Below are 230,686 nucleotides of genomic sequence, written 5' to 3'. Positions count from 1 at the left end.
ATTGAGGTCTTAGAGGAAGGCCAAGAGGATGAAATTAAACGAAAAGTAACAAGAGCTAGACCGGGGCACGCGGACTTAAATGGTGCGATTAAATATGGTCACCATGATATGAGAAACGTCCTAGAGCGTTCTTCGGCGCGTGAAACAACAGTCAGGGTCGCAGCAGGTGCAGTAGCCAAAAAACTACTATCCTTACTTGGTGTGCAGATTGTAGGTCATGTTGTCGAATTAGGAGGGGTGAAAGCAGCGGTTAATCCTGAGCTTTCAATAGAAACATTAAAAGAAGTAACAGAATTATCCCCTGTTCGAGTCGCCGATCCTAATGTAGAACAAGAGATGATGTCAGCCATTGATGAAGCAAAGAAAAATGGAGATTCTATTGGCGGTGTAGTTGAAGTAATTGTTACTGGGATGCCTGCGGGTATTGGAAGCTACGTTCACTTTGATCGGAAATTGGATGGTAAATTGGCAGCGGCCATTATGAGTATCAACGCTTTTAAAGGTGTCGAAATTGGGATAGGTTTTGAAGCAGCCAGATTACCTGGAAGCTTAGTACATGATGAAATTGCCTGGTCAGAGGAAAAAGGTTATTACCGTAAAACCAATCGTCTTGGCGGTTTTGAGGGCGGAATGACGACAGGTATGCCGCTAGTTGTTAAAGGGGTTATGAAACCAATTCCAACCCTTTATAAACCGCTTATGAGTGTAGATATTGAAACCAAAGAGCCATTTGCGGCCAGTGTGGAGCGCTCTGATAGTTGCGCAGTGCCTGCCGCAGCCGTTGTAGCTGAACATGTTGTAGCATGGGAACTTGCTAACGCAATCATTGAACAGTTTAATAGTGACCGTTTTGAAACTCTTGTCGAGGAAATCAATAAACATCGGGAATATGCGAGGGAGTTTTAATGGAAACGATCCAAATCCAAACAGAATCAAGGCAATATCCCGTGTTTGTTGGAGAAGGGGTTAGAAAAGAACTACCTGCCTTTCTATCTGATCATTTCCCCAATCTGACAAAAATTCTAATCATAACGGATGAATCGGTTGCGAAGCTTCATCTTGAAAAATTACTGCAGGTACTAAAACAATGGGAGCCAGTCACTTTTACTGCCCCTTCGGGTGAAAAAGCAAAAACATTTGATGTATATTATGAGGCCCTGACTACTGCTCTCTCTAATCATTTAGATCGAAAATCGGTTGTTCTTTCCTTTGGAGGAGGGGCGGTTGGAGATTTATCAGGCTTTGTAGCATCCTCTTTTATGCGCGGGATTCCTTTTATTCAAATTCCAACAACCATTCTTGCGCATGATAGTGCAGTTGGCGGGAAAGTAGCAATCAATCATCCTCTTGGAAAAAATATGATTGGAGCCTTTTATCAGCCAGAAGCTGTCTTTTATGACCTTGAATTATTAGAATCACTGCCAATTCATGAGATCCGTTCAGGGTTTGCTGAAGTGATCAAACATGCACTTATTGCCGATCCTGAATTTTATCAGTGGTTAAGATTAAATATCAACGACTTAAATGGAATAACAAAACAGCAATTATTAGATTCGCTTGTAAAAGGAATAAAGATTAAAAATCAATTTGTATCACAGGATGAGAAGGAAACAGGGATACGTGCTTTCTTGAATTTGGGGCATACACTTGGACATGCAATCGAAGCAGAAATGGGCTACGGGAAATTTACACATGGTGAAGCCGTGCTGATTGGAACCATCTTTGCATTAAAATTAAGTGAAAAATTAGTAGGTTTGTCGTTCAACATAAATGAATTTATTCAATGGGTGACAGAGTTGGGTTATCAAACCACTATACCTAAACAACTTTCCTTTGAAAGCCTGATTGGCAGAATGAGACAGGATAAGAAATCGGTTGGAAATGCAATCCGCTTCGTGCTGCTCAAACAGGTGGGAGACCCCTTACTTCAAGAAGTTGCTGAAGACGTATTATGGCAAGAATTGACAACATTTTAATTTAAGGAGGATTGTTTATGATTAGAGGGATGAGGGGAGCCACGACGGTGAGTTCAAATTCCGAAGAGGCTATTTTTTCAGCTTCAGAGGAACTTTTTGCTAAACTAATTGAAGAAAATCAAATACAACCTGATTCCGTCGCCTCCGTGTTTATTTCAACTACAGAAGATATTGATGCTGCTTTTCCTGCAAAGGCATTACGGGAACTTCCAGGCTGGAGCTACGTACCGGTCATGTGTATGAGGGAAATGCCTGTTCCTAACTCTTTAAAGCTGTGCGTTAGAGTGATGATGCATGTCAATACTAATGTGGCACAGGAAAATATTGTTCATATATATCTTAGAGGTGCAAAAGTGTTAAGACCGGACTTAAACAACAGTCCAGCATTATAGAATCAATTTACATTATACAATTGGGGTGGAGAAGATGAGATGGAAAGAGCAGTTATTAACACTGACTCCATATCAACCAGGAAAATCAATTGATGCAGTAAAGAAACAATTCAATCTTGAGAAGATTGTTAAGCTTGCATCCAATGAGAATCCTTTTGGATGCTCTGAAAAGGTGAAAGAGGCGCTAAATGCTAACCAGACCAGCTTTGCCATCTATCCTGATGGTTATGCAACAAATTTAAGAGAGACACTTGCCCAGTTTTTACAGGTTGAAGAGAATGAAATTATCCTAGGAAACGGATCAGATAATTTAATTCAAATTATTTCAAGGGCGCTCTTACATCCCAATGCTAGTACAGTAATGGCTGATCCAACTTTTTCACAGTACAAGCATAATGCTGTAATTGAAGGAGCAATCATCAAGGAGATCCCTCTAGTCAATGGAGAGCATGACTTAGACGCGATGTTGGACGCAATTGATGAGAAGACCAATGTAGTTTGGGTATGCAGCCCTAACAATCCGACAGGTACTTATATACCTGAGAATAAATTAGTCCCTTTCCTTGAGAAAGTACCGCCTCATATCCTAGTCGTTCTTGACGAGGCCTATTATGAGTATGTAATTGCTGAGGATTATTATCAGTCTATTAGTTTGACACGTAAGTTCGATAATCTAATTGTGTTAAGAACATTTTCAAAAGTATATGGTTTGGCAGCCTTAAGAGTCGGCTATGGGGTAGCTAACCCAGCAATTATAAAAGCGCTGGAACCGGCAAGAGAGCCATTTAATGTAAATTCTTTAGGGCAGATAGCAGCAAGTGCGGCAATACAGGATCAGCAATTTGTCGAAGACTGTAAAGAAAAAAACCGACAGGGACTTTCACAATTTTATAAATTTTGCGAGGAACATAAATTAGATTATTATCCTACGCAGACCAATTTTATCTTAATAGATTTTAAAGTAGATGGAGATAAGGTTTTTCAATATTTACAAGAAAGAGGATATATTGTCCGTTCAGGTAAAGCACTCGGTTTCCCGACTTCAGTAAGAATTACGGTTGGCTCCGAAGAACAAAACGATGGTCTATTAAAGGTATTAAGCGAATTTCTGGGGGCGAACTAACGTTTTCCCAAAATAGGGGGATTGAAATTGAAAGGCCGGGTTTTTGTCATTGGCTTAGGATTAATAGGCGGATCCTTGGCATTATGTATTAAAAAGGAACATAAAGGTTCAGAAATTGTCGGATTTGATATTAACTTTGAACAGGCAAGGCTAGCCAGAATGCTTGGGGTTATAGATGAAATAGCAGAAAGTATTCAAGATGGGGCTCTATCAGCCGACTTAATTATTATTGCGGCTCCAGTAAATGAAACACAGGAAATTATTCAGCTTCTTTCCGGGCTTCCGCTTAACCCGGAAGTAATTGTGACTGACACAGGCAGTACGAAACAGAAAGTTGTTGAAAGCAGTCTTAGTTTAAAAATGCAGGGGATTACCTTTATCGGCGGGCATCCGATGGCTGGCTCACATAAAAGCGGTGTTTCAGCTGCAAAGGAAATATTATTTGAAAATGCCTTTTATTTGTTAACTCCTGAAGATTACATTGATCAATCCAGAGTGACTGTATTAAAAGAGTGGTTAAAAGGTACGCATGCGAAATTTTTGACAATTAGTCCCGAAACACATGACTATCTAACAGGAATTGTCAGCCATTTTCCGCATATTATTGCCGCTTCGATTGTTCGGCAAACGGAAAGACTTTCTGAATCACAGAGTCTAATCCCCCGCCTTGCTGCGGGTGGCTTTCGTGACATCACAAGAATTGCCTCAAGCAGTCCTGAAATGTGGAAGGATATCTTGCTTCACAATCGTGACATATTAATAGAATTGCTTAACCAATGGCAATTAGAAATGGATGAAGTAAAAACCCTGTTAGAGCAAGAAAACAGTAAGGCTATTTTTAGCTACTTTAGTCAGGCAAAGCAGTTCCGTGATGGATTGCCGCAGAAGGAAAAAGGGGCCATACCATCATTTTATGATTTGTATGTTGATGTCCCAGATTACCCTGGGGTAATTTCTGAGATAACTGGATATTTAGCAAAAGAAAATATCAGCATTACAAATATTCGCATATTGGAAACACGTGAAGATATTAATGGAGTATTAGTGATAAGTTTTCAAACGGAAGAAGATCGCCAAAAGGCTGAACGTTGTATTGGCAGCTATTCCAGTTACGCAACTTCAGTGGGGACCTGACTTTTTTAAAAGACTTGCTGCTCTCGGGCAGATAGTAACAAATTATGAAATAAAAAAAGGTGATTGAATGGCGGCATTTAAACTAAAGAACAATATTAATCGCTTAGCTGGTGATGTAACCATCCCGGGTGATAAATCTATATCCCATCGGTCTGTGATGTTTGGTGCTATTGCTCATGGCGAAACAAAGGTAACCAATTTCCTGCCTGGTGATGATTGTTTAAGTACAATCTCTTGTTTTCGAAAGTTAGGAGTGACGATCGAGGAATCTGATAAGGGGCTTCGGATTGTTGGAAATGGTTTTGAAGGATTGAAAGAACCGGCAGAGGTTTTGGATGTGGGGAATTCAGGAACCACCATCCGCTTATTAATGGGGATTTTAGCAGGACGGCCCTTTTTCTCATCCTTAGTCGGCGATGCTTCTATTGGCAAGAGACCCATGACAAGAGTAACGGTACCATTAACTAAAATGGGGGCCAAATTAGATGGCCGAAAAAATGGAGACTTTACACCCATTTCCATCCGTGGCGGACAATTGCAGCCTATTCAATATGAACTTCCAGTTGCAAGTGCGCAAGTGAAATCTGCCTTAATTCTTGCGGGACTTCAGGCTGATGGAGAGAGCACGATTGCTGAGCCAGCCGAGACTCGTGATCATACTGAAAGAATGATTCGACAATTTGGCGGTGAAATTACAAAAGATAATCGCACCATTCGGGTGAAAGGCGGTCAAAAACTGACAGCGTCCGACATCCATGTTCCTGGAGACATCTCGTCTGCAGCGTTTTTCCTTGTTGCAGGAGCCATTATCCCTGGGAGTGAAATAGTCTTAAAAAATGTAGGGCTAAATCCGACCAGAACTGGGATTATTGAGGTAATGCATAAGATGGGAGCAGAACTAGAGATTGTCCAAAATGAGAGCAATGATTTAGAACCGGTCGGAGATCTGATTATCAAAACTTCCAATCTTAAAGGAACGGTAGTTGAGGGTGAGTTAATTCCTAGGCTAATTGATGAGATTCCGATCATTGCCCTTCTTGCTACACAGGCTGAAGGGACAACGATTATTAAAGATGCGGAAGAATTAAAAGTGAAGGAAACCAATCGGATCGATACCGTTGTACTCGAATTACGAAAATTGGGTGCGGATATTGAGGCTACAGAGGATGGAATGATTATCCGTGGAAAGACCAAGTTAAGCGGTGGAAATGTTTCTAGTCATGGAGATCATCGAATTGGCATGATGCTGGCAATTGCAGCCCTTTTATGTGAGGACTCCGTAGAGCTCGAACAATCCGAGGCTATATCTGTTTCATACCCAAACTTTTTTGAACATTTAAATAACCTTATCCACTAAAAAGCAAAAGCTGCCTTTCCGGCAGCTTTTATTTTTTTGTCAGCTGACAAAGTCATAGATTGATTATTTTTTGCATAGCTTGTCTTAAGAAACAATAAAGGTGGTGGACAATGTATATTATTGAAAATGCCAATGTTCTTAAAGATAAGCAGCTAACTACATGTTCGCTACTTATAAGAAATGACCAGATTACCGTGCTTCATAATGGTACTGCTCATTACAAATACATGAAGATGAATCTAGCACCCTATATAATGACCCCTGCTTATGTCCTTTTAAGCTCAGCTATTCCATTTGAGAGTTCTTTTCAAGTTTTAAAAACTTTTATTACTGAGAACTTTATATTAAAAGGATGTACCACCATCTTTACCTATGTCAGCCTTTCCTATGAGAATGAACTTTTGGATAAGTTAAATGAAGTGAAGAAGGCTTTAATGAGCAGTCCAATTGATTTTCTTATCGGAATTAAAATTCCTGCCAGATTAATGACTCCCACATTGATTAGAAAGTGTAAGAAGCTTAAAATCCCGGCTATCTTTTTGGAAATCCAAGATTCACTTGAATTAGAGAAAATTCCTTGGGGGTGGATTAGAGAGGCGATGTTTCCCTTTAATAGTCCATTAATTCCAATAATTTCTTCAGAGCAAAAGAAGGAAGCAGAGACCCTCTTGTCGAAATGGAAAGATAGAATGATAAAAGAAAAAATCCCAGCCCTATACCACTTAATTGAAGAAGGTCAGCCCTTGTCTATTCCCATTCTAAATAAGATTGGTCTATATCCAAATAAAGGATGCTTTATGTCGGGTACAGAATTAAGTTATAATTTATATCTTAAGGATAGAGAAATCGCGAAGGTTGATGAAGAAAGTTTATTTCATTATCATAGTAATAGACTTGTTGTTACAGTTGACAAAGGAAAGGTAATCCGTTCGGGTGAAAAAGTTTTATTCAGTCCAGGAAGTGGAGAATTTGTTCAGGTACGGACCCCATTCTTTTTTTCTTTGTAAATCTGGGGAAGAAGAGGTATAAGCCAATGGAAAGAATCAATAAAATTATTCAAATGTTAGAAAACGGCCAACATAAAGAGGCATTAAATGAATATAATGATGTATTACAAGACGGTAATCCGGAAGAAAAATTTCTTCTCGGTGAAGAATTGTACCATTTTGGATTTTTAAAAGAGGCACGGGAATTGGTTGAAAGTTTATTAACAACCTATCCAGAAGAAGGTGAACTCCTTGTCCTGCTTGGTGAAATATTGGTGGAAGCAGGCGAAGAAGAAGAAGCTATGCTTGTATTGGAGAGAATTTCAGAACAGGATGCACACTTTGGACAGTCACTATTATTACTAGCTGATCTTTATCAAATGCAAGGTCTTTTTGAAGTTAGCGAAAGAAAGTTGTTAAAAGCAAAAGAGCTTCTGCCTGACGAAGTAATAATTGACTTTGCATTAGGAGAGCTCTACAGTGAGCAAGGCGAGGTAATTAAGGCTAAGAACGCATACGAGCGGGTTCTAAGGGAAGAAGATGAAATTGCTGGAGTTAATATCCATGCAAGGATGGCCGATTTATTGAGCGCCTCAGGTGCTTTTGAAGAGGCTCTCAACTACTATGACAAGGCATTACAGGGAAAATTAGAGATTAACACTCTATTTGGTTATGCATTTACTGCCCTCCAAGCAGGATATAATCGGACTGCTATTGAAAAGTTCAATGATTTAAAAGAGCTTGATCCAGAATACCATTCTCTTTATCTGCACCTAGCTAAGGCGTATGAACGGGAAGAGGAACTGGAAAATAGTTTGAACTCTATTAAAGAAGGTATTAAGCAGGATGAATTTAATAAAGAGTTATATTTCTTTGGAGGCAAGATTTGTTTAAAGCTGGGTTATGAAGAGGAGGCGGAAAAATATTTTCGTGAATCTCTTGCCTTGGATCCCGGATTTATGGAGGCGGCCGTGACCTTAAATAAACTCTTTTTCCGGCAAGAAAGGTATGAAGATGTTATTGATTTAATTTCCGAGCTGGATGTTCATGGAGATGAAGAACCTCAGCTTCTTTGGGATTCAGCTTTAGCCTATGATCATCTCGAAGAATTTTCTTCTGCATTAGACAAATATGAAAGTGCATATACTTTTTTCAAGAATAATGAAACATTCTTACAGGATTATGGATATTTTCTTGTTGAAGAAGGAAAAAATGACCGCGCTGCCGAAATTTTTAAACAGCTGTTAATAGGGGACCCAACAAACGAAGAATATCTGGATTTGTTTGAACGACTTACCGATGTGAATATTTAAAAATGCTGATTATGCAGAGGAGGGAAACTATCATGACAACCCCTGTTTCTGTCAACGAGAAGAAGGATTTTATTCGCTGGTTTCTTAATCATTATCAATTAAAGAGAAGAGAATGTGTTTGGATACTTAATTATCTAATGAGCCATGATCAATTAATGGAAAAGGTTCATTTTGTTGAGCAAGCACAGTATTGCCCTAGGGGTCTAATTATGTCTACACATTGTGTGGATAAAGTGCCGTTTCGTTTTTATAAAGAGAATGTCATGACAACCGATGCAGAAAAATCATTCCATGATATTCGGCTGAATCGGGATGAAGATATTTTTATCCAATTAAATTTTCATGCTTCTAATCAGGCACATCAGTATGTAGCGGTTTTGGAGGAAAATCCATTTGTACCAAAGCATTTACAAGTTAATGAAAAAGATGGGATCGTAGCAGAACAATTATTGCAATACAGCATTGAACGTTTCCAACGCGATAAGTTAATGGAACTAATCGATGAAGCGCTTGATAAGCAAGATCAACACACATTTCAAATGCTAACAGAGAAATTAAATAAACTGTCTGTAATTCAAGAAAAAGGAAGCCTGCGTTAGCCGGCTTCCTTTTTTCTATTAAGAGAATATTTTGAAATATTCTATTTTATCTTTTATTATTTTAGGAGAAAATGATATGATAGAAGTAGTGAATCAAAAAGGTTGGTGTAAGAATGAAATGGGTGCCACAAGAGGTTGAAACCTACTTGAATGCAAAGGAATACGTTGATACCGCCGTTATTCCAATATACTCTATATCATTTGGAGAGGAGATGAAACAGTCCGCTGCAGCATTTGAATTTATATCACTCTTGACAGGTCATTTGGAGAGACAGTTTACAGGGAGAATTTTATTATACCCTCCATTTACCTATCTAAAAAAAGATAATATGGAACATACCTTAAATAGTTTAGTAAATTGGGAAGAAAACATATTGAAGAGTGAATTTAAGCACGTATTTTACATAACTTCCGAGCTCGATTGGCGTATGCATGAGCAAAAATTAGGCGGGTCATTGATATGGCTGCCAACCCTGCCGCTTGGAAACATGAGTGAGTCTCAAAAAATGGAGGTTGTTGACAGCCAAGTTAAACAGCTGCTATCAATTTTTACACAAAAGTGGAGTAACAACGAGTAAAGCCTGTTATAATAAATGTTTTTTAAAATAGTATGATATTGACCTTGCTGTAAGATTGATATATCATTGTTATGTCCTAGTTTTATATGTGTTTATTTTGTGTCCGATGGACTTCAAACTTTGAACAAGGGGGGGATAAGCTTGAGTAAAGAACGTGTTTCAAGACGTCAATTTTTAAACTACACTTTAACTGGTGTAGGTGGGTTCATGGCAGCCGGTATGTTAATGCCAATGGTTAGATTTGCTGTGGATCCGGTATTAAAGGCTGAAGAAGGCGGAGATTTTGTTGCGACAAAACAAAAGGTTTCTGAAATAACGGAGGAACCAGTTCGTGTTGACTTTACCTTTAAGCAAAAGGATGCTTGGTATGAGTCAGAGGTTACGAACACTGCTTGGGTTTATAAGGATGGAGACAAAATTGTTGCACTTTCGCCAATTTGTAAACATCTGGGCTGTACCGTAAACTGGAATACGGACAAGGAACATCCAAATCAATTCTTCTGTCCATGTCACTATGGGCGCTATGAGAAGGACGGAACTAATATTCCTGGTACACCGCCGTTACACCCGCTTGATGTATACCCATACAAAGAAAAAGAAGGCTTCCTATACTTAGGAAAAGCTGAACCACGGAAGGAGGCGTAAATATGTTAAACAAAATTTACGATTGGGTAGATGAACGTTTAGATATTACGCCGCTGTGGCGCGATATCGCAGATCATGAAGTACCAGAGCATGTAAACCCTGCGCATCATTTTTCAGCGTTTGTATACTGCTTTGGCGGTCTGACATTCTTTGTAACTGTTATTCAAATACTTTCTGGTATGTTTTTAACCATGTACTATGTACCAGATATTAAAAATGCTTGGGAATCTGTTTATTATTTACAAAATGAAGTTGCATTTGGACAAATCGTACGTGGAATGCATCACTGGGGAGCCAGTTTAGTACTTGTAATGATGTTTTTACATACGTTGCGCGTCTTTTTCCAAGGTGCCTATAAAAAGCCTCGTGAATTAAACTGGGTTGTCGGAGTGCTAATTTTCTTCGTGATGTTAGGTTTGGGTTTCACAGGTTACTTACTGCCTTGGGATATGAAAGCGCTGTTCGCTACAAAAGTAGGTCTGCAAATTGCTGAGGCAACACCGTTCATAGGTACTTACGTGAAAGTTTTACTTGCAGGACACGAACACATTGTTGGTGCTCAGACATTAACCCGTTTCTTTGCCATCCATGTATTCTTCTTGCCTGCGGTATTGTTTGGTTTAATGGCGGCACACTTTATCATGATTCGCAGACAAGGTATCTCTGGACCGCTTTAAAAATCAGTTTTTTTCTGACATAGGAGTGTATATTACAGAAAAAAGGAGGGGATTGCTCAATGCATCGCGGTAAAGGTATGAAGTTTGTTGGTGACTCACGTGTTCCAGCGCCTGAAACACGCACACCAAAACTTCCAAAAGATTATTCAGAATATCCTGGCAAAACAGAGGCATTCTGGCCAAACTTCCTTTTAAAAGAATGGATGGTTGGTGCAGTATTTCTTGTTGGTTTTTTAAGTTTGACAGTAGCACATCCGGCTCCGCTTGAAAGGATAGCGGACCCAACTGATACGGGATACATTCCATTACCAGACTGGTATTTCCTGTTCTTGTATCAATTACTAAAATACTCATTTGCTTCTGGTCCATATACCGTTATTGGAGCAATGATTATGCCAGGTTTAGCATTTGGAGGGTTATTATTAGCACCGTTCCTTGATCGTGGTACGGAACGCCGTCCTAAAAAACGTCCGCTTGCAACAGGCTTTATGCTATTAGCACTTGCAGCTACAGTTTTCCTTACATGGGAGTCTGTAGCAACCCATGACTGGGCGGCTGCAGAACGACAAGGAAAAATTGTCGAAAAGGTTGAAATTGACAAAACTAGTGAAGGATATAAAATTGCTAGTGATAATACTTGTATTACTTGTCATGGTGACAGTTTTCAGGGCGGTGCAGGTGCTCCAACATTAGTCGGAACTGGTTTATCCGCTGATGAAGTAGCTAAGATTGCTAAAAATGGTAGAGGTAAAATGCCAGCTGGGGTCTTTAAAGGGGATGACGAACAGCTTAAGAAGCTTTCTGAATTTATCTCAGGTCTTGGTAAAGAATAATTTTACTTATAAAAAGCTGACGGGAATCGTCAGCTTTTTTCTTGATGAAGACTATTAAAAGGAGGAGATTTTGTGGGGTGGATTTACCCTCTCCTGTCCAATCGTTCAGTATTAAAGTTATTACTTTTAGTAAATATTGCAGGTACCATTTATGGGTATTATTGGTATGGGTGGCAGTTAAAAGAGACTCCATCTGTATTTTTGGCGTTTGTTCCTGATAGTCCAACCGCAAGCTTGTTTTTTGTTTTTGTACTTATCGCATTCATACTAAAAAAGAATTGGCCTTTAATGGAAGCACTTGCGTTGGTGACCCTATTCAAATATGGCATTTGGGCAGTTGTAATGAATATTCTTGTATTTATTGTCCAAGGGGATCTTGACTGGGTAGGGTACATGTTAATATTTTCACACTTTGCGATGGCCGTCCAAGGTATTCTCTATGCTCCTTTCTATCGTATAAAGGCTTGGCATTTAATAGTGACTGCTATTTGGACACTGCATAACGATGTTATTGATTATGTCTTCTTTATGCTGCCGAGTTATTCCATGCTTGATAAGTACATACCACAAATAGGTTATTTTACATTTTGGCTTTCTTGTCTTTCAATTGGACTTGCCTATTATTTTGGAATCAGACCTAATCGTTTTAAATTAAAAATTAATCATTGATTATGGTCTATCCTTGTCCAACCCTACATACATTTTATTAGTAATGAAAGGGGGGACAAGGATTGAAATTTAGATGGTTATACTTTTTAGCGATCATCATGATGCTCACTCCCATAACAGTTTCTGCTGAACAGCAAACTCCATTGGAGAAGCTTGATGATATATCTGATGAAGCTCTTCAAATGGTGAAGTTTCAAAGATATGAAGATGCAAAAAAATTGCTCGATTATTTTTCTGACCAGTTTACAAACATAACAGGGGCGGAAGAACCACTCTCAATGGACGAGGTTAGAATTGTAAATACCTCCCATGATGAAGCCATGGAGGCGGCAGTAAGTCCCAATATGAAATATGAAGAAAGATTAAATAAACTAACAAAGTTCCGTCTTGTAATTGATGCTATAGCAACGAGTCATCAACCTTTATGGACCGAATTGGAAAGTCAAGTCATGACTGCATTACACCAGGCAAAAGAAGCGGCGGTAATGGGTGATAACGCCCATTTTCATACAAATTTCAACACTTTTTTATCTTTATATAATGTTATTTATCCAAGTATGAAAATAGATGTTCCTGTGGAAAATATTCAAAGATTAGATGCTCGGATTGATTTTATTAATGAATATCGGACACAAGTGCTAAGTGATTCGAAAAGCCAGCAAGAACTTAATGCACTAGACACTGACTTGAAAAATCTCTTTACAAACATGGAAGAGGATGAAGCTGATCCCTCATTATGGTGGGTGATTATTTCGACTGGCAGTATAATAATTATGACATTATCATATGTGGGCTGGAGAAAGTATCAGGGTGATAAGGAACCTAAGAAAAATCGTTCTAGAGACATAAAGGATTGAAGCATGTCTAATCGGGTAGACATAAACTAATAACATCATGAGTCTGATTAGGAGGTCATTATGTATCTTATTTACTTTGCTATTATAGTTTTTATTCCCTTATGGGCTCAAATGAGAGTGAAAAGTACGTTTGCCAAATATGCACGGATACCTGCTTCGAATTTTCGTACTGGAGCAAATGTTGCTAGAGAAATTCTCAATGCAAATGGACTATATCATGTTAGGGTTGAAGAAGGACGCGGATATTTAAGTGATCATTACGATCCAAGAAGCAAGGCCGTCCGCCTCTCACCGGAAAATTTCCATGGGAATTCGATTGCTGCGGCAGCTGTAGCGGCACATGAATGCGGACATGCCATTCAGGATGGACAAGGCTATGTATTCCTTCGCTTCCGCCACGCTTTGGTTCCAGTGGCCAATCTTGGTTCTAATGCTTCCTGGATTCTCATAATGATTGGTATCTTTGCTCATTTAAGCGGGTTACTATTATTAGGGATTATATTTATGGCTGCAGCTGTACTTTTTCAAATTGTCACCCTTCCGGTTGAGTTTAATGCCTCGAACCGTGCCCTGAATCAAGTGGTTTCCCTTGGTTTAATAGGCGATCGTGAACGATTAGGGGCAAGGAAAGTATTAAATGCAGCTGCACTAACTTATGTTGCGGCAGCAGCGGTAGCTGTTTTAGAATTATTAAGACTTGTTTTCATTTTTACAGGTATGAATAGAAATGACGATTAGAAAAAATGTCCTCAAAGTTGAGGACATTTTTTGTCGTTTAGGAATTTATAAAATTTTCGCTTATTCTCCAATCGGCATTTTGTTTTCATCAAGTGTAAATCCTTCACCATGAACATCATGAACAACTGATATCGATACAAAGGCATGGGGGTCTATTGAAGTAATTAGATTCTTCAAACGGATGATTTCATTCCTAGCCACAACACAGTATAAAACTTCACGCTCGTTTTTTGTGTAAGAGCCGTAAGCTTTAAGTGCAGTTACACCGCGGTCCATTTCGGCCATAATTTTCTCAGCAATTTTCTCATTTTGATCTGATATAATTATAGCTCCCCTAGCAGAGTAGGCACCTTCCTGAATAAAATCAATCACTCTGGCTCCAACAAAAACAGCAACAAGTGTGTACATGGCTTGCTTATAATTTAAGTATGTAAACCATGAGACAGCAATGACACATGCATCAAATAGGAACATCGTTTTTCCCATATTCCAGCCAGCATATTTTTGGACGAGTCTAGCAATGATATCAACTCCTCCGGTTGTACCGCCAAAACGAAAAATGATTCCCAGTCCAATTCCAGTCAATACCCCTGCAAAAAGTGCCGCTAATGTTAGGTCGTGTTCAAGAGGCATCTCAATTGTATTGCGCTGAAAAATCCATAGAAAAACCGAAACACCAACCGTTCCGATGATTGTATAATAAAAAGCATTCCTTCCTAGCAGCTTCCATCCTATGAAAAATAAGGGGATATTGAGTATTAAGTTGATATAAGAAGGATCCCATTTAAACAAAAAATAAAAGAGAAGTGTAATTCCTGTAAATCCACCCTCAGCCAGTTTATTTTGCATATTAAAATTGACAAGTCCAAATGACATAATGGAGGACCCTATTAGAATAAAAAGAATGTTTTTTAACTTGAGCCCAAGTAACATAAATATTTCCACCTCTTCCATCTCTCTCTATATGGCGGTTCTAATTATAGCGAATTAGGGTGATAAGAGCAATGAGAGGGAGGAAATCCACCTGATTAAAGCGAAAACATTTGTAAATCTTACGTAATTTAGCTAACATTAAAAGGTATATTATTATAGGTAAATAGCCCGTTTTAAAGATGAGGTGGAGAGAATGACTAACGGGAAGTCAATGAAAGAACTTCAAGCCGAAGTAGACCAATACATAAGTCAGTTTAAGGAAGGATATTTTAGCCCGCTGGCCATGCTTGCAAGACTAACTGAGGAGCTTGGTGAGCTGGCAAGGGAAGTAAATCATTATTATGGAGAAAAACCAAAAAAATCAACAGAAACAGAAAAGGCCATAGAAGAGGAACTTGGCGACCTGCTTTTTGTGATGATTTGTTTTGCCAATTCATTGAATATTGATTTAGAAGAGGCTCATGACTATGTCATGAATAAATTTAATACCAGGGATAAAGATCGTTGGACTAGAATAGACCCAGAAAGTGTGGAGTGAAGAAATTGAATACAATTAAAATTATTATTGCTGGCCCGCGTGGTCGTATGGGAAGAGAAGCAGTAACATTAGCTTCAAATACAGATCATTTTGATTTAGTTGCAGTAGTTGATCATAAAAATGATGGAATGATGTTGAGTGATGTAGAAGGTTTTCAATCCATTTCAAATGTACCTATCTATTCCGATATTGAAAAGTGTCTGCAAGCGGTAGAAGCAGATGTATTAATTGATTTAACAACTCCGGAATTTGGCATGTACCACACTAAAACAGCTCTTAACCATAATGTTCGGCCTGTTGTTGGAACAACCGGATTTAGTAAAGAGGATTTAGAAGAACTAGAACGGCTTTGTCAGGAAAAACAACTTGGTTGTATTATTGCTCCTAACTTTGCGATTGGGGCGGTTTTAATGATGAAATTTTCTCAAATGGCCGCTAAATATTTTTCTGATGTTGAGATTATTGAATTGCACCATGATCAAAAGCTTGATGCACCATCGGGAACAGCCGTTAAAACTGCAGAAATGATTTCAGCTGTGAGAGAATTAAAAAAACAGGGGCATCCAAATGAAAAAGAAACAATTACAGGAGCTAGAGGTGCTGAAATTGATGGGATGCATATTCACTCCGTTCGATTACCAGGACTAATTGCTCATCAACAGGTTTTATTTGGTTCTGATGGCCAGACTTTAACCATTCGTCATGATTCCTATAACCGTGCGTCATTTATGTCAGGTGTAAAAGTTGCTGTTGAAACAGTAATGGAGAACAATACTTTTGTTTACGGACTTGAAAATATACTAGATTAGGGGTTTGGATTATGAATATTGCTTTAATCGCACATGACCAAAAGAAGAATGATTTAGTCCAATTTGTAACAGCCTACAAAGATACTTTTGCCAAGCATATGCTTTTTGCTACTGGAACCACAGGATCCCGAATCAATGAGGCAACAGGCTTAGACATTACTCGGTTTAAATCCGGGCCTTTAGGCGGAGACCAAGAAATCGGAGCGATGATCGCTAAAAACCAGATGGATGCTATTTTCTTTTTCCGTGATCCATTAACTGCACAGCCGCACGAACCTGATGTCACAGCTTTAGTGAGATTATGTGATGTCTACTCTATCCCTCTTGCAACAAATATGGGTACAGCAGAATTACTTATCCGAGGATTAGAAATGGGTTTATTAGAGTGGAGAAATGTAGTTAAAGAGAATGGTGATGTTAATGGAGCAAAATAGGTTACATATTCTTGCATTTGGTGCCCATGCAGATGATGTAGAGATTGGCATGGCTGGTACCATTGCGAAACTATCGGGAGAAGGTAGGCATATCGGTATTTGTGACTTAACAGAGGCCGATCTCTCTTCCAATGGAAATGTAGAGCTAAGAAAAGAAGAAGCGGCAATTGCGGCTGAGACAATGGGTGTATCTGTTCGGATGTCGTTAGGTTTTCCTGACAGAGGATTATTTCTTAAAGAAGAATATATTAAAAAGGTTGCAGCTGTCATTCGAAGATTCAAACCCCAGATTGTGTTTGCACCCTATTTAGAAGATCGTCATCCTGACCATGGGAATTGTGCTCGAATTGTCGAAGAAGCCGTTTTTTCTGCAGGAATAAGAAAATTCTTGACCGATGGATATGATGAACCCCATCGTGTGGAAAGAATGTATTTTTACATGATCAATGGATTTCATAATCCTGATTTTACGTTTGACATATCAGATGTAATGGATAAAAAGTTAGCTGCATTACGTGCATATAAAAGTCAATTTGAATTAACAGCAGAAAGTGTTCAAACACCTCTTGTGAACGATTATATTGAAACCGTCGAGGCCAGGGAAAAAATGTTTGGAAAACTGGTCGGAGTAACATATGCCGAGGGTTTCAAGACAAAAGTTCCGCTTGTATTGAAACATGATTTGCTAGGAGAAGAATTATGCAAAAATTAAAAATTGGAATTACATGCTACCCGACTGTAGGCGGGTCTGGTGTGGTAGCAACCGAGTTAGGAAAGATGCTTGCTGAAAAGGGGCATGAAATTCACTTCATATCATCAAGTCTCCCTTTCCGTTTGAACAAGATGTATCATAATATACACTACCATCAAGTGGAAGTAAATCAATATTCCCTTTTTCAATACCCGCCTTATGATATCGCATTAGCGAGTAAAATGGCCGAAGTTGCTAATCGTGAGAAATTGGATATACTTCATGTCCACTACGCTATTCCACATGCAGTATGTGCGATTTTAGCTAAACAAATGTCCAGTAGAGATATTAAAGTCGTTACCACTTTACACGGCACAGATATTACCGTTTTAGGCTACGACCCAACATTAACAGATGCCATTAAATTTGGAATTGAAAAATCTGATATTGTTACTGCAGTATCACATGCATTGGTAAATCAGACCTATGAGCTGGTTAATCCTGATAAGCAAATCGAGACCGTGTACAATTTTATAGATGAAAGAGTATACCATAAAACCGAAGATACCTCTCTAAAAACTCAACTCCAAATTAATGAACATGAAAAAGTGATCATTCATGTTTCTAATTTTCGCGCTGTTAAGAGGGTTGGCGATGTCATTAAAACATTTGCAAAGATATCTGAAGCTATGCCGGCTAAATTACTGTTGGTTGGTGACGGGCCGGAGATGTCTATAGTTAGTAAACAGGTAAGACAGCTTGGTCTAGAGAAAAACGTAATCTTCTTAGGCAAACAAGAGAATTTAGAGGAATTATACTCTATTAGTGATTTATTGCTTTTGTTATCTGAAAAAGAGAGCTTTGGCCTTGTTGCCTTGGAGGCGATGGCATGCGGTGTACCATGTATAGGTACCGATGTTGGCGGTATTCCAGAAGTTATTCAGCAGGGTGTTTCAGGATATATCTGTAAGGTCGGTGACATAGACGATATCTCGGAAAAGGCTGTATCCCTCTTGAACGACCCTGACTTACATAAAAGTATGTCTTTTGAGTCATTGGAATTAGTTAAAAATAAATTTAAGGCTGACCAGATTGTTGAACAATATGAGCAGCTATACTGGCAGCTATTGAATTAAGGTGAATGAAATGAACGAGCCTTTTTTATCCGCTATTCCTGTTATTAATCAATTAGAGGCAGCAGGTTTCAAAGCCTATTTTGTTGGCGGCTCAGTAAGGGACTATCTTTTAAACAGGCCCATCACTGATGTAGATATTGCTACCTCTGCTACTCCAAATGAAGTTAAAGGGATATTTTCAAGAACAGTTGATGTTGGAATTGAACATGGAACCGTGCTAGTTCTTTTTCAAAATAACTCCTATGAAGTTACAACCTTTAGAACGGAAAGTGAATACCAAGATTATCGAAGACCAAAAGAAGTTGCCTTTATACGTAATCTTCATGATGACTTAAAACGGCGGGATTTTACTATGAATGCCATCGCGATGGACGGTAATGGCAAGTTGATTGATCCCTATCTTGGAAAGCTGGCTATTCAAGATAAAGTCATTCAGACTGTTGGATCAGCTGATGAACGGTTCGAAGAAGATGCATTAAGGATCATGAGAGCGGTTCGATTTGTCAGCCAACTCTCTTTTTCAATTGAGGAAAAAACACTAGAGGCGATCATAAAACTTGTTCCTTTATTAAAAAACATTGCTGTGGAACGGCTCCGAGTGGAGTTTGAAAAATTGCTTGCCGGTGAAAATGCTAACGCTGCTCTTTTGATCCTTTTAAAAACTCATTTATATTCGTACTTGCCTGGCTTAAGAGACGCTGAAGCCCAATTAAAAAGTTTAGCCACTATGTCTTTTAAAGGATTAAATAAAATTGAAATGTGGTCCTTGCTGCTCTTTTCGTTAAATCTAAAAAATAAATCAATTGAATTCTTTTTAAGAGAATGGAAACTTCCTGTCAAAGAAATCAAAGAAATTCAACAAATTTTGTTTTTTATAGAAAAACGGCTAGTGTGTGAATGGTCGGAATACGACCTTTATTTAGCAGGCAGAAAAGTCTTAATTTCCACAGAAAAGCTTTATGTCATTTTAAAAGAATCAAAAGTGGAAAATCCCCTCGCTTATTGGTTAAATATTTATGATCGATTACCGATCAAGGAACGTAGTGAAATGAGAGTTTCGGGCACAGATCTTATGGGATGGTTTCATACCGAAGGAGGACCTTGGGTAAGGGAAACCCTTCTAAAAATTGAATGTGCCATCATAGCAGGGGAAATCCAAAACGATAAAGAAGAGATTAAGGAGTGGCTGGTCAAGTGCAGTCAGAAATAAGAAAAAAACTGCTCGATGCCTTTACAAATGCTGGCGAAACCTTTCTTTCAGGGCAATATTTAGCTGAACTAATTGGCTGCTCAAGAACTGCGGTTTGGAAGCATATGGAAGAGTTGAGGAAAGAAGGATTCACATTAGAGGCTGTTAGAAATAAGGGATATCGAATTGTCAAAACACCTGAAAGCATAACGCCAGATGAGATCAGGCTTGGCCTCTCAACGAATTTTATTGGTATGAATATTCATTTTGAGGAAAGTGTGGAATCAACACAAAAAATTGCCCACCTCTTATCAAATGAAGGGGTGCCAGAGGGTACCGTTGTCATCGCTGAGGAGCAGCGGTCGGGGAAAGGAAGAATGAACCGCAGCTGGCATTCTCCAAAGTATACCGGTATTTGGATGAGTTTAATTATTAGACCCAATATTCCTCTTACAAAAGCCCCGCAGTTGACACTTTTAACTGCAGTAGCCATTGTACAGGCAATTGAAGAAATAACAAGTTTGATCCCTGAAATTAAGTGGCCGAATGATATATTAATTAATGGTAAAAAAATAACTGGTATTTTAACAGAACTTCAAGCAGAAGCCGATCAGATTCATTCTGTAATTATTGGAATGGGCATTAATGTCAACCAAAAAAAGGAAGATTTTCCTGCAGAGCTTCAAGGATCAGCTAGTTCTCTTTTGATTGAAAAAGGGGATCCTATCTCTCGATCTGAACTGATTAGGAGTATTTTTACACATTTTGAGAAGTTATATTTGTTATATTTGGAGCAAGGATTTTACCCAATTAAACTCTTATGGGAAGGGTATGCAATTAGCATAGGTAAAAACCTTAAGGCTAGGACACTGACAAATGTAATTGAAGGCAGAGCGCTGGGAATTACCGATGATGGTGTTTTACAGCTGGAGGATAAAACAGGGACGATACACCATATTTATTCAGCAGATATTGAGATTTGATAAGTTTATAATAGAGTCAGCGCAAGAACTATAGTGGTTCTTGCGCTTTTCGTTGTCTAGCGCAAGCGCCTAGGGGCTCTTAGGTCTAAGCCAATCCGTCAATAAGGCTAAAGAGCAGCCTTATTGCCGGCTCGTCTGTAGCCTTGCGCCCCTGTACAAGGCGCTTGCGCTTTCCTGATAAAATGCTATAATTTCTTTGGGCAGTATCTCTTTAGAACTGCACCTTAAGGATTGACCATACACAATTAAAAAGGTTTCTGCCTAGATCCGTGCAACGGACCGGGACAGAGGGATGAACATGTAAATGAGTAATGATAAGATCCTCTGCCTATAAGAAGGATCTTTTTTGTTTGCTCTCTACAAGCGTTTTATCACCTCTCCCATTATTAAAGGAGGGAATAATGATGAAGCAAACCACTGACTTTTTAAAAATGAAAGAAAACAATGAAAAAATTGTAATGCTCACCGCTTATGATTATCCATCAGGTAAACAAGCGGAACAGGGCGGGGTTGACATGATTCTAGTAGGGGATTCATTAGGAATGGTAGTCCTAGGGTATGACTCTACCATCCCTGTCACGATGGAAGATATGATTCATCATACCAAAGCAGTAAAACGCGGAGCTAAAAACACTTTCATAGTCACAGACCTGCCATTCTTAACCTATCATCTATCTGTTAGGGATACGTTGGTCAATGCAGGCAGAATTATGCAAGAGGCAGGGGCCCATGCTGTTAAACTAGAAGGCGCTGATGGCGTGTTAGAAAAAATCTTTGCATTAACCCAGGCGGGTATACCTGTTTGCGGACATTTAGGTCTTACTCCTCAATCTGTTGGGGTATTGGGCGGCTATAAAGTTCAAGGGAAAAATGCCGATGCCGCTCAGAAGCTGCTGGATGATGCTAAAAGAGTGGAAGAGGCGGGGGCATTTGCTCTTGTACTTGAATGTGTGCCGAAACAGCTTGCAGAGAAAGTCGCAGAATCAATCAAAATCCCAGTCATAGGTATTGGCGCAGGCCTTCATGTGGATGGACAGGTTTTAGTTTATCATGATGTTTTAGGATATGGTGTCGATCGGGTGCCAAAATTTGTGAAGCAGTACCATTCCGTCAATCCGTTTATGATTGAATCGATTCAAGCTTATACATCCGAAGTGAGGAATAGCCAATTCCCTGAAGATAAACACTCCTTTACCATGAAGGAAGAGGAATTGAAGGTTCTCTATGGAGGTATACAATGAAGGTAGTAACCAGCATAAAAGAAATGCAGATTGAAATATTGAATCATAAAAAAAGAGACGAGAGTATCGGCTTTGTTCCTACAATGGGTTTCCTTCATGAGGGTCATCTAACGCTTATTTCTGAGGCTAGGAAAGAAAATGATATTGTCGTTCTAAGTATATTCGTTAACCCTTTACAATTTGGGCCTAAGGAAGATTTTTCAACCTATCCTCGTGATTTTGAACGTGACTGTGCACTAGCAGAAGCCCAAAAGGTAGATTATCTCTTTTATCCTTCAGTAGAAGAGATGTACCCGCATGAATCCTCTGTGAAAGTAGTGGTTCAGCAGCGTACAGATGTACTATGCGGTAAATCACGACCAGGTCATTTTGATGGGGTTGCTACAGTTATAACCAAATTATTTCATATCATTATGCCTACAAGAGCTTACTTTGGTAAGAAAGATGCCCAGCAGGTGGCAGTGATTGATGGATTGATTTCCGATTTTAATTTTCCAGTTCAGTTAATACCTGTTGATATTGTTCGAGAAGAGGATGGGTTAGCGAAAAGCTCAAGGAATGTTAACTTGTTACCGGGAGAAAGACAGCAGGCTCCAGTCATTTATAAAAGCATAAAAAAAGCAAAGAAGGCAATCGACGGCGGTGAACGTAATCCGGAATATTTGACTTCTTTGATTAAAGAGATGATATCAAGTGAAACAGACGGGGAAATAGATTATGTCGAGATTCTTACTTACCCAGAATTAAAACCGTTGGAAAGAATTGATCATACCATTATCATAGCCATTGCTGTTAAATTCTCGAAGGTAAGGTTAATAGACAATATAATTATTTAAATAGATGAAAGTTTCATAACCTGAGGAGGAATCAACTTGTTTCGGACCATGATGAACGGCAAAATTCACCGAGCAACAGTTACTGAAGCCAATTTAAACTACGTTGGCAGCATTACGATTGATGAAGATATTATCGATGCAGTTGGAATGGCAGCAAATGAGAAAGTACAGATTGTTAACAACAACAATGGTGCTAGATTAGAAACTTATATTATTCCTGGCAAAAGAGGAAGCGGAGTAATTTGCTTAAATGGCGCTGCTGCTAGACTTGTTCAAGTAGGAGATACAGTTATTATTATTTCATATGCATTGGTGCTTGAAGAAAATATTAAAAACCATAAACCTAAAGTTGCGATCATGGATGAGAACAATCGGATTAAAGATCTCCTTCATGCAGAACCAGCACTTACGATTATGTAGTAGTGGTCCCCATTTTTTGGGGATTTTTTCTTTTGTTTTTATTATTTCAAAGACAATGGTAGAATTTAAATCATTATTAGGTTATTTTTATTGAAAGTAAGGTTACGGTTTAATGAACGAAGGTTTGGGGTGTATCAAAATGTTAAACAAATTTGTTGTGGTTGATTTAGAGACAACGGGTAACACACCAAAAAAAGGTGATAAAATTATCCAATTTGCAGCTGTAGTGATCGAAAATGGGATTATCACTGAACAGTTTTCCTCTCTTATTAATCCTCAAAAGCAAATTCCAGTCTTTATTGAAGAATTAACTGGAATTAATGATGATATGGTCAAGGATGCACCATTATTTTCTAAAATAAGTGAAAAGGTTCAATCTTTGTTAGAAGGGGCCTATTTTGTAGCTCATAATGTATTATTTGACTTATCCTTTCTTCAAGAAGAATTACTTCAAGCGGGAGAAGAAGGATTTTATGGGTCAGTTTTAGATACGGTAGAATTGGCAAGAATCCTTTATCCAACGGCTGACAGCTATAAGCTTACCGATTTGGCTGAGAAAGAAAATTTGACTCATGATCGTCCCCATCAAGCGGATAGCGATGCATTGGTGACAGCCGAGTTATTGTTAATTTTACTAAAACGTTTAGCTCGATTACCGAAGGTCACCATGACTCACCTAAAAATGTTATCTGGAGGATTAAAAAGTGACCTGCAGCTTTTCCTTGAGGAAATGACAGATCAATTTGAAAACGCGCCCGTTTCAGATTCCGTTGAAATTATTAACGATATAGCGTTAAAGAAATTTTTAACTAAAAAAGAAACCAATCTCCTGAATGAAGAAATAATTAATTACCCAGTAAGTGGAGACGAAAAGGCAGAGATAATTGGAAAGGGTTTTGGCAGTTTTGAAAAGCGGACGGGTCAATTTAAGATGATGGATACCGTCTATCAATCCCTTCAGCATTCACGTCATTCGCTGATAGAAGCAGGAACAGGGGTTGGTAAATCGCTTGGGTATCTTTTTCCCTTAGCCTATTTCGCAAAGCAATCTAAAAAGCAAATCATTGTCAGCACGCATACCATCCAGCTGCAAGAACAACTTTTAAATAAAGATATACCATTGTTGTCAAAAATTCTTCCTTTTAAAACCAAAGCTGTCCTCTTGAAAGGAAGGAGTCAATATTTAAATTTAGAAAAATTTCACCAGACATTATTAGATGAAAATGATAATTATGATACTACGTTAACCAAAATGCAGATTCTAGTCTGGTTAACTGAGACGGAGACCGGTGATAGGGATGAATTAAACCTATCAAGTGGTGGTCTACTATACTGGAATAAAATAAAAGACGTACCAACCGCATTTGCTCAGAATAAGAGGTGGCAGGAAAAGGATTTCTATGAAAGAGCAAAAAAGAATGCTCAGTTAGCGGATATTATTATAACCAACCATTCATTATTATTAAGTGATGTAAAAGGTGAAGCTTCCATTTTGCCTGAAACGGATTATGTAATAATAGACGAGGGTCACCACTTAGAAAAGACTGCGAGCCGGTTCTTCGGTAATACGTTAGATTATTTATCCACTCGAATGCTTATTGTGCAATTTGGCACTTTCGAGCAAAAACAGTTCTTTTATGAGATGGAGCAGATCCTTTCACACCTTCCTGCCTCGAAAAAAAAGCTGTTACATACATTTGAATTGAATCAATTAATGGTGGACCTTAACTATGAAACAGATGAATTTTTCAAATTAATGGCCCTGTATGCTAAAACAAAGGCGGGTAATAAGAAAGGTATAAACCGTATAAAGGTACGATTTGCTTCCACTGATCTTGGAAAAGAAAGAAAAGCATTCATCCATAGTGCTGAAAGGTTAGCTTTTCTACTTAAGGACGTACTAAGTGCTATTGATGATCGGCTGATTTATCTTAAAGCGCAAAGAGAGTTATTGTCGATTTCAGACTTGAATAAGGTGGAGGAAATCGTTGAATTTACAGTTGAATTGCAAGAGTTTCGAACCATGCTGATAAACTGTTTTATTAAAGATTCTAACGAAGTAAAGTGGATTGAAATGGATATCCGCTCACCACAAAATGTAACTACCTTTTTGGCACAGCCTGCTACGGTCAGTGAGCAGCTAAGAAAGAAGTTTTTCCAAACGAAGAAATCTGTAATCCTAACTTCTGCAACACTAACGGTAAATAATTCGTTTCAATTTATAATGGGAGAATTAGGACTTGAGGCAAATTCAACGGTTCAAGTAAGCATTCCTTCTCCATTTGAATACAAAGAGCAAGTCCAACTGCTTATACCTGAGGATTTGCCAGAGATTAACTCCGTATCTCTTGAAGAATATGTTATTTCAATCACTGAACATATCATCACGATTGCTGAAGCGTCAAAAGGGAGAATGCTTATTCTTTTTACGGCTTATGATATGTTAAAGAAAACATATGAATTAATTAAAGAGAGTGGATTTCTAAACGAATACGTATTGATTGCCCAAGGTATTTCAAGTGGAAGCCGTTCAAGGCTGACAAGGAATTTCCAGCGATATGATAAAGCGATTTTATTAGGAACAAGCAGTTTTTGGGAAGGAATCGATATTCCAGGCGAAGACTTATCTTGCCTAGTCATCGTAAGGCTGCCGTTCAGCCCTCCGGATGAACCTTTGACGGAAGCTAAATGTCAACTGATGATAGAGCAGGGGAGAAATGCTTTTACTGATTATTCACTTCCAGAAGCCATTCTTCGATTTAAGCAAGGGTTTGGCCGGTTAATTCGGACAGAAAAAGATCGCGGGATCATCATTGTATTCGATCGAAGAATTGTTACAACTAAGTATGGAAAATCTTTTTTACAATCGATCCCTCAGATTCCAGTTAAAAAAGGAGATATGTTAGAATTGGCTGAAATTATCCAAAAATGGTTATGATAAAATTTGGAAAACAACACATCCTATAACTACCTGGGAGGAATGTGTATGAGGATCATTCTGCTGATATTTGCCTTATTAATGACAAGCTGCATTGGAGTAAAAGCAGAAACAACTTTACCTGCAGAGGTTGAGAAAATAGATGTGAAATTAGCTGAACATCAAGCTGCAGTCACCTTTTTGGGCCTGTCTTCAGGGGAGGCTACGCTTATCCAAGGTGCAAATGGAGAAAATATTTTAATAAATATAGGCGGGCAGGGTGAACTGTCCGAGCTAGAAGGGTGGCTTTCCCTTTATAATGTAAAAGAGCTCTCCACATTAATCCTAACGACCAATGATCAAGATTTATCTATAAAGAAAATAGACGACATAATTCAAAAATATAATGTTAGAGAGATTGCCTCCACACCTGAGTTGTCAACCTTATTAACAACTGAAATACCGAATGACGTACTAGTTACTGTATGGAATGAGGGGACAAAGAAAGAAATCTTACCTGAAATGCTTGCTGATGTTCAGTTCCTTGGAACCGAAGAAAATGAAGGTATGGACCTTATGCTGCGCTTTTTTAAGCATAGCCTATTTTTGATGACGTCTTCTAGTCAACGTGCGGAGCAAGAACTTTTAACAAAGGATTTAGAAGATATTCATGTATTTAAAATTCCTGCTAATCTTTCCGATGAATCATTATCTGACCGTTTCATACAAACTCTAAACCCGCAAATATCCATTTTAGCAGGAGCAGAGGAAAAACAGCTGGACCAGGATTTAATGCATGATTTGCAAGGGATTTGGTCGGAAGTGTATTTTACGAAAAAACATGGGACGGTTACGATAAAATTTACAGAATCAAATTACGAAATCATTACGATTCCTCTAAAGGAGGAAGAATAGTTTTAGGATTAACGGGAAAATGAAAAAATTTTTCTATTTTAATTAAGATTGATAACACAACCTGATTTATCCTGTTATAATAATTAGAAAGATTCTTCACAAATAGAGTCTTGTTATTACTATATATCGTACATAGAGAAGTGAAAAAGAAAAAATGAAAAAATGGATTGTTATTCCGCTACTAGTTGTATTAGTCATATCTGCATTGTTGGTAAAGGTTTATTTTTCTTCCGTTCAACCGGTTCGAGCAGCTGAAAAAAAGGCTGTCTCCGTTGCTAAGGATCATATTCAATTTAGTGAAATTGATGACTTCCATATTTACAATGGTAATGAGACAGTTAGTGTGATTGAAGGGAAAAATAAACAAGGTGACAAAGTCATCGTTTGGATACCTGATAAAAGTAAAAAGGTTTTCACTAAAAAGGCAGCGGATGGCATCACTAAAGAAGATGCTATCCAAAAATTATTGCAGGAGAAACAACCTAAGAAAATTATTTCCGTCCGGTTAGGAATGGAAAAAAATATTCCTTTATGGGAAATCTACTACCGTTCGGAAAATAATTTAATAAATTATTACTATGTTCACTTTGAAACCGGTGAATGGCTAAAAAAAATTGAAAATTTATAGCTTGTGGAGACTGGAGGAAAGAGAAATGGCAATCAAACTTGCAAACCGGGTAATGGCACTTACGCCATCTACTACGTTAGCAATTACAGCAAAAGCAAAGGAATTGAAGGAAAAAGGGGAAGATGTGATTGGATTAGGGGCAGGGGAACCTGACTATAATACCCCTCAGCACATATTAGATGCCGCTGCAGAATCAATGAATGAAGGGCATACAAAGTACACTCCGTCGGCAGGGTTACCTGCCTTAAAAAAGGCCATCATAAATAAGTTTGCAGTTGATCAAGGATTGACCTACCAGCCTAATGAAATTATTGTTGGCAATGGAGCAAAACATGTTCTTTATACGTTATTCCAAGTCATCTTAAATGAGGGTGACGAAGTAATCATACCTACACCTTATTGGGTCAGCTATCCTGAACAGGTAAAGCTGGCAGGCGGTGTGCCTGTTTATGTTGAAGGGCTTGAAGAAAATAGTTTTAAAATTACACCAGAACAATTAAAAGCGGTAATTACAGATAAAACCAAAGCGGTGATCATTAATTCACCAAGCAATCCGACCGGTGTTTTATACACAGAAAAGGAACTCTTAGAATTAGGAAAAATCTGTTTAGCTGAGGATATTTTAATTGTTTCAGATGAAATATATGAGAAACTTGTTTACTCAGGTGCCAAACATGTTTCTATTGCAGAGCTGTCTGCTGAATTGAAAGAGCAAACCATTGTTATTAATGGGGTATCCAAGTCTCATTCGATGACCGGCTGGAGAATTGGTTATGCTGCAGGTAACAAACAAATCGTTGAGGCCATGACTAACCTGGCCAGCCATAGTACATCCAATCCTACTACTACAGCACAATACGCTGCCATCGCTGCTTATAATGGCTCACAAGAACCTGTTGAAGAAATGAGGCAGGCATTTGAGCAGAGATTAGAGATCATTTATGATAAATTAGTGGCGATCCCTGGATTTAGCTGTGTGAAGCCGCAGGGTGCCTTTTACCTGTATCCAAATGTTAAGGATGCTGCTGAAATGACAGGCTTTAGTAATGTTGATGACTTCGTTGAGGCGTTGCTCGTAGAAGCTAAGGTTGCTGTTATTCCGGGTTCCGGGTTTGGTACTCCAGATAATATTCGTCTATCTTATGCAACATCACTTGACCTATTAGAAAAAGCTGTAGAACGAATGGCGCAATTTGTTACGGCAAAAGTTAATAGTTAACCACTATATACCCGAGTATTACGAAAAGTCTGCATTTTGCAGGCTTTTTGTTTTTCCTTTCCAAAGATGGATTCCTAATACTCTTACTCGAATAGATTGTTCATGATATACTAATCTAGAGGTGTCGACAGATGAAATCAAATATATTAGCCTGGATGCAGGAAGGGAATATATCAATTCCCACCATGCTTTTTTCGGAATATCGAAATTTAAACTTAAATGAAACGGAACTTGTCCTTTTATTAAATATTATTACTTTCATTGAAAAAGGGAATGAATTTCCTACTCCTGAGGAGCTTTCAGCTAGAATGACCATTTCGATTGCTGAATGTAATGATATGCTTCGGAGGATGATACAGCGGGGCTTTATTGAAATAATTGACCAGTATTCCAATGAAGGCATTCGGTATGAAAAATATTCAGTTAATCCCCTATGGGAAAAACTAGTTGATCAGTTTTTAGTAAAGGATCAGCTAACGAGACAATTAGAAAAGAAAACAGAAGAAACAGATGTCTATACTTGTTTTGAAAAAGAATTTGGCCGGCCATTATCACCATTTGAGTGTGAATCCCTTGGAATGTGGATGGACGATGATCACCATGATCCAATAATCATAAAAGCTGCACTTCGTGAGGCAGTCATGTCGGGCAAATTAAATTTTCGCTATATTGATCGGATTCTTTTTGAATGGAAGAAAAACGGGATTAAAACCATTGAACAGGCAAAAAATCATGGACGTAAATTCCGGCAAAAGCAAGTTGAAAAAGTACATGGCAAGGATGACTCAGAGCAGCCCGCCGTCCCTTTTTATAACTGGTTGGAGCAGTAATAAATTCAATTAACGAGGGAACCTTCTCTCGTTTTCTTTTATTTTATATGGCAGGTGATTTCATTGCTTAATAATACACAAATTAGATATTGCTTAGATGAAATGGGTAAAATGTTTCCAGAAGCACATTGTGAACTAAACCATTCCAATCCTTTTGAACTTGTTATCGCCGTATCGTTATCTGCACAATGTACCGACGCACTTGTTAATAAGGTGACAAAGGATTTATTTAAAAAGTATAAAACTCCAGAAGATTATTTAAATGTTTCAATAGAAGAACTTCAAAATGATATCCGCTCAATCGGTTTATATCGTAATAAAGCAAAAAATATACAGAGCCTATGCCGAATGTTATTAGAAGAATATAATGGTGTGCTGCCTATGGATCGAGATGAGCTGACAAAGCTGGCGGGAGTAGGCAGGAAAACGGCCAATGTGGTTGTATCTGTAGCCTTTGATATTCCAGCTATAGCAGTGGATACACATGTGGAGAGGGTTAGTAAACGCTTAGGCATATGCCGTTGGAAGGATTCAGTTCTGGAAGTTGAGAAAACGTTAATGAAAAAGGTACCAAAAGATGAGTGGTCTGTTACACATCACCGGTTAATTTTCTTTGGACGTTATCACTGTAAAGCCCAAAATCCACAATGTCCGACCTGTCCATTATTAGAACTGTGCCGAGAAGGAAAAAAGCGAATGAAAGGCAAGGACACTGTGAATGGATAATCGTCTTAAAGCTGCTGCTGCACTACTTACAGAATGGGGACAAATTCAATCTCAAATTGAACCATTATTTCGTGCGCGAGATCAGAGAAACAGTAAAGAGTGGATGGAAAAGGGTATCAAGCTGTTCCTGCAATTTTTATTTCTTACCAATAATGTAAGCTTACCAGTTAATGAAGACGCATATGATCAATTTCATTTTAAGCCGGTTAATATGAAAGAGAGACTAGATTTTGTTAAGTCAAGACCTGATCTATATCATTCCTATCGCCAGTTAAGTGAACTAATGGGTGAGCAGGAAAAGCAGTTTGTAAAAAGTAATATCGCAAAAAAATCGTCCAGGAGCTAACCTGGACGATTTTTTCTGTATATAGTACTTACTCATCTTCTTCGCCAGTACCGGTGTTCTGACTGCTTGGCGGGGTTACAGGGGTAGTAACAGGCGGGGTGGCGCCCCCTCCTTGGTTATTACTATTATCCTCTTCATTTCCGCTGCCATTATCAGTTCCATTATCATTTCCGGTATCTGTTCCATCATTATTTCCATTATTAGTTTCGTTCCCATTCCCGTTTCCGTTATCATTCCCGTTCCCGTTCCCGTTCCCGTTCCCGTTCCCATTCCCATTCCCATTCCCTGGATCGGTTACAGTACCAGGATCAGTTTGCTCTTCAACCTTAGGAATTTCAATAGAAGTGTGGACTGAATCACTTTTATTAGTTCCATTAGTGGCAAAAATGGAGATTGTATATTTTTCCCCCGGATTAGCCTTAAAAGTAATACTTTCTCCTGACTGAACGGAGTGATTCGGATTGGTTGTACTGTCAATGGTAATGTCAAACTGGGCATTTCTACTTGAGTTATAGTTCCATGTGACCACAACATTTCCACTGGTTTCATCATATTTAGCCGCTAAATTTGAAGGTGCATTAAGTTTGTTATATTTCTCGGATACCTTTTTAGGTGAATGCCCCTTGACCGCATATTCAATAGAAACCTGACTGCTTGGAGTATATTGACTAGCCAATACCGCCGGCATAGTTCCTTTCTCAATTCTCACTTTTTGAACACTATCAGGCATTGTAAAATCAGGAGTTTCAATGTCCTCAGATACATAAGCCATTAAATTCTTAAATAACAACTGGGCTATTCTTTGATTGCTGCCTTGTGCAGTAATTGGAGTTTTACGGCTCTCGTACCCTGTCCAAATGGATGCTGTATAATTTGTTGTATACCCTGTGAACCAGGCATCTGGTACAGAACTGCTGCTTATACCCCATTGTTGCATTTCTTGGTCTGTATAATTTGTTGTCCCTGTTTTTCCGGCAATCGGCAGCCCGGATACTTTGGCCCGAGTCCCTGTACCAGGGTATTCCAGAACGCTCTCTAACATATCTGAAACCATAAAAGCTGTTGAGTCCTTCATCGCAACTTTAGGTTCAGGAGCGGTATCAATCATAGTCCCGTCACGCAGCTTTATTTTATTAACCGAATGCGGCTTGGTATAGTATCCATTATTTCCAAAAGCCGCATATGCACCAGACATTTGAAGAGGAGATACTCCTGTTTCAAAGCCGCCAATAGCATAAGATTCGTAGATTTCTTTTAACGGTATCCCAAGACCGACTGCAAAGTCTTTTGCTTTATCTAAGCCCACTTGCTGCAGTGCTTGAACAGCAGGACTATTACGTGATAACTGAAGGGCTGTTCTCATTGTCATTGGTCCCTTATATTTTTGGTCCCAGTTTCCAAATTTCTTGCCTGATGAATAAGTAATTGGTTTATCGTTAATCATTTCATAGGTACCCCAATTTAAATATTCAATAGCCGGACCATAATCAAGCACCGGCTTAATGGTAGAACCAGGCTGGCGTCTCGTATCGATTGCATAGTTAAAAGGGCGTTTAACCTGTTGGTTTCTCCCGCCGCCAATCGCCCGAATTTCTGAGGTCTTGGTATCAAGGAGGACGATACCTGCTTGAAATTTATCATCAGGATAAGGGATGATATTCGAATCCTGTGTATTTAATATTTCATTAACATGCAATTGTGCATCTTTGTCCAGAGTTGTATAGATAGTTAATCCATCTGTATAAATATCAAAATCAGTAGTGTCGCTGACCTCGTCAATAACCGCATCAACAAATGCTTCATATGGTTTATCATCAACTTGGCGCTGTTCTTCCTTTAATACTGTAGCTGTTACAGAAACCTTTTTGGCTTCATCCATTTCTTGTTTTGATATGTATCCGTGCTGTTGCATTAGCGATAAGACAATATTACGTCTTTTTTCAGCTAGATCTGGATGGTTAAATGGATTGTAGTTGTTAGGGCTTTGCGGCATCCCGGCAAGTTGGGCAGCTTCAGCTAATGTTAAGTCTTTTAACTCTTTTCCATAATATATCTTGGCTGCTGTTGCAAGACCGTAACTATTTTCTGATACATATACTTTATTTACATACATCTCAAAAATTTGATGTTTTGTATATTGCTGTTCCAGCTGAAATGAAAGCCATGCTTCTTGAACTTTACGCTTCAGAGTTTTTTCTTGGGTTAAGAAGGCATTTTTAACAACTTGTTGTGTGATTGTACTGCCGCCTTCCGCACCAAAGCCCTGTTGGAAGTTCGCCAAAATGGCACCGCCAAGACGAATCGGATCGATTCCATGGTGCTGATAGAAACGATAATCTTCAGTAGCCAACACCGCATCTTCAAGAACTTCGGGGATGTCTTCATAATTTACATATTCTCGATTAACAGCACCTACTTCGGTAATCTCCTTGCCATCTTTATCTAAAATTTTCGAAGGAATAGGATCTTTTAATAACTTAGGGTCCAATTTAGGAGCGTCTTTTACTAAATAGGCGAAAGTCCCAACTCCAGCAAGTATACCTATAATACCGAGGACTACTAGACTGAGCATGATTTTTTTGAAAAGTCCGCGGGGTTTTTTCTTTGCTTTATTCTTACCTTTGGCCTGGAGTTGTTTCCTGCGCTCCTCTCTTGATTGGTATTGATCAGACATAATGATTTCCTTCCTTTCTTAACTATGAAAAAATGAAGCTTTCTAAAGTTGGTCTATTATTTTAATATAGTCAATTCTTGGCTGAAATCCAAGCGGGATGTGGTATCCTTTCTGTTCTATTTCCACTTTCGTAATGGATTTTCTGCCTCCAGTCTTCATTCTCTCCCAAAACTTTAATAAATGTTTTGCCTCTAGGAAATAAACTTGTTCAAATTTTGTAAAGCGAAGAATCACAAAACATATGCCCCCTTGATCCACTACTTCCTCCATATGCTGAATTTGATGTTGATGGAAATTCTTTAATGGGAACGAGGTCGTATTTTGGGTTTCTTTTGCTTCAAAATCGATATATCTTCCTTTATATACCCCGTTATAATCGGTAGTGGAGGCAAGTTTAAAGTATGCCTCTTTAATTACAGCTGCACTTCTATTCGGATAATCCACCTGAACAATTTGAACAGGCGTTGGTTTTTTATGTATCACCGCGATTTTTTTCTCTCTGTAATACTGATTGGTTTCATTTAAATCTTCTTCCAATGTCATTCCCCGGTTACTATATGACCCATTTTTCGAGTTTTTGACAGAGTCTAATTGCTGTTCCTTCGGTTGGTACCTTTTTCCATTTGGGTAATTAAGATTCATCATTTACACCCCTTTAAGCTATTCCTTATCATACCAAATCTTCGCTCTAATTGGGTGTATAAAATAAATTTTGTCGAACACGCTAATAGTAATTGTATCATTGTATTGAAAAAATAGAGGATCATTCCTTTTGTATAGATTAATACCCAGATTAAACTCTATTAAATATAAGGGAAGATGAATATGAATCATCTTACAATACAGGAACAAACAATTATTCGTCAAATTACAGCTGAAACAAACAAGAAAAATGTCGATAATATTTCAAGAACGAATGCTTATTTTGCCTATTTTAAGCAAAATTCCGATATTATTTGGTCTTTTCTCGCAAGTATGGTTTCCCGAAATGGCGGCTGGAATATGTGTGATCTAGAAGGAGACATTTTCCCAGAAGTAATAGAACCACAAATTAGAAAGCAGCTTTTTTTAACTTATGAACGGGCTAATTGGCTGATTTTTCATGATGTATTTCCCCAGCTTATGCTCTATCAATATTCGACGAAATTTAATCGGCCGATGTTTCACTTACTTCATTATTTCCATGTTTCTGCTTTCATGCAAAAAGAATGGGTTCGGTATTGGAAGGAGGGCGATCAGAAAAGGTTAACAACGGCTTTAATCATTAATGAACAGAATGTAATCCAAGAACCTGTGATTGAGCATCCAATTTATAAGAAAAAAGTCTTTCACTCATTCCTTTTTTCTTTTCAGGATTGGCTGCATTTTAGCTGTGTACTTTTTCCTACCTGTGGAGGGGAGGTTTATGGTGCAAGCGTATATGGATTTAAGTCCCTTTCTAAACGAATTAACCTTGGGAAGAGACTGGCTAGTGTTCTTTTTCATCCGCGTTTGTTTCCTTACTTTTTTGAGTTTGCTGAAAAAACACCACATACTGGTTCAAGATACGATTATGAACAATATTTTAAAATGAAAACGGGCAGAAAAACTCCTCTGCTAAGAACCACTTTTCCCGTGATTGCCCATCATCAACATGAGAATAAAGATTGGAGTAAACAGCGAATCATCTACCCTGCCTGGCTGTATTCTACTGCTCGACATCATCATCCTATTCACCTTACTGACTGGTATTATGAAAAATCCAATCAGCTGCACTTACTACTTTCCCTGCAAAAGTCACTTAATCTAAAAAAGTGGAAATAAAAAAAGCAAGGAATAAAAACTCCTTGCTTTTGCTTAATATTACTCCGCCGGACGATTTGGTCCTTCAAGCTTTTTATCACCATAGCCAGTTTTTTGTTCTGTAACAGCTTTTGATTGCTTGCTTGTAGGATTATTTTTCTTCGCCATAAAAAACACCTCCATCACTAGCATGTGCGGTTCAGCTATTTTTCATGCGGTCTAATAAACATGTCGAATAAGAAATTCATGAACGCAGTATGAGCACTTTCTTTGACGAATTGCTTCTAGTTTTGTCAAGTCAGAAGGATGCTGAAAAAAGAAAGAGAATACTACGTAATAGATATTCGTGAGGAGGGATTAGTAATGAATATACCAATGTCCGAAAAACAGAAAATGCTTATGATGTTAACTGAAATATATGATCAATTAGAAGAATTGGAGTCTGTTCTAGAAGCCTCCTTCTCAGACCAGCGCTTTCATTTGAAAAAAGAGGAACAAGAGAAAATAACGATAACAAGTCATCTTCTGCTTGACCTAGAGGAAAAATCAAGACAAGTAAATCAAAAACCTTATGAGGATATCCTTGATCCTAATCTTAATCCAGTTCCGAAATCCTTAAAACTTGAAATGGGATTTTAACTACCTTTAAAATAAATAATAGTTAAAAGTAGCATCCTGGAATGTTGCTACTTTTTTATTTGCATTTAAGAAGGGAAAAGGAACATGCCGAAAGAAATTCTTTATTTAACAGAAAAACTCTTACAATATAATGAAACATTTTTAAATAACTATCAAGAATGCAGAAAGACAGGAATAAAACATGATTTCAACGATGTGATTAAACCATTTGCAAACGAAGTCAAGGAAATGAATGAACAGTGGAATAAAGCCGCAAAAAAATGGCTGCTTGCCGCAAAAACGGATCATTTGCATTCAAAACAAATTGATATCACGTCTGCCCATATTGATCAAATTTCTATACAATCCTTTTTTCCAGAGACTAGCAAGTCCAGGTTTCTAAACGCCCATCGTACGATAGAGTATATTTTACTGGAAATAATCAAGGAGCTAAATAAATAGAAAGAGATGCAGCACTCTGCATCTCTTTTTGTAGTATTAATTAATAAATGATGATCTGCCCGGCGTTATTTCGGCAGAGGCCCAGCACGGAGTACTGCTGGAATTTTTAAGAATGTTCAAGAAGGGGATGTTCAACATATGCTTCAGGTATAACCGCACCTTGGTTTTCAAGTTCGCGGACAAGCAGGCGATATTCTCTAATATCAATTTCATTGTGAATATACGCACTTTTTGCAAAATCCAATAAGGCATTAACGTCATCAGTACTGTAGTCCCGGCTTTGAATAAATTTGCTTTTTAACTCGCGAATGTCCATATATAGCTCCCCCTTCACCCTTTTTTTAATCGTAACATGAAATAATAGGATTCCTAGTTTTTAAAATATTTAAACTTTAGACAAAATTCCTGTGATTTTGACATTGACAAACATTAACTGATAATCACCTAATGTCTCCTTGCTTCATAATGTGTAATAGAGAATGATAAAGAGGAGATGTTTGCCCATGTTTGGTAAAACTAGACCAAATAATTACGGTCATCATGGATACTCGGGGCAAATGATGCACCAAGTTCCGATGACTCACTTACAATGGAACCCACAGAATGCCACCAACCGAAATCAGCCTATCCAATATCAAACCACACCACAGAATTACTATATGATGCCATATTACCAGAACAACCCTTATTCCCCGCAAGCATTGCAGACATTTGGCCAGACCTTTAACCAGGGATATGTACCACAAAATATGAATTATCCAACTCACATTTCTCAAAAGGATAACCAGTTTCTTTTTCAAAACCCATTGCAGCCTAAGGATGACATGATTCAACAGCCATATATGCCGATAAATGGATACCCAGTAATGAATCCTTATCCTAAGAACAGTTTCATGCCAAAGCAGCCAGGCGGCGTGAAATCACTAATGAATTCCTTCAAGTCACAAGATGGGTCTGTAGACATTAATAAAATGGTTAATACAGCAGGGCAGATGATGAACGCTGTAAATCAAGTGTCATCCCTTGTCAAAGGCTTTGGGGGGATATTTAAAAGTTAAATGAATGGAAAAATAGAAAAGACGGCCATATGTGCCGTCTTTTTCGAATATAAAAATTTTTGAATTTCAATTATTCTTCAATGTCAATTATTTTACCACTTTCACGAGGAATACGGATTTGAAGTAAGCCGTCACGATAGGATGCTTTAACTAATTTCTCATTGACAGCATGTGGGAATGATAATGTTCTCGAAGCTTGCTGCTTAATGTATTTTCGACGGTAAACGTGAGTAAGTTCGTTTTCCTCCGTTTCTAACTCTTTATTTTCAATAGATATGGTTAAATAGTTTCCGTTTATATTTAATTGGATTTGCTCTTTCTTTATTCCTGGAAGCTCAGCAGAAATAATATATTCTTTGGCGGTTTCCACTGTATCAACATGAAAACCTGTCCCTAAAGGAAAAGGTTGACTGAAAAAATCATCAATACTTTGTAAAAAACCCTTCACAGGTTTATCAGTAAAGAAATTATTCATTGATTTTATGAGGTCCCGGAATGGTTCTGGCAGCTGGGATTTATGGTTGTCTTTATCACTTGGAAACATGGATGACATGTTCATTCCCCTCTCTTTCCATTAATTCACTTCCTATCATATGCACAAAAAATGGGTGGGTGCGTCATACGTTTGTCACAAAGAATTGAACATTTTGTTACATATTTATTAGGTGTGATTTGAATCACGCTGATAAAGTGAAAAAATTTGTACGCTAAAGAGGAAATATTATGAAAGAGCGGTGAAAAATACATGTTCTGTTATCAATGTGAACAAACACCTTCTGGCGGCTGTAAGGTTATTGGTGTTTGTGGAAAAGATGAAACCATCGCCAGTTTGCAAGATACCATCATTTTTGGATTAAAAGGAATTGCGGCTTACAGAACACATGCCAATCAGCTGGGATATACCGACCCATTTGTTGATGCCACAACACATGAAGCACTTTATATGACGTTAACAAACTCTAATTTTAATGTACAAGAACATATTGATATGGCAATGAAGGTGGGGCGTTCAGCTGTTCGGGTCATGGAAATGCTCGATGAGGCACATACGAAACGTTTGGGTATTCCTGAACCAATTCGGGTCAGTCAAAATAAAATTGAAGGCAAGTGTATTGTGGTTACAGGACATAATTTATTTGCCTTAGAGGAATTATTGAAACAAACGGAAGGAAAAGGGATCAACATTTATACTCATTCTGAAATGCTCCCTGCCCATGGCTATCCTGCCCTTAAGAAATACACGCATTTAAAAGGAAATATCGGAAAGGCATGGTATGACCAACGCCGCCTATTTGAGAAATTCCCAGGAGCTATTCTTGCCACTACTAACTGTGTAATGCCAATTAAAGGAAGCTATGCTGACCGCATGTTCTCCTATGAAATCGCAGGTCTTGAAAATGTTGAAAAAATTGTAAACGATGATTTTACACCGTTAATTAACAGGGCATTAGAGCTTCCGGAAGCAGCAATTGAATCTGATGAAACATTGCTGACTGGATTCCACCATGAAACCGTCCTAGGGTTAGCACCAGAGGTAATCGATGCAGTAAAAGCAGGTAAGATTAAACGATTCTTTGTTATTGCAGGGTGTGATGCACCGGGTAAAGGCGGAGAATACTATCGTGAACTAGCTACCTCACTTCCACCGGAAACAGTGATACTGACTACATCCTGCGGTAAATTCCGATTTAATGATGTGGATTACGGTGTAGTTCCTGGAACAGACATTCCAAGATATATTGATCTAGGTCAATGTAATAATTCCGGTTCAACGGTAAAGATTGCCTTAGCACTAGCGGATGCGTTCGGATGTGAAGTCAATGAGCTGCCAGTAAGTATTGTCTTGTCTTGGTTTGAACAGAAAGCAGTGGCTATTTTATTAGGACTATTCAGTTTAGGTATTAAGGACATAAGAATTGGGCCAAAACCGCCTGAATTTATATCAGAAGGAGTCCTGCAGGTTTTACAAGATACATTTAATCTTAAGTTAATCGGTACAGCGAAAGAAGATATGGAAGAGATGCTTCAACTTTAAAATTAGTGTGTTAAAGATAGAGTGTTGATTTTAAGCATGTTGATTGGAGCGGAAGGCGGCGAAGACTCCTGCGGGAGTACGGGGCAGGTGAGACCCCGCAGGCGCTTCTGCGCCGAGGAGACTCCCCGGCACGCCCGCGGAAAGCGAAGCCGCCTGGAGCTGAAATCAACATTCATGATTAACAGCCTAAAAATAAAGAAACACCGCAGCAAATAGAAATATAGCTGCGGTGTTTTTTTATCATACTCATATTAAATTTATTTCCTGCATGAGAACCTCTATGTCTACAATCAAGTTTCCTTCATCATCGACTTCAATTAATTCGTCTTTTTTCATTTTTGTTAATGTCCGGCTTATGGTTTCCCTTGTGGTTCCAATCATATTAGCCAAATCCTTGTTGGTGAACTCTGATTTTAAAAGGATGGTACCATCTGCTTGTGGAAGTCCATGTTTCTGAGCGAGACGAATGAGGAGCTTTACTATTTGTTCATATGTATTATTTAAGATTTGCTCCTCTAAACGATTTTGTAAGTCAACAATTTTTTCTCCAAGCACCTTAAAAACTTTAATGCAAAGTTCAGGGTTTTCTATTAAAACTTTTTCAAATTTTATTATTGGTACCGTTATAAGAGTAGAAGGCTCGATCACCTCTGCGTAAGCTGGATATTCCCCTTTTCTAAAGAACCCTACATGGGGGAACATTTCTCCCTTTTTGGCAATTGCAACGATTTGCTCCTTGCCGCTAATGTCACTCTTGTATATCTTTATCTTTCCATCAAAGATAAAGTAGACATTTTCGAGTGGATCGCCTTGAAGGAAGACATGACTCTGTTTTTTCCATTCTCTTGTAATAGAAATATCAGCTATTTTTGTCAGTTCAGAATTGTTTAATGAGCGGAATAGGGTAAATTCACTTAGTACCTGCTTAATATCTTCAATTTTCATTTAATCACCTTTCAATTCTTGTTCCTGATTCTATTTTAACAAAAAATGCTACAATCGTTTATACTATCTGATGGAAAAAGGTTTTAATCTTGTTAATATAATATTTTTATTTTTTTCTTTAATTACGAACGTCTATTCGATAAAATAAAGATATTGAGGTGAGAACATGAAGGTGAAAAAAAGCCTGCAAGAAATACTATCAGATTTAAAAATAAATAATGAGTTTAAAGAAAATATTGTTACATGGCAAACGATTGAAAGTAAATCAGCCGAAACTGTTCCGCTGCCGGAGGACCTGCATTCCGTTCTAAAGGAATCCCTTCAGAAAAAAGGAATTAACTCACTCTATACTCATCAAAAATCAGCCTATGAAAAAATTATCAACGGCCATAGTATTGTAGCTGTTACCCCGACTGCCTCAGGAAAAACACTTTGCTACAATTTGCCTGTGTTACAGTCGATTTTGGCAAATTCAAGTACCAGAGCCCTTTATATTTTCCCCACAAAGGCTCTTGCACAAGACCAAAAAAGTGAAATTAATGAAATAATTGAGGCATCTGGTGCGGATATCAACAGCTATACCTATGATGGAGATACACCTGCAAATATACGTCAGAAGGTAAGAAAAGCAGGGCATGTAGTAATTACTAACCCAGATATGCTCCATTCAGCCATCCTGCCGCATCATACAAAATGGGTATCTTTATTTGAAAATCTTAAATTTGTAGTCATAGATGAACTCCATACCTATCGTGGAGTTTTTGGCAGTCATGTGGCTAATGTCGTCAGAAGATTGAAGAGAATCTGCCGCTATTATGGCAGCAATCCAGTGTTTATTTGTACCTCTGCCACCATTGCCAATCCTCTTGAGCTTGCGGAGAAGCTGACTGAAGAAAAAATGACGTTAATTAATAATAATGGGGCACCAAGCGGAACTAAACATTTTCTATTTTATAATCCACCGATTGTCAATAAGCCTTTAAATATTCGCAGAAGTGCGACACTTGAAGTTCGTAAGCTAGCAGGGGAACTATTAAAAAACAAAATCCAAACCATTGTTTTTGCTAGAAGCAGAGTCAGGGTGGAAATTATCCTGACATACCTTCAGGAATTAGTAAAGCACCAATTAGGGGCAAAATCAATTATGGGGTACCGCGGAGGATACCTGCCAACAGAACGGAGAAAAATTGAAAAAGGCTTGCGTTCAGGTGAAATTTACGGGGTTGTCAGTACAAATGCGCTTGAATTGGGGGTAGATATTGGGCAGCTTCAAGTTTGTATTATGACAGGCTACCCAGGAACAATTTCAAGTGCTTGGCAGCAAGCGGGCAGAGCAGGAAGAAGACATGGAGAGGCCCTTGTAATCATGGTGGCAAGCTCAAGCCCGCTCGATCAGTATATTATTCAAAACCCTGATTACTTCTTTAATAAAAGCCCTGAAACAGCGAGAATTAATCCGGACAATCTTATTATTCTAATTGATCATATGAAATGTGCCGCTTACGAGCTGCCGTTTAAGAATGGTGATAGGTTTGGAAATGTAGAAACAGAAGAGTTATTAGAATACTTGGCAGATGAACGGGTACTGTATCGAAACGGTGATAAATTTTATTGGATGAATGATTCTTTCCCGGCCCATAATATTAGCTTACGGTCTGCTTCACAGGAAAACGTGATTATCGTCGATCAATCAGATGTAGCAAATGTTAAGGTCATCGGAGAAATGGATCGTTTTTCCGCTATGACGCTTCTTCATGATGAAGCCATTTATTTGCATCAAGGAATACAATATCAGGTCGAAAAATTAGATTGGGATGAGAAAAAAGCATTTGTTCGTGAGGTTGATGTCGATTATTTTACCGATGCCAATTTAGCCGTTCAACTAAAGGTGTTAGAAATGGACAAACTTCAAACCCGCGCAGAAGCTGAAATCGGTTATGGTGATGTGAGTGTAAGGGCGATGGCGACCATTTTTAAAAAGATTAAATTCGAAACACATGAAAATATCGGTTCTGGTCCCATCCATCTTCCTGAAGAAGAGCTGCATACCAATGCCGCATGGATTTCAATTAATAAACCGCTGGCTGATATGGGGCAGGAGCGCCTTGAACAGGGCCTCGTGGGGGCGGCACATGCACTAGGGTCTATTGCCCCTTTATTTGTCATGGCCGATCCACAGGATATTCATGTTATTCCTCAAGTGAAGGCAGATCACAATGAAAAACCGACTATTTTCTTTTATGATCGTTATCCGGGCGGGGTTGGATTAAGTGAAAAAATTCATACGGGAATGTCTGATGTTTTCCATGAGACATTAAGAATGATCAATCATTGCCAATGCCAAGCAGGATGCCCATCTTGTATTGGAGCAGATACCGTGGGTGAAACGGCAAAGAAAGATACGGTAACAATCCTTGAGATGTTTCTTGAGACTCCTCTTATAGGCAGGGATGTTTAATCATGTCATTAAAAAATAAACTGAACCGTTTAAAGCCGCATCTTTCTGTTAGTCATTCTACCGAAAATAGTCCGAAGAAAATAGAATTACCAGAAATGGAGATTCCTTTTCGAGATAAATGGGAGCAAGAAAGTGTTAAACCGTATTTTTTAGACGATAACTACTGTTTAATCAGGGAAGTGAAGTTTCCTTTGTCCTATCAGCACGGACACTATCGTTTCGAAGAGCTGAAGACGGCTGTGGATAGTTGGAATCAAAATTCTATTAGTCATCCATTATCAGCTAGAGGCCACAGAGTAGAGGAATTATTCTTTTTTGACACAGAAACTACGGGCCTCGGCGGGGGAGTAGGAAATACCATTTTTATCCTAGGATATGCAAGTATACTAGGGGATGAGCTGATTTTAAGACAGCATATATTGCCGAACCCTGGTGCCGAGATTCCTTTATACCATAGCTTTTTGGAAAAAGTGAACTATCGGACTCTTGTCACCTATAATGGCAAGTCATTTGATTGGCCGCAAGTAAAAACACGGCATACTCTTGTCAGAGAACATGTCCCTAAACTTCCGGCGTTCGGACATTTTGACCTTTTTCATGCAGCCAGAAGGCTTTGGAAGCATAAATTAGACAGAATGAAGTTATCCATTGTTGAAAAAGAGGTATTAGGTGTTGAAAGGTTTGATGATATACCTGGATATCTGGCACCAATTATTTATTTTGACTTTATAGAAAGTAAACAGCCTGATGGAATGCTTGGGATTCTTAAACATAATGAAATCGATATATTATCACTAGTTACATTGTATACTCATCTGACATTTCAGATCACGGGAACAGATTACAAACAAACCCGCCAAGAATCATATGAAGTAGGACGTTGGTTTGCCAGTTTAGGTGATGCGGAACAAGCAAAAAAGGTATTAACTACACTAACTAAAGAAAAGGATATAACCTCAACTAAAGCAAAACTTATTTTAGCCTATCAGCAAAAAAAAGAACGTAATTGGGGCAATGCGAAAGAGTTGTTTTTGGAGGTAGTTGAATCCGAGGATTTACAAATGAGGGTAGAAGCCTGTGTAGAACTGGCAAAAATATTTGAACATAGGCTCATAGACCTTTCAAAGGCAATCTGGTATTGCCAAGAAGCTGTTAACTATGTTTCTAGTGATTCAATAAACTCGAACAAACCCATATTTGAACAGCTGCAGACTCGACTTAGGCGCTTGGAACAAAAATATGCAAAATACCATGGATAAACGTATCGTTCGCACGTTATGGCTAAACATTTCATTATTTTGACTTTTTTAAATTTTATGTCACAAAACATTAACATTTTTATTAAAAAAATCGGTAATTCCATATTGTTTATCGTAGTTGAAAAAGGTAAAATTGAAAATTGAGTTGAGAAAAAAACGACTATAAAACATATGGAGCTGGTAGTATGTACAAAGCAATTCTTTTCTTATTTTTTATTGTCGTCTGTTTGACTGCCGTTGTGTTTACAAGTTTAAAAGACAGCTTTTATACAATGTTATAAAGAGGTAACTAATAATTCATAACGAAAAATAGGTATTTTCATTAGTACAAGAGTAGCTCCTTTTACATAGGCTGTTAATGTAAACAGAATATTTGGAGGGAGATTTTCATATGTTTCTAGGAACTAATTTTTTACCGCCAGTCATTCATCCGACACAACAAATTGTGAACCATACGTTTTCAACAACGGTGGTGCCGCATATTCATCCGGTTCATACCACTACAGTGAACCACCACATGTTTCAACATAAACATTTCTGTCCGCAAACTGCTTCATGTGAAGAGGAAGTTTGCAATCAGCACATCAACTGCTGTAACCCTTGTGCGCCAGCTATGCCAGCCGTAAGCCCTGTTTCAAATGCAGTGCCAAATGCACCAGGCTTTGCTGGACCAGGCGGACCGGGATTTGGACCAGGCGGACCAGGATTTGGACCAGGCGGACCAGGATTTGGACCAGGCGGACCGGCATTTGGACCAGGTGGACCAGGATTTGGACCAGGCGCACCAGGATTTGGACCAGGTGGACCAGGACCATTTATGGGACGCAGACGATAATATTCTAGGATGTGTTTGCAAGGGCTATCTAGCCCTTGTTTTTTATATCTTACTAATATATGTTATGTTCTTTATAATAAAATGTTTGTCCTAATTTTAAAAAATTTAAAGAGGAGAACCGTTTTGATAAAAGTTTTAGCCATTTCAGGTTATAAACCTTTTGAATTAGGGATATTTAAAAAGGATCATCCATCGGTATTATTTATTAAAGCAGCCATTAGAAAAGCTCTACTCCCAATGGTTGAGGAAGGGTTAGAATGGATACTGATCAGCGGCCAGCTGGGTGTTGAGCTTTGGGCGGCTGAAGTAGTCTTTGACTTGCGACAGGATTATCCTGGGTTAAAGCTTGCAGTGATTACTCCCTTTTTAGAGCAGGAAGCGAATTGGAATGACAGCAATAAAGAATGGTATACAACAATTTTAATGCAGTCGGATTTTGTGGACTCGATCACGAAAAAAGGGTATGAAAAACCTTGGCAGTTTCGTCTGAAAAATCAATTCTTTTTAGAAAAAAGTGATGGCCTCCTGCTTCTATATGATCAAGAAAAGGAAGGTAGTCCTAAATTTTTTTACGAATATGCATTACAATATAAAAAAGAGCATGACTATCAAATGCATGTAATTACTTTTTATGACCTTCAAATGGTTGTAGAGGAAGAACAGCTCAAGCATCTCGACTTTTAAAGGAATGGGTGTATTTGTATCATGTAATAATTACTCATTTCCTATAAAGGAAAAGAAATTGACAAAAGGATTTATTTTTGGAAAAATAATAGGTAATGATTGGCTAAACTTGAGGTGATTTGGATGTTGGCTGATAAGGTCAAACTAACGGCTAAGGATATTTTAGAAAAAGAGTTCAAAACTGGTGTTCGTGGCTATAGACAAGAAGATGTGGATAAATTTTTAGATTTAATTATTAAGGATTATGAAACGTTCCATCAAGAAATTGAGGATCTGCAGCAAGAGAACCTTCGTCTTCGTAAACAGCTTGAAGAGACGTCAAAAAGGCAACCGGTGGCACAGCCAGCCGGAACGACCAACTTTGATATTCTTAAGCGATTGTCAAATTTAGAAAAACATGTATTTGGTAATAAATTATACGATTAACATTTTATTCTACAGTTTCCTAATAAAAACCATTGTATAATGGGTGGGAAATACATATAATAAAAAAGGATCGTTAATAACGTTCGGGTAATCGCTGCGAGGAGCTGTTAAAAGCAAATCGTTGAGGAAAGTCCATGCTCGCACGAGCTGCGATGCTCGTAGTGTTCGTGCCTAGTGAATTCATAAGCTAGGGCAGCTGAGTCTAGCATTCAGTTGACGGCCGGGAAAATACCTAAGTCCATTCGGATATGGTATGAATACCTATAAAAGTGCCACAGTGACGTAGCCTCTCTGGAAACAGGGAGGGTGGAACGGGTAAACCCCACGAGCGAGAAACCCAAATTATGGTAGGGGCGTTTTCTCTGAGGAACTGAACAAGGAGAAAGACAGATTCCTTTTGAAATCTGTAGATAGATGATTACCACCTGTGTACGAGACTTTATCGGTCGTTTGTAGTACTATGGTACAGAACATGGCTTACAGAACGTTATTAATGTGATAAAATGCTGGATATTAAGGGCTCTCCTAATATGGGGAGCTTTTTTATTGTAAATAACTGCATTCGTTTAGGTGATTTTGTCAATAATGTAAGCGAAAAGTCGAACGATGAACAAAATTATACATACATTTGAGAACTATTTGAAGGGTGAAACAGATGGGAAAATATCAATTAATTGCAACGGCAGCAATGGGTTTAGAAGCTTTAGTTGCTAAAGAGGTACGATCACTTGGCTATGATTGTGAAGTGGAAAACGGCAGAGTTACTTACACGGGTGATGAGACGGCCATTGCACGCAGTAATCTATGGCTTCGAACGGCAGACCGCATTAAAATTAAAGTGGGTGAATTTAAGGCCTATACCTTTGATGAATTATTTGAAAGGACAAAGGCGCTTCCCTGGGAACAATTTTTGCCTGAAGACGCAGAATTTCCGGTTATAGGGAAGTCAGTTAAATCAAAGCTATTCAGTGTATCCGATTGCCAGGCTATTGTAAAAAAAGCAGTGGTAGAGCGTTTGAAAAAACATTATAAGAGAAATTCCTGGTTCGAGGAAAATGGTGCACTTTATAGAATTGAAGTTGCTCTGTTAAAAGACGTTGCGACCATTACAATCGATGCCAGCGGAAGTGGACTTCATAAACGCGGTTATCGGATTGATCAAGGCGAGGCACCGCTAAAGGAAACATTGGCGGCTGCACTCGTAATGTTAACCAATTGGAAGCCTGAAAAGCCCTTTATTGATCCATTTTGCGGATCTGGTACGATTCCGATTGAAGCAGCAATGATTGGGCAAAATATTGCACCTGGGTTTAATCGAGAATTTGTTTCTGAAAATTGGAATTGGATTCCCGGGAAGGTGTGGGATGATGCCCGCATGGAGGCAGAGGACCTGGCAAAGTATGACCAGCCTATAGATATTACCGGTTCTGACATTGATCATCGTATGGTTAGAGTGGCAGAAGGAAATGCTGTGGAAGCTGGGTTTGGAGATTTAATTCATTTTAAGCAAATGCAGGTTCGTGATATATCCACAAATAAGGAGTACGGTGTAATTGTTGGTAACCCTCCGTATGGTGAGCGTCTGGGGGATAAAAAAGCTGTAGAGCAAATGTATAAAGAAATGGGACAGGCCTTTAGCAAGCTCGATACTTGGTCCATCTATATCATGACTTCAAATGAAGAGTTTGAGCAATTCTACGGAAAACCGGCAACTAAGAAACGGAAACTGTTTAATGGATTTATTCGGACGGACCTTTATCAATATTGGGGAAAAAGACCCCCGCGGCAATAAAGATGGAAGTTTGAGTATGGGGGAGGATTTATATGCAGAATAGGATGCCGTTTGAAGTTTCTAAAACCGAGTCTTTTTATGATAAGTTAGGGGAATGGATTGGCGATTTATTTTATGATGTATTACCTGAAGCAGGATTTGAATTAAGGGACGAACAGATTTATATGGCTTTTCAATTGGAGAAGGCCTTTAAAGAGAAAAAAGTAATGTTTGCTGAGGCAGGAGTAGGTACCGGAAAAACGATTGTGTATTTACTTTATGCCATCATGTATGCCCGTTATACGAACAGACCTTCCGTGATTGCATGTGCTGATGAGACGTTAATTGAACAGCTGGTAAAAAAAGAAGGGGATATTGCCAAGCTTGAGAAGATTTTAAACTTACAGATTGATGTTCGTCTAGCAAAATCGAGAGATCAATATCTTTGTTTAAAAAAGCTTGACCAGGTAAAGAATATGGATTTCTCTGATGAGATTACTGAAATTTATCAAAACCTTCCAGACTTTGTCCATTCAGTCGGATCGATGCAGTCTTTTGAAAGATATGGCGATAGAAGAGATTATCCGAGTCTGTCAGATGATGTTTGGGGAAATGTAAACTGGGATACACTTCAGGACTGCTTTTCCTGTGATAAACGCCACCGCTGTGGTTTAACGCTGCACCGTGAACATTACCGGCATTCAACAGATTTAATTATCTGTTCACATGATTTTTATATGGAGCATATCTGGACTAAAGAATCGCGGAAACGGGAAGGGCAGCTGCCTTTATTACCTGAGCACTCTTCGGTCGTATTTGATGAGGGGCATTTGCTCGAATACGCTGCTCAGAAGGCATTAAGCTATCGTTTTACTGATTTTACATTAGATACATTACTAACAAGATTAATGGAAAATGAAGTGCGTGAAAAGACATTGTACACGATTGAAGAGGCCTTATTAGCAAATGAGGCATTCTTTGATGCCGTTTCTCAATTTGCTTCTCAAGCGAAAGGTTCCGAGAAGCAAATCGTCACGAAGCATCCATTAGTGATGAAAACGTGCAAACAACTGCAAACAACGCTTCAATCAATCGAAGAGGAACTTGTCTTTGAAAGTGAATTATACGTGATTAATGAATATGATTTGAAAATAGTTGAAGAATATTTAGAACAAATCACCTATTCACTATCATTATTTTTGAAAGAAATAAACGGAATTACATGGTATGAAGAAAAGGGTGGAGAACGTACCCTGGTGATTATGCCTAAGATGGTAGAGGAAGTGATGCGTGAGGAAGTTTTTTCTCAAAAGAAGCCATTCATTTTTTCTTCCGCCACTCTTTCAAATCAAAAGTCATTTGATTATATGGCGAATAGTCTTGGGGTTAAGGATTATTTATCCTTTTCTGTTGCTTCACCATTTGATTATGATGAGAGTATGAAAGTTTATTTACCGTGTTTTCCAAAACAAAGTATGGAAGAGAAGTTTCAATACCTGCTTAAACATATTTACCAATCCGAGGGCCGTGCGCTGATCCTTCTAAATAATAGTGAAGAATTACTATTTTTAAAAGAACAGCTGTCTGGAGCCACTCCATATCCTGTTTATTTTGAGGGTGATGAGGAAATTAGCACACTCGTTTCAAAGTTTCAAAATGATGAGCATGCCGTGCTATGTTCTATCCATCTGTGGGAAGGCCTGGATGTTCCAGGTAAATCATTAGAAAATGTCATTATCTTTTCACTGCCTTTCCCTCCTAATGATCCGGTTTTTACCGCAAAAAGAAATGGTCTGGACAATCCTTTCTTAGAAGTGGATATGCCCTATATGCTGCTCCGGCTCCGCCAAGGAATTGGGCGGCTGATTAGGACTGAAAAGGATCATGGTACTGTTCATATTCTCTTGAATGAGGATGTTGATGTAAACGTGTTAGAGGAAATAAAATCGATTCTTCCTACCACTCCAATTGAAAAGTAAGAAAAAGTAAGCGGAAATTAATTTTTCCGCTTTTCTTTTTTTATATAAGAGGCTTTATTAAAGGACTACACTGAACTTTACTAATATAACTCTTGTTCCAGTGCGTCACGGTTAATTAAAAAATGGCCCTTTTCATCTAAAGAAACGATATTCTTTTTTTTAACCTGAGTGATGGTTCTGCTGACAGATTCTCTCGAGGTTCCGATCATATTGGCTAATTCACGATTAGTAAATGGTGTTGTCAGTTTGTATTGTCCTCCCATTTTTTCTCCATTAGATTTACATAACCTGATTAGAAGTAAAATAATTTGTTCGTAAGTATTATGAAGTACTTGTGCTTCCAGCCGTCCTTGTAAGTCGACAATCTTTTCACCTAATACCTTAAAGAGCTTTATACATAGTTCTGGATAGGCAATCAGGATTTTTTCGAATTTTTCAATAGGAATGATGATAAGATGGGCATCTTCTATTACCTCCGCATAGGCTGGATAGGTTCCTTTTCTAAAAAATCCTGCATGGGGGAACATTTCACCTGGTTCTAGCACGGAGATTAATTGTTCTTTACCCATTTGATCCGTTTTAAAGATTTTAATTTTACCAGAATGAATAAAGTACACACGATCAAGAGGATCATCCTGCATAAAAACATACATCTTTTGTTTATAAAAGCGAGTTTGCGCGATTTTTAAAATAGGATTGATTTCATTTACAGATAATTCCTTAAAAATAGGTACTTGTGATAACCTTCTATTAATAACCTCTAGTTCCATTAAAATCACCTTCATATTGTAATAGAGTTAGCTATATTGTATCAACTTCTCCGTATTGATTATGTGACCTCCATCATACTAAGAATCCATTGTTGAATTTCATTCTCAATTAAGTGGGAAAAATCACTTAGTTTTGATGAGGAACGTCACTTTATAAGTTCCCTTACAACGTTAAAATACAAATTGTGACGAAATAGGAAAGGATGAATTTGGATGGAAATTCAAAAGGGGACAACATTGAATAAGGTGGTAAATACAAATCGGAACGGGTTATTAAAATCAGTTTTAATGATAACCATTCTATTAAGCTTTACTGTATTACTTGCAGGAGGGTATTGGATTTTCAAGGAACAGGCACCAAGACCTTTGAAGGTCACCAACGAAAATGGTGAGGTTCTTTTCACAAAGGATTCAATTATGGGAGGTCAAGCTGTCTTTCAAAAATATGGACTTATGGATTACGGAACAGTTCTAGGGCATGGGTCGTATATGGGGCCAGACTATACGGCTGAAGCTTTAAAAATATATACAGAAGGAATGCAAGATTTTAAAGCCAATGAGAAATACGGTAAAAATTTTGCAGCTTTATCCTCAGAGGAAAGATCAGTTATTAAAAATAATGTTATTAAAGAGATGCGTAAAAATCGTTATAACAGCAAAAAGGACACAATGAGATTAACCAATGCTCAAGTATTTGGACTTGAGAAAGTTAGAGAATATTACAAAGATGTGTTTACAAAAGGAGACGGCTGGGGGTTAAAAGCTAATCTGATTAAAGAGACAGATATGCCGTCTAATGATCGTGCATATGTTGCTGCTGGAGACCAAATTGAACAAATATCTGATTTCTTCTTTTGGACTGCTTGGCTATCCAGTACGGTTCGTAAAGGTGATACCATCACTTATACAAATAACTGGCCTTACTATGAGGATGCAGGAAACCATCTATCATTTTCAGCAGTTTGGTGGAGTGGTGCAAGTATTACACTATTTGTCTTAATGGTAGGAGTGATTTTATTTGTATTCTACCGTTACAAGTTTGGCATGCAGGAAGCATATAAAGAGGGACAATTTCCTAAAATTGATTTACAGAGGATTCCTGTCACAAGTTCACAAGTAAAGAGCGGAAAATATTTTGTAATTGTTTCAGCGTTATTTTTTGTCCAGTGTATGTTTGGAGCGTTACTTGCCCACTACTACATTGAGCCGGATAGTTTCTTTGGAATAAAGTGGATTCATGACATACTTCCATTCAATATCACAAAAGGCTACCACTTACAGCTCGCTATTTTTTGGATTGCAACTGCTTGGCTCGGAATGGGAATTTATGTTGCACCGCTTGTAGGCGGTTATGAGCCAAAGAAGCAAGGACTATTGGTCGACATCTTATTCTGGGCTCTGGTCGTACTTGTAGCTGGGAGTATGGCAGGAGAATGGCTTGGAGCGAATGGCTATTTAGGGAACAACTGGTTCCTTCTTGGACATAATGGCTGGGAGTACATTGAATTAGGCCGTATTTGGCAGCTCATTCTTATTGTCGGCATGCTCATCTGGCTGTTTATCGTTTATCGTGGAATTCGAGCAGGCTTAAAACGAGAGTCAGATAAGGGTGGACTAATCCATCTCTTATTCTACTCGGCCATTGCAGTACCAGCATTCTATATTTTTGCCTTATTTATTAACCCTGGAACAAGTTTTACCTTTGCTGATTATTGGCGTTGGTGGATTATTCACTTATGGGTAGAAGGAATCTTTGAAGTATTTGCAGTCGTCGTAATCGGATTCCTAATGGTTCAATTAGGTCTTGTTACGAAAAAATCGACCGTCAGACAGCTTTATTTTCAATTGATCCTTTTATTAGGCAGTGGGGTGATTGGAATTGGCCACCACTACTATTACAATGGATCAGCAGAAGTTTGGCTGGGTCTAGGTGCAGTATTTTCAGCTTTAGAAGTAATACCGTTAACCCTGTTAATTCTTGAAGCTTACGAACAATACAAAATGATGCGTGAGGGTGGTATTGATTTCCCTTATAAAGGGACCTTCTGGTTCTTAATCTCTGTCGCAATTTGGAATTTAGTAGGCGCAGGTGTGTTAGGATTTCTAATCAACCTGCCTGCAGTGAGTTATTTTGAACATGGCCAATTCTTGACACCAGCACATGGCCATGGATCCATGATGGGGGTTTACGGGATGTTTGCAGTTGCCGTCCTCCTTTACTCATTGCGTAATATCGTTAAACCAGAATTCTGGAACGACAAGTGGATTAAATTCAGCTGTATCATGCTAAATGTCGGACTCGCAGGTATGGTATTCCTATCCTTACTTCCTGTCGGATTTATTCAAATAAAAGAAGCTTTCCATCATGGATATGCAGCATCACGCTCAGCAGCCTTCCTGCAAAAGGACCTTGTCCAAACACTGTTAACCTGGCGGGCGGTGCCTGACACCATTTTCCTTATTGGGGTTGTGGTATTGTTGGTATTCTGCTTAAAAGCATTATTTCACTTGCGTAAACCAACACATCAAGAGGGAGAAAAGCTACCTGTAAGAGACTTATCACTAGATGAGGAGTAAGTAGAAGATGATAGAACCGCAAAACTAGTTTTGCGGTTCATTTTTTTTTTCATCATATTCTTCATAGCAATGAAAACAATAGATCTCTTTTTGTACGTATACACCATTTAAAAAGCCATCTAAACAGTAGACTTCCTTCCTGCAGCAAGTACAATGACCAACCAGTTCTCTCATGGTACATCTCCCTTTTTTCACATTCTGTTGTTTTTTTTGCTTTACTTAATAATAACTTATTATAAGTAATATGTTAAAATTTAACTTAACTGGTAGGGAGGTATACATATGAAACAATTAGAAAATGAATTCTTGGATTTTGTGAAAAAAATCTCTGCTTATAACGAAGCACTTAGCCTTATTTATTGGGATATGAGGACCGGTGCCCCCAAAAAGGGCATCGAACAGCGTTCAGAAGTAATTGGAATGCTATCTTCCGAAGTATTTAAGATGACCACTTCTGAAGAGATGGCTGCGTACATAGCAAATTTATCCAAACAATCCTTGTCGGAAACAACAGCCAAAATCCTTCAAGAATGTAAACGGGAATATGAACGAAATAAAAAAGTACCAGCAGAAGAATATAAAGAATATGTCATTCTTCAATCAAAGGCTGAGAGTGTATGGGAAGAAGCGAAGGAAACTTCAAATTTTGCCCTATTTAGCCCTTATCTAGAAAAACTTGTAGAGATGACAAAAATATTCATTGGTTACTGGGGATATCAAGAAAATAAATATGATACTTTATTAGATATGTACGAACCCGGGATGACAGTTAGTATATTAGATCAAGTGTTCGGACAGCTTAGAGACAAAATTGTCCCTTTAGTAAAAGCTGTTTCGGATTCCTCATACAAGCCTAAAACAGATTTCCTTTTTGAGGAGTTTCCTAAAGAGAAACAACGAGAACTAAGCATAAAAATTCTTGAGAAAATGGGTTACAACTTTGATGCAGGGAGACTTGACCAAACCGTCCACCCTTTTGCAATTGGGATAAACCCAGGAGATGTTCGTATTACCACAAATTATAATGAACAAGACTTCAGAACAGCTATCTTTGGGACTATTCATGAAGGCGGCCACGCTTTGTACGAACAGAATATCTCTAAAGATTTAATCGGTACACCACTTTGCACGGGAACTTCAATGGGGATTCATGAGTCTCAATCTCTCTTCTATGAAAATATCCTTGGCCGCAGCTATTCGTTCTGGAAGAACAACTTCGAACTTTTGAAACGATATGCAAATGGACAGTTTGATCAGATAGGACTAGAGGATTTTTACCGGGCGATTAATGAGTCGAAACCGTCATTAATTAGAATTGAGGCAGATGAATTAACTTATTCCTTGCATATTATTATCCGTTATGAAATCGAAAAAGGGTTATTCAATGATGAAATTAACGTAAAAGAACTTCCTAAGATCTGGAATGAGAAATATGCGGAATACTTGGGCATCCAGCCAATAAATGATGCAGAAGGGGTTCTCCAGGATGTGCACTGGGCGGGAGGCAGCTTTGGTTACTTCCCATCGTATGCTCTAGGTTACATGTATGCAGCACAGTTTAAACATTCTATATTAAAGGACATTCCTGAATTTAACCGCCTAGTTGAGGAAGGAGACCTGTTACCAATAAAAGAATGGCTTTCTGCAAAAATACATCAATATGGAAAATTAAAGAGGCCGCTCGAAATATTGGAGAGTGTAACTGGGGAAGGGCTAAATCCGAATTATTTAATTGATTATCTATATAATAAATACCAAGATGTTTACAAGCTTAATTAATGGTATTAAACATAAAAAGGGCTTCAATCGTACAGATTGAAGCCCTTAAGATTGATATTTTCAATTTTACCATTTACCCCAAGTTTGGAATCCTTTTGAACCCGGAGGTGCATTTTGAATTATATCAATAAATGGGATGGTGTAGGCGAATAAAATAAGTGCTGCTGTAATTCCAAGCCATAATTTCCAGTTTTCAAATACCATCGGTGCCTGTTCGTCACTGTTTTCTGCTTCTGCAACGGGGAATTCCTGTTCTCCTTTAGGTGCAAAGAAGGCAAGATTTACAAAGATTATAATGACTAAAATAATCCCCAAGAATAAAATCGAACCTCCAACTGCTTGAGCAATTTGATAAGGAATCCACTCGGCAGCCTGCTGTGCTCCACCGTAGGTTGAGAAAGAAGATCGTCTTGGCCCGCCAAGCAAACCTTGAATATGCATGGCTCCAGACATGAAAACCATTCCAATAAACCAAATCCATGCCTGAATAATACCCAATTTATTCATTGCCTTTGTTAATTGCCGTCCTGTTAAATGTGGAACGAGCCAGTATGATATACCAAAGAATGTTAATACAACAGACGTTGCCGCAGTTAAATGGAAATGGCCAGTTACCCAGATTGTATTATGGACAACCTGGTCCATTTGGTTCGAAGCGTTGATAATGCCGCCTGCCCCTGCAGGAATAAATGAAGCCATACCAATAAATGGTACAGTGAAACGTGCATCATTCCAAGGCAATACTTTGAACCAGCCAAAGAGGCCTGTTGCCCCTTTAGATCGACCATATCTTTCAAAAGTAGCAAACAAAGAGAATGCTGTCATCAATGATGGAATAATAACCATAAATGTTAAAATTACTTGTAAAAACTTCCATGCCGGATCAATACCAGGCTCAGTTAATTGGTGATGGAACCCAACCGGAATGGAGAAAAGGAGAAATAAAATAAACGACAGTCGTGCCAAGGAATCTGAAAAAATCTTTCCTCCAATAATTTTTGGAATAATCGCATACCAGCACATATACGCAGGCAGCAGCCAGAAATAAACTAATGGATGACCGAAATACCAGAATAAAGTCCGGCTGACTAAGACATCAACTGTGTCAATTAATCCTAGTGACCAAGGAAGCAGCTGGAATAAAACCGTTGCAGCGACACCTAATGTAGCAACAATCCAGAGGACTGTATTAATAACAGCCATAAAGCTCAATAATGGACTTGGCTTACCAGGATTGTTTTTACGCCATTTAGCATAGGTCATGATTTGGGCGGCACCGTCAACCCAGCTGCCAACAACTACAAAAGTTAAGCCTAAATAAAAAATCCAATGTGCTTTAAGTGGTGCATAGAAAGTATAAAGAACAGAAGCTTCTTTTAGTAAAACCATTGTTGCTGCCATCAGGGTTCCAATCAGCATCACCCAAAATCCTATCCAGCCAGTACGTCTGGCAGCATTTGAATGCCCACTGGTTGTGCGGCTTACAGCCGCATATTGGAATCCCATAATAAAAAAGGTGGTTAATACAAGACCCATTAAGACTCCATGGACCGTTAAAATTTGATAATAATCTATTCCCCATGGAAGTTCCCATTTACCCGACCTAACTAGAGTTTGTAGAAGACCCATTAATCCGCCAAGAGCAAGAGCAGAAAAGGCCACGAAAAAGTGAGCCATTGAAAGCTTTGCGTCACGCGGATCTACTTTTATCTTTACTTTATCGTTAGCCATTATTTAACCACCTCAATCTTTGCACTCATTAAGTGGTGTCCAGAACCACAATACTCATTACAAACAATTAAAAATTCGCCGGTCTTGTCAAATGTAGTCGTATACTCACTGACATAACCCGGCTCAAGCATCATATTTATATTGGTGCCTGCCATTTCAAAGCCGTGGATCACGTCCTTTGTTGTCGCAATCACTTTCACCTTCGCACCCAGTGGAACTTTAACCTGTGCTGGGTTATATGAGAAAGCAGATGCGACAAAAACTAACTCATAGTCCCATTCTTTTCCTTCCACTTTATGTAATCCGGGTTTATCAAAAGGTTTAGTTTGATCAACTTTTTCAGGATTAATGGTTGTTAAACAACTTGCCGGCTTATTGCCCAGGTAGAAAGCGCTGACACCGACCACCGATAGAAAAACGATCAGGCAGCCAATGCCAAAGGTCAGCCAGATTTTTTCATACTTATGCATATGCATAATCTCTTCCCCCTTCAATCAGTTAAAACCGTTCTACGTATAGGTAATAAACACTTACCCAGGTAATAATAATAAATGCTCCCAAAAAGAAAACGGACGCTAAAGTCCCTTTTAGAGAAGAGCTGTCTTCTACTTCAACTGCTGTTTTTGATTTAGTTTTCAGTTCCGCTTTCGCCATCCCCTTAGCACTCCCTTCAGAAAATAAATAAATCAATTCTCTCTTTCATAATACAAAACAATTGCAAAAGAAAAATATGAATTTATGCAGTTCACAAATTGTTCATTCCTTAGTTATCTACTATGTTAATGATAAAAACTTGATGTAACAGTGATTTAAATCACTAACCCGTTCAAAAAGTGTGAATAAACTGTGAACGCAGAGAAAGGCCTCTGATTAATGTGATTGAACATTATTTCACAAACACTTTAATGCCTATGCATATGTAAAGATCAAGGGAACATTCTTACTTAAAAAAAATATGATAATCCTATAGGGCTGAAATGTTACGGAAGTGAGTGATGAATGTGGAGAAATATTATTGCGAGAATTGTCGTCTATTATATGATGAGATGGAGCATTGCAAGGTTTGTGGGGTTTTAGCGAAGAACAAAATTAAGATTGAAATCCAAAAACAATCAGAGAAGTAAGAATAGGGATTAGTTACAAGAAACAAAGAATTGGAAAAGTTTATCTAATGAAGGAATTTGAAAACCGCGATATAATTTAAGTGCACAACAACAACCTTCAAAACGTTTGCTTCCCGGAAGTGGGAGGCCTTTTTTTTGCCTTTTTAGCAAATGGAATAATTTCTCATAAAAAGGTAAAAATATCCTCATCCAATTAAAAGGAGAATTTAAATGCCTTCTATTATTTCTGTATCTGAAGTAATCCCTCCTTTTCAGATAAATCAAAACGATGCATCTGCTTTTGCCCGTGAGCTTTTTACTGATTCATTTAAGGATATTGAGAGACTGTTGAAAGCCTTTCAGAACGGACAAATTGAAAAAAGGCATTTCGTTAAAGGGTTAGACTGGTTTAAAGCAACTCATACATTTGAAGAAAAAAACAATGCATATATTGAATCGGCTGTTACCCTTGGACGAGAGGCTATAGTAAATTGCTTACATAACAACCGTTTTCTTAAAGAGGAAATAGCCTATGGGGAAATTGATGCCATTTTCTTTATCTCAACCACAGGATTGTCCACTCCAAGTATCGATGCAAGGATCATTAATCTTTTACCATTTCATCCACATATTAAACGAATTCCCATTTGGGGATTGGGTTGTGCAGGGGGAGCAGCTGGGTTATCCAGGGCTTTTGAATACTGTTTAGCTTTTCCAAAGTCAAAGGTACTTGTCCTATCAATTGAGCTATGTAGTTTAACCTTTCAAAAGAACGACCTTTCAAAAAGTAATTTAATCGGAACTTCCCTGTTTGCCGATGGAATTGCATGTGCGTTGGTTATAGGTGATGAAGTACATAAAGAGACATATTGCAAGAGAACAAGCTCACCATCGATTCTTGCCACCCAATCAACGTTGATGCCTGATTCTTTAGATGTAATGGGATGGGATATTCGGAATTCAGGATTATTTGTAATCTTCTCCCGAGACATCCCACAAATTATCGAAGGATGGCTGAAACCAAATGTAATGGACTTCCTGTCTAAACATCAAATGGAATTAGGCCAAATCAATCACTTTATTGCACATCCTGGCGGTAAAAAGGTCTTGGACGCCTACGTAAAATCATTAGGAATTGCTGCTTCGATGAATGAAGTTTCAAGTGATGTCCTAAAGAATTATGGCAATATGTCTTCAGCGACTATTTTATATGTGCTAAGGCGCTTTATGGAATTGGATGTTCCTGAAGGCGACCTTGGACTGGCAACAGCTCTCGGCCCAGGGTTTAGCTCAGAATTACTTCTTTTGAGGTGGCAATAATGATGGTCATGACTCCATTTCTTTTGTTAATTGCTTTTATAGTTATTCAACGCATCCTTGAACTTTTAGTTGCTAAGAGGAATGAGATTTGGATGAAACAACAAGGTGCAGTTGAGTTCGGGAATAGGCACTATATCGTGATGGTTATTTTACATGTAATGTTTTTTGTATCTCTCTTGTCTGAAACGTTAATAATGAAGCGGGGAACTTCATTTTTATGGCCGTTGTTTTTATGTTTTTTTGTTCTAGCGCAGGTAGTGAGACTATGGGCTATTACTTCACTCGGTAAATTCTGGAACACAAAAATACTTGTTGTGAAAAATGCAAAGATTGTCAGGGATGGGCCTTATCGTTTTTTAAAGCATCCTAATTATACGGTTGTTGCCATTGAGTTTTTCGCTGTACCCATGCTCTTTAATTCGTACCTCACAGCGGTTCTGTTTACAGTTTTAAATGTCATGATGCTTATGATTCGAATCCCTATGGAAGAAAAGGCTTTAAAAACACTGACTGAATATGAAGAGATCTTTCACGACTGTAACCGCTTTATCCCAAGGTTTGTTAAATAATTGTGACAATTAAAAAAACCTTATTGAAAATGATTATCATACATGATAAAATGACATCAATAATGAAAATCATTCTCAAGGGATACTTACAACAAGGGGAGTGTTACAATTGACTATTGCTTTTGTTGGAGGAACGGTAATTATATACGCATTTGTCATGAAGCACGTATTAAAACATGTAACTCAATAACAATAAATGCCAAGGGGATAACCCTTGGCTTTTGTTGTTTTAAGGAGTTTTTTTACCCAAATGGAATGTCATGATAGGAAATGTTTGAATTATCGTATAAAATAAAAAATATGACTATGATGTTAAGGGGAAAATGTAATGGTGCAGACAGCTAGACGGGTAGAAACTTATCTTACACTAAAAAATAAAATGGTTTCGGTATATGAATATTTAAGAAATCATCAAGATCAAGTACAGGCCGAAAAAGTGCGGCAGCTTGCTAAAAAATTAGAGAGCCGAGAGTATTCAATAGCCTTTTGCGGCCATTTTTCAGCTGGAAAATCAACGATGATTAATCAGGTGGTAGGGGAAAATCTGCTGCCATCCAGTCCTATTCCAACAAGTGCGAATCTTGTAAAGGTAAAAACCGGGGAAGATTATGCAAAGGTATTCTTTAAAAATGAAAAACCAAGGCTTTACTTGGCTCCTTATGATTACGAGTTAGTAAAAAAATATTGCAAAGACGGTGACAAAATTGAGGAAGTGGAAATCAGCCACAGTGACTCAAAGTTACCAGCCAATACCATCATAATGGATACCCCAGGGATTGATTCGGCTGATGATGCTCACCGGATTGCTACAGAATCCGCGATCCACCTTGCGGACTTAATTTTTTATGTTATGGACTACAATCATGTTCAAGCGGAATTGAATTTTTTGTTTACGAAGGAATTAACAGAGGCCGGAAAAGAAGTATATCTTGTCATTAATCAAATCGATAAACATAAAGATGAGGAATTAACCTTTTCAGACTTTCAAAAAAGCGTTGTAGATTCATTTGCCTCATGGGGTGTAAAACCAGCAAAGATTTTTTATACCTCATTAAAAGAGGGGAGTCATCCGTTTAACCAGTTTCAACAATTACAAGAATTTATTGCACATAAGCTTGATAATAAAGATCAGCTGATAGTTCCATCTATTTATCAATCATTAAAGAAAATTTCCTTTGACCACCTGAATTTTGTGAAAAAGCAGGAAGCTGAAGAGATGGCTCCTTCTCTCGATGTACTGAATGAACTATCAGAGGAGCAGAGAGAACATTTATTAACTAACTATCACACACTTGTATCCAAGCTTAGCGAAGTGAAAGATCTCCCTGTTGAAAAGGAAAAGGAATTTGATTTTGAGATAGCTCAAATCATGAAGAACGCCTATCTTATGCCGTTTCAAACAAGAGAACTAGCCGAAAAATACTTGGTAAGCTGTCAACAGGATTTTAAAGTTGGTTTTCTATTTTCAAAGCAAAAGACTGAGGAGGAGCGAGGCAAGCGGTTAACTAGTTTCCATCAAGATCTGTTAGAAAAAACAAGAACACAGCTGGAGTGGCATTTACGTGAATTTTTACTCTCAGCCATAAAGGAAACAGAACTTAACCAGCCTGAACTCCAAGGGCTTGCACAATCTTTTTCTATACCTGTTCCGACAGATTTATTGAGTAATACAGTTAAGCAAGGTGCGCGTGTTACTGGAGACTATGTCCTTCATTATACCGAAGATGTAGCAAATGAGATTAAGAGAGCAGCCCGGCGTCAATTAACAGAATTTAAAGATAAATTAGTGGATGCTTTAAAAGCTCAAAATGCTGCATTAATGGAAAAATATGACCGGGAATATCAAGAGATAGGTAGGTATGTTCATGCGCTGGAAGAGCTGAACAAACATGAACAAGCAAATCTTAATCGGGAAAAATTAATTAATGAAATGCTAGAAAAATCGCCAGGCTTACAGGGGGATCTTGACAAGCTTTTTACATTTGAGGAAGAGGAGTACGAAGTAGTTCATTCCACTGGGGAAGTTACTAAGGCACAAGTAAAGACCGAGAATACAAAGGAAAAACAAGTAAGTCAGACAGAACATAAACAAGATAAGACACATGCAGGTGATCACTTACATGTAATAACAGCAAAACTAAACAAAGCATCCAGCCTAATAAAGGACCTGCCTGGGTTTGCCAAAATATCGAAGGAATTAGCCGAAAAAGCGGATCGGCTTGCTAATAAGGGTTTTACGGTAGCACTTTTTGGTGCATTCAGTGCAGGTAAATCTTCATTTGCCAATGCATTAATGGGGGAGAAGGTCCTGCCTGTTTCACCAAATCCCACCACAGCTGCAATAAATAAAATCAAACCTGTTACAGTTGAACATCCTCATGGAACTGTTCTAGTAAAATTTAAAGACGCAAAGACAATGCTCGAGGATATCAATCGATCCTTAAAGGTTTTTGATCTTCAAGCAGATAGTTTTTCAGATGCATTAAGCATGATTGACCGAATGATCCTTGAACAAGCTGAAGGGGTACAAGAAAAGACACATTTAGCTTTTTTACATGCCTTTCAAAAGGGATATCACTCCTTTGTGCCATTGCTCGGCAAGATAAAGACAACAGATTTGGCTGACTTTCATGAATTCGTGGCTCAGGAAGAAAAATCATGCTACGTTGAATGGATCGAACTATATTATGATTGTGAGCTGACACGGAAGGGAATCACATTAGTCGATACCCCAGGGGCAGATTCCATTAATGCCAGACATACGGGTGTAGCCTTTGATTATATTAAAAATTCGGATGCGATTCTTTTTGTCACCTATTATAATCATGCCTTTTCTAAGGCCGACCGCGAATTTTTAATCCAGCTGGGCCGTGTAAAGGAATCGTTCCAAATGGATAAGATGTTCTTTATCATTAATGCCATTGACTTGGCAGAAAATGAGGAGGAAAAGGAGTCCGTTGCGGAGTATGTAACAGACCAATTAGTTAAGTATGGCATAAGGAACCCGCATCTATATTCCTTATCTAGTCTTTTGGCAATTAATGAAAAGACCAATCCCGATTTACATGTTACTTCAGGTATGAAACCTTTTGAACGGGCATTCTATCATTTTATTTCAAATGATCTGACGGAAATGGCGATTTCTTCAGCAGAAAAGGAATTATCCAGAATTCATGAATTGGTTGTAACACTCATACAGAATTCTCAACAAGACCAGACGGCCAAGGCACAGAAAAGAGCAGAAATTGAAAGACAAAAAACGAGACTTAAAACTATACTTACTAACGAAGAAGTAAACGCATTACAAGATCGACTGAAGCACGAAGCGGAAGAATTAATTTTTTATATTAAACAAAGAGTCTTCTTGCGGTTTGGTGATTTCTTTAAGGAAGCATTTAACCCCGCTGCTTTAAGGGATGACGGCCGCAATTTGAAAAGGGCGCTGCATGCAGGACTAAATGAGTTTCTTGAGAGCTTTGGTTATGACTTTGCTCAAGAACTCAGGGCAACAACCGTAAGAATAGATCGGTTTATAGACAATCTGCTTAATGATTACCAAGATCGGCTTACTCGGAATTTACTTGAAATCAACCAAGAACTATCTTTTTCTGTGTTTGAAAAACAGGAAAGTAATCCAATAGATTTCCCAATTGCCTTTAAGGAGGCAGATCCGCAGGTATTTAATAAAGCTTTATCTTATTTTAAAAACCCTAAGTCCTTTTTTGAGAAAAACGAGAAGAAGTTAATGAGTGATGAGTTGTATCAAGTACTAGTTATACTTGCAGATGATTATTTAAAGACGGAAGCGGCTCGTTTGAATCACCATTTTGATAGAGAACTGAAGGACAATTACAGCCGTCTTTTAAAACAAATGGAAGTACAGGCAGAGGATTTTTATTTAAGTCTGCTTTCGGCCTTAGATGGAGGAGTCTCCATTGAGCTGTTAATGGAAATAGAGCGTAAGCTTTCAGAATAATGGGGGAGACGAGAGGCATGGAATTTGTAAAAGATCATGAATGGTTATTGAAACATGTAAAAGATGAGGATGTAAGGATTGTTGATTGCCGATTTTATTTAGCTGACCCAAAAAAAGGAAAAAATCATTATTTACAAAGTCACTTGCCTGGTGCTGTCTATTTTGATTTAGAACAGGACTTATCAGGAACTGTCGGAAATCACGGCGGACGCCATCCCTTGCCAGATGCTGCTGTTCTGGTTGAAAAGCTTAAAGAAGCTGGTATCAGTAATGATACGACAGTTATTGCTTATGATGATGGGGAAGGTGCGTTTGCCGCGCGTTTTTGGTGGATATTGCAATATCTCGGTCATGACCATGTGTTTGTACTTGACGGTGGATTCAAAAATTGGATCGAATCACATTTGCCGGTAACCAAGGAAATTCCAAACTTTAAAAGAGCCGAATTTCGATTAAATTTAAGGTCTGACTTGCTTGCAACGTATGAAGAGGTTAAGGAAGCCGTTGCAAGCCAAAATAAGATCTTAATTGATTCGCGTGAAGCAAAACGTTATCTTGGTTTAGAAGAACCAATTGACAAAAAGGCAGGACGTATTCCGGGCGCAATTAATAAACCCTGGATGGAAGGGCTAAGAAGAGGAAATTACTTACAAATCCCCGAACAAATACAGCGCTTTTCTGATTTAAATACAAACCAGCCGATTATCGTGTATTGCGGGTCAGGAGTAACAGCAGTCCCCAATTATCTTGCCTTAAAAGAAGCTGGTTTTAAAAATGTTAAACTGTATGTTGGAAGCTTTAGTGACTGGATTTCATATGAAGAAAATAAAATTGAAACCTCATGTTAGTCTACTTATGTTATAATGGTAGACGTGCTGTTTTTTAGTATAACAAGAGGAGGACTACAATAATGAATAATCTAAAGCCTTCACTAATGCTTGTTGATGGAATGGCCCTGTTATTCCGTGCTTTTTATGCCACGGCGGTAACAGGTCAATTTATGATAAATTCTAAAGGTATTCCTACTAATGGAATCCATGGTTTTGTGAAACATTTATTTACGGCCGTATCTTCTTTTAAGCCTACACACGTTGCAGTTTGCTGGGATATGGGAAGTAAAACATTTCGAACGGAGATATTTGCTGATTATAAAGGGAATCGCGGTGAGGCCCCAATTGAGCTAATACCGCAATTTGATCTGGTTAAAGAAGTTGTTGAGTCTTTTGATATTCCCAATATTGGATTATCCGGCTATGAGGCTGATGATTGTATCGGGACCATTGCACATCAAATGAAGGATCTAGCACATGTGTCGATTTTAACGGGTGACCAGGATATTCTTCAGTTGTTAGATGATAGTATATCGGTGATCCTGCTGAAAAAGGGTTATGGCAATTATCTGGTTCATACACCACAAACCTTCTTTGAAGAAAAGGGAATCATGCCTAGACAAATGATTGATTTAAAGGCTCTAATGGGGGATCCCAGCGATAATTATCCTGGAGTAAAAGGGATAGGGGAAAAAACTGCCCTTAAACTTTTAAAAGAGTTTGAACATGTAGAAGGAATTCTCGCGAATCTCGACAGCTTATCTAAATCTCACAAATCAAAGATTGAGCAGGATTTAGAGATGCTTCACTTGTCGAGAATCTTGGCGGAAATAAAATGTGATGTGCCAGTTTCTTGTGAACTTGAACGCACAGGTTTGTTAATTTCAAAGGAGAAGGCGTTAAGTAAGCTGATGGAAATAGAACTTCGCGGACTGCAGCGTTTTCTTCCGTTTGATGAGGCCGTTATATCTTAAGGTAAAGGGTGTTCCTGCTATAAGGGACACCCTTCTTTTAGCGGCTATGTTAAATTTTAGTATTACTCTTCTTCGCTCTGTTTTCTAACTTGCTTTTTGGATCCTCTGTCATCTCCGCATCCTGTCCATACCCCTGCGGATTTACTCCTGGAGCTTTCACTCCTCGACTAGCGTTACCTTTTTTAGTCATATAGCTCACCTCCCACTTTTTTAGTATTTCCACAAGGAATAATAAAACACCACTTTTTGAACAATAAAGAGTAGAGGTGATAGCATGAACAAAGGTGTTTACTTAGCTCTTTTTAGTATTGGTCTGGCCCAGGGTGTAAAGATTCCGATCCATTATTTTAAAAAAAGAGAATGGCGGCCTGAATTGTTTTTTGGAACGGGTGGAATGCCAAGTTCTCACTCTGCAGGTGTTTCAACCTTAACTACCTACATTGCTTTGCAAAGAGGATTACCAACCTTTGACTTTGCCCTATCCCTTGTCTACGGCTTAATTGTTATGTATGATGCGCAAGGCGTACGCCGGCAGACGGGAGAACTTACACTTAAAGTAAACTCAATGAACGATTTAATAAACAAAATTCATAAAGAAGAAAGCGTAGAATTTGAGCAGGAAGCTCCAAAAAAACTGAAAGAAGTGTTAGGTCATCAACCAGAGGAAGTAATTGGAGGAGCAATCTTTGGAGTGGCAGTGGGGATAATCGGACATCTTTGCACAAAAAAAGATAGAAAATTGTCGAAATTTAAGTTAAGATTTTAACTGTTCATATGTGTGGGAGAGGGTTGGTCAAGAGCGTGTCAACAGTTGAAGAGTATTTAACCTTCTTAAAAGGGAAGGGCTTTCACTTTCAAGATGAGGCGATTGGGTTTATTTTCTTCGGAAAACACTATACAAATGCTTCCGACGAGATCATTAATACGGCTATAGAACTAACATTAAAAGCGCAAAAACGTTTTGATGGGAGCTACTACGTCGCCCTTCTTGAGACGTTAACCTCGAATAAAATCAAATCAAGAAAAGCGGCTATACAATACGTTAAAGAAAAAGAGTTGATCTCTTTTTAATTATTACAACAAGCTCCCTTATAAAGGGGGCTTGTTAACTTTCGAGACCTTTCGTTTTCTTTAGAAAATTTAACTTCCCTGATGGCAGTTCAGCAAAAATCATTCCCATAAAAATTAAGATGCATCCAAATAGAGCATTAATCGACAATCTTTCATTGGCCCAGAAGTAACCAGCAAATGCAGCAAAAACTGGCTCCATGGCAAAAATTAACGCAACCCTAGTTGCCGAAGTGTACTTTTGAAAATTAGTTTGAACAAAAAAAGCAAAGGCAGTAGCAAAAACACTGGTGATTATTAACGCAATCAAAACATCCTTTGATAATAAAATATTTATTCTTACTGACTGATTAAAATCTTCAAAAATGAACGAAGCCACAGTAGAAAATAGTGCAACGGTTGAAATTTGAATAACCGTTAATAATAGTGTAGGGTACTTATTGCTGTACTTCCCGGTTATAATAATATGCATACCAAAACTTATAGCACAGATAAAAACGAACCCATCACCCATATTTAGACCGGTTACGTCAGTAAATGTCAAAAAAAATAAACCAATGGTTGCCGCGATCGCACCAATAACAGCATTTTTACTTGGGGATTGCTTAAGTAAAATAAGAGAAAAAAGCGGGACTAATACAACACTTAGACCTGTGATAAACCCTGCCTTAGAGGTAGTGGTATATAAAAGACCAATGGTTTGGGTGATATACCCCAGGAAGAGCCAAAAACCAATCAATAGCCCTGACGCAAGCAATTTGATGTTTATCTGTTTAAGCTGCTTAAAATCAAAGATAAGCAGGCAGATAAACAATAGAATGGCTGCAATAATAAAACGTATGCCATTAAAAGCGAATGGCGGAAGAAAATCAATTGCATTTTGGACTAACACAAAAGTGGTACCCCAAATAAAGGTAACAAACAGTAAACTTAAATCGGCAATCAATGATTTTTTCATATGTTTCTTACTTCTCCTCGTGGTTGTTTTTTTGTATCGCTAATCTAGCCAGTTCATCAGCCACTTTGTTTTCTGAACTTGGGATCCACTTCATGAAGAATAAATCAAATTTATTCGTTAATTCTAATGCTTTCTCAAGTAAAGGAGCATATGATTTATTTTTAGTAAACTCTCTCTCCACAGACATATTTACCAATTCAGAATCTGTACGAAAAGAGACAATAGAACCTGTTAACCCTTTTGTTTTGCAAATGTTCAGAGCCTCGATAAATGCATGAAATTCGGCTTCATGGTTTGACATGTTTCCAAGCGGTATTGAATATCTTTCTGAAGTGCCATTTCCTTTTATAAAAATCCCGGCTCCGCTTGGTCCAGGATTACCAGCACTTGCTCCATCAATATAGACTTCAATCACTGCTGTTTCCTCCTCAATGATTAGAGTAACATTCAACTATAAAGAAGTTTAACATATTTTATCATTGCCATGCAGGAGAATAATTTTTCTATATTACAACCGGTTAAGATAAATATATCGATATTTTTGTCCTAACTGAATAAGCTAGTGGATAAGACGAAAGAAAACAAATATGAAAGGCTGGCAAATATGAATTATAAGCTTGAATGGATGTATAAAGTAAAAAGTAATGAAAGAATCCGTGTGTTTTCAGATTGGTTGTCTGGTGAATTAGCAGTTCAATTTGCAGAGGAGTTAGAGGCGACTGGGAAAGTAACGGAGATATATTTTTATGATGAAGCAGGGACATCTTGGATTCTAAAAGAGATGAAAAAACTCCTGACAGAAATTGAAGAAGATCCCCATGAAATTACTGTTTTTTTTGACGGTGGTTTTCAAAAGGACACGAATCAAGCCGGACTTGGAGCGGTTATCTTTTTTAAGCAAGGGAAAAAGAAGTACCGTATTCGTGCCAATCAACGTTTTGATGAGATGGAATCTAATAGCGAAGCCGAGTATGCGGCATTTTATTTTGCACTGAATATATTAGAGGATTTAGGTGTTCATCATTTATCGTGTGAGTTTAAGGGAGATTCTCAAGGTGTATTAAAGCAGTTGGAAGGGGAATGGCCATGTTATGAAGAAACCCTTAACAGTTGGCTTGACAGAATTGAACAAAAAATAAAGGCATTAGGTATGCATCCAAAGTTTACGGTAATACCTCGTAAAGAAAACAAGGAAGCCGATAAATTGGCTACTCAAGCTTTAGAGGGAAAAGAAATATTTGCTAAAACATTAATCCTATAGAAGGGGTGTAAAGTAATCGTGAAGCCTTCCGTAAGAAAGGAATTATTAAGCCAATTAGAAGGCTTGATGAATCAATATTGTAGTGGCTGTTTTTTGCATGAGCATCTAAAAAAGGAAGACGGACGGAGAGCTGCTCATCGTTTTTGTATTTCACAATGTACCATTGGTGAAAAACTTAGGGAGTACGGGAAAAGATTAATTTAGAAGAACTAAAAAAGGCTGACGAAGAATCGTCAGCCTTTGAATGGTTAATATTAGAAAGGATTAAAGTTTTACTACGTTAGCAGCTTGTGGTCCACGGTTTCCTTCAACGATTTCGAAAGAAACTTCTTGACCTTCTTCTAATGATTTGAAGCCTTCACCTGTGATCGCACTGAAATGTACGAATACATCGTCTCCGCCTTCAACTTCGATAAAACCAAAACCTTTTTCGTTGTTAAACCATTTTACTTTACCGTTTTGCATGTACTTCTTCCTCCTAAGCCTATCGTGGCACCCCTTGGTACCAAGTTAAATATTATCATGTACAAAGAAATTAATTCGGTTACATGATGTTTTAAATATACAATAAGAAAAATGGTCAGTCAAGGAATCGCAGGTGTTTTTTTCCTTAAAAATCATTGTTTCTGAATAATTTATAAATATTTCGTTTATCCTTCTGGGATGAATATAAAATAGGCTCTTCCTCATATGTATAAGTAATTACAATTACATTCGAGGCGGGGGGAGCCCATGTACCGTTTTTCAATTTCTGGAGAGAATTGGATATTAAGGTTTTCACCACAAGTCTTAATTGAAGCAGAAGAAAAACAAGCCATACTCATGTCATTGATGCATATCGGAAATGAACTGGCTGATTTCTCTCACGGGAGTGCCTTTATCATGTTTGCTAAGAAAATCGGGGCAATCGTCTTTGAAGTAGAACGGATACCATCATTAATTCTGACTGTCTCAAATATTGTTCCTGAAGAGCATTGGTATGTTCAGGAAAAGAACTCTTTTAAGCAAATCGAAAATAATAAAAGAATATTCTAAAATGTCTTTCATTAATTATGATATGTTAACCAAATGCAGTTAAGCCCCGGTCTTCACTTAATGGCTCGCCAATCGGCGGGCTTTTTTTCTTAGGCAGAATATTTCTGCCTAATTTTTTTACCTTTACGAAATGAGTTTGAAGTGGGAAAATGAATCAGGGATGCTTTAAGAAGGAGCAAATAAAATGAAACTAATTATTGCTGAAAAACCCGATCAAGGTTCAACCTTAGCTTCTATATTTAAACATAAAAGACAAAATGGTTTTATTGAAATCTTTCCAAACGATACTTTCCAGAAAGGTGCCTATGTAACTTGGGCAATCGGTCATCTTTGCCAGCTGGTCGCACCAGAAAAGTATGAATCGGGCTGGAAAAAATGGTCATTGGACAGTCTGCCTATTATACCAGAACAATTTCAATATGAAGTAACGAAAGATAAAGCCAAACAGTTTGCTATCATTAAAAAGTTAGTCTCAGATCCGAATGTAACTGAAATAATCCATGCAGGGGATGCGGGTCGTGAAGGTGAGTTAATTATCCGGAATATTTTACGCTTAACAAACTGTAAAAAACCAATGAAACGTCTTTGGATCTCATCGTTAACACCCAACGCCATACGCGATGGATTCACTAAATTATTGGATGAGCAGGACACCAAAAGTTTATATTTTGAGGCCTATACCCGTGCCTGTGCAGATTGGATAGTCGGTATGAACGGATCCCGGCTTTATAGTTTGTTACTTCAGCAAAAAGGCTTTTCAGACGTTTTTTCAGTTGGAAGAGTACAAACCCCAACCTTGGCCCTTATTGTAAAAAGAGAGTTAGAGATTGAAAATTTTAAGTCTGAGCCATTTTGGGAGGTTATTGCCCAATTTAAGATTAATGGAAAAAAATATAAAGGCAAATGGCAGAGTGACGGGGAAACCCGTGTGAAGACTAAGGAGATGGCTGAAAAAGTAGCTGCCTTCTGTCAAAACAAGCTGGCTGAAGTGGCAGAGGTAATTTCTGAAAGAAAAGAATTTTTACCACCACTGTTATATAATCTTTCAGCATTACAGGCGGAGGCCAATAAACGCTATAAACTTCCTCCTAAAAATACTTTAGATATTACGCAAAAACTCTATCAAAAAGGGTTTGTTTCCTATCCACGCTCCGATTCGAGGTACGTTACAAAAGAAGAGGCCAATACCTTCCCTGATATTCTAGATAAACTAAGTCGTATTAAAGATTACCAAAGTTATTTTCCACTTCCGATTGCCTCAATTGCTGATAATAAACGGTATGTAAATGAAAAAAAGGTTACGGATCACTATGCGATTATTCCAACTGAACAAATACCAAATGTAGATCGGCTGGATACGGATGAACGAAAGATTTATGATTTAATTGTTACTAGTCTCATAGCCGCTCACTATAATAAGTCTGTAGCAGAGTATACCACTGTTACGACTTTAGTAGATGGCAGGGCTTCGTTTATATCCAAAGGAAAGGTGCAACTTGAAGAGGGCTGGCGTAAAGTGTTAAATCACAAGGAACGTGAGGATGAGCCTGAATTGCCTGCACTGACAAAGGGTGAGCAGGGGAATACGGTAAAAGTAGATATAAAGGAAAGTCAAACACAGCCGCCTAAGCGTTATACCGAAGGACAACTGATTACATTAATGAAAACAGCAGGAAAGCATATAGATGATAAGGAACTTGAGAAAATCCTTACCAAAACGGAAGGATTAGGAACAGAAGCGACTAGAGCGGGTATTATCACTATGCTTAAGGACCGATTATATATTGAAGTCAAAAAGAATCTTGTGTATGCAACGGCCAAAGCGAAAATATTGGTTGAAGCGATTGGTAAGGAAATTCTTGCTTCACCTGAAATGACAGCAAAGTGGGAGCAAAAGCTAAAGGAAATCTCGGAAGGTTCTGCTGTCCCCAAGCATTTTATGGAACAAACAAAAAAAATGGTCCTGCATTTAATCAATTCTGGTTTGGAACAATCTGCAAACTGGGCTTTTTCTGATGAAATCACTCAGAATTTTACCCCTGGTAAACAAAAAGGGAAGAGAAGAGCACAACCCAAATTAGGAAGCTGTAAAAGATGCGATGGAGATGTGGTTGATAAAGGAACCTTTTATGGCTGTAACAACTACAGTAAAAATAAATGTACATTTACGATTTCAAAAAAAATCCTAGGGAAGAATATTACCCAGAAAAATGTTAAGCTGCTGCTGGCAGGTGAAAAAACAGAACTGATCGAAGGATTTACCAACAAGGACAAAACATTTAATGCCAGGCTAATTCTGGATGAACAGGAAAAGAAAATAAAATTTCTATTTGAAGAGATGAGTGTAAAATAACTTCATGTTCTTCATCCGTGAGAAAGAACCTTGTCACTCATTTTTTATTATAGTAAACTTTTAGAAGAGATATTTTTTGGAGGTTTAGGGATGCCAACACCTAGTATGGAAGATTATATTGAACAAATATATATATTGATTGAAGAAAAAGGATACGCCCGTGTATCAGATATTGCCGAGGCGTTGTCTGTCCATCCCTCCTCTGTAACAAAAATGGTCCAAAAACTTGATAAAGATGAATATTTAGTATATGAGAAATATAGAGGACTCAGTTTGACACCTAAGGGAAATAAAATTGGTAAACGCCTGGTCTTCCGACACGAGCTGCTAGAGCAATTCCTCAAAATTATTGGGGTAAAGGATGAAAACATCTATCATGATGTGGAAGGAATCGAACATCACTTAAGCTGGGACTCGATCGATCGGATTGGTGATCTTGTTCAATTTTTTGAGGATGATCAGAACCGGATTAAGGCGTTAAAGGAAATTCAAAAGCAAAACGAACAAGAATAGCATGTATAAACAAAAAGCACTCAGCTAAAGCTGGGTGCTTTTAAAATAGACTTGGATAATTGTCAAAGGATTGTTCAAGCTCGGGCATGAGAGTTAATGTTCCATTGGTGGCTTCTAGGGTTTGTATACCTTGGATTAAACCTTGCTCAACATCCATTAATGCTTTGCGGTAAGAAATGATCCGCCCTTCGGAGGTAACAAAATTAATAATGTCTCCAGAGTGATTACGATGGACTGCTGTTATTTTTTCCATATAGAAAACTCCCTTCCAAAGTATTATTGCTAATATAACCGAATAATAAACAAGATATAAACGCAAAAAAAAAGCATCGTCAGCCGATGCTTTTACCCCCAATTAAAAGGGGTTTCTTGGTATACATAATAATTTAACCAATTGGAGAAGAATAAATGTCCATGTGACCGCCAACGATTAATAGGTGGTTGTGTGGGATCATTATTTGGAAAGTAGTTTTCCGGCATATGAATTTCAAGACCTTTTTGCAAGTCCCTTTCATATTCTTGTGCCAGTGAATCGGAGTCATACTCCAAATGTCCGGTGACCATGACATGTTTTCGATCTCTTGAAGAAACTAACAATGCGCCTGCTTCTTCGGAGGCCGCTAATAATTTTAATTCAGGATTTTTCATGATGGAATCGATAGATACATCTGTATAACGTGAATGGGGAGCATAAAATTGGTCGTCAAAGCCCCTCAATAATATATCATTTTGTTCAAAAATCTGGTGAGCGTAAATCCCTGAGCATTTTCGTTCTAATTCAAATTTGTTAATTCCGTAAAGATAGTAAAGAGCAGCCTGTGCCCCCCAGCAGATATGCAAGGTTGAGGTTACATTTTGGTCCGCCCAGTCCATTATTTCTTTTAGTTCATTCCAATATTTTACTTGTTCAAACTCCAATAATTCAACTGGCGCCCCAGTAATGATCATCCCGTCAAATTTTAAATTTTTTATTTGTTGAAAAGTAGTATAAAACTGTTCTAAATGCTGTTTGCTCGTATGGGTTGACTCATAGGAATCTGTTTTCAAAAAATTCACATTTACCTGTAAAGGCGAGTTTCCTAATAAACGTAAAAATTGAGTTTCAGCTTTTTCTTTTTCCGGCATTAAATTTAATATTAAAATATTTAATGGCCTTATATCTTGGCTGATTGCCCTCTCATCATCCATAATGAAAATATTTTCTTGCTCGAGTATCTCCCTTGCAGGAAGCTGTCTAGGTATATTAATAGGCAAGTGATTGTCCCCTTTCTAATCCATTAAATATACAAGGTATTTGTGTGTATGAAATTACCTGCAGATGGAGTTTATGAATTCTTAAAAAAATCCAATACTTACATTATAAACATTATTGTAAATTCAGAAAAGATACTAATTTCAATATAATATCATATCGGAATAAAAAAGCTAATTTGGTACAATGGTAGTGCGGTAATAATTTATGCTTAATACGGGGGATTAACGTGACAATGAATACATCAATGAAATCAGATATTGAAATTGCACAAGCAGCTAAAATGAATCCTATAGTTGAGATTGCGGAAAAAATCGGTTTAGATGAAAATGACTTGGAGCTTTACGGCAGATTTAAGGCGAAGCTTTCCAATACGGCATTAAACAAAATAAAGACAAATAAAGAAGGGAAAATTATACTCGTTACCTCCATTAATCCTACGTCTGCGGGTGAAGGGAAATCTACAGTGACTGTTGGGCTTGGAGATGCGTTTAATCGACTTGGAAAAAAGGTGATCATTGCCATGCGTGAGCCTTCCCTAGGGCCGACCATGGGAATTAAAGGCGGAGCTACAGGCGGCGGCTATTCTCAGGTGCTGCCAATGGAGGACATAAACCTGCATTTTACTGGAGACCTTCATGCAATTTCGACTGCAAATAATGCGCTGGCAGCGTTAATAGATAATCATCTTCATCAGGGCAATGAGCTAAACATTGATCAAAGAAGAATTGTTTGGAAACGGGCATTAGATTTAAATGACCGTGCTTTAAGGAAAGTAGTGGTTGGGCTTGGAGGAGCCCTTCAAGGTGTACCGAGAGAAGACGGATTTGATATTACGGTAGCTTCTGAAATCATGGCTGTCCTTTGTTTAGCAAAGGACCTAAAGGATTTAAAGTTGCGGCTATCCCGAATGGTCGTTGCCTATAATGTAAATAAAGAACCAGTTACAGTAGCTGATTTGGGTGTCGAGGGTGCGTTAGCTTTGTTATTAAAAGATGCTATTAAACCTAATCTTGTTCAAACCATCGGGCATACGCCGGCGCTCATTCATGGTGGACCATTCGCAAATATTGCTCACGGCTGCAATAGTGTAATTGCCACTACAACTGCTCAAAGATTAGCTGATTATGTCATTACTGAAGGCGGATTTGGGGCCGATTTAGGAGCGGAGAAATTCTTACATATTAAAGCACGGAGCGCTGGAATTAAACCAGAGGCCGTTGTGGTCGTTGCAACCATTCGTGCTTTAAAAATGCACGGTGGTGTAGCAAAGCAAGAATTGGCAAAAGAGAATATTTCAGCACTTGCACTTGGAATGGCCAATTTACAGAAACATATTGAAACAGTAAAAAGCTTTGGGCTGCCTGTGGTGGTTGCCATCAACAAATTTATTACCGATACAGCGCAAGAGGTTCAGACATTATTAAAATGGTGTGAAACGGAAAATGTACCAGTTGCCTTAACAGAAGTATGGGAAAAGGGAGGAGAGGGCGGAATAGAACTTGCCCAAACACTTTTAGAGGTTATCGAAAAAGAGGAAAACCATTTCCATCCGCTCTATGAACTAGCTGATCCGATTGAAGAAAAGGTTAGAACAATTGTCCAAGTCGTTTACGGGGGCAAGGATGTTGAATTCTCTCAAAAAGCTAAAAAACAATTAGTAGACTTTGAAAAGTTTGGCTGGTCACATCTTCCTGTCTGTATGGCCAAATCACCATATTCCCTATCAGATGATCCTGCGAAGCTGGGCAGGCCGACAGGCTTCACGGTATCAATAAGAGAGTTTAAGCCATCGATTGGAGCTGGTTTTATCGTTGCATTAACAGGTGAGGTCATGACCATGCCAGGACTTCCAAAAAAGCCGGCTGCTTTAACTATGGATGTCGATGATCAAGGAAATGCGTTAGGACTTTTTTAAAGGGAGTCGAGTGAGGATGTTTGATCCAACAGCCTTTGATAATATGAAGGTAGTAATAGAAGGGGCTCTTTATGATCGGGACATAGAGGGGGAAATTGTCATAACTGATCGAAATGATTGGCTCAATATGGCCAAAATGACCCGATCCTTTGATATATCCTTTCGATTGCCAAATGATACAGTTATTGCCAAAGTAGAAATAACCTCAAATTTAATTAACATAGCTGCGGAGCTATTACCGGCTATTCAGATTGAACGGAATGCAGGATGTTATGTTCAGTTACAATTTATCCTTAGTCAGCTAGAAGAGTTCAATAATCAGAAGATAAATCATATCGTCTTGGATATTTGGGGAAAAGACAGAGATATTTTACTCTCTAATCAATACAATCCACTTGAAGGAGAAAATAATTTGTCAACTATTGTCTCGGTAAATTTTGTTCGTTTAATTACGGAGGACCAAATGGACGATATAATAGACATGACAGATTTTATCATAACAACTCTTGAGCGGTTGAGCAGTATTAAAAGAGAAGAGTAATTGACCAGTTAGGAAGTAACTGGTCATTTTTTGAATATTTACAATTTTTGAATTAAAAGGTACATTTATAATAAGAGTTGGATGCCTTAAATGAGGAGGGAGAAGTATGGTTAAAACCGCGTGGGTTACCGATAGTACTGCCTATTTAGATGAGGAACTAAAGAATCATCAACATTTATATACCATCCCCTTAACCGTTTTACTTGATGGAGATGAATATTCTGATGGAATTGACCTAACCTCAACAGAGTTATTTTCTAGATTGAAGAATTTAAAGAACCCGCCATTAACCTCACAGCCATCCGTAGGTTCGTTTCAATCTTTATATGAACAGCTTGCAAAACAATACGACCAAATTGTAACCGTACTTATCTCTGGGAAACTTAGCGGAACGGTTTCTTCGAGCAGACAGGCAGCATCACTCGTAGATATTCCTGTTATGACCTTTGATTCACACATCCTTACCTACCCCATGTCTGCATTAATCAAGAAGGGAATGGAATTGATAAAAGATGGTCATAGTCTTGAATCGATGATCGGGCAATTGGAACAAATTAGGGATACAGGTGAGACCTATGTTCTTGTTGGGAGCCTTGAACAGCTGCATAGAGGGGGACGAATGACCGGATTGCAGTTTTTTCTAGGAAGCATGCTCAATGTTAAACCAATTATTTCAATTGATGATGGAGCCCTTAATGTGAAAGAAAAAGTTAGAGGCGAGAAAAAAGCTAAAGAAAAAATGCTTGATTACTTCAAAACATCTTATAAACAAAACCAAATCAAAGAGGTCTACATTTTGTACGGATTACATGAAGAACAGACAAAACAATGGCAATCTGAACTTCGGGAGCAGTTTCCAAATGTTAAAATTATCAGCTGTCCATTAGGAGCAGTAATTGGCGTCCATGCTGGGGAAAACACCCTTGGAATTAGTTGGTTTAATGACCTAAAATAACTTCTCACCTGACTGTACATACTATAAAGGTCATTCAGCTTTAATGAGAGGGGTGTCACATGCGATGAGCAAGCAAGGAAGACAAAATGCCAATCAAACAAGAGAACAAATTGAAAAGCAAGATATCAGCAATGATGTTGAATTAGGCAGTGAGTTTCAAATTGGCAACACTAAGTCACAAAGCCAGAAAAAAAGCGGCCGCCAGGCAAACAAAAAATAACCTCGAGTAATCGGGGTTATTTTTTATTTACTATTCATGTTAAAATAACTAGGGTGAAGGCAGGTGCTTTTTATGAAGGATTTTTTAATTAAACAAGCGGAAATATTTGTTCGTAATGAATTGGGCGACGACACAACGGGGCATGATTGGTATCATGTGGACCGTGTTCGGCGTAACGCTTTATATATATGTAAACATGAAATGACTGGAGATCCATTTGTAATAGAAATGGCAGCACTCCTCCATGATATTCCTGACGAAAAACTAAATAAGACCACGGAACAGGGCAAGGCTAAACTTGACTCTTTTTTTGAAAAACATGCAATGGCTGATCATGACAAAGATCATATTATACAAATTATCGAGACGATTTCATTTAAAGGCGGCAACAAAACGGAACTTCGAACCGTTGAAGCAAAAATTGTTCAGGATGCGGACCGTTTAGATGCAATTGGAGCAATTGGGATTGCTAGAGCATTCGCTTATGGCGGTAAAAAGGGACAGCCAATCTATGACCCTGCTATTCAGGTTCGCGAAGAAATGAGCCTTAAAGAGTATCGAACCGGAAAATCAACAAGTATCCACCATTTTTATGAAAAACTATTAAAATTAAAAGATTTATTAAATACAGAAACAGCTAGAATAATGGCTGAAAAACGGCAGCAAATGATGATTACCTTTTTAGATCAATTTTATCAAGAATGGGATGGACAAGATTTATGAAAATGCTCACAGTAGAAAATGTTTCAAAAACATATGGTGAAAAGCAGCTCTTTGACCATATTAACTTTACGATCAATGAAAAGGAACGCGTAGGGTTAATCGGCATAAATGGGACAGGGAAGTCTTCTTTATTAAAAATAATCGCTGGATTGGATGCTCCCGACGATGGGAAAATCACTGCACCCAAAGACTATTCAATCTCGTATTTATCCCAGCAGCCCGAATTAGACTTAAATAAGACCGTCCTCGAACAAGTCTTCCATGGTGATGCTCCAATATTAAAACTAATGCGCGGCTATGAGGAAACTTTATTAAAACTAAATATTTCCCCAAGTGATCCAAAGATACAAGAAGAGCTTTTTCAATGGCAAAAACAAATGGATGCATTAAATGCATGGGACGCCAGTACAAATGCCAAGTCCATTTTAATGAAATTGGGAATTGAAGACTTCACAAAGAAAATTAGTGAACTTTCCGGTGGTCAAAAAAAGCGGGTTGCCCTTGCGCAAGTATTGATCGCTGAACCTGATTTACTGATCCTTGACGAACCGACGAACCATTTGGATTTTGATTCTGTCAAGTGGTTGGAAGATTACTTGAGCAGGTATAGAGGCTCCATTTTGCTTGTTACACATGACCGCTACTTTTTGGACCGTGTGGCAAATCGGATGTTCGAATTAGATGGCGGCAATCTCTACAGTTACACGGGAAATTATGCTGCTTTTCTGGAAGCGAAAGCAATTCGCGAGGAAAACGAGGCAGCAACTTTTGAAAAAAATAAAAATTTATTTCGAAGAGAGCTGGAATGGATCAGACGGGGTGCCAAAGCGAGGTCGACAAAACAAAAAGCAAGAATTCAACGTTTTGAGGAACTCGATGATAAGCTTTCAAGCGGTAAACAGGCCAAAGAAAAATTAGATATATCATTAAATGGCAGCCGTCTTGGTAAGCAGGTATTTGAGTTGAAAGAGGCCTCCAAACGCTATGAGCAGAAAATCATACTTGAGGATTTTAACCTTTTGGTTAAGCCGGGAGACAGGATTGGGATTATCGGTAAAAATGGTGCAGGTAAATCAACTTTACTAAATATATTAGCTAAAAAGCTCCCGTTGGATGAAGGTGAATTTATCATCGGGCAAACGGTGAAACTAAGCTATTACACGCAAGAAAGCCAAGATATGGATGAGAATCAGCGGATGATTGAATATATTAAAGAGACTGCTGAGGTGGTCGAGACATCAGACGGAAAGACGATTTCCGCTGCACAAATGCTTGAAAGGTTTCTATTTCCCCCGTTTACTCACGGTACGCCGATCCGAAAATTATCTGGCGGGGAAAAACGCCGTCTCTATCTATTAAAGCTTTTAATGACGGCACCTAATGTACTCTTACTCGATGAGCCTACTAATGATCTGGATACACAAACCTTAACTGTTCTTGAAGACTATCTCGAAGATTTTCCAGGAGTAGTCATTACCGTTTCCCATGATCGCTATTTCCTAGATAAAGTAGCCGAACAGCTTCTCGTTCTTCGCGGGGAAGGAAAGATAGACTCTTTCTATGGAAATTACAGTGAATATCTTGAAAAAGAAACTGCGCTCGAAGCACAAAAAGCACCAGCAAAATCAACTCCTCCTATGAAGGCTCCTGAAAAGGAAAAAAAGAAGCGGTTAACCTTTAAGGAGAAAAAGGAATGGGAAGAAATTGACGAGATGATTGCTGGTACAGAGGCGAGTCTTGAACAGGTAGCCAGTGAAATGGCTGAGACAGGCAGTGACTTTACTAGAGCACAGGAATTAATGAAGCAGGAAAAAGAATTAAATGAAAAGCTTGAGTACTTAATTGAACGCTGGTCATACCTAGCAGAGATAGCCGAACAGGAGTAAACCAGGACGTCTAAGCGGCGTCCTCTTTTTTTAAGCAAAACAAATGAATAGCTTTTTAACATTATGATAAACTTGAAAAAAGAACCCATAAGAATTAGGTGATTATGTTGAAAATTAAGGCGATTGAACCAACGCCAAGTCCGAATACAATGAAAATAAATTTAGATCAAGAACTTTCAATGGGCAAAAGCCATAATTATAAAAAGGAAACAGCTGCTGAGGCACCTCCAATCATTCAAGCCATCCTGCAAATTGATGGAATAAAGGGTGTATATCATGTTGCCGACTTTTTAGCTGTTGAGCGAAACGCCAAATATGATTGGAAGGAATTATTACCCCAAGTCCGTCAGGCCTTTGGTGAAGAACTGCCAGAAAGTATGGATATTAATAAACCCAATGAGCATTTCGGTGAAATAAAAGTGGAAATCCAAATGTTTAAGGATATTCCGCTGCAGGTTAAACTAACCGATAGTTCAACTGAACGAAGATTTGGCATGCCAGATTACTTTTTAAAAGCCAGGGAAGAAGCACAGCTGGCTGAAGATAATTATATCCTCTTGAGGAAGTGGCAAAATGCAGGAGTCCGTTATGGCGAGTTTGATCAAATCGGTCAAGAGGTTGTCGAAGAACTGATTGCTGCGTATCCTAAGGAACGCCTAGAGGTACTTGTTACAAAGGCACAAAATGAGGATACTCCGATGATTCAAAAAGTAAAGCCAGCCCGTAGAAAGGTCACTTCAGAAGATTTGACCAACCCTGACTGGCAAATTCGTTATCAGCTGCTCGAGCAAATGGATGACCCTGAACTAGAGGACCTGCCGATGCTAGAACAAGCGATAAATGATGAGAAACCCTCTATTCGCAGACTTGCAACAGTATATCTGGGGATGATTAAAGAAAAGGAAGTTTTACCGTTACTTTATAAAGCATTGAAGGATAAAACGGTAACCGTACGCAGAACAGCCGGAGATTGCTTATCTGACTTAGGTTTTGCTGAAGCAGCAGAGGAAATGGCAAAGGCACTAAAAGATACCAGCAAGCTTGTTCGTTGGCGGGCTGCGATGTTTCTCTATGAAGAGGGGGATGAAAAGTCCCTTAGAGCCCTTAAAGAAGCTGAAAACGATCCCGAGTTTGAAGTCAGTTTGCAAATAAAAATGGCGATTGAAAGAATTGAGGGCGGCGAAGAAGCGAAAGGTTCTGTTTGGAAACAGATGACTGAAGCGAGAAAATCAGACCAATAATTTTGAAAAGTAGTCGTGGCTTTGGTATTCTAAAAAGTAGAAATGGAGTGAATATTAAATGTCTAATGCATACGAAGAATATATGAAACAAATGGTTTTACCTATGCGGGAAGAATTAACAAGAGCTGGATTTGAAGAGCTTAATACCGCTGAAGAGGTTGGGGATTTCATGGAAAATACAACGGGTACTACGCTTGTTGTAGTTAATTCTGTTTGCGGCTGTGCCGCTGGCTTAGCCCGTCCTGCAGCAACCCAGGCGGTGTTAAATAGTGAGAAAAAACCAGGGCACTTAGTTACCGTTTTTGCCGGGCAAGATAAAGAAGCCACAGCAAAAATGCGTGAATACTTTGAGGGAATTGAACCATCTTCACCGTCGATGGCATTAATAAAAGACAAACAAGTGGTACACTTTATTCCAAGGCATGATATTGAAGGTATGCCGATGGAAGCGGTCATGCATAATCTATTAGGTGCATTCGAAGCACATTGTTAAGGGATGTCTAAAGACGTCCTTTTCTTTTATTTCTGAATAAATGAGATGATGAAATGTTTGTAACAACGGCCGGTAGAACAAATCGGGATATGATCGAAAATGCGATGTGTATTGCAGAGATTTTACATGTTCCGTATCTTCCGCGGATGAAAAAGTCAATTAGTGTTATCCAGCAGCAGGCGGACAGTGACTGTATCGTCGTGGGAAAAGAACGATTGGAGCTTTTTAAAAAAAATAATACACAGCCATTTTTCTTTCACCCTAATTCAGCCATGTTTCGAATAAAGCGCCTGATGAGAGGGGAATACGATCCATTAGCCGATGCAGCTAAACTAGGTTACGGAATGTCTGTTCTTGACTGTACACTCGGACTTGCCTCGGATGCAATTGTAGCAAGTTACTTAGTGGGCAGGGAAGGCAGGGTTATTGGTCTAGAGGGACAAAAATATTTAGCTTATATCGTTCAAAATGGTCTGAATTCTTGGGATTCAGGGCTGGAGGCAATGAATGAGGCAATGAGCCGAGTCAAGCTCATACATACTGAGGCATACGATTACTTAAAAACTCTCGAAGATTCATCTGTTGACTGCGTCTACCTTGATCCTATGTTTGAACAAACGATTCATGAATCGGATGGATTGAAAGCGTTAGGTCATTTTGCTCTTCATGATGATATAACCGATGATTTAATGAAAGAAGCCGTCAGGGTTGCTAAATTAAGAATAGTTTTAAAAGACCATTATAAAAGCCAGCGATTTAAAAAACATGGTTTTCAGGTTCTGCAGAGGAAAACCGCAAAATTTCATTTTGGAGTGATTGAAAAAAACTGAAAGCTTGATCTTTCAGTTTTTTTATGTTGTTAGAGGATAAACTATTTTTTCCATTTTTCTAAAAAAAGAAGTATAATACTTTATAAGAAGCTAGATTTTAATATCTTTAAATATAAAGGTGTGTACTCAAAATGAATAAGTGGCTGCGTAAAGGACTTTTTATAACAATTTCCATTTTAACATTTGGGCTGGTTACGCCATCACAATTAAATAATCAAGTAAACGCGGAGAAAATAAATGAACGGGATGGCTTTGAAGCTGCAGCGCCCGAAAGAAGCTTCATCCATTCCAATGATTTTTTAGAAGAGTCGGAGTTTAATAGAGAAGAGTTCATTCATGATTTGATAAAACAGGCTGAAATTCAGTCCTATCAAAAGTTTGGGACAAGAATTAAGCCGGTCATTGAAGATGAATTTCGGGAAATTATTCTGCCAAATATTGAAAAGGCTTTAGCACAAACGGCCTCTCAGTTTTCTGAAGAGGAAGTAATGAACCTGATCATAACTGAACAGCCTGGTTCAGGACTTTCGGAAAAAATTTTTAATATAAAAGACAGCGTTTCCGGGAAAGATATCTTACGTTTCCATATTCGACGAGACAACCCGCCGCAAGCAGGCTATTGGTTTAATTTTCATTACCATACGTATTTCGATAATTTTCAAAGTCACCATGAATTAGGATCTATCTTCTGGGCAAAAAATACACCGCCGAAATGGATGAGCTAGTATTTTTATGAAATTTTTTATTATAAATGAAACCTTTTTATGACAAACTCGTAAATAGACTATTACCTTAAATGGAGGAATGTAAAATGGCAGTTAGTTTATCAAAAGGACAAAAGGTTGATTTAACAAAAACAAATCCTGGTTTAACGAGTGTTGTGGTTGGATTGGGCTGGGACACAAATAAATATGATGGCGGCAATGATTTTGATTTAGACTCATCCGTATTCCTACTAGGTGAAAATGGGAAAGTAACGAATGAAGCAGACTTCATTTTCTATAATAATCGAGAAGGTGCAGGCGGTTCAGTCGTACATACTGGTGATAACCGGACAGGTGACGGTGAAGGTGATGATGAACAGGTAAAAATAAATTTAACGGCTGTACCGGCTAATATTCAGAGAATTGCCTTTACGATTACTATTCACGAAGCGGACAGCAGAAATCAAAACTTTGGTCAAGTTAGTAATTCCTATGCCCGTATCTTTAACGAGGCGACTGGTGAAGAATTAATTCGTTATGATCTAGGTGAAGATTTTTCCATTGAAACAGCTATTGTTGTAGGTGAATTATACCGCCACAACGGTGAATGGAAGTTTAGCGCAATTGGCAGTGGGTATCAAGGCGGTCTAGCGGCATTAGCAACCGACTTTGGTTTATCCGTTGGTTAATATTTAAAAAAAAGAGACCCGGTCCTATGGGTCTTTTTACAAAATTTTGTTTATCACTACTAGGGGGAATCTTTTTAAATGTCAGTTTTACAACATATATTAGATACATACGCACAGTTTTTTAACTGGGAAATGTGGGGAGAGGTGTTAACAAATCCCGTTAGCTGGGGGTTAATTGGAACTCTTGTAATATTGGAAGGATTACTATCTGCCGACAATGCCTTAGTTTTAGCAGTTATGGTCAAGCACTTACCGCCGGAAAAGAGGAAAAAAGCCCTTTTTTACGGTTTGTTAGGTGCCTATGTATTCCGTTTTATCGCAATCGGTATTGGTGTGTTCTTAATCAAACTATGGTGGGTAAAAATATTAGGTGCCGGATATTTGGCTTGGCTATCCATTAAATACTTCCTTGATAAGAGAAAAGGGGGCCAAGAGGAAGAGGAACATGAAGAGGGAATAAACCAAAAAGGTCTCTTGATCCGCTTGTTTGGAACATTCTGGGGAACCGTTGCTGCGGTAGAATTAATGGATATTGCCTTTTCTGTTGACAGTGTTTTGGCTGCCTTTGGCGTAAGTGAAGAGGTTTGGGTTTTATTAATTGGCGGTATGCTTGGTGTATTAATGATGCGGGGAGTTGCAGGTGTATTCTTGACTCTGATTGACCGAGTGCCAGAATTAGAAACAACTGCTTATATATTAATTTTAATTATTGCAGTAAAAATGCTCCTAGCAGTATTTCATATTGAAATGGGACATATTACATTCTTTATTATATTATTGCTTACCTTTGGTGCTACTTTTATCGTTCATTTTAACAACAAGAAAAAGGAAGGCAGCAAGGAAAGTAATTCATAATATTTATCTAGAGGTGGGGAGCTGACGAAAGTCTGTTTCCCTCTCTTTTTTACCATTTATAGAGGAGAAAATGGTTATGGAATTGTTTACATACTTTTATGAGGATGAACTTAAACGATTTTTTATTCAAAAACCTGTACCATTTACAAAATATTCAAACCGTGAACTTTTGTCCTATGGTTTAGGTGCAACGCTCTACATGCCTGCAACCCGGCCAAACATCCATCAGGAAATTCTATCAAAAAAACATGAAGGCTTAACCTCACTGGTTATTGATTTGGAGGATGCAGTAGGTGACGGTGAACTTAATTCAGCCGAAGATTCCCTTGTAAGGGAGCTGTTAAGGCTGCATGTTGAATATAAAAAAGGGTTTCTAAAGTATGAAGATTTACCGTTGATGTTTATTCGTATTCGGAATATCGACCAATTTAAACAGTTAGCGGAGCAGTTAGGAGAAGCCTTAAACCTGTTAACTGGAATAGTGATACCTAAGTTTAGTGCGGAGTATGGCAGAGAGATATTGCAAATGGTACGTGAAATTCATACTGAGGCCCATCCTTTTTATGCTATGCCTATCCTTGAATCTGCTAAGGTGATTCAAAGAGAAACTAGAATGGATGAATTATTGAAAATAAAAACCTTATTAGATCAATACAGGGAACTTATTCTGAATGTGCGGATCGGCGCGACAGATTTTTGCGGACTATATGGAATACGAAGAAATATGGATACAACCGTTTATGATATTGCTGTTTTAAGAGATTGCATTTCTGATATTATAAATGTTTTTCAAAGATTTGACAGTGCATATGTTATTTCAGGTCCAGTTTGGGAGTATTTTTCAGCAAAGCAAAGAATGTTAAAGCCGCAGTTACGACAAACTCCGTTCCGAGAACGCTATGGCGATGAGGGGCTAAAATGGAGAACAAAATTAATTAACGAAAATATGGATGGCCTGATTCGTGAAATCCTAATGGATATTAGCAATGGATTAACCGGAAAAACGATTATCCATCCATCGCATATTAAGGTGGTTCAGGCCCTAAATGTTGTTTCCTATGAGGAATATGTTGATGCCAGCAATATCGTAAAAGCTTATGATGGCAATAATGGAGTTATGAAAAGTGATTTTTCGAATAAAATGAATGAAGTTAAGCCTCATTATTTTTGGGCAAAGAAAATACTGTTAAAATCACAGATTTATGGGGTGTTACATGAAGAATTTACAAACATTGATCTCATCAGAAAAGAAGTATATGTTTAACATCCTGGATTCAATAAAGGTGGAGATAGACGGGGTTAAAAACCCATACGATATACCTATAAATGACCTTTTTACGATGGCAGCTAGAATTAATAAGAAGCGTTCCTTTTTATTTGTAAGTAAGGTACTTGGTAAGCATTTACCGATTGAACCTGAAAAGGCTCTTGCAATCGCTGCTTTGCTTGGTGTCAGATATCTTGAGAGCGTTGATGGTTTAGAATTCAAGAAAAGAAAGGATTTCCTATCTTTATTATTCGATGGGGGTTCTTACGACAGCTTGCCTTTCATTCCAGAAAAAATAAATCCGCTCATCATTGGATTTGCGGAAACGGCGACTGCGCTAGGGCATGGCTTTTTTGATTGTTTCCAAAGGGCCGAGTATTTCCATACAACAAGGGAAGACATCAACGGGCAAGCACCCGTTATTACATTTGAGGAGGAACATTCCCACGCAACATCTCATCGGTGTTATATTCCTATCGAGATGATTAGCCATAAAAGAGAAATCATCCTTATAGATGATGAATTAACGACAGGAAAAACAGCATTAAATATTATCAAATCTATTCATGCAGCATTTCCTAGACAAGTATATACTGTCGTCAGTATCTTGGATTGGCGTTCAGAGGAAGACCAGCAAAGGTTTTTAAGGTTAGAGCAAGACTTAGGGATTAAAATAAATGTAGTCAGCTTAATAGCTGGGAAGGTAAACATTCATTCAATCAATGAGATAGAAAGTCTGACTAAAATAACCGGGACATCCAATCAAAAGGCATCCATAGAGGTTGTGCAGCTTGATTCTTTTTTTACGGCTTCCACCTACGTTTCCAAGGATCAACTGCTTGGGGTTCCATTTATAAAAGAAACAGGACGTTTTGGTTTAAGCAGCTCAGAAAATGTGGCTGTACAGGGAAAAATCACCTCTGCGGGGCACTTTTTAAGGCAAAAAAGAGAAGGGAAACGAACGCTATGTATTGGTACCGGAGAGTTTATGTACCTGCCTATGAAACTTGCTGCAGAAATGGGAAGCGAAGTCTATTACCAATCAACCACTAGAAGTCCCATTCATATACAAAATGTAGATGGATATGGAGCAAGATTTGGAGTAACTTTCCCCAACCCTGAGGATGAGAAGATTACTCACTTTGTTTATAATATCCCTCCCAGCCATTATGATGAACTGTTTGTTTTCATGGAAAGGGAAGTCTCATACATACAGCTCCAGCCAATGCTAGAAGAATTAAAAAAATTGGGTTTCCAAACAATAAAAATTGTCTTTTGTTCAGGATACTGAGGTGAAGAGATTGCAAAAAATAATCAACAAACCTGCCAAAATAGGAACCTATCATGAAAATGATGTTTTATTTCTATTAAAGGATTTAAGCAGTGTTGAATTAGAGGATTCTGCTATCAATCGTGAGTCAAAGATACAGTCTGGGGGCCATTATAGCGAATCACTCCCGATAGAATATCAACCTCCCGAAGACTATGTGGATGTTTTTTGGGACACGTTGCAGCAATATAAACGAAAAGTGGCCTTATGTGCAGGAATTGTCGCAGAGCAAATTTACCGATTAAAGGGACCAAGTACTATTCTTGTTTCCTTAGCTCGTGCAGGCACACCTGTTGGGATTTTAATAAAAAGATATATAGATTTGCAGTATGGTGTCAATCTGCCTCATTACAGCATTTCCATCATTCGAGATAAAGGAATTGATGAAAATGCCCTTCTTTATATTCATCAGGCGCATCCAAATGCGAACATTCAATTTGTAGATGGATGGACTGGAAAAGGAGCCATTTCTTTAGAATTGATAAAAGCCTGCAGTCATTATGAAAAAAAATATGGAATTAAACTTGATGCAGCACTTGCCGTTCTTGCTGATCCAGGCTGCTGCACAACATTATATGGAACCAGAGAAGATTTTCTGATTCCAAGTGCCTGTTTAAATTCTACGGTATCTGGATTAGTAAGCAGGACGGTATTAAATGAAAGCTATATTGGTAAGGATGATTTTCACGGTGCAAAATTTTATAAAAATCTGCTGAAGGCAGATGTTTCAAACGAGTTTATTGACGTGATTGCGGCTGAATTTTCGCATATTGCCACGGAAGCAAAAGAGACAGCAGCAAAGCTTTTAAATACTAATATTGATAGCAGCTACCAAGGAATGGAAGATGTGAAGAAAATACAAGCGGAATTTTGTATCGATAACACGCACTTTATCAAGCCAGGTGTAGGAGAAACAACGAGGGTATTGTTACGAAGGGTGCCTTGGAAAATATTATTGCGGGACCCATCAAGTCCATTTATTAAACATATCCTGATGCTTGCTGAAGAAAAAAATGTAGAAGTCCTTGTCTATCCAAATATGAAGTATTTATGCTGCGGCCTAATCAAAAAAGTCAAGGAGAGGCAAATATGATTTTTGCTTCAGACCTTGACAGAACCCTAATCTACTCCGAAAGGGCAATTAAAGAATTTGGGAAGCCGGAAGGAATTACTTTAAGGCCGGTTGAAACAAAGGGAAACAACTGGGTGGCCTATATGACAGAGAAATCCTATTACCAATTAAAGGAGCTAGCGGGAAAAAGTCTGTTTGTGCCTGTAACAACACGGACAACCGCCCAGTTTAATAGGTTTGTTATCTTTTCAGAAGATATCCCCATTAAATATGCAATCACCTCAAATGGTGCCAATATTTTATTGCATGGGCACCCAATGATTGAGTGGTCAGATCATATTCAGAGACGTCTGGAAACGGAGTCTGTTACACAGGCAGAATTACTAGCTATTTTGAATAGGGAAGGTACCCGCTTAGATGGGGAAATGAAACAGGCAGAGGGGTGGTTTTTTTACTATCTATTAAATTACCTCCCATCTGAATCTGAGAGAAAATCGATTAATCAACTATCTTCTGAATATGGCTGGAGGATTTCGCTGCAAGGGAGAAAACTATATTTCGTTCCAAAGGCAATTAGCAAAGGAAATGCGCTGGATTTTATATGTCACCTTGAGGGGGTGGAAGCGGTTGCGGGAGCGGGTGATTCTTTGCTTGATTGGGACTTTTTAAAGAACTGTCAGGCTAGATTTGTTCCGAACCATGGGGAGCTGGCTAGACATATGGAGATTACTTCTGGTAACGGAACTCCTATTCTTACAAAAAGCAGCGGCGTCAGGGCTGGAGAAGAAATTATCCAGCAAGCCCTAAAACTATTATCAATGTAATTCTATTTTTTGATCATAATCTTACTAATAATAAAATAATAAACACTGCAAAACAGGCTATAGCACGCTAGGAAAAACAGAATGGCAAAGGTTAATGACGGGATTACTGGAGAAAGTAACAGAGTAAAAATAACGCTGAACAAAAATAAGTCTAAATAGATAAACACGTCAGAAACCATTACTTCCATTAAAATTTCTAATTCTTCGGAAACCTGGTCAAGTCTAGGTCGTTTATATAAAAATCTCATTGGGGTCACCTACTTAGTATAGTACTCCATTAATATGTAAGGACATCGGAAAACGTGAAAAAGGGGATAGGACCTAAATTGAAACAAATTTAGTTCTCTTTCGTATAAACAAATGAACCAATGAAATAACTGTGATATGATGGAATGGAAACCTTACATAATTTTCTAAACGACTACACAAGCTTCGTTTTTTAGAGGGAAGGGATTATGAATGTATCCACCATTAAATCAGTTAAACGTCCATCCTGTATCCCTTTCATTTGAAAATTGGCAGGACATGCTGAAAAAAAGGCTGTCGGAAAGACCTAATTATTCAGTGGAAAATGGAACGATTCAGATTGGACAAGTAATTGGTAAGTTTTTGGGTGCACCTATTGACGTAGATGAGTATTATAACCAGCTGTTTGATTTTGTCAATAGTCCGGAATGGAAGCTGGAACTATTAAGTGAGGACTCGCTGGATAAAACCATAGATAATACTCATTTTCAAGCCATTCAAAAGGTCATAAATATTCATAATGAACAAAAACTTTCCACCAAACGTTTTGCGGCCTTTCTTGATGGCGAACAGCTTTTGCTAAAATCAAAAGTACCGGTCATTCACCGGAAATTAAGAGAGGCAATGATTTCTACTTTAGAATTATTTGAAGAACAGGAAACAAATGGCCTGAAGAGTCCTGAACTGCGCAGGGTTCTAGTTGATCTTGTTAAATGGTCTATAAACCATTTACAACCACTATTAGATCAGGCTGACCCGCAAGTGGCAATGCCCAAATTCTTATGGTATGGAGACTTTAAAAAAAGTCATCAATACTTTTTATATTATCTAATTAAGCTAGGCTGTGATCTCGTGATCTTTCATCCGGAAGGAAGCGATATTTTAGCAAGGCTTAATCAGGAAACCGTCTTCACCTTCCATTATCCAAATCAGCAGCCGGCTGAGCCATTTCCAAAGGAAAAGCGGAGCAGGAAATCTACCGTTGCGTACCGGGCATCAAAGGAGATTGAGTCAATCCTGAATAATGAGGGGTCAGGTCTTTATAAACCTTGGCAGTTACGGGATTATACTCCTTCTTCTATTACTTTAAAAACAACTTATGATGAGTTGTTCATACTTGCAAAAGAAACAGCGATGATTCGTCCCGATTTTTTAGTGAGGGATGGAGAAGTAAGAATCCCGGCAATTTTTGCTAAAATCCAAGGGGTAAGCAAGAATCGAAAAGAATATTGGGATCGGCTGCAATCCATCAGTCAATTAAGCAATAGCTTGCTGATCAGAAGTCTGCCAATCACAAATTCAAGCAATAGTGATTTCCGCTATCATTATCGAAATGCCCTGGATAGAGAGGGATTAGTGAGTCTCGAAAAAGTAATCCAATCCCATTATTGGCCCTATTCCTTTTTAGCAACAGGATTGCAGAAAGGGATTGCCCACGCTATTAGGAAAATTTGTGAAACACCAGGATTAAAACCGCTAGTGACAGAATCAAGCGAAGACGTGAAAATATATCTGTTTACCCAGGCAATGTTCATGCCGAAAAATATCATTCAGTTAATGGAGAGATTTGATTATTCGCAAGCAGTCCCTAAATTAATTATTTATAATAATGAAACGACAGGAATGCTATCAAGGTCGGATGCAGCGCTCCTTCTGCTCTTAAATCAATTTGGGATTGATCTCATTTTGTACAATCCTCCTGGCCATAATGATATCGAAAACTATGTCGATGAACGATTATTTGATAAGCACTGGCTTGATGAAGTGGTGTTTGACTTGGAGTTTAAGGAACCATCGCTTTTTAAAAAGGGGCTTTTTCAAGGGATCTTAAAAAATTTAAGGGGGGATTAAATAGTGAATTTATCACCTAATCCATCAAATGGTATTACTCCTGCAACTACTGATGATGTTTTATCCGAAAGTAAAGTAACCGATATAAAATTAGCTTTACGCAAAGAACCAGAAATTCAGAATTTAGCCCGTTCAATCGATGAACGGGACCAAATTCAAATACTGGAGTTTGGAAAAGAGCCTGCTGTACAAATATCGCGTTTCTCCGATCAAATATTAAGTAATATGCGTACAACAAAAGTAGAAGACTCTGGTGAATTACTGAAACATTTAGGCCGGATTATGGATAAATTTGATGCCAAGGATTTTCAAAAGACTTCGGGGGGACTATTTAGCAAGCTTTTTAAAAAAGGTGGAAAAATGGTCGAAAAGCTGTTCGGGAAGTATCAAACGATGGGATCAGAAATCGACAATGTATATGTGGAAATTTCCAAATACCAGCATGAAATGGTCGATGCCACTAATATGCTTGAACAAATGTACGAACAAAACTACCAATATTATTTATCACTTGAAAAATATATTGTTGCTGGTGAATTAAAGGCAGAAGAATTGAAGAACAGTAAGCTCCCGCAGCTTGAGGCCCGTGTCGCCCAAGGGGACCAACTGGCATCAATGCAGTTAGATACGCTGAAAAATGCGATTGAGGTCTTGGAACAGCGGATTTATGACCTGGAAATGGCCAAGATGGTATCTCTTCAAACCGCACCGCAAATTCGCTTGTTACAAAGAGGGAATACAAAACTCATTGGAAAAATTAACTCCGCCTTTGTGACAACCATTCCTATTTTTAAAAATGGACTGATACAAGCCGTTGCAGCGAAAAGACAAAAGCTGGTTGCTGATTCGATGAGTGAGCTTGATCGCAGGACAAATGAAATGCTGTTAAGAAATGCTCAGAACATCTCGCAGCAAAGCACTGATATCGCAAGACTTGCTGGGGGGCCAAGCATTAAAATCGAGACGATTGAGGAATCCTGGAATATCATCATCAAAGGGATGCAAGAAACACGTGCAATCGAAGAAGAAAATAAGCGCATACGTGTAGAAGGTACAAAACGTTTGGAACAGCTGCAAGAGAACTTTAAAAAGTTGAAACAATCTTAATTCATTCAAACTATTTAATGAGGTGAAAGTTATGGCAATTAATTTGCAAAAAGGCCAAAGAGTTGATTTAACTAAAGGAAATCCGGGACTAACAAAAATTATGGTAGGATTAGGCTGGGACCCAGTTCAGAGCAGCGGCGGAGGTGGATTTCTTGGCGGTTTATTTGGCGGCGGAGGGAATAGTGCCAATGTAGACTGTGATGCTTCTGTTATTATGCTTGGGGCCAACGATAAATTACAGAACAATAAAGATGTAATCTATTTTGGGAATTTAAGAAGTAATGATGGCAGCGTCCAGCACTCTGGGGATAACCTAACAGGAGACGGAGACGGTGATGACGAACAAATCATGATTGATCTTAGCCGAGTTCCAGCAAACATTCAAAAATTGGTATTCGTTGTTAATATTTATGATTGTGTGAAGAGAAAGCAGCATTTTGGGATGATTAAAAATGCCTTTATCAGGGTGGTTAATCCTAATTCAAATCAAGAATTGCTCCACTATAATCTAACGGATAACTATAGCGGACTAACATGTCTTGTAACTGGCGAAATTTACCGTCACGGCAATGAGTGGAAGTTTGCTGCAATCGGCAGTGGAACCAATGCTGCATCTTTAAGTGAAGTAGTTCGTTCGTACAGTTAATAAAAAGGCTTGGCTAACGAGGTGATCACATGGGAATTAATTTATCAAAAGGGCAAAGAATAGACCTGACGAAGACCAATCCAGGTCTCACAAAGGTGATTGTTGGGCTTGGCTGGGATACGAACCATTATCATGGCGGTAATGATTTTGATCTGGATGCCTCCGCTTTTTTAACCGATGCCAATTCAAGAGTAAATCAGGATAGTGATTTTATTTTCTACAATCAATTGACACACCCTTCAGGTTCGGTTGAACATACAGGCGATAATCGGACTGGAGAAGGGGAAGGTGATGATGAGCAAATCAAAATTGATTTTAGTAAGGTCCCTTCCCATATCCATCGTATTGCGATTACTGTCACCATCCATGAAGCAGAAGCTAGAAACCAAAATTTTGGTCAGGTTTCTAATGCGTTTGTCCGCCTTGTGGATGAGGAAACAGGTCGTGAAGTATTGAGGTTTGACTTGGGTGAAGACTTTTCAGTTGAAACCGCTGTTGTTTTTTGTGAGCTGTATCGACATAATGGAGATTGGAAGTTTAACGCAGTCGGAAGCGGCTTTGCTGGAGGCTTGGCAGCTCTTTGTCGAAACTTTGGTTTAGAGGTTTAGTTCATTTATTTTTAAAAGCTGTCATGAAAAATGGACAGCTTTTTTAACGTATTTCTTTTTTTATGGTAGAATGGATTTTTAGAAGAGTTAATACAAGGAGTTGTCATTTCAAGTTGAAACAATATCTACAATTATGCGAACATATCCTAAAAAATGGCAATGTGAAAGGGGATCGAACCGGTACAGGGACGATAAGCACCTTTGGCTATCAGATGAGATTTAACTTAGAAGAGGGTTTCCCGCTTTTAACTACAAAAAAATTACATCTAAAATCAATTATTCATGAATTACTCTGGTTTTTAAATGGAGATACAAATGTCCGTTACCTGCAAGAAAATGGTGTACGGATTTGGAATGAGTGGGCGGATGAAAATGGAGAATTGGGACCGGTTTATGGTCATCAATGGCGTTCTTGGACGGGGGCAAATGGGAAAACCGTCGATCAAATCAGTGAATTGATTGAACAGATTAAGACAAATCCTAATTCCCGGAGATTGCTTGTAAATGCCTGGAATGTAGCTGAAATTGACGATATGGCGCTTCCGCCATGTCATTGCCTATTTCAATTTTATGTAGCGGACGGAAAGTTATCATGCCAATTATACCAACGGTCTGCAGATGTCTTTCTTGGTGTCCCGTTTAACATCGCATCATATGCACTTTTAACATTAATGATTGCTCAAGTGTGTGACTTAAAACCGGGAGAGTTTGTTCATACGTTTGGAGATGTTCATATCTACCAGAACCATCTCGAGCAAGTAAATCAACAATTAGCGAGAGAGCCAAGGGCACTGCCAACCTTATGTATCAATCCAAATGTGAAGGATATCTTCTCTTTTAAATATGAAGACTTTACTTTAGAAGGATACGATCCACATCCACATATTAAAGGAGCAGTCAGTGTATGATTTCCTTTATTGTGGCAATGGATCAAAACCGAGTAATTGGTAAAGACAATCAACTGCCGTGGCATTTACCGGAAGACTTAAAGTTTTTTAAAAGAGTAACAATGGGACATCCTATAGCTATGGGAAGAAAGACTCATGAATCGATTGGCCGTGTACTGCCTGGCCGAGAAAATATAGTGATTACTAGGCAGAAAGGCTATCAAAGTGAGGGATGTACTGTATTTTACTCCATTGATGAGTTTGTGAGGGATAATCAAAATAAGCAAGAAGAAATTTTTGTCATTGGCGGGGCAGAAATTTTTCATGAGACATTCCCATTTGCCGACCGATTGTACATTACTTATATTGATGAGGTCTTTGCTGGAGATACTTTCTTTCCATCATTTAATCATGAGGACTGGGTTTTGACTTCGGTTGAAAAAGGACTTAAGGATGAAAAGAACCCTTATGATTATGAGTTTAGAATATACGGCCGGAAGACTTTGTCAAACTAATTAAAGTATAAAACGTAACAGGATATTTACTTTTAGGGAAAAGGTATTAAATCACTTCAATTATCCAATTAGGACTAAGACATTGACTAGAGCGGACGTTATTGTTAAATTGTCTATAGGACAGTAAATATATGTTGAAAACGTCTAATGTCACTTTCATCGGAATTTCGTTAAATTTTGTGAAATTACTATGAATTATTATTGATAATTACCTCAAAAGTATTTTTCAATACTATAATCATAGTAGAAACAAACACCATCATTTGAAGGGGATGTAAATCCATGTTTTCTAATATCGGAGTACCCGGATTAATATTAATTTTGACTCTTGCACTGATTATTTTTGGACCAAAGAAACTCCCTGAAATCGGCAAAGCCTTTGGACAAACTTTAAAAGAATTTAAAAAATCAACCCGTGAGCTAACGGATGATGTGATGGAAGATATTAAAGATGAAAAGCAAAATTTGACTAAATAAGGTGTAAGATTTTATCTTGCACCTTTTCTTCTCGAAGTTTACACCTATATGGATGCGTAAAGACATGTTAATTTCCCAAGTGTTCAAGCCTTACAGTGCTTATCAGGGAGGAGTTAACATACGTGCCCTTTTTAACTTTGAAAATGGCAGGGGAAATACATGGAAGATAAAGAATTAAACTTAGTTGATCATTTAGAGGAATTACGCAAAAGGATTATTATTACAGCTTTAGCTTTTATCGTTTTTTTTATTGTTGGATTTATTTATGTGGATGAGATCTACAAATGGTTTGTTGGGAGTACAAAGCTACTGGTTCTCGGTCCTAGCGATATCATGTGGATTTATTTCATGCTGGCGGGAGTTGTCGCGGCAGCTGGAACGATACCGGTTTTAGCCTTGCAAATTTGGTTGTTTGTCAGGCCTGCATTAAGACCGCATGAACGAAAAATAACTGTTACCTATATACCTGCATTATTCATCTTATTCATTATGGGTCTTGCATTTGGCTATTTTATTATTTTTCCGATGGTGCTTAATTTCCTAGTTAACATTGGTCAAGATATGTTTGTTACTAACTTTACTGCTGAACGGTATTTTAGCTTTATTCTGAATATGACTCTTCCATTTGGAATATTGTTTGAATTGCCAGTAGTAGTCATGTTTTTAACTTCCCTAGGAATTATTAATCCATTTGTTTTAGCAAAGATCCGAAAATACGCTTACTTTGTTTTAATCATCATTGCTGTCGTAATTACACCGCCAGATTTCATGTCTGATTTTGTTGTCACAGTACCATTGTTACTGCTCTATGAGGTGAGTATTAACTTATCCAAGTTTGTTTACCGAAAAAAATTAAAAAAGCAGCAAGATGAGGAAACGGAAGAAATCCTCGAAGTATAGATAAGAAAAGACCTTAAGCTTTTTGGTTAAGGTCTTTTTTTCTTATAATTTAGTGCAGCATTCTTACTACTTCTACTTCATTATCCTTTTTTAAGACATGAAACCCAAGTCTGCTTAAATGCTTACGAATCCCACTCCGCTCCCATGTTCTAAGAATAGGATTCTCCAAGCTCTTCTTAGGATAGAAGATGCCAACTTTAGCGAGTTCCTCAAAATTCATCCCTTTTTGCACAGATTTCACTACTAATTCATCACGCTGTTCAATCTTAGCCAGAAAACGATCCATGGCCTTTATAAATTCTTTTTTCGTGAAAATTCCTTTCTGATGCCCCGTTATGTAGGTATCAGCATCCAGAGTTAAGAGCCGCTTACCAGAGGAGATAAAATCCTCAATGCTTCCATCGGTCCCGTTATACCATGGCCCAAACGAGGTCATGTCATAATCGCCCGTAAATACTACACCTAATTCAGGAAAGTAAGGACATGACAGCCCGCTAGTATGTCCTGGTGTGTGTAAAAAGTGAACCTTTACATCGCCAAATTTATATTCTTCTTCATAACCGTAAGTGCCGGTGAATTCCCCAAGGTTTTCCACCCATTCCTGAGGCACAGTGTTTTTCCACTTTTCAACACCCTCTTGTCCCCACTCCTGATAAACTCCATTAACACTTGCCACACCTTCAAGGGTTTGTGAAGTTTCATATTCAATTGGGTTAATCCATTTGGGTGTCCCCTTAAATAAATGATTATTTAGAGTATGATCCGGATGGTAATGGGTATTTATGATTAATTGGACGCCCATCTCTTGATCAATATTCTTTAGAAGCCAATCTTCGGCACCAGTATCTATTAGTACCTTCTCAGGACAGTCTAAATAAAGACTCCTCGAATAAGGAACCTTACTAAAATTAGCTCCTTCTAAGATAATGATTGGACCTATACGATTCACTTGGATCACCTCACATTTATAATCGCCTGATATTGACTGAATGTTCATTCATAATATCATAATTTTCAATTAATTGGAAGGTGAAGTTAGTACCTGTTTTACCTTCCTCTTTTATGCGCCTAGGACAGGAAGAATGGATCTAATGAAAGAGGCTGTTTACTTTCAACATGCAGATAACTTTGCTAAACTATGTACGAATTAGTAAAGAAAAAGGTTGTGGTAGTTGGATGAAGACTCGGTTCTTGTTTTTATTGGTACTAGTTTTTACGTTAATGTTAACCGCATGCGGAAAAAAGGAAATTGAAAATGCCGTCGATTGGCCAATTGACGATTTCTCAGCAACTTCACAGAAAAACACATCATTAGCACTAAAGGATTTAAAAGGGAATGTGTGGGTATCAGCATTTATTTTTACCAGCTGTGCGGATGTATGCCCACCAATGACAAGCAATATGGTAACATTGCAAAAGAAATTAAAAGAAGAAAACTTAAAGGATGTAAAGTTAGTTTCTTTTAGCGTGGACCCTTCAGTTGATACTCCTGAGGTTTTGACACGCTATGCTAATCAGTTTGGGGTCGATTTTAATAGTTGGACATTCTTAACCGGTTACTCTCAAGAATTTATTGAGGAGTTTGCTCGTGAGAATTTCAAGACCATCGTTAAGAAACCAGAAGAAGGTAATCAGGTGATCCACCAAACATTCCTTTATTTAGTGGACCAGGAAGGGCATATCAAAAAAACATATGATGGATATAAAAATGTCCCTTATGAGGAGATTATTAATGATATTAAGACTTTACAATAGACCTTTCCCGGTCTATTTTTTTATAAACATTGGATATAGTACATATGTGTTTTGAATATTAATAGTCGTGTTATAATAATTTAACAAGGCTTGCTTGAGGAATTTGCGTACTGTATTGGAAATAAGCCTTAGAAGGCAGGTGAATGTAGTTGAAAAAGTTTTTCCCCCTTCTAATTTTTTTGATGGTATCTTTATGTGGTTGCAGTCCTTCCAATTCATTCATATTTCATTCTGAAAAGAAAGTCACTGCACAAGTATTTGAACCAATCCCTGCGAATTTTATTCCACGAAAGTTGACGGTTTTATCAGCAGGAGATTCTCTAACTCAGGGCGTAGGGGATAGTACGAAACAAGGTGGATATTTACCGTATCTTAAAACGATGCTTGAAAAGGATAAAGGTATACAAGAGGTTGATTTTTATAACTTTGGTGTACAAGGAAACCGGACGACACAACTATTAAAAAGACTAAAATCCGAGGAAATCAGGCCAATCTTACAACAGGCGGATTTAGTGATCCTTACTATTGGCGGTAATGACATCATGAAGATTGTAAAAGACAATATATCAAATTTGCAAGTATCTGATTTTCTCAAAGAACAAGATGCTTATCGAAAACATTTAACGCAAATATTTACTACGATTACTACGGAAAACCCTCATGCCTCGATCATATTAGTGGGTGTCTATAACCCATTTTCCAAATGGTTCAATGATATTAAAGAAATGGATCAAATCGTGGCTGAATGGAACCAGACTGGCCAGAACGTGGTAAACCAATATTCAAATTCTTATTTTGTTTCGATTGAGGACCTATTTTTGAATGGAAAAGAAGATATCTTGTACACAGATCATTTTCATCCCAATGATAAAGGGTATCAACTCATTGCAGAAAAACTCAATGAGACATTAGTTGAACAGGTATTAACTAACCTGGAGAAAAAGGCTTTTACGGTCAGTACTGAGGAGAATTAGATGAAAAATAAATGGAAAATGGGATTTCTAATTTTAGTAGGTCTCAATGTTTTAATTGCAGTTATCATCTTTTCATTAGTTACATCACCAGTTAATGAAAAAGAGCCCATTAAAGCAAACATTTCAGATGAAGATTATGTATCCTTTCATGTTGAATCAAACAAATATGATTTAAATCGATTAATTAACCATTACTTGAAGGAAGAAGCTGCTGACTCTCCTATCGATTATAGAGTCCTGCTCGGCAACGAAGTCGAATTATATGGAACGCTCCCTTTTTTTAGTGAAAAATTAAAATTAAAGTTAACTTTTGAACCATCTGCACAAAAAAATGGTGATTTAATTCTAAAGCAAAAATCAATGTCAGTTGGAAAATTACATCTGCCTATTTCATACGTACTAAACTTCATAAGTGAAAACTATAAGCTGCCAAAGGGTGTAGAAATAAGATCCAATGACCACATGGTTTACATTCATATGCAACAGTTAAAGCTTAAAAGTGATTTGAAAATTAAGGTTAACAAATTTAATTTAAACAAGGACGATATAGCGTTTACTATATTAGTCCCGGTAAAATAGGTGCCCATTTGGACACCTATTTTTTAATCTTCTAAAATTATATATTGTAATGAGGGCGTTTCTTTTGCTGATTGTCCCAGGAAGAAGATCGTGCAGCTTTGATTAGGTTTAAAAGTCATTTTTGGCAGCGGAAGCAGAATATCCTTACTGCCAGCTGCCCTAGCCTCCAAATCAACAGTCATTGGGGTCAAACCTAAGTAATCGGTAGCTTGTTTGTAGGAAACATTCGGAAAAATGACATCACGCTCTTTAACAGCAATATCTAATTCAGGTGTATCCGGCGATAAATGAATAAAACGAACCTTCGCCTCATTTACTGGTACCTCGGGGTGGTTTTCATACAATAACAATCGCATCTTTTTTACTGAATCAATGGTAGTTAAGGTGTATGATTTTCCTTCTTCAATGGTTATATTTTTATTTAAGACACTATCCACACTATTTCCTGAAGGGTAAATATCAATATGGTATTTACCTGTCTTTAACAGTAAAATTTGACTGATATGTTTATAAGCTAAATCTTTAATCACACGGTTTCCATTAATATAGATATCTACGTTTGGGGAATCAGGGGATGTATGAAGGAATCGGATCTGTGCATCTCCTTGAGCTGTTTGGACAGGTGATCTCATTAGGTTGATTGCCTTATTCATGTATTTATAATGTTTTAAATAAAAATGAATGTGTAATTGGGGGTTCGTATACTTATAAGCTTGAGCCAACAAATCATACTTGGTTGCTTTTTGGAGAAAATCAGTCGGATTTCTTTTCTCGGACATGAAATCAACTCCTTCTAGAAAAGATTACACCCTATATTATTCAAGCTGACATAGGTAAGTGTCTAATATTTCCAATACTGTGGAAAGGGAAATGCATGATATTTTCTTTTTAAAAAAACATTCGGTATACTTTTACTTAAACAAAAAGGGGTGGGAACATGGAAAATAATCAACAGTTAGCAACTTTTGCCGGAGGCTGTTTTTGGTGTATGGTAAAACCATTTGATGAACAGCCAGGAATATATAGTGTTATCTCCGGATATACAGGGGGGACGGTTGAAAATCCAACCTATCAACAAGTATGTTCCGATACTACTGGACATTACGAAGCGGTTCAAATCACTTTTGATCCTCAAGTATTTCCTTATGAAAAATTATTGCAATTATTTTGGCAGCAAATTGATCCCACCGATCCGGGCGGTCAATTCTATGATCGAGGTCAGTCTTATCAGACAGCAATCTTTTATCATAACGAAACACAAAAAGAGCTTGCTGAAAGATCCAGGCAGGCTCTAGAGGAGAGCGGCCGTTTTTCAAAGCCAATTGTCACACCGATTCTCCCAGCAAAAACTTTTTATCCAGCTGAAGAATATCATCAGCACTACTATAAAAAGAACCGTGCGCATTATGAGTCCTACCATGTCGGGTCAGGACGTGCCGGGTTTATCGAAAGAAATTGGGGAGGAAATCATGCAAAATAAAGATTTGAAAAAAAAATTGACACCTATTCAATATGAAGTCACGCAAAAAAATGGAACAGAGCCGCCTTTTAGGAATGAATATTGGAATGAAACAAGAGATGGTATCTATGTGGATATTGTATCTGGAAAACCATTATTCAGTTCGCTTGATAAATTTGATGCCGGGTGCGGATGGCCAAGCTTTACGAAACCTATAGAAGATCAAGAAGTGATTGAAAAAGAAGACTATAGTCATTTTATGATCCGGACAGAGGTAAGAAGTAAAACCGCTGATTCTCACTTAGGCCATGTCTTTAATGATGGTCCCGATCCTACGGGGTTACGTTACTGTATTAACTCAGCGGCACTCAAGTTTATCCCAAAAGAAAAACTTGATGAAGAAGGCTACGGGGAATTTAGCAGGCTCTTTAACCAAAAATAACAGGACGTCCTTTTTAGGACGCCCTATTTTTATATCGATTACATACCTTTTAACTTTTTCTTTGAAGAGGAAGTCATCCCGCCGGAAAGAACAAATTTCATTGCATCCTCTGGGCTGACATCAATGATTTCAACCTGATCTTTCGGAATTAAAAAGGTAAATCCTGCAACCTGAAAGGTTTGTGGAATATAAACGGCTACATGGTCACTTAAGGGACTATAAAAATCCTCTAATTCCTCTGATGTGATAAACCCGATACATCGCATGTTTGTTCCCGGAATGACGACTAAAGCTACTTTAGAAAAAGATTTTTTATCGCCCAAGAAGGATTGGACAGTATCTTTAATGACGGAATAGATTGTTTTAACAACAGGGATTTTCTCAAGAAGTCCATCAACTAGCTTGATGATCTTTCCGGTAATAAATTTAGTAGACAACCATCCTAAAACAGTGATCAGGATAATCGTAGTCAAAAGGCCAATTCCTGGTATGTAATCGTCCTTAAGGTAAGGTCTTAATGAATTTCCAAGAATCCCGTCTAAAAAGAGAAAAGTTTTATAAATAACATAAATAACGAGAATAATTGGAACAATGGTTAAAACACCGTTAATAAAATTCTTTAAAACTGATTTCATCCTATCACCTACATAAATATCATTGTCTAACATAATATAGGCGAATGCACATACAGGTCAAGCATCTAGTTCATAAAGTAATCATGAAAAGAAACAAAAACATTGAGGAGTGACTGTTTATGCATTATGGATATGGACATGGTGGATTTGATGGATGCTGTGGTTATCCTGCTTACCCAGTAGGCGGCGGCTGCGGATTTGGTTTTGGAGGATTTGCGTTAATTGTCGTGTTGTTTATTTTGTTAATCATCATCGGCGCAAGCTGGAATTATTGCTAATGAAAAAGGCTGACCCAAGGGTCAGCCTTTTTCATTTAAAAGCTCATCCCGGATTCTCCTGTTGACAATATTTATTGTCAGACCGAGGGAATTGAGATGATAGAATGAAAAATCACTTCATACAATGGAATATAACTACTTATATTGATAAAGAAAGTGGTGTCCATTGTGGAAAAGTCATATCTTATCAAACCAATGCTTGATGAAATATACCCAGTCATTGACCATGGCAAAGGGGTTTACTTAGTTGATAAGAATGGAAAAAAATACTTAGATGCGGCTTCTGGTGCTGTAACAGCAAATATTGGCCACGGAGTAACAGAAATTATGGAAGCAATGTTGGAACAGGCCAAAAAAGTCTCTTTTGTTTATCGCTCACAATTTACAAGTGAGGCGGCTGAAAAGCTGGCTGCAAAGATTGCCGAATGGACACCAGGGGAACTAAATTGGTGTTTTTTTGTAAACAGCGGATCGGAAGCAACGGAGACAGCGATGAAAATGGCGATTCAATATTGGCAGGAACAAGGAATTCACACCAAAACAAAAATACTTTCAAGATGGGTTAGTTATCACGGTATTACAATGGGTGCGCTCTCAATGTCAGGTCATCCTGGAAGGAGAGCACGATTCATTCCGCTTTTAGAAGACTTCCCTGCGATAAATCCTCCTTATTGTTACCGTTGCCCGTACAATTTAGAGGCACCCTCCTGTAATTATTTATGTGCGAATGAATTAGAAACAGCAATCAGGCGAGTTGGCAAAGGCCAGATTGCTGCCTTTATTGCAGAACCTGTCATTGGGGCAGCAGGAGGTGCCATTGCCCCACCAAAGGATTATTTTAAACGGATTAAAAAAATCTGTTTAGAAAATGACATTCTCTTTATTGCTGATGAGGTCATGACTGGCTTTGGCAGAACAGGAACCATGCTTGCCTGCGAGCAATGGGAAGTAGTTCCTGATATCGTTGCCTTAGGGAAAGGGATGGGGGCAGGTTATGCTCCGATTGCAGCTGCTGTTGCCAGTGAAAAAGTCATGGAGCCGATTTTATCTGGTTCAAAGTCGGTGATGAGCGGGCATACCCTGAGTGCCAATCCTCTATCATGTGCAGTGTCCTTGGCTGTGCTTGAATACTTAGAAAAAAACGGGATTATGAAAGAGGTTAACAATAAGAGTGTTTATTTAAAAAACCAACTTGAGAAGCTAAAAAACCAATTCTATTTTATTGGGGATATCCGCGGTAAGGGGCTGCTGTTTGGTATCGAATTTGTTGCTGATTCCAAGACAAAACAGCCATTCGATAGAAAGACATCAGTCACCCAAAAAATAATTGAACTAGCAAAAGAAAAGGGGCTACTAATCTATCCAGCGGGTGCGGGAATCGATGGAGTAAATGGTGATGCCATTATTATCTCCCCTCCATTAACGATTACAAAAAGGGAGATGGAGGAATTGGCGTACCTATTAAAAGAAACATTTGCAGCATTCCTGAGTGCAATCTGTACAGGAACGGATGGTGAGCATTAAGTGGAAAACCCATTCGGAAAAGTAACTGCATTAGAAGCGGTGATGGAATTTTTTCACGATGGAATGAAGGTCATGTTCGGCGGTTTCGGAGGAGTTGGTTCACCGCCAACATTAATTGAAGGCATTTTGAAGAAAGGCGTTCGAGAACTAATCTTAATCGGGAATGATACCGGCTTCCCTCATATCGGCATAGGTCAATTAGTCAGCAGGGGGAGGGCCAGAAAAGTCATCGCATCACATATTGGTTCGAATCCAGTCGCAGGTCAGCTAATGAACGATGGCAAGTTGGAGGTTGAATTCTCGCCTCAAGGTATCTTGGCAGAAAGAATCCGCGCCGGAGGGGTGGGCTTACCGGCAATATTGTCCGACATCGGCATGGACAATGAAATCGTCTCTAAGGATAAGCCCAAGGTTTCGCTGAACGGAAAAGATTACTTGATAGAAACTGCCTTAACCGCCGAGGTTTCGATTGTCTATGCCAAAAGAGCAGATGTGTATGGCAATTTGATCTATGACAAAAGTGCCCGAAATACGAATCCCCTTGTTGCGATGGCCGGGACCATTACCATTGCTGAGGTGGAGGAAATTGTTCCACTCGGCAGTCTTAATCCAGATGAAATCATTACACCCGGTGTATTCGTTGATTATGTAATCTCTTCCCAAGGAGTGAATTGGAAATGGGCATGGGAGTAGACACGAGAAACCAAATGGCCAAACGGGCGGCAGAGGAAATAAAGAATGGAATGGTGGTGAATTTAGGAATTGGAATTCCCTCCCTTGTTCCCAACCACCTTGCCAATGAAATACAAGTCATGTTTCATGCCGAGAATGGCATAACAGGAATGGGACCAAGTCCTGTAAAAGGAAAAGAAGATGAGAACTTATGCAATGCGGGGGGCTTCCCTGTAACCCTGACGAAGGGCGGTTCCTATTGTGACAGTGCTATCGCTTTTGGAATGATTCGCAGTGGCAGGGTGGATATTACCATTTTAGGGTCATTACAAGTCAATCAATTTGGTGATTTGGCTAATTGGATTGTACCGGGAAAAAAGGTACCAGGTATGGGCGGAGCAATGGAACTTGCTCAAAAAGCAAAAAAGGTCATCGTTGTGATGAACCACTGTGATAAAAATGGTCACCCCAAGATTGTAAATACTTGCTCACTTCCCTTAACATCGGCCCGCTGTGTCGATTTAATTATCACTGAATTAGCCGTTTTTAAGGTGACGGGTGGAGGACTGGTGTTGACAGAATTATTCCCACCCTACAATCTTGAAGATGTTATAGGTAAAACAGGATGTACATTTCAAATTTGCGACAGTATTCGGCAAATACCATATTGAAGAATAGAGGGGACATGAGGTGGATAAAGACGAACTTAAAGTAAAACGATGGCTCAAGGATAACCGTGCCCGTGCAGCGAGAATCCTGCAACTATTAGTCCGAGAAAATAGTACACGCGGAAATGAGAGCAGTACTCAGGCTATAGTGATTGAGAAGTGTCGTCAGCTTGGATTAACGCTGGATATATGGGAGATTGGCGGAGATGAATTAACGAAGCATCCAGCCTATTGCTGTGACAGGCAAAGCTTTGCAGGCAATCCTAACTTGGTTGCAGTATTAAAAGGTTCTGGAGGCGGTAAATCGATCATTTTAAACGGACATATCGATGTAGTGCCTGTTGGGGATCCATTAAATTGGAAGCATGAACCATTTAGTGGCGCGATTGAGTGCGGCAAGCTATTTGGAAGAGGGGCAACAGATATGAAGGGCGGAAATGTGGCTCTATTAATGGCCTTAGAATCAATCATTGCCACAGGTATAAAACTGAAAGGAGATGTTATTTTTCAAAGTGTCATTGAAGAAGAAAGTGGCGGAGCAGGTACCCTTGCGGCTGTATTGAGAGGCTATCATGCAGATGGGGCAATCATTCCAGAACCGACCAATATGAAGCTGTTTCCAAAACAACAGGGTTCCATGTGGTTTCGAATAACGGTAACAGGTAAGGCGGCACATGGTGGAACTAGATATGAAGGAGTAAGTGCCATTGAAAAGTCTCTCCTAGTAATTCAGGGTTTGCAACAATTAGAGAAAGATAGAAACACCCGGATTATTGATCCTCTCTTTAATAAAACACCCATACCAATCCCCATTAATATTGGCAAGATTACTAGCGGCCAATGGCCCTCTTCAGTACCTGATACTGCCGTGATTGAAGGAAGAATGGGGGTATCCCCTGACGAAACCATTCAAGCTGCTCAATCTGAAATGGAAAAATTTCTGCAAAATCTTATGAGTCAAGATGAATGGCTGCAGAAACATCCTCTCAAGCTTGAATGGTTTGGAGGCAGATGGCAGCCAGGAAGCCTTGAGTCTGATCATCCTTTAATGATTGAGTTAATCAAGAGCTTTATCGATGTTAAAGGAGAGCAGCCAGTAATCGAAGCAAGTCCATGGGGAACAGATGGGGGTATTCTTTCTACTGTTGGGCATACTCCGGTCGTCGTTTTTGGACCAGGTATAACAGAAGTTGCTCATGATGCAAATGAACATATCATACTTGAGGATTTATTTACAGCAAGTGAAATAATTGCCTTAACAATATTAAAATGGTGTGAAGTGGTGGAACATTAATGGTTCTTCAAGGACTGTTTGGTAAAATGGAGTCTGGCAGATCCCGGCCAGACTTTTTATTCATATTAACAGATAAGCAGTTAAGGAGTGTCTTTTTATGAATCAAACCGCATCCACTTTTTACCTGAATGAGTCGAATTTTTATAGTGAACTATATTTGGACCCTTTTAATAAACGAATCAGGGTTGATGACTATCGCGGCAATACAAAATATTTATTAATCAAGGTGGAAGAGCTGGTTAAATTGCATCAAGTTGAGAAATTAATCATTAAGGCACGCAGTGAAGACTACTTCACGTTTATTGAAGCAGGTTTCCTGCCCGAAGCCATGGTGGACCTGTATTTCCTGGGTTCAACCGCCCATTTCTTTTCAAAATTCTATTCGGCTGAACGGAAAAGAAATGATCACTGGATTACCGAAGATGGTATGATTCAGAATATTTACCAATTAAGTCCATCTATAGAAAAAACCGTGCCGCCAAAGGAATATGAATTAAAAAAGGCGGATGAATATTGTGCCAGTGAACTTTCTTCCCTGTATAAACAAGTGTTTCAGATTTATCCTACACCATTACATGATCCTGACTATGTAAAAAAGACCATGAAAGAGGGAACAATCTATTACGTCTTTTCGCATCAAGGAAAAATAGTCAGTGCTGCATCAGCAGAAATCAATCTCTTTTACAAAAATGCAGAGCTAACAGATTGTGCAACATTAACCGAGCACAGAAAATATGGACTAATGAAGATAATCCTTCAGGAGCTTGAACGGGACTTGAAAAATCAAGGTATCTTCTGTGCCTACTCGATTGCAAGGGCCTTATCATTTGGCATGAATGCCGTTTTATTTCAGCTGGGTTATTCCTATAGAGGAAGGTTCATGAACAACTGCTATATCTATGACAAACTCGAGAATATGAATATGTGGGTAAAAGATCTGGCAAACTGCTAGATTATTGGCTTTACATGCCAGTTTTTCGGCACCCTCGAAACCTTAATTAAAGGCAGGTGTTAAGAATAAGAGAATTAACTGCACTCACACAAGAGGTCTTGGCTGCCATTCTGAAAAGTATCGATGAAGGAATCCATGTGGTAAATACGGAAGGGAAAACGATTTTTTATAATGAAGTCGCAGCCAAGCATGATGGCATGGAAAGTAAAGATGTATTGGGACGGCATATCATACAGGCATTCCCTTCTTTAACAGAAGAGTCGAGTACACTTTTAAAGGTGATAAAAACGGGTAAGCCTATTTATAATCAAACCCAGGTATATGTTAATATGCACGGCATAAGAATCGATACCATTAATACCACCCTGCCAATATTTCTAGGAGAGGAAATTATCGGAGCAGTAGAGATTGCTAAAGATTATTCAAGAATGAAACTGCTTGCTGAGAGGCTCTTAGACTTACAAAAAGGCTTTCCAAAAAAACAAAATAAACAGGGGATAAAACAGGTAACGTACACATTAAATGATATTCGTACAATTAACCATATCTTTTCAGATACGAAGGAAGAGGCAAGAAAACTGGCTAAAGCGGATTCCCCAATCCTTGTCTATGGTGAATCGGGGACTGGCAAGGAATTGTTTGTCCAAGGAATACACCATGAATCCTATCGCTCGGAAAAACCTTTTGTTGCTCAAAATTGTGCAGCCATCCCAGAAACACTGCTAGAAAGCATACTTTTTGGGACCGTAAAAGGGAGTTATACTGGGGCAGTCGACCGTAAAGGTTTGTTTGAATTAGCTGATGAAGGGACACTATTTCTCGATGAGCTTCATACCATGCCAATTGAGCTTCAGGCCAAGCTGTTAAGGGTCTTAGAGGATGGGATGATCCGCAGGGTGGGCAGCTCACAAAATATCTACGTCAATGTTCGTGTCATAGCTGCGATGAATGTACATCCGCAAATAGCCCTGCAAGAGAACATGATTCGCCATGACCTTTATTATCGTTTGAATGTTTTTACCTTTGCGCTTCTGCCATTAAGGGAAAGAAAAGAGGATATCCTTTACTTAACGGATTACTTTATCCAAGATCTAAACACAAAATTAGGTAAGAAAGTGAAAGGTGTCGATAAGAAATTAGCCATATTTTTATCGGGGCATCAATGGCCGGGCAATGTCCGCGAATTAAAACATACGATTGAATACATGATGAATGTCTGTGTGGGGGACTTTCTAGAGTTAGATACTTTGCCAATGATTCTAAGGCAATCATTGTCACAAGAAAAAGCTATACATCATCCCCTTGGTACTTTGTCTTTGCGGGAGAATTTGGAGGAGTTGGAGAAAAGGTTGATCCTGAATGCTATGGAGCAAACGAATGGAAATATTAATCAGGCTGCCAAGCTACTTGAAATTCCAAGGCAGACGCTGCAATATAAAATTAAAAAGCTTCCCTATTAAACCGCCGGATTTTCGGCGGTTTTTTTCTGGCGCTTATTGGAGAGGTAACAGTTGCTCAGCTTTTTAACCATAATGTGGAGTTGGCACGAAACTTGCATATTATTTAGTAAAGCAAGTGGAGGAGGAATGGTCATGAAACCATTTTTATATAAACCGAATAGGTATTGGAAGGAAATAGAGCTTTGGAAAGATGTGACTGAGGAGCAGTGGAATGACTGGTTATGGCAATTAACCAATACGATTCGGACGGCCGAAGATTTAAAAAAAGTGATTAACTTAACTCCAGATGAAGAAGAAGGAGTAAGGATTTCAACCAAAACGATTCCCTTAAACATCACACCCTATTACGCTTCATTAATGAACCCTGATGATCCGCGCTGCCCAATTCGTATGCAATCTGTCCCTGTTTCAAATGAAATTAATAAAACAAAATATGACCTCGAAGACCCGCTTCACGAGGATGAGGACTCCCCGGTACCAGGACTGACCCACCGCTATCCTGACCGTGTGCTCTTTCTCGTAACCAATCAGTGCTCCATGTATTGCAGATATTGTACGAGAAGACGTTTTTCCGGTCAGATTGGTATGGGCGTCCCCAAAAAACAGTTGGATGCTGCAATAGCGTATATTAGACAAACGCCAGAGGTACGGGATGTATTAATTTCCGGCGGTGATGGTCTATTGATTAATGATAATATTTTGGAATATATTTTAAAAAATCTACGTGAAATTGACCATGTGGAAATTATCCGAATCGGTACAAGGGCACCTGTGGTCTTCCCGCAGCGTATTACTGAAAACCTCTGCAATATTTTGAAAAGATATCATCCAATCTGGTTGAACACCCATTTTAATACATCAATTGAAATTACCGAGGACTCAAAAAAGGCTTGTGAGATGCTGGCTAATGCAGGGGTTCCAGTGGGTAATCAATCTGTTATTCTCGCAGGTATTAATGACAGTGTTCCGATTATGAAAAAACTGATGCATGACCTGGTAAAAATTCGTGTTCGCCCTTATTATATCTATCAATGCGACCTCTCAGAAGGGATTGGCCATTTCCGTGCCCCTGTTTCAAAAGGATTGGAAATTATCGAGGGATTGCGCGGTCATACAAGCGGATATGCTGTACCAACCTTTGTTGTGGATGCACCGGGAGGAGGAGGGAAAATTGCCTTGCAGCCTAACTATTTAATTTCACAAAGCCCGGAAAAGGTCGTCCTCCGAAATTTTGAAGGTGTCATTACTTCTTATCCAGAACCAGAAAACTATGTTCCTGGCAGAGCGGATGAATACTTTGAAAAGGTGTATCCTGACACGGGAGAGAAAAAGTCTCTTGCCGGAATTGCAGGAATTATGAATGATCAACATTTCAATTTAGTACCCGAAGGATTAAATAGGCTTAATCGCCGTAAGCAATATATCGAAGATCCTGCACACGCTTCATTAAAAGACAAGAGGAGTAAGCGTGACGAATTAAAAGAGAAAAAGTTTAAAGCATTAACTGAGAAAGAAAAGGGCAGTAACCAAGGGGGAAAAACGGAGCAGGTTATCGAACAAAGGAAGGAATAGGTGGAAAATAATATGAGATGTGAATGGTGCAGCAGCTCTAATGTAAAAGAGGTCACTAACTCTGTCTTTTGGGAATTACCTGACGGTTCACGTGCAATTGAAATTAACGAAACACCTGCACTAAATTGCGGTGATTGCAACATGACCTATCAAAGTGAAAAAATTGTCAAAGAGATAGAAGATCAGTTGTTCTTAATTGATTGTAAGCAGATTGGAAAGTTGATTACTTTTAAGGGATTAATGAAGATTCCGAGATTATTAAAGAAAAATTATTTTGATTTTACAACCTAGCAGCCTAATAAGGCTGTTTTTGTTTGGGGATTAGCTCATCGTACTGGACGAGTCATATAGTATCCGTTATAGTATTCCATAAGGAAAAATAGTGGTCTCCAAATGGGATCAGAAAGGCGTTTTCTATATGAGAAAATCATTTTATCATTTTTTAATGAAATATAGACATCCAGCCCCAAAGGATGAAATCAGTATTTTTGCAAACGAAGCATTTTTGGATCATGGGTTTCCGAAAACTTCGCAGGATTATCATGAAATTAGCTCCTATCTAGAAATGAATGGCCAGTATTTAAAGTCAATGACGGTATTTGATGAAGCCTGGGAGCATTACATCCAATCAGAAAGTTAATTTCTTAAAACTAAATCGCCCTTTGGAGGCGATTTTTTCATTTATTAATTTCCTATGAGCGTTATTTTTGTCCTCGCATATACTATTGTATTCAAACACAGGACTAATCCATTTGAGGGGATGGGAGGACATGGCAAAGAGGAAAAAACCAAAGTATAAAATCGGTGATACTGTTGTAATCACCATTTATGGTACAGTGGGAAAGGTTACCGATATTAAAATACTGGATGGAAATTATGTTTATGAAGTCAATAACAGCGAAGGACTTTATATAGAAGAGGCCCTTCAATTACTTTCTGAATATGAGGGTGCAGTGGTAGAGCAAGAGCAAATTGATATCGAGTACAAATTCTTTTTTGGAGATTTAGTTCAAGTAAGCGGCTACGGTGCTGAATTATTTAAGATTGTCGGGTTTCGAACGGAAATCTGGCGTTACAAAGAAGATGCCTGGGAAGATGTGATCTATGAGCTTTCCCGTGTAAGTGACGGCGAGTGGCTCGAAGCAGGTGAAGAGGAATTGACACTTGTTGCTGATGCAGAGAATGCAGATACATTCATTCAAAAACTGGGTCTTCTATACTTAGTCAATAAACAAGAAAAAGTGGAAAAAAAACCAAAAGTTCAAAACATGGTCAGAAAAACAGAAATTGAAGAAATTGAACGAAAAAAGGAAAAAAAGGAATTAATTGATAACTTATTGGACATATTTAATGATTACCGGATTTTATATGAAATGTTCCAAGATCAAGAATACTATCAAGTTATGCGGGTAATCCTTAGGAAATTAGAAAGTCTAGTAAACAATGATGGCAAAAGCCATGTATAGCTACCATCTGGAAATTTCAAATAATAAATAAAGAACAAAAGGGATTCCGGCCCATTTAATTAGGGAAAACATGGAATTAGTTAACTTCTCTATTAGTTGGAAGGTAAGTCCATCTTCTTTATTAACATCATCAATAAAAGCCTCTAACTTAAATTGTAAATTTGACATCCTACAACACCTCACCAAGTTCTTTTTTTTCATCCTATGCTTGTCCACAAAAAAAAAGACATGAATTTTTTAAGATGCTTTGAATGTTACACCATGTTAAAGTTACTAGCATGAAAAGACCATGTACATCATACATTCTCTAAAAAGGGGGCGATGCTATGAGAGAAATCGAAGTGTTTATTGATACAGAAGAAATTGCCGAATTTTTCTTTCATGAGCTGGTGAAGCGGGGTTACGTTCCTAGCGAAGAAGAATTAGAAGAACTCGCAGATATAACCTTCGAATATCTGATCGAAAAGAGTATTATTGATGAGGAAGTAGAGGATGACTAACGACGTAATGATGGGCCTTCCTCTTTTATGATAGATAAGGGAAAAGACGAGCATTAAATTATGCTCGCTTTTTGTTTGAACTCAACATAGACCATTTCGTCCATGAGAAAGGAATTACTTTTTTTAGTTTTAACGAAACCTTTAGCTGTTTATCTCGTATAAATGAATACGAACCTAAGGAGGGGTTTTTTATGTTAAAGAAAATCCTAAAATCTATACTTGGCAGCAAACTAAATCATCATCACAAATATTCGTCATCCAGCGCTGCTTGGAAGAAGATGAATCATCATAAACACAGTCACTATGGACATCATCATTACAAAAAGAAACATAAAAGCGGCAGTTTTTTGTCTAGTTTTTTTAGCAGCTAAGAAGGCATTTAAATGGTAAAAAGGTCTGTTTTGTTTTTTTCTAATTTGCTAGAAAGACCATTTAACACGGATGAATTGATTGCCGGAAACTTTAAAGTCATTAAACATCTTGGCATGGGCAGCTATGGACACAGTTATTTAGTTACAGATCTAATCTCCAATCAGTTGAAGGTTTTAAAAGCATTAAGAATCCATAAAAGAATCACCAAATCAGGTAAGAGGGGCTTTGAGCTGGAGAAGGAATTATTAAGATCAATTGATCATCCTGGGTTTCCCCAGTACTTTGAAGAGGGAACCTTCAAAGAAATCCCTTATTATACGATGGAGTATATTATAGGAAAGAACTTTGAACAGCTCATTTTTTCTGATGGTTGGACTATATCTGAAATGGGTGCATTTAATATTGCAGATGAATTACTGAACCTTATTGAATATTTGCATAACAAAAGGATCATCCATCGAGATATCAGGATTCCAAATGTCATCTATGACGGAGCTAAAGTTAGACTGATCGATTTAGGATTAGGCAGGTATCTGCAACAGGAAAAGGAAGAAGAAAAAGTAATACAAAAGCTTGATTTGCGAAAAGGAATCAATTTTCAAGCTGACTTTTATGGACTTGGACATTTTCTGTTGTTTTTGCTGTATTCTAATTTTTCTTTTGATAGTTCGGAAAAGGAAAAGAGCTGGGAAGAAGAATTAACTATTTCAGCTGAAGCGAAACATATTATTAGAAGGCTCTTACAGATTGAACCCGCATATGATAATTGCTCACAGATAAGAGAAGAAATTAAAAAGCTGGTTACTTAGGAGGAGAAATGATGTCATTTTTTAACAAGGTATTTGCAAGTGTGGGGATTGGATCTGCTGAGGTGGATACAAAACTTGAGAAGGATACATACATGCCTGGAGAAACTGTCCAGGGTGTAGTGGCCATAAAAGGTGGAAAGATTAATCAGCAGATTGATGAGATTTACCTTGCCTTGAATACAACTTATTTAAGAGAGTCAGATGACCGAAAATACTCGGTTACAGCAACAATTGAACGTTTCCGTCTTACTACTCCGTTTACCATAGGGGCCAATGAAAAAAAGGATATCCCGTTTTCCTTTCAGCTTCCATTTGACACACCGCTATCGATTGGCCGTTCAAAAGTATGGGTGACTACAGGGTTGGATATAAAAGGTGCCATTGATCCGAATGATCAAGACTACTTAAAAGTTATTCCGAATCCATTAATGACTGCTGTATTTAATGCAGTCGACCAATTAGGATTCAGGATTCGTGAGGCGGATTGTGAGGAAGCACCACGCCGATTACGCGGGCGTTTGCCTTTTGTTCAGGAATTTGAATTCGTTCCAACTTCAGGACAATTCCGCGGCAAATTAGATGAATTAGAAGTTGTATTCTTCCCGTCTGGAAACGGAGCACTAGACATTATGTTCCAAGTGGACCGACGTGCACGCGGCTTGTCAGGACTGTTCTCTGAGGCACTTGGTACGGATGAAACGAATGTAAGGTTAACAGTTACGAACGAAGAAATACCAAACTTACACCAAAAGATTCAAAGCATCATTCAAAGATATTCATAGTTTAATTGACAATAGGGTCCTGGACTCTATTGTTTTTTTCTTTCTGCAAAATTTATAATTTATCCCTATCTGCTAATAAAACACGAAAATTACCAAAAATAGTGAAGTTTTTAATTTTTAGGGAGGAAAAAACATTTGTAATCGCCAATTATTTAAATAGATTAATAAGTCAAATAATTGGGAGGGATCGTATGATCAAAATGTTAACGAAACGAGCATGTACCTTGTATGATGTGACAATCTTTCAAACACCAAAATACCGTGAACATAGAGGGTATAAAGAAGTTTATCGTACGACTATTCCCGCCAGCAGCCGACAGCATTGCTTACTAGAAACGTTTAGCCGCTTTAATGTGACCGACAGGATTCCTGCGGATTACAACGGAAGATTTATGTCGACTGGCGATATTATCTTAATCGATGAAGGTCGTGGCGGCCAGCACTATTTTCAATTAAAATCAGGTGGTTGGGAAACGGTCAATCGTATAAATATTCGATGAAAAAATACATAAAACCTAAGGGTCACCCTTAGGTTTATTTTTATGGAAGAAATGATATTTCCTTAGTATTAAGCCTTACGTTCTGCTGCACTGAATTCTTTTCCATGTGCTTCATGTTCGGCCACAATGGCTTCAGGTGGGATGTGATTATTCTTCTTTTTCCCACGGATACGTGCTCGGTTTTTTTTACCCATTATTACCCCTCCTTTAACCTATCTATAGGTTCCCACAATTTCAAAAAATCATGTCTTCGTTTTTCAATAAAAAACGTTTATGTTATATTGACTATGGTACAAACTTATTACTGTACATAATTTTTATTGGAGGTTTACATATGAGTGTACATATTGGAGCAAAAGAGAATGAAATTGCAGAAACGGTATTGCTTCCCGGAGATCCACTACGGGCAAAATATATAGCTGAAACATTTTTAGAGGATGCCAAATGTTACAATGAAGTTCGTAATATGTTTGGGTACACAGGTACATATAAAGGGAAAAGGATTTCTGTTCAAGGCACGGGAATGGGTGTTCCTTCTATTTCAATTTATGTTAATGAATTGATTCAGAGCTACAATGTACAAAATTTAATCCGGGTTGGCACTTGCGGAGCCATTCAAAAGGATGTAAAAGTACGCGATGTTATATTGGCAATGACGAGCTCGACTGATTCCAATATGAATCGACTTACCTTTGGTCATGTGGATTTTGCTCCTACAGCAAACTTTGATCTTCTAAGGAAGGCTTATGATGCAGGGGTTGCTAAAGGGTTGAACCTGAAAGTAGGGAATATTTTCACAGCGGATTCATTTTATAATGATAATGCTGAACTTGAAAAATGGGCTAAGTATCAAATTCTTGCGATTGAAATGGAGACAACTGCTCTTTACACATTAGCAGCTAAATTCAATCGAAGAGCCCTTTCAGTACTTACTGTTAGTGATCATATTCTAACAGGTGAAGAAACATCTGCTGAAGAAAGACAATTAACCTTTAATGATATGATTCAGGTTGCATTAGAAGCGGCCATCACGGAATAAATGGGATGAAACCTCTTCCAAGTGGAAAGAGGTTTCTTTTCTTTTAATAAAGGAACTTTGATGTAAATGGAGAATTTTATAATTTAGATAGTAGAGGACGTTGTTCATTAGTGAATGAGGTGAACGAGATGAAGGAGCAGCTCAAACTTGATATAACTGGGATGACCTGTGCTGCATGTTCAACCAGGATTGAAAAAGTCTTAAATAAAATGAATGGTGTCGAGGCTAATGTTAATTTAGCCATGGAAAGTGCAGCCATATCTTATGAAAAAGACAGTGTAACAAGTACTGAAATTATCGCCAAAATAGAAAAACTAGGCTATCACGCAAAAGAAAAGGAAAAGAGAGAGGAAAAACAACAGCATAAGGAAGAGGAAATCAAACAAAAGAAGCAAAAATTTCTTTTGTCTGTCGTATTATCTGTTCCGCTTTTATATACGATGCTGGCTCATCTTCCGATTGAATTAGGATTGCCAATGCCGCATTTGTTAATGAACCCGTGGTTTCAATTCCTATTAGCCACACCTGTTCAGTTTTATATTGGGGGTCCCTTTTATATTGCCGCGTATAAATCACTCCGCAGTAAAAGTGCAAATATGGATGTCCTTGTTGCACTGGGAACTTCTGCTGCCTATTTTTACAGTCTTGCCGAAGCAATAAAAACCATAAAACATCCATTTTATATGCCGCACCTCTATTTTGAAACAAGTAGCGTTCTTATTACGTTAATCCTCCTGGGTAAATTGTTTGAAACCATCGCAAAGGGGAGGACCACCGCGGCGATCTCAACATTATTAAACCTACAAGCAAAAGAAGCGACAATACTTAAAGATGGGATGGAACAAAGAATACCGATTGAGGATGTGAAGGCAGGAGATCAATTAGTTGTGAAGCCAGGAGAGAAAATTCCTGTTGATGGGTGTATCATCCAAGGACAATCATCCATTGATGAATCCATGATTACAGGTGAATCCATTCCGGTAGAGAAAACCACAGGTGATAACATAATTGGTTCTACTATTAATAAAAATGGAACACTGACGATGACAGCAACAAAGGTAGGAAGAGATACTGCCTTAGCAGGAATCATTAGAATTGTCGAGGAAGCACAAGGCAGTAAAGCTCCTATCCAACGGCTTGCAGATACCATTTCAGGCTATTTTGTTCCTGTGGTTGTTGCCATATCCATTTTAACGTTTATTATTTGGTATTTTTTCATTGACCCAGCTGATATTCCATCTGCATTAGAAACAGCGATTGCTGTTCTTGTTATTGCCTGTCCTTGTTCTTTAGGACTTGCTACTCCTACATCCATTATGGTTGGTACAGGGAAAGCGGCTGAAATGGGGATTCTTTTTAAGGGTGGAGAACATCTGGAGGCAGCACACAAAATCCATTCGATTGTCTTTGATAAAACAGGGACGATTACAAAGGGAGAACCTGTCGTAACAGATTTCATTGCTTATCAGGAAGAAAAAAAGGTACTTCAGTATCTAGTTTCTGCTGAAAAGTCATCCGAACATCCACTTGCAGACGCGATTGTCAGGTATGGAATGGAAAAGCGCTCAAGTACACTTCCAGTTAAACGCTTTAAGGCGATACCAGGATACGGAATAGAGGCAAAAATAGGCAATGATGAAGTATTTGTAGGTACGCGTAAATTAATGAATTTAAAAAGTATTTCATATCAAGAGTTGGAAAATGATCTTTTACGCTTCGAGACAGATGGAAAAACAGCCATGTATATTGCTATTAATGACCAGATTGTGGGCCTGGTTGCCGTTGCAGATACGGTCAAAGAAACAGCCTCTCTAGCGGTCCGGCAATTAAGAGAGTTGGGGATAGAGGTATACATGCTTACAGGTGATAATGAGCGGACTGCCAAGGCCATTGCTAAACAAGTGGGGATTGACCATGTCATTGCTGAAGTTCTTCCAGAAGAGAAAGCGGTTCATGTAAAGGAACTTCAGTCTAAAGGCTTAAAGGTGGCAATGGTAGGTGACGGAATCAATGATGCCCCAGCCCTTGCCGTTGCAGATATTGGGATTGCCATTGGTACAGGGACGGACGTGGCAATTGAAGCAGCCGATATTACTATTCTTGGCGGTGATCTAACGCTAACCTCTAAGGCCATTTCATTGAGTAAAAAAACAATGAAGAATATTCGGCAAAATCTATTCTGGGCACTTATTTATAATACCGCCGGGATCCCAATTGCTGCACTTGGACTGCTTGCTCCTTGGGTAGCGGGAGCGGCAATGGCATTCAGCTCAGTATCCGTTGTGACTAACGCACTTCGACTAAAGAAGGTTAAAATATAATTGAAATAGCAGTTGAAGACAAGGCTATGAAGCAGCTTAAAAAACGGCACTTACCACCAGGCAGTGCCGTTTTTTATTAGTGAAATCATTAGGAAAATGCATTTCTAATGATATTCATTAACTTTTCTTTGTTAATTTTATATAAAAAATGTTATTCTAATCACTAAGGGCTTACTTTTTAGTTGATTTAATAAATGCAAATATACCCGTCTACTTGACTGAGGTACAATTCATATCTTTATGGTGAATGAAAGTGGTGAAGGCTTTGGATGAAAAAAATGAAGAATTAAAAGTTGAGGAAAAAAAAGTAGAGCAGGAGCAAGTGTCAGAAAATAAATCAGGTTACATACGCTTGAAAAAATTCCATTTTATTATGCTTTTATTTTTCCTTGTATTCTTATCAGCAGGGATTACAACGTTTGCTCTAGCGTTTGGAAAAGAAAAAGTGGTAACTGTTACCCCAGATAGAACTGAATTTAATAAACTTTATGAAGCATTTGATACCTTGAAAAATGGATATTATAAGGATGTTAATCAAAAGAAACTGATTAATGGGGCAATTGATGGGATGGTCCAATCCTTAGATGACCCCTATTCAGATTATATGAGTAATGACGAAGCGAAAAGCTTCCATAACAGTATTTCCTCGTCCTTCGAAGGGATTGGCGCCGAAATTCAGGAAAAAGATGGCCATATAGTAATTGTATCACCAATTAAGGGTTCCCCTGCAGAAAAAGCAGGTTTGAAACCAAACGATATGGTTGTTTCTGTAAATGGGAAGAGTCTTCAGGGAATGAATTCGACCGAAGCTGTCACATTAATAAGAGGCAAAAAAGGTACTAAAGTGACATTATCTATCCAACGGCCCGGTATAGAAGCTCCTATGACAGTTCCAATTGTTCGTGATACGATTCCAATTGAAACAGTTTATGGAGAAATGGTTGATAAGTCTATTGCAAAGGTTCAAATTACCAGCTTCTCAAGCAACACTTCGAAAGAGTTAGTTAGTACGTTAAACGATCTGCAGAAAAAGGGTATGAAAGGCCTCGTTTTAGATTTGCGTCAAAACCCAGGGGGCTTATTAGACCAAGCAGTGAGTATTACAAGCATGTTTGTCCCTAAAGGAAAAGTGATTGTTAAAGAAGAAGACCGTAATGGAAAAGTGAAGGAAATTGCTTCTGAAAATGGAGGGAATCCTGACCTTCCACTAGTGGTTTTAATTGATAAAGGCAGTGCAAGTGCTTCTGAAATTTTTGCAGCTGCAGTAAAAGAATCAGCTGGCGTTCCACTTGTTGGTGAGAAATCCTTTGGAAAGGGAACGGTTCAAACGGCAGCTGATTTCGAGGATGGCTCTAATCTAAAATATACAATTGCCAAATGGTTAACACCGGATGGTAACTGGATTCATAAAAAGGGGATTGTCCCTGACGTAGAAGTGGCGCTGCCAGAATATGCGACATTACCGATTATAGATCCAGATAAAGAGTTAAAACTGTCCACTTCATCTACAGAAGTTCAGACAGCTCAGAAGATGTTAAAGGCGATTGGGTATGACCCAGGTCGTGTGGATGGGTTCTTTGATGAAAAGACTAGACAAGCTGTCCTTAAGTTCCAAACAGCAGAGAAACTCCCTGCAAATGGCGTGTTAAAGGGTGACTCCACTTTGAAGTTAATGGATGTTTTACGTGAAAAAATAAAAAACAGTGACACACAGCTTCAAAAAGCAGTTGAGGTACTTAAAGGCCGTATGAAATAATATTAGTGAAACCCGATTCCACAACTGGAATCGGGTTTATCATTACTATGAAGGATAACTAGAAAGGAAAAGAATGATGGAAAAAACTGAGGTGTACATATTATCTGGTTTTCTGGGAAGCGGAAAAACCACACTATTAAAACAATTACTCGAAGATGAGCGCAGCCATGGCAGAAAAGTGGCTGTAATGATGAATGAACTTGGTCAAGTTTCAATAGACTCAGATAGTGTGGAAGAAGATGTGTTATTAAGAGAGTTATTAGGTGGATGCATATGCTGCTCGATTCAAGACGAACTTGAAGCCCAGCTTCAAGGATTATTAATGGATAACCATCCTGATGTAATCTATATAGAGACAACTGGGGCAGCCCATCCAGTAGAGGTACTAGATTCGATTCTTTCTCCATTATTTGCCGATCAATTAATAATAAAAGGGATTATTACAACAGTTGATGGCACTAGGTGGAAGGATAGAAAAACGCTGGGACCGCAGCTGCAGCAATTAATACTAGAGCAAGTTAGAAATGCCGATTTTATCTTAATAAATAAAACAGATGATTTAACGGAAAATGAACAGGCCAAACTTATTTTTGAGATTCAAGGCTTAAATCAAAAAGCACCATGCTTATTAACCAATTTTTCGAAAGTTCCAATCGGGCGGATAAGAAATTTAACAGCCTCTCTAGAGAAAAAGTCAGGTCACATCCACTTAAATCTATCCACATTTGTGTACCAGTTTAACCATGCAGTTAATCATACCGCTTTTGAGGAATTTTTAAAGGAATTACCTGAAACAATTTACAGAATAAAAGGGTATGTGAAATTTCACCATTCAGAATATCCCTTCCTTTTCCAATACTCATATGGGATGCCATTGTATATGAAGGAACTGATGAATCTCAAATTAAACCTTGTGTTTATTGGTGAAAATGTGGATTGGAAATTAATCCAAAACCAGCTTGCATCTCTTGAAAACAGTGATAATCAGGATGAAAATGAGAAATCGTGAATGATAATTTCCCCAAAAGGCAACTCTTTTAATGTAGAAAAAATCCATTAAAGGAGGAGCTCCCATGAAGAAGACCGCATGTTGTTTATTTATAATTATGCAAATCCTCCTAAATGGCAATGGGGTATATGCAGCAAATTCACAAATGGGTAGGATTGAAATGACTGAATGGAATAGAGTTGATCAAATCTTACCCAGATACACGAAATTTACTGTCCGGGATATAGAAACGGGAAAAAAGTTCAAAGTACAGAGAAGAGCGGGCAGTAATCATGCGGATGTACAGCCGCTTACGTCAAAAGATACTAAGATTATGAAAAAAATCTATGGGGGAAAATGGAGCTGGAAACGGAGGGCTATTATTGTCATTTATAAAAATGAGCGAATTGCTGCTTCCATGCATGGAATGCCTCATGGAGCCGGGGCATTAAAGAATAATTTTCCTGGACATTTTTGCATACATTTCTATGGCAGCACCACCCATCGCTCCAATTCAATGGATTTATCCCACATGCTGATGATTTATAAGGCTTCAGGGAGATTAGATCATTACCTTGCTAATGCCGATCCTTATCAGATCGTAAATGCATATGTTGCCGGCTTTAAGCAGCAGGATTCTGCGATTGTTGCTAGTATCTCTTTACAAAAAATAAGCTGGGCACCAGTCTTAGAAAAAATTGAAAATGTAAGGATATCAAGATTAGAACGGCTGCCGCCTGAAGACCTTACCGAGGAAATAAGTCTGGATGTTCCTGCTGAGATTGATTGGTATATAAAGGGTAAGGGCGGGCAAACCTTTCGTGAAGAAATCCATTTAATACGTTTTTCCCCTGTTGATCCTTGGAAGGTGGATTCGAGTTCATTTTTAAAAGAGAATCATTTCTAAAAAACAAAACCACCTTTATTAATGATAAAGGTGGTTTTGTTTTACTTATCTTTGTTCACCAAATTTAACGAAGGTCAATTCATCCTCAATTAACCCACAGGCACCGCATTGAACACGTACCTGAGGACCATTATATGGAAGATGAAAGGGTTCAAGCTCATTCTGCCCATACTCGTGAAGAACATCTCCGGATTGGGGATCAAGTTTAACGGAATGCGGGATTTGTTGAATAATATTGAAACGGCTCCGATTCGTTTTACAATTAGGACATTTATATGGGGTTGACATTGGTTTCTCCTTTCTTATCTTTATTAATCATTATTTTTTGCAAAAATATTGGTAAATATGTAACAATGCAAGTGGAGTATTTAAGTAAGGGGGATTATTTCGTGAAAAAACTAGGACTTATGTTGATTGTTTTTCTTTTATTTAGTTTAGCCGTTTCTTGCAGCAAGCAGGAGGAGAATTCAGGAGAGATTCCGGAAATGGTCGAAGTGAATTTGACTGTGAATCCGAATCCAGGTGAACCTAATAAACCAATTACTTTCGAGGCAGAGGTAACCCAAGGGAAGGAAAAAGTCGATGATGCGGATGTTTCCTTTGAAGTTTGGCGGTCAAAAGATGAGCATCATGAGAAAATTTCTGTTAAACACACAGAAAATGGAATCTATCGGTTAGAAAAGACATTTAAACAAGAGGGGACCTATTATGTCATCTCCCATGTAACTGCCCGGGACATGCATAATATGCCCAAAAAGGAATTTACAGTAGGAACACCTAGTGAGAAGGAAGAAGATTCAACATCGGGCCACTCGATGGATGGCATGGATATGGATGACCATGAAAACCATAATCAATAGGGGCTTAAATTAACAAGAAGACAGCTTCTTTGCTGTCTTCTTGTTTTTTAAATGTAATTATTCCTCCTTTTTTGCTTTAATATTTACTGCTGCTTGCTTACCGAGTTTCTGTTTCACTATTTTATCAATTTGTTTTGAAATATCTCCTTCATATGACGAACCGATATTTAACCTGCCAGTCAGTTCCTTAATACCTAATTGGCCGAGATTGTTAGCATAGTCTAAACGCTCGATCAAAATTTGATCAACCTGCAGGTGATTAATTTGAACAGATGGAATCATCTCTTTCTCCTGTGCAGGAGCAGGGGCATTTATTGATTTTACTTCTATTTTGACATCGTTAATAGCGGATTCTAAAGAGGATATTTTATTTTCCAATTCCGATATTTTCTTCCTAAAAGTTTTCTTTGAAGTGAACAAGTGAAAGAAGAATCTCATAAAAACCCTCTATTCAGAATTGGGATGTGGCATAACGATCATAGGAATGTTTCTTAGTTTATCTTATTTGAATTTATCTAAAACATGCAAAAAAAATTAACGCTACAGGATTTCTGTTACGTCAATTTGTGAGTATTGCATATCAATATTCTTCGGTATTTTAATTTCTAGTACGCCATCCTTGAAGTTGGCAGTAGCGCCTTTTCTTTTCACAATAGCTGGGAGAGTAATGGTGTTTGAATCTTCCCTGTCAGGAATATGTTCGATAATCAGTTGATTGGATGTATAATATAAGCGAAGTTGATTCAGCCATTCTTCGTTACGAATTGGAATTCTTACAAATACATAATCATGGGTTTCGAAAGTGGAAGAGTTTAAAATATTTGACTGGTGCTTTGACTCTGATTTTTGAAAGCCATTGAATAAATCCTGGCGATTCATCATATCACCCATGTTTGGCATCATTTTTCCAATAAGGTCCTGAACGTAATTGTTTATCTCATCAGGTTTCATTTTTTGTAAGGATTCTTTCATATCCTTTGAAAAAGGTAACATATTCCAAGGAAACATGATTCTTCAACCTCTCTAAATCTAAAATTGATTTGCAATTGGTGAGGAAGGATTGGCAATTTGATCTTGGTCACTAATATCTGTGTCTCCAAAGCCATTAAGAGAGAACGAACTCGAAGGAGATAAATCTCCTAAGGCAAAATTTGATCCAATCCACTTTTGGTTGGCCGTATGGCTATTTTGGACGGAGGGTCCCAAAGAAATATTGGCATTGTTAGCAACGGAATTCGTCTTTATATTGAATATGTTTATTTGAAATGGCATTTTTTTCAGTCCTTTATTTCGAATTACTAAAGACGTTTGACGGATTTGCGATATCACCCATATCATTAATGTCTGGATCAATGAAGACATTTTCCATCGCCGCTGTAGGCGGTGCAAAATCCCCATAAGATGAATTTTGACCTTGGGATTTGGAATTTGCTGTATGGGCATTATGAAGGGCTTCACCGATGTTGACAGACCCGTTATTAGATACACTGTTAATTTTCAGGCTGAAGATATTGATTACAGTCTGCATCCTGCCACATCCTTTATTGTTGGTTAACCCATCATATGCAATTAACCGCCCATCCGTTATTAAAACTTCTGACTTAGGGACGGCATAAGTTAAAATTTGCATATATAATCATTTCTTTTTAACATATATATAAAGAGAGAACTTAGTATAGAGAGGTAATGATTAGTGAAAAAGAAAACGGCTTTGATTACAGGGGGAGCATCAGGCATCGGCAAAAAAACGGCACAACTGCTTGCAGAAAATGGGTATCAACTTGTGATCAACTATCGAAAGAGTGAGTCAGAGGCTGTTTTCTTAGCAAAGGAAATAAGTGATCATTACGGGACGAATACAATAGCTGTTCAAGGAGATGTGGCAAATAAAGAGGATTGTATTCGAATTGTTGATGAGTCGCTTTCAGTTTATTCGAGTGTGGATGTTTTAGTTCATAATGCGGGTCCATACATACATGAGCGAAAAAAAATGACTGATTATACCTTTGATGAATGGAATTATTTAATTCAAGGTAATTTAACAGCGGTGTTTCATTTATCAAAATTAATCATCCCGGAAATGCGCAAACAAAACTGGGGCAGAATTATTACCTTAGGCTTTGATAGGGTTGAAACGGCCCCGGGCTGGATCTATCGTTCAGCTTTTGCCGCTGCAAAGACAGGTTTGGCTTCCCTGACTAAAACCATTGCGATGGAAGAAGCTCAATATGGTATTACAGCAAATATGGTCTGCCCTGGAGATATAACCAGCGAGTGGAAGGAGAAAAGTATTTTAGAATCAATATCAGCAAAAGAAAAAAACCTAACCACTGGCAGGCAGGGGACGGGTGAGGATATTGCGCGTGTAGTTAGTTTTTTAACCGAGGACAAATCCGATTTTATTACAGGCAGTATCATTTCGGTAACAGGGGGAACGGATGTCTTAGGAAAGGCGTTTAAACCAAAGTTAATTTAAACAATTAAAAGCAATCGGCTAAAGGCCGATTGCTTGTTAAGCTTCGAGTAAATGTGAATCTGTCTGAGTCTCAGTTCCGTTTCTCAATAAGTGGAAGGTATATAAGTCTTTTGGAATTTCATATAAGTCATATACGTCTTCATTGGCATTCAGCTGTGCATAGAGAGTCGCTCTATTTTCGTTGGCTTTTACAACATATGGGAGCTTCTCGGCAGCTTTGATGGAGCGAATATTTATTTTACGAATTCGCATAAAGATGGTTTCAATCCCCGCCTCGTAAAAAAGCTCCTTAAAAAAGGCTTCCTTAGCCGGACTGTTATAGCCCTTTCCATGAAAGGGCTTGCCAAGCCATGTTCCCAAGAAACCTGCTTGATCTGCTATGTCAAATAAGTTGATTGTCCCAATAGGTGAACCCCATTCATCGAGGATCGTACGTGAGATTAATTCTCCGCGTTCTTCCGCTTCAATCGTTTGTTTGGTCATAAATAAAAATTCTTCATAGGAGTTTGCTTTTTGACGCACAAAAGGGAAGACATCTGGATGCGTCATCAGTTCGTACAGTGTCTGGCTCTCATGAAGATCACGTTTTTTTAACATGAAAATCCCTCCATTAGGGCATTCCGATCCCATGTCTAAAGAAGCGGTCCACCCTCGAAATTTTTTATAGAATTACGTAAAAAATTTCGGGGTGGGAATCGAACCCACTAGAACCAGTAAAACTGGTGGCGCACCATTTGCCTTCCCTATATCATTTTTTTGTTACCGAATTAATATGGTTATAAACCCCCAAATCGAAATTAGGTCCAAAAATCCTACTTGCTTAGAGTATAATACAAGAAAAAAAGAAAAAAAGAAATAGGTTTTTGGCGGTTTTTCGATAATATTTTTTACCAATTTTCTACACTATTCTATGCTTCCGAATAAATAATGTCACCCCCAATCATTGTCCATTTCGGCTTGGCTAAATAATGGAAGGGGTGGTGCGTCCAAAGGACTAAGTCAGCATCCTTGCCCTCCTCAATACTTCCTGTTTTATCGTCTATTCTTAGATTTCTTGCAGGCAGAATGGTAATACCTTCGAGCGCTTTTTGTTCTTGCAGGCCTTCGCGGACGGCGAGACTCGCACATATATTTAAGTATTGAATCGGTGTATAGGGATGATCGGTAATAATTGACACTTCCAACCCATGATTCGTCAATTCTTGATAGGTCTTCCAGGTTTTGTTTTTTAACTCTACTTTAGATCTTCTAGTAAGTGTTGGTCCCACTGATACTTTTAAATTGAGTCCTGCCAATTCATTCGCAATTAAATGCCCTTCAGTACAATGCTCAATCCGCAGATCAAGCTGGAATTCGTCTGCAAGACGCACGGCAGTAATGATATCATCCGCTCGATGGGCATGAATCCTGACAGGAATTTCTCTTTTTAATGCCATAACTAACGGCGCCACACGGAGATCCTCTGGATTATCCGAATGGATGGCCTTGTAAAAGGCTTCTCTAAGCATGCCCATGATCCCCATTCTTGTAATGGACTCACTGTTCCCATGGCTATGAATCCTTTTTGGATTTTCACCTAAGGCGATCTTTAACCCCGCAATTTCTTGAATAATCATCTTTTTAATGTTTTTCCCAGTTGTTTTAATCACAGAAGTAGTTCCACCGATTACATTTGCACTTCCCGGCATAACATGAACGGTGGTAATCCCGCTTTTCACTGCATCGCTAAAGGCCGGATCTAATGGATAAACTCCATCAATTGCCCGAATGTGAGGTGTGAGAGCCTCAACTGTTTCATTCGCATCATTCCCTGCCCAGCCAGTTCCTTCATCGTATAAACCTAAGTGGGTATGAACATCAATAAACCCTGGAAATAAATAAAACCCACAACAGTCTAATATATTTACTTCTAAATCAGTTATTAAGTTCTTACCAATTTTCTTAATCCTGCCATTTTCGATTAAGATGTCTGTATTTGCTGATGGTTCAGAGGTAACTGGATACACATTTGCATTTTTTAAAAGTATTTTATTCATAATAAAACCTTTCTTAATGAGGTTTATGGTATTTGACCGATTTTAGCAACATAGGTGTCTTAAGTAAAAGTCTGCTATTACTAATTTATTTCAAGTTTATTTGAAAAATGAAGAAACCTTTAGAAAGATATAGCGTAAATATTATCGATAACAAAAAATTTATTTAATGGGGGATAAAAAATGGTGAAGAGTGAAGAGAAGCTATTAGCAGCAGGTTTGTATGTCTTAAGTTTGCCCTTTCCAATCTTAGCTCCACTCATAATTTGGTTATTAAAAAAGGAAGAGTCACCTTTCATTGACGTCCATGGAAAAGAATATTTTAATTTTTTAATTTCGTATACGATCTATTTTATTGTCTCAGGTATATTGACGATTGTAATTATAGGGATTTTCCTTATGTGGATAGTAGGCATTGCAGCACTTATTTTTACCATAATAGCGGCGGTTAAAGCATATGAGGGAAAAGAATATCAATTCCCATGGATCTTTAGATTAATAAAATAAGAAAAAGAACCCGGCAGCTTTGCCGGGTTCTTGACATGTAGAACGGACAAATAAGCCCAATGAGTTATAGAAAAGTTGATTGAAATCGTATCGGTTGCCTAGATAAAACTAATTCTATAATATTACATATGTATTTTATGCAAATTTTAACTGGGGTGAGGCAGTATGTTAGACCAAACAGGGTTAGTATTAGAAGGCGGCGGGATGCGTGGTGTATATACTGCTGGAATACTCGAGTGCTTCTTAGAAGAGGAACTCTTTTTTCCTTATGTAATTGGTGTTTCCGCGGGTGCGTGTAATGCCGCTTCCTACTTATCTAAACAAAAAGGCAGAAATAAACTAGTTACCGTAGATTATGCAAGTGATCCTAGATATATCTCTTGGAAAAACTATTTGAGAAATGGACAGTTTTTTGGCATGGATTTTATTTTTGATGAAATCCCTAACCAGCATGTTCCTTATCATTATGATGTCTTTTATAATAGTCCTTCAGAGTTTGTCGTTGGGACAACAGATTGTGTAACAGGACTGCCTGTTTATTTTAAGAAACAGGATTATGGTTCAGACTTGCTTACCGTTTTAAGGGCTTCAAGTTCATTGCCATTTCTTGCACCGGAAATACGATTCCAAGATAAAATATTATTAGATGGCGGGATCAGTGATCCTATTCCAATTAAAAAAGCTCAACAGGATGGATGTAAAAAAAATATTGTCATCCTAACCAGAAATAAGGGCTATTTGAAAAAACCTTCAAAATTCCATTTCTTAGTGAACCGGAAATATCCGAATTACAAGGGATTACAACAGTCGTTACGAATGAGATATCAGAAATATAATGACACCGTCAACTATTTAGAAAAAGAAGAAAAAGAAGGAAACATACTCATTATCCGTCCAACCGACCCGTTGAAAGTCGGAAGGATGGAAAGAAATCCACAAAGACTAGAAGAATTGTATTTTCAGGGATATCAGGATGCAAAGGCTTCACTGAAAAAAATTCTTTCATATATTAATGATTAGAGAAGAGTCTAGCAAGGCTTTTCTCTTTTTTATATAAAGTAGAAAACTTCTATCATTTTTCTCTTAAACTTAAATAAACTTTTAGTAGAGGAATTTATAAGGGGTTATCTGAATGAATACAAATGAATATTACCGGGATACAGCTAATTTAAACTTAAATGGTAGTATTGCTGCACTAGTACCTGCCACTATGATTATTATCGGAAATCTAATGTTCATAAAACATAAAGAAATAATGCTATTAACCATTCCATTTATCATGTATAGCTTAATTAGTTTTCAAGTCTATCTTTTTCGCTTGAGACAATCTTTATCAATCACACGAAATATGAAAACACTAGAAAATGACTCACATTCATTATTCAAAGCAAACCATCTATTACTGCTTTTTAGGAGTGCCCAGTCCTCCTGTTTATTCCTTTATTTTACCAATGGTCATTTGGCAGGGAAAATGAAGAAATTTCGCGGAACTGGATTTGACAGGTTGAAGCCTTCCAGAACGTATGTTTTATATGATCATAGAGACCAGGTACTGGGTTTCTATAAACTAAAAGGCAAGAAAGTAGTAACGATTGAAGTATATAATTCTAATAAAAAGTTTTTAGGCCGTTTTGCAAAAAAGAATACCGTTCTTAGAAAAACAAAAAAAGAGTTATTTGACCAAACAGGAGGATATATCGGTGGAGTAGAAGGGTCGCCTGTATTTATGGATGAACAGGTTTATGATCATGGTTACAAAGAAGTGGGACGGCTCCGCAGGGGCTGGATGCCAATTGAATGGAGCCGTTTTTTTCCGGAACCGAATACACCAGTACTTACGATAAAAGAAGGTTTATCAGAGGAGGACAAGCTGCTTAGGATGTCATTATTAATCAATGAATACTTTATTGAGAGATAAACATGACAGTTTCCTTACAGAATAATGTTTGATATGATGAATAAAACATACTATTCTGGGGGTAAACGTCGTGCAGATAGATTTAATAAAAGGTCATGGTTCAGGAAACGACTTCCTGCTTATCGATGAGATTTCAAATGATTATGTATTTACTGAAGAAGAACGAGCGAATCTTGCCAAGCTGTTATGTAATCGAGACACCGAGCTCGGAGCAGACGGAATTTTGTTTGTTATGAAAAGTAGTCATGCAGCTGGAAGAATGAGAGTCTTTAATTCGGACGGTTCGGAAGCATCCATGTGCGGAAATGGCCTGCGTCTCGTAGCTAGATATATTTGTGAGCTTAGGGGATTAGATGAAGCAGTTATTGAAACAATGAAAGCAAATTTAAAGGTCAGCAAGCAAGACGATATTTATCCCCAAGTACACACGTACCAAGTTGAAATTTCCCCAGTCTTGTTTGAATTAAAGGCATTACCGTTAAATTTAAATAAGCCTACACTTTTCAATGAAAAAATTAAAGAGCTTTCAGAAGAGTTAAGGTTTACGGCTCTGGCTGTACCTAACCCGCATTTAATTTCCATTGTGGAGACAGAACAGCTAGAAAATAACCTACAGAAACAACTAAGTGAAAAAGTGAATGGTCCCAACCATCTATTTCCGGATGGTGTCAATGTCAGTTTTGTAAAACCGCTTGGGAAAGACTCCATTTACGTTCGAACCTTTGAACGGGGAGTAGGGTTTACAAATGCATGTGGTACCGCAATGTCTGCTTCTTCACTGGTTACGTGTTTAACTGAATTGAACGAATATGAAAAGGTTATTGACGTTTATAATAATGGCGGTAAAGTTCAATGTGTGGTTCATAAATTAGACGGAACTTATACCATTGATTTAATTGGGAACGCCACTTACCTCTATCGTGCTTCGATTCAGGTAAATCTCGGAGAAAAAACTTTTTCTAATCTTTCAAGAACAAATCTTTCTGAACAAGCTACGTATGAAAAGCTCCAAGAGGATGCACAAGAAATGATTAAACAATCACTTTAAGGATAAGGCTCCGCCTTATCCTTTTTTTCCGGATTTTCTTAAAAACTCAAGGACTGGAGAAAAGGGCTGAATCTCCTTTGTTTGAAAATAATCTGAAAATGGGTCGCCTTGGCTGCGAATTCGTTTAAGAGCGTTTTCCATATTAAAGGACACAGGTGTCAGTTTTTCATTTACTTCCTCCCAATAGAGAGGGGTCGCGACACCGGCGTGCTCATTTCCTCTCATGGAGTAAGGAGCGATAATTGTTTTTCCTTCTGAATGTTGAACATAATCCACATATAATCTGCCGCCGCGATTCTTTTTCATTCGTTCGATCGTGAACGAATCAGGATCTTTCGATATTAAATATTCTGCCATAAAGCTGGTAAATAACCTTGTGTCATCATAGGAATAAACATTCTCCGGCAAAGGAAGGTACACTTGCAGACCTTTGTTCCCGGAAGTTTTTATGAATCCAATGAGATTCAATTGATCAAGTACTTCTTTTATTAATAAGGCAGCTTTAATCGCTAAATGGAATGCATCCTTGGACGGCGGGTCCAAATCGAAGACGATTTCGCTTGGACCTATGCTGTTAACAGTTTGAAATGGGATATGAAATTCTATCGCGATTTGATTTCCGAGCCATACAAGTGTTTTTAGGTTATTGCATAAGATGTAATCGATTCCTTCATCTATTTTAGTCTGAACAAACTCTGGTGCATAATCAGGGCAGTTTTTTTGATAAAAAGCTTCCCCAAACATTCCATGTGGAAAACGGATAACGGTTAACAGGCGGTCCTTTAAGAATGGCAGCATATATGGCGAGACTTCCCGTAAATAAAGAATATAATCAGCCTTTTGTATGTTTAACTTTTCCCACAAGGGTTTGTCAGGATGAGTAATTTCCAAATCTTCGGGAAGGTTTTTTTGGGCAAACATAAAGTGGTCATAAGTACAACCTGCTGGTTCTAAATCAAAACGAAAGCGGTCAAAATGGGGTTCGCGCAGTTGATTGTCATATAGTTCCAGGTATTTTACTTCAAGACATATAGCTGGTTCCACATAAATAAATTGATCGTCTTCTTTCACCATGTTTTGTCTTATTGTTTGTTTTAGCGCATCCTTTTCTTCTGGTTTAAACCCAAATAATACTTGGCCAATTGAAAAAATAGCTTGACCTTTGTATACACCGATATAAAAATACCCATTCGTTTTATCATAGGAGGTAATAAAACAGCTGACAAATTTCCAGTTCTTATACTTGAGCCATTGCAGTGAACGTTTCCCTTCCTCCCAAAGACTTCTATTATTCTTGGCTATAATTCCTTCACCATCGTATAAGACAACTTTTTCCCATAACTCGTTAAAGTCTTCGTGTGGTTTTACGTATTGAAAAAGCTGGTCATTATAGGGGTCAGGATCCAAATCAAACCCTATCGAACGAAATAATTCCAGTAATGTTTTTTTCCTTTTATGAAAGGGTTCCCCGGAAGTCCCTTTTCCTTTAAATATCAATACATCAAACACCATTAAACGGCAGGGAGAATTTTTGGCTTGTTCTGAAATTTTCTTTTCACTCTTTAACCTGCCCCGGACTTGGATCGCAGAAAAATTAGCTTTATGTGTGTTTTCGAGATAGACTAATTCCCCATCTAATTGTAAGGGAATAAAGGGTCTTAATTGACTCTCATACCGCATTAGGAATTCTTTTATTTCAGGGAATTGGGGTAATAAATCCTTTCCATTCCTGCTCATAAGTTCGATTCCATCAGCATTCCAAGTTAAAATTGCCCGAAAACCATCATATTTTACCTCGTACTGCCAATCTGGCCGTACGGGTAAATCAAAGGTTAAGCTTGGCAGCATCGGCTTCATTATTTTAATATCCTCTCTTTTTTATGTTATTTTGCATCAATCGATAACACTTCATCCTTTTGGCAAATGTTTTAAAGCATGATATTTAAAAGCTTTCCGCAAAATAAAAGAAAAAGAATGGAGAATTCCAATGCATACAATGTGGAAAGGCAGTATTAGTTTTGGACTTGTAAATATCCCAATTAAACTCCATACAGCGACTGAGGATAAAGATATCAAACTTCGGACCTTGCATAACAAATGTCATGCACCGATTAAGTACGAAAAAATTTGTACCGTCTGTGAAGAAGAAGTAAAACCGGAAGATATCGTCAAAGCGTATGAGTATACAAAGGGAAAGTTTGTTGTCCTTGATAATGATGAATTAGAAAAGCTCCGTAAAGAAAATGAAGAGAAGGCTGTAGAAATTATTGATTTTGTAAAAATTGAAGAGATCGATCCGATTTATTTCGACCGCACCTATTATATGTCACCAAATGAAGGTGGAAGTAAAGCTTATTCATTATTGCGCAAAGCGTTGCAGGATTCTCAAAAGGTAGGTCTGGCAAAAATCATTATTCGCTCTAAGGAACAGCTGGCAGTCATTCGTGTATACGAAAATACGTTGGTGATGGAAACGATCCATTATCCTGATGAGGTCCGGAAAGCAGGAGATGTACCTAATGTTCCTGCAGAGGATAAAGTAACAGATAGAGAGTTAGAAACGGCGATATTATTGATTGATCAATTAACCACTAAATTTGAGCCGGAAAAATATACAGACGAGTATCGTACGGCGTTATTAGAGCTAATTGAGTCTAAACGAACCGGTCAAGAAACAGTTACGGCAGCGGCGAAAGAACCAGCATCCAATGTAACCGATCTAATGGCTGCCCTGCAGGCATCCATTGACCGAACAAAACCGAGTAAAACACCGGCACCTGCACTTAAGAATGCCGCGACTGATGTAGCTAAACCCAAAAAAGCGGCAGTCCCAAGAAAAAAAGCACCAGCAAAAGTAAAGAAAGAAGCATAGAGATTTCAATTTCAATCTAATAAGGAAGGCTAAGGAACTTTGTCTTAGCCTTTTTTATATCGCTGTTATACTTAAGTTTGTTAAGCTGATAAGTCAAGGCACAGCTTGCATAATTGACTAAAGTATGAAATTGTGATAAAATTTAAATATATTTTGCGCTGTAATTTATTTTTGGCTTAGTCGTAACTGCATGTTTGTGTAATGTCTTATTACCTTTCGTGTAAGCTTACGTCTTTTTATTATTAAAACATTTTTTATGAAAAATAAAGGGGTGATGCAACAATTGAAAGCATCACCCTTTTATATATAGTTATACTAGAATAATAGCTTCAATCCATGGTTCAAAGATAATCATGACTATTAAGGGGGAGTGATCGATTTGGCATTTGGCAGAAAAAATGAAGAAGAAATAAAATTAGAGGAAACAAAGATTTGGGTTTGTACATCTGAAACTTGCAAGTGCTGGGTTCGTGACAATTTTAAAAGCAGCGAGGATCCAGTTTGTCCTATCTGCAAAAGTGAAATGGCTCAAACTACTAAAGAGTTGCAAGTCATTCATAACCACAGTAAAAATTTCATGTAAAATTAAGAAAGCAGGGAGTTCAAAACTTCCTGCTTTATTCTTCTCCTTCGGCAGCGTGTTCTTTACAATAAGAAAGAACTAACTCTTCTTCATCCTCTTCTAATTCAAAGTCAAGAACCTTTTCTGATTCTTGCTCAAAAAAGTGATAGCTGGTTATTTTATCTCCGTTTTCTTCACGAACATATATACATCTTAATCCGACACCATTATCTGAATACAGTTCATCCTCTTCATCCACTTCAAGTGTTAAAAAAAACTCGTATCGTTCTCCAGAAAGCAGGCCAAATGGATCCTCTAGTTTTTCCACTTCATGTTCTGTAATCTTCAATCCAATCATCCTTTGCAGTTTATTACCTCCATCATTATACACGTTTTTAAGCGATAACCCAAAAAGTGACTTTGGTAACAGTAATTTTTATGTTTTTGAATTTATTGTGAAAAAATGCACAAAGTTATCCCGGTTTTACTAGATTACGGTAAGATTAACAATATAAAGGCTTACAAATCAAGGAAGTTGGTCATTTCATAAAGCAAGGAGAGAGAAAATGACATCAACAAAAGAATCCGTACAGATTCAATTACAACCATTTTTATTAGCTAGGAGTAATTTTTATCAATTTCTCCATTTATTATTTGCTGAACCAATTGATGATGACCGTTTGACCGAGTTAAGTAAAGCGGGGAAATTTAATGACCTGAAATTCGACCATGAAGGCGGTAAAATCCTCGCAGATTTTTTTGAGAATATGACAAGAAATAAAAACGTCATGACTGAAAAAGAGGAATATCGCCGGTTATTTATCGGTCCAGGAACATTAATAGCGCCTCCTTGGGAGTCTTATTATCGAAGTGAGGAAGGTCTATTATTTGAGGAATGGACTTTTCAGATCAGAGAGCTTTTTCACCAATATGGACTTCAAAATATCCATGAAAATAACGAACCAGACGATTCCTTATTTCTTGAATTAGAGTTTATGATCTTTCTTATCCATTTATCTCTGCAGACGGAAGAAACTAAGGAGATTAAGGACTTGATTTCGAGTCAGATTCACCTTTTAAAGGACCACATGACTATCTGGATTCCGGAATTTTGTCAAAGAATTATTGATCATTCAAATAGCCGGCTTTATATAGGGGCGGCCATGCTGCTCAAAGAATTTTTAATCTTTGATTTAACATCTTTATTGGAAGTAAAGGAGGCATTAGAATATGTCTGAAAATAACCACTTAAAGAATTTGTTATCAAATAAAATGCAAAGACGGACCTTTTTAAAATGGTCAAGTGCCATCGGGATTCCCATCATTGCTGGTGGAGTAGGATCTAAGCTGCTTGTGAATAGGAAAGAAGAAGCAAAACCTGCTTCAGCCAAAGAGGAGACCAAAGAGAAAATAATTTCTACCTGCAGTATTACAAACTGTGGGGGAAGATGTGTAATCAAAGCCCATGTGAAGGATGGGGCAGTTGTCCGTATTAGTACTGATACTCAAAAAGGAGGAGACCTGTCGTCACCTCCCCTAAGAGCGTGTGTTAGAGGCAGAAACTATCGTAAGATGCTTTATCATCCTGAGCGCTTAAAATACCCTATGAAACGTACAGGTAAACGGGGAGAAGGAAAGTTTGAAAGGATCACATGGGATGAGGCTATTGAAACCATTGCATCGGAAATGAAACGGATTGGTGATACATACGGACCTGAATCAAGATATGTAAACTATGCAACGGGGCAAAGCAGCGGTATTCATGGCGGCCGGAATGCGGCCAGAAAACTATTGTCGCTAACGGGCGGATTCTTAAGTTACCGCGGGGACTATAGTGTAGGTGCAGGCGGGGTAGCGACTCCTTATACATATGGCACGAATGATTCGGGAAGCAGTTTTGACTCACTCTTACACTCCAAATATATCATTCTCTGGGGACAAAATCCTGCTGAAATGATCTATTCTACTCCTTACCGGGAATATTTAATGCAAGCAAAGAAAAATGGGGCAAAGATTATTGTCATTGATCCCCGTTATTCTGATACCGCAATCGCTTATGCGGATGAATGGATCCCTATCTTGCCGACAACGGACGTTGCCTTCATGGATGCGATGGGGCATTGTCTAATTACTGAAAAATTACATGACCAAGCATTCTTAGATAAAAATTGTATTGGTTTTGATGAAGCCCATATGCCTGATGGTATAGCTGGTAAGGAATCATTAAAAAGCTATCTATTAGGGGAAAAAGACGGAGTTCCCAAAACACCAGAATGGGCCGAAAAAATATGCCGCGTGCCTGCAGATAAAATCAGGCAAATTGCACGGGAGTATGCAGAAGCAAAGCCAGCTGCTTTAATTCAAGGCTGGTCTGCGCAGCGCCAGGCATATGGTGAGCAGTTTATGCGCGCGGGGGCACAATTGGCCTGTCTGACAGGAAATGTTGGCAAGCTTGGAGGCTGGGCTGCAGGGACAGGTTCGTGGAGCCGAACGAACGTTGTTCGACCATTTACTTACGAAAATCCAGTTAAGGCTTCCATCCCTTGTTTTCAATGGACCATGGCAGCTGAAAAGGGGATGGAAATGACTGCTGCTGATGGGCTGGAAGGCGCAGAACGGCTTAATACGAATATAAAATTAATCTTTAATTTAGCAGGCAATATGTTAATCAATCAGCATGCAGACATCAATAAGACAAGAAAACTGCTTGAGGATGAAAGCAAGGTTGAATTTATTGTTGCCAGTGATCTCTTTATGACCCCTAGTGCTAAATATGCTGATATTTTACTGCCAGGGACAACCTTTTTTGAACGATATGATATCGGATTTCCTTGGGGGGCTGGAGATTATGTTGTATTTGGCGATAAAACGCTCGAACCGTTATATGAATGCAGAGATGAATACGATGTGTTTGCTGGTGTTGCTGAAAAACTTGGGGTGAAGGAACAGTTCACTGAAGGGAAAACCACACTTGATTGGGTAAAAGAAAGCATTACGCGAACGAGAAAAGAAGTAGATCCAAGTTTTCCTTCCTTTGAAGAATTAAGGAAAAAGGGGGCCCACCATTTCAAGTTTGACCAGCCTCTGATCGGATTTAAGGAGCAGATTGATGATATTACCAATCATCCCTTTTCAACGCCTTCAGGCAAAATCGAATTATTTTCCAAGGCCCTATGGGAGATGAGCCAACCCGATGAAATCCCGGCGATTGCCAAATATATTTCATCATGGGAAGGACCAGAGGACCCTTTAATTAAAAAGTATCCGCTGCAGCTCATCAGCTGGCACTATAAGCGAAGATGTCACTCCACCTATGATAACCAGCCGTGGCTGGAGGAGGCGTATAAACAAGAAATGTGGATGAATCCAAGGGATGCAGAAAAAAGAGGGATCAAAAATGGGGACCGTGTTCAGGTATTTAATGACCGAGGCTCATTATTGATATATGTAAAAGTTACACCGCGCATCACTCCGGGAGTTGCGGGAATCCCTCAGGGCGCATGGTATACGCCTGATAAGAATGGAATTGATCAACGGGGTTCCGTTAACGTATTAACATCGCAAAGACCAACACCTCTGGCAAAAGCTAACCCGCAATTAACCAACCTTGTTGATGTAAAGAAAGCATAGGGAGTGAGGATCTTGGAACAGCTGGGATTTTATATTAATCAAAGCTTCTGTATTGGCTGTAAGGCTTGTGCAGTGGCTTGTAAGGATAAGAATAATCTGGATGCAGGCATTAATTTCCGAAGAGTTTACACCTATGAAGAAGGATACTTTACCGAACAGCCTACAAAGGGATTGGTTCCTAACATAAAAGCATTTTATTTCTCCATTTCATGTAATCACTGTAAGGATGCAGCCTGCATACCGAGCTGTCCAACCGGAGCAGTTGTAAAAAACAAAAAAAATGGAGTCGTTACCATCGACCAGGATGTCTGTCAGGGGGCACAATTATGCATAAAGGCTTGTCCGTATGGTTCGCCTCAATATAATAAAAAGGTGTTTAAATCAAATAAATGTGATTTCTGTATGGATTTACAGGAAAAAGGGGAGGATCCTGCCTGCGTAGCTTCATGTCCGATGCGTGCAATTGAATTTGGCCCGATTGAAGAGCTGAGAAAAAAATACGGAAATCTTAGTCAAACTAAAGGGATGCCAAGTGATTCGGTTACCCATCCCAACTTAGTCATTACCCTTCACAGAGATGCTCGGGCTTGATAGTGAGAAAAATATCCTGTAGGTGAGTATATGTCCTTATTAATGAATTGGCTAGAAAGTCTGAATGTTGATGTAAAGATTAGCAGCGATTGTTCAAGAAAGAAACATCGCCGGTCCACCTGCACTTTATGTGAAGATGCCTGTAATGAGGGAGCAGTGCTGGTCACACATGAGTCCATTGATATCGATCTAGAACGATGTCATTCATGTGGGGAATGTATAATGGTCTGCCCCCTTTCTGCAATCGAAGGTACGATAGAGTCTAGGGAATTTGAAAAGGGTAGTCTTGTTTACAATCCATCGTTTATTCCATCTGTAAAGGAATTGCTTATTTACACACAAAGAGGGGCAGCCTCTATCATGACGAGGATAACCCCTCTCAATAAAAATTGGAATGATATTCTCGAACAAACAAACAAAACTTTACGGGACCTGGATGAAAGTTTAATTAAGGTAATCGAAACCAGTGAGGATAAGGGGTTATCACGGAGGGCTTTATTTTCATCCCTTCAAAAAGACGGAAAGCAATTTGTAAAAAACATGACACCTGCAGAGTGGAAAATGGAAAAAAATCAATGGCTTATTACAAAGTATTTTCCTGATTATCAATTCTATAAAGTGGAATTAGTTGTTGGGAAATGTACCTTATGTCAGATTTGTTTCTCCTTTTGTTCCCAAAAAGTATTTACTATAAACGGAGGTTTTTTGCAGGCTGCTAATGAAAAATGTGTGAATTGTTTTGATTGTACAGATATCTGTCCAGAAGACGCCATAAGGATTACACCTGAATTAAGAAATAAATCTATCTCACAATATCGATATTATAGGAATAGATGCAAAGCTTGTGGAAAGGAATTTTTGACTTTTCAACTAGAGAAAGATAAATGTTCGATTTGCCATGACAGAAATCCAGAGTGGTTAAGCCCTTATGAGTAGGGATTAAAAAGAGCATCTCTTTTAAAAACGAATAGTCTAGTCCAACAAAAAAGTGCTGAGGTTACTCAGCACTTTTCAACTTGTAGCTTTAGGTTTTATTGCAAACATCGTTATAATTGCCGCTAGTACACTTAAACTGCTGAGAACGATAAAAATCCAATGGCTGGCATACTCCATTAAAACGGCGATCAACGGCGGCCCTGCTGCCACCCCGATAAATCTCATTGAACTGTAAATAGATGAGATGGTCCCGCGTTCTTCTTTTTCAATCCCTTCCGTAATTAACGCGTCTAAACATGGAAGGCTCAATCCAATGCCAACACCGGTAATGAGAAACATTGTTAACATGTACCAAAGCTGGATTGAAAACCATAGTGCAGCAATCGAAGCCGCAGCAGCAATGATACTAATCAGAGTGATCCATTTCATTAAGACTTTATTTTTCTTTATTATTTTCCCGCTAATAAAGGAGGCTAAGCACAACGCTCCAAGTGGTAAGGCTAAAAAGATTCCCTTTTTCAGGTCTTTTATCCCATATTCTTTCTCAAAGGTTTCCGAAAGATAAAATAATATGCCAAACAAGACAAGCATAAGGATTCCTCCAATAAAAAAGATGGCATACAGCCAACGTCCCTTTTCAGTGAAGGTCTTTTTAACATTTGAAAAGAATTGTTTAAAAGGAATTGGTTTTTCATTACTTTTAGGACATTTAACGAGAAATATCATTAAGATAACAGAAATTAGACAAAACACAGGAATGGAGAAAAAGGGTAAGTACCAGATGAATCCGGCAAGGAAAGCCCCGAGTATTGGACTTAATACTTTACCAAACGTATTAGACGTTTCAATTAAACCTAAACAGCTGCTAACATCATCTTCACTTTTAAACATATCGCCCACTAAAGGAAGTACAATCGGCATTGCGCCTGCTGCTCCTACTCCTTGTAGTGCCCGGCCGATTAGTATAAGCCAATAGGCATCGGCTAACTTCCAGGCAGCCCACCAAGAAATAAGTCCACCGACCGCCGCAATTAGCAAGCTTGGGATAATAACCCGTTTTCTGCCAATATGGTCGGATATGTATCCGGCAACTGGAATTAAGAAAATCGCGACGATGGAGTAAACCGTTATGATCATACTTGTTTGAAAGGAAGTGATGGATAATTCCTTCTCCATAGAAGGTAATACTGGAATCAACATTGAATTTCCCAAAGTCATGACTAAAGGAATGGAAGACAGCGAAACGATTGCCCATTTTTGTTTGGCAATTTCACTTTGCTTTTTTTGACCAGCCGCTGATTGTTTCTTTTTTGCTGCCTTTTGATCTTGGCTTAATCGTTCAATATGTTCCATGAATCTTCTATCCCGCCTTCATTTTTATGCTCTCAACTTCTACTCCGAAGAGAAATGTTGGCTTTTCAATACTAATGTTAATATGGGCAAATACCTGTGAAAATAACAAATTTTAAGTTATCCTTTAAATGGAAGAGGACGAACGATGAAGCCGGTCAATTCTCTAAATAAACATAAGAAAAACCTAATTTGGAATTTTACAAAAATAATCACTTGACTCAGTCAGGAAAATTAGATATGATACTAATCAATAAAGCAAATCATTATAGGCGTTGACGAAGAGTAGTAACTTTTACGGATTCTTAAGAGAGCTGATGGTTGGTGCAAATCAGTGTAGACGTTAAAGCGAATGGACTTCCGAGCTTCCAAACCGAACCCTTATAGGCAGTAGGCTTTGGCGAAAATCTCATCGTTACAAGAGACAGATATTCAAGCATTTTTGCTTCGATATCGGTTGAGTGAGCTAATTTTTAGCTAATGAAGGTGGCACCACGGGTCTTCCGTCCTTTTTGGATGGGGGGCCCTTTTTGTTTTTCTACTCTGTTGATTGGAGCGGAGGGCGTTCGACTCCTGCGGGAGTAAGGGGCAGGGGAGACCCCGCAGGCGTTTAGCCTAGGAGGCTCACCGGCACGCCCGCGGAAAGCGAACGCCTGGAGCGGAAATCAACAGTCCAGTTATTAAATAAATAAGTTACAATCGTTGAGCAAGAGTAGTACACAAATGAGGATTCTTTCCAGAGAGTCGGGGAAGGTGGGAGCCCGATATGAATCAATTTGTGGAATGGACTTGTGAGAGGTGTCTTGAATCTTAGTAGGGATGCCCGGTTTCCTCCGTTAAAGGGATAGGATATCGAAACAACTTTATTCTGTATCCGAATGAGGAAGCATTAATTTGCTTCAAAGGGAGGTGGCACCACGATCAAAGAATCGTCCTCTATACACGTAACATTTTACGCGTATAGAGGGCGATTTTTTTATTTTGAAAAGGGGTTGTGACATGAAGACATTAAATGAATGTTTAATACATGAAATCAAAGGCGATACCTTAACACCTATTTCCATTTTGCAAAAAATCAGCGGAACGAAGAAATTCCTTCTGGAAAGTTCTCATAAATACAATGATTCAGGGAGATATTCGTTTATTGGCGCTGACCCGGCCTTTGAGTTGATATCTAAAGGAGAACATAATGAAATTACTTATCGCGATGGTTCCAAGAGGGTCGTGAAAGGAAATCCTTTAGAAGTAATCAAAGAACTTATGCCTTTACATGAACAATTGGATGAACAGGATTTTCCTTTTATAGGAGGGGCAGTAGGGTACGTTGGTTACGACATTATTAGACAGTTCGAACTCATTGGTAAAGAATATCCGAATGGATTGGAAATGCCGGATGTACATCTGATGTTTTTTGAAGATGTGATTGTTTTCGATCATCTACAAGAAAAAGTAAAAATTTGTGGAATTCCACTATCTGATAAAAGTGATTTGGAGAAAATTGAAAGTCGCTTAATCATGAGGATAGAAGAGTTAAAAAAGCCGAATTATTATCAGGAAGAAGAACCATTTTCGTTTAGTGGTTTTGAGTCAGAGACTACAAAAGAAGCATTTATCAATAGTGTTGAAACCGCAAAGGAGCATATCCTTGCCGGAGATATTTTTCAAGTAGTGCTTTCCAGAAGAATGAAATCAGCCTTTGAAGGTACACCACTTTCTTTATATCGTAAGCATCGAAGCACTAATCCGACACCATATATGTTTTATATTGATTTTGATGAATATACCGTTATTGGTTCTTCACCTGAAAGCTTGATCCAAACGCGAAGCAACACGATCATCTCAAACCCAATTGCCGGGACCAAAAAAAGAGGAAAAACCGCAGAAGAAGATGAGCGGATTGAACAGGAATTAGTTAACGATGAAAAAGAGCTGGCGGAACATCGAATGCTTGTGGATCTAGGTAGAAATGATCTCGGAAAGGTCTGTGAGTTTGGATCTGTTCAAATTGAGAAATATATGTCGGTGGAAAAATTTCGTCATGTAATTCACTTAGTTTCAGAAGTGAGCGGTAAACTGCATCAGGAGAAAACATCATTAGATGCCTTAGCAGCCTGTTTGCCAGCAGGGACTGTTTCTGGAGCACCAAAGGTACGCGCAATGGAAATCATTAATGAGTTAGAAAAGTCAAAGCGAGGTCTTTATTCTGGTGCAGTAGGATATGTTTCCGTAAACGGGAATATGGATTTTGCCTTAGCCATCCGTACCATGATCATCAAAGATGGAGAAGCCATTATCCAAGCAGGCGCGGGCATAGTCTATGATTCCAACCCTGTATCTGAATATGAAGAAACACTTAACAAGTTGAGATCCTTTTTGGAGGGTGAAAAATGATTTTATTAATTGATAATTTTGACTCGTTTACTTATAACCTTTACCAATACCTAGGGGAACTTGGTGAAGAAGTGATCGTATATCGTAATAACCAGTTAAGAATGGAACAAATTAAAGAGTTGAACCCAAAAGCGATTATTTTATCTCCAGGACCTGGCCGCCCAGAGGACGCTGGTATATGTATAGAATTGATTCAAACCTACCACAAGACGATCCCTATTTTAGGAATTTGTCTTGGTCATCAAGCAATTGGTGCTGCCTTTGGCAGTGAAGTAAGAAGGGCTCATTACATTAAGCATGGGAAAACATCCTTCATTACACATCAAGGAAAGGAAGTCTTTGCAAATTTAACTAATCCATTAGAGGTTATGCGATATCACTCGTTGACTCTAGAAGAAAGTAATCTCTCAGCAGAATTAGAAAGTATTGCTCATTCTAATGATGATAATGAAATTATGGCAATAAAGCATAAAGAATATCCTGTTTACGGGCTGCAATTTCATCCAGAATCGATTGGAACTCCGGATGGAAAACAAATGTTAAAAAACTTTATTAATGAAATTGAGAGGATGAGATCAAATGAAACATTACCTACTTCAATTAGCTGAAAAACAGTCATTTTCTGAACAGCAAATGGAGGAAGCAGTTGATTTTATCTTAGGTGAGGAGGTTTCCGAATCTGAGATTGCTGCCTTTTTAATGGGATTAAAGTCTAAGGGGGAAACCGTGGACGAAATCGCTGGTATAGTCAGGGCTATGAAAGGAAACACACTGAACTTTAATCGGAAGTTTCCGAATGTTCTGGATAACTGTGGAACTGGCGGCGATGGTTCATCAAGCTTCAATGTTAGTACCACATCTGCCTTTGTTATTGCTGGTGCCGGAATCCCTGTTGCGAAGCATGGTAATAGAAGTATCTCGAGTAAAACTGGAAGTGCAGATGTCCTTGAGTATCTTGGAGTCAATCTAAATTTACCATCAGAAAGAACCGAAGAAATTCTCCATGAGATAGGGATTGCCTTTTTATTTGCTCCACACGTTCATCCAAAATTAAAGAAAGTGATGACGGTACGTAAAGACTTGAAGATTCCGACGGTCTTTAATTATATTGGGCCATTAACAAATCCAATTGAGCTGGATTATCAATTGTTAGGTGTCAGCCGCAGGGATTTATTAAATGTATTTGCAGAAGTGCTCAATAAGTTAGGCCGCAGGAGGGCGGTTGTTATAAATGGTGCAGGATATATGGATGAAGCTTCATTGCAGGGAGAGAATCATTATACCCTTTTAGAAGATGGAAAAATTACTAACCATATATTTACTCCTGAAGATGTTAATCTCCCACAATATGATAATAGCCAGATCAAGGGCGGGGACTCGCAAGAAAATGGGGAAATCCTCTTGAAAGTGCTAAAAGGGGAAAAAGGTGCTCCACGTGATACCGTATTATTAAATGCAGGAATCGGTATTTATACTGCTGGGAAAGCAGGAACCCTTGTCGAAGGTATTGAAGTTGCCAAGGAAATTATTGATTCAGGTGCAGCGTACGGAAAACTAACAACACTAATTGAAAAATCTAAAATAGGCCAGAAAGAGGCGATTTAAGTGGAAACTATTCTTGACCGAATCATTGAACAGAAAAAAAAGGAGGTCCTGCTCCTTCAAGACAGCAAGGAAATCATTCAAGAAGCTGAATATCCAAAAAGATCATTTATAGAAAAATTGCAAACGGCCAAGGAACTCTCCATTATTGCGGAATATAAACGGGCATCACCATCTAAGGGCTTAATTAATAATGGGGTAGAACCTGAGGTCCAAGCTGCCATTTACGAAAAATCCGGTGCATCTGCCATCTCGGTATTAACCGATTCGACCTTCTTTAAAGGATCCTTCTCCGATTTGAAGGCAGTTAGAGAAGCTGTTAATCTTCCAATTTTATGTAAGGATTTTATCATCAGCCCGGTACAGATTGATGTTGCAGCCGCACATGGGGCGAACATTATTTTATTAATTGTTGCAGCATTAGAGGAGAGTCATTTGCAGGATTTGTTTCAATACGCAAAAGCAAAAGGCCTAGAGGTATTGGTGGAAGTTCATAACCAAAAAGAGTTAGAAATAGCCCTTAAAACAGGCGCTAAACTCATTGGTGTAAATAATCGTGATTTAAAAACGTTCACTGTTTCACTCGAAGTTACCGAACAGTTGGCTGAAATAGTGAAAAATTCAGGCGCCTATCTGATTAGTGAAAGTGGGATTCATACAGAACAGGACGCTGAAAGGGTCCGAAATGCAGGGGCCAAGGGGGTTTTAGTCGGTGAGGCCTTAATGGTCAGCCAAGATATAGAGGCATCTTTTCTAAATCTCCGCCTTCCGCTTCAAGAGGGAGTAAATAAATGAACATTAAAGTAAAAATATGCGGACTCATGGACAGTGAGACTGCCCTTAAAGCTGCCGAATATGGTGCAGACGCCATAGGATTGGTATTTGCAGAAAGTAAACGGAAGGTTACACCTGAAAAAGCAAAAGATATCGTCTCCGTATTACCTGCAGAAGTATTAAAAATCGGTGTGTTTGTAAATGAAACAAAGGAAGAAATTGAAAGGATAGCATCCATTGCAGGTTTAACCCATATACAACTTCACGGAGAAGAACCAGCTTCCTTTTGTCAATCTCTCTCTTTCCCGGTTGTAAAAGCAATCAGTTTTGAAGGGAATGAAGCGTTAAGTGAGATCACCCAATTTCCCACTGATTATATCCTGCTCGATGGGCCAAAAGGGAAATATCGCGGGGGAAATGGGATTGTCTTTGATTGGCAGCAAGTTAACACTTCTTACTTAGAAGGGAAAAAGGTCATTCTCGCCGGGGGATTACATCTTGAGAATGTAGAAGAGGCTATCCAAATCATCAATCCTTATATGGTCGATGTAAGCTCTGGAGTTGAGACAAATGGAATAAAAGATCTAACTAAAATAAAAGCATTTATTGAAAAAGTGAAAACTTTACCAGTAGGAGGAAAACGATAATGGGCACCTATACATTGCCGAATGAGAAAGGCCACTTTGGAATTTTTGGAGGAAGATTTGTACCAGAGACACTGATGAAGGCAGTCAACGAATTAAATGATGCCTATGAAGAAGCAAAAAAGGACCTTGCTTTTCAAGAGGAGATTGCTAGTTTGCTAAAAGAATATGTTGGCAGAGAGACGCCATTATATTTTGCTGAAAATTTAACGAAACGTGCGGGCGGGGCAAAAATTTATCTAAAAAGAGAAGATTTGAACCATACGGGCGCACATAAAATAAACAATGCCATTGGCCAGGCTCTGCTTGCTGTCCGAATGGGGAAAAGAAGAATTGTTGCTGAAACGGGTGCTGGACAGCATGGTGTGGCGACAGCTACAGTTTGTGCATTATTAAATCTTGATTGTGTCATATTTATGGGGGAAGAAGACATTAAACGGCAAGCCTTAAACGTCTTTCGAATGGAGCTGCTCGGTGCAAAGGTTGTAGGCGTATCATCAGGCAGTGCCACATTAAAGGATGCGGTTAACGAAGCATTGAGATATTGGGTGACGAATGTCGATGATACACACTACTTATTAGGGTCGGCTATGGGTCCCCATCCATTCCCAATGATGGTCAGAGATTTTCAAAGTGTGATCGGTAAAGAGACGAAGGAGCAATTCTTAGCGAAAGAGGGAACGCTTCCTGATGCAGTTGTGGCATGTATCGGCGGCGGCAGTAATTCAATTGGTATGTTTTATCCATTTATCGAGGATGCAGGGGTTCGTTTAGTTGGGGTCGAGGCAGCAGGACAGGGTGTGGAAACTAAATTTCATGCCGCTTCCTTAACAAAAGGGAGACCAGGTGTCCTCCATGGTTCTTTAATGTATTTATTACAGAATGATGATGGACAAATCCAGGAGGCTCATTCGATTTCAGCAGGGCTGGATTATCCTGGGGTAGGACCTGAACATAGTTACTTAAAAGACAGCGGCAGAGCAAATTATGTATCAATTACAGACCAAGAGGCCCTAGATGCCTTTCAGCTTTTATCAAAACTCGAAGGAATTATTCCTGCTCTTGAAAGTTCGCATGCAGTTGCTTATGCGGTTAAACTTGCAGCGGAAATGAAAGAGACTGAGAGGATCGTCATCTGTTTATCCGGACGTGGCGATAAGGATGTAGATGCTGTAAGAGCAAAACTAGAGGGGAGGAATTAACATGAATCGTTTTGAAAAGTCGTTTTCAACCTTAAAACAAGAAAATAAAAAAGCCTTTGTTCCCTACTTAATGGCAGGTGACGGGGGATTAGAAAATTTAGTTGATAGACTAATATTACTTGAAAAGTTTGGTGCAACAGCTATTGAGGTGGGCGTTCCTTTTTCTGATCCCGTCGCAGATGGGCCAACCATTCAGGCTGCGGGTCTACGTGCACTTGAGAAGGGGACGACACTGAAAGGGATTGTTAAGGAGATTGAAAAGGCAAGAAAGGCAGTATCGGTACCAATCGTCCTCATGACCTATTTAAATCCAATTTATTCTTACGGAATATCTGAGTTTGTCCGTGATATCCAGCAAGCGGGCGTAGACGGCTGCATTATTCCTGACCTTCCGATTGAGGAGGAGGATATCATTGTAACCGAGCTAGAAGCCGCAAATGTGGAATTGATACGTTTAGTAACCATGACGACTCCAATTGAACGAATTAAGGAGATTTCAAGTAAGGGCAGAGGATTCTTATATACAGTTACCGTGAAAGGTATCACTGGGGTAAGGAATGAGTACGATGCGGAATTAACGAAATTTATATCAACGGTAAAAGAAGTTAGTTCTATTCCGGTTTTGGCTGGATTCGGGATTTCAGCTAAAGAGCAAATTGAAGAAATAACAAAATATTGTGATGGGGTCATCGTAGGCAGTAAGATTGTTGACCTTTTTGAACAAAATCGACGTAGTGAAATGGAAGAGTTGATGTCAATTGTAAAACAGGGATCAAAGGTTTTATAAAAAGTAGGAGTCCGCTTCTGTTTTTGGGAGGCGGACCTTTTTATTTTTTTAGCGAAGTGTTAATTCCTGGCATGGATTTTGAATTTCTTGATAGCATGGATTAACTTCTTTATAATAAGTATATAATCATAATGAGAAAAACACTTTTTCATGATGACGAAAGTTTGTTGAAACTTCCAGAAGTGGAAGTTTGTTTGTTTTTTATAGATTTTTTTTGCTAGGAGCAGATAGAAATGAAGGAAATAACAGTTGAAGAGCTCTTAAACCTCAAGGACGCGGTCGTTATTGATATTCGCTCACCGATTGAGTTTGAAGATGGAATGATTCCAGGTGCCATAAATGTACCGCTATTTACAAATGAAGAGCGTCAAGTTATTGGTACAATTTATAAGCAAGAGGGCCAAGCTGCTGCAAAATGGAAGGCGATGGAATTCGTTTCTCCTAAGATTCCTGACCTTTTGAAAACCATTAAATCTCATCAATCAGATGGGGAGTTAGTCATCCATTGCTGGCGTGGTGGCATGCGCAGCAAAGCTGTAGTAACTTTCTTAGAGTTTGCAGGTATCTATGCTTGGAGACTGGTAGGAGGGTATAAAGCCTATCGTCATCACATCTTAGAAGAAATACCAACATGGATTCCAGAGAAAGCTGTTGTTATCCACGGAATGACAGGTGTAGGAAAAACCGAGGTTTTGAAAGTTTTAAAGAAAAAAGGTTATCCTGTACTGGATTTAGAAGCGATGGCGGGTCATCGTGGCTCCATATTCGGCACAATAGGTCTCGGTGAAGGTCACAATCAGAAAACATTTGATTCACTTTTATATAAGGGACTTACTGAAATCCGCGGAAGCGAGTATAGTATCGTTGAAGCAGAAAGTAAGAGAATTGGCAAAGCAGTCCAGCCCGAAAAACTGATGGACGTCAAATTTAATGGATTGAATATCTATATCCATTCCTCTCTTGAACAAAGGGTTAAGCATCTTGTTTCTGAATATGTCATGCCTTATGAACAGGAACCATGGTATGATGAAAAAATATCTTTAGGTATCGAAAAGGTTTTAAAACGGGTTAGGGATACTGAAATTAGGAAAACATTAGTTGAGGCACTTGATCAAAAAAATTATCATGAATTGATTAGCGTTTTACTTGAACATTATTATGACCCTCGGTATGACCATGCGAGACAAGATTATATTGGTGCATTTTTTGATATCTATGCTGATAATCCGGAAGATGCAGCGGAGAAGATTGACTTCAAACTTAGGGAATTATCATTTCTTCCCAAGTTTGAAACCAATAGCCGCGTATAATTAAAAAGATAGTTGTAAGCACACGGCCCTTATACAGTCGTGTGCTTATTTATTTTTCTCCCATTTTCTAAGGAGATTCTAATCTTTTTCTCACGGCAGTCTCAAAGATAGGAGTTAGAATTGTAATATCCACCAACACATCCACCCAATCTCTCTAATTAGAATCAACAATTATCTAGGTATTGAAAAAAAGTTCAATTAGGAGGAATACAACATGTTTTGGTTTCGATTAATCATGGTTGGCTTCTTTTCGTTAACTGCACTTTCTCTCGTTTCCTACCAATCCATTGAAATTATCCATGCAGTCTTTGATTTTATTCGAGATAAACATCAGTTAAAATAAATATAAAACATAATGTGAGTGTGGGAGTATGTCAAAATTATTAATCATTGAAGATGAAAAGAGCCTGGCTAGATTTATAGAGCTTGAAATGCAGCATGAGGGCTATGAAACAACCGTTGCCACAGACGGACGCAGTGGATTGCAATTAGCGCTTTCTGAGAGTTGGGACGCCATTCTCCTCGATTTATTACTTCCCGAACTGAATGGATTGGAGGTTTGCAGGAGAATAAGGCAATCGAATAAAACGATTCCAATTATTATGATCACGGCTCGTGATAGTGTGCTTGATCGAGTTTCTGGACTTGATAGCGGCGCAGATGATTATATTATTAAACCATTTGCAATTGAAGAGTTATTGGCCAGACTGAGGTCGCTATTCAGGAGGGTTGAGGCACTTCAAACTAATGAAGTGACGACGCTTGATTTTAAAGACCTAGTTGTGGAATTGGAATCATGTGTTGTCAAAAAAGGGGAAACCGTCATTAGTCTTACAAAGCGGGAGTATGATTTATTAATTACCTTCATGAGTAACATAAACATTGTATTAACCAGAGAAGTACTCCTAAATAAGGTTTGGGGCTATAGCACAGGTGTCGAAACGAATGTTGTGGATGTCTATATACGATACTTAAGAAACAAAATTGAAGACCCAAATGAGGGGCATTATATTCATACAGTTCGGGGAATAGGGTATGTTATGCGATGATCAGGAAAGTCAGCAGTCAATTTAATCGTTTTCCTTGGCAGACAAAACTAATCTTAAGCAGTTCCACAGCCATATTTCTGACATTTTTTTTATTTAGTTTCTTAGAATATCATACGGTTTCAAAATGGATGATGAATCGTGAAGAAATTGCCATCAATCGAACCATGAGTGATATAACTACATTTTACAATTCAAGGCCACATAAGCTAAAACATGAGGACATCGAGAAAACTCAAACTTTTTTAAGGGAAATGAATGATAAAGATCAATTAATCAGGGTTTATGACCAAAATGGGAATGTTATCGTTTCAGATAAAAATGGGGATTTTCCAGTTTTAGAGGCTTCTCCCACAAGTAAACTTGTCACACAAAAGGTGTCAGTTGAAGGAATTGAAGCGTATGTGGCAAGAGCGCCTTTAAAGGGGGATAACTTTACAGGAACGATAGAAATCGTCCGTCAATTAAGCACCTATCGCAGAATGATGGGTAACCTTTTCTGGGTAATGACAATATTCGGACTTGCTGCGATTCTTTTTAGTGCAATAAGCGGATTTTTATTGGCTAAACAATTATTAAAACCCGTAAAAGACTTAGCGATGGCAATGAAGGATATCAAGGAAAAAGGCTTTCAAGAGAGAATGGTCATATATAAACAAAAGGATGAATTGACAGCCCTGACCAATGTTTTTAATGAAATGATGGATGAAATTGAGAAATCATTCTTGCTGCAAAAACAATTTGTAGAGGATGCCTCGCATGAACTAAGGACACCTGTTTCGATTTTGGAAGGGCATCTATCATTATTGAACAGATGGGGGAAAAAGGACCCCGTGATCCTAGATGAATCGCTTGAAGCTTCAGTCCAAGAAGTTACAAGATTAAAAAAATTAATCAACGACCTGTTACTTATGACAAGAGCCGAGCATCCAAGAATAAAAAATGAAGAATGGACTGATCTATCGGAGACACTGCAACAATTGGTGAAAAGCTTGGAAATAGTACATCCGGATTATAATCTTTTTTTAGAAGTGGGTTCATCACTGCCTAAAATTTCAATTTCAAGGCAGCATTTAGAGCAAATCATGATTATCTTATTGGATAATGCCATTCAATATTCAATTAATAATAAGTCGGTTTGGATAAGTGCGAAACAAGAAGGAGAAGAAATGATTGTTTCGGTAGTGGACAGTGGAATAGGCATACCAAGTGAACATTTAGCAAAGGTATTTAACCGTTTTTATCGAGTCGATAAAGCTCGCAGCCGAGAGAATGGAGGAACGGGACTTGGACTCTCGATTGCTCAAAGAATCATCAAGAAATATAATGGATCTATTTCCATTGAGAGTAAGGAAGGGGTGGGAACTAAAGTAAAGATTGTGTTGCCATTCAGCTATTAATTGGACTTCCCTCTTTATAAGGAGTTAAAAGACCGCTGTTTTTTTTCAGCGGCCTTTTCATTTAAACTAAACTTTTATTTTTTTCAAAGGTCTTAGTCCCCTGCGCATTATTTCATCCTTTAAGAGTTTAATCCATTCCTTTTCACCAGACTTTAATGCATCCCGATACGATATGACCAACTGCTCGTTACTCATAATTTTCAATTTGAGAATGCCTCCTCCAGATAGATGGATTGTATATTCAGTTTTTACTATTGTAATAGTTTATCATAATTTTGAGAACCCAAAATTATGAAAAATAATAAAAGGTCTATAAATTCTTGGTGGGTAAAAAAATGATATGGTTGCACATCATTGGGACAATTGATTATACTAATACTTGGACAATGATCAAAAGGACGGTGGCAGCAATGATTCATTTATCATGGAAAAATCGTGAAACCATAAAGAAAGTAAAATGTGTTCATACAGATGCAAAAAAGTATCTTGTTCATAATGCTTTAACTACAGGGAAAATTTATGATGTGAAAAACGAAACAGAAGAGTTTTATTACATTATTGATAATTCCGGTAAAGTAGGCGGATTCTACAAGGAATATTTTCAAGATGCATAACAAAAAAGACTGAGAGGGGGACCTCCCAGTCTTTTTTTGTTTGTTAACGGGCATCTGGAAAAACTCTGCGAATGGTATCGGAAAACTCATCAATGAAACCGGAAGAGGTTTTACCATTACTAATAACCCTGGAAAATCGATTCATCTGGTTAAAAAATTCTGCATCCTCCGATATGTAAACATTATCAATATTCGAGTCAGCTGATTTAGCTGCTCTTGTAATTTTATTTTTAAGTTTCGAGGTCAATGAATAGGAGGCTTCCATTTTTACGGCAATAAAGGCGTTATTATCTGTGACAATGATATTGGCATCGTTAATTTCCGATAAATCCTTAACATATTTTTCAGCTCGACTGGCAGCAATAATCATGGATGAATCGTAAGTTTTTCTAGGTGCTGCAGGAAGGTTGTTTCTTTTATTTCTATTTTTGTCTAGTTCAGGGTCACTGGTATCAACTCCTGTAATAGCTGGGCCGCCATGATTAGGAGTATTATAATTGACTTTCGTTGGTTCTGTGTTATTTAAGATGCGATTCTGATTGGCAATATCATCATTTGCATTATTTTTTGAACAGCCAGTGAAATAAAAACAAATCAGAAAGGAAACAATCACCAATGACCTTTGATTCATTTATGAAAACACTCCTTCGCCTAAGTTATCCATAGGGATAGGTTCCCTTATTTTAGAATAAAATATCCTAATTTCATCGATGAAATTAGGACTCTTAAGGAATAAAAAAGAAGCATTGCTAGCAATGCTTCTTCAAATGATATTATTTTTGATGTACGGGAGTTTCTATAGGCTTTTTAGCTTGGTAAAGTTTCCGGCTGATCATGGTTTGAAGTGTTAAAAACAGACCACCGACAACCCAATAAAGTGGGAGGGCAGCTGGAGCATTAAAAGAAAACATTACGATCATCAAGGGAGACATCAAGCCCATCATTTTCATTTGCTGCTGCTGGGCAGTTGGCATATTCGTTTGTGAGACCTTGAATTGGAAGTAATAGACGATTCCAGCAATGATCGTAATAATGATATCCGGCTGGCCTAGACTAAACCATAAGAATTGATGTGTTGCAATTTCACTTGAACCGCGAATGGCATAATAAAAGGCTGTAAGAATAGGCATTTGAATGAGAAGTGGCAAACAACCCATATTCAGTGGATTAACACCATGTTTTTGATAAAGTCCCATCATTTCAGATTGAAGCTCCTGCTTTTTCTTAGGGTCCTTTTCAGTCTTCATTTTCTTTTGAATAACATCCATTTCTGGTTTTAATACATCCATTTTTTCTTTCATAACCATTTGATTTTTATATTGCTTAAGCATTAATGGCATTAATACAAGTCTGATAATGAGTGTAACCGCGATAATAGCTAAGCCATAGTTGCCGCCAAAAAATTCAGCGGTTGAATGGATAATGGTTGAGAAAGGATGAACAAAATAGGTTTGAAAAAACCCGGTTTTATTAGTCGTTTGTGTTTGAGATGCTTGTGAAGAACAAGCTGATAATAACAGAATGGCAAAGATAAATATTCCTGATAGCATAAGTGAAGAACGTTTCTTTTTCATATTTCCTCCTAAAATGTCTTTGTGTTTTTGTATCAGTTAGTTAAAGAGGAGGAAAATTGGTTCTTCGGAATCTTCCTGTGAGCATTTTTTTCTACGAATATATTTAACGATTCTATTAAGAATAAAGCTTCCATTTATACCATTTTGTTTCCGGTAGAATACTAACGGGTGAATAATTTTTGTGTTTGCAGATTCAGCAAGGGAACCAAAAAATGAATATTCTACACCCCAAGCCCATAAAAATTTTAATGTAATTCCTAGATAAATACTTACATAAAGGGCGTTAAGGGCATTGATGTCTGAAAGATCAATCAGCAATTGGAACAAAAATTATCACCTCGCTTAAAATTCCGATGATATGAGTATATCGGAGAATCTGAAAAGAATCAATTTAATTACTGTCCAAATCCCATAATATGAAGACTTTGCTAATCATAAAGTAAGAAAAAACACTGATCCTTTTGAATCAGTGTTTTAATGCTTTTTTCCAATGTGCTGTCAACATTTGATAAGCAAATTCCACTTTTTCTTCAGTTGGCGGCTCGACATGTTTTAGTGGGTATTCATGCCCAAGAGCTTCCCATTTGTAAACACCAAGTTTGTGATAGGGAAGTATTTCAATCTTTTGGACATTTTCAAGAGTTCCAATGAACTCTCCGAGTTTCTGCAAGTCTTCTGGTTCATCTGTTACAGTTGGAACAAGGACATGGCGTACCCAAATAGGTACCTTCCGATCAGATAGGAATTTAGCAAATTCAAGAATATGATCATTGGCCATACCTGTAAGTTGAATATGTTTTTTTCGGTTGATATGTTTTAAATCAAGTAATATTAAATCTGTATATTGTAATAGATCTCCTAATTGTTCAATAAAGAGCTTAGAATGGGAAAAACATCCTCCTGATGAATCAATAGTGGTATGAATTCCTTTCTTTTTACACTCTTTAAATAATTCTGTTAGGAAGGGGATTTGTAATAATGGCTCCCCGCCGCTTACTGTAATACCGCCGCCTGATGCTTGAATGAAAGGTAAATAACTAGTGAGATCATCCATGATTTCAGAAACAGTCATTTGTTTACCGGAACCGATTTCCCAAGTATCGGCGTTGTGGCAAAATTGGCAGCGCAATAAGCATCCCTGTGTAAAAATGACATAACGAATCCCTGGTCCGTCAACAGTTCCTAATGTTTCTATAGAATGAATATTTCCCATCATGATGATGATCCCCCTTATTTTTAAGCCGGAGCCCCCTTGAAAAAGTGGTGCTCCATTTATTTATTACAATGATTCGTGGAAAGTACGGTTAATAACGTCAAGCTGTTGTTCTTTAGTTAATTTAATAAAGTTTACAGCATATCCAGATACGCGAATGGTTAATTGTGGATATAGTTCAGGATGCTCCATTGCATCGATTAATGTTTCTCTGTTAAAGACGTTAACGTTTAAGTGATGACCTTGTTTGATAGAATAGCCATCTAAGATTGATACAAGGTTGGTGATCCGGTTTTCTTCTTCTTTACCTAAAGCTTTTGGTACGATAGAGAAGGTGTTTGAGATACCGTCCATTGCATATGCATATGGAATCTTAGCAACTGATGAAAGGGAAGCTAATGTTCCTTTTGTATCACGTCCGTGCATTGGGTTCGCACCTGGTGCAAATGGTTCACCGGCACGACGTCCATCAGGAGTGTTACCTGTCTTCTTGCCATAAACTACGTTAGAAGTGATGGTCAAGACTGATAAAGTATGAAGTGAATCACGATAGGTTACATGCTTACGTAATTTTTTCATAAAGGTTTCAACGACTTCAACAGCAATACTATCAACGCGGTCATCATTATTACCATACTTAGGGAAGTCGCCAGTTATTTCAAAGTCAACAGCTAGGCCGTTTTCATCACGAATAACTTTTACTTCACCATATTTGATGGCACTTAATGAGTCAGCTACAACACTTAGACCTGCGATACCAGTTGCCATTGTACGAAGGATTTTTGTATCATGCAGAGCCATTTCGATTCTTTCGTAGCTATATTTATCATGCATATAATGAATTACATTTAAGGTATTAATGTAAAGACCAGCAAGCCATTCCATCATTCGATCAAAACTTTCCATAACCTCATTGTAATCAAGAACATCAGAAGTAATTGAACGATATTTTGGTCCTACTTGGATCTTTAACTTTTCATCAACCCCGCCGTTAATGGAGTAAAGCAGAGCTTTTGCAAGGTTAGCGCGAGCACCGAAGAATTGCATTTGCTTTCCGATTTCCATTGCTGACACACAGCAGGCAATTCCGTAATCGTCGCCGTATTCAGGGCGCATAATGTCATCATTTTCATATTGGATAGAACTTGTTTTGATTGACATGTTCGCACAATATCTCTTGAAGTTTTCAGGCAGCTGTGAAGACCATAAAACAGTTAAGTTTGGTTCAGGAGCTGGACCTAAATTGTCTAATGAATGAAGGAAACGGAATGAGTTTTTCGTTACAAGTGAACGTCCATCTTGTGCCATTCCTCCAATTGATTCTGTAACCCATGTTGGGTCACCACTGAATAATTCATTATAATCAGGTGTTCGGGCAAATTTTACTAGGCGAAGCTTCATAATGAAGTGGTCAACAATTTCTTGTGCCTCTACTTCAGTTAATGTACCATTTTCAAGATCTCTTTCGATATAAATATCTAAGAATGTTGATGTACGGCCAAGACTCATTGCGGCACCGTTTTGTTCTTTAATAGCTGCCAAATAGCCAAGGTATAGCCATTGGAATGCTTCTTGAGCATTTTGTGCAGGGCGTGATAAGTCAAATCCATAGCTTGTTCCTAGTTCTTTTAATTCATTTAATGCACGGATTTGCTCGGCAAGTTCTTCACGAAGCTGAATATTTTCTGCTGTCATTACGCTTGAAGTGTTCTTTTTGTCTAATTGTTTTTGTTTAATTAGGAAATCAATACCATATAATGCCACACGGCGATAGTCACCAATGATCCGGCCGCGGCCATATGCATCAGGAAGTCCTGTAATGATAGCCGCTTTACGAGCAAGTGCCATTTCGTCTGTATAAGCATCAAAAACACCTTGATTATGGGTTTTACGGAATTCAGTAAAAATCTTTTCAATTTCAGCATTCATTTCATATCCGTAGGATGCACATGCTTGCTTTGCCATTCGAATACCGCCGAAAGGCTGTAATGAACGATTAAAAGGTTTGTCAGTCTGTACACCAACCACTTTTTCAAGATTTTCATCAAGGTATCCAGGACCATGTGAGGTAATCGTTGAGACTGTCTCTGTATCCATATCAAGAACGCCGCCATTTTCACGTTCCTGTTTTGTTAATTCCATTACTTGTGCCCAAAGCTTATTAGTAGCATCAGTTGCACCTGCTAGGAAGGAGTCATCCCCTTCATATGGTTTATAGTTTCTTAAAATAAAATCGCGTACATTGACTTCTTTTGACCAAGTTCCCTTATTAAAACATTGCCATTGTTCCATTATTTTTCACCTCTTAGTTTAGTAGAAGAATATATAACAGAAAGTTATTTATTTCATGTACCAAGTATAACAGGTGAAAATCGATAAAAATCAACCGAATTGTTAAGAAATTGTGAACCCCTGTTAATAATGGGTTTTTAGGGGTTAATTATGTATATTTTATGAACGGAGATGGTGGGGGGATAAAACTGTACTATAAAATAATAAAAAAATTATTAAACTGTTATATAGAAAGAAACCAATAATATCAAGGTGTTAATAGTGAAAACTGATGAAACAGCTTCCTTCCACAAGTGAAAAAGCAGGAATGTAAAATTCCTGCTTCTAATTAACAACAATATAGGCAATCATTGGACCGTTATGAGCTCGGTCAGGATGAACTTCACAAATTAACCGATAAGTTCCTGATTTTTGGAATTGAAGAGGAACAAGGGTATTCTTGCCTTTTTTTACTGTTCCTTTAATTGAGGTCCCTTCAATGTAAAAAGGATGCTCTGCCCCATTAATGCCGCTTATGATTAAATTTACCTTTTCTCCCTTTTTTAAGACGATTGTTCCAGGATCCCAGCGATAAGCCTCTATTTCTTTACCATCTTTCATTGTGCTTTTAAATTCGCCCGTTACCATATGGATTTGACGAATTTTTTGATCTTGCTGTTGATTAAATACTGTAGTATCCCCAGCTTTAAGCATAAACCAAGCAGAAATAGAAGCTAAAACTACTCCAACTGCTACAAAAAATAGCAGCGTTTCTTTTTTAAAGACGATAAATTTCACCCGTATTCCTCCCAACAATTTGTCCTACTTATACTTATGCTGAGCAGGTTAGAAAACTTGTCTCCTTTTAATTATATATAGGAAAAATTTATCGTTCTTTATTTAAAGCCTTGTCCAATGGAGGTTGAACCGATACAGATCTGTCTAAACTATCAAGTAGGGGCCCTGTTTATTAAAGATAACTCTTTGTTTTTCGTTTTGAACAGTTTATAGTAAAAACAGGAATGAAAAAATAGGTGGTAATCTGGTTGGGGATAAATAAAGAAAAGATATTTAAAGTAATTAAGTTTACCTTTCCGGTACTTTTATTAATATTTACAGTCATAGAGATGAAAAAATTCACTGGCAATATTAATGGGGAATTACTTAAAAATGAAATGAATCAACTAAATATTTGGCTGCTTTTACTTGTCTTTGTTGTATCCTTTGCAGCTGTACTTCCGATGATATTATATGATGTAATCTTAGTGAAAATATTAAAGTTGGAAGTATCTAAAAAAGAATTAATAGAGCAATCCTTTATCGCCAACTCATTTTCAAATTTAATCGGCTTTGGCGGGCTGATTGGGGCAATGTTAAGAACATACTTTTTTCATAAACATGAAAAAGATAAGCGTAAATTGTTAGGAGTTATTGCTGCTGTATCTCTTTTTTACCTTACAGGGATTTCGTTTCTAGCGTGGTTTGTAACGATCCACTTTCGGAACTTTCCGTTGCTTGTTCATACGCGCTGGCTTTATCTGGCTGTAATAGGTGTGGGGCTTTACTTGCCTGCTTTTTTAGTTATCCATATGTTTAAATCTGGTAAAGACAATCACAGTAACTTAAGGCTTAAAGTGATTATTCAATTAGTAGTTGTATCAATTTTCGAATGGTTTGCGGTATTCGCGGCGATTTTTGTATTAACAAGAATCCTAGGAATACATATTTCATTTTTTGATTTGTTCCCTGTCTATATTACTGCTGCCTGCGCAGGGATTATTAGCATGATTCCAGGAGGCTTAGGCTCATTTGACGTAGTATTTCTGTGGGGATTGCAGGATTTGCAAATACCAGAAGAAAAGGTTCTTGTCCTTCTGTTGTTTTACCGAATCGGTTATTATTTTATTCCATTTATTATTAGTCTTATATTTTTTGTCCGGTTATATTGGCAGAGATGGAATCAGTTATGGAATCAGCTCCCTAAAGCTATCCTACAGGGAATCAGTCATGTGATTTTAACTATATTGGTTTTTTTATCCGGATTAATTCTACTTCTATCTGCTAGTATCCCAGGGATTATGTCGCGGCTCAGACTGGCTCAGGAACTTTTATCATTTCCAATTATCAATGTATCCCATCAACTCTCAGTTGCGGCTGGATTTCTCTTATTAGGTTTATCGCGAGGGATTGAATACAGTGTAAAAAGAACCTATGATTTAACTATTCTTGCACTGATTCTTGCTGCTTTATTCTCTATTTTTAAGGGGATTGAATATGAGGAAGCTGCTTTTTTAATTATCGTTGCCCTTCTGCTAAGAGTGTCAAAAGGACAATTTTATCGTGAAAGTTATGTGTTGACCTGGGGAAAAACAATCTTTGATGTGGCAGTTGTTTTGATCGTTACGTTTATGTATATATTAATAGGTTACTTTAATCTTCCAAATGCTAAAATCACGATTCCAAAGCAACTGATCCCATACGTTATTGTCGATTCCCGCGATTTGTTTTCAAGTGCATTAATTGGCCTAGTTATTGCTTTCAGTATTCTCTTTATAGGCTATTTGGTTAGTTTTCCAAAAAAGTGGAAGCTGGATAAATCTATTGACCAAGAGCCAGAGATTATTAACCATTTATCCATTTATCCAGGAAAGATATTATCTCATTTAATTTTTTTGCATGATAAATATATATTTTGGAATAGAAAGAGGAATGTATTATTCTCTTTCCAGAAATATGCGGATAAATTAATTATCCTTGGAGATCCTGTGGGGGAAAAACAAGAGTTTTCAAATGCAATAGAAGAACTCCAAGAAATTGCTGATAAGAACGGCTACACCCCTGTCTTCTACCAAGTTAGTGATGAAATGCTTCCTTACTTGCACGGTCACGGTTTTGCGTTTTTTAAATTAGGGGAGGAAGCTTTTGTTGACCTGAATCATTTCTCACTCGAAGAGGAAAAAATGAAAGGTTTAAGAGAAGTAAAAAACAGGTTTTTAAGTGACCAGTATTTTTTTGAAATACTTTATCCTCCTTATTCAAAAACTCTTTTGGAAATATTAAAGAATGTGTCCGATGAATGGCTATTAGGGAGTAAAGAAAAAGGGTTTTCACTTGGATTCTTCGATGAAGACTATTTAAATAAAGCACCAATCGCTATTGTAAGAGATGGACATGACCAAATACTTGGTTTTATGAACATAATGGATATAGCTGATGCCCATCAGACAGTTACAGTAGACTTAATAAGAGTGAAACAAGCCGCGCCAGAAGGCATGATTGATTTTCTCTTCTTATCATCGGTTGATTGGGCGATTAAAGAAGGGTACCAGCGATTTAATATGGGCATGTCACCGATATCAAATGAAGGTTTATCGAGATTTTCCTTTTTAAGTGAAAAAATAGCTGCTCAAATATTCTTACATGGTCACTTTATTGATCATTTTCAAGGGTTTCAAAAATTAAACGAGAAATATACGGATATTTGGGAGCCTAAATATTTGGCATATAGAAGAAAATCTTCTCTGCCGTTTACTATGGCCCAGATTGCTTTACTTATTTCTAAAAAAGAACAAAGGATGGACGGTTGATTCAATTCGACCGTTTTTTTTATTGGTATAATAAACGTTGTTAAAAATTAATTTTGGTATAGTACTTTATTTCTATGAATTATCTGGTAAAATCAAGGAGAATCCTATGAAAAAAGTAAGGGTGTATCTTTGTGAAAAGTTTTTTGCAAATTAGTATAATGGTCATTTTTTTCATTTTTAATCAGTTCCATGTGGCTGCTGCGGAAATACAACAGTTACCTCTAAAAAGTGAAGCGGCTGCACTGCTAGATTCGGATACAGGAGCGGTGCTTTACTCTAAGAATGCAAACCAAAAAATGTATCCGGCAAGTTTAACGAAAATTGCTACAGCCATTTATGCGATAGAAAAGGGACAATTAGATAGGATTGTAACGGTAAGCGGAAACGCAGTCAGGCAAGATGGGACCCGTGTTTATTTAAATGAAGGCGAGAAAGTACCATTAAAAATGCTTCTTCAAGGTATGTTAGTTAACTCAGGAAATGATGCGGCTGTTGCCATTGCAGAATCGATTGATGGGTCTGTTCCGCAGTTTGCAGAAAATTTAAATAACTATTTGAGGGCGAAAATCGGTGTAACCCATACTCATTTTACTAACCCAAGTGGTTTGTTTGATGCGAATCATTATACAACTGCAATGGATATGGCTCTAATAACTAATTATGCTATAAAGAATCCTATCTTCAAGGAAATATTCGGAACAAAAGTACTTCCGTGGAAGGGACAGTCGTGGCAAACGAATATTGTCACCCACCATAAAATGCTACGGGGGGAGTTTCTATATCCTGAGGTTACCGGGGGAAAGACAGGATATACCAGCGAAACGAAACAAACCTTAGCCACAACTGCCGATAATGGAAAGATCAGACTAACTGCGGTTGTTTTAAAGTCAAATTTAAAGAATGATAAATATATTGATACCACTGTTTTATTGGATTATGGTTTTAAGAACTTTCAACATACAGTTATTAAAAAGGGAGAAGTTTTTACAACCGCTGAGCGAAAAGAATTTTCACCCGAAAACGATATGCTTATAACAGAACGGATCGGTGGATGTTTAAAGAATGTTGCAGACAATGGTCTCCTTTCTATCCTTGATAATAAGGGGCAGTTAGTTCAGACTGTTCAATTAACATACAAGGAGCCTCCAAAACCAAAAGTTGCAGCTATAGAGACACCGAAAAAGGATAATCAAAAACAGGAAGAGGAAGAGATCATCTTAATCAATTCGATCGTAATTATGATGGTTGTTTTACTTGCGATTGCCTTAAAGTTACGTATAAAAGGTCAGCGAGAATATTAATTTGCCTGCCATGGAAGGATGAGACCTCCATGGCTTATTTTTTTGATGATTATGTATGGATGAAAGTTGAGAAGGGCGAAAATTGGATTATTTATCGATTATGAATCGTATGATGGAAGTAGGAAGTGATTACGGGACTTTATGAAAGACAATTCCTGCACAAGGAGGTCTCAAAAGATGGATATGGAAAAATTAAAACAGTGGATGGACATCGCCAAAAGTATGCAAGGGGGGGACTTTTGGAAAAATATTTTTGATCAGGAATTTGCAAAAGATTTTATGAATGAACAAGCCGAAAATTCCTCCACGATGGGTGGGGAGTCTGAGCGATCAGAAGAAAACAAAACCTTTCCTTTGGTTGATATTTTAGCAGGAGAGCAAAAAGTGGTAGTAGTAATTGAACTTCCGGGTGTAACCAAGGAAAATATTGAATTAGGTCTTAATAAAAATTTACTGATTATTAAAGGGAAGGCAGATCCTATTCATCCACAATTAGCCATGATCCATTCAGAAAGGTTTTATGGTCATTTCGAGAGACAGGTCCCATTGCCTGATACAATCAGTCCAGGTCAGTTAACTGCTAATTTTTGGAATGGCTTATTGCTGGTGGGCTATGAACGGACATTAGAAAAAGGTGACAGTATTCCGATTAAGTAGGAACCTATATTAAACCGACAAAAAAGACTAAAGTGTGAAAATACTTTAGTCTTTTATAATCCTATTGCAGTCTGCTCTCTACTTGACGGCAGACCTCATCAGCAGACATTCCATTTGCATCAATTACAGAGCCTTTTGTGCTGGTATCAGACATACCCATCACGTTTGAATCAAGACCAGTAACGACACAGCAATCACAATTTTGAGCATCAGACTCCTGCTTTAATTCTACCACATCATAACCTTTTTCCCTTAAGGCTTCTTGAATGTTTGTAAGAGATTGTTCTACTCCAACTTTTGCCATACAAAACACCTCCTCCTGTAGATTATTTTGCCTGAACCTTTAGGAAATATTCCGTATAAGCAGAGATATTTATCCAAAGGATAGTAGGGGAGGTGTATGAAATGTCGAGAGGCAGAAAACGTAAAGCGGATCCGTCCACGATCGGCCTTAATTCTCCGCAAGTAGAAGGTCAAGGTACGACTACAACAGAAACCGGTTCAATAGAAGCACCATCATCTCGAAAAAAACAAAAAAGATTTTAAGACGACAAAAAGGATGCCAAGTATTTGACATCCTTTTTTTAAAGAGTTTCTTTACCTTTATTGATACATTGCTGCTACTTGCTTTTGAATTTCCTCATTCTCTAAATACTCATCATATGTCATCTGTTTATCCACTAAACCTTTTGGTGTGAATTCAAAAATTCGATTAGCAATCGTTTGGATGAATTGGTGGTCGTGTGAAGAAAACAGCATTGAACCTTTAAAGTTGATTAATCCATTATTTAAGGCAGTGATGGATTCTAAGTCCAAATGGTTGGTAGGTTCATCTAGTAAAAGAACATTGGCCCCATTCAACATCATTTTTGAAAGCATACAGCGAACCTTTTCTCCACCAGAAAGGACACTGGCCTTTTTTAATACTTCTTCCCCGGAAAACAGCATTCTTCCTAAGAAACCTCTTAAGAAGCTTTCGCTATCATCTTTAGGAGAGAACTGACGAAGCCAATCGACAAGAGTTAAATCGCTGTTCTCAAAATACTCGGAGTTATCTTTTGGGAAATAAGCCTGTGAAGTAGTAATCCCCCACTTAAATGTACCGCTGTCAGCTTCCATTTCACCCATTAAGATTTTAAAGAGAGTGGTTTTTGCCAATTCATTTGTTCCAACGAGCGCAATTTTATCTCCTTTGTTCATAAAAAAGCTGACATTATCTAAAACCTTTTCACCATCAATTGTTTTAGTTAGGCCTTCTACGTGCAGCAAATCATTCCCAATTTCACGATCCGGCGTGAATCCAACAAAAGGATAACGGCGGGAAGACGGCCTGATATCATCAAGTGTAATCTTATCTAATAACTTCTTACGTGATGTTGCTTGTTTAGACTTAGACGCATTGGCACTAAAACGGGCGATAAAGCTTTGAAGTTCTTTAATTTTTTCTTCCTTTTTCTTGTTTGCATCTGAAGCCATTCTTGATGCAAGTTGACTTGATTCATACCAGAAATCATAGTTTCCGACATAAATTTGAATTTTACTAAAATCCAAATCAGCAATGTGTGTACAAACCTTATTTAAGAAATGCCGGTCATGGGATACCACAATAACAGTGTTTTCAAAGTTGATTAAGAAATCCTCAAGCCATTGAATGGCCTTAATATCTAAATGGTTTGTCGGTTCGTCTAAAAGTAAAACATCTGGCCGGCCAAATAGGGCTTGCGCAAGCAACACCTTAACCTTATCAGAACCCGATAAGTCAGCCATTTTTTTATAATGCAGGTCTTCACCAATACCCAGGCCCTTTAAGAGAATCGCGGCTTCAGGTTCAGCTTCCCAGCCATTTAATTCCGCAAATTCACCCTCAAGCTCTGCAGCTTTCATGCCATCCTCGTCGGTGAAATTTTCCTTCATATATATAGCATCTTTTTCTTGCATCACTTCATATAGTCTAGCGTGACCCATAATAACGGTTTTGAGTACCTCAAATTCCTCATATTCAAAATGGTTCTGCTTTAACACAGCCATCCGCTCATTAGGGCCTAATTGAACGGTTCCTGTTTGTGCTTCAATTTCACCGGATAAAATTTTTAAAAATGTTGATTTACCTGCTCCATTAGCCCCGATTAGGCCATAGCAATTACCAGGGGTAAATTTAATATTTACATCTTCAAACAATTTTCGGTCACCATATCTTAAACTTACGTTACTTACAGTAATCATAGTAGTAATCCTCCAGAACAAAAATATCTACTCATTATATCATTAAAATAGAACAAGAGCGAATTCTTTTGGTATAGATTATAGTAGTAGAAAAATTTTCTAAAAAAATTTTTTCATTTTCACACTTTATTCATAATTTTGTTGTAAAATTGGTTTAAGAAGTATTAAAGAGGGTGAATAGTATGGCAAAAAAACAGCTTACTGAATTCGTGAATAAATTAAAAAAAGCTGGTATTAAAGCAAGTCTAACTAAACCGAAGTCCACTTATCTATTAACATTGCAGCAAATAAAATAAAATCCTTCATTCCTCAACCGAATTATTAAAGTAAAAGCGATTAATCCCAAGGACTAACCGCTTTTTTTATTACTCTAATTTTTCGAGTACTTTGTCATATACATCTTGTTTATTAAACTCTTCTCCCATAGGAAACTTTGCAATAAATTTATTATTTTCATCCACTAGATACGTAAAGGTAGAATGGATGAATTGACCATTTCCAGGATCTTTATATTGAAATTGCAAGGCGTTTGTGATTTTACGGAGTTGTGTTTGACTATCTTTTATTTTTTGTTTTTCCCCAGTTAAGAATATCCAGTTATTATCTTTCTCTATTCCGAACCCCTTTTTATATTCTTGCAAAATCTCAGGCGTATCGCGGTAAGGGTCAATGGTGATTGTGACAAACTCTATTTCTCTTCCATATACTCCTTTTTTCGATAAATCATTCTTTAAATCAATCATCTTTTGTGTAGTGGTTGGACAAACATCAGGGCAATGGGTGTAAATAAATTCGACCAGCTTTAACTTTGTTTTATCTTTCCCGAAAATAAATATATCTCCATTTTGGGTAGTAAAGGTAGTATTAGCAGGTATAGCAGCATTAGCATCTCTAAGAAGAAAAAAAGAAATTCCTCCGGTTATCCCCAAAAAAATTACAAGACTGCAAATAATATAAATCCTTTTCAAAACAATCCCCTCCTACACTAAAGATAAATAAGTTTTTGTAAAAAAGATATGGATATTTTGTGAAAAAAAGCTGATGCTTGATAAACATGATTCCTTTATACTGTATTATGAAACAATGGTTAAAATCTGAACTTTCAAGAATAGGAAGCTGGTGTATATATGAAAAAAACAGCAAAATTCTTCTTTCAACTTGCCATCCTAATAGTTATCTATCAAACAGGGAATTTAGTAACTAATTACCTGCACTTGCAAATCCCCGGAAATGTGATTGGAATAGTCATTTTATTGCTAATGCTCTTGTCAGGTCTAATTAAGGTAGAACAAATCCAACTGGCTTCAGAGTTTCTCTTGAAACATCTCGGGTTCTTTTTTATTCCAATATCCGTCGGTTTAATGACATTAGGTGCGACTTTCATGAAAGTCGGCTGGATTTTATTACTTATTCTTTTTATTAGTGCTTTTATTGGTATAGTTATAGCAGGTAAGACCACTCAAACTGTAATGGCAAGAAATCATAAGGAAAATGTGAATCATCATGATCACGCTTTATAGTATTATACTAACTGTTTTTGTCTATTTGGCGTCGCGTTATATAACGAAAAAATATTCTTCTCCATTAACGAGCCCTGTTTTCTTAAGTACCGTCATTATTATTATCATTCTGCTGGCTTCCAACATATCCTATTCGGAATATGAACCCGCAAAATCAATTATGACCTATCTGCTTGGACCGGCTACCGTTTCTTTGGCGGTCCCGATTTATAATAATCGTGCTCTATTTGCAAAATACATTGTTGCGGCTGTAACAGGTTTGTTGATTGGCAGTATTTCAACTATTCTCTCAGCCCTGCTAATGGCAAAAGGACTGCACCTTTCTAAAATGTATCTCCTTGGCTTAACAGTAAAATCTGTTACTGTTCCAGTGGCAGCGGAAATAGGGGGGATTATTCATGGGAATATCTCTTTAATCGCAGCGTATGTTATTGTTACCGGGATGCTGGGTGCCATGTTTGGGGCAAAAGTACTGAATTGGTTTAAGATTGATGATCCATTTGCCAGGGGTCTGGCAATTGGTACAATCGCACATGGGATTGGAACAGCTGAGGCAGTGAAGGAAGGAGAAATCCAAGGTGCTGTGTCCGGAGCAGCAATGGGCATTGCAGCTATTATTACTTCGTTTATCATTCCTTACATTATCCACTTTATTATTTAATAGGTAAAATTTGGTTGACAATTCTTGTAAAATGCCATATTCTATAAAAGAATTAAACTTTTCTAATAAGGGAGTATGTTTTATGTTAGGTGTCGTTCTTAACTAATCCAATCAATTGGATATTTTCATTTCATCATAATCTTTCATTTTTTTGTAAGATGAAGGGCTTATTTAGGTATGGAATGAGGTTAAGAACAATGGGCAAGCATAAGCATACACTTTTTCCAATGTAGCTGTGTACACTCGTGTAGACAGTTTTTATTTTGGATTAATATGTATGAAAGAATGGGTGGGTACACCATTCATTTACTTTGAAGCCGCAATGACATTGTTCATTGCGGCTATTTTTATTTTGGGAGGCTTTAAAAATGAATCAACATACGTTTAACCAGTTGGAATTTCAAAAAATTAAGGATGAAATAGCAGCCTTCGCCCTAACTAAAGAAGGTAAAGAAAAAATTCAGAATCTCGTCCCCTCTACAAATGTAAAGCAAATAGAGGCTTGGCTTGAAGAGGTTTCTGAGGCAGTACGGATCTTAGAGGTTAGTTCAAGTGTCCCTCTTCACGGTCTCGATGGAATGACCATGATCCTCGGGAACATGAATAAAGGTGCAGTACTTAAAATAGAGCAATTATCGAAGCTTTATGAATTTTTGGACTGCTGTGGAAAGATACGAAGGTTTATGAAAGATAAAGCATATTATGCACCTAGGGTATCAGCCTACGTTGAAATTATCGATGAATTACCTGAACTCGCTGCTGAAATTATTCGCTGTGTCAGGGGGGGCAGGATAGATGATTATGCAAGTAAGGAATTATTGAAAGTAAGAAAGCAGCTGGCCATACAAGAAGAGCGCTTGAAAGATAAAACGATGCAATTGGTCAGGTCCAATAAATATAAAACGTATTTACAGGAGAATGTAGTCAGTCAACGAAACGGGCGCTATTGTATACCAATAAAGAAGGAATACCGCAATAAAATAAAAGGAACGGTCCTTGATACGTCTGCATCAGGTTCTACTCTTTTTATCGAGCCAGAAGAAATCTCAATTTTTCAAGATCAATTGACATGGCTTCTTTCGGATGAGGAAATAGAGGTTCAAAAAGTATTAAGTTATTTAACTGGAATGGTCGAACAAAAAGAGGAGCAAATCCGTCTTGCAGTGGAAACCATGATTCAGTATGATTTTTTATTTGCAAAGGCAAAATATTGCCGAATGATTAACGGTTCAAGGGTAAATATTAACCAGTTTAATGAATTGAAATTAATAGAGGCAAGGCACCCTCTGCTTGGTGAAAAAGCTGTTCCATTATCTTTTACAATGGGAAAAGATGAAAAGGCATTGGTAATCACCGGACCAAACACGGGTGGAAAAACCGTTGCGATCAAAACGGTGGGACTATTAACGTTAATGGTTCAATGCGGGCTGCATATTCCAGCGGCTAAGGAGAGTAATCTGAAAATATTCGAACGGATTTTAGTGGATATCGGTGACGGTCAAAGTATCACAGAAAATTTAAGTACTTTTAGTTCCAGGATCGTTAATATCATTGAAATCTTAAAAGAAGCAAATGACCGAACATTAGCAATGTTAGATGAGCTGGGCTCTGGGACTGATCCTGGTGAGGGAATGGGGCTTGCCACTGCCATTTTGGAGACACTTTATAAAAAAGGATCGTTCCTATTCGCTACAACTCATTATAGTGAAATTAAAGAATTTGCAGAGGAACATAAAGGGTTTTTAAATGGCTCGATGGAGTTTGACTTAACAACGCTTTCGCCCACATACCGGTTAGTGATCGGCAGAGGAGGGGAGAGTCAGGCGTTTGCGATCGCACTAAGATTAGGGATGCATCCCGAAATTGTGAAGAGAGCACATTCTATTACCTATAAAGAAGAAAAAGAATATCTTAACCAGGAGAAGGATCCTTGGAAATTAAAAGAATTAGAAAAACAGGTAATCATCAATAAATATCAGCAAAAGCAAACGGTTTCCAAGGCGGAGATTCCACTTTATCGGCAAGGTGACAATGTGAGGATTTCTCCATCAAATGAATTTGGAATTGTTTATAAGGGGCCCGATGAGGTTGGAAATTATCTGGTTCAGGTAAAGGGAGATAAAGTATCAGTCAACCATAAAAGGCTGACCCTATATATTGCCGCAGCTGAACTATATCCTGAAGATTATGATTTTGATATTGTGTTTCAATCCAAGGAAAATCGTAAGAAAAGTAAGCTTTTATCCAAAGGGCATCAAGAAGACATTACGATCGATTACACAGATAACAAGCAATAGGATGTCTCCGCCTGAAGTCTATAAAAGCCCTCCTGAGGACATCCTGTTTCCTTTTCAGTGCAAAAACCTACTTTTTTTGATTTGAATATTGTTGTGCAAGCAGTAATTTAACTTCATTATAGCTTAGCCCAGATTGACTGTTTAGTCGTTTTACTTCATCAATATCTGTTCCGACTTTGGTATATCTCTTATTAGCAGATGTCATGCTTTGGTAACACTCCTTGCATGTAAGTAAATTTAAGGCAATGAAAATTACCTTTTTTGTGCATACTAGTAAAAAAGGAGGCGGTTCCCATATTTTACGGTAAAAGGGCTAAAGAAGAAATTGAAACCATTCTCGTTGACACAGAGGTATATTCTTGCTCAGATGATGCTTGTATTGGCTGGATGAGAAAGGATTTTGTCGCAGATGACCTGCTATGTCCGATGTGCGGCAACCAAATGTTAGAAGAAATTAGAGAGCTGCCTAAAATTTAAATAAATTGCTATATGTTATAAAAGACTGTCTGTATAGAGGACAGTCTTTTATTCTTCACCAAATTCAAAGAAATGGTCTTCATATGCTTTCTGTGCAGATTCTGATGATGTGAACAAGGCGTCATCATCTTCGATTACATGGAAGGTCTCATTAAGAAACAAGGCTAATGCATTAGGATCTTTAGGATGTTGAACAATTTCTGCAGCTTGTACATTTGCTACAGATGGTACATGAGGGTTACGGTATATAACATACACTTCATCCCCTGGTTTTGCATCATCTAAATTCTTCATACTCATCTAAAAACATCCTCCTTTACAAATTTTCGTTCTGCTGTCTAATTTCATCCCCTGTAATAATCATATTGGCTTCCTCAAGTGCCTTGTGCTCGTTCACCGAATCTCCCGGTGTGTTTTTTTTATTTGGAAATATAGATCCGTTTTCAATCGTAACTTGTGGTTCTTCATCTGCCGGTGTCAAATAGTCTTTCTTCTTGGCCATATAAATCATCTCCTTATCTTAAAGGTTTCACCTATAGAAAATGGTTTATGCCTTCCTAATTCTTTCCTTAGCGGAATATATTGACTATAAAAAAACTCCCCTTCGATTTGGGGAGTTCACTACCTTATTCTTCCTTTTTTGATAAACAATGGTCGCATTCCATTAAATAGCTTTCAGCTTGTTCCTCCATATGCTGCCCACACTCTGGGCATTCTTTTTTTGGCAGGCTCCGGAAAAATTCAACAGGACTGATCAACATATAAAACCCCTCCTCAAATAATAATACAGTTTATTTTAAAATCTATTGTTATAGAACAACGAGGCGAAAAAAATATTCAAGCAGTGCCTGCAGCTGAAATACAGAAAATTACTACTCTTCTCTTTTAGACAAACAGCGGTCACATTCCATTAAGTAACTTTCAGCTTGTTCTTCCATATGTTGGCCACACTCTGGACATTCCTTTTTTGGTAAGCTGCGAAAAAATTCAATCGGATTCATTAACATAAAAACCTCTCCTTTATTAATACAGTTTAATAATTGTTCTCTTGTTATAGTACAGTATAAACGAAAAACTTCTTTTTGTGTAGACTTTTTTTAAAAATTTTGACCATTAAATTAGAATGAGTCATTTGTCCTAAGGCCTATTTATAGTTATTTTGGTTGTATGTAGGATGAGGAGCACAAACGGGTTAAAAATAAGGGGAAGGCATGAAAATATTTACTTCCATAACCTTTTAATTTACATTACAATCGTAGTAGAAAATAATTTGTCGCATCGGGGGGATGCAGGTTAATGAGTGTAATGTTTGGAATTTTTCATCCATATTTTATCTTTATCGCTATAGGTCTAACGATCATGGCATCATATACAGCACTTGACATGTTTACTTTGATACGATCCTCAAACCAGAACAAAAGGCTTTTGTTCTTAGGCGGGACGCTATCCATGGGGATTGGGATATGGGTAATGAACTTCATGGCGTTAATTTCAGCAGACGCAAGCAGGTTTGCAAGCTATCATATTCCACTAACGATTCTTTCCATATTTATAGGAATTGCTTTCACTGGAATGGCCTTTCTTTGGTTTTTTGGTAAAAACATAACGATCTATCATTTGTTAGTTGGAAGTTTATTCTTAACCCTTGCGGTTATGGCAATACAGATCATTGGTTTATATTCAATGAATGTAAATATCGAATATAATGTTGGTCTAATGATTTTTTCCATATGTTTAATTTATGGTTCTTTTTTATTATCATTATGGATTCTTTTTTCATCCAGCTATTCACAAGCGAATCAGATTTGGCTCAAACCAATTAGTGCAATCATTATAACGACAGCTATTGCCGAAGGGCACTTCCTATTAAAAAGAGCGGCGGTTACCATGAGCGGAGCTTTATCGGGGAACCAAGCAGATAGCCCGTTCTTTATCTTTTTGGTTTTATTTGTTTCATTATTAATCATTGGCGGGCTAATTATTTCAAGTATGTTAATTAGTAAACAATTGGCCACTACGGATACAAACCTCAAGGATATTAAAGCAGCACTTGATGCCTCGACAATTGTGGCCATTACCGACAATAAGGGCATTATCACATTTGTAAATGATAAATTCGAGGAAATTTCTAAATATAATAAAGAAGAGATTATTGGGAAGACACATCGCATCATCAATTCCGGCTATCATTCGAAAGAGTTCTTTGAAAATCTATGGAAAACCATCGAGACAGGAAAGATATGGCGTGGTGAGATTCGGAACAAAGCGAAGGATGGTACGTTTTATTGGGTGGATACGACTATTGTTCCATTTCTGAATAAAAAAGGTAAACCTGTCCAATACATTGCAATCCGGTCGGATATTTCTGATCGAAAAAGGGCGGAAGAGCATCTGAAAGAAATGATTAAAGAGAATGAAGATATAAAATTTGCCTTAGATCAATCATCCATTGTCGCTTTTACGGATGAAAAAGGAAAAATAACAAATGTAAACGATAAGTTCTGTGAAATTTCAAAGTATAGCCGTGAAGAAATCATTGGGAAGGATCATCGGATTCTTAATTCGGGCTATCATTCTAAGGAATTTTTTAAAAATTTATGGAAGACGATTGGTTCTGGTCAAGTATGGAAGGGTGAACTAAGGAATAAAGCAAAGGACGGAACCTATTACTGGGTAGATACGACCATCGTTCCGTTTTTAAATAAACACGGTAAACCCTATCAATATCTGGCGATTCGTAACGATATAACAGAGAGGAAGAAAACCGAAGAGGTACTTCATCGTCAAGATAAACTTGCTGCAGTAGGACAGCTGGCTGCTGGTGTTGCGCATGAGATCCGTAATCCGCTGACTTCGATGAAAGGATATGCGGAATTCTTGCAGTTAGATGAAAAAGATCCTGAACGGATGGAATTTCTGAATATTATTTTAGATGAGATTGAACGTGTAAATACCATAGTTGAAGACTTCATGGTATTAGCAAAGCCAAAAGCGGTTGAATTAGAGGAAAAGAATGTCGTTCCAGTCATTCGTAATGTGGTTTCACTGCTTGAATTTGAAGCCAGGAAAAAGAATGTTCGGTTGTCATTTGATTGTAACGAAGAGATTATTCAAATTGAATGCGATGAAAATCGGTTAAAGCAAGTATTTCTAAATTTTATTAAAAATGGAATTGAGGCCATGCCAAATGGCGGGGATCTCCAGGTTAAAACAGTTATTCATGATAATAACGTACAAATTTCCATCCAAGATTCGGGCGTAGGTATTCCAAAAGAAAAACTAAAGAAACTGGGAGAGCCATTTTTCACTACAAAGAAAAATGGGAACGGCTTAGGCCTAATGGTAAGCTTTAAAATTATTGAAAGTCATAATGGCAGAGTCTTTGTGGAAAGCGAACCCAATAAAGGAACAACCTTTAATATTTTATTACCTGCAAAAATTGCTTAAACGAGAGTTTCCTCTCGTTTTTTTGTTCCTAAAATTTTCCTTCGAAAAATTTTAATAATTTCGAATCTACAAATGATGAATATCGACTATGATGGTTATAGAAGGAATATCATTTATGGGGGAGGGATAGTAGTGACAGATAGGAAGCATGTTAAAACAATATGCGGCTATTGTGGAACTGGCTGTGGCCTTGTTTTAGAAGTGGCCGATAATAAAATAGTGAAAATCCGCGGGGATAAGGAAGCTCCAGTTAATAAAGGACAAACGTGCGTTAAAGGGGCATTTGCATATGAATATGTTCATGCAAAAAGCCGATTACATTCACCACTTATCCGAAAAGCAGGACAGCTTGTTGAAGCTACATGGGAGGAGGCATATCAGTTTATTGCTGATAAACTTTCCGCGATTAAAACCACTTGGGGTCCTAATGCGATAAGCATGTTTGCATGTGCACGAAGTACAAATGAATCTAATTATATTACACAAAAGTTTATGAGGGCGGTAATCCATAGTAATAATATCGATGGATGTAACCGAACGTGACACGCACCAAGTGTTGCCGGTCTGGCAACTATTTTTGGAAGCGGTTCCCCAACCAATACTTTAGAAGATTTTGATAAAGCAGAAGTACTGCTTCTAATGGGGTCAAACACAACAGATGCCCATCCGATTATTGCGAATCGAATTAAGAAGGCTGTTAAATCAGGATTAAAAATGATTGTTATAGATCCACGAAAAATAGATATGGTGAAATCAGCTCACCGGCACCTGCAGATTAATGTAGGGACAGATATTGCTCTCCTTAATGCCTTTATTCGGGTTATTCTTAAAGAAGGTCTTTACGATCCACATTTTATTAAAGAATTAACCATCGACTTTGAACGGTTAGCTAATCAGGTAGAAGTTTATACCCCTGAGTATGCAGCGGAGATTACAGGTGTTTCGGCTGAAGATATTGTAACGACGGCCAGAGAGTATGCAGCATCAAGCGGCTCTATGATAGCCTATACACTAGGAATTACAGAACACCACTGTGGAGTAAACAATGTGTTTGATATCGCTAATCTAGCTCTCCTAACAGGAAACATAGGTAAACCAGGTACAGGGATCATGCCTTTAAGAGGGCAGAACAATGTACAAGGCGCAGGTGATATGGGATGTCTTCCTAATCAGCTGGCGGGTGCAATGAGTCTAGCAAATGATGAGTTCCGTGCCAGATATGAAGATCATTGGGGGGTCAAACTAAATCCGCACCCTGGTGATACGCAAACCCGTACCTTTGACCGCCTTGAGATGGGTGAATTAAAAGGTCTTTATATAATAGGAGAAAATCCCCTATTAGCAGATGTTCATATGAATCATACAAAAAAATTATTAGAAAAACTGGATTTATTGATTGTCCAGGACATTTTCTTAACTGAAACGGCCCAACTGGCAGATGTCGTTCTGCCCGCCCGTTCTTGGGGAGAGGTGGATGGAACCTATACCAATACAGATCGAAGAATCCAGCGGGTACGTAAGGCTGTCGAACCCCATCCAAATACGAAGGAAGATTGGGAGATTCTTTGTGAACTTGCCTCTTTAATGGGTTATCCAATGCATTATAAAAATAGTGAAGAAATCTGGGATGAAGTAAGAAAGCTTGCTTGGGAAGTGTATGGAGGGATTTCCTATAAACGATTAGATAATTTGTATAGTATTCACTATCCATGTCCTGAGGAGAATCATCCAGGTACTTTCATTCTGCATGAGCGTTTTCATAAACCAGAGGCTGAAATGAAAAAAGCTCCGTTTGTTCCGGTCGAATATACGGAGCCTTTAGAACTTCCAGATCAAGAATATCCGTTTACGCTAACAACTGGCAGGCGGTATGAGTCCTATAATACTCATTCACAAACCCGTTATTATGCTGCAGGAGTTAAGATAAAACAAACAGAAGAGACGGTTGATATTCATCCGGAAGATGCAGGTGCATTAGGGATAGAAGATGGTGAGCTTGTACAAGTACGTTCGAGAAGAGGAGAACTTCAGGTTAAGGCAAAAATTACGGAACAAGTAGTCCCAGGACTGGTATTTATGAGTTTCCATTGGAGTGAAACGCCTACAAATGTATTAACATTAAATGAATATGACCCAATCTCAGGGACAGCTGAGTACAAAGCATGTGCAGTTGCCATTTCAAAGGTCTCATAAAATATCATTTCGAAAAAGTAGTGCAGATAAGTATTCTGCACTATTTTTTTTATGGTTTATTAACAGAATATTCTTACCTTAAGGAAATATTATTGTAATATAATTGCCATTCTTGTAAACCAATTAACATCTCCCTGTTCTTTTCCTCAGAAAAATTCGTGTTATGATGAGAACAAGTTAGCAACGAAGAACATGGGAGGATATAGAAATGATCAAAAAAATAAAAGCATTCCTAGCAGTTGCTGCACTCTCAGGGGCTGTAGGCGCTAATGTACATGCGGAAGAAATAACGGTCCAGGAAGGGGATACCCTTTGGGATCTATCGCAAGTACATAATACATCTGTAGAAGATATTCAAAACTGGAATCATCTTTCTACTGACCTCATTCACCCGGGAGATGTATTGACGATTGCGACTGAAAAACAAATTACAGTCCAACAGGATGATACACTAAGTGCTATTGCATTAAAATACCAAGTACAAGTAAACCAAATAAAAGAATGGAATAAATTAAATACGGATCTTATCCATCCAGGTTTGGAACTAGTTATTTATGATGAGGTAACGGAAAGTGTTAAGAATAAAGAGAAATCCGATACTAATGAGGATAATACCGAAGTAAGTAATTTGGAAGAACCGGTTGCAAACTCAATTGTAACAAAATCCGAACCGAATAAGACTGTTAAACAGGAATCAGCTCCCGAAGCTGAGCCTGCTGAACCAGTTTCAGAAAGCAAGCCTGCCTCAAAAGCTCCGGTTACACCAGCAGTTAAAGCAGAAAGTACGGAAGAAGATAATTCAAAGGAAATTACGGTTAAAGCTACCGCCTATACAGCTTCTTGCGAAGGATGTTCTGGTACAACCGCAACAGGTGTAGACTTAAAAGCAAATCCAGACGCTAAAGTAATCGCCGTTGATCCTAAAGTTATTCCACTTGGCAGTAAAGTATATGTAGAGGGTTACGGAGTGGCAACTGCGGCAGATACAGGCGGTGCCATTAAGGGAAATAGAATTGATGTATTTATTGCCACAGAACAAGAGGCATTAGAGTGGGGAAATAAACACATCACAGTCAAAATAATAGACTAAAAAAGCTGCCTAACTTAAGCGTTAGGCAGTTTTTGTGTTTGTTTAACTTGCTTGTTTTACTACAGGGTTTGTAACTGTAACTTTTCTTTGGTAGAAGAACCAGTTTAATACGAATGAAATCACATAGAACCCAATGAAGAAATAGAAAGCAGTTACGTAAGTACCAGTTGCATTAATAGACCATCCGAACAGCTTAGGGATAAAGAATGATCCATAAGCAGCAAATGCAGCTGAGAATCCAATAACAGATGCGGCTTCTTTTGGAATGAAAATGTTCGGAATCATTTGGAACGTGGAACCGGAACCGATCCCTGATGCTAAGAAAAGGATTAAGAACGAGAACAAGAATCCATTAAATTGTTTGCCATTTAGGAAAAATATAACACCTGCTGCACCAATACTCATGATAACTAATACAAACGCAGTCACTTTTGCGCCGCTAAGCTTATCTGCCAGCCAGCCGCCAACAGGTCTAGCTGCTGCAGCAACTAAAGCACCAAGGAAAGCAAGTGAAAGATGTTCAGGAAATTGTGATCTTAATAGCAGCGGGAATGCCGCAGAATATCCAATAAATGAACCGAATGTTGATACATATAGGACAGTCATAATCCAAGTATGCTTACGTTTTACAATAACAAACTGATCTGCAAATGATTGCTTTGCACCCGGGACATTATCCATTTTAAAAATCGCAAGTATGGTCATAATGGCAATAGGTATTACCCAAATAAAAGCTGCATTTTGTAACCAAAGCGACTGACCGTTAGCTGCAACCTGTTTGCCGCCCACTAAAGCAAATGTTCCTGAAGTAATAATTAATGGAGTAACAAATTGTACAACTGAAACTCCCATGTTTCCTAATCCACCATTGATGCCAAGAGCGGTGCCTTTTTCTTTTTTAGGAAAGAAGTAGCTAATATTAGCTGATGAAGACGAGAAGTTTCCTCCGCCAAGACCGCAAAGTGCCGCCAGTAGTAACATAACTGAATAAGGTGTATCAGGATTTTGGACTGCAAATCCGATGCCGACAGCTGGTATTGCTAGAATGGCTGTAGAGATTACTGTCCAGTTTTTCCCTCCAAAAAGTCCAACTGCAAAGGTATAAATAAAACGCAGTGTTGCACCGACAAGTCCTGGGATAGCTGCCAGTGTTAATAATTGTCCCTCTGTAAAATGAAAGCCAACATCATTAAGTCTCACAGCTACTACAGACCATATCTGCCAAACAATAAAAGCAAGCATAAGAGATGGTACAGAAATCCATAAATTCCTTTGTGCGTGTTTTTTTCCTTCAGTGCTCCAGAACTTTTCATCTTCCGGGTTCCAATAATTAATTCGGGCCATTTGAATTCCCCCTAAATAATAGTTAATTTATCGTGTGGTGTTGCTTGTGTTATTACTATAAACTACATAGTGAACTCACTTTTGTGACGAACGTCACAAAAGTAGTGAAGGAAATGTGAACACGACTAACTAGACAAAAAGTTGTAATATTTATCAAAAAAAAGAAATCCTCAGGCTTGAGGATTTCTTGTATATTCATCATTTTCATTGGATCGATCTTTGGGCTCGTAAAACATGCCAACATAGTTTTTAACCTCTCCGGCATCATCCTTAATGGCAGTGATGGTAAGCCATTCTTTATATACTTCATTATTTTTGCGTTTATTCCAAATAAACCCTTCCCAATATCCTTTCGATAGTAGATCCTCCCACATGGTCCGGTAATAGTCATTGTCATGTTCACCGGATTGAAGAACACTTGGTGTTTTCCCTATCACTTCTTCAAGCCTATAACCAGTAATCTTCGAAAAGGCCGGATTAACATTCTGAATGATACCATTTGCATCGGTAATGCATATTCCATCAATCGCGTGGTTGACGATTTTTTGTGAAAGTTCGAGCTTATCTTGATAAAGTAACCAAATGACGATCACAAGACTCGCTAATGAGAACTCTGAAAGAGACATAAAACCGATTGCATAGTGACCCGTCCAGTTAAAGAAGATGGTTAGGATTACTGGCGGAAAAAATCCGCCTAATCCCCCCATAGCAGAGACAATTCCATTGACAATCCCTGCTTCTTTTGAAAAGTATAAAGGGACTAATTTAAAAATGGCCCCATTTCCTAACCCCGCAAATAAAGCAACTAATAAACATCCAAACGAGTATATAGGTAAGGACGGGGTGAATGATAATAAAAAGCCAGCAAAAGTCAAACTAAAGAAAACACCCATCAGGATCAAATATGGATTGATTTTATCACCCAGCCAGCCGCCGACTGGCCGAAAAAAAGTTGCCAGAGCAATAAAACCAGCCGTTCGAATTCCAGCATCTAGTTTATCTAATTCAAATTGGGTAACTAAAAAGGATGGCAAATAGATAGTGAACGCAACAAAAGAACCAAATGTAATAAAGTAAAATAAACTTAGGACCCATAATTTTGGATTTTTATAAACTCCCTTAATCTGTGTGGATAAGGAGTTGCTGATTTTTCGTTCATGTTTGTCGCCAAATAAGATATTCAAGATGGCGAATAAAAGCATTAAAATAAGATAAAGCTTAACCGTATTTCTCCACCCGAAAGTATTTGCTAGGAAAGGGGCGAGGAAGGAGGTGATTGCCGTTCCGATATTTCCAGCTCCATAAAAACCATTGATCAATCCATGTTTTGTTTTCCCAAAATATTTTGGTAAAGAAGTAACTCCAATGGAAAAAATCGCACCGCCAATTCCAAGTAATAAGCCGCCGATGATTAACATGAATAAATTATTAGAGTAACTTATGATCACAATAGGAATGAGTAATATGAAAAAGCTTGTGCTAAATAATTTTCGTGCTCCATATTTGTTTGTCCAATAGCCTATCGGAACTCTTAGAAGAGATCCAAGTATAACGGGAACAGCCGTTGCCCAAGCTATTTCAGTCGATGTTAAATGCATTTCTTCATTAATAAAAGGCATAAGTGAAGAAATAATTACCCATACCATAAACCCTGCAACCAGACTACTCGTTTGAATAAATAGTTGTCTTGTACCCAGTTTCATTTTTCATCCCCCTGTGAAGCTGTTCCATATAGTATTTTCCTATGTATTATAAACTACAATATTATTGGAGACAGTGAGGTTCAACACTGCTAGTGAAAAAATTTACAGATATTAAACATAGTAGTATATTCTTCCTGTAATATGTAATCAAACACCTCCATAATTTATATATAGTTTAATTTTTTTCAAAAATTAAGAGTCTGGATAGGAAGGATATTATGAAACAGAAAAAGACCTTTTTTGATCCTCCTAAAATCCTTGTGTTGGGTTTTTCTGTCATTATTTTGATTGGAGCTTGTTTGTTAACTCTCCCGGCTGCAACCACGAATGGACAAGGATTGTCTTTTTTAAATGCATTATTTACTGCAACATCAGCGACGTGTGTTACAGGTCTTGTTGTTGTAGATACGGGTACAACTTTCACTATATTTGGCCAGATTGTTATCCTTACGTTGATTCAAGTCGGAGGACTTGGATTTATGACGTTTGCCACTTTTTTTGCCTTGATATTAGGGAAAAAAATATCATTAAAGGAGAGAATCTTGCTTCAGGAATCCTTGAATAATTTATCAATGGAGGAAATTGTTAAGTTAGCGAAAAGGATATTAATTTTTAGCGCTGTCATTGAATTAACTGGGGCACTTATATTATCGATTCGTTTTTCCTTTGACATGTCTTTAAAGAAGGCCATTTATTTTGGCATCTTTCATTCTATTTCTAATTTTAATAATGCTGGATTTGATTTAATGGGAGAATTCCACAGTTTAACCGATTATGTGGATGACCCTGCTGTTACTCTAACGGTTTGTTTATTAATCATTTTAGGTGGGATTGGCTTCATAGTAATGAATGAACTCTATGAGTATCACACGATAAAAAGAGTTTCCCTGCATACAAAGATTGTCCTCTGTACAAGTGCAATCCTTTTATTAGTGGGCACAATTGGGATCTTTTTATTAGAGTATTCAAATCAAATGACATTAAAGCCATTATCCCTGTCAGGAAAAATACTCGGCTCCCTGTTTCAATCAGTCACAGCTAGAACAGCAGGGGCAAATACGCTGAATATTGGAGCTCTTACTCAATCCAGTATTTTATTAATAATTCTGTTGATGTTTATCGGTGCTTCTCCTGGATCTACAGGGGGAGGAATTAAAACCACAACCTTCGCTACATTACTTGGTGCCGTTTGGTCCCAAATACGTGGAAAGGAAGATGTTACTTTTTATCGCCAGCGGATAGAATATAGTACCATTTATAAGGCACTAACGGTCACATTGAGTGGATTGTTCCTTGTTATTTTTATAACACTATTATTGACGATAACCGAACATGGACACGATTTTTTAGTCCTTCTTTTTGAAGCTACATCTGCGTTTGCAACCGTGGGACTGTCAATGGGCTTGACACCCGAATTATCCCCGATCGGAAAGGGATTAATTATCTTTACTATGTTTGCCGGCAGAGTTGGACCATTAACAATAGCCTATGCAGTTGCCATGAGGAGAAACCCTGATCCGTTCCGGTATCCTAAAGGAAAGATTATGATTGGATAAACTTCTAGAGAAGAGGCTGCCTTAAAAGGTCGTTGAATCACGACTTTTTTGAGGCAGCCTTTATTGTACAAAGTTCTACCTTTAATATTTCCGCTCTGTTGATTGGAGTGGAAGGCGCGCAGACTCCTGCGGGAGTACGGGGCAGGGGAGACCCCGCAGGAGCGTATGCGACGAGGAGGCTCCCCGGCACGCCCGCGGAAAGCGAAGCACCTGGAACGGAAATCAACAGACTAGGTTCAGAGCAATAAAAAAGTTTTAGTAAAACTACTTGTTCAGTATTTAAGGAATGATTGTGTTAAAATTTAAGAAATCAACCATACGGCTTACAAATAGGAGTGACTATGATGAACTTTTCACAAATTGATACATTTGAAGGGCGACTGGACCTCATGAGGTCTCTATCTAAACAGTTCTTATCAAGAGCACATAAAGTGGATATAGAAGGCTCGTTCCCCTTTGAAAATATCGAGGATTTAAAAAGAACCGGTTATACCTCTCTATCAGTCCCTGGCAAATATGGAGGAAAGGAGATTTCTTTATATGAACTCGTACGTCTGCAAGAAATGATTGCGGAAGGGGACGGGGCTACTGCGCTTTCCATTGGCTGGCATATGGGGATTATTATGAATCTTCATGAGAAAAATGTCTGGAGCGGTTCTATATATAAATTTTTGTGTGAAGAAGTAAACAATGGTGCTTTGATTAACAGTGCACAGACGGAACCTAAAACAGGCAGTCCGACACGTGGAGGAAGACCTGAGACCAATGCCGAAAAAAGAGGCCAAAACTGGGTTATATCAGGGAGAAAAACCTTTACAACAATGGCTCCAGTATTAGATTACTTTATTGTTAATGCGACGCTAAAGGATACGAACGAGACAGCTAACTTTCTAATCCCAAGAGGGACTGCGGGAGTGAAAATCGAAGAAACATGGGATAGTATTGCCCTTAGAGGAACAGGAAGCCATGATTTAATCCTTGAGCACGTGGCGGTTCCAGAAGAATATATGGTCGAAAGGCCAAATCCTCATAGTAGAAAGGCAAACGGCTGGCTCCTTCATATTCCTGCTTGTTATCTTGGAATTGCAAGAGCGGCGCAAAGGTATGCCATTCAATTTGCAAAAGAATATTCTCCTAATAGTATCAGTGGGACAATTATCGATTTACCAAATGTAAGGCAGAAAATTGGTGAAATGGAATTAAAGATTATGCAAGCAGAGTCCTTTTTATATTCCGTTGCTAGACAATGGGATACCTCATCGGAAGAGGAAAGGGAAAAAATGCTTTCTGTTCTGGGTGCTGTTAAGTTAACAGTAACAAATGCAGCGCTATCGATTGTTGATTTGGCAATGAGAATTGTAGGCGCGAAAAGTTTATCCATTCAAAATCCGCTTCAGCGATATTACCGTGACGTAAGGGCTGGTCTCCATAATCCGCCAATGGATGATATGACAATGGAGCTTTTAGTACGAGAAAGCATTCTTAAGAACGAATAACTCACATACCTTTGTTAGCCTCTTAAAAGGATTCCAAATAGTAGCTGGTTATATATGTGTTTCTATGGGTACCTTAAGCGAAAGGAGTGAGGAAAATTGCCAAGAGGTAAAGAATTAGAACAGCTCCCGATGGCGAATATTACCCCTGGAGCAGGTAAGGACGCTGGAAAATATAATCGTGAGGTTTTAGGCACCATCGTTCAACAAGAGCAGCCGCAGCCAAGTGAAATAGAAAAAGAAAATGAAGATATGCTCTAAGCTTACCGATTTATAGTCAAGAACAATAAGGCCATCTTTTCCAATGAAAAGATGGCCTTATTGTATCTTTTAGTTAGTCTTCCACTAGTTCATGGATTTCTACAATGGTCCGCTCTTCAAGCGGTCCGCGTAAATGGACTGTGGCTGTTTTTCCGTCTTCGTTTAGCTGATCGATCCAAACAGATGTACCATTATATTTTACTTCAATATCAGCTGATGAGGACAGAATTTGTCTTATTCGGTTTTCATTCAAGTTTCTCACTCCTTTTTTTAGTAAAGTAGTGGGTACGTATATATTGTAACCGTTTTCTTCTATTATATATTAGTGAGTGGAATATATATCGATCTGGTTTCCGTTTATAGTTCCATCCTCATCGAGATTCTCTAGACTCTGAAGGTAATTATCTAGTTCTGCCTGCATTTTTTTAGGTGCGCCGGCTTTTAAATGCCAATTTCCTGGTTCATCAACAAAATACGGACTTTTTGTAAACTCCGGTCTCGTTCTAGGCATAAATTCACATCCTTATCAGACTGTTACTACTCATTGTGGGGGTATAAACAGAATGCTATCCATACCTTCCATTTAGAATATGCTTACCAATAATTATATAATTATTCGGAAACTAATCCGTAAAAGATAAGTCTATATTCATATTGCCACCCTTGTTTGTTCAGGTTTATGATAGGTGAAATAATGTGACAAACTTAAATAACATAAAAAAATTTATTATTTTGAAACCAAAACAACTTGGTCATCGTCTTATATATTTGAGGAATGGACAGTCATGTCCAACAAGTAACTGTCATAATATAAAGGAGAAATTATTAAATGGACAGGTAAGGGGATTTTGTAGTCTAATCTTGTGATATACAAAAAAACAGTTCATCTTTATTGTAAGAAACAATACATAAAATGACATGTTTTATGTTTTAAATTTTTTAGAAAGTGTGTTATAGTAATTGAGGTTCGTTTACCGGAGCTATTGGTAAGTGAGAGGAGAATTTTTGTTATGAGTAAAATTAGATTACCTAAAACAATAAATAACAGTCATATTTCATTCTTTGTAATTGCCGTTTTTCTATTCTGGATTAAAACATATGCGGCCTATCAAATTGAATTCAACTTAGGAATTGATAATAACCTGCAGAAATTTTTGTTATTAATAAATCCACTGAGCTCCGCGCTATTCTTTCTCGGTCTGGCCTTGCTCTTTAAGAAACGTACAAAGATGGTAATGATCATAATCAATTTCATTTTATCATTTTTGCTTTACGCTAATATTGCCTATTATCGCTTTTTCAATGACTTCATTACTGTACCGGTATTAATGCAAACTAAAACAAATGCCGGGCAATTAGGTGATAGTGCATTATCATTGATGTCACCATTAGATATTTTTTACTTTCTCGATACAATCATTTTAATTGTTTTAGCATTTACGCTCTTCAAAAAAGTGACGGTAACGAATAGAAAGTCTTATAAAATTGTTCTATTGTTTGCAATCACCACCTTCCTTTTTAACTTAGGATTAGCGGAAAAGGACCGTCCGCAATTATTAACACGTTCTTTTGACCGCAACTATTTAGTCAAATATTTGGGTGCGTACAACTTTACGATTTATGATGTAATCCAAAATATTAAATCATCCAGTCAGCGTGCATTAGCTGACAGCAGTGATATTACTGACGTAGAGAACTACCGTAAAGCCAATTATGCAGCGCCAAATCCTGTCTATTTTGGTAAGGCAAAGGGAATGAACGTTCTTTATATTTCAATGGAGTCTTTCCAAAGCTTTATGATTGATTATAAGATGCCAGACGGACAAGAGGTAACACCTTTCTTGAATTCTTTGGTACATGATGGCAGTACCTTCTACTTTGATAATTTCTACCATCAAACCGGCCAGGGGAAGACATCGGATGCTGAATTCTTAATGGAAAACTCCTTATATCCGATGGCACAAGGCGCTGTGTTTGTAAATAAGGCGCAGAACACATACCAAGCTATGCCGTCTATTCTAAAAGGACAGGGATACACGTCAGCTGTATTCCATGGGAACTATAAAACATTCTGGAATAGAAACGTAATTTATAAGGCGTTTGGGTATGATCAATTTTTTGATGCGGAATATTATAACATGACAGACGAGAACACTAAAAACTATGGAATGAAAGATAAACCATTCTTTAAGGAATCCATTCCTTTACTAAACAGCTTAAAACAGCCTTTTTATACGAAATTTATTTCATTATCTAACCATTTTCCATTTGAAATGGATCCAGAGGATACGGATTTCCCTGCTGGTGATACTGGTGATACGGTTGTTAATCAATATTTCCAATCAGCCCATTATATGGATCAGGCGTTTGAGCAGTTCTTTAATGATCTAAAGGCAAATGGTTTATATGATAACACAGTTATTGTCATGTACGGTGATCATTATGGTATTTCTGAAAATCATAATGAAGCAATGGCAAAAGTGTTGGGTGTGGATGAAATTACCCCAGCGATTAATGCAAAATTACAGCGAGTACCTTTATTTATTCATGTACCTGGAGTAAAAGGCGGAGTTCAGCATCAAATTGGCGGCGAGGTAGACGTTCGTCCAACCGTTCTTCATTTATTAGGTGTTGATACGAAGGATTACATGGAATTTGGTTCTGACCTATTATCTAAAGATCATCGTAATTGGGCGTTATTCAGAAATGGTGATTTTGTTTCATCTGATGGAATTCAACTAAATGAAAAGTGTTACTCTTATGAAACGACTGAACTATTAGAGGATAATACCCTTTGTAAGACCATAGATGAAAAGGTAAAAACAGAATTACAAATGTCTGATGAAGTCGTTTATAAAGATTTATTAAGGTTTTATCAGCCTGAGGGTTATACCTCAATTAATCCAAATGACTATGAATATTTAGGCCCAAAAGGAAAAACTACAAAAACAACTGAAGATAGTAATTAAAAGGAGAAGGACCTGGTCCTTCTCCTTTTTTGTCCATGAAAGAACTAAAGGAATAGCCATTTCGGACAGGTTAGCATATAATAAGTGAAATACATTCAGAAACAGGCAGGAGTGGATCGCATGAGAGATGTAACTTTATTGGATATTTTTGAACACCGCATTGCACAGAAATATTTAAACCGCTCAGGACTAGCCCATGCGATTGCGGTAGCGTACCATGCTTTTCATTTGAGTAAGGAACATCAGCTTGATATTGATATTGCTGTTAAAGCAGGACTTCTACATGATATGGGTCACTATACGTGGTATAAGAACGGAAAGTGGGATTATGACCTGTATAAGCAGAATGATATCCATCCAATTAAGGGTGCGGAGCGGGCTCATAAACTTTTAATCCGTCTTGGTGAAAACCCCATAAAGGCAAAGTCAATCGCACTTGCCATTCTTTTTCATACGGATTCCTTTTTACCTTCGAATGATATCGTTAGGACACCTTTACAGCAGGTAGTGAAATGGGCTGACGAAAAGGATGAAGAAGAGGGTGGAATGCATCATTACCGAACAATTGATTATGATCGTGCCAGAGATAGTATCATTCGTTTAGACCAGTTAATTGATCATGAATATAATCCCGAATAAAAGAGGCAGTGCAGAGCACTGCCTCTAAACTTATTTAGGTGAAAAGCCTTCTTCCCGCATGAAGTTTACAGCTTCTTCATATGTATCAAAGCTTTCATCAAGGTTCAATCCAAAATATATATTCCACACTTCATTCTCATTGAGTAAAATGAGAACATTTCCCTCATTGTCGACCCAGCGTTCCTCTTTTAGATCACCAATGATTGCTTCCTCATTTGTTTCTTTTTCTAATGGCGATAGCGCTGTAATGGATGCAGTTAAAAGCCTCTTTAATTCTTCAGACGTAAAATCACGGATATTAACCATTCCTTTTTCATCTGTTTCATATTGATCCAAGTGCCCTGCATACACAAAACCATTGCCATTTGGATGAAGGTGATAAACAATGTTTTTCTTGTCAGAAATACTTTCTGGAAACTGGAAATTAACACGTTTTAGAGAAACATCTTTTCTCTCTAATTGTGGATATGATTCAATAATCGCTAATTTTTCATTAAATGTCAGCATATACTACTCCTTTTGTGTGTAACAAATATTCTCTTATCATACAGATATTTTTCCCAAACGTAAATCTGATTATATTTAAATAAATGAAAAGTGTTGAAAATTTATTAAAATGGTGTAAAATTACACTATATGGATAATAGTGTAAAAAATACATAATTAACATCTTATTCCAATGGGGGGAGTTTAAATGGATCCTAATATAAGGGAAGAGAGAAAAAGAATATTTAGAGATGAGTTATCCAAGTTAAAAGAAGGCGGATATCTTTCTGAAGCATTATTTGAGACCATTTCAAAGGCACACGATCAATTCCATCTAGATGTAATAAAAGATGAGGAGCCCCTCATCAAAATAAAATCAAGCGATATCAAACCAATGCCTGTAGTTTCTTCAAAACCGGTTAAGGTCAAAAAGACACTGACACCTGAAGAGATTCGGGAAAGAAACATCACTTGGTCGTTAAATATAGGAGTTATCTTCCTATTAATCGGTGGATTATTTGTGGCCACGAGTAATTGGGAATCAATGACAGGTGCTATGAAAAGCGGCTCGATTGCGATTGTTTCCTTATTATTTTATGGTATAGCTTTTTTTACTAAAAGAGTGTTACATATCGATAAAACTGCTTTTGCGTTTACTGTCCTTGGGAGTTTATTCTTGCCTATTTTCATTCTCTCCTTAGGTTGGTTTGGGCTCTTAGGGACGTATCTTTCGATTCAAGGCGGAGGCAGATATCTGCTTGGAATGCTCGTGAGCTTTCTGCCTCTGATCGTGTATATTTTATTTGCAAAGAATTTAAGTTCAAGGTTATTTGTTTGGTTTTCGTTTGTTTCATTTTCTATAGGCTTCGCCTTTATACTAGCAGCACTACATTTACAGGTTGATTTCTTTTATTTGGGTATGGTGCTTTTTAACGCGGTACTTATTGTTAGTTACCGACGAATCAAACATATTGATGTTCACCAAATATTTATAAAAGAATTTGTGCCTTATATCCAAGTTAATTTAGTTCTGACGACACTATTTATGCTCTTTCTATTTGATTATGAAGTGATCAACAGTATAAATATTCTGTTAACATCAGTGGTGTATTTATCCATGATGTATGTTACCGGCAGGAAAGAGTATCACTTCGTTTTTACTATTATGCTTGTTTATGGGGCCTATCAGCTGGTGGAAAATAGCTTCCTTGAACATGCAGGGGGGATTATCTATGCATTAGTAGCATTTGGTATAGCCTTTGTTCCTAATGTAATAAATGATCGATTTTCATTGGAAAAGGTTTTTCAATATACAAGTGCGATTATATCAGGCTTCGCTTTTATCTATATTAGTTTAGAAGGTATCTTGCTCCGTTCAGGAGAGCCTGCCATAGTGCTCATGCTTGCCTATCTCATCATGGCAGCGAATTTTATCTATCTATGCCGTCAGAGTTCCCGAAATATTTTTCCATACTTAAGTACACTCTTTTTATCTTCAGCTATTTATGAAGGGATTTCTTTAGCAGCTTATTCTTTCGAAGACATCAATTTCCCTCTAAGAGTATGTATGACAGGGTTTCTCTTGTTTATCCTATTTGGGATCGTTCATATATCTAAACATGTCCTCGTAATCCGGCATGCAGCAGTGGAAATGGGACTATCAATCATGGGTATAGCCATATTAAGCGCGATAGCCTTTGCCTATTGGTGGGAAATAGGTGTAATGCTCCTATTTTTAACAGTGGCAGCTTATTTGCTTCATCAATACCAAGAAAGAGCTTTTCTAAAGGAAGCGGCATTGTGGATATTGCCCAGTGGCCTCGGATTGTCGGTTGCAGCCTTTGGTGAGGAAATGAATGTAAACTCCCTTCAATATTTTTCTAACTATGGATATGCCGTTAATTTCGCAACAGGGGCAGTAATAGTTTTATTAACAAGTATTGTATGGGAAAAGGTAAATAAAAAAGGATTTTCAAGGAGTTCATTACTTATATCTCAGGCTCTTTATACATTGGCTCTATTTTTCTCAATGGTTAGTCCTATTAATCAGACATGGGTGCAGCCAATAGTTATGCTGTCGGGAATCGCGATGTACTCGTATTTTTATAAGATGATGAGGAAAAATTGGATTCCTTATTTCATCAGTGTTACGACACTTTTTTCTTATTTCTCTGTCATAAACGCTATAGCAGAGAAAATTTACTTTAACCAAGTTATAAATTCGCTAGTAGCAACTGTCTGCGCAATGATCTTATTAATCATTGCAGCCCTTTGGAGGAAAAAAGATCCAGACATTGAAGCTGCGTTTGCGTGGGTGGGCCATATTTTCTTACCTCTTGCTCTTGCCGTTACTTGGTTTGTCTATCATGCAGACTCAGTCTTCAGCTTTTTATTAGCGTTGGCAGGATATACAGTGAGCACAAAATGGGCTGTTGTGGAATGGAAATTGAAGTGTTTCCTTTACGGAAGTTTTACCACATTATTTTTGGTCATATCGACTGGAGTGGACAAATTCAATCTCCACATGAATGGAAGGTATGAATTCCCGATTACAAGTTTGCTGATATCCGGGTTGTTCTTAATAACCAATCAAGGATTTAAAAGGCGGATCACTTTTTATCTTGTACCATTTTCAACTATTGGTATAGGTTCTATGCTGGTAATCTATCCGTATGGTTTCATTCCATACCTGGTGACTTGCCTATATATCATTGGACTGCTGTGTTACTTGCATAAAGTTAAATGGGATATTTTTTGCCTTGTTCCTTTAGGATTCTCATTCATTGCCACGGTAGAATACACTTATGTCAGTGATTTGACTGAGCCGCAAAAAATGCTTACCTTTGCCATGGCAGGAATACTGTTACTTCTTATAGGTCAGGCCCTATACAAAAAGCTATTGGAACCTGCTGCTAAGTTTTGGGATATCAAAATGGATGGATATACAGTAATCGCTCTATTTTACTTCTCGTTTATGTACTCTTTAGAAAGTCAACAGATTTGGAGTAGTGTATTACCTGGTACGCTGATTGCTCTCTCTTTATGGCTCCAAAGAAAAAGAGTACCTGCAGAATTTTCAGCTTTCATAACCATTGCTGCAGGCGGATATTTGTTAGAGCCTTATTATGCCATTATTAGCAGGATATCTATCCCTTCATTATGGCAGAGTGAAGCAGCTGTGCTGCCCTTCATCGTCTTAGTCATTTTCATTCGGCATTGTCTGCATGGGAAATTTTCGAGGATTATAAAGGCGATCCAATGGCTGGTATTAGTGATCGTATCGTTGATTTTAATCCAGGATGCCATGACGAGTCATACCATCTATGATGCGATAATATTAGGATCACTTTCCTTGTTATCAATGGTGGCGGGGATGTATATACAAATAAAATCGTACTTTTTTGTGGGTGCAGGGGTTTTATTGTTAAATGTCTTTCTGCAAACAAGACCTTATTGGGGAAACATGCCATGGTGGGCATATCTGTTAATTGCAGGTCTTACCCTCATTACAATCGCTAGTTTTAATGAATGGCATAAACAAAAAGTCCAAAAGGGAGAATCCACTTTCATCACCTACATTAAAATGAACATTATTGGTAAAATAAGAAAGTGGGATTAGTAACTTACCTGTTAAAGCACCCCTTGTGTTGAATATTATTATAGAATCTGTTATAATAGTATTAACTTAATAAAACTGTTTTCGGAGGAGCCTGTCACCAAGGGATTATTATGTCCATTGGTTGACAGGCTCTTTTTGCTTTATAGGTATGAGTCTGTTGAAAAAATGACAGACTCTTTTTTATTTTCTAAAAAGAAAGGGATGATTCGATGGAATTAATTTTCGAATTAGCGATCATTTTATTTGCCAGCAAAATAGCAGGGGATCTAAGTGTTAAATTAGGCCAGCCGTCCGTTTTAGGAAAACTGCTTGTCGGTATTATTTTAGGTCCGGCAATGTTAGGCATTATTTCAGAAACCAAAACCTTAGAAGAATTAAGCCAAATTGGTGTTATTTTATTAATGTTCATAGCAGGTTTGGAAACGGATGTGGATGAATTTAAAAGGTCGGGGAAAGCTTCTGCCTTAGTAGGAATGAGTGGAATCATTGTTCCCTTTTTTGTTGGATATATAGCCGGGATCATTATGGATATGTCCACCTTCGAAGCATCGTTTTTAGGTTTATTACTCTCAGCTACAAGTGTAAGTATTTCTGTCCAGGCACTTAAAGAATTAGATAAAATGCAGTCAAAAGAAGGAACAGCCATTTTAGGTGCAGCTGTTATCGATGATGTGGTTGTCATTATTGCACTTGCCTTTTTAATGAGCATGGCAGGCGGAGAGATAAATTTGAGCATGGTCATCGTTAAAAAGATTCTCTTTTTTGCAGGAGCGTTACTTGCCTCATGGAAGTTAGTCCCATGGGTACTAAAAAGATTTGCCAAATTAAAGGTTACCGAGTCCGTGATTTCTGGCGCATTAATCATTTGCTTTTTATTTGCTTACATGGCAGAATTAACCGGAGTTGCTGCCATTATTGGGGCTTATATTGCAGGAGTGGCCATAAGTTTAACGAATTTTAAAAAGGAAGTCTTTAACAAGGTAGAAACAATTGGTTATTCGATTTTTGTACCTGTATTTTTTACTTCCATTGGCGTAAAAGCGAGCTTTGAAGGACTATCACAACATTTGGATACCATCATCGCTCTAAGTATTCTTGCCATCCTAACCAAATTAATTGGAGCTGCGGCAGGTGCCAAACTGGCAAAATTCTCATGGAGCAGTTCGCTTGGAATTGGTGCGGCAATGGTGTCAAGAGGAGAAGTGGCCTTAATAATTGCTGCGCTTGGTTTAGAGAGTAAGCTCATAAGCCAAGAACTTTTCGCCATCTTAGTAATCGTTGTGCTTGTTACTACCATAGTGACACCTCCAATGATGAAATACTTTTTTAACTATCGTGAAAGTCAAAAAAAAGTAAAAATAACTGCTTAGAAAATAAATATTTATAAATACCACCCCCATAATTTCCATTACATGCTCGAAAGGTTTAGTAGATTAATAATAACAAAAGCTCAATGGAGGTTAGATATGGGAATCCAATTAATTGATATCGACAAACTACTAGAAGCCACATCAGATCTAACATCTGAGAAAAACAATAATAAAGTGAAAAATGTGGAGATTGACCAACTTCTTGAAAATACCCGTAACTGGTAAGAAAATAACAAAATAAAATAATATTACAACATAAAAATACCTTCTACTAGATAGAGGGTATTTTTTCTTTTTAGCAAAGAAAAATTATGTATAAAACATTGCTAACTCTTGCATGATTCATACTTTAAGGGTTCGCTCCTTTAAAGCAAAAAAATATTTTTGTATTTTCTATTGCTTTTATCTAAAAAAGATACTAGAATAATAATAATTTTTAATATATAAAAAATAGTTAGAAAATTGGGGGAACATGTTCATGAAAAGAAAGGTAAAGGCAGTCTCGATTGCGTTAGCAGGAATGTTACTGTTAGCAGGATGCGGCTCTAAGGAATCTTCAGGAAGTTCGGAAAAGTCAGGGGCTGAAAAGGAATTTACGGTTGGTATTTCTCAGTTTGCACCACACCCGTCCTTAGATGCTGCAACGGAAGGATTTAAGAAAGCGCTTGAGGATAAGGGCTTAAAGGTTAAGTTTGACGAGCAAAATGCACAGGCAGATATGAATAATACACAAACGATCGCTGATAATTTTGTGGGTGATAAAGTAGATTTAATTTTTGCAAATGCTACACCAAGTGCAACTGCAGCTTTAAATGCTACCAAAGAAATTCCTATTATTTTTACATCAGTAACGGATCCAGTCGGAGCGGGGTTTGTTGAATCTTTTGATAAACCAGGTAATAATATTACAGGTACCACTGATAACCATCCTGATGCCACAAAGAAAACAATTAGCTTTATTACAGAAGAAGTAAAAGCCAAAAATGTTGGTGTGATTTTTAATTCAGGTGAACAGAATTCAGAGGTTCAAGTAAAAGAAGTAAAGAAACTCGTTGAGGAAAAAGGGGCTAAGCTCATTGAAGCTTCAGTGTCAAATACTTCAGAAGTGAAACAAGCAGCTGAGTCATTAGTTGGCCGTGTCGATGCCATTTACATACCTACTGACAATACGGTTGTTACCGCTCTTGATTCTGTTATTGCTGTAGCCAATAGTAAGAAAATTCCTCTTTTCGTTGGAGAACTTGATTCAATGAAAAAAGGGGCTGTAGCAGCTAGTGGTTTTAGTTACTATGATCTTGGTTATCAATCTGGAGTTATGGCTGCAGACATTTTATCCGGAAAGAAAAAGACTTCTGACATCCCAGTTGAGCTTCCAAAGAGCTTAAAACTAGTGATTAATAAGAAAGCAGCTGAAGCTCAAGGCTTAACAGTTAAGGAAGAGTGGAGTAAACTCGGCGAATTTTATGAAGGAAAATAATAGATAGAAAATGTTTCTTCAAGGAGGTAACCTTTACGGAGGTTAACTCCTTGATTTATTACAAAACAATTAAGCGTCGGGACTTATAAATTTATTTTGTGAGCAATTGACTTGGAGAAAGGATGTTCTAAATGTTTACAGCCATATTTGGATCGTTTGAAGCTGGCATCATCTATGCGATTATGGCACTGGGCGTCTATCTTTCCTTTCGTATTCTGGATTTTCCAGATTTAACGGTGGATGGAAGTTTTGTTACAGGGGCCGCTATTTCAGCAGTACTAATCGCAAATGGAGTAAACCCTTTTATAGCGACAATTACGGCATTATTTGCCGGGTTTGCTGCTGGGTGTATGACAGGTCTGCTGCATACGTTCGGAAAAATTAATAACTTACTTTCCGGTATTTTAATGATGATTGCCTTATATTCTATTAATTTACGGATTATGGGCCGTTCTAATATTCCTTTACTAAATACGGATACAGCCTTTACAAAAATCGGAGATCTATTTGAAAAATCGGGAATTGATGCATTTTTCAATCAAATCCTAACGATGGTTGGACTCGGTGACAGCCTGCCTGAAACATGGGGAATATTAATTTTTATGATCATCGTGACATTCGTAATCAAATTTTTAACCGATCTATTCTTGCGAACTGAAATTGGTCTTGCAATTAGGGCTACTGGCGATAATAAAAGAATGATTCGCAGTTTTTCGGCAAATACAAATATTCTAGTTGTTATCGGACTGGGTCTTTCAAATGCCTTAGTGGCCTTCTCAGGAGCACTCATTGCACAACAAGGTGGATTTGCCGATGTTGGAATGGGAATTGGAATGATTGTTATTGGTTTAGCATCAGTTATAATTGGTGAGGCACTTTTTGGTACAAAAACAATTGCAAGAACAACCCTTGCTGTTATTGGGGGATCTATTATTTATCGTATCGTCGTGACTTTGGCACTGCGAGCGGAATTCATGAGCCCTGGGGATATGAAGTTAATTACCGCAATTATTGTTATTATTGCCCTAACCGCACCGAAGATCATCGATGCTTCGAAGGAGAAAAAACGGAAAGCTAAAAGAAAAGCTGAGAGATTAACCTTGATTCAAGCTTCCGCAAATGGGAAGGGGGACAATCATGCTGCACTTAAATCAGATTCATAAAATTTTCAATGAGAGTACACCGGATGAGAAGATAGCGATTGATCATGTGAACCTCTCACTAAAACAAGGTGATTTTGTAACCGTTATTGGCAGTAATGGGGCAGGGAAATCAACATTAATGAACATCATCTCAGGGGTTTTAATTCCGGATGTCGGTGAAGTTCTTATTGGCGGGAAAAATGTGACAAGTATGTCAGAGTACAACCGTTCAAGGATGATTGGACGTGTGTTCCAGGATCCGATGGCAGGCACAGCTCCCAGTATGACGATTGAAGAGAATCTTGCAATGGCCTATTCACGAAATAAACCCAGAACACTGCGTAAAGGAGTCACGAAAAAAAGACGGGAATATTTCCGTGAAGTTCTTGAATCCCTGCATTTGGGATTAGAGAACCGTCTAAGTGCAAAGGTGGGATTGCTTTCAGGTGGTGAACGGCAGGCATTGTCCTTGTTAATGGCTACCTTCACTGAGCCTTCAATTCTCCTGCTTGATGAACATACGGCTGCACTTGATCCTTCACGTGCGGAGCTTATTACAAACTTAACGAAAGAAATTGTAGCTAAATATAATCTGACCACATTAATGGTTACACACAATATGCAGCAAGCGATCGACCTTGGAAACCGGTTGATTATGATGGATAAGGGTCAAATTATTTTAGAAGTGAACGAAGAGGAAAAACAAAAACTAACAATTGAAGGATTGTTAAGCGAATTTAAACGAATTCGCGGTACGCAAATGGCTAGTGACCGGGCCATTCTTGGATAATATCAAAAAAGTTTTTTACATTTTTAGACAAGTGTTTTATATCAGGTTCATAAACAGTGAAAACATGCCTTTATAAAGGTGTGTTTTTTGTTCTTTTCGGAAAATAAATGAGTTATTTAAGCATCATTCTTTACTGCCTAAAAGCGTTATTGCTTTACTTCTAACTCTTGAGGGGACAAAACTGCTTCCATTAAAATAGAATCAGTATCATCTGTATTCATCGAGAAATGGGGGGCATTTGATGAAGGATAAGAGAGTAAGAGCAGAGAAGCTGGCCAATGATTTTTTTCCGGTACGTGATGTCGATTTTATTGAAATCTATACAGGTAATGCAAAACAAGCCTGTCACTTTTTTTGTACTGCATACGGCTTCCAGCCTGTTGCGTACTCAGGTCTTGAAACCGGCAATCGTGAAACCGCTTCCTATTGTATAAAACAACGAAATCTTCGGATTGTATTGACGGGTTCCTATACAGAAGACAGTAAAGTTGCACAGTTTGTCAAAAAACATGGAGATGGCGTAAAGGATGTAGCACTACTAGTAGATGACGTGGAAAAGGCGTTTGGAGAAGCGGTTAATAGAGGTGCCATTGCGCTTGCAGCTCCGCATGAAATAAAGGATACGTTTGGGGTGGTTAAAAAGGCTGTTATCGGGACCTATGGGGATACGGTTCATACATTAATTGAACGTAAACAGTATCAAGGAGCGTTTTTACCAGGGTATGTACCTTTTTCTGCTGACTTGCCGATTGAAGATGCTGGTTTAATTGGAATCGACCATGTAGTTGGCAACGTCGAACGGATGGAGGAATGGGTAGAATATTATTCAAAGGTCATGGGCTTCATTGAAATGAAACATTTTTCCGATAAAGATATTACTACGGAATACTCTGCACTTATGTCTAAGGTCATGCATAATGGCGGACGGATCAAGTTCCCGATTAATGAACCAGCCGAAGGAAAGCGAAAATCACAAATTCAGGAATTTCTAGAGTTCAACAATGGTCCGGGAGTACAGCATTTGGCCGTTTTAACGGAAGATATTGTTTCGACTGTAACGACGTTGAAAAAAAATGGCGTGGACTTCCTTAAAACACCAGACACTTATTATGAGTCATTGGCGGAGCGGATAGGAAAAATAGATGAAGAGATAGAAAAGCTTCGCGAGCTTAATATCTTAGTAGATAGGGATGATGAGGGGTACTTACTGCAGATTTTCACTAAACCTATTGTTGACCGTCCAACGTTATTTATCGAAATCATCCAACGTAAAGGCGCCCGGGGCTTTGGCGAAGGGAACTTTAAAGCGCTGTTTGAATCGATTGAGCGTGAACAAGAACGACGCGGCAACCTCTAAAAAATAGGTCAATAATCCAGATGGGAGAGCTCGAGTGAAGTTTATCACTTTTGAAAGAAGCGGCGGAAAGATTAGTGCAGGATGGTTAATAGATGAAAATCATGCAGTGGACATGTGTGAGGCTACCGGCGGTCGGCTTCCTGACAATCTATTACAATTTTTAGAAAATAGCAGTGATAATTTGAAGCTGGCAAAAAGGATGTGTCTGCTTCCGGGTAACAAGGGAGTTTATCCATTAAAAGAGCTTCGTTTAAAAGCACCGCTTCCTAATCCGAGAAGTTTTCGGGATTTTTATGCGTTTGAGCAGCATGTGAGGAAGGCGCGGGAAAAGCGGGGGCTGCAAGTAGTACCAGAATGGTATAAGATTCCGGTATTTTATTTTTCCAATCACCTGGCGATTAGCGGGCCAGAGCATAAAATCGTGAGGCCAAAAAATTGCTATGCCCTCGATTACGAACTCGAAATTGCTTGTATTATTGGAAAGAAAGGCAGGGATATCCCTCCGGAAAAAGCAGAGGAATATATTTTCGGATATTGTATTTTAAATGACTGGAGTGCAAGGGACCTGCAGCGAGAAGAAATGAAGGTGGGCCTAGGTCCGGCTAAGGGAAAGGATTTCTCCACCACGATCGGTCCGTGGATTGTCACGAGTGATGAACTAGAACCGCTTAAGAAAGATGGCAGGATTAATCTCTCTATGAAGGCTCGTGTGAACGGAAATTTGCTCTCAGAGGGGAATATGAAGGATATTTATTATTCCTTTACAGAGATGATTTCAAGGGCTTCACAGGGGGTAACCCTTTATCCAGGTGAATTGATTGGCTCTGGAACCGTTGGAACAGGCTGTATTCTAGAGCTTGGCCCTGAGGTACACGCTTGGCTCGAACCAGGTGATCAAGTAGAACTGGAGATTGATCATCTAGGCACTTTAAAGAATACCGTAATTGATGGAAAAGAGGCGATATAATGTACTATCGTCAAATGGGAAAAATCCCTCATAAACGGCATACGATGTTTAAAAAGACTGATGGGAGCCTCTTCCGGGAACAGGTAATGGGAACGCGCGGATTCTCAGGAACACAGTCCATTTTGTACCATCACCATATGCCAACGGAAGTAATTAGCTCAAAATTAGTGGGCAGTTATTTGCCAGAATATGAGGAACAGCAGGAAATAAAACACCGTCACTTTTTTACTAGTAAGATCCATCGTGAGGGAGACGCACTGAAAGCAAGAACGTATTTAATGGGAAATCAGGATTTACTAATTGGAACAGCAAACGTTACCGAACCAATGTCAAGTTTCTACCGTAATGGTGAGGGTGATGAATTGTTATTCATTCATTATGGTTCCGGAAAGCTCGAGACCATGTTCGGTACCATCTCCTATCGCGAAGGTGACTATTTAATTGTCCCGATTGGGACTATATATCGCATCATTCCTAATGAACAGGAGATGACTAAAATCCTGTTTATTGAATCGTTTAGTCAGATTACCACACCTAGGCGATATCGAAATGAGTATGGGCAGCTCTTGGAGCATAGCCCCTTTTGTGAGAGGGATATTCGGGGGCCAGAAACATTGGATACGATAGCACTAAAAGGGGAATTTGAGATTCTAACAAAGTCGAGAGGTGTGATTTCCTCTCATATTCTGGGTCATCATCCATTTGATGTGGAAGGATGGGACGGTTATCTATATCCTTTTGCATTCAATATTGAGGATTTTGAGCCTATAACAGGTAGAGTCCACCAGCCGCCGCCGGTCCACCAAACTTTTGAGGGTAATAATTTTGTTGTTTGTTCATTCGTTCCAAGGCTGTTTGATTATCATCCTGATGCAATACCAGCCCCATATTACCATAGCAATGTAAATAGTGATGAACTCCTCTACTATGTAAAAGGCAGCTTTATGAGCCGAAATGGAGTCCAAGAGGGATCGATGACACTACATCCGGGAGGAATTCCGCATGGACCGCACCCCGGGAAGGTAGAAGCAAGTATTGGGAAAAAAGAGACGTTGGAACTTGCTGTCATGATTGACACCTTTCATCCATTAAGTATTGTCGAGGCGGTGCAGGACATTGAGGATCCTGCCTATATGTATTCATGGTATAAATAAATTGGCCAAACAATCCAACGATTCCGGTTGGGTTGTTTTTTTTCATTTGGAAAAAGTGGTATTGTAGTATTATACGTATTTTCTAATAGATATAAAGTGAGGTGAAATTATGGATTTAGATTCCGTTTTAGCCAAATTAAAAAGTCATACTCCAAAGATTTTGGGCAGTGAAAGATATTCGAGGTATGCTGTACTGGTGCCTTTATTAGAAAAGGAGGATGGCATCCATGTTTTATTTGAAGTGCGTTCAATGGAATTAAGAAGGCAGCCTGGGGAGATCTGTTTTCCGGGTGGCAGAATCGACGCACAGGATGTGGATGAAGAAGATGCGGCAATTCGTGAGACCATGGAAGAGCTGGGGTTAAATAAACATGATATTACAAGTGTCTATCCTTTAGATTATATGATTTCCCCTTTCGGAATGATGATCTTTCCTTATATGGGTTACATTAACGACATTGGAAAAATACAGCCCAACCCTTCAGAGGTTGGAGAAATCTTCACCGTTCCCTTGTCATACTTAATCCATAATGAGCCAGAAATTCATCGAGTCGCAATGAAAATGGAGCCCGAGGAAAATTTTCCGTTCGATTTAATCCCGGGTGGTGAAAAATATAACTGGCGCGCTAGATCAATGGAAGAATATTTTTATCGCTATGGTGATAAAGCAATTTGGGGGCTGACAGCTAGGATTTTGGCTCATTTCATTGAGATTATTCGATGAGCCGTTATGTTACTATTTTAAAAAAGAGATAAAGCGATCAAACAGTGTCTAGCTTACGTTTTTGTTTATTATAAAAAGACAATTGTCCTTTTTGGAAGGACGATTGTCTGTTATACATGGGAAAAACTCTTGATTATTTTCTAAATTGTAATAAAATTAAAATTATATTTTTATAGAGTAGGGGATGTATCATGAAGGTAGTAAAGTTTGGCGGATCCTCTTTAGCTTCCGGACAACAGCTAGAGAAAGTATTCAAAATAGTCACTGCTGATCCTGAACGTAAGGTTGTTGTGGTATCAGCTCCGGGTAAGAGATATTCTGATGATACAAAGGTAACAGATTTATTGATTGAATGTGCGGAATACAGTCTGCAAAACCAAGATCCGATGGAAAAGATTAATTCCGTACTTGAAAGATATTCAGCGATTGCAGAGGAATTAACGCTTTCAGAGAGCGTCATCCGTGAAATTCATGATGATTTATTATCCAGAATTGCTAGTGACAAAACGAAACCAGATCGGTTTATCGACTTGTTAAAAGCTAGCGGTGAAGATAATAATGCAAAGTTGGTTGCTGCCTATTTTCAATCCAAGGGAGTAGAGGCACATTATATCGATCCTAAAGAGGCTGGTCTTCTAGTAAGCGATGAACCAGGAAATGCACAAGCCTTACCTGAATCCTATGACAGATTATACTCTTTGAATGAAAAGTCCGGTATTTTAATTTTCCCAGGATTTTTCGGTTATAGTGAAAGTGGAGAGGTGTTCACCTTCTCAAGGAGCGGTTCAGATATTACCGGGTCCATTCTTGCCAATGCTTTAAAAGCAGACTTATATGAGAACTTTACCGATGTGGATGCGGTCTATTCAGTTAATCCATCAATTGTAAAAAAACCAAAAGAAATTAAAGAATTAACATACCGGGAAATGCGTGAACTTTCGTATGCCGGATTTACTGTGCTGCATGACGAAGCCTTGGTTCCAGCCTTTAGAGCAGGAATTCCTGTAAATATTAAGAATACAAATAACCCGGCGGCGCCTGGAACGCTGATTGTGAATCAGCGTGACAATACAAATGGACCTGTTATAGGCATTGCTAGTGATAAAGGATTCTGCAGTATTTATGTCAGCAAATACTTAATGAACCGGGAAATCGGTTTCGGTCGCAAGCTGTTAGGAGTATTAGAGGATTATGGACTATCTTATGAACATACACCATCAGGAATAGATGATGTATCGGTTATTTTAAGAGAAAATCAATTTAATGATAACATCTTAGATGAAGTCATTAGCAGGATCAAAAATGAACTGCATGCGGATGAAGTGAAAATAGCCCACAGTCTTGCTCTTATTATGGTAGTTGGGGAAGGCATGCGGCATAATGTCGGTACGATGGCAAGAGCTTCTAAGGCACTCGCTAAGGCAAGCGTTAATATTGAAATGATTAACCAAGGTTCATCTGAGGTTAGTATGATGTTTGGGGTTAAAGAAGTAGATGAAAAGCGGGCTGTACAGGCTCTTTATGAGGAGTTTTTTGCTCCAGTAACAGTTTGATTGAAGGTGGAAAAAAGGTACGTTAAATAGTGCGTACCTTTTTTAATTTTATTTTTGTTCGGATGAAGGCCCATACAGCGATCGCAAGTCCACCAATCGTATCTGCAATTAAATCTGTCATCGTATCTTTATTTCCTCCACCTTGGAGGGTCATCTTAAAAAATTGGTCGCAGCTAAACTCATAGACCTCCCATAAAACCCCTCCAAAAGCGGCAAACGAAGCGGTAAATAGGAACACAAACCATGGAGAAATTTCATACCCTGCATCCCTGTGAATGAGCCTTTCATATAAGGCAATGCCTGCAAAAGCAATGATGGCACCGCTGACGAAATGCATAAAGGTATCCCACCATCCAAGACCATACCAGCCTAATATAGAACCCAAATATTGTGAACCGATCAAGAAAATGATATAAGAAAAAACGATGGGAAGGTTAAATTGAAGCTTTGTAAACAGGGCTAATACAAGCGGGACTGCTCCGCAAACAATCCCACCCATCGCCACGGTAGATTTAAAGGATTCACCAATATTACGATAATACACTGCTAAAATGACCATGAATACGACATATAATAGACTAATGACCATGACAAGTTTTCTTTTCATCGATGCACCTCTATTTAAAGACTTCTTTTTCTAAACATAGCTAAAACGGCGGTTATAAGTCCGCCTGCGAAGCCGCATATAAGATCATACATGGTATCCTTATTGCCGCCTCTTTGCATCGTATGGGTAAGGGTAAGATCACCGACAAACTCATAAATCTCCCAAAGAACACTTGAAAAAACGGCTAATGAAAGAATAAACAAAAATATAATCCCAAAGGAAACGCTGCTTCTTGCTGGTGGGGGTATCCAATATTTAAAAAGGCTTATTGCCACAAACCCAATATACATTCCCTTAAAAAAGTGAAGAGTGGAATCCCACCATTTTAAGTGTAAATAAAAGCTTGAGATGGAGCCTAAATATAAGGAACAAAATAAGAATAAATAATAACCGGTAATAATAGAAACATTAAATGGATTTTTTCTCATCTTTAATAAACAGAGAGGCAGCAGACTGACTAAAATACCTCCTAAGGCTACCTGCCATCTTGTATGGTCATGTTTTATAAGATAATAAATAAACAATCCGCTCATTCCCAGACAAAACAAAATACTTAAACTAATAATAACCTTCTTTTTCATCCGTTCACCTCATAGTAAAACCATTCCTTTCAATTATGTCCAAAAGTAATAAAAAATAAAGGTATGGTTCAACTCGCAAACGGGAAGAAGAAACGGTATAGTAATAATGCAGAATAAAATTATTAGAGATGAAAATTGGTGATGTTTTCAATGCAAAAGGCGCAAATTCCAACATATGAACGGATAGCCATAGACTTAGCAAATCGGATCTACGATGGAAAGTTTAAAGTAGGGGAAAAGATACATGGCAGGTCCACCCTTGCAAGTGAATATAAGGTCTCTCCGGAAACGGTCCGAAGAGCCATAAAAATACTTGAAGATGTAGAGATTGTCCAATCCACAAAAGGTAGTGGGATCGTCATCTCATCAAGAGAAAATGCTTATAAATATATTCACCGTTTTTCCAATTTAGCAAGTATTAAGGATCTGGAGAAACAAATGAACGGCCTCATTACGGAAAGAAATAGGCTCGATGAGGAGCTTTTTGATACATTGAGAAAAATCATGGACTACTCTGGGAAGCTAAGGCACACGAATCCATTAGCGCCTATTGAAGTCGAGATTTTTCCGGGCTGCAGTCATATTGGAAAAACGATTTCAGAAGTGAAATTTTGGCAGAATACAGGAGGGACGGTGATAGGGATGAAGCGTAAAGGGGAATTGGTCATCTCACCCGGACCGTATGCGCTAATTCTTGAGGGGGATGTCTTACTTGTAATCGGGGATGATGAGACATACGACAGGGTCGTTCATTTCTTAGAGGATTAGGCACTAAAAGCATGCACAAAAAAGCCGGTCGTATGACCGGCTTTTCTACATTAATCTAATAATCCCTCTTCTTCTAAAAAGTCTTTCGCAACCTTTGCAGGTGATTGTTTAAGGCTGTCAACCTTATAGTTGAGTTCCCTCATTTTTTCATCCGTTAGTTTTCCTGATAAGCTATTAAGTGCTTTTTTCAGTTCGGGATGTTCTTTCAACGTTTCCTCTTTTACAATCGGCACCGCATAATACGGAGGGAAAAACTGCTTGTCGTCCTTTAACACCTTTAAGTTAAAAGCTTGAAGTAAACCATCCGTTGAAAAGGCATCAATAACATCACTTTTATGGTTTTTTAAGGCCGTGTAACGTAAACCGCCATCGATGGCTTTAACATCCTTAAATGCTAAATTATAAGTTTTTGAAAGTCCGATTAATCCATCTGCACGGTTTGGAAATTCGATCGTTGGTCCCATAATTAAACCATTACTAACCTTTGATAAATCTGAAATGGTTTCGATCCCATATTGTTTGGCCGTGTCTTGTCGAACGGCCAATGCGTAGGTATTATTAAATCCCAGTGGCTGTAATAAATCGATTCCGTATTTTTGCTTAAATTCCTTTTTTACATAATCATAAACCTTGTCTGAATCACTTTCAGGAGGCTGTTTTAAAATATTAACTAAACCTGTGCCTGTGTATTCTACATAAACGTCAATATCACCTGATTTTAATGCGCTGAATGCTACTTGTGAACCGCCAAGGTTAAGTTTTCTATCTACTTGTATATCTGTCTTATTTTCAATTACGTCTGCGAGCATATTACCTAAGATCAATTGTTCACTGAAATTTTTTGAACCAATGACAATTTTATCTTCAGCGTTAGCAGTGGAGTATACTTTTAATCCACCAGCTGCGATAACCATAATCGCTGCAGTAGTTATAACCCACTTTTTAGCCTTCTTTTTTGGTTTAGAAGTATGCTGCTGCTTACTTGTATAGGAAAGTCTTGTTTCGAGCTTTCCGACAACAAAGTCAATTAACAGGGCTAAAATACAGGCTGGAATTGCTCCTGCTAAGATCATATGATTATCAACGGTTTGCACACCGGAGAAGACAAGATAACCAAGACCGCCCGCCCCTACGAACGCTGCAATGGTCATTAAACCAACTGCTGTAACTGCGGAAATTCTGATACCCGCCATAATCATCGGGAAGGCTAGTGGTAACTGAACCTTTTTCATTGTTTGACCCTTGGTCAGACCGATGCCTTTGGCAGCTTCCAGAATGTCTCGATCAATATTGGTTAATCCAGTGTAAGTATTTTTCACAATCGGCAAAAGGGAATAAAGAACAACCATCACAATTGCCGGGGTACTGCCAATACCAATAAATGGAATGATAAATCCAAGTAATGCTAAACTTGGAATGGCTTGAATGACATTTGCTGTCCCGATAATCGGCTTTGAAAGTTTTGGTTCATTTGATATTAAAATACCTAGTGGGATACCAATAATGATCGCAATTAAAACAGAAACGATACTTAAATATACATGTTCTCCTAGTAAACTCAGGATTTGATCAAAGTTACCTGTAAGATAATTCCAAAATCCACTCATTAAAATGCCACCTCCAAATCAATTAACTGACTGCTTAACGCAGATAAAATACTACTTCTTGTGATTAAACCTGTTAATTGGCCAATACTGTTCACAACAGGCAAATATCCAATTTTGTGTTCGTTCATTGTGGCCAAAACTGAGATTAAATTGGCATCCTGTGAAACAGATTGGACATTGTGCTCCATGACCATCTCAATAGACGTATTCCGATTCAATAATTGAATGCTTTTTAACGTTACAAGCCCCTTAAGGACATTGTTTTTATCTGTCACCATTAAACTATCGACCTTATGATCCTTCATTACCTCAATAGCCTGCAACACCGTACGCATAGAGGTAATCTTAACAGGATTTTGAATCATGATATCCTCGGCCATTAACAACTCAGGATTATTCCAAACTCTTCTTTTTCCAATAAATCCTTCAACAAATTCATTAGCAGGATTTTTAAGAATATTTTCCGGTGTGTCATATTGAAGAATATCTCCATCTTTTAAAATACAAATCTTGTCGGCTATTTTAATCGCTTCATCCATATCATGGGTAACGAAAATAATCGTTTTGTTCAATTCCTTTTGCATTTGGAATAGTTCATCCTGGAGGGAGCTTCTTGTAACAGGGTCAAGAGCACTAAATGGTTCATCCATGAGGATAATATCTGAATTTGTAGAAAAAGCCCTGGCAACCCCGACTCTTTGCTGCTGCCCGCCGCTTAATTCCTTTGGATAACGATGTATATATTCTTTTGGGTCTAAACCAACCAATTCCAGCAATTCATTGGTTTTCTTCTCAATTGCGGCGGGATCTTCACCCTTTAGGTTTGGAATTAGTTCTAAATTTTCTTTAATTGACATATGTGGGAATAGACCGGTGTTTTGAATAACGTAGCCAATATTGCGGCGGAGTTCAATGGGATTCATGGTGGTGATATCCGTTCCATTTACAAAAATCTTTCCGGACGTAGGCTGGATAAGCTTATTAATCATTTTTAGTAAAGTGGTTTTACCGCAGCCACTCGGCCCTATAAAGACGACTAACTGGCCGGCTTCAATATTTAAAGAAAATGGATTAATAATTGTTTTTGTTCGGTATTTCTTTACAACATTCTTGAATTCTATCAATTTCATTCCCCCTCAATTTATTAGTTCAATATAGTAACAACTTAATGTTAACATATGAGTTGTTGGTTTGTCGACCCAATTTATTTAGTTAGCAAGTAGAATACCCGTATTCTCAAAGATTAAACGATGATAAATGAGCTAAAATTACTATATTTCTTATAAGGATGCTAAAATATAAATATAAAAAGTTATTAAAAAGGAGAATGGGCTTGAGGAATTTTGTCCGTGACAAGTTTAGTATGAAATTTTTCCTTTTCCTTGTCATAGCATTTTTATTAATACAGATACCGATTATAGGAAACTATGTAAGAATAATTAATACGTTGATTCATGAAACTGGTCACGCTTTTATAGCTCTTTTAGGAGGAAAGGTAGAAACGATCAGTTTGTTCATGAACTCTGAAGGAGCGACGGTGAGTGCTCAATCAACTTGGATTGGCAGTTTCTTTACAAGTCTAGCAGGCTATACCTTTGCATCCTTTATGGCCTTTTTGTCTTTTTGGTTATTAAGGAGAAAAAGGGGGACGATACTGATTGATATTTTATTAGCTTTTATTTTTTTAAACCTGATTTTTTGGGTGCGCAATCCTTACGGGATATTCTGGCTTCTCTCCTTTGCACTCACTTTTCTGTTCTTACTTATTAAAGGGAATGAGACCATAAGGAATCATCTATTATTATTAATAGCAGCCATTCTCCTTGTCGACTCCGTTCAAAGTGCATATGAAATATTGTCGATTAGCCTCATGCAGCCGCAAGCTGCAGGGGATGCAGCGAATCTTGCAAGGTTAACAGGGGTTATTCCTGCACCGTTATGGGGGCTTTTCTTTTTCGTGCAAGCACTCTGGTTTTGTTATTACGGATTAAAGAAAGGAAATTATAAACTAGGTATCTAAATAACAAATCACGGACTTACTTATTGGTAAGTCCATTTAAAAAAATTAAGAATAAATGGAGGGATGGGGAAAATGTTAGAGGTAATCAGAACCCGCCGCAATATAAAAAAGTTTAAACCTACTGAGATAAAGGAAGAATCCCTAATAACTTGGCTTGAGGCAGCAGCGATGGCACCAAATCATCGTATGACGGAACCATGGGAAGTCTATTTTTTAGGGAAGGATACGAGAGAGAAACTAAACCATAAGACGAATTTTGGAAATGCCCCTGTAGTCATGGCAATCCTTTCGAAGAATGGTGCAACGCAGACAGAAACGGAAGAAAATGCTTGGGCGACCGCCTGCTTTATTCAAAATTTTAATTTAGCCGCCTGGGTGGAAGGGGTAGGCACGTTTTGGTCATCAATCGGGGCTTCAGATCGGAGCAAAGAAATTCTTGGAGTTTCAGATGAATATAGTGTCATAGGAGTTTTAGCTGTAGGATATCCAGAATTAATACCAGATCCAAAACCTCGAAAGCCTATTGCTGAAAAAATAAAGAAATTACCATAAAACAAAATCCAGTCTGAAAAATGACTGGATTTTATTTTTATGGATTAATAAAAAAAATAATCGATTTTATTTTTCATTTAGGATATATTTAGCAAATAGATAATAAATGGTTAAAGATGTACAAGGTGTTGAATAGGAATGTACATCCAAACCAAACTAATGTTTATGGAAAAAAAGATTGGATGGTGTCATGAATGGTAAGACTTTTTACGGATATTGATTTAGACGGCTTAGGATGCGGCCTAATTGCAAAGCTGGCATTCGGAGATCAGGCAAATGTTTATTACTGTTCTTATCGCAATTTAAATCAACGCGTAGAAATGGTAATTAATCATCCGGGTAATCACCAGGAGGAAATTATAATCACTGATTTAGCCGTAAATCAGTCGGTTGAAGAAATGCTTGAAAAACGGTATCAGCAAGGTAGACCTGTGCAAATGATTGATCATCACGTGACTGCACTTCATTTTAATGAATACAAATGGGGAAGAGTTATTACAGAGTATGAAAATGGGAAAAAAACCTGTGCAACTTCGTTATTTTATGATTATTTAATTGAACAAAAAAAGCTCGAAAGAAATCCTGCCCTGGAGGAATTCATTGATTTGGTCCGGCAGTATGATACATGGGAGTGGGATGAAAATAATAATGTAACAGCTAAACGATTAAATGATTTATTTTACATATTGAACAGGGAACAATTTGAAGAAGAAATGTTGAAACGGCTAACGGAAAATAAAGAATCTTTTACCCTGACAGATACGGAAAATATGATCCTTGACCTTGAAGAACAAAAGATTAATCGGTATATTCACTCTAAGAGCAGGCAGATGATTCAGACATTTGCAGGTGATTATTGTATAGGAATCGTTCATGCTGAACAATATTTGTCTGAGTTAGGGAATGCTTTAAATAATATTTATCCTCATCTAGATATGATTGTACTTTTAAATATAAGCGGAAAGAAAATGGGATTTCGAACGATTCATGATGAAGTAAATGCAGCTGAATTTGCGCAAAGTTATGGTGGCGGGGGACATCCGAAGGCATCAGGAGCGGATTTGTCTAAAGAGGCGTTTCAGACCTTTGTTGTTGAGGTTTTTGGAGTCAATCCCTTAAAGCCAGACACCGACCGTAATGAATATAACGTAAAGGAATCTGCGGTGGGCACCAGTTATCAAAATCATAATGGTGAGATATCCTTTATTGTCCCAACAGGGGATGGAACTTATTATATTGTTCATAAAGGAGAAAGAGAAGCCCCCCTATATTCCAGTTTTATTGAAGCTGAGCGGGCCCTGAAAAGAAATTATGCTTCATGGCTTCGTTTTGATAATGAATATTTAAAACAGCTGTCAGCTTTTCTCAAGCTTCCAGTCGAGGAATTGAAGGAAAACTATAATGAGACGATAAGTAACCATTTTGTTGATATTATGAATGTATAAGAACTTAGGGGCTCCCCTAAGTTCTTTTTATCGGCTTAAGGATTTGTTAAGGATTATCTGGTAAATTATTCATAGGAAGATGGTATTGTTATTTTAGAATTGTTATTTCAATGAAACAGTTGGTAAAATCATATACATATTGCTGTAATATTTTTATGTTATCCTTGATATAAGGAGATTTGTCTAAAATTTTCTTCACTGTATTGAAAGTTTTACGTTTCGGATTATAATGTTCAGTGAAAACATATTAAAATACCTTTTTGAGCGAAAAATTGACCGAGGTGATTAAATGTCCGCAACTTCAAAAAGGAGTAAATTTTTCGATAATGCCAAATTTATTCTTATTTTTCTTGTCGTTTTTGGGCATATGATAAGTCCGATTAAGGAACAGAATGGGATACTTTTCACTTTATATACTGTGATTTTCTTGTTCCATATGCCCGCATTTATTTTGATCTCAGGTTACTTTGCAAAAGGATATAAAAAGAAGGGCTACTTTATGAAGTCAGTAAAAAAGATTTTAGTCCCTTATTTTATCTTCCAGATGATTTATTCTGTGTATTATTACTTAATTGGCCAAGAGGATAAATTCGCAATTGACTTCTTGCATCCACATTGGTCGTTATGGTTTTTGTTAAGTTTATTTTTCTGGAATTTATTATTATATGCTTTTGCAAATATGAAATGGCTTGGATTTGCTATTGCAATTATGATTGGCATAGGTATTGGCTATGTAAATGATGCTGGCAGTTTCTTAAGCCTTTCGAGAACCTTTGTATTCTTTCCCTATTTTTTACTAGGCTTTTTACTCAATGGGAATCAGTTAAGGAGGTTAATCCGAGCCAAGTTTTCACTTCCTATCGGAATAATTATCATTATTGCTACCATGTTATTCTTTGGTTTAGGTTTTCCTAAGGATGCTGTCCCTTGGTTGTTAGGGGATACCTCTTATGCTAATATGGGAGGCATGGAATGGTCAGACGGCATTGTACGAATGATACAATATGTGCTTACATTAGTTGTTGTGTTTGGCTTTTTAGCATTGATTCCATCCACTCAGTATAAGCTGACTAAAATTGGTGAAAGAACATTATATGTTTATTTATTTCATGGGTTTATTATTAAGTTGATACCGGTCATGGTACCAGATGAAAGTTTAGAGTTCCTGTCAAGTAATTACATTTTATTGTTCTTCTTGTCCTTGTTCATTTGCCAAATCCTAGGGAGCTACTTCATAAAGAAATATACACGCCCGCTGGTTGAGTTAAAGGTGAAAACCGGATAACGATAGAAAAGTCGAACGCATCGTCTGCGTTCGACTTTTTATTTTATTAAAAGCAAAAGACTGCTTATGAAATTTTTCTTTTTTCTTTTCACTTCTTTATGTTCAATGACGATTGGCTGATCATTTTTTACTGGTAAGTTTAGTTCGTTCAACTGGCTTTGAAGCAGTTGAACTTGTTGGGTTAATGTCTTAACCTGCTCTTGTAACTCCTCTATTTCTCTTCGATGCTGAAGCAGTTGATAGGAGGTAACGGAATCAGCCTTATCATGTAAGCTTAGCTCCAATTCCCGTACTTTTGCAGATAATTTTTCAATGGCTTTATCATTTACAACAGCATTAACCGTCCCTTTGCGCACGCTTTTTTTCTCACCTACTGGGCTGATCTCATGCAGAAGTGTCCCGGCTTGAAGTTTTTCGTGAATCTCTCTTAATTGTTGAATATCTTCGCTGCTGAAATGATAATGGCCTCGTTCATTTTTTTCCATTGGCAGCTCAAGTTGTTTTACCCATCGCTGGATCGTACTCGCAGATACCCCCAATAATTTGGCTACTTCACTAGTATTCATGCCGATTCCCCCTAATCATAGAATAAGCTAAAAACCAAGAGTGACAAAGAGATAAGAAAATTCTGAAAGAACAAAGGAACATAACAATAGAAGAAATTTGGATTAGGCCCAGAATTTCCACCATTTCTTTTCTTTTCCTGCAGCTACATCTCTGAAATTGGTTAACATTTGTTGAAAGGCTACTTCTCGCTGAGTTACTTCTTGACGGTAGTGATTCCGTTCCTCGATTAACAATTCTCGTTCTTCTGCAATTGCTTCAGTTAAACTTGTGATTTCATTATTTGTTACATCTACATAATGGGAGAGTTCTTCAGACGTCTCAGACAGCTGCTTTGAGAGTGAAAAAATTTCCTCAGACGTTTCTAATGAAGCGTGTGTGACCTTGTTTGAGAGTTGTTTCAATGAGTCTGACGTTTCTTCGGAAGCTTTTTCTACAGAATCTGATAAGCCTCGGATTTCTGCCTTGGTGTGTTCTGTTGATTTATAAATAGAATCTGAAATCGATTTTACAGTTACAAATGTACCTTTTGAGATTTCTTTTCGAACCTCATCCAATACCTCTTTACGAACAACACTTCTAATTTCATTCTTCACTTCACTTAGAAATGTTTCTTTATAGTTCTCCATTACTTCGAATAAAAGTTCCGTACTTTTCATAGAGCTCTCTGCGGCCGGCGCACGAGAAATAGACTCGTCTGAAATGATTTCTAATGAGAGATCAGGTTCTAAAGGTGCTGAACTTTCAAAATCAATCTGAAGGTCCTTATTAAGTGCCATTGCTTCTTCGATAGTGGTTTCTAATGTGATCTTAGGCTCAGGGGGAAATTCAGCTTCTTCAATTGTAGTTCCTAATGTAATCTTTGGCTCAGGAGGAAATTCAGCTTCTTCGAAAGTGGTTTCTAATGTAATTTCAGGTTCAGGAGGAATAGCTTCTTTTGATTGCTTTTCTCTGTTGAAAGCGTCTTTACCCAACTTTTTGTCCGTCATCTGTTTAATCTCTAACAATAATTCAATCTCAATATCTGTATATATTCTGGCTCCTTGTTTTGTACGGGGAATGTCAAGTAAATCCTCAAAATCCTCTTCCCATTTTCGTAATGTTCCAGGAGATACATTTATTTTTTTAGAAACTTCTTTTAAAGTATAGCTTTTCATAAAATCCATTCCTCTCTCTATTTATATAGGAAATTTTTTTGTCATTTACTAGATATTCACCATAGGGTATATACTTTTCCTGCCGCTTGACAAAAGCTCTCAAAACAAGACCGAAATCACGAAATACCAACAATTTTTTGCAAAATGAGGCATAAAAAAAGTGCAGGATTTTATAATGAAATCCTGCACTTTTTGGTTTATTCAACTAAACCGAGCATTTTTAATCCATTAAATATGCCCGAGTTTGTAACTTCTGTTGTTTTATATTTAGCAAATTGGAAAATATCAGGATGCCCGTTCCCCATCGCGAAACTTTCCCCAACAGCCTGGAGCATTTCCTTATCATTCATCCCATCCCCAAAGGCGATTGATTGTTCTTTTTTTATGTCAAGGTGTTTTAATAACATTTCAATCCCATAGCCCTTATGGATTTTATTTCTGATGACATCATAGCAGGATCTCAGTCCTTCAACATTCACTTGGGATAAATGGATCCCATGCTCACTTTCATAAAGAGATACATCCTCGGGTTTTAGATTAATCATGGTTATTCCTAAAATTTCCTGATTCACCTCTGGGGTATAAATTTTATTATTACGGAAGTTGAAAACGTTAATAAAATTTTGGATCAACGAGGCATCAAGGTCTGTAAATAGATTTTCTTTATCTGTATAAAAAACCGCATCATGGCTGTGATGATGAGCAATGTCGATGTAACGTTTTACAATGGACTTTTCAATCGGTTCCTGAAAGATATCTTTCCCTTTATAAATCGCATAGGCTCCGTTATATCCGATAAAAGATCGGATGTTTAATTGTGATGCTAAATCGTGGATTTCATGCAGCGGTCTTCCGGTTGCTAAAAAGACTTCGATTCCCTTGGCTTGAACCTGGGCAACAGCTGATTTTGTTGACTCTTGAATTTTGTTATCTGGTGTGACGAGTGTCCCGTCAATATCTAAGAATAATACTTCGTACTTTGTCATCGTGCTGCTCCTTTTTTTCATAGTTATGAATAGTTTACCACTTTTTGAAATGGGAAATCATCCTTCCTTTACCGTATGTCTAAATAGGCAATGGGAAAAAGTAATCTAGAATCTTTTAAATATGAAAAAGGGGAGGAATATAGATGATTAGACTTCTTATTTTGTGGATAGGTTTTGCCGTTTTGCCTCTCCCAAATATGGTAAGTGCCGAAGAGAGGGTACCGATGCTTATTTATCATTCGATTGCGGACTATTCGGGTACTGGTTCCAAGGAGCTTTATGTGACTCCGGAAAACTTTGAAAATCAAATGATATATTTACGAGAACACGGTTTTACGTTATTAACATTTGAACAATGGCAGGAAGTAAGCAAGGTAAAAAAGCCCATATTTATTACTTTTGATGATGGCTACAAGAACAATTTAACGGTGTTTTCGATTTTTCAAAAACTACAGACTAGGTCGTTTAAACCGAAAGGAACGATATTTGTCATTTCTGACTTCATTGGCAGAAAAAATCGACTTTCAAGTGAGGAAATTAAACAAATGTCTGACTCAGGGCTCATTTCGATTCAGTCGCATACGGCGACCCATCCTGATTTAACTAAATCGGCTGATTTGAGTTACGAACTAAAGAATTCTCAAGACAAAATAAAGCGGATAACAGGAAGACAGGTCATCGCTCTTGCTTACCCATATGGAAACACTAATCGGGAAGTAATTGCAGAGACAAAAAAGTATTATCTGTTCGGACTAACGACTACACCTGGACCCTTTGTTTCAACCGGGATAAGGGATGAACAATATTTGCTCCCTCGTACCTATGTTAAGTATTCTACTTCCATCGATGAGTTTGCCAAAATAGTCGAAGTCAATTAATAGTAATAGCTGGTTGATGTGGAGGCAGCTGTTTTTGATGTTGAAAAAATCTATAAAGATTTCTATTTTAGTTCGGTGCGAATATCCTCTTATAGAGGGGGGATTGGGATGTCAGGTACCATCAATCTTTGGGAGGAGCACTTATTTTGGCTTGAAATTCTTCAGGATCATGCTATTTTTGTACGAGACCACCTTTCCGTAACAGAGAGGAATGAAATATCAATTGCCGAAGGGTTTAATCAATCCTTCCAAAGAATATTGGACCGTCTTAAACAACTAGATTCAGAATTAAGTTATTCTACGAATGAAATGATCGAATTTGCTAAACAAGCCTATTCAACTGCCTACGAATACTTCCGTTTTGAAGGTCGATTGCAGAATTTAAGAATTAAGAACGAAATAAACCTGAACCTTTCACCAACCTATTTGAATGGCACACTCAATGAAAACCAGGAATATTTACGGATCTTATCTTACCTTGTTAATGGTCAGCAGGCAGTGCCGCTTAGGCTGGATCAACTGTTGGATTTATGGCTGGAGGATCAGCTTGGTCATATTATCTTACTTAGGAATCTGGTCGATCCGATTGAATTAACAGTTGAAAGACAAACAGATTTATATGCACAGAGGTTTAATATGTTCATATTGCAAAATCATCATATAAAAGGTTTTTTACGATTTACTGAACAGGGGTTTCCGCGTCAAAAAGAACTGGCTTTGGATGTAGGAAGAACAGTAATTGAAATGAATCTATATATCCGTTCTGTGGTAGATAAATATAAAGGAGATAGACTATTAAATAAAACAACGCTCAGATTCCTTGAACACCATTTCCCTGAAACTTGTTATTTTATTAAAAAATTAGCTGAGTTCGCTCCCGAACTTCAGGCCGAAAGTGTTCATTGCTCCTTGCGCAAACCCTCCTTTGGCTAGCTAAAAACTGAGGATGAAACTACATTGTAAACAAGGAGAAACTTGTGTGTAATCAAAACTCGCTATAATAAAGAAAATATAGTCGAATTGTTAGGGCGGGTGTCTTATGGAAGAAACATTGGCAAAATCATACTTACAAAAATCACTTGATGAATGGAAGGATGATATATCCTTAGTTTTAGCTGAAATTGCTAAAGAATATGATGAGGTGGCACAAGAATTAAAGGTTTATTCCTATAAGTATGGAATAACTAAACAGGTGATCCAATCAACAGTAAATGAGGAGATTATTGAAAAAATCCGCGAAATGTATCATAAACCTTTTGAAGAAAACTATAACGAACTCAAAGAGAACATAAAAGATTTGGAAGAAAAAAGAAGAGTCTTTCAAATGTTTATTCAAAAAATCGATGAGGTAACCAAAAAGGAAACTGCCAAGATTACTACGTACTAATTAATTAATCAGCCCAATCGTTCAGTCGATTGGGTGTTTTTGTTATTACCAAAAAACAATGCCCGCGTTCGTTCATTTTCTCTTGTTTTAAAAACAAATAAACGGTGTAAAACAGCCTTGCATATATTGAATACAGAATAAAAATGTGAGGTGTGGAACAATTGATCACGGCCAACATTGGAAGTAAAACGTTTCGGATACCGGAAAGTCTTGAAGAATATTTTCAACCATTCCGCTCACATGTGATTGGGATGAACCAGGAATTTGATACTCCTTATGGTAAAAAGAACATCATTTATGCCGACTGGACAGCAAGCGGACGATTATACCAGCCGATTGAACAGAAGATTATAAAGGAAATTGGACCTTTTATGGCCAATACCCATACAGAATCGAATATTACTAGTTTGAAGATGACCGGATTATATAAGCAGTCAAAAAAAATAATTAAAGAACATGTAAACGCAGACAAACATGATGTCGTCATCCTTGATGGTTTTGGGATGACCTCTGTCGTTAATAAGCTGCAGCGGATCTTAGGGCTTAGAGTACCAGAAAAGTGGAAAAATCGTGTCCAACTTTCACAAAGTGAAAGACCGGTTATTTTTATCACCCATATGGAACATCATTCAAACCAAACATCCTGGCTCGAAACACTCGGGGAGGTCGTAATGGTCAACCCAGACAAGGAAGGTAGGGTGGACCTTAACCATTTAGAACAACTGCTCCTTATTTTTAGGGATCGACCCCTGAAAATTGGTTCCTTTACAGCATGTTCAAATGTAACAGGTATTCAAACTCCTTATCACAAGCTTGCTAAAATCATGCACCAACATGGCGGAATTTGTTTTGTTGATTTTGCTGCATCTGCACCCTATATCGAGATCAATATGCATCCGGAAGATCCGCTTGAGAAACTGGATGCGATATTTTTTTCACCGCATAAATTTTTAGGGGGTCCTGGAACAAGTGGAGTATTAGTATTTGATTCAAGAATATATACAAATAAAATTCCAGACCATCCCGGAGGCGGAACCGTGTTATGGACTAATCCATGGGGTGAGCACCAATATTTCGATGACTTGGAGCTGCGGGAAGACGGGGGGACTCCTGGAATTCTCCAGTCGATAAGGATTGCACTTTGTTTAAATTTGAAAAGTAAGATGGGTATTCAAAATATCTTACAACGAGAAAAGGAGCTGCTGGACCTTTTATTTTTCCATTTGGAAAAGTTTTCAGAGGTCCAAATATTAGCTGGAAACATGAAAAATCGAATGGGCATTGTTTCGTTTAATATTAAAAATATTCATTATAACTTAGTTGTTCGTCTTCTCAATGACCGGTATGGTATTCAGGTAAGGGGAGGGTGTTCATGTGCCGGCACTTATGGCCATTATCTATTAAATATTGATAAGAACCTTTCTAAACAAATTTTTAATGAGATAAATCAAGGGAAAATGGATGTGAAACCTGGCTGGGTACGTTTTTCAATCCATCCGATTATGACAGATGAAGAAATATTAATTTTTATTCGTGCGATTAGGGAAATTATTGAGAATATTGATGATTGGGAACAGGACTATGTGTATGACCGGTCCAGTAATGACTATTTTTATGTTCACCACCTTCGGGAAGATATGATGCCATTTTTTAGATTTCATTAATCTTCTGTATGACAGTCAACCAAAAAATTGTATATGAATATGCTAACACAGGAAGGTGGGATAGTATGATTCATACCGTTCAACCCGGTGAAACACTTGGAACGATTTCAGCTAACTATCGAGTGAGCCTCAGACGTCTTTATGCAGCAAATCCGGGTATCGGGCATTTGTATGTGGGACAAAAAATTCAAATTCCAGGTCTGCCTGAGCCAAGTACCATACCCTATTCGATTCAAGTATCAGTGGGAAAAAAAAGACTTACATTAAATCACAATGGAAAGTTAGTCAAAATTTTTCCTATTGCTGTGGGGAAGATGCTAACGCAAACGCCAGTAGGTGATTTTGTCATCGTGAATCGACAATATAACCCTGGAGGTCCATTCGGAGTATTATGGCTCTCGCTGTCAAAACAAGGGTACGGAATCCATGGAACGAATGATCCAAGTTCGATTGGTAAATCGGTGTCCCATGGTTGTATAAGAATGTATAATCGGGATGTGCTACAGCTGGCGGGGATGGTTCCTAATGGAACCCGTGTGACTATACGTCCATAAAAAATACCACTCCCAAAAAAGGAGTGGTATTACTTTTTTATTTGTAGATGACGATGGAACCAACGGATTTATCTTTGGCTTGTCCATTTACACGTACCTTCAGTCCGTAGTGCGGAATCTTTCTGCCTGCATCAGGTAAAAACGTATTTTCGAAAGACTTATTGTCATCAAATAGTGAAACAGCTGGCTGGCTAGGGAAATCAATTGTGTAAGTCGGGTAAGTAATATCTAATCCCGAAGTAGGGTTTAATCCAAACGCAGCATCTGCGACTTGGAAGCGGGATATTGCCTCAGTACCCGTGCTTAATTTAATGCTTGATCCAAGGTGTGCATCAACAACCCCTAAGAAACCATCCCCAGGGTGGTCGCCTGTCCAGTTATCTGTATAGCTATCGTCGACATACCACACAACTAAACCACCATCATAGCTCATTAAGGATTTTCCACGTTTAATATGGGCAAGACCTTCATCAACGCCTTTTTGGTTCCGCCATTCTAATAAATAATAGTGGTCTGTAAGTTTATTTCCATCCATCTTTGTGAATTTGTTTAAAGTAAATGGAGAAGAGGCAGTTTCTCCACCATCATCTAAAATTGTTTTTCCATCGGCTACTACTTTAATATTATCAGCAAAAAATCCGACAAGTGATGTACCCCAATCTGTTGCATAACGGAGACGAAGTTTGATTTGTTTACCGGCATAATCAGATAGGTCAAAGGACTGGGCTTGCCATCCATCAGACTTACCTGTGAAGCCTGGCATAGAGCCTAGAATAGTTGGATAACCTTCTGCAACCACATCAGATCTAGTATTGTTGTTTCCTAGTGATTCCCAGGTTTTTCCTCCATCGACTGAAACCTGTGCAAAAGCAAAATCCCACTGTTCTTCAATATCATACCAAGCATCAAATGTTAAAGTGGCTGAAGTCTTTCCTGTTAAATCAACGTCCGTAACCATATTTGAATCCATCTCATCTGCTTGACCGCCCCAGTATTCAAAGCTTCCTGTAGCTGGAGTGTTTACAGGGGTTTTCTTATCAGGTAAATTCACACGGATGGCTTGATTGTTTTGGCCAAGTGGGGAATTGGCTTGATCAAGTAAGAATTGTGTTCCTTTTGTGGAAACATCATTCCATTCAACAACTTCAGGGGCTGTCCATTTACCGCCTAGTGTAGATTGGAAGTATTGTTTAGCCCAAGGGGAGAAGCCAGTTGGTTCAGCACCAGGAATCTTTCCTGCCCAAGAGCCGCTTGACATAATCGACCAATATTCATTTGCCTCTCCTGCACCGGAGTAGACTGTATCGTATTCATCCGGAAGACCTAGATCATGGCCATACTCATGTGCGAATACACCAGTAGCACCGTCTTCAGGCATCATAGTATAATCATAGAATCCTGGTAATCCATTACCGAGGCCGTCAGGATCAACAAGTTTTGCAGAACGGTGCGACCAAATCGCATCATCTCCTTTGGACCCGCCGCCAGCTTCCTGACCCATACCAGAATGAATAATTTGAAGATGGTCTACTAATCCATCTGGTTCCCAGAAGTTTCCGTCGCCATCAAGGTCATGTGGATCTTCTAAGTCATAATCTTTTAAAGGGATTCCTGCTGCTTTTGCAGCTGCGTAAGTGTCAATAACTAATTGTTTAGAACCGCCTGGAGTCACGTTGTCATGTCCCGATGCTTTATCCGCTCCATAATAGGCCGCCGTACCAGGAACCTTCAACCAACCAAAAGCTTGTCCATCAATGGTATAGGTACCACCTGATTGTTCTTCATAATATTGTTTTTGTGAAACCTGATCATCACCATTGGGACCTTTATACTCACCCTTATTTCCAAAAATCATTTCCTCATAATGTTCAGGTGTGTAATCAGAGTAATAGTTGTCTGTTTCCTCCGGCTTAATATTATTATGTTGGAAATCTGAGTACTCTACCATTAAAGTTAACAGTTTTCCCTTTTTCTGGATACCTGGTGATGTTCCTTCTTGTACAGGATCAGGATTACCCTTTAACTGGCCATATTTGTTACCTTTTCCTTTTAATAGCCCGTTAGTAAAATCCTTAAATTTGCGTTGCTTTTCAGCATCCCCAGCTTTTACTTTTGCCGCCAAAGGATCGGAAGTTTTTGCATTTACTTCCTGCCCTTTTAATACTAAGTACTTTTGTAAGGCTTTTTCTTTTTCAGCTGTTGATGCACCCTTCGGTATCACCCCGCGCTTAATTAATGAATCAAGCAATTTATCTTTATTTACTACTGATAAGTCAAGCGAGCCGTAAGACTGTGAGACATTACTAGTACTTTTATGTAGTAATTCCCCACTTGTAAGACTGCTGCTGCTTACATAATTACCGGGAAACCCGGAGAACAATGTACCAGCCATCACTGCTGTTGTTAGACCAGTTTTAAAAAGTTTCTTCAAAGCTAAACCCCCCTAAAATTGATTTGTTGCAAATTAAATATTATTCTGAAAATTAAAACATATCAATAGGAACATTTCAGCAAAAACCGGCTTTTTTTCTAATAATCTGTAAATTCCACTTGATCTTCGACGGCAAATTTAAATATAAGAGGGTAATTTATCAAAAAGCAGAGAATTTTAATGAAAGGATTTGAGCAGCGGATTTCGGATAAGTTCAAAAAATATTCAAAAAAAGCTCTCCAAACTGGAGAGCTTTACCTTCTTGTAAGCAAAAGTATCGTAATTAAATTTATTAATTAATTCCTGTTTTTTTCCTAATACTAGTGAATAAGAAATGCTAAGGACGGTCGAATTTCATGAGGATAATAAATAAAAAAAGTGTTCCTTTCTTGATCTTGTTAGTAATCCATTCTTTCCTCATTGTTTTAAGCTTTTATAAAAGTAAGGATAAAAAAGCAACAGCTATCCTCTTGGGATCGATGATGGGATTCGCCTACTTATTAGAGTTTTTTGTCCTTAATCTATTTAAATCTTACAAATATAAACCGAAAGTAGTAAAAAATAATGATTTGGACAATGTTATTGGTGGGTTCTTGTCTCAATCCATTTTTATCCCGTTTACTGCTGTTTACTTAACTATTACAAAAGCAGGGTGGGGGAAGAAAATTTTTGGTGGTATTTATTTTTCTCTAGTTGAGCTTGTTTTTTTAAGACTAGGTGTATATAAACATAATTGGTGGAGGACAATTTATACCTTTTTTCTGCTTCCGATTTACTTCTTAATAAGTGATTACTGGTATGATTTAATTGCCAAAAAACAAGTAGCAATCCGTAAGATTTCATTCTTTCTAATGATTATGGTAACAGAAACAAATATATTATTGTTGTTAGCTCTTTTGCGAAAAATCCGTTCCGGGTGGGGCAGATACCATGGGTGGACGGAACATTTTATTATCACGCCGTTATATTCAATAACCATTTCATTATTTACTTACTTTAATTTAATAAAGGAGAATAGTGGCTGGGCAAAAGTTAGAATACTTTTATTTGATGGTTGTTTATTACAAATTTTTAATAAAGTAAAAATAATAAAGACAAAAATAAACTTATTTAACTTTATCTTAATTAAGGCAGCAGCGGTGTATATTTATGGGATATATAGAAAGTGGATAAACGCTGATATGGCAAAAGGAATAAATATAAGAAAATAAAAAAAACGCCTCCGAGGCGTTTTAATATGTAAAATGTTTTTATTGATAATAAAATGTGAATTTGATACAATAACTGATGGTATAATACGCAATTTTTTAATTGAGTTTTTAAAACCCTATTATAACATTAACATATATTGATATGTGTTGTCAAGTGATCGAAATCATATATTATCGGGGAGTGGTTAAATGAGTGAAATACAAAGTAAGGACTTACGAGAAGAGCAGGAAAGAATAGGACTGGTTACGAAGGTAATTGATCAAAAAATAAAAAGTCTGCAGAAAAATACTGGTACTGTTCGATCAGATGTTCTCGAAATTCGCAAGAGCTTTTGGGAAGATGTAACGGTTAATACCGATGAACCAGATGATGTAATCGAAACTGCAGCAAGTATTAAGCAGCAGGCCGAATTTCTTTCAGAACGTGAACGTACTTATAAGCACATGGATAAAAATTTAAAGACACTCTCCCGATTGAAATATTCCCCTTATTTTGGCCGGATAGATTTTCTTGAAGAGGGCGAGAATGGAGTGGATCAAGTCTACTTGGGCATTTCTTCATTAATGGATGAGAAGGAGGAAAACTTTTTAATCTATGATTGGCGTGCTCCAATTTCCAGCCTTTATTATGACTACTCTCCAGGCTATGCCCAATATAAAATACCTGAAGGAACCATAGAAGGAGAAATGACCTTAAAACGCCAATTCATCATTCGGGACTCAGACATTAAAGCAATGTTTGATACGGGAGTTACAATCGGTGATGAAATACTCCAAGAGGTATTGGGTAACAATGCAAATACACAAATGAAAAGTATTGTAGCCACTATTCAACGGGAACAAAATGAAATCATCCGGAATGAACGCAGCAAAATACTAATCGTTCAGGGAGCAGCGGGAAGTGGGAAAACTTCTGCAGCACTCCAGCGTGTAGCTTATTTGCTATATCGCTATCGAGGTACTTTAAATGCCGAGAATATAATGCTCTTTTCGCCAAACCCTCTTTTTAATAGCTATGTTTCAACTGTATTACCCGAACTTGGAGAAGATAATATGCAGCAGTCCACCTTCCAAGAATATTTAACTGAGCGATTGGGCAGAGCCTTCGATGTGGAAGATCCTTTTTCACAAATGGAGTATTTGCTTGAGGAAACGGGAATGGAGAATGATCAGATTAGACTTGATGCAATCCGTTTTAAAGCAAGTTTAAACTTTAGAAACATGATTGATCATTATGCTGCTAAACTATCTTCTCGTGGATTAATCTTTAAAGATCTATCCTTTCGAGGCGATGTTATTATTTCAAAGAGGGAAATTAGTGAATATTTCTATGGGCTCGATAGCAGTTATTCAATTCCGAATCGAATTCAGCTTGTAAAGGATTGGTTGTTAAAAGAGTTAAAGCGAGCAGTTAAACGGGAACGTTCTCGCAGCTGGGTAGAGGAAGAGGTTCAATACCTTGAAAAAGAGGACTATATGGAGGCTTTTAAAAAGCTTCAAGAGAAAAATCAATTTACCGAACATACCTTCGATGATTTTGAAATGGAACAAAAGCTGCTTGCGGAAATGGTAGTGAAGGAAAAATTCAAACCCTTATTTGTCAGAGTGAAAAATCTGAAATTTATTGATCTCACAAAAATTTATCTGCAATTGTTTAAGAAAGATGAGCAGCCTGCTAAAGCTGTTCCGAAAAATTGGCCAGATATATGTCAGCAGACCATTGATCAAGTCCAAGATAAATTTATTCCCTATGAAGATGCAACACCGCTCGTTTATCTGCAGGATTTATTGGAGGGACGAAAAAATAATACAGCGATTCGCCATATTTTTATTGATGAAGCCCAGGATTATACCCCTTTTCAGTTTGCTTTTATCCAACGGCTTTTTCCATACAGTAAGATGACACTGCTAGGGGATTTTAATCAAGCCATTTTTTCTGGAGCGACGGGTGCTGAGACCGTTTTAACTGATTTAAATGTTCAAGATGAGGAAATTGAAACTTTTACTCTAACCAAGACTTATCGTTCAACGAGGGAAATTGTCGAATTTTCACGTGCGCTGATTGTGGGCGGGAACCAAATTGAACCCTTTAACCGCAGGGGTAAAAAGCCTACAGTAAAACAGGTTAGGCAATCAAAATTAAATGATGAAATCTTTGAAAAGATCAAAGAGTTGAGAGCAGATGGACACCAAACTATTGCCGTTATTTGTCGGACAGAATCCGAGAGTAAAGCCTTGTTCGAGGAACTTAAAGTCAATAATATACCGCTTCATCTTATTGAAAAGGGCACGGTCTCCTATGAAAAGGGAATTAATGTCATCCCTTCCTACCTGGCAAAAGGAATTGAATTTGATGCGGTAATCCTTCACGATTGTTCCTGTTATCAAACGGAGAGTGAACGAAAATTATTTTATACCGTTTGTACACGCCCGATGCATGTTCTGCATATGTTTGCTACTAAAGAAATTAGTCCACTGATGAGTGATGTAAGTAAAAATTTGTATGAAATGGTTTAATAAAAATAAAAGCGGCAGGGAGCTTCTCATCAATCCTGCCGCTTTTTAATCTATTATTTTTTCCATTGCTTTTGAACTTGTTCCATCGCAAGACGGAAGATTTCATCTTCAGAAGTTTCACGATGTGCGATCACATTCGTCAAATAGCTTTTTCCTTCTAAAGTAACAGTAATGTCTACTTGTACCATTTATATCACCTTTCTTTTAAATAAATAATTAATGTTAGATGTGGGAATTGGTATAATATTAAACATACTATCTAAGGGAGAGAACAGTATGTCGATCGGCTTTGAAGAAATAAATAAAGAGTCATTATATATCGCCCTCGAAATAACTAATTCGAATCGTCCATATAATCTAATGGAAAACGGGATTGAAACCCGTTCACTAACAGAAATGGAAAAGGAATTTATGAATCCAGAGACAATCTCAAGCTTTATTAAGCTTGACGATACTTACATTGGAGTGATAGATTACATACTTGAAAATCCGAAAGATTCTTTTCCTTGGCTCGGATTATTAATGATACACAGTGATTATCAGGGATATGGTTTTGGGACACAGGCATATGAGCAATATGAAAGTGCGATGCGGAGTAGAGGGTTGAATAAAATTCGGTTAGGCATCTTACAAGAGAACACAAAAGCACAGCACTTTTGGGAATCTTTAGGGTTTGTCTATTATATAACATCTAGTGCTCAAAATGGAAGTGGTATATTATGTTATGAAAAACAAATCTAATTTCTTGCCTATGATTAAACTTCGACAACCATAAACTCATCTACAAAGCCATTGACCTGCGCCTTATCAATTTTGTTTTTTCTTATTAATGATTCAGCCATCACTAAATGGGTCTTAAATAATGGATCCTTCTTTAGTTCATGGATAGACACGTCGCCATTCAATAGTTGAATGGCCTTTTCTTTTATGAGTGGATTCTTTGAAGTATTGTAAAGAAGATAAGCAATACAGGTAACCTTGTCCATCTTGTACCCTCCAAACATAAATTCTGTTTTTATAGCATAGTTATTCGCTCTTAGTTTAAATAAATCCTTCTATAAAGCTTGAGAATTGTAAAAAATTAGTGTTGAGAAATGCAGGAAAAAGTTGAAAGGTATTGTAAAGGTTTTCAGGAAAATCATTTAATTTTCTAATATAATGAATAATTTGTTGGATATTGCTTAAAGGATGTGGTATTTTGTATAATATTGAAGGGATAAAAGATAAATGATGTTAGTCAGGATTCTACCTTTCGTCCCTTTGGGAGGAGAGGTTTTTTATTATTCTTCTGGATATATAACTGGCTATTAACTAAACCTTTTACATACGAATTAGGAGGAAGAAGAATGAAACAGACCCTAATAAAAGATTTGTACAGAAATACAGATAGCTATATTGATCAAAAGGTGCAATTATCAGGATGGATTCGGACGATCCGTGATTCTAAAACTTTTGGATTCATTGAATTAAATGATGGAAGCTTTTTTAAAGGAGTACAGATTGTATTTGACGAGGCATTAAGTAACTTTAAGGAAATTTCAAAGCTTCCAATCAGTTCTTCTATTAAAGTAACGGGAGACTTTATTCATACACCTCAAGCAAAACAGCCTTTTGAAATAAAGGCAACTGAAATTGTGGTTGAGGGAATCTCTAATGTAGATTATCCGCTCCAAAAGAAAAAGCATTCTTTCGAGTATTTAAGAACAATTGCCCATCTGCGTCCAAGAACGAATACATTCTCAGCTGTTTTCCGGGTTAGATCATTAGCATCCTACGCCATTCATAAATTTTTCCAAGATAAAGGATTTGTTTATGTCCATTCACCAATTATTACGGGCAGTGACACGGAAGGTGCAGGTGAAATGTTCCGTGTAACCACATTGGATATGGACAATCTTCCAAAGAACGAAGAAGGAAAAACAGATGTAACAAAAGACTTCTTTAATAAAGAAACCAATCTTACTGTTAGCGGTCAGCTTTCAGGTGAGGCGTTTGCCCTGGCATTTAGAAATGTTTATACCTTCGGGCCGACATTTAGAGCGGAAAATTCCAATACAGCGAGACATGCGGCTGAATTTTGGATGATTGAGCCTGAGCTTGCATTTGCAGAGCTGCCAGATATCATGGACTTAGCTGAAGAAATGGTAAAATACGTAATAAGTTATGTATTGGAACAAGCTCCGGAAGAAATGAACTTCTTTAACAGTTTTATTGAAAAAGGATTGTTAGATCGATTGAATCAGGCAAATACAGCAGATTTTGGTCGTGTTACTTACACAGAAGCTATTGAGTTATTGAAGAGATCTGGAGAAAAATTTGCCTATCCAGTTGAATGGGGACTTGATCTGCAAACCGAGCACGAACGTTATTTGTGTGAGAAAATCTTTGAACGCCCTGTATTTGTGACAGACTATCCAAAAGAAATCAAAGCCTTTTATATGCGTTTAAATGAAGACGACAAAACAGTTGCGGCAACAGATTTACTTGTACCAGGAATTGGGGAATTAATCGGTGGAAGTCAGCGTGAAGAACGTGAAGAGATTTTAACTGAAAAAATCAAAGAGCTAGGAATGAATGAAGAAGATTATTGGTGGTACCTGGAACTAAGAAAATATGGCGGAACCAAGCACTCGGGTTATGGCCTTGGCTTTGAACGCTTAATCATGTACTTGACAGGCATGTCTAATATTAGAGATGTTATTCCTTTCCCAAGAACAACAGGTAATGCTGAATTTTAATCATAAAAGTAAAAAGAAGATCCGCGGGATCTTCTTTTTCTTTGTGTACTCTTTATTTTATATATTTTGCAGTTCTTCTTCAAAATAAAATGTACTAGGGTGTTCTTTAACAATATAAGAATACCGCTTCATATTTTTCACATATTGCCATTTAAGAATCGTGACAACTTCACCTGTTTCAATAATATTAACATTTTGACCAGTAGTGTATAGGTTATTTGTGCCTTTCATTTCCACACCCCTTTATGATTCCTCATTAAGTATAACACAAAGATGCTATCTAATAGGATATGGAATCAACAAAAAGAATAATCAAGGCTGTACTCCTTTCCATTATAATGCAACTATGGTATGCTTTACTAAAGTGAGGTGTCATTTTTGACAAATTATAAAGCGAAAAGAAGTAACCTCAAAGAGTTATTATCAAAAAATGGTATGACTCTTGATGGATTAGAAAGAAATACAAACATTCCTAAAAGTCAACTTGACAACTACTTGTCTAAAAAGGTAATGAGCCTTAATTCTGCAATGACCATTTCAAAGGAATTAAATTGCCAGATTGAAGACTTATATGTCTGGTCAACAGACGAGAAGTAGAGCACGGTTATTATTAAAAGGTATTAAAAAAACAGACTTGTTTCAAGTCTGTTTTTTTGCTGTATTTTATACCTCTAAATCACACTTTGCTAAAGGTGTAACTTTAGTCTTTTTAGTGAATTTGTATCCCAGCCATAAAATAAGGAATAAAGGTAAGCCGATGTAAGATACTAATAAACCATTCCAGTCGATGTGGTCACCCATAAAGGCGGAATAATTTTGTCCAAGTACTACAAATGCACAAACTGCAAAGGCAAATATCGGGCCAAATGGGAAAAGCTTTGATTTAAACGGTAATAAGTTAAGGTCTTTTCCTTGTGCTACATAAGCTCTGCGGAAGCGATAATGACAGATGGCAATTCCAAGCCATGCAATAAATCCTGACATACCGGATGCATTTAATAACCAAACATAAACAGTACCATCACCAAAGAAGGAGGCAAGAAATGCAAGGGTTCCAACTAAGGTTGTTACGATTAAAGCATTAACCGGAACGCCATTTTTATTAAGCTTACCAAGGAATTTAGGAGCCTTTCCTTGACGTGCTAAATCCCAAAGCATACGTGTTGATGCATACATTCCTGAGTTACCAGCCGAAAGAACGGCTGTTAAGATAACTGCATTCATTACAGAAGCAGCAAATGCAATACCTGCTTTTTGAAAAATAAGTGTGAATGGGCTGACAGAAACGTCACCATTTGCCAAGTTTTCATTGGTGTAAGGAATCAGTAGACCAATGACTAATATCGCTAATACATAAAATAAGAGAATACGCCAAAAAACAGATTTAACCGCACGAGGGATTGATTTACCAGGATCATCAGTTTCACCTGCTGCAACACCTAACAATTCAGTTCCTTGAAAAGAGAAACCGGCTGCCATAAAAATACCGAGCATCGCCATAAATCCACCATGGAATGGAGCATCACCGACTGTGAAGTTTTTAAAGCCAATTGCCTGGTCTCCCATGATGCCGAAAATCATTAATGTACCTGTGACAATAAAAATAATGACTGTAACTACTTTTATAAGTGAGAACCAATACTCCGCTTCCCCAAATCCTTTTACTGAAAGATAGTTTAATAGGAACATAATTACTAAGAAAATAGCACTCCATATAATTGAAGGGGTATGTGGGAACCAGAATTTCATAATCATGGTTACCGCAGCTAATTCTGCTGCAATTGTAATTGCCCAGTTATACCAGTAATTCCAGCCAAGTGCAAAGCCGAGGGCGGGGTCGACGAATTTTGTTGCATACGTACTAAAGCTTCCGGCCACAGGCATATATGCGCCCATTTCTGCCAAGCTTTGCATTAAGAAGTAAACCATTACTCCAATAACAAGATAGGAAAGAATAGCACCACCCGGACCGGCAGAATGGATTGCGCCGCCGCTGGCAAGAAATAACCCTGTTCCAATAGTTCCGCCAAGTGAGATCATCGTTAAATGACGGGACTTCAAGCTTCGTTTTAATTCATTCGAATCCTTTTTAGCTGTATGATTACCAGAATTAATGTCTTCTAGTGGTCTTGCTGTTTGTGATTGCATAATAAGACTCCTTTTCATTTTTAATAAGAATGAAGCTAACTTACACAAGCTTGGCTGCTTGCGGACTCTAGTTCAAGAAGGAGTGTTGGAATAAAAAATGCCATCGAAGCAGAGTCGATGGCATTTATAATACCCCGCATCATACCTTCCGAAAGATAGCTCAACACGTTTGCTTGGTAGGATCAAACGTGACAGTTCTGTTCCTATTCGAAAACAGACCCAGCATGCTTTTACAGAGAAGAAAGCACACTTCGGCAGCTGTTCCTTTCAAACGGAGTCAAGGATGTCTCTACATCTCGTCCGTGCTACTAATAAAAGCCGCGACCTCTACCTCATCGGTTTTGATGAGGATTTTACTATTAAAATAATATACTACTAAAGTATCATTGATCTCTTAATCTTGTCAATGTGTCGATTTAAAATCAGTCAAATCTAAATAAACAGACTATTTATGCTATTAGAAAAAAACTATTAAGTTTACTTTGATTTGGAGAATCAGTATCATTAAAAAATAGAAATTATTGGGATGCAGGAGGATTGCCATGCAGATTATTGGAGTGATTGTCGGTTCCCTCATTGTAGTGGTGGCATTTAACCTTTTTTTAATTCCTCACGAGGTTTTGAGCAGCGGATTAAGTGGAATATCAATGATCTTAGGGATGATTACCCCGCTTAATACAGGTTTGGCAAACTTCCTATTGAATCTTCCACTTATCATTATTGGTTATAAGATGCTTGGGAAGAAGTTCATTATGAATTCCATTTTGTCTGTTGTGATCATTTCAGTTGGCCTTTACATTGTTCCTTTATTTCCAATCGCGAAGGATGCGATCCTATCATCGATATTTGGAGGTATCTTAACAGGTTTAGGTGTAGGAATTGTCTTTCGTTCATCTGGGTCTACTGGAGGCTTTGACATTATTGGAATGATTGTCTCACGGAAAAAGGATTTTCCTATTGGTGTTTTACTTTCGGGGATGAATGCGGTTGTCATTGTGATTAGCGGGTTTCTCTTTAATTGGGATGCGGCTCTGAATACATTAGTATCTATATATTTGACTGGAAAAGTAGTCGATACTATTTATACAGACCATGCCAAACTGACCTTAATGATTATCACAGATAAAGGTCAAGAGTTGAAGGAACATCTGCTTAGCAATGTATACAGAGGTTTAACTATCATGGACGGGATAGGCGCATATTCAAATGATAAACGTAACATTATCATAACGGTAATTACTCGGTATGAATTAAATGAAGTGAAAAATCTTATTGTAGAGGTGGATCCGTGTGCTTTTGTAAATATAACGGAAACCATTGAAGTAATGGGTTTGTTTCATAGAAAAAATCATTTTTAATCCATAAAAAAGGCCAATCGTTCAGGCCTTTTTTTTAATTTATGCTGGTTTAACAACCTGCATAACTATTTTCGTCTTGGTATCTTTTTCGTATGACCTTAGAAAAATGAAACAAGCTTTGCCAGATAAGGTCGAGTCTCAAGCTCTGAAGAGGAAAGACCATTGAAGCTACGACAGAGAGTCGGAGCTTCAACCCCTGAAGTCGGGAGAACTTTGGAGCTACAGCAGATGAGGAGGAGTCTCAACCCCTGAAGCCGGAAGAACTTAGGAGCTACAGCAGATGAGGAGGAGTCTCAACCCCTGAAGTCGGGAGAACTTTGGAGCTACAGCAGATGAGGAGGAGTCTCA

Annotated in this window: 238 protein-coding genes, 1 other RNA gene, 1 riboswitch and 2 other annotated features (1 of these 242 cut by a window edge); of the genes, 177 read left to right on the top strand and 62 right to left on the bottom strand. The window is 38.0% G+C overall.

The genetic code is table 11. The features are described from left to right. The 16 genes from aroC to GXK58_RS07440 form a co-directional block, all read left to right on the top strand. A protein-coding gene (aroC, locus tag GXK58_RS07515; protein ID WP_160722176.1) for a chorismate synthase crosses the window boundary here: on the top strand, positions 1 to 906 show its 3' portion. It extends 267 nt beyond the left edge of the window; only the last 906 of its 1,173 coding nucleotides appear in the window; its start codon lies beyond the left edge, outside the window; the stop codon is at positions 904 to 906. Next, positions 906 to 1,976, top strand: a complete 1,071-nt coding sequence (aroB, locus tag GXK58_RS07510) for a 3-dehydroquinate synthase (protein WP_160721347.1) — start codon at positions 906 to 908, stop codon at positions 1,974 to 1,976. The genes aroC and aroB overlap by 1 nt, the downstream gene beginning before the upstream one ends. Positions 1,977 to 1,993: 17 nt before the next feature. Continuing rightward, positions 1,994 to 2,368, top strand: a complete 375-nt coding sequence (gene aroH, locus GXK58_RS07505; protein ID WP_160721345.1) for a chorismate mutase — start codon at positions 1,994 to 1,996, stop codon at positions 2,366 to 2,368. Positions 2,369 to 2,402: 34 nt separating this feature from the next. Beyond that, on the top strand, positions 2,403 to 3,491 hold the full coding sequence (gene hisC, locus GXK58_RS07500) for a histidinol-phosphate transaminase (protein ID WP_160721343.1): 1,089 nt from the start codon (positions 2,403 to 2,405) through the stop codon (positions 3,489 to 3,491). A gap of 27 nt (positions 3,492 to 3,518) precedes the next feature. Then, positions 3,519 to 4,625, top strand: a complete 1,107-nt coding sequence (locus tag GXK58_RS07495) for a prephenate dehydrogenase (protein WP_160721341.1) — start codon at positions 3,519 to 3,521, stop codon at positions 4,623 to 4,625. A gap of 67 nt (positions 4,626 to 4,692) precedes the next feature. Further along, on the top strand, positions 4,693 to 5,982 hold the full coding sequence (aroA, locus tag GXK58_RS07490) for a 3-phosphoshikimate 1-carboxyvinyltransferase (protein WP_160721339.1): 1,290 nt from the start codon (positions 4,693 to 4,695) through the stop codon (positions 5,980 to 5,982). Positions 5,983 to 6,092: 110 nt separating this feature from the next. Next, positions 6,093 to 6,989 carry a hypothetical protein gene (locus GXK58_RS07485; RefSeq protein ID WP_160721337.1) on the top strand — a complete coding sequence of 299 codons (897 nt, stop codon included), beginning with the start codon at positions 6,093 to 6,095 and terminating at the stop codon, positions 6,987 to 6,989. Positions 6,990 to 7,015: 26 nt separating this feature from the next. After that, the gene (locus GXK58_RS07480) at positions 7,016 to 8,281 is read left to right on the top strand and encodes a tetratricopeptide repeat protein (protein ID WP_160721335.1); all 1,266 of its coding nucleotides are present in this window, start codon (positions 7,016 to 7,018) and stop codon (positions 8,279 to 8,281) included. 32 nt (positions 8,282 to 8,313) lie between these two features. Beyond that, entirely contained in the window at positions 8,314 to 8,880 is a 567-nt protein-coding gene (locus GXK58_RS07475) for a ReoY family proteolytic degradation factor (RefSeq protein WP_160721333.1), read from the top strand. Positions 8,881 to 8,993: 113 nt separating this feature from the next. Further along, entirely contained in the window at positions 8,994 to 9,458 is a 465-nt protein-coding gene (locus tag GXK58_RS07470; RefSeq protein ID WP_160721331.1) for a YpiF family protein, read from the top strand. 141 nt (positions 9,459 to 9,599) lie between these two features. Beyond that, entirely contained in the window at positions 9,600 to 10,103 is a 504-nt protein-coding gene (locus tag GXK58_RS07465; RefSeq protein WP_160721329.1) for a QcrA and Rieske domain-containing protein, read from the top strand. 2 nt (positions 10,104 to 10,105) lie between these two features. Further along, positions 10,106 to 10,780: a menaquinol-cytochrome c reductase cytochrome b subunit gene (qcrB, locus tag GXK58_RS07460; protein ID WP_160721327.1), complete on the top strand. Its 675-nt coding sequence runs from the start codon at positions 10,106 to 10,108 to the stop codon at positions 10,778 to 10,780. 59 nt (positions 10,781 to 10,839) lie between these two features. Continuing rightward, positions 10,840 to 11,613, top strand: coding sequence for a menaquinol-cytochrome c reductase cytochrome b/c subunit (locus GXK58_RS07455; protein WP_160721325.1), 774 nt, complete (start codon positions 10,840 to 10,842; stop codon positions 11,611 to 11,613). 72 nt (positions 11,614 to 11,685) lie between these two features. Beyond that, positions 11,686 to 12,282, top strand: coding sequence for a DUF1405 domain-containing protein (locus GXK58_RS07450; RefSeq protein WP_160721323.1), 597 nt, complete (start codon positions 11,686 to 11,688; stop codon positions 12,280 to 12,282). A 62-nt stretch (positions 12,283 to 12,344) separates the two neighbouring features. Next, positions 12,345 to 13,139, top strand: a complete 795-nt coding sequence (ypjB, locus tag GXK58_RS07445; protein WP_160721321.1) for a sporulation protein YpjB — start codon at positions 12,345 to 12,347, stop codon at positions 13,137 to 13,139. Between the two features lie 60 nt (positions 13,140 to 13,199). Then, positions 13,200 to 13,877 (top strand): zinc metallopeptidase, encoded by a 678-nt coding sequence (locus GXK58_RS07440; RefSeq protein WP_160721319.1) that lies wholly within the window; start codon positions 13,200 to 13,202, stop codon positions 13,875 to 13,877. 60 nt (positions 13,878 to 13,937) lie between these two features. Here the strand turns inward: GXK58_RS07440 and GXK58_RS07435 are convergent, their stop codons facing one another. Continuing rightward, a complete protein-coding gene (locus tag GXK58_RS07435; protein WP_160721317.1) occupies positions 13,938 to 14,810 on the bottom strand; it encodes a YitT family protein in 873 nt (290 codons plus the stop codon). 193 nt (positions 14,811 to 15,003) lie between these two features. Here GXK58_RS07435 and GXK58_RS07430 point away from each other — a divergent pair, with 193 nt between their 5' ends. From GXK58_RS07430 to GXK58_RS07350, 17 genes are all read left to right on the top strand, one after another. Continuing rightward, positions 15,004 to 15,348 carry a nucleotide pyrophosphohydrolase gene (locus GXK58_RS07430; RefSeq protein ID WP_160721315.1) on the top strand — a complete coding sequence of 115 codons (345 nt, stop codon included), beginning with the start codon at positions 15,004 to 15,006 and terminating at the stop codon, positions 15,346 to 15,348. 5 nt (positions 15,349 to 15,353) lie between these two features. Then, a complete protein-coding gene (gene dapB / locus GXK58_RS07425; RefSeq protein ID WP_160721313.1) occupies positions 15,354 to 16,157 on the top strand; it encodes a 4-hydroxy-tetrahydrodipicolinate reductase in 804 nt (267 codons plus the stop codon). A gap of 11 nt (positions 16,158 to 16,168) precedes the next feature. Then, entirely contained in the window at positions 16,169 to 16,591 is a 423-nt protein-coding gene (gene mgsA, locus GXK58_RS07420; protein ID WP_160721311.1) for a methylglyoxal synthase, read from the top strand. Continuing rightward, complete coding sequence (gene bshB1, locus GXK58_RS07415; protein WP_160721309.1) at positions 16,578 to 17,303, top strand: bacillithiol biosynthesis deacetylase BshB1; 726 nt, start codon at positions 16,578 to 16,580, stop codon at positions 17,301 to 17,303. The genes mgsA and bshB1 overlap by 14 nt, the downstream gene beginning before the upstream one ends. Beyond that, entirely contained in the window at positions 17,291 to 18,418 is a 1,128-nt protein-coding gene (bshA, locus tag GXK58_RS07410) for an N-acetyl-alpha-D-glucosaminyl L-malate synthase BshA (RefSeq protein ID WP_202171317.1), read from the top strand. The genes bshB1 and bshA overlap by 13 nt, the downstream gene beginning before the upstream one ends. 10 nt (positions 18,419 to 18,428) lie before the next feature. Continuing rightward, entirely contained in the window at positions 18,429 to 19,628 is a 1,200-nt protein-coding gene (locus tag GXK58_RS07405; protein WP_160721307.1) for a CCA tRNA nucleotidyltransferase, read from the top strand. Continuing rightward, entirely contained in the window at positions 19,613 to 20,590 is a 978-nt protein-coding gene (locus GXK58_RS07400; RefSeq protein WP_160722174.1) for a biotin--[acetyl-CoA-carboxylase] ligase, read from the top strand. Before GXK58_RS07405 ends, GXK58_RS07400 begins: the two co-directional genes overlap by 16 nt. A gap of 404 nt (positions 20,591 to 20,994) precedes the next feature. After that, the gene (panB, locus tag GXK58_RS07395; protein WP_160722170.1) at positions 20,995 to 21,831 is read left to right on the top strand and encodes a 3-methyl-2-oxobutanoate hydroxymethyltransferase; all 837 of its coding nucleotides are present in this window, start codon (positions 20,995 to 20,997) and stop codon (positions 21,829 to 21,831) included. Beyond that, positions 21,828 to 22,667, top strand: coding sequence for a pantoate--beta-alanine ligase (panC, locus tag GXK58_RS07390; RefSeq protein WP_160721305.1), 840 nt, complete (start codon positions 21,828 to 21,830; stop codon positions 22,665 to 22,667). Before panB ends, panC begins: the two co-directional genes overlap by 4 nt. A 36-nt stretch (positions 22,668 to 22,703) precedes the next feature. Beyond that, positions 22,704 to 23,087: an aspartate 1-decarboxylase gene (gene panD / locus GXK58_RS07385; protein WP_160721303.1), complete on the top strand. Its 384-nt coding sequence runs from the start codon at positions 22,704 to 22,706 to the stop codon at positions 23,085 to 23,087. 139 nt (positions 23,088 to 23,226) lie between these two features. After that, positions 23,227 to 26,025, top strand: a complete 2,799-nt coding sequence (gene dinG / locus GXK58_RS07380) for an ATP-dependent DNA helicase DinG (RefSeq protein WP_160721301.1) — start codon at positions 23,227 to 23,229, stop codon at positions 26,023 to 26,025. A 48-nt stretch (positions 26,026 to 26,073) separates the two neighbouring features. Beyond that, the gene (locus tag GXK58_RS07375) at positions 26,074 to 26,919 is read left to right on the top strand and encodes an ATP-dependent DNA helicase (RefSeq protein ID WP_160721299.1); all 846 of its coding nucleotides are present in this window, start codon (positions 26,074 to 26,076) and stop codon (positions 26,917 to 26,919) included. 154 nt (positions 26,920 to 27,073) lie between these two features. Beyond that, positions 27,074 to 27,547 (top strand): cell wall elongation regulator TseB-like domain-containing protein, encoded by a 474-nt coding sequence (locus GXK58_RS07370; protein ID WP_160721297.1) that lies wholly within the window; start codon positions 27,074 to 27,076, stop codon positions 27,545 to 27,547. A 31-nt stretch (positions 27,548 to 27,578) separates the two neighbouring features. After that, a complete protein-coding gene (locus GXK58_RS07365; RefSeq protein WP_160722168.1) occupies positions 27,579 to 28,766 on the top strand; it encodes a pyridoxal phosphate-dependent aminotransferase in 1,188 nt (395 codons plus the stop codon). A gap of 131 nt (positions 28,767 to 28,897) precedes the next feature. Then, entirely contained in the window at positions 28,898 to 29,596 is a 699-nt protein-coding gene (locus GXK58_RS07360; protein ID WP_160721295.1) for a DnaD domain-containing protein, read from the top strand. 63 nt (positions 29,597 to 29,659) lie between these two features. Next, positions 29,660 to 30,322, top strand: coding sequence for an endonuclease III (nth, locus tag GXK58_RS07355; protein WP_160721293.1), 663 nt, complete (start codon positions 29,660 to 29,662; stop codon positions 30,320 to 30,322). Continuing rightward, positions 30,315 to 30,668 carry a YpoC family protein gene (locus GXK58_RS07350; RefSeq protein ID WP_160721291.1) on the top strand — a complete coding sequence of 118 codons (354 nt, stop codon included), beginning with the start codon at positions 30,315 to 30,317 and terminating at the stop codon, positions 30,666 to 30,668. The genes nth and GXK58_RS07350 overlap by 8 nt, the downstream gene beginning before the upstream one ends. Positions 30,669 to 30,696: 28 nt before the next feature. Here GXK58_RS07350 and GXK58_RS07345 read toward each other — a convergent pair whose 3' ends face one another. Both GXK58_RS07345 and recU read right to left on the bottom strand, forming a co-directional pair. After that, positions 30,697 to 33,342, bottom strand: coding sequence for a transglycosylase domain-containing protein (locus GXK58_RS07345; protein WP_160721289.1), 2,646 nt, complete (start codon positions 33,340 to 33,342; stop codon positions 30,697 to 30,699). Between the two features lie 42 nt (positions 33,343 to 33,384). After that, positions 33,385 to 33,984 carry a Holliday junction resolvase RecU gene (gene recU / locus GXK58_RS07340; RefSeq protein ID WP_160722166.1) on the bottom strand — a complete coding sequence of 200 codons (600 nt, stop codon included), beginning with the start codon at positions 33,982 to 33,984 and terminating at the stop codon, positions 33,385 to 33,387. A 183-nt stretch (positions 33,985 to 34,167) separates the two neighbouring features. Between recU and GXK58_RS07335 the strand changes: the two genes are divergently transcribed. The 3 genes from GXK58_RS07335 to GXK58_RS07325 all read left to right on the top strand — a co-directional run bounded on the left by GXK58_RS07335 (position 34,168) and on the right by GXK58_RS07325 (position 36,204). After that, complete coding sequence (locus GXK58_RS07335) at positions 34,168 to 35,145, top strand: DUF2515 domain-containing protein (RefSeq protein ID WP_160721287.1); 978 nt, start codon at positions 34,168 to 34,170, stop codon at positions 35,143 to 35,145. Between the two features lie 342 nt (positions 35,146 to 35,487). Then, positions 35,488 to 35,763 (top strand): hypothetical protein, encoded by a 276-nt coding sequence (locus GXK58_RS07330; protein ID WP_160721285.1) that lies wholly within the window; start codon positions 35,488 to 35,490, stop codon positions 35,761 to 35,763. 84 nt (positions 35,764 to 35,847) lie between these two features. Continuing rightward, a complete protein-coding gene (locus tag GXK58_RS07325) occupies positions 35,848 to 36,204 on the top strand; it encodes a DUF1798 family protein (protein ID WP_160721283.1) in 357 nt (118 codons plus the stop codon). 106 nt (positions 36,205 to 36,310) lie between these two features. Here the strand turns inward: GXK58_RS07325 and yppF are convergent, their stop codons facing one another. Next, a complete protein-coding gene (yppF, locus tag GXK58_RS07320; RefSeq protein ID WP_160721281.1) occupies positions 36,311 to 36,520 on the bottom strand; it encodes a YppF family protein in 210 nt (69 codons plus the stop codon). Between the two features lie 187 nt (positions 36,521 to 36,707). On the opposite strand from yppF, the gene GXK58_RS07315 reads away from it, so the two are divergent. Next, the gene (locus tag GXK58_RS07315; RefSeq protein WP_237389596.1) at positions 36,708 to 37,262 is read left to right on the top strand and encodes a YppG family protein; all 555 of its coding nucleotides are present in this window, start codon (positions 36,708 to 36,710) and stop codon (positions 37,260 to 37,262) included. A 70-nt stretch (positions 37,263 to 37,332) separates the two neighbouring features. Here the strand turns inward: GXK58_RS07315 and GXK58_RS07310 are convergent, their stop codons facing one another. Continuing rightward, on the bottom strand, positions 37,333 to 37,815 hold the full coding sequence (locus GXK58_RS07310; RefSeq protein ID WP_237389595.1) for an Hsp20/alpha crystallin family protein: 483 nt from the start codon (positions 37,813 to 37,815) through the stop codon (positions 37,333 to 37,335). A gap of 192 nt (positions 37,816 to 38,007) precedes the next feature. On the opposite strand from GXK58_RS07310, the gene hcp reads away from it, so the two are divergent. Continuing rightward, the gene (hcp, locus tag GXK58_RS07305; RefSeq protein ID WP_160721277.1) at positions 38,008 to 39,297 is read left to right on the top strand and encodes a hydroxylamine reductase; all 1,290 of its coding nucleotides are present in this window, start codon (positions 38,008 to 38,010) and stop codon (positions 39,295 to 39,297) included. A gap of 246 nt (positions 39,298 to 39,543) precedes the next feature. Here hcp and GXK58_RS07300 read toward each other — a convergent pair whose 3' ends face one another. Then, entirely contained in the window at positions 39,544 to 40,242 is a 699-nt protein-coding gene (locus GXK58_RS07300; RefSeq protein ID WP_160721275.1) for a Crp/Fnr family transcriptional regulator, read from the bottom strand. 166 nt (positions 40,243 to 40,408) lie between these two features. Between GXK58_RS07300 and GXK58_RS07295 the strand changes: the two genes are divergently transcribed. From GXK58_RS07295 to GXK58_RS07260, 8 genes are all read left to right on the top strand, one after another. Continuing rightward, positions 40,409 to 42,700: a DEAD/DEAH box helicase gene (locus GXK58_RS07295; protein WP_160721273.1), complete on the top strand. Its 2,292-nt coding sequence runs from the start codon at positions 40,409 to 40,411 to the stop codon at positions 42,698 to 42,700. A 2-nt stretch (positions 42,701 to 42,702) separates the two neighbouring features. Then, complete coding sequence (locus tag GXK58_RS07290; RefSeq protein WP_160721271.1) at positions 42,703 to 43,959, top strand: ribonuclease H-like domain-containing protein; 1,257 nt, start codon at positions 42,703 to 42,705, stop codon at positions 43,957 to 43,959. A 391-nt stretch (positions 43,960 to 44,350) separates the two neighbouring features. Further along, positions 44,351 to 44,794 (top strand): CotD family spore coat protein, encoded by a 444-nt coding sequence (locus tag GXK58_RS07285; RefSeq protein WP_160721269.1) that lies wholly within the window; start codon positions 44,351 to 44,353, stop codon positions 44,792 to 44,794. Between the two features lie 126 nt (positions 44,795 to 44,920). Further along, the gene (locus GXK58_RS07280) at positions 44,921 to 45,478 is read left to right on the top strand and encodes a DUF1273 domain-containing protein (protein ID WP_237389615.1); all 558 of its coding nucleotides are present in this window, start codon (positions 44,921 to 44,923) and stop codon (positions 45,476 to 45,478) included. 123 nt (positions 45,479 to 45,601) lie between these two features. Next, a complete protein-coding gene (gene gpsB / locus GXK58_RS07275) occupies positions 45,602 to 45,904 on the top strand; it encodes a cell division regulator GpsB (RefSeq protein ID WP_160721265.1) in 303 nt (100 codons plus the stop codon). 79 nt (positions 45,905 to 45,983) lie between these two features. Continuing rightward, an RNA gene (rnpB, locus tag GXK58_RS07270) (RNase P RNA component class B) lies at positions 45,984 to 46,389 on the top strand. Between the two features lie 170 nt (positions 46,390 to 46,559). After that, positions 46,560 to 47,696: a THUMP domain-containing class I SAM-dependent RNA methyltransferase gene (locus GXK58_RS07265; RefSeq protein WP_160721263.1), complete on the top strand. Its 1,137-nt coding sequence runs from the start codon at positions 46,560 to 46,562 to the stop codon at positions 47,694 to 47,696. A 32-nt stretch (positions 47,697 to 47,728) separates the two neighbouring features. Further along, the gene (locus GXK58_RS07260; protein WP_160721261.1) at positions 47,729 to 49,654 is read left to right on the top strand and encodes an ATP-dependent DNA helicase; all 1,926 of its coding nucleotides are present in this window, start codon (positions 47,729 to 47,731) and stop codon (positions 49,652 to 49,654) included. An 80-nt stretch (positions 49,655 to 49,734) separates the two neighbouring features. Here GXK58_RS07260 and GXK58_RS07255 read toward each other — a convergent pair whose 3' ends face one another. Next, complete coding sequence (locus GXK58_RS07255; protein ID WP_160721259.1) at positions 49,735 to 50,424, bottom strand: Crp/Fnr family transcriptional regulator; 690 nt, start codon at positions 50,422 to 50,424, stop codon at positions 49,735 to 49,737. A 213-nt stretch (positions 50,425 to 50,637) separates the two neighbouring features. Between GXK58_RS07255 and GXK58_RS07250 the strand changes: the two genes are divergently transcribed. Continuing rightward, positions 50,638 to 53,001: a nitric-oxide reductase large subunit gene (locus tag GXK58_RS07250; protein ID WP_160721257.1), complete on the top strand. Its 2,364-nt coding sequence runs from the start codon at positions 50,638 to 50,640 to the stop codon at positions 52,999 to 53,001. Positions 53,002 to 53,025: 24 nt separating this feature from the next. On the opposite strand, the gene GXK58_RS26985 is transcribed toward GXK58_RS07250, so the two are convergent. Continuing rightward, complete coding sequence (locus GXK58_RS26985) at positions 53,026 to 53,175, bottom strand: hypothetical protein (protein WP_202171315.1); 150 nt, start codon at positions 53,173 to 53,175, stop codon at positions 53,026 to 53,028. A gap of 108 nt (positions 53,176 to 53,283) precedes the next feature. Between GXK58_RS26985 and GXK58_RS07245 the strand changes: the two genes are divergently transcribed. Further along, positions 53,284 to 54,780 (top strand): carboxypeptidase M32, encoded by a 1,497-nt coding sequence (locus GXK58_RS07245; protein WP_160721255.1) that lies wholly within the window; start codon positions 53,284 to 53,286, stop codon positions 54,778 to 54,780. A 66-nt stretch (positions 54,781 to 54,846) separates the two neighbouring features. On the opposite strand, the gene GXK58_RS07240 is transcribed toward GXK58_RS07245, so the two are convergent. The 3 genes from GXK58_RS07240 to GXK58_RS07230 are packed head-to-tail and all read right to left on the bottom strand — an operon-like array spanning position 54,847 to position 57,165. Beyond that, a complete protein-coding gene (locus GXK58_RS07240) occupies positions 54,847 to 56,511 on the bottom strand; it encodes a b(o/a)3-type cytochrome-c oxidase subunit 1 (RefSeq protein ID WP_160721253.1) in 1,665 nt (554 codons plus the stop codon). Then, complete coding sequence (locus GXK58_RS07235) at positions 56,511 to 56,987, bottom strand: cytochrome c oxidase subunit II (RefSeq protein ID WP_160721251.1); 477 nt, start codon at positions 56,985 to 56,987, stop codon at positions 56,511 to 56,513. Before GXK58_RS07235 ends, GXK58_RS07240 begins: the two co-directional genes overlap by 1 nt. A gap of 22 nt (positions 56,988 to 57,009) precedes the next feature. Further along, positions 57,010 to 57,165, bottom strand: a complete 156-nt coding sequence (locus GXK58_RS07230) for a cytochrome c oxidase subunit 2A (protein WP_160721249.1) — start codon at positions 57,163 to 57,165, stop codon at positions 57,010 to 57,012. 680 nt (positions 57,166 to 57,845) lie between these two features. On the opposite strand from GXK58_RS07230, the gene GXK58_RS07225 reads away from it, so the two are divergent. The 5 genes from GXK58_RS07225 (at position 57,846) to GXK58_RS07205 (ending at position 65,283) form a co-directional block, all read left to right on the top strand. Beyond that, positions 57,846 to 58,934, top strand: coding sequence for a type III polyketide synthase (locus tag GXK58_RS07225; RefSeq protein WP_160721247.1), 1,089 nt, complete (start codon positions 57,846 to 57,848; stop codon positions 58,932 to 58,934). After that, on the top strand, positions 58,934 to 59,503 hold the full coding sequence (locus tag GXK58_RS07220) for an isoprenylcysteine carboxyl methyltransferase family protein (RefSeq protein ID WP_160721245.1): 570 nt from the start codon (positions 58,934 to 58,936) through the stop codon (positions 59,501 to 59,503). The genes GXK58_RS07225 and GXK58_RS07220 overlap by 1 nt, the downstream gene beginning before the upstream one ends. Before the next feature lie 328 nt (positions 59,504 to 59,831). Next, positions 59,832 to 63,479: a dynamin family protein gene (locus GXK58_RS07215; RefSeq protein ID WP_160721243.1), complete on the top strand. Its 3,648-nt coding sequence runs from the start codon at positions 59,832 to 59,834 to the stop codon at positions 63,477 to 63,479. A gap of 17 nt (positions 63,480 to 63,496) precedes the next feature. Beyond that, positions 63,497 to 64,327, top strand: coding sequence for a sulfurtransferase (locus tag GXK58_RS07210; RefSeq protein ID WP_160721241.1), 831 nt, complete (start codon positions 63,497 to 63,499; stop codon positions 64,325 to 64,327). A 62-nt stretch (positions 64,328 to 64,389) separates the two neighbouring features. Next, positions 64,390 to 65,283, top strand: a complete 894-nt coding sequence (locus GXK58_RS07205; protein ID WP_160721239.1) for a 5'-3' exonuclease — start codon at positions 64,390 to 64,392, stop codon at positions 65,281 to 65,283. Between the two features lie 49 nt (positions 65,284 to 65,332). Here GXK58_RS07205 and sspL read toward each other — a convergent pair whose 3' ends face one another. Then, positions 65,333 to 65,473: a small, acid-soluble spore protein L gene (gene sspL / locus GXK58_RS07200; RefSeq protein ID WP_160721237.1), complete on the bottom strand. Its 141-nt coding sequence runs from the start codon at positions 65,471 to 65,473 to the stop codon at positions 65,333 to 65,335. 84 nt (positions 65,474 to 65,557) lie between these two features. Between sspL and GXK58_RS07195 the strand changes: the two genes are divergently transcribed. Together GXK58_RS07195 and GXK58_RS07190 are read left to right on the top strand one after the other, a co-directional pair. Further along, positions 65,558 to 66,049, top strand: coding sequence for a divergent PAP2 family protein (locus tag GXK58_RS07195; RefSeq protein WP_160721235.1), 492 nt, complete (start codon positions 65,558 to 65,560; stop codon positions 66,047 to 66,049). Between the two features lie 35 nt (positions 66,050 to 66,084). Beyond that, positions 66,085 to 66,354, top strand: coding sequence for a DUF6123 family protein (locus GXK58_RS07190; RefSeq protein WP_160721233.1), 270 nt, complete (start codon positions 66,085 to 66,087; stop codon positions 66,352 to 66,354). A 34-nt stretch (positions 66,355 to 66,388) separates the two neighbouring features. Here GXK58_RS07190 and GXK58_RS07185 read toward each other — a convergent pair whose 3' ends face one another. Both GXK58_RS07185 and GXK58_RS07180 read right to left on the bottom strand, forming a co-directional pair. Continuing rightward, positions 66,389 to 67,309 (bottom strand): DMT family transporter, encoded by a 921-nt coding sequence (locus GXK58_RS07185; RefSeq protein WP_160721231.1) that lies wholly within the window; start codon positions 67,307 to 67,309, stop codon positions 66,389 to 66,391. Positions 67,310 to 67,316: 7 nt separating this feature from the next. Then, the gene (locus tag GXK58_RS07180) at positions 67,317 to 67,724 is read right to left on the bottom strand and encodes a reverse transcriptase-like protein (RefSeq protein ID WP_160721229.1); all 408 of its coding nucleotides are present in this window, start codon (positions 67,722 to 67,724) and stop codon (positions 67,317 to 67,319) included. A 189-nt stretch (positions 67,725 to 67,913) separates the two neighbouring features. On the opposite strand from GXK58_RS07180, the gene GXK58_RS07175 reads away from it, so the two are divergent. Together GXK58_RS07175 and GXK58_RS07170 are read left to right on the top strand one after the other, a co-directional pair. Further along, entirely contained in the window at positions 67,914 to 68,570 is a 657-nt protein-coding gene (locus GXK58_RS07175) for a reverse transcriptase-like protein (protein WP_160722162.1), read from the top strand. 18 nt (positions 68,571 to 68,588) lie between these two features. Continuing rightward, positions 68,589 to 68,774: a zinc-finger domain-containing protein gene (locus GXK58_RS07170; RefSeq protein ID WP_160721227.1), complete on the top strand. Its 186-nt coding sequence runs from the start codon at positions 68,589 to 68,591 to the stop codon at positions 68,772 to 68,774. A 60-nt stretch (positions 68,775 to 68,834) separates the two neighbouring features. Here the strand turns inward: GXK58_RS07170 and cspD are convergent, their stop codons facing one another. After that, entirely contained in the window at positions 68,835 to 69,035 is a 201-nt protein-coding gene (gene cspD, locus GXK58_RS07165; protein WP_026563856.1) for a cold-shock protein CspD, read from the bottom strand. A gap of 267 nt (positions 69,036 to 69,302) precedes the next feature. On the opposite strand from cspD, the gene GXK58_RS07160 reads away from it, so the two are divergent. The 3 genes from GXK58_RS07160 (at position 69,303) to mntR (ending at position 72,471) form a co-directional block, all read left to right on the top strand. Then, positions 69,303 to 69,605, top strand: coding sequence for a hypothetical protein (locus tag GXK58_RS07160; protein WP_160721225.1), 303 nt, complete (start codon positions 69,303 to 69,305; stop codon positions 69,603 to 69,605). Positions 69,606 to 69,789: 184 nt separating this feature from the next. Next, the gene (locus GXK58_RS07155; RefSeq protein ID WP_160721223.1) at positions 69,790 to 71,958 is read left to right on the top strand and encodes a DNA topoisomerase III; all 2,169 of its coding nucleotides are present in this window, start codon (positions 69,790 to 69,792) and stop codon (positions 71,956 to 71,958) included. 90 nt (positions 71,959 to 72,048) lie between these two features. Continuing rightward, positions 72,049 to 72,471, top strand: a complete 423-nt coding sequence (mntR, locus tag GXK58_RS07150) for a transcriptional regulator MntR (protein WP_160721221.1) — start codon at positions 72,049 to 72,051, stop codon at positions 72,469 to 72,471. Between the two features lie 40 nt (positions 72,472 to 72,511). Here the strand turns inward: mntR and GXK58_RS07145 are convergent, their stop codons facing one another. Further along, entirely contained in the window at positions 72,512 to 72,724 is a 213-nt protein-coding gene (locus GXK58_RS07145; RefSeq protein ID WP_160721219.1) for a DUF3892 domain-containing protein, read from the bottom strand. Between the two features lie 92 nt (positions 72,725 to 72,816). Continuing rightward, complete coding sequence (metA, locus tag GXK58_RS07140; protein WP_160721217.1) at positions 72,817 to 73,725, bottom strand: homoserine O-acetyltransferase MetA; 909 nt, start codon at positions 73,723 to 73,725, stop codon at positions 72,817 to 72,819. A 233-nt stretch (positions 73,726 to 73,958) separates the two neighbouring features. Here metA and GXK58_RS07135 point away from each other — a divergent pair, with 233 nt between their 5' ends. The 24 genes from GXK58_RS07135 (at position 73,959) to tatC (ending at position 96,508) form a co-directional block, all read left to right on the top strand. Continuing rightward, positions 73,959 to 75,641: a formate--tetrahydrofolate ligase gene (locus GXK58_RS07135; RefSeq protein ID WP_237389593.1), complete on the top strand. Its 1,683-nt coding sequence runs from the start codon at positions 73,959 to 73,961 to the stop codon at positions 75,639 to 75,641. Between the two features lie 16 nt (positions 75,642 to 75,657). Beyond that, entirely contained in the window at positions 75,658 to 76,182 is a 525-nt protein-coding gene (locus GXK58_RS07130; RefSeq protein ID WP_160721215.1) for a hypothetical protein, read from the top strand. A gap of 106 nt (positions 76,183 to 76,288) precedes the next feature. Continuing rightward, positions 76,289 to 77,137, top strand: a complete 849-nt coding sequence (locus GXK58_RS07125) for a DegV family protein (RefSeq protein ID WP_160721213.1) — start codon at positions 76,289 to 76,291, stop codon at positions 77,135 to 77,137. 64 nt (positions 77,138 to 77,201) lie between these two features. Then, complete coding sequence (locus tag GXK58_RS26980; RefSeq protein ID WP_202171313.1) at positions 77,202 to 77,357, top strand: hypothetical protein; 156 nt, start codon at positions 77,202 to 77,204, stop codon at positions 77,355 to 77,357. 72 nt (positions 77,358 to 77,429) lie between these two features. Further along, positions 77,430 to 78,080: an HD domain-containing protein gene (locus GXK58_RS07120; RefSeq protein ID WP_160721211.1), complete on the top strand. Its 651-nt coding sequence runs from the start codon at positions 77,430 to 77,432 to the stop codon at positions 78,078 to 78,080. Further along, the gene (locus tag GXK58_RS07115; protein WP_160721209.1) at positions 78,077 to 79,966 is read left to right on the top strand and encodes an ABC-F family ATP-binding cassette domain-containing protein; all 1,890 of its coding nucleotides are present in this window, start codon (positions 78,077 to 78,079) and stop codon (positions 79,964 to 79,966) included. Before GXK58_RS07120 ends, GXK58_RS07115 begins: the two co-directional genes overlap by 4 nt. A gap of 107 nt (positions 79,967 to 80,073) precedes the next feature. After that, positions 80,074 to 81,207, top strand: a complete 1,134-nt coding sequence (locus GXK58_RS07110) for a conserved virulence factor C family protein (protein ID WP_160722158.1) — start codon at positions 80,074 to 80,076, stop codon at positions 81,205 to 81,207. Positions 81,208 to 81,265: 58 nt separating this feature from the next. After that, positions 81,266 to 81,700 carry a BrxA/BrxB family bacilliredoxin gene (locus GXK58_RS07105; RefSeq protein ID WP_160721207.1) on the top strand — a complete coding sequence of 145 codons (435 nt, stop codon included), beginning with the start codon at positions 81,266 to 81,268 and terminating at the stop codon, positions 81,698 to 81,700. A gap of 53 nt (positions 81,701 to 81,753) precedes the next feature. Next, entirely contained in the window at positions 81,754 to 82,530 is a 777-nt protein-coding gene (locus GXK58_RS07100; protein WP_160721205.1) for a class I SAM-dependent methyltransferase, read from the top strand. A 131-nt stretch (positions 82,531 to 82,661) separates the two neighbouring features. Further along, positions 82,662 to 83,255: a YpjP family protein gene (locus GXK58_RS07095; RefSeq protein WP_160721203.1), complete on the top strand. Its 594-nt coding sequence runs from the start codon at positions 82,662 to 82,664 to the stop codon at positions 83,253 to 83,255. 86 nt (positions 83,256 to 83,341) lie between these two features. Further along, the gene (locus GXK58_RS07090; RefSeq protein ID WP_160721201.1) at positions 83,342 to 83,923 is read left to right on the top strand and encodes a TerD family protein; all 582 of its coding nucleotides are present in this window, start codon (positions 83,342 to 83,344) and stop codon (positions 83,921 to 83,923) included. A gap of 78 nt (positions 83,924 to 84,001) precedes the next feature. Beyond that, positions 84,002 to 84,778, top strand: a complete 777-nt coding sequence (locus GXK58_RS07085; RefSeq protein WP_160721199.1) for a TerC family protein — start codon at positions 84,002 to 84,004, stop codon at positions 84,776 to 84,778. Positions 84,779 to 84,854: 76 nt separating this feature from the next. Then, complete coding sequence (locus tag GXK58_RS07080; RefSeq protein WP_160721197.1) at positions 84,855 to 86,042, top strand: HpcH/HpaI aldolase/citrate lyase family protein; 1,188 nt, start codon at positions 84,855 to 84,857, stop codon at positions 86,040 to 86,042. Further along, a complete protein-coding gene (locus GXK58_RS07075; protein ID WP_202171312.1) occupies positions 85,993 to 87,336 on the top strand; it encodes a phosphoribosyltransferase family protein in 1,344 nt (447 codons plus the stop codon). Before GXK58_RS07080 ends, GXK58_RS07075 begins: the two co-directional genes overlap by 50 nt. A 19-nt stretch (positions 87,337 to 87,355) precedes the next feature. Then, positions 87,356 to 88,468, top strand: a complete 1,113-nt coding sequence (locus tag GXK58_RS07070) for a cysteine protease StiP family protein (RefSeq protein ID WP_442862460.1) — start codon at positions 87,356 to 87,358, stop codon at positions 88,466 to 88,468. Beyond that, positions 88,465 to 89,271 (top strand): hypothetical protein, encoded by an 807-nt coding sequence (locus GXK58_RS07065; RefSeq protein ID WP_160721195.1) that lies wholly within the window; start codon positions 88,465 to 88,467, stop codon positions 89,269 to 89,271. Before GXK58_RS07070 ends, GXK58_RS07065 begins: the two co-directional genes overlap by 4 nt. A 459-nt stretch (positions 89,272 to 89,730) precedes the next feature. Next, on the top strand, positions 89,731 to 91,368 hold the full coding sequence (locus tag GXK58_RS07060; RefSeq protein WP_160721193.1) for a YceG family protein: 1,638 nt from the start codon (positions 89,731 to 89,733) through the stop codon (positions 91,366 to 91,368). Positions 91,369 to 91,371: 3 nt separating this feature from the next. Further along, entirely contained in the window at positions 91,372 to 92,475 is a 1,104-nt protein-coding gene (locus GXK58_RS07055) for a toxic anion resistance protein (RefSeq protein ID WP_160721191.1), read from the top strand. Between the two features lie 31 nt (positions 92,476 to 92,506). Next, a complete protein-coding gene (locus GXK58_RS07050; RefSeq protein WP_160721189.1) occupies positions 92,507 to 93,121 on the top strand; it encodes a TerD family protein in 615 nt (204 codons plus the stop codon). 29 nt (positions 93,122 to 93,150) lie between these two features. Further along, the gene (locus tag GXK58_RS07045) at positions 93,151 to 93,729 is read left to right on the top strand and encodes a TerD family protein (RefSeq protein WP_160721187.1); all 579 of its coding nucleotides are present in this window, start codon (positions 93,151 to 93,153) and stop codon (positions 93,727 to 93,729) included. A gap of 113 nt (positions 93,730 to 93,842) precedes the next feature. Continuing rightward, on the top strand, positions 93,843 to 94,637 hold the full coding sequence (locus GXK58_RS07040) for a thymidylate synthase (protein ID WP_160721185.1): 795 nt from the start codon (positions 93,843 to 93,845) through the stop codon (positions 94,635 to 94,637). After that, positions 94,634 to 95,131 (top strand): dihydrofolate reductase, encoded by a 498-nt coding sequence (locus GXK58_RS07035; RefSeq protein WP_160721183.1) that lies wholly within the window; start codon positions 94,634 to 94,636, stop codon positions 95,129 to 95,131. The genes GXK58_RS07040 and GXK58_RS07035 overlap by 4 nt, the downstream gene beginning before the upstream one ends. Positions 95,132 to 95,413: 282 nt before the next feature. Continuing rightward, on the top strand, positions 95,414 to 95,608 hold the full coding sequence (locus GXK58_RS07030) for a twin-arginine translocase TatA/TatE family subunit (RefSeq protein ID WP_160721181.1): 195 nt from the start codon (positions 95,414 to 95,416) through the stop codon (positions 95,606 to 95,608). A 159-nt stretch (positions 95,609 to 95,767) separates the two neighbouring features. After that, positions 95,768 to 96,508: a twin-arginine translocase subunit TatC gene (gene tatC, locus GXK58_RS07025; protein WP_160721179.1), complete on the top strand. Its 741-nt coding sequence runs from the start codon at positions 95,768 to 95,770 to the stop codon at positions 96,506 to 96,508. Positions 96,509 to 96,557: 49 nt separating this feature from the next. Here tatC and GXK58_RS07020 read toward each other — a convergent pair whose 3' ends face one another. Beyond that, positions 96,558 to 97,457, bottom strand: coding sequence for an MBL fold metallo-hydrolase (locus GXK58_RS07020; protein ID WP_160721177.1), 900 nt, complete (start codon positions 97,455 to 97,457; stop codon positions 96,558 to 96,560). Positions 97,458 to 97,684: 227 nt separating this feature from the next. On the opposite strand from GXK58_RS07020, the gene GXK58_RS07015 reads away from it, so the two are divergent. The 3 genes from GXK58_RS07015 to GXK58_RS07005 all read left to right on the top strand — a co-directional run bounded on the left by GXK58_RS07015 (position 97,685) and on the right by GXK58_RS07005 (position 99,816). Continuing rightward, positions 97,685 to 98,263, top strand: a complete 579-nt coding sequence (locus GXK58_RS07015) for an SCO family protein (RefSeq protein WP_160721175.1) — start codon at positions 97,685 to 97,687, stop codon at positions 98,261 to 98,263. Between the two features lie 149 nt (positions 98,264 to 98,412). Then, the gene (locus tag GXK58_RS07010; protein WP_160721173.1) at positions 98,413 to 99,237 is read left to right on the top strand and encodes an SGNH/GDSL hydrolase family protein; all 825 of its coding nucleotides are present in this window, start codon (positions 98,413 to 98,415) and stop codon (positions 99,235 to 99,237) included. After that, on the top strand, positions 99,238 to 99,816 hold the full coding sequence (locus GXK58_RS07005; RefSeq protein ID WP_160721171.1) for a YpmS family protein: 579 nt from the start codon (positions 99,238 to 99,240) through the stop codon (positions 99,814 to 99,816). 23 nt (positions 99,817 to 99,839) lie between these two features. On the opposite strand, the gene GXK58_RS07000 is transcribed toward GXK58_RS07005, so the two are convergent. Continuing rightward, the gene (locus GXK58_RS07000; RefSeq protein ID WP_160721169.1) at positions 99,840 to 100,595 is read right to left on the bottom strand and encodes a DUF4397 domain-containing protein; all 756 of its coding nucleotides are present in this window, start codon (positions 100,593 to 100,595) and stop codon (positions 99,840 to 99,842) included. Positions 100,596 to 100,753: 158 nt separating this feature from the next. Here GXK58_RS07000 and msrA point away from each other — a divergent pair, with 158 nt between their 5' ends. Then, on the top strand, positions 100,754 to 101,296 hold the full coding sequence (gene msrA / locus GXK58_RS06995; protein WP_160721167.1) for a peptide-methionine (S)-S-oxide reductase MsrA: 543 nt from the start codon (positions 100,754 to 100,756) through the stop codon (positions 101,294 to 101,296). Further along, a complete protein-coding gene (msrB, locus tag GXK58_RS06990; RefSeq protein WP_202171311.1) occupies positions 101,286 to 101,717 on the top strand; it encodes a peptide-methionine (R)-S-oxide reductase MsrB in 432 nt (143 codons plus the stop codon). The genes msrA and msrB overlap by 11 nt, the downstream gene beginning before the upstream one ends. A gap of 38 nt (positions 101,718 to 101,755) precedes the next feature. On the opposite strand, the gene GXK58_RS06985 is transcribed toward msrB, so the two are convergent. Next, on the bottom strand, positions 101,756 to 102,352 hold the full coding sequence (locus tag GXK58_RS06985; RefSeq protein ID WP_160721165.1) for a DUF502 domain-containing protein: 597 nt from the start codon (positions 102,350 to 102,352) through the stop codon (positions 101,756 to 101,758). Between the two features lie 119 nt (positions 102,353 to 102,471). Between GXK58_RS06985 and GXK58_RS27685 the strand changes: the two genes are divergently transcribed. The 11 genes from GXK58_RS27685 (at position 102,472) to GXK58_RS06930 (ending at position 112,238) form a co-directional block, all read left to right on the top strand. Beyond that, a complete protein-coding gene (locus GXK58_RS27685) occupies positions 102,472 to 102,630 on the top strand; it encodes a YjcZ family sporulation protein (RefSeq protein ID WP_160721163.1) in 159 nt (52 codons plus the stop codon). 168 nt (positions 102,631 to 102,798) lie between these two features. Then, positions 102,799 to 104,154 carry an aspartate aminotransferase family protein gene (locus GXK58_RS06975; RefSeq protein WP_160721161.1) on the top strand — a complete coding sequence of 452 codons (1,356 nt, stop codon included), beginning with the start codon at positions 102,799 to 102,801 and terminating at the stop codon, positions 104,152 to 104,154. Beyond that, entirely contained in the window at positions 104,155 to 104,847 is a 693-nt protein-coding gene (locus tag GXK58_RS06970) for a CoA transferase subunit A (RefSeq protein ID WP_160721159.1), read from the top strand. Further along, positions 104,832 to 105,497: a 3-oxoacid CoA-transferase subunit B gene (locus GXK58_RS06965; protein ID WP_160721157.1), complete on the top strand. Its 666-nt coding sequence runs from the start codon at positions 104,832 to 104,834 to the stop codon at positions 105,495 to 105,497. Before GXK58_RS06970 ends, GXK58_RS06965 begins: the two co-directional genes overlap by 16 nt. 19 nt (positions 105,498 to 105,516) lie before the next feature. After that, complete coding sequence (locus GXK58_RS06960) at positions 105,517 to 106,788, top strand: peptidase (protein ID WP_160721155.1); 1,272 nt, start codon at positions 105,517 to 105,519, stop codon at positions 106,786 to 106,788. A 97-nt stretch (positions 106,789 to 106,885) separates the two neighbouring features. Next, a complete protein-coding gene (gene ablB, locus GXK58_RS06955; RefSeq protein WP_160721153.1) occupies positions 106,886 to 107,740 on the top strand; it encodes a putative beta-lysine N-acetyltransferase in 855 nt (284 codons plus the stop codon). Positions 107,741 to 107,805: 65 nt separating this feature from the next. Further along, positions 107,806 to 109,200 carry a sigma-54 interaction domain-containing protein gene (locus GXK58_RS06950; protein ID WP_160722150.1) on the top strand — a complete coding sequence of 465 codons (1,395 nt, stop codon included), beginning with the start codon at positions 107,806 to 107,808 and terminating at the stop codon, positions 109,198 to 109,200. Between the two features lie 132 nt (positions 109,201 to 109,332). Then, positions 109,333 to 110,772 (top strand): lysine 2,3-aminomutase, encoded by a 1,440-nt coding sequence (gene ablA / locus GXK58_RS06945; RefSeq protein ID WP_160721151.1) that lies wholly within the window; start codon positions 109,333 to 109,335, stop codon positions 110,770 to 110,772. Between the two features lie 12 nt (positions 110,773 to 110,784). Beyond that, positions 110,785 to 111,063: a YokU family protein gene (locus GXK58_RS06940; protein WP_160721149.1), complete on the top strand. Its 279-nt coding sequence runs from the start codon at positions 110,785 to 110,787 to the stop codon at positions 111,061 to 111,063. 127 nt (positions 111,064 to 111,190) lie between these two features. Then, on the top strand, positions 111,191 to 111,412 hold the full coding sequence (locus GXK58_RS06935; RefSeq protein WP_160721147.1) for a YozE family protein: 222 nt from the start codon (positions 111,191 to 111,193) through the stop codon (positions 111,410 to 111,412). A gap of 130 nt (positions 111,413 to 111,542) precedes the next feature. Next, on the top strand, positions 111,543 to 112,238 hold the full coding sequence (locus tag GXK58_RS06930) for a hypothetical protein (RefSeq protein WP_160721145.1): 696 nt from the start codon (positions 111,543 to 111,545) through the stop codon (positions 112,236 to 112,238). Here GXK58_RS06930 and GXK58_RS06925 read toward each other — a convergent pair whose 3' ends face one another. Further along, positions 112,239 to 112,406, bottom strand: coding sequence for a hypothetical protein (locus GXK58_RS06925; RefSeq protein WP_160721143.1), 168 nt, complete (start codon positions 112,404 to 112,406; stop codon positions 112,239 to 112,241). A gap of 158 nt (positions 112,407 to 112,564) precedes the next feature. Here GXK58_RS06925 and GXK58_RS06920 point away from each other — a divergent pair, with 158 nt between their 5' ends. From GXK58_RS06920 to GXK58_RS06900, 5 genes are all read left to right on the top strand, one after another. After that, positions 112,565 to 112,738 carry a YozD family protein gene (locus GXK58_RS06920; RefSeq protein WP_098529412.1) on the top strand — a complete coding sequence of 58 codons (174 nt, stop codon included), beginning with the start codon at positions 112,565 to 112,567 and terminating at the stop codon, positions 112,736 to 112,738. Between the two features lie 191 nt (positions 112,739 to 112,929). Continuing rightward, positions 112,930 to 113,109 carry a hypothetical protein gene (locus GXK58_RS06915; protein ID WP_160721141.1) on the top strand — a complete coding sequence of 60 codons (180 nt, stop codon included), beginning with the start codon at positions 112,930 to 112,932 and terminating at the stop codon, positions 113,107 to 113,109. Between the two features lie 12 nt (positions 113,110 to 113,121). Beyond that, positions 113,122 to 113,919 (top strand): serine/threonine protein kinase, encoded by a 798-nt coding sequence (locus tag GXK58_RS06910; RefSeq protein ID WP_160721139.1) that lies wholly within the window; start codon positions 113,122 to 113,124, stop codon positions 113,917 to 113,919. Positions 113,920 to 113,930: 11 nt separating this feature from the next. Then, a complete protein-coding gene (locus tag GXK58_RS06905) occupies positions 113,931 to 114,701 on the top strand; it encodes a sporulation protein (protein ID WP_160722148.1) in 771 nt (256 codons plus the stop codon). A gap of 191 nt (positions 114,702 to 114,892) precedes the next feature. Further along, the gene (locus GXK58_RS06900) at positions 114,893 to 115,201 is read left to right on the top strand and encodes a YodL domain-containing protein (protein ID WP_160721137.1); all 309 of its coding nucleotides are present in this window, start codon (positions 114,893 to 114,895) and stop codon (positions 115,199 to 115,201) included. Positions 115,202 to 115,269: 68 nt separating this feature from the next. On the opposite strand, the gene GXK58_RS27205 is transcribed toward GXK58_RS06900, so the two are convergent. Then, on the bottom strand, positions 115,270 to 115,395 hold the full coding sequence (locus GXK58_RS27205) for a hypothetical protein (RefSeq protein ID WP_237389591.1): 126 nt from the start codon (positions 115,393 to 115,395) through the stop codon (positions 115,270 to 115,272). 140 nt (positions 115,396 to 115,535) lie between these two features. Here GXK58_RS27205 and deoD point away from each other — a divergent pair, with 140 nt between their 5' ends. From deoD to GXK58_RS06875, 5 genes are all read left to right on the top strand, one after another. Beyond that, a complete protein-coding gene (gene deoD, locus GXK58_RS06895; RefSeq protein WP_160721135.1) occupies positions 115,536 to 116,240 on the top strand; it encodes a purine-nucleoside phosphorylase in 705 nt (234 codons plus the stop codon). 128 nt (positions 116,241 to 116,368) lie between these two features. Then, complete coding sequence (locus GXK58_RS06890; RefSeq protein ID WP_160721133.1) at positions 116,369 to 118,561, top strand: heavy metal translocating P-type ATPase; 2,193 nt, start codon at positions 116,369 to 116,371, stop codon at positions 118,559 to 118,561. A 247-nt stretch (positions 118,562 to 118,808) separates the two neighbouring features. Continuing rightward, positions 118,809 to 120,317 carry a S41 family peptidase gene (locus tag GXK58_RS06885; RefSeq protein WP_160721131.1) on the top strand — a complete coding sequence of 503 codons (1,509 nt, stop codon included), beginning with the start codon at positions 118,809 to 118,811 and terminating at the stop codon, positions 120,315 to 120,317. A gap of 76 nt (positions 120,318 to 120,393) precedes the next feature. Further along, on the top strand, positions 120,394 to 121,326 hold the full coding sequence (locus tag GXK58_RS06880) for a CobW family GTP-binding protein (protein WP_160722146.1): 933 nt from the start codon (positions 120,394 to 120,396) through the stop codon (positions 121,324 to 121,326). A gap of 64 nt (positions 121,327 to 121,390) precedes the next feature. Further along, positions 121,391 to 122,212, top strand: coding sequence for a hypothetical protein (locus GXK58_RS06875; protein ID WP_160721129.1), 822 nt, complete (start codon positions 121,391 to 121,393; stop codon positions 122,210 to 122,212). Positions 122,213 to 122,257: 45 nt separating this feature from the next. Here GXK58_RS06875 and GXK58_RS06870 read toward each other — a convergent pair whose 3' ends face one another. Then, a complete protein-coding gene (locus GXK58_RS06870; protein WP_160721127.1) occupies positions 122,258 to 122,500 on the bottom strand; it encodes a DNA alkylation repair protein in 243 nt (80 codons plus the stop codon). A gap of 101 nt (positions 122,501 to 122,601) precedes the next feature. On the opposite strand from GXK58_RS06870, the gene GXK58_RS06865 reads away from it, so the two are divergent. Beyond that, on the top strand, positions 122,602 to 123,072 hold the full coding sequence (locus tag GXK58_RS06865; protein ID WP_237389590.1) for a FixH family protein: 471 nt from the start codon (positions 122,602 to 122,604) through the stop codon (positions 123,070 to 123,072). A 57-nt stretch (positions 123,073 to 123,129) separates the two neighbouring features. On the opposite strand, the gene GXK58_RS06860 is transcribed toward GXK58_RS06865, so the two are convergent. From GXK58_RS06860 to GXK58_RS06845, 4 genes are all read right to left on the bottom strand, one after another. After that, entirely contained in the window at positions 123,130 to 123,450 is a 321-nt protein-coding gene (locus GXK58_RS06860; protein WP_160721125.1) for a hypothetical protein, read from the bottom strand. 162 nt (positions 123,451 to 123,612) lie between these two features. Further along, a complete protein-coding gene (locus GXK58_RS06855) occupies positions 123,613 to 124,080 on the bottom strand; it encodes an Hsp20/alpha crystallin family protein (protein ID WP_160721123.1) in 468 nt (155 codons plus the stop codon). 21 nt (positions 124,081 to 124,101) lie between these two features. Continuing rightward, positions 124,102 to 124,344: a spore germination protein gene (locus GXK58_RS06850; protein ID WP_098529384.1), complete on the bottom strand. Its 243-nt coding sequence runs from the start codon at positions 124,342 to 124,344 to the stop codon at positions 124,102 to 124,104. A gap of 13 nt (positions 124,345 to 124,357) precedes the next feature. After that, a complete protein-coding gene (locus tag GXK58_RS06845) occupies positions 124,358 to 124,600 on the bottom strand; it encodes a spore germination protein (RefSeq protein WP_101651386.1) in 243 nt (80 codons plus the stop codon). A 165-nt stretch (positions 124,601 to 124,765) separates the two neighbouring features. On the opposite strand from GXK58_RS06845, the gene GXK58_RS06840 reads away from it, so the two are divergent. After that, positions 124,766 to 125,548 carry an SDR family oxidoreductase gene (locus GXK58_RS06840; protein ID WP_160721121.1) on the top strand — a complete coding sequence of 261 codons (783 nt, stop codon included), beginning with the start codon at positions 124,766 to 124,768 and terminating at the stop codon, positions 125,546 to 125,548. A gap of 36 nt (positions 125,549 to 125,584) precedes the next feature. Here GXK58_RS06840 and GXK58_RS06835 read toward each other — a convergent pair whose 3' ends face one another. After that, complete coding sequence (locus GXK58_RS06835; RefSeq protein ID WP_160721119.1) at positions 125,585 to 126,145, bottom strand: GNAT family N-acetyltransferase; 561 nt, start codon at positions 126,143 to 126,145, stop codon at positions 125,585 to 125,587. Positions 126,146 to 126,456: 311 nt separating this feature from the next. Then, positions 126,457 to 127,584 carry an amidohydrolase gene (locus tag GXK58_RS06830; protein ID WP_160721117.1) on the bottom strand — a complete coding sequence of 376 codons (1,128 nt, stop codon included), beginning with the start codon at positions 127,582 to 127,584 and terminating at the stop codon, positions 126,457 to 126,459. Positions 127,585 to 127,764: 180 nt separating this feature from the next. On the opposite strand from GXK58_RS06830, the gene GXK58_RS06825 reads away from it, so the two are divergent. The 4 genes from GXK58_RS06825 (at position 127,765) to dapF (ending at position 131,054) form a co-directional block, all read left to right on the top strand. Further along, positions 127,765 to 128,088: a DUF4870 domain-containing protein gene (locus tag GXK58_RS06825; protein ID WP_160721115.1), complete on the top strand. Its 324-nt coding sequence runs from the start codon at positions 127,765 to 127,767 to the stop codon at positions 128,086 to 128,088. Between the two features lie 165 nt (positions 128,089 to 128,253). Then, positions 128,254 to 129,108 (top strand): patatin-like phospholipase family protein, encoded by an 855-nt coding sequence (locus tag GXK58_RS06820; protein ID WP_160721113.1) that lies wholly within the window; start codon positions 128,254 to 128,256, stop codon positions 129,106 to 129,108. A 112-nt stretch (positions 129,109 to 129,220) separates the two neighbouring features. Continuing rightward, complete coding sequence (locus GXK58_RS06815; protein ID WP_160721111.1) at positions 129,221 to 130,006, top strand: hypothetical protein; 786 nt, start codon at positions 129,221 to 129,223, stop codon at positions 130,004 to 130,006. A gap of 70 nt (positions 130,007 to 130,076) precedes the next feature. Next, a complete protein-coding gene (dapF, locus tag GXK58_RS06810; RefSeq protein ID WP_160721109.1) occupies positions 130,077 to 131,054 on the top strand; it encodes a diaminopimelate epimerase in 978 nt (325 codons plus the stop codon). A gap of 15 nt (positions 131,055 to 131,069) precedes the next feature. Here the strand turns inward: dapF and GXK58_RS06805 are convergent, their stop codons facing one another. Then, positions 131,070 to 132,911, bottom strand: coding sequence for a DNA ligase D (locus GXK58_RS06805; RefSeq protein WP_160721107.1), 1,842 nt, complete (start codon positions 132,909 to 132,911; stop codon positions 131,070 to 131,072). A 130-nt stretch (positions 132,912 to 133,041) separates the two neighbouring features. Here GXK58_RS06805 and ku point away from each other — a divergent pair, with 130 nt between their 5' ends. Beyond that, on the top strand, positions 133,042 to 133,926 hold the full coding sequence (gene ku / locus GXK58_RS06800) for a non-homologous end joining protein Ku (protein ID WP_160721105.1): 885 nt from the start codon (positions 133,042 to 133,044) through the stop codon (positions 133,924 to 133,926). 379 nt (positions 133,927 to 134,305) lie between these two features. Then, positions 134,306 to 134,509: a cold-shock protein gene (locus GXK58_RS06795; RefSeq protein WP_202171310.1), complete on the top strand. Its 204-nt coding sequence runs from the start codon at positions 134,306 to 134,308 to the stop codon at positions 134,507 to 134,509. A 34-nt stretch (positions 134,510 to 134,543) separates the two neighbouring features. Here GXK58_RS06795 and GXK58_RS06790 read toward each other — a convergent pair whose 3' ends face one another. Further along, positions 134,544 to 134,846, bottom strand: a complete 303-nt coding sequence (locus tag GXK58_RS06790; RefSeq protein ID WP_160722140.1) for a DUF6509 family protein — start codon at positions 134,844 to 134,846, stop codon at positions 134,544 to 134,546. A 208-nt stretch (positions 134,847 to 135,054) separates the two neighbouring features. Here GXK58_RS06790 and GXK58_RS06785 point away from each other — a divergent pair, with 208 nt between their 5' ends. From GXK58_RS06785 to GXK58_RS06770, 4 genes are read left to right on the top strand one after another with little or no spacing between them, the layout of a single operon-like run. Next, entirely contained in the window at positions 135,055 to 135,726 is a 672-nt protein-coding gene (locus GXK58_RS06785; RefSeq protein ID WP_160721104.1) for a TorD/DmsD family molecular chaperone, read from the top strand. Further along, positions 135,719 to 138,118 carry a DMSO/selenate family reductase complex A subunit gene (locus tag GXK58_RS06780; protein WP_202171309.1) on the top strand — a complete coding sequence of 800 codons (2,400 nt, stop codon included), beginning with the start codon at positions 135,719 to 135,721 and terminating at the stop codon, positions 138,116 to 138,118. Before GXK58_RS06785 ends, GXK58_RS06780 begins: the two co-directional genes overlap by 8 nt. Positions 138,119 to 138,121: 3 nt before the next feature. Beyond that, a complete protein-coding gene (locus tag GXK58_RS06775) occupies positions 138,122 to 138,709 on the top strand; it encodes a DMSO/selenate family reductase complex B subunit (RefSeq protein WP_337248164.1) in 588 nt (195 codons plus the stop codon). Positions 138,710 to 138,739: 30 nt separating this feature from the next. Continuing rightward, positions 138,740 to 139,645, top strand: a complete 906-nt coding sequence (locus tag GXK58_RS06770; protein WP_160721101.1) for a 4Fe-4S dicluster domain-containing protein — start codon at positions 138,740 to 138,742, stop codon at positions 139,643 to 139,645. 75 nt (positions 139,646 to 139,720) lie between these two features. Here GXK58_RS06770 and GXK58_RS06765 read toward each other — a convergent pair whose 3' ends face one another. Next, the gene (locus GXK58_RS06765) at positions 139,721 to 140,998 is read right to left on the bottom strand and encodes an MFS transporter (protein WP_160721100.1); all 1,278 of its coding nucleotides are present in this window, start codon (positions 140,996 to 140,998) and stop codon (positions 139,721 to 139,723) included. 263 nt (positions 140,999 to 141,261) lie between these two features. Then, positions 141,262 to 141,509: a binding site (T-box leader), on the top strand. 179 nt (positions 141,510 to 141,688) lie between these two features. After that, positions 141,689 to 141,935, top strand: a binding site (T-box leader). A 59-nt stretch (positions 141,936 to 141,994) separates the two neighbouring features. On the opposite strand from GXK58_RS06765, the gene trpE reads away from it, so the two are divergent. The 11 genes from trpE (at position 141,995) to GXK58_RS06715 (ending at position 152,151) form a co-directional block, all read left to right on the top strand. After that, complete coding sequence (gene trpE / locus GXK58_RS06760) at positions 141,995 to 143,386, top strand: anthranilate synthase component I (protein WP_160721098.1); 1,392 nt, start codon at positions 141,995 to 141,997, stop codon at positions 143,384 to 143,386. Continuing rightward, positions 143,383 to 143,994, top strand: coding sequence for an anthranilate synthase component II (locus GXK58_RS06755; protein WP_160721096.1), 612 nt, complete (start codon positions 143,383 to 143,385; stop codon positions 143,992 to 143,994). Before trpE ends, GXK58_RS06755 begins: the two co-directional genes overlap by 4 nt. Beyond that, entirely contained in the window at positions 143,966 to 144,991 is a 1,026-nt protein-coding gene (gene trpD, locus GXK58_RS06750; protein WP_160721094.1) for an anthranilate phosphoribosyltransferase, read from the top strand. The genes GXK58_RS06755 and trpD overlap by 29 nt, the downstream gene beginning before the upstream one ends. After that, on the top strand, positions 144,992 to 145,783 hold the full coding sequence (gene trpC, locus GXK58_RS06745; protein ID WP_160721092.1) for an indole-3-glycerol phosphate synthase TrpC: 792 nt from the start codon (positions 144,992 to 144,994) through the stop codon (positions 145,781 to 145,783). A 2-nt stretch (positions 145,784 to 145,785) separates the two neighbouring features. Further along, on the top strand, positions 145,786 to 146,409 hold the full coding sequence (locus GXK58_RS06740; protein ID WP_160722136.1) for a phosphoribosylanthranilate isomerase: 624 nt from the start codon (positions 145,786 to 145,788) through the stop codon (positions 146,407 to 146,409). Continuing rightward, positions 146,409 to 147,608 (top strand): tryptophan synthase subunit beta, encoded by a 1,200-nt coding sequence (trpB, locus tag GXK58_RS06735; RefSeq protein WP_160721090.1) that lies wholly within the window; start codon positions 146,409 to 146,411, stop codon positions 147,606 to 147,608. Before GXK58_RS06740 ends, trpB begins: the two co-directional genes overlap by 1 nt. A gap of 1 nt (position 147,609) precedes the next feature. Further along, a complete protein-coding gene (gene trpA / locus GXK58_RS06730) occupies positions 147,610 to 148,395 on the top strand; it encodes a tryptophan synthase subunit alpha (RefSeq protein WP_160721089.1) in 786 nt (261 codons plus the stop codon). A 233-nt stretch (positions 148,396 to 148,628) separates the two neighbouring features. Continuing rightward, positions 148,629 to 149,705, top strand: coding sequence for a tRNA 2-selenouridine(34) synthase MnmH (gene mnmH, locus GXK58_RS06725; protein WP_160721087.1), 1,077 nt, complete (start codon positions 148,629 to 148,631; stop codon positions 149,703 to 149,705). Positions 149,706 to 149,919: 214 nt separating this feature from the next. After that, the gene (locus tag GXK58_RS27490; protein WP_272928127.1) at positions 149,920 to 150,048 is read left to right on the top strand and encodes a hypothetical protein; all 129 of its coding nucleotides are present in this window, start codon (positions 149,920 to 149,922) and stop codon (positions 150,046 to 150,048) included. A 28-nt stretch (positions 150,049 to 150,076) separates the two neighbouring features. Then, complete coding sequence (locus tag GXK58_RS06720) at positions 150,077 to 150,754, top strand: response regulator transcription factor (RefSeq protein WP_160721086.1); 678 nt, start codon at positions 150,077 to 150,079, stop codon at positions 150,752 to 150,754. After that, positions 150,751 to 152,151 carry a HAMP domain-containing sensor histidine kinase gene (locus GXK58_RS06715; RefSeq protein ID WP_160721084.1) on the top strand — a complete coding sequence of 467 codons (1,401 nt, stop codon included), beginning with the start codon at positions 150,751 to 150,753 and terminating at the stop codon, positions 152,149 to 152,151. Before GXK58_RS06720 ends, GXK58_RS06715 begins: the two co-directional genes overlap by 4 nt. A gap of 66 nt (positions 152,152 to 152,217) precedes the next feature. On the opposite strand, the gene sda is transcribed toward GXK58_RS06715, so the two are convergent. After that, positions 152,218 to 152,346 (bottom strand): sporulation histidine kinase inhibitor Sda, encoded by a 129-nt coding sequence (gene sda, locus GXK58_RS06710; protein WP_442862459.1) that lies wholly within the window; start codon positions 152,344 to 152,346, stop codon positions 152,218 to 152,220. Positions 152,347 to 152,561: 215 nt separating this feature from the next. Here sda and GXK58_RS06705 point away from each other — a divergent pair, with 215 nt between their 5' ends. Continuing rightward, entirely contained in the window at positions 152,562 to 152,765 is a 204-nt protein-coding gene (locus GXK58_RS06705) for a DUF6501 family protein (protein WP_160722135.1), read from the top strand. Between the two features lie 43 nt (positions 152,766 to 152,808). Here the strand turns inward: GXK58_RS06705 and GXK58_RS06700 are convergent, their stop codons facing one another. The 5 genes from GXK58_RS06700 to GXK58_RS06680 form a co-directional block, all read right to left on the bottom strand. Next, entirely contained in the window at positions 152,809 to 153,396 is a 588-nt protein-coding gene (locus tag GXK58_RS06700; RefSeq protein WP_160721081.1) for a YhcN/YlaJ family sporulation lipoprotein, read from the bottom strand. A 142-nt stretch (positions 153,397 to 153,538) separates the two neighbouring features. Continuing rightward, positions 153,539 to 154,339 (bottom strand): membrane protein insertase YidC, encoded by an 801-nt coding sequence (gene yidC / locus GXK58_RS06695; RefSeq protein WP_160721080.1) that lies wholly within the window; start codon positions 154,337 to 154,339, stop codon positions 153,539 to 153,541. Positions 154,340 to 154,805: 466 nt separating this feature from the next. After that, on the bottom strand, positions 154,806 to 155,558 hold the full coding sequence (pflA, locus tag GXK58_RS06690) for a pyruvate formate-lyase-activating protein (protein ID WP_202171326.1): 753 nt from the start codon (positions 155,556 to 155,558) through the stop codon (positions 154,806 to 154,808). A 60-nt stretch (positions 155,559 to 155,618) separates the two neighbouring features. Next, entirely contained in the window at positions 155,619 to 157,844 is a 2,226-nt protein-coding gene (gene pflB / locus GXK58_RS06685; protein ID WP_160721077.1) for a formate C-acetyltransferase, read from the bottom strand. 324 nt (positions 157,845 to 158,168) lie between these two features. Then, complete coding sequence (locus GXK58_RS06680; protein WP_160721076.1) at positions 158,169 to 158,621, bottom strand: cupredoxin domain-containing protein; 453 nt, start codon at positions 158,619 to 158,621, stop codon at positions 158,169 to 158,171. Positions 158,622 to 158,869: 248 nt separating this feature from the next. Here GXK58_RS06680 and mprF point away from each other — a divergent pair, with 248 nt between their 5' ends. The 3 genes from mprF to GXK58_RS06665 all read left to right on the top strand — a co-directional run bounded on the left by mprF (position 158,870) and on the right by GXK58_RS06665 (position 163,368). Next, positions 158,870 to 161,410 (top strand): bifunctional lysylphosphatidylglycerol flippase/synthetase MprF, encoded by a 2,541-nt coding sequence (gene mprF, locus GXK58_RS06675; protein WP_160721075.1) that lies wholly within the window; start codon positions 158,870 to 158,872, stop codon positions 161,408 to 161,410. A gap of 131 nt (positions 161,411 to 161,541) precedes the next feature. Beyond that, a complete protein-coding gene (locus tag GXK58_RS06670) occupies positions 161,542 to 162,711 on the top strand; it encodes a D-alanyl-D-alanine carboxypeptidase family protein (protein ID WP_237389589.1) in 1,170 nt (389 codons plus the stop codon). A gap of 177 nt (positions 162,712 to 162,888) precedes the next feature. Continuing rightward, positions 162,889 to 163,368 (top strand): Hsp20/alpha crystallin family protein, encoded by a 480-nt coding sequence (locus GXK58_RS06665; protein WP_160721073.1) that lies wholly within the window; start codon positions 162,889 to 162,891, stop codon positions 163,366 to 163,368. A 61-nt stretch (positions 163,369 to 163,429) separates the two neighbouring features. Here GXK58_RS06665 and GXK58_RS06660 read toward each other — a convergent pair whose 3' ends face one another. Then, the gene (locus tag GXK58_RS06660; protein WP_160721072.1) at positions 163,430 to 163,672 is read right to left on the bottom strand and encodes a YkuS family protein; all 243 of its coding nucleotides are present in this window, start codon (positions 163,670 to 163,672) and stop codon (positions 163,430 to 163,432) included. Positions 163,673 to 163,773: 101 nt separating this feature from the next. On the opposite strand from GXK58_RS06660, the gene GXK58_RS06655 reads away from it, so the two are divergent. After that, the gene (locus GXK58_RS06655; RefSeq protein ID WP_160721070.1) at positions 163,774 to 163,914 is read left to right on the top strand and encodes a YuzL family protein; all 141 of its coding nucleotides are present in this window, start codon (positions 163,774 to 163,776) and stop codon (positions 163,912 to 163,914) included. A gap of 57 nt (positions 163,915 to 163,971) precedes the next feature. On the opposite strand, the gene GXK58_RS06650 is transcribed toward GXK58_RS06655, so the two are convergent. Together GXK58_RS06650 and GXK58_RS06645 are read right to left on the bottom strand one after the other, a co-directional pair. Continuing rightward, positions 163,972 to 165,591 (bottom strand): ABC-F family ATP-binding cassette domain-containing protein, encoded by a 1,620-nt coding sequence (locus GXK58_RS06650; protein WP_160721069.1) that lies wholly within the window; start codon positions 165,589 to 165,591, stop codon positions 163,972 to 163,974. A 365-nt stretch (positions 165,592 to 165,956) separates the two neighbouring features. Next, positions 165,957 to 166,559, bottom strand: coding sequence for an SCO family protein (locus GXK58_RS06645; protein ID WP_160721068.1), 603 nt, complete (start codon positions 166,557 to 166,559; stop codon positions 165,957 to 165,959). Positions 166,560 to 166,718: 159 nt separating this feature from the next. Here GXK58_RS06645 and GXK58_RS06640 point away from each other — a divergent pair, with 159 nt between their 5' ends. The 4 genes from GXK58_RS06640 to GXK58_RS06625 all read left to right on the top strand — a co-directional run bounded on the left by GXK58_RS06640 (position 166,719) and on the right by GXK58_RS06625 (position 170,546). Further along, a complete protein-coding gene (locus tag GXK58_RS06640) occupies positions 166,719 to 167,111 on the top strand; it encodes a CidA/LrgA family protein (RefSeq protein WP_160721066.1) in 393 nt (130 codons plus the stop codon). Then, a complete protein-coding gene (locus GXK58_RS06635) occupies positions 167,095 to 167,772 on the top strand; it encodes an LrgB family protein (RefSeq protein ID WP_160721065.1) in 678 nt (225 codons plus the stop codon). Before GXK58_RS06640 ends, GXK58_RS06635 begins: the two co-directional genes overlap by 17 nt. A 368-nt stretch (positions 167,773 to 168,140) precedes the next feature. Next, on the top strand, positions 168,141 to 170,069 hold the full coding sequence (locus GXK58_RS06630) for an endonuclease MutS2 (protein WP_160721063.1): 1,929 nt from the start codon (positions 168,141 to 168,143) through the stop codon (positions 170,067 to 170,069). Between the two features lie 261 nt (positions 170,070 to 170,330). Continuing rightward, positions 170,331 to 170,546 (top strand): cold-inducible protein YdjO-related protein, encoded by a 216-nt coding sequence (locus tag GXK58_RS06625; protein ID WP_237389588.1) that lies wholly within the window; start codon positions 170,331 to 170,333, stop codon positions 170,544 to 170,546. A 48-nt stretch (positions 170,547 to 170,594) separates the two neighbouring features. On the opposite strand, the gene GXK58_RS06620 is transcribed toward GXK58_RS06625, so the two are convergent. The 4 genes from GXK58_RS06620 to yhfH (GXK58_RS06605) all read right to left on the bottom strand — a co-directional run bounded on the left by GXK58_RS06620 (position 170,595) and on the right by yhfH (GXK58_RS06605) (position 171,553). Continuing rightward, positions 170,595 to 170,846, bottom strand: coding sequence for a transcriptional regulator SplA domain-containing protein (locus GXK58_RS06620; protein ID WP_442862456.1), 252 nt, complete (start codon positions 170,844 to 170,846; stop codon positions 170,595 to 170,597). 16 nt (positions 170,847 to 170,862) lie between these two features. Next, complete coding sequence (locus tag GXK58_RS06615) at positions 170,863 to 171,048, bottom strand: hypothetical protein (RefSeq protein ID WP_160721062.1); 186 nt, start codon at positions 171,046 to 171,048, stop codon at positions 170,863 to 170,865. A 124-nt stretch (positions 171,049 to 171,172) separates the two neighbouring features. Continuing rightward, positions 171,173 to 171,307, bottom strand: a complete 135-nt coding sequence (gene yhfH / locus GXK58_RS06610; protein ID WP_160721061.1) for a protein YhfH — start codon at positions 171,305 to 171,307, stop codon at positions 171,173 to 171,175. A gap of 111 nt (positions 171,308 to 171,418) precedes the next feature. Beyond that, the gene (yhfH, locus tag GXK58_RS06605) at positions 171,419 to 171,553 is read right to left on the bottom strand and encodes a protein YhfH (protein WP_160721059.1); all 135 of its coding nucleotides are present in this window, start codon (positions 171,551 to 171,553) and stop codon (positions 171,419 to 171,421) included. 289 nt (positions 171,554 to 171,842) lie between these two features. Between yhfH (GXK58_RS06605) and GXK58_RS06600 the strand changes: the two genes are divergently transcribed. The 3 genes from GXK58_RS06600 (at position 171,843) to GXK58_RS06585 (ending at position 177,276) form a co-directional block, all read left to right on the top strand. Beyond that, on the top strand, positions 171,843 to 173,993 hold the full coding sequence (locus tag GXK58_RS06600; RefSeq protein ID WP_160721058.1) for a PAS domain S-box protein: 2,151 nt from the start codon (positions 171,843 to 171,845) through the stop codon (positions 173,991 to 173,993). A gap of 72 nt (positions 173,994 to 174,065) precedes the next feature. After that, complete coding sequence (fdhF, locus tag GXK58_RS06590; protein ID WP_337248163.1) at positions 174,066 to 176,186, top strand: formate dehydrogenase subunit alpha; 2,121 nt, start codon at positions 174,066 to 174,068, stop codon at positions 176,184 to 176,186. Between the two features lie 208 nt (positions 176,187 to 176,394). After that, positions 176,395 to 177,276, top strand: a complete 882-nt coding sequence (locus tag GXK58_RS06585) for a LysM peptidoglycan-binding domain-containing protein (protein WP_160721052.1) — start codon at positions 176,395 to 176,397, stop codon at positions 177,274 to 177,276. Positions 177,277 to 177,318: 42 nt separating this feature from the next. Here the strand turns inward: GXK58_RS06585 and GXK58_RS06580 are convergent, their stop codons facing one another. Together GXK58_RS06580 and GXK58_RS06575 are read right to left on the bottom strand one after the other, a co-directional pair. Next, positions 177,319 to 178,620 (bottom strand): NarK family nitrate/nitrite MFS transporter, encoded by a 1,302-nt coding sequence (locus GXK58_RS06580; protein ID WP_160721050.1) that lies wholly within the window; start codon positions 178,618 to 178,620, stop codon positions 177,319 to 177,321. Positions 178,621 to 178,790: 170 nt separating this feature from the next. Further along, positions 178,791 to 180,323, bottom strand: a complete 1,533-nt coding sequence (locus GXK58_RS06575; protein ID WP_160721048.1) for an MFS transporter — start codon at positions 180,321 to 180,323, stop codon at positions 178,791 to 178,793. A 218-nt stretch (positions 180,324 to 180,541) separates the two neighbouring features. On the opposite strand from GXK58_RS06575, the gene GXK58_RS06570 reads away from it, so the two are divergent. From GXK58_RS06570 to GXK58_RS26975, 3 genes are all read left to right on the top strand, one after another. Next, positions 180,542 to 181,879, top strand: coding sequence for a TrkH family potassium uptake protein (locus tag GXK58_RS06570; RefSeq protein ID WP_160721046.1), 1,338 nt, complete (start codon positions 180,542 to 180,544; stop codon positions 181,877 to 181,879). Positions 181,880 to 182,223: 344 nt separating this feature from the next. Further along, complete coding sequence (locus tag GXK58_RS06565) at positions 182,224 to 183,375, top strand: acyl-CoA dehydrogenase family protein (RefSeq protein ID WP_160722129.1); 1,152 nt, start codon at positions 182,224 to 182,226, stop codon at positions 183,373 to 183,375. A gap of 96 nt (positions 183,376 to 183,471) precedes the next feature. Further along, positions 183,472 to 183,633, top strand: coding sequence for a hypothetical protein (locus GXK58_RS26975; RefSeq protein ID WP_202171308.1), 162 nt, complete (start codon positions 183,472 to 183,474; stop codon positions 183,631 to 183,633). Positions 183,634 to 183,706: 73 nt separating this feature from the next. Here the strand turns inward: GXK58_RS26975 and GXK58_RS06560 are convergent, their stop codons facing one another. Together GXK58_RS06560 and GXK58_RS06555 are read right to left on the bottom strand one after the other, a co-directional pair. Continuing rightward, entirely contained in the window at positions 183,707 to 183,886 is a 180-nt protein-coding gene (locus GXK58_RS06560) for an H-type small acid-soluble spore protein (protein ID WP_160721044.1), read from the bottom strand. Between the two features lie 69 nt (positions 183,887 to 183,955). Beyond that, positions 183,956 to 184,144: a hypothetical protein gene (locus tag GXK58_RS06555; protein WP_160721042.1), complete on the bottom strand. Its 189-nt coding sequence runs from the start codon at positions 184,142 to 184,144 to the stop codon at positions 183,956 to 183,958. Between the two features lie 499 nt (positions 184,145 to 184,643). On the opposite strand from GXK58_RS06555, the gene GXK58_RS06550 reads away from it, so the two are divergent. Next, entirely contained in the window at positions 184,644 to 186,602 is a 1,959-nt protein-coding gene (locus tag GXK58_RS06550; protein ID WP_160721040.1) for an LTA synthase family protein, read from the top strand. A 120-nt stretch (positions 186,603 to 186,722) separates the two neighbouring features. Beyond that, positions 186,723 to 187,241, top strand: a complete 519-nt coding sequence (locus tag GXK58_RS06545) for an HD domain-containing protein (RefSeq protein WP_160721038.1) — start codon at positions 186,723 to 186,725, stop codon at positions 187,239 to 187,241. A 30-nt stretch (positions 187,242 to 187,271) separates the two neighbouring features. On the opposite strand, the gene GXK58_RS06540 is transcribed toward GXK58_RS06545, so the two are convergent. Then, positions 187,272 to 187,748 carry a hypothetical protein gene (locus GXK58_RS06540; protein WP_160721036.1) on the bottom strand — a complete coding sequence of 159 codons (477 nt, stop codon included), beginning with the start codon at positions 187,746 to 187,748 and terminating at the stop codon, positions 187,272 to 187,274. 187 nt (positions 187,749 to 187,935) lie between these two features. Here GXK58_RS06540 and GXK58_RS06535 point away from each other — a divergent pair, with 187 nt between their 5' ends. The 11 genes from GXK58_RS06535 (at position 187,936) to GXK58_RS06490 (ending at position 201,880) form a co-directional block, all read left to right on the top strand. Next, positions 187,936 to 191,346, top strand: coding sequence for a hypothetical protein (locus GXK58_RS06535; RefSeq protein WP_160721034.1), 3,411 nt, complete (start codon positions 187,936 to 187,938; stop codon positions 191,344 to 191,346). Between the two features lie 209 nt (positions 191,347 to 191,555). After that, complete coding sequence (locus GXK58_RS06530) at positions 191,556 to 192,716, top strand: cation:proton antiporter (protein ID WP_160721032.1); 1,161 nt, start codon at positions 191,556 to 191,558, stop codon at positions 192,714 to 192,716. Between the two features lie 96 nt (positions 192,717 to 192,812). Further along, positions 192,813 to 192,941, top strand: coding sequence for a hypothetical protein (locus GXK58_RS27485; protein ID WP_272928126.1), 129 nt, complete (start codon positions 192,813 to 192,815; stop codon positions 192,939 to 192,941). Between the two features lie 253 nt (positions 192,942 to 193,194). Next, positions 193,195 to 194,193, top strand: coding sequence for an ABC transporter substrate-binding protein (locus tag GXK58_RS06525; protein WP_160721030.1), 999 nt, complete (start codon positions 193,195 to 193,197; stop codon positions 194,191 to 194,193). A 131-nt stretch (positions 194,194 to 194,324) separates the two neighbouring features. Next, positions 194,325 to 195,356: an ABC transporter permease gene (locus tag GXK58_RS06520; RefSeq protein WP_160721029.1), complete on the top strand. Its 1,032-nt coding sequence runs from the start codon at positions 194,325 to 194,327 to the stop codon at positions 195,354 to 195,356. Continuing rightward, complete coding sequence (locus tag GXK58_RS06515; RefSeq protein ID WP_160721027.1) at positions 195,331 to 196,125, top strand: ABC transporter ATP-binding protein; 795 nt, start codon at positions 195,331 to 195,333, stop codon at positions 196,123 to 196,125. The genes GXK58_RS06520 and GXK58_RS06515 overlap by 26 nt, the downstream gene beginning before the upstream one ends. Before the next feature lie 241 nt (positions 196,126 to 196,366). Beyond that, the gene (hppD, locus tag GXK58_RS06510; protein WP_160721026.1) at positions 196,367 to 197,482 is read left to right on the top strand and encodes a 4-hydroxyphenylpyruvate dioxygenase; all 1,116 of its coding nucleotides are present in this window, start codon (positions 196,367 to 196,369) and stop codon (positions 197,480 to 197,482) included. Positions 197,483 to 197,516: 34 nt separating this feature from the next. Next, complete coding sequence (locus GXK58_RS06505; protein ID WP_160721024.1) at positions 197,517 to 198,449, top strand: fumarylacetoacetate hydrolase family protein; 933 nt, start codon at positions 197,517 to 197,519, stop codon at positions 198,447 to 198,449. Next, positions 198,449 to 199,603 carry a homogentisate 1,2-dioxygenase gene (locus GXK58_RS06500; RefSeq protein ID WP_160721023.1) on the top strand — a complete coding sequence of 385 codons (1,155 nt, stop codon included), beginning with the start codon at positions 198,449 to 198,451 and terminating at the stop codon, positions 199,601 to 199,603. The genes GXK58_RS06505 and GXK58_RS06500 overlap by 1 nt, the downstream gene beginning before the upstream one ends. Before the next feature lie 109 nt (positions 199,604 to 199,712). Further along, positions 199,713 to 200,327: an NUDIX hydrolase gene (locus GXK58_RS06495; protein WP_160721021.1), complete on the top strand. Its 615-nt coding sequence runs from the start codon at positions 199,713 to 199,715 to the stop codon at positions 200,325 to 200,327. 191 nt (positions 200,328 to 200,518) lie between these two features. After that, positions 200,519 to 201,880 (top strand): aspartate kinase, encoded by a 1,362-nt coding sequence (locus GXK58_RS06490; protein WP_160721020.1) that lies wholly within the window; start codon positions 200,519 to 200,521, stop codon positions 201,878 to 201,880. Between the two features lie 22 nt (positions 201,881 to 201,902). Here GXK58_RS06490 and GXK58_RS06485 read toward each other — a convergent pair whose 3' ends face one another. Together GXK58_RS06485 and GXK58_RS06480 are read right to left on the bottom strand one after the other, a co-directional pair. Next, on the bottom strand, positions 201,903 to 202,487 hold the full coding sequence (locus GXK58_RS06485; RefSeq protein WP_160721018.1) for a hypothetical protein: 585 nt from the start codon (positions 202,485 to 202,487) through the stop codon (positions 201,903 to 201,905). Between the two features lie 14 nt (positions 202,488 to 202,501). Next, entirely contained in the window at positions 202,502 to 203,068 is a 567-nt protein-coding gene (locus GXK58_RS06480) for a membrane-spanning protein (protein WP_160721017.1), read from the bottom strand. Between the two features lie 150 nt (positions 203,069 to 203,218). Between GXK58_RS06480 and GXK58_RS06475 the strand changes: the two genes are divergently transcribed. Next, on the top strand, positions 203,219 to 203,836 hold the full coding sequence (locus GXK58_RS06475) for a TrkA C-terminal domain-containing protein (protein ID WP_160721015.1): 618 nt from the start codon (positions 203,219 to 203,221) through the stop codon (positions 203,834 to 203,836). 50 nt (positions 203,837 to 203,886) lie between these two features. Here GXK58_RS06475 and GXK58_RS06470 read toward each other — a convergent pair whose 3' ends face one another. Together GXK58_RS06470 and GXK58_RS06465 are read right to left on the bottom strand one after the other, a co-directional pair. Continuing rightward, a complete protein-coding gene (locus GXK58_RS06470; protein ID WP_160721014.1) occupies positions 203,887 to 205,443 on the bottom strand; it encodes an ABC transporter permease/substrate-binding protein in 1,557 nt (518 codons plus the stop codon). After that, a complete protein-coding gene (locus tag GXK58_RS06465; RefSeq protein WP_160721013.1) occupies positions 205,443 to 206,567 on the bottom strand; it encodes an ABC transporter ATP-binding protein in 1,125 nt (374 codons plus the stop codon). The genes GXK58_RS06470 and GXK58_RS06465 overlap by 1 nt, the downstream gene beginning before the upstream one ends. 209 nt (positions 206,568 to 206,776) lie before the next feature. Between GXK58_RS06465 and GXK58_RS06460 the strand changes: the two genes are divergently transcribed. From GXK58_RS06460 to GXK58_RS06445, 4 genes are all read left to right on the top strand, one after another. Continuing rightward, positions 206,777 to 207,463, top strand: a complete 687-nt coding sequence (locus tag GXK58_RS06460) for a M50 family metallopeptidase (protein ID WP_237389587.1) — start codon at positions 206,777 to 206,779, stop codon at positions 207,461 to 207,463. Between the two features lie 72 nt (positions 207,464 to 207,535). Next, positions 207,536 to 208,015 carry a nitroreductase family protein gene (locus GXK58_RS06455; protein ID WP_237389586.1) on the top strand — a complete coding sequence of 160 codons (480 nt, stop codon included), beginning with the start codon at positions 207,536 to 207,538 and terminating at the stop codon, positions 208,013 to 208,015. Positions 208,016 to 208,209: 194 nt separating this feature from the next. Further along, on the top strand, positions 208,210 to 209,460 hold the full coding sequence (locus GXK58_RS06450) for a DHH family phosphoesterase (protein WP_160721008.1): 1,251 nt from the start codon (positions 208,210 to 208,212) through the stop codon (positions 209,458 to 209,460). A gap of 289 nt (positions 209,461 to 209,749) precedes the next feature. Beyond that, positions 209,750 to 210,745, top strand: coding sequence for an acyltransferase family protein (locus GXK58_RS06445; protein ID WP_160721007.1), 996 nt, complete (start codon positions 209,750 to 209,752; stop codon positions 210,743 to 210,745). A 38-nt stretch (positions 210,746 to 210,783) separates the two neighbouring features. Here GXK58_RS06445 and GXK58_RS06440 read toward each other — a convergent pair whose 3' ends face one another. The 3 genes from GXK58_RS06440 to GXK58_RS06430 form a co-directional block, all read right to left on the bottom strand. Then, the gene (locus GXK58_RS06440; RefSeq protein WP_160721006.1) at positions 210,784 to 211,311 is read right to left on the bottom strand and encodes a MerR family transcriptional regulator; all 528 of its coding nucleotides are present in this window, start codon (positions 211,309 to 211,311) and stop codon (positions 210,784 to 210,786) included. 102 nt (positions 211,312 to 211,413) lie between these two features. Continuing rightward, positions 211,414 to 212,466 carry a MerR family transcriptional regulator gene (locus GXK58_RS06435; protein ID WP_160721004.1) on the bottom strand — a complete coding sequence of 351 codons (1,053 nt, stop codon included), beginning with the start codon at positions 212,464 to 212,466 and terminating at the stop codon, positions 211,414 to 211,416. 197 nt (positions 212,467 to 212,663) lie between these two features. Then, positions 212,664 to 213,452: a Cof-type HAD-IIB family hydrolase gene (locus GXK58_RS06430; protein ID WP_160721003.1), complete on the bottom strand. Its 789-nt coding sequence runs from the start codon at positions 213,450 to 213,452 to the stop codon at positions 212,664 to 212,666. A gap of 143 nt (positions 213,453 to 213,595) precedes the next feature. Between GXK58_RS06430 and GXK58_RS06425 the strand changes: the two genes are divergently transcribed. From GXK58_RS06425 to GXK58_RS06405, 5 genes are all read left to right on the top strand, one after another. Then, entirely contained in the window at positions 213,596 to 214,330 is a 735-nt protein-coding gene (locus GXK58_RS06425; protein ID WP_160721001.1) for a polysaccharide deacetylase family protein, read from the top strand. Positions 214,331 to 214,438: 108 nt separating this feature from the next. Next, positions 214,439 to 215,263, top strand: coding sequence for a DUF2935 domain-containing protein (locus GXK58_RS06420; RefSeq protein ID WP_160720999.1), 825 nt, complete (start codon positions 214,439 to 214,441; stop codon positions 215,261 to 215,263). Positions 215,264 to 215,369: 106 nt separating this feature from the next. Then, positions 215,370 to 215,717, top strand: coding sequence for a hypothetical protein (locus GXK58_RS06415; RefSeq protein WP_160720998.1), 348 nt, complete (start codon positions 215,370 to 215,372; stop codon positions 215,715 to 215,717). Positions 215,718 to 215,878: 161 nt separating this feature from the next. Then, the gene (locus GXK58_RS06410) at positions 215,879 to 217,381 is read left to right on the top strand and encodes an aminotransferase class V-fold PLP-dependent enzyme (protein WP_237389585.1); all 1,503 of its coding nucleotides are present in this window, start codon (positions 215,879 to 215,881) and stop codon (positions 217,379 to 217,381) included. 65 nt (positions 217,382 to 217,446) lie between these two features. Next, positions 217,447 to 217,935, top strand: coding sequence for a L,D-transpeptidase family protein (locus GXK58_RS06405; RefSeq protein WP_160720996.1), 489 nt, complete (start codon positions 217,447 to 217,449; stop codon positions 217,933 to 217,935). A gap of 37 nt (positions 217,936 to 217,972) precedes the next feature. Here GXK58_RS06405 and GXK58_RS06400 read toward each other — a convergent pair whose 3' ends face one another. After that, positions 217,973 to 220,366, bottom strand: coding sequence for an immune inhibitor A domain-containing protein (locus GXK58_RS06400; protein WP_160720995.1), 2,394 nt, complete (start codon positions 220,364 to 220,366; stop codon positions 217,973 to 217,975). A 479-nt stretch (positions 220,367 to 220,845) separates the two neighbouring features. On the opposite strand from GXK58_RS06400, the gene GXK58_RS06395 reads away from it, so the two are divergent. Together GXK58_RS06395 and helD are read left to right on the top strand one after the other, a co-directional pair. Then, a complete protein-coding gene (locus GXK58_RS06395; RefSeq protein ID WP_160720994.1) occupies positions 220,846 to 221,577 on the top strand; it encodes a hypothetical protein in 732 nt (243 codons plus the stop codon). A gap of 189 nt (positions 221,578 to 221,766) precedes the next feature. Beyond that, a complete protein-coding gene (helD, locus tag GXK58_RS06390) occupies positions 221,767 to 224,094 on the top strand; it encodes an RNA polymerase recycling motor HelD (RefSeq protein ID WP_160720992.1) in 2,328 nt (775 codons plus the stop codon). A 53-nt stretch (positions 224,095 to 224,147) separates the two neighbouring features. On the opposite strand, the gene GXK58_RS06385 is transcribed toward helD, so the two are convergent. Beyond that, a complete protein-coding gene (locus tag GXK58_RS06385; RefSeq protein ID WP_160720990.1) occupies positions 224,148 to 224,282 on the bottom strand; it encodes a BA3454 family stress response protein in 135 nt (44 codons plus the stop codon). Between the two features lie 88 nt (positions 224,283 to 224,370). Between GXK58_RS06385 and GXK58_RS06380 the strand changes: the two genes are divergently transcribed. Next, positions 224,371 to 224,835, top strand: a complete 465-nt coding sequence (locus GXK58_RS06380) for a GNAT family N-acetyltransferase (RefSeq protein WP_160720988.1) — start codon at positions 224,371 to 224,373, stop codon at positions 224,833 to 224,835. Between the two features lie 14 nt (positions 224,836 to 224,849). Here GXK58_RS06380 and GXK58_RS06375 read toward each other — a convergent pair whose 3' ends face one another. Continuing rightward, the gene (locus tag GXK58_RS06375) at positions 224,850 to 225,080 is read right to left on the bottom strand and encodes a hypothetical protein (RefSeq protein WP_160720986.1); all 231 of its coding nucleotides are present in this window, start codon (positions 225,078 to 225,080) and stop codon (positions 224,850 to 224,852) included. A gap of 360 nt (positions 225,081 to 225,440) precedes the next feature. On the opposite strand from GXK58_RS06375, the gene asnS reads away from it, so the two are divergent. Continuing rightward, the gene (asnS, locus tag GXK58_RS06370; protein WP_160720984.1) at positions 225,441 to 226,832 is read left to right on the top strand and encodes an asparagine--tRNA ligase; all 1,392 of its coding nucleotides are present in this window, start codon (positions 225,441 to 225,443) and stop codon (positions 226,830 to 226,832) included. Between the two features lie 57 nt (positions 226,833 to 226,889). On the opposite strand, the gene GXK58_RS26970 is transcribed toward asnS, so the two are convergent. Next, positions 226,890 to 227,063: a hypothetical protein gene (locus tag GXK58_RS26970; RefSeq protein ID WP_202171307.1), complete on the bottom strand. Its 174-nt coding sequence runs from the start codon at positions 227,061 to 227,063 to the stop codon at positions 226,890 to 226,892. A 147-nt stretch (positions 227,064 to 227,210) separates the two neighbouring features. Here GXK58_RS26970 and GXK58_RS06365 point away from each other — a divergent pair, with 147 nt between their 5' ends. Continuing rightward, on the top strand, positions 227,211 to 227,429 hold the full coding sequence (locus GXK58_RS06365) for a helix-turn-helix domain-containing protein (protein WP_160720982.1): 219 nt from the start codon (positions 227,211 to 227,213) through the stop codon (positions 227,427 to 227,429). A 66-nt stretch (positions 227,430 to 227,495) separates the two neighbouring features. Here GXK58_RS06365 and GXK58_RS06360 read toward each other — a convergent pair whose 3' ends face one another. After that, complete coding sequence (locus tag GXK58_RS06360; RefSeq protein ID WP_237389584.1) at positions 227,496 to 228,980, bottom strand: amino acid permease; 1,485 nt, start codon at positions 228,978 to 228,980, stop codon at positions 227,496 to 227,498. 148 nt (positions 228,981 to 229,128) lie between these two features. Continuing rightward, a riboswitch (Lysine riboswitch) is annotated at positions 229,129 to 229,318 on the bottom strand. A gap of 204 nt (positions 229,319 to 229,522) precedes the next feature. Between GXK58_RS06360 and GXK58_RS06355 the strand changes: the two genes are divergently transcribed. Then, positions 229,523 to 230,338 carry a YitT family protein gene (locus GXK58_RS06355; protein ID WP_160720980.1) on the top strand — a complete coding sequence of 272 codons (816 nt, stop codon included), beginning with the start codon at positions 229,523 to 229,525 and terminating at the stop codon, positions 230,336 to 230,338. Positions 230,339 to 230,686: the final 348 nt, after the last annotated feature.

Source organism: Bacillus sp. USDA818B3_A (genome assembly GCF_009928415.1).
Classification (GTDB): domain Bacteria; phylum Bacillota; class Bacilli; order Bacillales; family Cytobacillaceae; genus Neobacillus.
Note: the sequence above shows the minus strand (reverse complement) of the source record. Positions and strands in the feature narration are given on the sequence as shown.

Bases quoted from the DNA above. Each gene is read 5' to 3' on its own strand.
- GXK58_RS07290 (WP_160721271.1), top strand. From the start codon at position 42,703: ATGTCATTAAAAAATAAACTGAACCGTTTAAAGCCGCATCTTTCTGTT.
- GXK58_RS06355 (WP_160720980.1), top strand. From the start codon at position 229,523: ATGCAGATTATTGGAGTGATTGTCGGTTCCCTCATTGTAGTGGTGGCA.
- sda (WP_442862459.1), bottom strand. From the start codon at position 152,346: ATGAGTAACGAGCAGTTGGTCATATCGTATCGGGATGCATTAAAGTCT.
- GXK58_RS06620 (WP_442862456.1), bottom strand. From the start codon at position 170,846: ATGAGTATGAAGAATTTAGATGATGCAAAACCAGGGGATGAAGTGTAT.
- GXK58_RS07215 (WP_160721243.1), top strand. From the start codon at position 59,832: ATGGTGCAGACAGCTAGACGGGTAGAAACTTATCTTACACTAAAAAAT.
- trpD (WP_160721094.1), top strand. From the start codon at position 143,966: ATGAAACATTACCTACTTCAATTAGCTGAAAAACAGTCATTTTCTGAA.
- GXK58_RS07065 (WP_160721195.1), top strand. From the start codon at position 88,465: ATGATTTTTGCTTCAGACCTTGACAGAACCCTAATCTACTCCGAAAGG.
- GXK58_RS06530 (WP_160721032.1), top strand. From the start codon at position 191,556: ATGGAATTAATTTTCGAATTAGCGATCATTTTATTTGCCAGCAAAATA.
- GXK58_RS07005 (WP_160721171.1), top strand. From the start codon at position 99,238: ATGAAAAATAAATGGAAAATGGGATTTCTAATTTTAGTAGGTCTCAAT.
- deoD (WP_160721135.1), top strand. From the start codon at position 115,536: ATGAGTGTACATATTGGAGCAAAAGAGAATGAAATTGCAGAAACGGTA.
- GXK58_RS06650 (WP_160721069.1), bottom strand. From the start codon at position 165,591: ATGATTACTGTAAGTAACGTAAGTTTAAGATATGGTGACCGAAAATTG.
- GXK58_RS07285 (WP_160721269.1), top strand. From the start codon at position 44,351: ATGTTTCTAGGAACTAATTTTTTACCGCCAGTCATTCATCCGACACAA.
- GXK58_RS07145 (WP_160721219.1), bottom strand. From the start codon at position 72,724: ATGGAAAAAATAACAGCAGTCCATCGTAATCACTCTGGAGACATTATT.
- GXK58_RS06715 (WP_160721084.1), top strand. From the start codon at position 150,751: ATGATCAGGAAAGTCAGCAGTCAATTTAATCGTTTTCCTTGGCAGACA.
- GXK58_RS07155 (WP_160721223.1), top strand. From the start codon at position 69,790: ATGAAACTAATTATTGCTGAAAAACCCGATCAAGGTTCAACCTTAGCT.
- GXK58_RS06910 (WP_160721139.1), top strand. From the start codon at position 113,122: ATGGTAAAAAGGTCTGTTTTGTTTTTTTCTAATTTGCTAGAAAGACCA.
- GXK58_RS07315 (WP_237389596.1), top strand. From the start codon at position 36,708: ATGTTTGGTAAAACTAGACCAAATAATTACGGTCATCATGGATACTCG.
- GXK58_RS27485 (WP_272928126.1), top strand. From the start codon at position 192,813: ATGGGAATCCAATTAATTGATATCGACAAACTACTAGAAGCCACATCA.
- hppD (WP_160721026.1), top strand. From the start codon at position 196,367: ATGAAGGATAAGAGAGTAAGAGCAGAGAAGCTGGCCAATGATTTTTTT.
- GXK58_RS06550 (WP_160721040.1), top strand. From the start codon at position 184,644: ATGAGTAAAATTAGATTACCTAAAACAATAAATAACAGTCATATTTCA.
- GXK58_RS06420 (WP_160720999.1), top strand. From the start codon at position 214,439: ATGTCAGGTACCATCAATCTTTGGGAGGAGCACTTATTTTGGCTTGAA.
- GXK58_RS07095 (WP_160721203.1), top strand. From the start codon at position 82,662: ATGAATAAGTGGCTGCGTAAAGGACTTTTTATAACAATTTCCATTTTA.
- GXK58_RS06570 (WP_160721046.1), top strand. From the start codon at position 180,542: ATGAAACAGAAAAAGACCTTTTTTGATCCTCCTAAAATCCTTGTGTTG.
- GXK58_RS27205 (WP_237389591.1), bottom strand. From the start codon at position 115,395: ATGGGTAAAAAAAACCGAGCACGTATCCGTGGGAAAAAGAAGAATAAT.
- GXK58_RS06515 (WP_160721027.1), top strand. From the start codon at position 195,331: ATGCTGCACTTAAATCAGATTCATAAAATTTTCAATGAGAGTACACCG.
- GXK58_RS06385 (WP_160720990.1), bottom strand. From the start codon at position 224,282: ATGGTACAAGTAGACATTACTGTTACTTTAGAAGGAAAAAGCTATTTG.
- GXK58_RS07210 (WP_160721241.1), top strand. From the start codon at position 63,497: ATGGAATTTGTAAAAGATCATGAATGGTTATTGAAACATGTAAAAGAT.
- GXK58_RS07090 (WP_160721201.1), top strand. From the start codon at position 83,342: ATGGCAGTTAGTTTATCAAAAGGACAAAAGGTTGATTTAACAAAAACA.
- GXK58_RS07085 (WP_160721199.1), top strand. From the start codon at position 84,002: ATGTCAGTTTTACAACATATATTAGATACATACGCACAGTTTTTTAAC.
- GXK58_RS06470 (WP_160721014.1), bottom strand. From the start codon at position 205,443: ATGAGTGGATTTTGGAATTATCTTACAGGTAACTTTGATCAAATCCTG.
- GXK58_RS07125 (WP_160721213.1), top strand. From the start codon at position 76,289: ATGGTTAAAACCGCGTGGGTTACCGATAGTACTGCCTATTTAGATGAG.
- msrA (WP_160721167.1), top strand. From the start codon at position 100,754: ATGGAAAATAATCAACAGTTAGCAACTTTTGCCGGAGGCTGTTTTTGG.
- hcp (WP_160721277.1), top strand. From the start codon at position 38,008: ATGTTCTGTTATCAATGTGAACAAACACCTTCTGGCGGCTGTAAGGTT.
- GXK58_RS06580 (WP_160721050.1), bottom strand. From the start codon at position 178,620: ATGGCCCGAATTAATTATTGGAACCCGGAAGATGAAAAGTTCTGGAGC.
- GXK58_RS07405 (WP_160721307.1), top strand. From the start codon at position 18,429: ATGAACGAGCCTTTTTTATCCGCTATTCCTGTTATTAATCAATTAGAG.
- GXK58_RS26985 (WP_202171315.1), bottom strand. From the start codon at position 53,175: ATGAGAGAACTGGTTGGTCATTGTACTTGCTGCAGGAAGGAAGTCTAC.
- GXK58_RS07175 (WP_160722162.1), top strand. From the start codon at position 67,914: ATGAATTATAAGCTTGAATGGATGTATAAAGTAAAAAGTAATGAAAGA.
- ablA (WP_160721151.1), top strand. From the start codon at position 109,333: ATGAAACCATTTTTATATAAACCGAATAGGTATTGGAAGGAAATAGAG.
- GXK58_RS07375 (WP_160721299.1), top strand. From the start codon at position 26,074: ATGAGGATCATTCTGCTGATATTTGCCTTATTAATGACAAGCTGCATT.
- GXK58_RS06700 (WP_160721081.1), bottom strand. From the start codon at position 153,396: ATGAATCAAAGGTCATTGGTGATTGTTTCCTTTCTGATTTGTTTTTAT.
- GXK58_RS07350 (WP_160721291.1), top strand. From the start codon at position 30,315: ATGGATAATCGTCTTAAAGCTGCTGCTGCACTACTTACAGAATGGGGA.
- GXK58_RS07120 (WP_160721211.1), top strand. From the start codon at position 77,430: ATGAAGGATTTTTTAATTAAACAAGCGGAAATATTTGTTCGTAATGAA.
- GXK58_RS06435 (WP_160721004.1), bottom strand. From the start codon at position 212,466: ATGAAAAGCTATACTTTAAAAGAAGTTTCTAAAAAAATAAATGTATCT.
- GXK58_RS07045 (WP_160721187.1), top strand. From the start codon at position 93,151: ATGGGAATTAATTTATCAAAAGGGCAAAGAATAGACCTGACGAAGACC.
- GXK58_RS06655 (WP_160721070.1), top strand. From the start codon at position 163,774: ATGTCGAGAGGCAGAAAACGTAAAGCGGATCCGTCCACGATCGGCCTT.
- GXK58_RS06900 (WP_160721137.1), top strand. From the start codon at position 114,893: ATGATCAAAATGTTAACGAAACGAGCATGTACCTTGTATGATGTGACA.
- GXK58_RS07430 (WP_160721315.1), top strand. From the start codon at position 15,004: ATGACTAACGGGAAGTCAATGAAAGAACTTCAAGCCGAAGTAGACCAA.
- GXK58_RS06565 (WP_160722129.1), top strand. From the start codon at position 182,224: ATGAACTTTTCACAAATTGATACATTTGAAGGGCGACTGGACCTCATG.
- GXK58_RS06820 (WP_160721113.1), top strand. From the start codon at position 128,254: ATGTTAGACCAAACAGGGTTAGTATTAGAAGGCGGCGGGATGCGTGGT.
- ku (WP_160721105.1), top strand. From the start codon at position 133,042: ATGCATACAATGTGGAAAGGCAGTATTAGTTTTGGACTTGTAAATATC.
- GXK58_RS07325 (WP_160721283.1), top strand. From the start codon at position 35,848: ATGCCGAAAGAAATTCTTTATTTAACAGAAAAACTCTTACAATATAAT.
- GXK58_RS06830 (WP_160721117.1), bottom strand. From the start codon at position 127,584: ATGAATAAAATACTTTTAAAAAATGCAAATGTGTATCCAGTTACCTCT.
- GXK58_RS06520 (WP_160721029.1), top strand. From the start codon at position 194,325: ATGTTTACAGCCATATTTGGATCGTTTGAAGCTGGCATCATCTATGCG.
- GXK58_RS06395 (WP_160720994.1), top strand. From the start codon at position 220,846: ATGATGGGATTCGCCTACTTATTAGAGTTTTTTGTCCTTAATCTATTT.
- GXK58_RS06855 (WP_160721123.1), bottom strand. From the start codon at position 124,080: ATGTTTCCTTGGAATATGTTACCTTTTTCAAAGGATATGAAAGAATCC.
- GXK58_RS06755 (WP_160721096.1), top strand. From the start codon at position 143,383: ATGATTTTATTAATTGATAATTTTGACTCGTTTACTTATAACCTTTAC.
- recU (WP_160722166.1), bottom strand. From the start codon at position 33,984: ATGAATCTTAATTACCCAAATGGAAAAAGGTACCAACCGAAGGAACAG.
- GXK58_RS06490 (WP_160721020.1), top strand. From the start codon at position 200,519: ATGAAGGTAGTAAAGTTTGGCGGATCCTCTTTAGCTTCCGGACAACAG.
- GXK58_RS06765 (WP_160721100.1), bottom strand. From the start codon at position 140,998: ATGGAACATATTGAACGATTAAGCCAAGATCAAAAGGCAGCAAAAAAG.
- qcrB (WP_160721327.1), top strand. From the start codon at position 10,106: ATGTTAAACAAAATTTACGATTGGGTAGATGAACGTTTAGATATTACG.
- GXK58_RS07250 (WP_160721257.1), top strand. From the start codon at position 50,638: ATGGAAATTCAAAAGGGGACAACATTGAATAAGGTGGTAAATACAAAT.
- GXK58_RS07245 (WP_160721255.1), top strand. From the start codon at position 53,284: ATGAAACAATTAGAAAATGAATTCTTGGATTTTGTGAAAAAAATCTCT.
- GXK58_RS06480 (WP_160721017.1), bottom strand. From the start codon at position 203,068: ATGAAAAAGAAGGTTATTATTAGTTTAAGTATTTTGTTTTGTCTGGGA.
- aroA (WP_160721339.1), top strand. From the start codon at position 4,693: ATGGCGGCATTTAAACTAAAGAACAATATTAATCGCTTAGCTGGTGAT.
- GXK58_RS06635 (WP_160721065.1), top strand. From the start codon at position 167,095: ATGATCACGCTTTATAGTATTATACTAACTGTTTTTGTCTATTTGGCG.
- dinG (WP_160721301.1), top strand. From the start codon at position 23,227: ATGTTAAACAAATTTGTTGTGGTTGATTTAGAGACAACGGGTAACACA.
- GXK58_RS07185 (WP_160721231.1), bottom strand. From the start codon at position 67,309: ATGAAAAAATCATTGATTGCCGATTTAAGTTTACTGTTTGTTACCTTT.
- GXK58_RS06825 (WP_160721115.1), top strand. From the start codon at position 127,765: ATGGTGAAGAGTGAAGAGAAGCTATTAGCAGCAGGTTTGTATGTCTTA.
- bshB1 (WP_160721309.1), top strand. From the start codon at position 16,578: ATGGAGCAAAATAGGTTACATATTCTTGCATTTGGTGCCCATGCAGAT.
- mnmH (WP_160721087.1), top strand. From the start codon at position 148,629: ATGAAGGAAATAACAGTTGAAGAGCTCTTAAACCTCAAGGACGCGGTC.
- aroH (WP_160721345.1), top strand. From the start codon at position 1,994: ATGATTAGAGGGATGAGGGGAGCCACGACGGTGAGTTCAAATTCCGAA.
- GXK58_RS06535 (WP_160721034.1), top strand. From the start codon at position 187,936: ATGGATCCTAATATAAGGGAAGAGAGAAAAAGAATATTTAGAGATGAG.
- GXK58_RS07075 (WP_202171312.1), top strand. From the start codon at position 85,993: ATGAAGAATTTACAAACATTGATCTCATCAGAAAAGAAGTATATGTTT.
- GXK58_RS06525 (WP_160721030.1), top strand. From the start codon at position 193,195: ATGAAAAGAAAGGTAAAGGCAGTCTCGATTGCGTTAGCAGGAATGTTA.
- GXK58_RS06660 (WP_160721072.1), bottom strand. From the start codon at position 163,672: ATGGCAAAAGTTGGAGTAGAACAATCTCTTACAAACATTCAAGAAGCC.
- GXK58_RS07435 (WP_160721317.1), bottom strand. From the start codon at position 14,810: ATGTTACTTGGGCTCAAGTTAAAAAACATTCTTTTTATTCTAATAGGG.
- GXK58_RS07475 (WP_160721333.1), top strand. From the start codon at position 8,314: ATGACAACCCCTGTTTCTGTCAACGAGAAGAAGGATTTTATTCGCTGG.
- GXK58_RS06380 (WP_160720988.1), top strand. From the start codon at position 224,371: ATGTCGATCGGCTTTGAAGAAATAAATAAAGAGTCATTATATATCGCC.
- mntR (WP_160721221.1), top strand. From the start codon at position 72,049: ATGCCAACACCTAGTATGGAAGATTATATTGAACAAATATATATATTG.
- panC (WP_160721305.1), top strand. From the start codon at position 21,828: ATGAAGGTAGTAACCAGCATAAAAGAAATGCAGATTGAAATATTGAAT.
- GXK58_RS07330 (WP_160721285.1), top strand. From the start codon at position 35,488: ATGAATATACCAATGTCCGAAAAACAGAAAATGCTTATGATGTTAACT.
- GXK58_RS06930 (WP_160721145.1), top strand. From the start codon at position 111,543: ATGGCAAAGAGGAAAAAACCAAAGTATAAAATCGGTGATACTGTTGTA.
- GXK58_RS07455 (WP_160721325.1), top strand. From the start codon at position 10,840: ATGCATCGCGGTAAAGGTATGAAGTTTGTTGGTGACTCACGTGTTCCA.
- ablB (WP_160721153.1), top strand. From the start codon at position 106,886: ATGAATCAAACCGCATCCACTTTTTACCTGAATGAGTCGAATTTTTAT.
- GXK58_RS06845 (WP_101651386.1), bottom strand. From the start codon at position 124,600: ATGCAGACTGTAATCAATATCTTCAGCCTGAAAATTAACAGTGTATCT.
- aroB (WP_160721347.1), top strand. From the start codon at position 906: ATGGAAACGATCCAAATCCAAACAGAATCAAGGCAATATCCCGTGTTT.
- GXK58_RS07240 (WP_160721253.1), bottom strand. From the start codon at position 56,511: ATGGCTAACGATAAAGTAAAGATAAAAGTAGATCCGCGTGACGCAAAG.
- GXK58_RS07100 (WP_160721205.1), top strand. From the start codon at position 81,754: ATGTTTGTAACAACGGCCGGTAGAACAAATCGGGATATGATCGAAAAT.
- GXK58_RS07220 (WP_160721245.1), top strand. From the start codon at position 58,934: ATGATGGTCATGACTCCATTTCTTTTGTTAATTGCTTTTATAGTTATT.
- GXK58_RS27685 (WP_160721163.1), top strand. From the start codon at position 102,472: ATGCATTATGGATATGGACATGGTGGATTTGATGGATGCTGTGGTTAT.
- GXK58_RS07135 (WP_237389593.1), top strand. From the start codon at position 73,959: ATGAATACATCAATGAAATCAGATATTGAAATTGCACAAGCAGCTAAA.
- GXK58_RS06780 (WP_202171309.1), top strand. From the start codon at position 135,719: ATGTCTGAAAATAACCACTTAAAGAATTTGTTATCAAATAAAATGCAA.
- GXK58_RS06405 (WP_160720996.1), top strand. From the start codon at position 217,447: ATGATTCATACCGTTCAACCCGGTGAAACACTTGGAACGATTTCAGCT.
- GXK58_RS07440 (WP_160721319.1), top strand. From the start codon at position 13,200: ATGTATCTTATTTACTTTGCTATTATAGTTTTTATTCCCTTATGGGCT.
- GXK58_RS26980 (WP_202171313.1), top strand. From the start codon at position 77,202: ATGAGCAAGCAAGGAAGACAAAATGCCAATCAAACAAGAGAACAAATT.
- GXK58_RS06880 (WP_160722146.1), top strand. From the start codon at position 120,394: ATGGAAAAAACTGAGGTGTACATATTATCTGGTTTTCTGGGAAGCGGA.
- GXK58_RS06450 (WP_160721008.1), top strand. From the start codon at position 208,210: ATGGTAAGACTTTTTACGGATATTGATTTAGACGGCTTAGGATGCGGC.
- GXK58_RS06475 (WP_160721015.1), top strand. From the start codon at position 203,219: ATGCAAAAGGCGCAAATTCCAACATATGAACGGATAGCCATAGACTTA.
- mgsA (WP_160721311.1), top strand. From the start codon at position 16,169: ATGAATATTGCTTTAATCGCACATGACCAAAAGAAGAATGATTTAGTC.
- GXK58_RS06425 (WP_160721001.1), top strand. From the start codon at position 213,596: ATGATTAGACTTCTTATTTTGTGGATAGGTTTTGCCGTTTTGCCTCTC.
- GXK58_RS06555 (WP_160721042.1), bottom strand. From the start codon at position 184,144: ATGCCTAGAACGAGACCGGAGTTTACAAAAAGTCCGTATTTTGTTGAT.
- yhfH (WP_160721061.1), bottom strand. From the start codon at position 171,307: ATGTTGATCAGTCCTGTTGAATTTTTCCGGAGCCTGCCAAAAAAAGAA.
- GXK58_RS06815 (WP_160721111.1), top strand. From the start codon at position 129,221: ATGAATACAAATGAATATTACCGGGATACAGCTAATTTAAACTTAAAT.
- GXK58_RS07060 (WP_160721193.1), top strand. From the start codon at position 89,731: ATGTATCCACCATTAAATCAGTTAAACGTCCATCCTGTATCCCTTTCA.
- GXK58_RS07310 (WP_237389595.1), bottom strand. From the start codon at position 37,815: ATGTCATCCATGTTTCCAAGTGATAAAGACAACCATAAATCCCAGCTG.
- yhfH (WP_160721059.1), bottom strand. From the start codon at position 171,553: ATGTTAATGAATCCGATTGAATTTTTTCGCAGCTTACCAAAAAAGGAA.
- GXK58_RS07255 (WP_160721259.1), bottom strand. From the start codon at position 50,424: ATGGAACTAGAGGTTATTAATAGAAGGTTATCACAAGTACCTATTTTT.
- GXK58_RS06875 (WP_160721129.1), top strand. From the start codon at position 121,391: ATGAAGAAGACCGCATGTTGTTTATTTATAATTATGCAAATCCTCCTA.
- GXK58_RS07000 (WP_160721169.1), bottom strand. From the start codon at position 100,595: ATGTCCGAGAAAAGAAATCCGACTGATTTTCTCCAAAAAGCAACCAAG.
- GXK58_RS07235 (WP_160721251.1), bottom strand. From the start codon at position 56,987: ATGCATATGCATAAGTATGAAAAAATCTGGCTGACCTTTGGCATTGGC.
- GXK58_RS06985 (WP_160721165.1), bottom strand. From the start codon at position 102,352: ATGAAATCAGTTTTAAAGAATTTTATTAACGGTGTTTTAACCATTGTT.
- GXK58_RS07080 (WP_160721197.1), top strand. From the start codon at position 84,855: ATGGAATTGTTTACATACTTTTATGAGGATGAACTTAAACGATTTTTT.
- GXK58_RS07295 (WP_160721273.1), top strand. From the start codon at position 40,409: ATGAAGGTGAAAAAAAGCCTGCAAGAAATACTATCAGATTTAAAAATA.
- GXK58_RS06770 (WP_160721101.1), top strand. From the start codon at position 138,740: ATGTCCTTATTAATGAATTGGCTAGAAAGTCTGAATGTTGATGTAAAG.
- GXK58_RS06915 (WP_160721141.1), top strand. From the start codon at position 112,930: ATGTTAAAGAAAATCCTAAAATCTATACTTGGCAGCAAACTAAATCAT.
- GXK58_RS06705 (WP_160722135.1), top strand. From the start codon at position 152,562: ATGATTCATTTATCATGGAAAAATCGTGAAACCATAAAGAAAGTAAAA.
- trpB (WP_160721090.1), top strand. From the start codon at position 146,409: ATGGGCACCTATACATTGCCGAATGAGAAAGGCCACTTTGGAATTTTT.
- helD (WP_160720992.1), top strand. From the start codon at position 221,767: ATGAGTGAAATACAAAGTAAGGACTTACGAGAAGAGCAGGAAAGAATA.
- GXK58_RS06360 (WP_237389584.1), bottom strand. From the start codon at position 228,980: ATGCAATCACAAACAGCAAGACCACTAGAAGACATTAATTCTGGTAAT.
- GXK58_RS06500 (WP_160721023.1), top strand. From the start codon at position 198,449: ATGTACTATCGTCAAATGGGAAAAATCCCTCATAAACGGCATACGATG.
- GXK58_RS06890 (WP_160721133.1), top strand. From the start codon at position 116,369: ATGAAGGAGCAGCTCAAACTTGATATAACTGGGATGACCTGTGCTGCA.
- GXK58_RS07105 (WP_160721207.1), top strand. From the start codon at position 81,266: ATGTCTAATGCATACGAAGAATATATGAAACAAATGGTTTTACCTATG.
- GXK58_RS06545 (WP_160721038.1), top strand. From the start codon at position 186,723: ATGAGAGATGTAACTTTATTGGATATTTTTGAACACCGCATTGCACAG.
- GXK58_RS06375 (WP_160720986.1), bottom strand. From the start codon at position 225,080: ATGGACAAGGTTACCTGTATTGCTTATCTTCTTTACAATACTTCAAAG.
- GXK58_RS06905 (WP_160722148.1), top strand. From the start codon at position 113,931: ATGTCATTTTTTAACAAGGTATTTGCAAGTGTGGGGATTGGATCTGCT.
- GXK58_RS06965 (WP_160721157.1), top strand. From the start codon at position 104,832: ATGGGCATGGGAGTAGACACGAGAAACCAAATGGCCAAACGGGCGGCA.
- GXK58_RS26970 (WP_202171307.1), bottom strand. From the start codon at position 227,063: ATGAAAGGCACAAATAACCTATACACTACTGGTCAAAATGTTAATATT.
- GXK58_RS06585 (WP_160721052.1), top strand. From the start codon at position 176,395: ATGATCAAAAAAATAAAAGCATTCCTAGCAGTTGCTGCACTCTCAGGG.
- GXK58_RS07050 (WP_160721189.1), top strand. From the start codon at position 92,507: ATGGCAATTAATTTGCAAAAAGGCCAAAGAGTTGATTTAACTAAAGGA.
- GXK58_RS07485 (WP_160721337.1), top strand. From the start codon at position 6,093: ATGTATATTATTGAAAATGCCAATGTTCTTAAAGATAAGCAGCTAACT.
- GXK58_RS06485 (WP_160721018.1), bottom strand. From the start codon at position 202,487: ATGAAAAGAAAACTTGTCATGGTCATTAGTCTATTATATGTCGTATTC.
- GXK58_RS06495 (WP_160721021.1), top strand. From the start codon at position 199,713: ATGGATTTAGATTCCGTTTTAGCCAAATTAAAAAGTCATACTCCAAAG.
- GXK58_RS06630 (WP_160721063.1), top strand. From the start codon at position 168,141: ATGAATCAACATACGTTTAACCAGTTGGAATTTCAAAAAATTAAGGAT.
- tatC (WP_160721179.1), top strand. From the start codon at position 95,768: ATGGAAGATAAAGAATTAAACTTAGTTGATCATTTAGAGGAATTACGC.
- GXK58_RS07030 (WP_160721181.1), top strand. From the start codon at position 95,414: ATGTTTTCTAATATCGGAGTACCCGGATTAATATTAATTTTGACTCTT.
- GXK58_RS06835 (WP_160721119.1), bottom strand. From the start codon at position 126,145: ATGTTAAAAAAACGTGATCTTCATGAGAGCCAGACACTGTACGAACTG.
- msrB (WP_202171311.1), top strand. From the start codon at position 101,286: ATGCAAAATAAAGATTTGAAAAAAAAATTGACACCTATTCAATATGAA.
- sspL (WP_160721237.1), bottom strand. From the start codon at position 65,473: ATGACTAAAAAAGGTAACGCTAGTCGAGGAGTGAAAGCTCCAGGAGTA.
- GXK58_RS06925 (WP_160721143.1), bottom strand. From the start codon at position 112,406: ATGTCAAATTTACAATTTAAGTTAGAGGCTTTTATTGATGATGTTAAT.
- GXK58_RS06805 (WP_160721107.1), bottom strand. From the start codon at position 132,911: ATGAAGCCGATGCTGCCAAGCTTAACCTTTGATTTACCCGTACGGCCA.
- GXK58_RS07265 (WP_160721263.1), top strand. From the start codon at position 46,560: ATGGGAAAATATCAATTAATTGCAACGGCAGCAATGGGTTTAGAAGCT.
- bshA (WP_202171317.1), top strand. From the start codon at position 17,291: ATGCAAAAATTAAAAATTGGAATTACATGCTACCCGACTGTAGGCGGG.
- GXK58_RS07480 (WP_160721335.1), top strand. From the start codon at position 7,016: ATGGAAAGAATCAATAAAATTATTCAAATGTTAGAAAACGGCCAACAT.
- GXK58_RS06455 (WP_237389586.1), top strand. From the start codon at position 207,536: ATGTTAGAGGTAATCAGAACCCGCCGCAATATAAAAAAGTTTAAACCT.
- yidC (WP_160721080.1), bottom strand. From the start codon at position 154,339: ATGAAAAAGAAACGTTCTTCACTTATGCTATCAGGAATATTTATCTTT.
- GXK58_RS06430 (WP_160721003.1), bottom strand. From the start codon at position 213,452: ATGACAAAGTACGAAGTATTATTCTTAGATATTGACGGGACACTCGTC.
- GXK58_RS06615 (WP_160721062.1), bottom strand. From the start codon at position 171,048: ATGGCCAAGAAGAAAGACTATTTGACACCGGCAGATGAAGAACCACAA.
- trpE (WP_160721098.1), top strand. From the start codon at position 141,995: ATGAAGACATTAAATGAATGTTTAATACATGAAATCAAAGGCGATACC.
- GXK58_RS06720 (WP_160721086.1), top strand. From the start codon at position 150,077: ATGTCAAAATTATTAATCATTGAAGATGAAAAGAGCCTGGCTAGATTT.
- trpA (WP_160721089.1), top strand. From the start codon at position 147,610: ATGAATCGTTTTGAAAAGTCGTTTTCAACCTTAAAACAAGAAAATAAA.
- GXK58_RS07225 (WP_160721247.1), top strand. From the start codon at position 57,846: ATGCCTTCTATTATTTCTGTATCTGAAGTAATCCCTCCTTTTCAGATA.
- GXK58_RS07130 (WP_160721215.1), top strand. From the start codon at position 75,658: ATGTTTGATCCAACAGCCTTTGATAATATGAAGGTAGTAATAGAAGGG.
- GXK58_RS07195 (WP_160721235.1), top strand. From the start codon at position 65,558: ATGAACAAAGGTGTTTACTTAGCTCTTTTTAGTATTGGTCTGGCCCAG.
- GXK58_RS27490 (WP_272928127.1), top strand. From the start codon at position 149,920: ATGTTTTGGTTTCGATTAATCATGGTTGGCTTCTTTTCGTTAACTGCA.
- gpsB (WP_160721265.1), top strand. From the start codon at position 45,602: ATGTTGGCTGATAAGGTCAAACTAACGGCTAAGGATATTTTAGAAAAA.
- GXK58_RS07360 (WP_160721295.1), top strand. From the start codon at position 28,898: ATGAAATCAAATATATTAGCCTGGATGCAGGAAGGGAATATATCAATT.
- hisC (WP_160721343.1), top strand. From the start codon at position 2,403: ATGAGATGGAAAGAGCAGTTATTAACACTGACTCCATATCAACCAGGA.
- GXK58_RS06440 (WP_160721006.1), bottom strand. From the start codon at position 211,311: ATGAATACTAGTGAAGTAGCCAAATTATTGGGGGTATCTGCGAGTACG.
- GXK58_RS07300 (WP_160721275.1), bottom strand. From the start codon at position 40,242: ATGAAAATTGAAGATATTAAGCAGGTACTAAGTGAATTTACCCTATTC.
- GXK58_RS07160 (WP_160721225.1), top strand. From the start codon at position 69,303: ATGTACCGTTTTTCAATTTCTGGAGAGAATTGGATATTAAGGTTTTCA.
- GXK58_RS06640 (WP_160721066.1), top strand. From the start codon at position 166,719: ATGAAAAAAACAGCAAAATTCTTCTTTCAACTTGCCATCCTAATAGTT.
- GXK58_RS06600 (WP_160721058.1), top strand. From the start codon at position 171,843: ATGAGTGTAATGTTTGGAATTTTTCATCCATATTTTATCTTTATCGCT.
- GXK58_RS06665 (WP_160721073.1), top strand. From the start codon at position 162,889: ATGGATATGGAAAAATTAAAACAGTGGATGGACATCGCCAAAAGTATG.
- GXK58_RS06445 (WP_160721007.1), top strand. From the start codon at position 209,750: ATGTCCGCAACTTCAAAAAGGAGTAAATTTTTCGATAATGCCAAATTT.
- GXK58_RS06850 (WP_098529384.1), bottom strand. From the start codon at position 124,344: ATGCCATTTCAAATAAACATATTCAATATAAAGACGAATTCCGTTGCT.
- GXK58_RS06790 (WP_160722140.1), bottom strand. From the start codon at position 134,846: ATGATTGGATTGAAGATTACAGAACATGAAGTGGAAAAACTAGAGGAT.
- GXK58_RS07230 (WP_160721249.1), bottom strand. From the start codon at position 57,165: ATGGCGAAAGCGGAACTGAAAACTAAATCAAAAACAGCAGTTGAAGTA.
- GXK58_RS07260 (WP_160721261.1), top strand. From the start codon at position 47,729: ATGCAGAATAGGATGCCGTTTGAAGTTTCTAAAACCGAGTCTTTTTAT.
- GXK58_RS07335 (WP_160721287.1), top strand. From the start codon at position 34,168: ATGAATCATCTTACAATACAGGAACAAACAATTATTCGTCAAATTACA.
- GXK58_RS07035 (WP_160721183.1), top strand. From the start codon at position 94,634: ATGATTTCCTTTATTGTGGCAATGGATCAAAACCGAGTAATTGGTAAA.
- panB (WP_160722170.1), top strand. From the start codon at position 20,995: ATGAAGCAAACCACTGACTTTTTAAAAATGAAAGAAAACAATGAAAAA.
- GXK58_RS07205 (WP_160721239.1), top strand. From the start codon at position 64,390: ATGAATAATCTAAAGCCTTCACTAATGCTTGTTGATGGAATGGCCCTG.
- GXK58_RS07015 (WP_160721175.1), top strand. From the start codon at position 97,685: ATGAAGACTCGGTTCTTGTTTTTATTGGTACTAGTTTTTACGTTAATG.
- pflB (WP_160721077.1), bottom strand. From the start codon at position 157,844: ATGGAACAATGGCAATGTTTTAATAAGGGAACTTGGTCAAAAGAAGTC.
- GXK58_RS06940 (WP_160721149.1), top strand. From the start codon at position 110,785: ATGAGATGTGAATGGTGCAGCAGCTCTAATGTAAAAGAGGTCACTAAC.
- GXK58_RS06540 (WP_160721036.1), bottom strand. From the start codon at position 187,748: ATGCTGACATTTAATGAAAAATTAGCGATTATTGAATCATATCCACAA.
- GXK58_RS06785 (WP_160721104.1), top strand. From the start codon at position 135,055: ATGACATCAACAAAAGAATCCGTACAGATTCAATTACAACCATTTTTA.
- GXK58_RS06920 (WP_098529412.1), top strand. From the start codon at position 112,565: ATGAGAGAAATCGAAGTGTTTATTGATACAGAAGAAATTGCCGAATTT.
- GXK58_RS07470 (WP_160721331.1), top strand. From the start codon at position 8,994: ATGAAATGGGTGCCACAAGAGGTTGAAACCTACTTGAATGCAAAGGAA.
- GXK58_RS06415 (WP_160720998.1), top strand. From the start codon at position 215,370: ATGGAAGAAACATTGGCAAAATCATACTTACAAAAATCACTTGATGAA.
- GXK58_RS06885 (WP_160721131.1), top strand. From the start codon at position 118,809: ATGAAAGTGGTGAAGGCTTTGGATGAAAAAAATGAAGAATTAAAAGTT.
- cspD (WP_026563856.1), bottom strand. From the start codon at position 69,035: ATGCAAAACGGTAAAGTAAAATGGTTTAACAACGAAAAAGGTTTTGGT.
- asnS (WP_160720984.1), top strand. From the start codon at position 225,441: ATGAAACAGACCCTAATAAAAGATTTGTACAGAAATACAGATAGCTAT.
- GXK58_RS07345 (WP_160721289.1), bottom strand. From the start codon at position 33,342: ATGTCTGATCAATACCAATCAAGAGAGGAGCGCAGGAAACAACTCCAG.
- GXK58_RS06935 (WP_160721147.1), top strand. From the start codon at position 111,191: ATGAGAAAATCATTTTATCATTTTTTAATGAAATATAGACATCCAGCC.
- yppF (WP_160721281.1), bottom strand. From the start codon at position 36,520: ATGGACATTCGCGAGTTAAAAAGCAAATTTATTCAAAGCCGGGACTAC.
- GXK58_RS07370 (WP_160721297.1), top strand. From the start codon at position 27,074: ATGAAAAAATGGATTGTTATTCCGCTACTAGTTGTATTAGTCATATCT.
- GXK58_RS06575 (WP_160721048.1), bottom strand. From the start codon at position 180,323: ATGAAACTGGGTACAAGACAACTATTTATTCAAACGAGTAGTCTGGTT.
- GXK58_RS07115 (WP_160721209.1), top strand. From the start codon at position 78,077: ATGAAAATGCTCACAGTAGAAAATGTTTCAAAAACATATGGTGAAAAG.
- GXK58_RS06870 (WP_160721127.1), bottom strand. From the start codon at position 122,500: ATGTCAACCCCATATAAATGTCCTAATTGTAAAACGAATCGGAGCCGT.